139 protein-coding genes, 2 tRNA genes and 1 other RNA gene (1 of these 142 only partly in view) are annotated in these 178,532 nt (G+C 65.6%); 64 read left to right on the top strand and 78 right to left on the bottom strand.

What is annotated here, in order from left to right:
* Together M9921_06330 and M9921_06325 are read left to right on the top strand one after the other, a co-directional pair.
* The coding region (locus M9921_06330; protein ID MCO5296458.1) for a DNA polymerase at positions 1-1,059 on the top strand (1,059 nt) is incomplete at its 5' end.
* Positions 1,056-2,252: a beta-lactamase family protein gene (locus M9921_06325; protein ID MCO5296457.1), complete on the top strand. Its 1,197-nt coding sequence runs from the start codon at positions 1,056-1,058 to the stop codon at positions 2,250-2,252. The genes M9921_06330 and M9921_06325, both read left to right, overlap by 4 nt.
* Here M9921_06325 and M9921_06320 read toward each other — a convergent pair.
* From M9921_06320 to M9921_06310, 3 genes are all read right to left on the bottom strand, one after another.
* Complete coding sequence (locus tag M9921_06320; GenBank protein ID MCO5296456.1) at positions 2,244-3,437, bottom strand: HipA domain-containing protein; 1,194 nt, start codon at positions 3,435-3,437, stop codon at positions 2,244-2,246. The two genes, M9921_06325 and M9921_06320, sit on opposite strands and share 9 nt — an antisense overlap.
* Complete coding sequence (locus M9921_06315; protein MCO5296455.1) at positions 3,434-3,643, bottom strand: helix-turn-helix domain-containing protein; 210 nt, start codon at positions 3,641-3,643, stop codon at positions 3,434-3,436. The genes M9921_06320 and M9921_06315 overlap by 4 nt, the downstream gene beginning before the upstream one ends.
* A gap of 237 nt (positions 3,644-3,880) precedes the next feature.
* Entirely contained in the window at positions 3,881-5,101 is a 1,221-nt protein-coding gene (locus M9921_06310) for a competence/damage-inducible protein A (protein MCO5296454.1), read from the bottom strand.
* A gap of 145 nt (positions 5,102-5,246) precedes the next feature.
* Here M9921_06310 and M9921_06305 point away from each other — a divergent pair, with 145 nt between their 5' ends.
* Positions 5,247-6,368, top strand: coding sequence for an aminopeptidase (locus M9921_06305; GenBank protein MCO5296453.1), 1,122 nt, complete (start codon positions 5,247-5,249; stop codon positions 6,366-6,368).
* A gap of 4 nt (positions 6,369-6,372) precedes the next feature.
* Positions 6,373-7,434, top strand: a complete 1,062-nt coding sequence (locus M9921_06300; GenBank protein ID MCO5296452.1) for a Gfo/Idh/MocA family oxidoreductase — start codon at positions 6,373-6,375, stop codon at positions 7,432-7,434.
* A gap of 261 nt (positions 7,435-7,695) precedes the next feature.
* Here M9921_06300 and M9921_06295 read toward each other — a convergent pair whose 3' ends face one another.
* Entirely contained in the window at positions 7,696-8,826 is a 1,131-nt protein-coding gene (locus tag M9921_06295; protein MCO5296451.1) for a hypothetical protein, read from the bottom strand.
* A 47-nt stretch (positions 8,827-8,873) separates the two neighbouring features.
* On the opposite strand from M9921_06295, the gene M9921_06290 reads away from it, so the two are divergent.
* Positions 8,874-10,694 (top strand): ABC transporter ATP-binding protein/permease, encoded by a 1,821-nt coding sequence (locus tag M9921_06290; GenBank protein ID MCO5296450.1) that lies wholly within the window; start codon positions 8,874-8,876, stop codon positions 10,692-10,694.
* A gap of 138 nt (positions 10,695-10,832) precedes the next feature.
* On the opposite strand, the gene M9921_06285 is transcribed toward M9921_06290, so the two are convergent.
* A complete protein-coding gene (locus tag M9921_06285; GenBank protein MCO5296449.1) occupies positions 10,833-13,349 on the bottom strand; it encodes a sugar phosphate nucleotidyltransferase in 2,517 nt (838 codons plus the stop codon).
* Positions 13,350-13,544: 195 nt separating this feature from the next.
* Between M9921_06285 and M9921_06280 the strand changes: the two genes are divergently transcribed.
* A complete protein-coding gene (locus tag M9921_06280) occupies positions 13,545-14,237 on the top strand; it encodes a type II secretion system GspH family protein (protein ID MCO5296448.1) in 693 nt (230 codons plus the stop codon).
* A 535-nt stretch (positions 14,238-14,772) separates the two neighbouring features.
* Here M9921_06280 and M9921_06275 read toward each other — a convergent pair.
* From M9921_06275 to M9921_06245, 7 genes are all read right to left on the bottom strand, one after another.
* On the bottom strand, positions 14,773-17,427 hold the full coding sequence (locus M9921_06275) for a hypothetical protein (protein MCO5296447.1): 2,655 nt from the start codon (positions 17,425-17,427) through the stop codon (positions 14,773-14,775).
* 67 nt (positions 17,428-17,494) lie between these two features.
* Positions 17,495-18,529, bottom strand: coding sequence for an FAD-dependent oxidoreductase (locus M9921_06270; GenBank protein MCO5296446.1), 1,035 nt, complete (start codon positions 18,527-18,529; stop codon positions 17,495-17,497).
* On the bottom strand, positions 18,526-19,257 hold the full coding sequence (locus tag M9921_06265) for a class I SAM-dependent methyltransferase (GenBank protein ID MCO5296445.1): 732 nt from the start codon (positions 19,255-19,257) through the stop codon (positions 18,526-18,528). The genes M9921_06270 and M9921_06265 overlap by 4 nt, the downstream gene beginning before the upstream one ends.
* A gap of 141 nt (positions 19,258-19,398) precedes the next feature.
* A complete protein-coding gene (ccsA, locus tag M9921_06260; GenBank protein MCO5296444.1) occupies positions 19,399-20,097 on the bottom strand; it encodes a cytochrome c biogenesis protein CcsA in 699 nt (232 codons plus the stop codon).
* Positions 20,098-20,123: 26 nt separating this feature from the next.
* Positions 20,124-20,798, bottom strand: a complete 675-nt coding sequence (locus M9921_06255; protein MCO5296443.1) for a heme exporter protein CcmB — start codon at positions 20,796-20,798, stop codon at positions 20,124-20,126.
* A complete protein-coding gene (locus tag M9921_06250) occupies positions 20,776-21,342 on the bottom strand; it encodes an ABC transporter ATP-binding protein (protein MCO5296442.1) in 567 nt (188 codons plus the stop codon). Before M9921_06250 ends, M9921_06255 begins: the two co-directional genes overlap by 23 nt.
* A gap of 3 nt (positions 21,343-21,345) precedes the next feature.
* A complete protein-coding gene (locus M9921_06245; GenBank protein MCO5296441.1) occupies positions 21,346-22,059 on the bottom strand; it encodes a metal-dependent transcriptional regulator in 714 nt (237 codons plus the stop codon).
* A 105-nt stretch (positions 22,060-22,164) separates the two neighbouring features.
* Here M9921_06245 and M9921_06240 point away from each other — a divergent pair, with 105 nt between their 5' ends.
* On the top strand, positions 22,165-23,142 hold the full coding sequence (locus M9921_06240; GenBank protein MCO5296440.1) for an FAD-dependent oxidoreductase: 978 nt from the start codon (positions 22,165-22,167) through the stop codon (positions 23,140-23,142).
* Here M9921_06240 and M9921_06235 read toward each other — a convergent pair.
* A complete protein-coding gene (locus tag M9921_06235; GenBank protein MCO5296439.1) occupies positions 23,131-25,176 on the bottom strand; it encodes a PQQ-binding-like beta-propeller repeat protein in 2,046 nt (681 codons plus the stop codon). The genes M9921_06240 and M9921_06235 overlap by 12 nt on opposite strands.
* Positions 25,173-26,168: a formylglycine-generating enzyme family protein gene (locus M9921_06230; GenBank protein MCO5296438.1), complete on the bottom strand. Its 996-nt coding sequence runs from the start codon at positions 26,166-26,168 to the stop codon at positions 25,173-25,175. Before M9921_06230 ends, M9921_06235 begins: the two co-directional genes overlap by 4 nt.
* A 130-nt stretch (positions 26,169-26,298) precedes the next feature.
* Between M9921_06230 and M9921_06225 the strand changes: the two genes are divergently transcribed.
* Complete coding sequence (locus tag M9921_06225) at positions 26,299-26,751, top strand: thioredoxin family protein (GenBank protein MCO5296437.1); 453 nt, start codon at positions 26,299-26,301, stop codon at positions 26,749-26,751.
* A gap of 9 nt (positions 26,752-26,760) precedes the next feature.
* Here the strand turns inward: M9921_06225 and M9921_06220 are convergent, their stop codons facing one another.
* The gene (locus tag M9921_06220; GenBank protein MCO5296436.1) at positions 26,761-27,957 is read right to left on the bottom strand and encodes a putative glycoside hydrolase; all 1,197 of its coding nucleotides are present in this window, start codon (positions 27,955-27,957) and stop codon (positions 26,761-26,763) included.
* On the opposite strand from M9921_06220, the gene M9921_06215 reads away from it, so the two are divergent.
* Complete coding sequence (locus tag M9921_06215) at positions 27,940-28,851, top strand: polysaccharide deacetylase family protein (protein MCO5296435.1); 912 nt, start codon at positions 27,940-27,942, stop codon at positions 28,849-28,851. The genes M9921_06220 and M9921_06215 overlap by 18 nt on opposite strands.
* A gap of 119 nt (positions 28,852-28,970) precedes the next feature.
* Here M9921_06215 and M9921_06210 read toward each other — a convergent pair whose 3' ends face one another.
* The 3 genes from M9921_06210 to M9921_06200 all read right to left on the bottom strand — a co-directional run bounded on the left by M9921_06210 (position 28,971) and on the right by M9921_06200 (position 32,104).
* Positions 28,971-29,888, bottom strand: coding sequence for a tetratricopeptide repeat protein (locus M9921_06210; protein ID MCO5296434.1), 918 nt, complete (start codon positions 29,886-29,888; stop codon positions 28,971-28,973).
* Between the two features lie 124 nt (positions 29,889-30,012).
* Positions 30,013-30,819: an MBL fold metallo-hydrolase gene (locus M9921_06205; protein MCO5296433.1), complete on the bottom strand. Its 807-nt coding sequence runs from the start codon at positions 30,817-30,819 to the stop codon at positions 30,013-30,015.
* A 10-nt stretch (positions 30,820-30,829) separates the two neighbouring features.
* Entirely contained in the window at positions 30,830-32,104 is a 1,275-nt protein-coding gene (locus tag M9921_06200) for a DUF1015 domain-containing protein (protein ID MCO5296432.1), read from the bottom strand.
* Positions 32,105-32,155: 51 nt separating this feature from the next.
* Here M9921_06200 and M9921_06195 point away from each other — a divergent pair, with 51 nt between their 5' ends.
* Entirely contained in the window at positions 32,156-33,028 is an 873-nt protein-coding gene (locus M9921_06195) for a polyprenyl synthetase family protein (protein ID MCO5296431.1), read from the top strand.
* Between the two features lie 45 nt (positions 33,029-33,073).
* On the opposite strand, the gene M9921_06190 is transcribed toward M9921_06195, so the two are convergent.
* Positions 33,074-34,027: a Gfo/Idh/MocA family oxidoreductase gene (locus tag M9921_06190; GenBank protein MCO5296430.1), complete on the bottom strand. Its 954-nt coding sequence runs from the start codon at positions 34,025-34,027 to the stop codon at positions 33,074-33,076.
* A gap of 127 nt (positions 34,028-34,154) precedes the next feature.
* On the opposite strand from M9921_06190, the gene acnA reads away from it, so the two are divergent.
* A complete protein-coding gene (acnA, locus tag M9921_06185; GenBank protein MCO5296429.1) occupies positions 34,155-36,812 on the top strand; it encodes an aconitate hydratase AcnA in 2,658 nt (885 codons plus the stop codon).
* 93 nt (positions 36,813-36,905) lie between these two features.
* Here acnA and M9921_06180 read toward each other — a convergent pair whose 3' ends face one another.
* Positions 36,906-38,120, bottom strand: coding sequence for an acyltransferase (locus tag M9921_06180; protein MCO5296428.1), 1,215 nt, complete (start codon positions 38,118-38,120; stop codon positions 36,906-36,908).
* Between the two features lie 157 nt (positions 38,121-38,277).
* Between M9921_06180 and M9921_06175 the strand changes: the two genes are divergently transcribed.
* The 5 genes from M9921_06175 (at position 38,278) to M9921_06155 (ending at position 42,604) form a co-directional block, all read left to right on the top strand.
* Positions 38,278-38,814, top strand: a complete 537-nt coding sequence (locus M9921_06175) for a protease complex subunit PrcB family protein (GenBank protein MCO5296427.1) — start codon at positions 38,278-38,280, stop codon at positions 38,812-38,814.
* Positions 38,815-38,873: 59 nt separating this feature from the next.
* Positions 38,874-40,184: a xylose isomerase gene (xylA, locus tag M9921_06170; GenBank protein MCO5296426.1), complete on the top strand. Its 1,311-nt coding sequence runs from the start codon at positions 38,874-38,876 to the stop codon at positions 40,182-40,184.
* Between the two features lie 250 nt (positions 40,185-40,434).
* The gene (locus tag M9921_06165) at positions 40,435-41,235 is read left to right on the top strand and encodes a nitroreductase family protein (protein ID MCO5296425.1); all 801 of its coding nucleotides are present in this window, start codon (positions 40,435-40,437) and stop codon (positions 41,233-41,235) included.
* A gap of 63 nt (positions 41,236-41,298) precedes the next feature.
* Positions 41,299-41,628: a PadR family transcriptional regulator gene (locus M9921_06160; protein MCO5296424.1), complete on the top strand. Its 330-nt coding sequence runs from the start codon at positions 41,299-41,301 to the stop codon at positions 41,626-41,628.
* Positions 41,621-42,604, top strand: coding sequence for a hypothetical protein (locus M9921_06155; GenBank protein MCO5296423.1), 984 nt, complete (start codon positions 41,621-41,623; stop codon positions 42,602-42,604). Before M9921_06160 ends, M9921_06155 begins: the two co-directional genes overlap by 8 nt.
* A gap of 230 nt (positions 42,605-42,834) precedes the next feature.
* Here M9921_06155 and M9921_06150 read toward each other — a convergent pair whose 3' ends face one another.
* Genes M9921_06150 through M9921_06120 form a run of 7 tightly spaced genes read right to left on the bottom strand, consistent with a single transcriptional unit; the run spans position 42,835 to position 49,883 of the window.
* Positions 42,835-45,663 carry a hypothetical protein gene (locus tag M9921_06150; protein MCO5296422.1) on the bottom strand — a complete coding sequence of 943 codons (2,829 nt, stop codon included), beginning with the start codon at positions 45,661-45,663 and terminating at the stop codon, positions 42,835-42,837.
* Positions 45,653-46,240, bottom strand: a complete 588-nt coding sequence (locus M9921_06145) for a hypothetical protein (protein MCO5296421.1) — start codon at positions 46,238-46,240, stop codon at positions 45,653-45,655. The genes M9921_06150 and M9921_06145 overlap by 11 nt, the downstream gene beginning before the upstream one ends.
* Positions 46,230-46,886 (bottom strand): type 4a pilus biogenesis protein PilO, encoded by a 657-nt coding sequence (locus M9921_06140; protein MCO5296420.1) that lies wholly within the window; start codon positions 46,884-46,886, stop codon positions 46,230-46,232. Before M9921_06140 ends, M9921_06145 begins: the two co-directional genes overlap by 11 nt.
* A complete protein-coding gene (locus M9921_06135; GenBank protein ID MCO5296419.1) occupies positions 46,883-47,488 on the bottom strand; it encodes a PilN domain-containing protein in 606 nt (201 codons plus the stop codon). Before M9921_06135 ends, M9921_06140 begins: the two co-directional genes overlap by 4 nt.
* Positions 47,489-47,504: 16 nt before the next feature.
* Positions 47,505-48,590 carry a type IV pilus assembly protein PilM gene (gene pilM / locus M9921_06130; GenBank protein ID MCO5296418.1) on the bottom strand — a complete coding sequence of 362 codons (1,086 nt, stop codon included), beginning with the start codon at positions 48,588-48,590 and terminating at the stop codon, positions 47,505-47,507.
* A complete protein-coding gene (locus tag M9921_06125) occupies positions 48,580-49,068 on the bottom strand; it encodes a helix-turn-helix domain-containing protein (protein MCO5296417.1) in 489 nt (162 codons plus the stop codon). The genes pilM and M9921_06125 overlap by 11 nt, the downstream gene beginning before the upstream one ends.
* The gene (locus M9921_06120; GenBank protein ID MCO5296416.1) at positions 49,065-49,883 is read right to left on the bottom strand and encodes an AAA family ATPase; all 819 of its coding nucleotides are present in this window, start codon (positions 49,881-49,883) and stop codon (positions 49,065-49,067) included. Before M9921_06120 ends, M9921_06125 begins: the two co-directional genes overlap by 4 nt.
* A gap of 246 nt (positions 49,884-50,129) precedes the next feature.
* On the opposite strand from M9921_06120, the gene pyrR reads away from it, so the two are divergent.
* From pyrR to M9921_06100, 4 genes are read left to right on the top strand one after another with little or no spacing between them, the layout of a single operon-like run.
* Entirely contained in the window at positions 50,130-50,666 is a 537-nt protein-coding gene (gene pyrR / locus M9921_06115; protein MCO5296415.1) for a bifunctional pyr operon transcriptional regulator/uracil phosphoribosyltransferase PyrR, read from the top strand.
* Positions 50,666-51,652: an aspartate carbamoyltransferase catalytic subunit gene (locus tag M9921_06110; protein MCO5296414.1), complete on the top strand. Its 987-nt coding sequence runs from the start codon at positions 50,666-50,668 to the stop codon at positions 51,650-51,652. The genes pyrR and M9921_06110 overlap by 1 nt, the downstream gene beginning before the upstream one ends.
* Positions 51,649-52,971: a dihydroorotase gene (locus M9921_06105; GenBank protein ID MCO5296413.1), complete on the top strand. Its 1,323-nt coding sequence runs from the start codon at positions 51,649-51,651 to the stop codon at positions 52,969-52,971. The genes M9921_06110 and M9921_06105 overlap by 4 nt, the downstream gene beginning before the upstream one ends.
* A 2-nt stretch (positions 52,972-52,973) precedes the next feature.
* Positions 52,974-53,735, top strand: a complete 762-nt coding sequence (locus tag M9921_06100) for a hypothetical protein (GenBank protein ID MCO5296412.1) — start codon at positions 52,974-52,976, stop codon at positions 53,733-53,735.
* Here M9921_06100 and argB read toward each other — a convergent pair.
* The gene (gene argB, locus M9921_06095; protein MCO5296411.1) at positions 53,732-54,589 is read right to left on the bottom strand and encodes an acetylglutamate kinase; all 858 of its coding nucleotides are present in this window, start codon (positions 54,587-54,589) and stop codon (positions 53,732-53,734) included. The genes M9921_06100 and argB overlap by 4 nt on opposite strands.
* 103 nt (positions 54,590-54,692) lie before the next feature.
* On the opposite strand from argB, the gene lgt reads away from it, so the two are divergent.
* The 6 genes from lgt to M9921_06065 all read left to right on the top strand — a co-directional run bounded on the left by lgt (position 54,693) and on the right by M9921_06065 (position 60,536).
* Positions 54,693-55,457: a prolipoprotein diacylglyceryl transferase gene (gene lgt, locus M9921_06090; GenBank protein MCO5296410.1), complete on the top strand. Its 765-nt coding sequence runs from the start codon at positions 54,693-54,695 to the stop codon at positions 55,455-55,457.
* Positions 55,454-56,425, top strand: coding sequence for a PfkB family carbohydrate kinase (locus tag M9921_06085; protein MCO5296409.1), 972 nt, complete (start codon positions 55,454-55,456; stop codon positions 56,423-56,425). Before lgt ends, M9921_06085 begins: the two co-directional genes overlap by 4 nt.
* 73 nt (positions 56,426-56,498) lie before the next feature.
* The gene (locus tag M9921_06080) at positions 56,499-56,783 is read left to right on the top strand and encodes a hypothetical protein (GenBank protein ID MCO5296408.1); all 285 of its coding nucleotides are present in this window, start codon (positions 56,499-56,501) and stop codon (positions 56,781-56,783) included.
* 132 nt (positions 56,784-56,915) lie between these two features.
* Positions 56,916-57,596, top strand: coding sequence for a 50S ribosomal protein L1 (rplA, locus tag M9921_06075; GenBank protein MCO5296407.1), 681 nt, complete (start codon positions 56,916-56,918; stop codon positions 57,594-57,596).
* A 71-nt stretch (positions 57,597-57,667) separates the two neighbouring features.
* The gene (locus M9921_06070) at positions 57,668-59,872 is read left to right on the top strand and encodes an ABC transporter ATP-binding protein/permease (GenBank protein ID MCO5296406.1); all 2,205 of its coding nucleotides are present in this window, start codon (positions 57,668-57,670) and stop codon (positions 59,870-59,872) included.
* Positions 59,865-60,536, top strand: a complete 672-nt coding sequence (locus M9921_06065) for an N-acetylmuramoyl-L-alanine amidase (protein ID MCO5296405.1) — start codon at positions 59,865-59,867, stop codon at positions 60,534-60,536. Before M9921_06070 ends, M9921_06065 begins: the two co-directional genes overlap by 8 nt.
* Here M9921_06065 and M9921_06060 read toward each other — a convergent pair.
* Positions 60,533-60,946 carry a thioredoxin family protein gene (locus tag M9921_06060; protein ID MCO5296404.1) on the bottom strand — a complete coding sequence of 138 codons (414 nt, stop codon included), beginning with the start codon at positions 60,944-60,946 and terminating at the stop codon, positions 60,533-60,535. The two genes, M9921_06065 and M9921_06060, sit on opposite strands and share 4 nt — an antisense overlap.
* A gap of 39 nt (positions 60,947-60,985) precedes the next feature.
* Between M9921_06060 and cysS the strand changes: the two genes are divergently transcribed.
* Positions 60,986-62,470, top strand: coding sequence for a cysteine--tRNA ligase (gene cysS / locus M9921_06055; GenBank protein MCO5296403.1), 1,485 nt, complete (start codon positions 60,986-60,988; stop codon positions 62,468-62,470).
* A gap of 121 nt (positions 62,471-62,591) precedes the next feature.
* Here the strand turns inward: cysS and lexA are convergent, their stop codons facing one another.
* Positions 62,592-63,221, bottom strand: a complete 630-nt coding sequence (gene lexA / locus M9921_06050) for a transcriptional repressor LexA (protein ID MCO5296402.1) — start codon at positions 63,219-63,221, stop codon at positions 62,592-62,594.
* Positions 63,222-63,360: 139 nt separating this feature from the next.
* Here lexA and M9921_06045 point away from each other — a divergent pair, with 139 nt between their 5' ends.
* The 6 genes from M9921_06045 to dapB all read left to right on the top strand — a co-directional run bounded on the left by M9921_06045 (position 63,361) and on the right by dapB (position 68,746).
* A complete protein-coding gene (locus M9921_06045) occupies positions 63,361-65,115 on the top strand; it encodes a SurA N-terminal domain-containing protein (GenBank protein ID MCO5296401.1) in 1,755 nt (584 codons plus the stop codon).
* A 1-nt stretch (position 65,116) separates the two neighbouring features.
* A complete protein-coding gene (gene rsmI / locus M9921_06040; GenBank protein ID MCO5296400.1) occupies positions 65,117-65,809 on the top strand; it encodes a 16S rRNA (cytidine(1402)-2'-O)-methyltransferase in 693 nt (230 codons plus the stop codon).
* Positions 65,810-65,865: 56 nt separating this feature from the next.
* Complete coding sequence (locus M9921_06035) at positions 65,866-66,810, top strand: polysaccharide export protein (protein ID MCO5296399.1); 945 nt, start codon at positions 65,866-65,868, stop codon at positions 66,808-66,810.
* Between the two features lie 72 nt (positions 66,811-66,882).
* Entirely contained in the window at positions 66,883-67,311 is a 429-nt protein-coding gene (locus tag M9921_06030) for an OsmC family protein (protein ID MCO5296398.1), read from the top strand.
* A 5-nt stretch (positions 67,312-67,316) separates the two neighbouring features.
* Entirely contained in the window at positions 67,317-67,952 is a 636-nt protein-coding gene (locus M9921_06025; GenBank protein MCO5296397.1) for a hypothetical protein, read from the top strand.
* Positions 67,949-68,746 (top strand): 4-hydroxy-tetrahydrodipicolinate reductase, encoded by a 798-nt coding sequence (dapB, locus tag M9921_06020; protein MCO5296396.1) that lies wholly within the window; start codon positions 67,949-67,951, stop codon positions 68,744-68,746. Before M9921_06025 ends, dapB begins: the two co-directional genes overlap by 4 nt.
* A 96-nt stretch (positions 68,747-68,842) precedes the next feature.
* Here dapB and M9921_06015 read toward each other — a convergent pair whose 3' ends face one another.
* Complete coding sequence (locus M9921_06015) at positions 68,843-69,295, bottom strand: SRPBCC family protein (protein ID MCO5296395.1); 453 nt, start codon at positions 69,293-69,295, stop codon at positions 68,843-68,845.
* 161 nt (positions 69,296-69,456) lie between these two features.
* Between M9921_06015 and M9921_06010 the strand changes: the two genes are divergently transcribed.
* Both M9921_06010 and M9921_06005 read left to right on the top strand, forming a co-directional pair.
* Positions 69,457-70,422, top strand: a complete 966-nt coding sequence (locus M9921_06010) for a PEP-CTERM sorting domain-containing protein (protein ID MCO5296394.1) — start codon at positions 69,457-69,459, stop codon at positions 70,420-70,422.
* A 97-nt stretch (positions 70,423-70,519) separates the two neighbouring features.
* Positions 70,520-71,164 carry a hypothetical protein gene (locus M9921_06005; protein ID MCO5296393.1) on the top strand — a complete coding sequence of 215 codons (645 nt, stop codon included), beginning with the start codon at positions 70,520-70,522 and terminating at the stop codon, positions 71,162-71,164.
* A 4-nt stretch (positions 71,165-71,168) separates the two neighbouring features.
* On the opposite strand, the gene M9921_06000 is transcribed toward M9921_06005, so the two are convergent.
* Both M9921_06000 and M9921_05995 read right to left on the bottom strand, forming a co-directional pair.
* A complete protein-coding gene (locus M9921_06000) occupies positions 71,169-72,146 on the bottom strand; it encodes a hypothetical protein (protein ID MCO5296392.1) in 978 nt (325 codons plus the stop codon).
* Positions 72,139-73,710 carry a hypothetical protein gene (locus M9921_05995; protein MCO5296391.1) on the bottom strand — a complete coding sequence of 524 codons (1,572 nt, stop codon included), beginning with the start codon at positions 73,708-73,710 and terminating at the stop codon, positions 72,139-72,141. Before M9921_05995 ends, M9921_06000 begins: the two co-directional genes overlap by 8 nt.
* 76 nt (positions 73,711-73,786) lie before the next feature.
* On the opposite strand from M9921_05995, the gene M9921_05990 reads away from it, so the two are divergent.
* Both M9921_05990 and M9921_05985 read left to right on the top strand, forming a co-directional pair.
* Positions 73,787-75,484 (top strand): NAD-dependent malic enzyme, encoded by a 1,698-nt coding sequence (locus tag M9921_05990; GenBank protein MCO5296390.1) that lies wholly within the window; start codon positions 73,787-73,789, stop codon positions 75,482-75,484.
* Between the two features lie 160 nt (positions 75,485-75,644).
* Positions 75,645-78,425, top strand: coding sequence for a glycoside hydrolase family 78 protein (locus M9921_05985; GenBank protein ID MCO5296389.1), 2,781 nt, complete (start codon positions 75,645-75,647; stop codon positions 78,423-78,425).
* Between the two features lie 128 nt (positions 78,426-78,553).
* Here M9921_05985 and M9921_05980 read toward each other — a convergent pair whose 3' ends face one another.
* The 4 genes from M9921_05980 to M9921_05965 form a co-directional block, all read right to left on the bottom strand.
* Complete coding sequence (locus M9921_05980) at positions 78,554-79,180, bottom strand: hypothetical protein (GenBank protein MCO5296388.1); 627 nt, start codon at positions 79,178-79,180, stop codon at positions 78,554-78,556.
* A 118-nt stretch (positions 79,181-79,298) separates the two neighbouring features.
* Positions 79,299-80,147, bottom strand: a complete 849-nt coding sequence (locus M9921_05975; protein MCO5296387.1) for a PEP-CTERM sorting domain-containing protein — start codon at positions 80,145-80,147, stop codon at positions 79,299-79,301.
* 306 nt (positions 80,148-80,453) lie between these two features.
* Positions 80,454-82,262 (bottom strand): ankyrin repeat domain-containing protein, encoded by a 1,809-nt coding sequence (locus tag M9921_05970; protein MCO5296386.1) that lies wholly within the window; start codon positions 82,260-82,262, stop codon positions 80,454-80,456.
* A gap of 822 nt (positions 82,263-83,084) precedes the next feature.
* Positions 83,085-83,174 (bottom strand) — tRNA-Ser (locus M9921_05965).
* 95 nt (positions 83,175-83,269) lie between these two features.
* Between M9921_05965 and M9921_05960 the strand changes: the two genes are divergently transcribed.
* Together M9921_05960 and M9921_05955 are read left to right on the top strand one after the other, a co-directional pair.
* Positions 83,270-84,235, top strand: a complete 966-nt coding sequence (locus M9921_05960; protein MCO5296385.1) for a hypothetical protein — start codon at positions 83,270-83,272, stop codon at positions 84,233-84,235.
* 36 nt (positions 84,236-84,271) lie between these two features.
* A complete protein-coding gene (locus M9921_05955; protein ID MCO5296384.1) occupies positions 84,272-84,583 on the top strand; it encodes a hypothetical protein in 312 nt (103 codons plus the stop codon).
* Between the two features lie 35 nt (positions 84,584-84,618).
* On the opposite strand, the gene M9921_05950 is transcribed toward M9921_05955, so the two are convergent.
* The 4 genes from M9921_05950 to M9921_05935 are packed head-to-tail and all read right to left on the bottom strand — an operon-like array spanning position 84,619 to position 90,772.
* A complete protein-coding gene (locus M9921_05950; protein ID MCO5296383.1) occupies positions 84,619-87,150 on the bottom strand; it encodes a hypothetical protein in 2,532 nt (843 codons plus the stop codon).
* Positions 87,151-87,170: 20 nt separating this feature from the next.
* Complete coding sequence (gene csaB, locus M9921_05945; protein MCO5296382.1) at positions 87,171-88,250, bottom strand: polysaccharide pyruvyl transferase CsaB; 1,080 nt, start codon at positions 88,248-88,250, stop codon at positions 87,171-87,173.
* Position 88,251: 1 nt separating this feature from the next.
* Positions 88,252-90,084 carry a DUF5693 family protein gene (locus M9921_05940; GenBank protein ID MCO5296381.1) on the bottom strand — a complete coding sequence of 611 codons (1,833 nt, stop codon included), beginning with the start codon at positions 90,082-90,084 and terminating at the stop codon, positions 88,252-88,254.
* A gap of 1 nt (position 90,085) precedes the next feature.
* Complete coding sequence (locus tag M9921_05935; GenBank protein ID MCO5296380.1) at positions 90,086-90,772, bottom strand: rhomboid family intramembrane serine protease; 687 nt, start codon at positions 90,770-90,772, stop codon at positions 90,086-90,088.
* A gap of 90 nt (positions 90,773-90,862) precedes the next feature.
* On the opposite strand from M9921_05935, the gene M9921_05930 reads away from it, so the two are divergent.
* From M9921_05930 to rimO, 4 genes are read left to right on the top strand one after another with little or no spacing between them, the layout of a single operon-like run.
* Positions 90,863-92,071 (top strand): prolyl oligopeptidase family serine peptidase, encoded by a 1,209-nt coding sequence (locus M9921_05930; GenBank protein MCO5296379.1) that lies wholly within the window; start codon positions 90,863-90,865, stop codon positions 92,069-92,071.
* On the top strand, positions 92,053-92,826 hold the full coding sequence (locus tag M9921_05925; GenBank protein MCO5296378.1) for a GNAT family N-acetyltransferase: 774 nt from the start codon (positions 92,053-92,055) through the stop codon (positions 92,824-92,826). Before M9921_05930 ends, M9921_05925 begins: the two co-directional genes overlap by 19 nt.
* 9 nt (positions 92,827-92,835) lie before the next feature.
* A complete protein-coding gene (locus tag M9921_05920) occupies positions 92,836-93,720 on the top strand; it encodes a DUF1559 domain-containing protein (GenBank protein ID MCO5296377.1) in 885 nt (294 codons plus the stop codon).
* Positions 93,721-93,742: 22 nt separating this feature from the next.
* Positions 93,743-95,116: a 30S ribosomal protein S12 methylthiotransferase RimO gene (gene rimO, locus M9921_05915; GenBank protein ID MCO5296376.1), complete on the top strand. Its 1,374-nt coding sequence runs from the start codon at positions 93,743-93,745 to the stop codon at positions 95,114-95,116.
* Positions 95,117-95,189: 73 nt separating this feature from the next.
* Here rimO and M9921_05910 read toward each other — a convergent pair whose 3' ends face one another.
* Positions 95,190-96,596, bottom strand: a complete 1,407-nt coding sequence (locus M9921_05910; GenBank protein ID MCO5296375.1) for a hypothetical protein — start codon at positions 96,594-96,596, stop codon at positions 95,190-95,192.
* A gap of 230 nt (positions 96,597-96,826) precedes the next feature.
* Positions 96,827-97,861 (bottom strand): quinone-dependent dihydroorotate dehydrogenase, encoded by a 1,035-nt coding sequence (locus tag M9921_05905; protein ID MCO5296374.1) that lies wholly within the window; start codon positions 97,859-97,861, stop codon positions 96,827-96,829.
* Positions 97,862-98,014: 153 nt separating this feature from the next.
* On the opposite strand from M9921_05905, the gene M9921_05900 reads away from it, so the two are divergent.
* The 3 genes from M9921_05900 (at position 98,015) to M9921_05890 (ending at position 101,715) form a co-directional block, all read left to right on the top strand.
* On the top strand, positions 98,015-100,084 hold the full coding sequence (locus M9921_05900) for a DNA gyrase subunit B (GenBank protein MCO5296373.1): 2,070 nt from the start codon (positions 98,015-98,017) through the stop codon (positions 100,082-100,084).
* A gap of 226 nt (positions 100,085-100,310) precedes the next feature.
* Complete coding sequence (locus tag M9921_05895) at positions 100,311-100,970, top strand: PEP-CTERM sorting domain-containing protein (GenBank protein ID MCO5296372.1); 660 nt, start codon at positions 100,311-100,313, stop codon at positions 100,968-100,970.
* Positions 100,971-101,058: 88 nt separating this feature from the next.
* Entirely contained in the window at positions 101,059-101,715 is a 657-nt protein-coding gene (locus M9921_05890) for a hypothetical protein (protein ID MCO5296371.1), read from the top strand.
* Positions 101,716-101,789: 74 nt separating this feature from the next.
* On the opposite strand, the gene M9921_05885 is transcribed toward M9921_05890, so the two are convergent.
* Together M9921_05885 and M9921_05880 are read right to left on the bottom strand one after the other, a co-directional pair.
* The gene (locus M9921_05885) at positions 101,790-102,371 is read right to left on the bottom strand and encodes a riboflavin synthase (protein ID MCO5296370.1); all 582 of its coding nucleotides are present in this window, start codon (positions 102,369-102,371) and stop codon (positions 101,790-101,792) included.
* A gap of 1 nt (position 102,372) precedes the next feature.
* On the bottom strand, positions 102,373-104,709 hold the full coding sequence (locus tag M9921_05880; GenBank protein ID MCO5296369.1) for a hypothetical protein: 2,337 nt from the start codon (positions 104,707-104,709) through the stop codon (positions 102,373-102,375).
* Positions 104,710-104,821: 112 nt separating this feature from the next.
* Here M9921_05880 and M9921_05875 point away from each other — a divergent pair, with 112 nt between their 5' ends.
* Positions 104,822-105,292 carry an SPFH domain-containing protein gene (locus M9921_05875; GenBank protein MCO5296368.1) on the top strand — a complete coding sequence of 157 codons (471 nt, stop codon included), beginning with the start codon at positions 104,822-104,824 and terminating at the stop codon, positions 105,290-105,292.
* A gap of 25 nt (positions 105,293-105,317) precedes the next feature.
* On the opposite strand, the gene M9921_05870 is transcribed toward M9921_05875, so the two are convergent.
* From M9921_05870 to ribH, 3 genes are all read right to left on the bottom strand, one after another.
* Entirely contained in the window at positions 105,318-107,507 is a 2,190-nt protein-coding gene (locus tag M9921_05870; GenBank protein ID MCO5296367.1) for a hypothetical protein, read from the bottom strand.
* 42 nt (positions 107,508-107,549) lie between these two features.
* Positions 107,550-108,317, bottom strand: a complete 768-nt coding sequence (locus tag M9921_05865) for a sulfite exporter TauE/SafE family protein (GenBank protein ID MCO5296366.1) — start codon at positions 108,315-108,317, stop codon at positions 107,550-107,552.
* Between the two features lie 133 nt (positions 108,318-108,450).
* Positions 108,451-109,131, bottom strand: a complete 681-nt coding sequence (gene ribH, locus M9921_05860; protein MCO5296365.1) for a 6,7-dimethyl-8-ribityllumazine synthase — start codon at positions 109,129-109,131, stop codon at positions 108,451-108,453.
* 75 nt (positions 109,132-109,206) lie between these two features.
* On the opposite strand from ribH, the gene M9921_05855 reads away from it, so the two are divergent.
* On the top strand, positions 109,207-111,222 hold the full coding sequence (locus M9921_05855; GenBank protein ID MCO5296364.1) for a S9 family peptidase: 2,016 nt from the start codon (positions 109,207-109,209) through the stop codon (positions 111,220-111,222).
* Between the two features lie 64 nt (positions 111,223-111,286).
* On the opposite strand, the gene M9921_05850 is transcribed toward M9921_05855, so the two are convergent.
* Entirely contained in the window at positions 111,287-112,033 is a 747-nt protein-coding gene (locus M9921_05850; GenBank protein MCO5296363.1) for a hypothetical protein, read from the bottom strand.
* A gap of 142 nt (positions 112,034-112,175) precedes the next feature.
* Here M9921_05850 and metG point away from each other — a divergent pair, with 142 nt between their 5' ends.
* On the top strand, positions 112,176-114,092 hold the full coding sequence (metG, locus tag M9921_05845; protein ID MCO5296362.1) for a methionine--tRNA ligase: 1,917 nt from the start codon (positions 112,176-112,178) through the stop codon (positions 114,090-114,092).
* Positions 114,093-114,225: 133 nt separating this feature from the next.
* A complete protein-coding gene (locus M9921_05840; GenBank protein ID MCO5296361.1) occupies positions 114,226-115,176 on the top strand; it encodes a M48 family metallopeptidase in 951 nt (316 codons plus the stop codon).
* A gap of 25 nt (positions 115,177-115,201) precedes the next feature.
* On the opposite strand, the gene M9921_05835 is transcribed toward M9921_05840, so the two are convergent.
* The 3 genes from M9921_05835 to lipB are packed head-to-tail and all read right to left on the bottom strand — an operon-like array spanning position 115,202 to position 116,852.
* The gene (locus tag M9921_05835) at positions 115,202-115,540 is read right to left on the bottom strand and encodes a YraN family protein (protein MCO5296360.1); all 339 of its coding nucleotides are present in this window, start codon (positions 115,538-115,540) and stop codon (positions 115,202-115,204) included.
* Positions 115,519-116,163 (bottom strand): ribonuclease HII, encoded by a 645-nt coding sequence (locus M9921_05830; GenBank protein MCO5296359.1) that lies wholly within the window; start codon positions 116,161-116,163, stop codon positions 115,519-115,521. Before M9921_05830 ends, M9921_05835 begins: the two co-directional genes overlap by 22 nt.
* Positions 116,163-116,852 carry a lipoyl(octanoyl) transferase LipB gene (lipB, locus tag M9921_05825; GenBank protein MCO5296358.1) on the bottom strand — a complete coding sequence of 230 codons (690 nt, stop codon included), beginning with the start codon at positions 116,850-116,852 and terminating at the stop codon, positions 116,163-116,165. Before lipB ends, M9921_05830 begins: the two co-directional genes overlap by 1 nt.
* Positions 116,853-116,970: 118 nt before the next feature.
* On the opposite strand from lipB, the gene rnpB reads away from it, so the two are divergent.
* Positions 116,971-117,292, top strand: an RNA gene (rnpB, locus tag M9921_05820) — RNase P RNA component class A.
* Between the two features lie 35 nt (positions 117,293-117,327).
* Here the strand turns inward: rnpB and M9921_05815 are convergent.
* Both M9921_05815 and M9921_05810 read right to left on the bottom strand, forming a co-directional pair.
* Positions 117,328-118,065 (bottom strand): hypothetical protein, encoded by a 738-nt coding sequence (locus M9921_05815; GenBank protein ID MCO5296357.1) that lies wholly within the window; start codon positions 118,063-118,065, stop codon positions 117,328-117,330.
* Between the two features lie 257 nt (positions 118,066-118,322).
* Complete coding sequence (locus M9921_05810; protein MCO5296356.1) at positions 118,323-120,065, bottom strand: GspE/PulE family protein; 1,743 nt, start codon at positions 120,063-120,065, stop codon at positions 118,323-118,325.
* Between the two features lie 134 nt (positions 120,066-120,199).
* On the opposite strand from M9921_05810, the gene M9921_05805 reads away from it, so the two are divergent.
* The gene (locus tag M9921_05805) at positions 120,200-122,554 is read left to right on the top strand and encodes a zinc-dependent metalloprotease (GenBank protein ID MCO5296355.1); all 2,355 of its coding nucleotides are present in this window, start codon (positions 120,200-120,202) and stop codon (positions 122,552-122,554) included.
* Positions 122,555-122,942: 388 nt separating this feature from the next.
* On the opposite strand, the gene M9921_05800 is transcribed toward M9921_05805, so the two are convergent.
* Positions 122,943-124,481, bottom strand: coding sequence for a menaquinone biosynthesis decarboxylase (locus tag M9921_05800; GenBank protein MCO5296354.1), 1,539 nt, complete (start codon positions 124,479-124,481; stop codon positions 122,943-122,945).
* A 36-nt stretch (positions 124,482-124,517) separates the two neighbouring features.
* A complete protein-coding gene (locus M9921_05795; GenBank protein ID MCO5296353.1) occupies positions 124,518-125,219 on the bottom strand; it encodes an MgtC/SapB family protein in 702 nt (233 codons plus the stop codon).
* A 153-nt stretch (positions 125,220-125,372) separates the two neighbouring features.
* Here M9921_05795 and M9921_05790 point away from each other — a divergent pair, with 153 nt between their 5' ends.
* Entirely contained in the window at positions 125,373-125,948 is a 576-nt protein-coding gene (locus M9921_05790; GenBank protein ID MCO5296352.1) for an HDIG domain-containing protein, read from the top strand.
* Positions 125,949-126,034: 86 nt separating this feature from the next.
* Here M9921_05790 and M9921_05785 read toward each other — a convergent pair whose 3' ends face one another.
* From M9921_05785 to lipA, 7 genes are all read right to left on the bottom strand, one after another.
* Positions 126,035-126,847, bottom strand: a complete 813-nt coding sequence (locus M9921_05785) for a UDP-3-O-acyl-N-acetylglucosamine deacetylase (protein ID MCO5296351.1) — start codon at positions 126,845-126,847, stop codon at positions 126,035-126,037.
* A complete protein-coding gene (gene lpxD / locus M9921_05780; protein MCO5296350.1) occupies positions 126,844-127,881 on the bottom strand; it encodes a UDP-3-O-(3-hydroxymyristoyl)glucosamine N-acyltransferase in 1,038 nt (345 codons plus the stop codon). Before lpxD ends, M9921_05785 begins: the two co-directional genes overlap by 4 nt.
* Positions 127,851-128,828, bottom strand: coding sequence for a hypothetical protein (locus tag M9921_05775; GenBank protein MCO5296349.1), 978 nt, complete (start codon positions 128,826-128,828; stop codon positions 127,851-127,853). Before M9921_05775 ends, lpxD begins: the two co-directional genes overlap by 31 nt.
* Complete coding sequence (locus M9921_05770; protein MCO5296348.1) at positions 128,815-129,453, bottom strand: OmpH family outer membrane protein; 639 nt, start codon at positions 129,451-129,453, stop codon at positions 128,815-128,817. The genes M9921_05775 and M9921_05770 overlap by 14 nt, the downstream gene beginning before the upstream one ends.
* A 15-nt stretch (positions 129,454-129,468) precedes the next feature.
* A complete protein-coding gene (locus M9921_05765) occupies positions 129,469-131,235 on the bottom strand; it encodes a BamA/TamA family outer membrane protein (protein ID MCO5296347.1) in 1,767 nt (588 codons plus the stop codon).
* Positions 131,236-131,414: 179 nt separating this feature from the next.
* Positions 131,415-135,986: a translocation/assembly module TamB domain-containing protein gene (locus M9921_05760; protein ID MCO5296346.1), complete on the bottom strand. Its 4,572-nt coding sequence runs from the start codon at positions 135,984-135,986 to the stop codon at positions 131,415-131,417.
* Positions 135,987-135,995: 9 nt separating this feature from the next.
* Complete coding sequence (lipA, locus tag M9921_05755; protein MCO5296345.1) at positions 135,996-136,910, bottom strand: lipoyl synthase; 915 nt, start codon at positions 136,908-136,910, stop codon at positions 135,996-135,998.
* A gap of 149 nt (positions 136,911-137,059) precedes the next feature.
* Here lipA and M9921_05750 point away from each other — a divergent pair, with 149 nt between their 5' ends.
* Complete coding sequence (locus M9921_05750; protein ID MCO5296344.1) at positions 137,060-138,295, top strand: S41 family peptidase; 1,236 nt, start codon at positions 137,060-137,062, stop codon at positions 138,293-138,295.
* Positions 138,296-138,376: 81 nt separating this feature from the next.
* Complete coding sequence (locus tag M9921_05745; protein ID MCO5296343.1) at positions 138,377-139,111, top strand: hypothetical protein; 735 nt, start codon at positions 138,377-138,379, stop codon at positions 139,109-139,111.
* 165 nt (positions 139,112-139,276) lie between these two features.
* On the opposite strand, the gene M9921_05740 is transcribed toward M9921_05745, so the two are convergent.
* Together M9921_05740 and M9921_05735 are read right to left on the bottom strand one after the other, a co-directional pair.
* Entirely contained in the window at positions 139,277-140,545 is a 1,269-nt protein-coding gene (locus M9921_05740; protein ID MCO5296342.1) for a hypothetical protein, read from the bottom strand.
* Entirely contained in the window at positions 140,520-141,068 is a 549-nt protein-coding gene (locus M9921_05735) for a sigma-70 family RNA polymerase sigma factor (protein ID MCO5296341.1), read from the bottom strand. Before M9921_05735 ends, M9921_05740 begins: the two co-directional genes overlap by 26 nt.
* 339 nt (positions 141,069-141,407) lie before the next feature.
* On the opposite strand from M9921_05735, the gene M9921_05730 reads away from it, so the two are divergent.
* The gene (locus M9921_05730; protein ID MCO5296340.1) at positions 141,408-142,076 is read left to right on the top strand and encodes a hypothetical protein; all 669 of its coding nucleotides are present in this window, start codon (positions 141,408-141,410) and stop codon (positions 142,074-142,076) included.
* Between the two features lie 301 nt (positions 142,077-142,377).
* On the opposite strand, the gene M9921_05725 is transcribed toward M9921_05730, so the two are convergent.
* Entirely contained in the window at positions 142,378-145,938 is a 3,561-nt protein-coding gene (locus M9921_05725) for a hypothetical protein (protein MCO5296339.1), read from the bottom strand.
* A gap of 425 nt (positions 145,939-146,363) precedes the next feature.
* On the opposite strand from M9921_05725, the gene M9921_05720 reads away from it, so the two are divergent.
* Positions 146,364-147,221, top strand: a complete 858-nt coding sequence (locus tag M9921_05720; GenBank protein ID MCO5296338.1) for a hypothetical protein — start codon at positions 146,364-146,366, stop codon at positions 147,219-147,221.
* Positions 147,222-148,689: 1,468 nt separating this feature from the next.
* Here M9921_05720 and M9921_05715 read toward each other — a convergent pair.
* The 3 genes from M9921_05715 to M9921_05705 all read right to left on the bottom strand — a co-directional run bounded on the left by M9921_05715 (position 148,690) and on the right by M9921_05705 (position 157,664).
* A tRNA-Leu gene (locus M9921_05715) sits at positions 148,690-148,775 on the bottom strand.
* Positions 148,776-148,803: 28 nt separating this feature from the next.
* Positions 148,804-152,943 (bottom strand): hypothetical protein, encoded by a 4,140-nt coding sequence (locus tag M9921_05710; GenBank protein MCO5296337.1) that lies wholly within the window; start codon positions 152,941-152,943, stop codon positions 148,804-148,806.
* Entirely contained in the window at positions 152,940-157,664 is a 4,725-nt protein-coding gene (locus M9921_05705) for a hypothetical protein (protein MCO5296336.1), read from the bottom strand. The genes M9921_05710 and M9921_05705 overlap by 4 nt, the downstream gene beginning before the upstream one ends.
* A gap of 121 nt (positions 157,665-157,785) precedes the next feature.
* Here M9921_05705 and M9921_05700 point away from each other — a divergent pair, with 121 nt between their 5' ends.
* The gene (locus M9921_05700) at positions 157,786-160,266 is read left to right on the top strand and encodes a hypothetical protein (GenBank protein ID MCO5296335.1); all 2,481 of its coding nucleotides are present in this window, start codon (positions 157,786-157,788) and stop codon (positions 160,264-160,266) included.
* 99 nt (positions 160,267-160,365) lie between these two features.
* Complete coding sequence (locus M9921_05695) at positions 160,366-160,578, top strand: hypothetical protein (GenBank protein MCO5296334.1); 213 nt, start codon at positions 160,366-160,368, stop codon at positions 160,576-160,578.
* Positions 160,579-160,586: 8 nt separating this feature from the next.
* On the opposite strand, the gene M9921_05690 is transcribed toward M9921_05695, so the two are convergent.
* Positions 160,587-161,105, bottom strand: a complete 519-nt coding sequence (locus M9921_05690; GenBank protein MCO5296333.1) for a transposase — start codon at positions 161,103-161,105, stop codon at positions 160,587-160,589.
* 52 nt (positions 161,106-161,157) lie between these two features.
* Between M9921_05690 and M9921_05685 the strand changes: the two genes are divergently transcribed.
* Positions 161,158-162,678 carry a sugar ABC transporter substrate-binding protein gene (locus M9921_05685; protein MCO5296332.1) on the top strand — a complete coding sequence of 507 codons (1,521 nt, stop codon included), beginning with the start codon at positions 161,158-161,160 and terminating at the stop codon, positions 162,676-162,678.
* A gap of 61 nt (positions 162,679-162,739) precedes the next feature.
* Here the strand turns inward: M9921_05685 and M9921_05680 are convergent, their stop codons facing one another.
* From M9921_05680 to M9921_05665, 4 genes are all read right to left on the bottom strand, one after another.
* Positions 162,740-163,135, bottom strand: a complete 396-nt coding sequence (locus tag M9921_05680) for a hypothetical protein (protein MCO5296331.1) — start codon at positions 163,133-163,135, stop codon at positions 162,740-162,742.
* A gap of 220 nt (positions 163,136-163,355) precedes the next feature.
* Complete coding sequence (locus tag M9921_05675; GenBank protein MCO5296330.1) at positions 163,356-163,691, bottom strand: hypothetical protein; 336 nt, start codon at positions 163,689-163,691, stop codon at positions 163,356-163,358.
* Between the two features lie 406 nt (positions 163,692-164,097).
* Positions 164,098-165,417, bottom strand: coding sequence for an MbcA/ParS/Xre antitoxin family protein (locus M9921_05670; GenBank protein ID MCO5296329.1), 1,320 nt, complete (start codon positions 165,415-165,417; stop codon positions 164,098-164,100).
* A 208-nt stretch (positions 165,418-165,625) separates the two neighbouring features.
* Positions 165,626-165,937, bottom strand: a complete 312-nt coding sequence (locus tag M9921_05665) for a hypothetical protein (protein MCO5296328.1) — start codon at positions 165,935-165,937, stop codon at positions 165,626-165,628.
* Positions 165,938-166,296: 359 nt separating this feature from the next.
* On the opposite strand from M9921_05665, the gene M9921_05660 reads away from it, so the two are divergent.
* From M9921_05660 to M9921_05650, 3 genes are all read left to right on the top strand, one after another.
* A complete protein-coding gene (locus M9921_05660; GenBank protein ID MCO5296327.1) occupies positions 166,297-167,187 on the top strand; it encodes a sugar ABC transporter permease in 891 nt (296 codons plus the stop codon).
* 144 nt (positions 167,188-167,331) lie between these two features.
* A complete protein-coding gene (locus tag M9921_05655; GenBank protein ID MCO5296326.1) occupies positions 167,332-167,709 on the top strand; it encodes a four helix bundle protein in 378 nt (125 codons plus the stop codon).
* A 121-nt stretch (positions 167,710-167,830) separates the two neighbouring features.
* On the top strand, positions 167,831-168,655 hold the full coding sequence (locus M9921_05650) for a carbohydrate ABC transporter permease (protein ID MCO5296325.1): 825 nt from the start codon (positions 167,831-167,833) through the stop codon (positions 168,653-168,655).
* 118 nt (positions 168,656-168,773) lie between these two features.
* Here the strand turns inward: M9921_05650 and M9921_05645 are convergent, their stop codons facing one another.
* From M9921_05645 to M9921_05635, 3 genes are read right to left on the bottom strand one after another with little or no spacing between them, the layout of a single operon-like run.
* Complete coding sequence (locus tag M9921_05645) at positions 168,774-170,105, bottom strand: TolC family protein (protein MCO5296324.1); 1,332 nt, start codon at positions 170,103-170,105, stop codon at positions 168,774-168,776.
* 17 nt (positions 170,106-170,122) lie between these two features.
* Positions 170,123-173,344 carry an efflux RND transporter permease subunit gene (locus M9921_05640; protein ID MCO5296323.1) on the bottom strand — a complete coding sequence of 1,074 codons (3,222 nt, stop codon included), beginning with the start codon at positions 173,342-173,344 and terminating at the stop codon, positions 170,123-170,125.
* Complete coding sequence (locus M9921_05635; GenBank protein ID MCO5296322.1) at positions 173,341-174,990, bottom strand: efflux RND transporter periplasmic adaptor subunit; 1,650 nt, start codon at positions 174,988-174,990, stop codon at positions 173,341-173,343. Before M9921_05635 ends, M9921_05640 begins: the two co-directional genes overlap by 4 nt.
* A 264-nt stretch (positions 174,991-175,254) precedes the next feature.
* Between M9921_05635 and M9921_05630 the strand changes: the two genes are divergently transcribed.
* Positions 175,255-177,555, top strand: a complete 2,301-nt coding sequence (locus tag M9921_05630) for a right-handed parallel beta-helix repeat-containing protein (GenBank protein MCO5296321.1) — start codon at positions 175,255-175,257, stop codon at positions 177,553-177,555.
* Positions 177,556-177,954: 399 nt separating this feature from the next.
* Here M9921_05630 and M9921_05625 read toward each other — a convergent pair whose 3' ends face one another.
* On the bottom strand, positions 177,955-178,532 hold the 3' portion of the coding sequence (locus M9921_05625) for a hypothetical protein (protein ID MCO5296320.1). Its footprint extends 514 nt past the window's final position; the window shows 578 of its 1,092 coding nt (coding positions 515-1,092); the start codon falls outside the window, past its right edge; its stop codon occupies positions 177,955-177,957.

Raw genomic sequence — 178,532 nt, 5'->3', positions numbered from 1 at the left:
GGAGAGATTCTCTTCGAGAAGCTGTCGATTCCCGCGCCGAAGAAGACGAAGACGGGGTACGCCACCGGGGTCGAGATCCTGCAGGTGCTCGCCCCCGCGCACCCCATTTGCGGGGAGGTCCTCGCCTGGCGCGAGCTCTCGAAGCTGAAGTCCACCTATGCGGACTCGCTGCCCAAGATGATCGGCGAGGACGGGCGCATCCACACGAACTACTCGCAGACGGTCGCGGCCACCGGGCGGCTCTCCTCGAACGAGCCGAACCTCCAGAACATCCCGATCCGCACCGAACTCGGCCGCCAGATCCGGCAGGCGTTCGTGGCCGCGCCGGGATTCACGCTTGCGTCGTTCGACTACTCGCAGATCGAGTTGCGCGTGCTCGCCCACATGTGCGGCGACGAGGCGTTGGTCGGGGCCTTCCAACGCCACGAGGACGTGCACACGGTCACCGCGTCGCTGATGTACGGCGTGCCCTTGACGGAGGTGACGCGCGAGCAGCGCGGCTACTCGAAGATGCTCAACTACGCGGTGCTGTACGGCGTAACGGACTTCGGGCTGGCGAACCAGCTCGGCGGCGCGTTTTCGATTTCGGAGGCCAAGGCGCTGATCGAGCAGTACCGCGAGCGCTTCCCGAGCATCAAGGCGTTCACGGATTCGGTCGTGCAGGAGGCCAAAAGCAAGGGGTTCACCACGACGCTGTACGGCCGCCGGCGCCACTTCCCCGACATCCACGCCCTGAACCGCAACGAGCGCATGTACGCCGAGCGCCAGGCGATGAACGCGCCGATCCAGGGCACCGCCGCGGACATGATCAAACTCGCGATGCTGCATGTGCGCAACGAGTTGGGCGCCTCCGCCACGCGCATGCTGCTACAGGTGCACGACGAGCTGGTGTTCGAGATGAAGCCGGAGGAGGAGGGTTTGGTCGAACCCATCCGCAAGGCCATGGAGAACGCCCTGCCCCTGTCCGTGCCCGTCGAGGTGGACGCGAAGATCGGGCCGAACTGGGCGGAGATGAAGGCCGTTGACCACAAACCACAAACCACAATCCACAAACCATGAAGATCCGCCGGCTACTCCCCCTCCTGCTCCTCTTGCCCGCGCTCGTGCGAGCGGATGCGGTCGACGACTACCTGAAATCGCAGATGGCGGAGAAGAAGATCCCCGGCATGGCGATCGGGATCTTCAGGGACGGGAAGCTCGTGAAAGCCGCCGGCTACGGGTCCACGAAGGTCGAGGGTGGCTCGGCGGTCACCCCCGACACCCTGTTCAACATCGGGTCGATCACCAAGCAGTTCACGGCCACCGCCGTGTTGCTGTTGGAACGCGACGGCAAGCTCTCCGTGGACGATCCCGTGCGCAAACTCCTGCCCGAGGCTCCGAAGGAGTGGGGCGACATGCGCATCCGGCACGTCTTGTCCCACACCTCTGGCCTCGGCGATTACGGTTCAGTGCCCGGTTTCGACTTCCTCGGCGATCCCAGCGAGGAGGATCTCGTGAAGGGGCTCGCGCAAACCAAGCTGCAGTCCGAACCCGGGGCAAAATACAGCTACTCGAACATCGGCTACGCGATGCTCGGCGTGCTGATCCACCGGGCCTCGGGCATGCCGTACGAGGAGTTCGTGAACACGCGCATTCTCAAGCCCGCCGGGATGGTCGCGACGCGTTTCGTACCCAAGGGCGATTGGCCTGCAGGCAGCGCCGTTGGGTACGTGCAGCGCGGAGAGTCGCAGGTGCCAGGGCCTACGCAACGCGCCCGACCGAGTGCTCCGGCCGGCGCGATCCTGACCAACGTGCCCGACATGTTGAAATGGGAAATCGCGATGCGAAACGGCACCGTGCTTCCCAAGAGCGACCTCGAGCGCATGTGGAAGCCGTTTGTGCTGAACGACGGCACGGCTTCCACTTATGGATTCGGCTGGGTGATCCCCACCGGAGCCAAGGGCGACGTGGTGATGCATACGGGCGCGACCGTGGCCGGCTTCCGTGCCGTGATCATCCGCCAGCGCGCCACGGGGCTCACCGCGGTGCTCTTCGCGAACTTCGGGGGCGACTGGAACCCCACCGCCACGCTCAACCAGGCCGTAACTCTGTTTCTGAAACAACCGCCCTCTCGGGCGACACGCCCGACGAGCGGGCGTGGCACCCGCGTGGCACCCAAACGACGGGGTTGGAGTGGGGTGCCACGCCCGCTGGACGGGCGTGCCGATCTGAAAACCGCCAACACGCAAACTGGATCCCGGAAGCTAGGCTAGCAGTGCTCGCGCCCGGTCCGCGATCGTCTCGCGCATCTTGGCGACGACTGCCTCGGGGTAGGGCAAGGAGTCGAGGTCTGGGAGCCATAAGGACGCTTTCGAGGCAATCCTGCGGAGCGAACTGCGCGTGGCTGTTTCGGGGACCGCGTAGCGCTGTCCAAATCGCACAAAATCCTCAGCTAGGAACCTACCGAAGCTCTCGCCTTCGAGCGCCAGCGCCATCCGGTCTGCCCCCCAAAGGACATCGCCATACGGCAATGTGGAGAGAAGATCGTAGGCCGGCGTCAGATTCCACCGATCCGTGCCCGCACCAAGCATCAAACTCACGTTCTTGGCGTGCAGGTCTCCGTTTCCGATGAGATAGCTGAACGCGTACAGCTCCAAGAGGTTCAGGACAACCGCTTTCGAACCCGTGATGCCGTGGAACAGGTCGCCAATTTCGCGGTAGTCGGGGTCGTACTTCGCCGCCGGATAACGGTCGGCAAGTTGCAGTGCATCCTCGACGTGGAGTTGCCGCAATCCCTGTCGCCCCTCTTCGACCACCCGATCGAATCGCGTCACGAGCAGGCACCCCTGCCGAGTCGCGACGTCTGCAGAACGCAGTCCGCACCGCCTCGCCGCCCGCATGAAGAAGGCCTCGTTCTCGATCAAGCCCGGCAGGTCGGCGGGCGGCACTTTCGCAATGTAAGCCTTGCGGCGGCCGCGGACTCGGGCCACTCGCACCAACGCGCCGATCGAGAGCTTGGGCTGAACGCCGGGGATCGCCGCCACCGAGGGCGCGCTCCGCGCTTCGACCAGCGCTTGGAGGTCCACCCGGTCCAAGCTCAGAACCTCCGCGGGAGGGGATCCCGGCTGCCGCACGGTCACGTCCCCGATGGCGTCGCTTCCGGTCGCCGCGAGGATCGAGAACAGGTCGTCCCGGCTCGCCCGGATGCGGCGCTGCACGATGTCGAGCATGACCCCTTCGGGCAGGAGACCGGCAAAGTAGCTGTGCAGATTTGCGACCCCGACGGTCTCGATCGGCTCCCGAGCCACACCAAGGTGCCGGGCAATCGGCCCTCCCCCGGAAGCCAGATACTCGGGGTCGTAGACGAACCGGCTGCCGCGATCGGTCCTTTCGAGGCGTCCGGCCAAGCGGTCGTCCTTGTACACCTCCAGGACTGCAACCCGAGCAGGGCCGTTCACTCCGTGTCCGCCTTCGGCACGATCGCGATCTCCAGCCCGAGGCAGTCGAGGAGCAGCACCAGAGAATCCAGCCCGACGGCGCCGCGCCCCGTCTCGAGGTGGTACACCGGTCGCCTCGAGAGGCCCGCCAAAGCCGCAAGCTGTTCCTGACTCAGGTTCGCGTCGCGGCGGGCGCGACGCACGACCTCGCCAACCTTACGAAGCACATCTGAGACATCCTGTTTGTGATCTTGAGGGGACATACGATCTCATTTTGGCACGATTGAGACACAAAATGACCCGATTTGTGCCTACACAATCTCATCTTGGCCCTATGAGACATCCCCTGCTCCTTGCGATGCATGTTGTGAGATGTATAGATCACAATTTGATGGTAATCCCATCACCCAGAGCGCCACGCCCGCTGGACGGGCGTGCTGAAGCTCGCAGCTCACAACCCAAAGTTACAACAGCGCTCTTCGCAACAGGGTGAGGGCCATTTGGGAGCTTCGGCCGCGGATGTCCTCGCGCGTGCCGCGGAACTGAAACTCGTGCGCTTTGGTTCGGCCTGGGCCGGCGATCGCGATCCACACCGTGCCCACGGGTTTGGCTTCGGTTCCCCCGTCGGGGCCGGCGATGCCGGTGATCGAGACCGCCCAATCGGCCCCCAGGGAGCCCCGAGCTCCCGCGGCCATCGCCTCGGCGCACTCTTCGCTCACCGCGCCCGCACCCTCGAGCACGGGCAACGGCACGTCCAGGAGCCGCGCTTTTGCCTCGTTCGCATAGGTGATGACGCCGCCGAGGAACACGTCGGACGCGCCGGGCACCGACGTCAGCCGCGCGCCCAGGCCCCCTCCGGTGCAGCTTTCCGCCACCGCCAAGGTCTGCCCTGCCTCGCGGAGCATCGCGAGCACCACGGACTCCAAAGTCTGGTCGTCGACCCCGAACACCGCATCCCCCAGCAGCCCGCGGATGCGCTCCTCGAGGGGATCGAGCATCGCGTCGGCCTCTGCCGTCGACGCGGCGCGCGCCGTGAGCCGAAGGTGCACCTCGCCGGGTTTGGCGTAGGGCGCGACGCTGGGATTCGCGGAAGCCAACTCCGCGCGGATGCGGTCCTCGACCGCGCTCTCCCCCATCCCCGCAACGCGCAGGATGCGGGAGTGGATCACGGAGTCCCCTGTGCCTAACCGGTCGCGAACCAACGCGAGCATCGGTCCGAACTCGCCCTTGGGGCCGGGCATCGCCACCACGATCTTGCCGCCGAGCCGGCAGAACAGCCCTGGAGCGGTGCCGTTGGGATTGGCGAGCGCCTCGGCGCACGCGGGCCGCATCGCCTGGCGGCGCTGGGACTCCGTCCACTTCAGCCGCCGGTCCTCGAAGATCTTGCGGATGCCGGCCTCGATCTCGGGATCGTGCACGAGCTCCACGCCGAGCGCGGCGGCGATGCCGTCGCGCGTGAGATCGTCCTCCGTGGGACCCAGACCCCCGATGGTGAACACGATGTCGGAGCGCCCCAACGCAAGTCGGAGCGCCTCGGTCAGCCGCCCGAGATTGTCCCCGACCGTTTGCCGGAAGTGGTGCGAGATGCCGAGTTCGGGGAGCATCCGACCCAGCGCCTGGGCGTTCGTGTCCGCGATCTGGCCCATCAGCAGCTCGGTGCCCACGGAAACGATCTCGGCAGTCATAACCAATTATGGGGGTGCCACGAGAGCTGCATGTACCTTGAGCTCCCGCCTCACGCCTCACGCCTCCCGCCTCACGCCTCACACCTCACGCCTCACGCCTCACGCCTCACGCCTCACGCCTCCCCCCTCCCGGTATTCTCATCTCATGCTCGATCCCCGCGTGACGCGCCTTGCCGAACTGCTCTGCACCCACTCGACCGAACTGACCTCCGACGACACGCTGCTCGTGCATGCGTTCGACATCCCCGACGAGTGCGTGGCGGAGATCGTCCGCGTGGGGCAATCCAAAGGCGCCAAGGTACTCACGCGCCTGGAGAGCGGCATCGTGCGCCGGCAGATGATGCTCGGCATGACCGAGGCCAACGCCAAAACCATCGCCGACGCCGAGAAGTTCGAGATGGACCAGGTGACCGCCTACATCGCGCTGCGCGGCAGCGACAACTACGCGGAGCTTTCGGACATTCCCGGCGCGACCATGACGATGTGGCAGAAGGTGTACGCCATCCCCGTGGTCTTCGAGACGCGCGTGCCCAACACCAAGTGGGTGGCGCTGCGCTGGCCCACCCCCGGCATGGCGCAGCAGGCGAACATGAGCACCGAGGCGTTCGAGAAGTTCTACTTCGACGTCTGCACGCTCGACTACGCGAAGATGGAGAAAGCCGCCGAGCCGCTGCAAGAGCTGATGGCCCGCACCGACCGGGTGCACCTCAAGGGCCCCGGCACCGACCTCGAGTTCTCGATCAAGGGCATCGGGGCCGTGCCGTGCTCGGGGCACCGGAACATCCCGGACGGCGAGTGCTTCTCCTGTCCCGTGCGCGACTCGATGAACGGGACCGTGCAGTACAACACCGTCTCGCTCTACCAGGGCACCGAGTTCAAGGACATCCGCTATGTGGTGAAGAACGGCAAAATCGTCGAGGCGAGCGCGGGCGATCAGACCGACAAACTGAACGAGATCCTCGACACCGACGAGGGGGCGCGCTACTTCGGCGAGTGGTCGCTGGGCTACAACCCCTACGTGCTGCACCCGATGAAGGACACGCTGTTCGACGAGAAGATCGCCGGCTCGTTCCACCTCACGCCGGGCAACGCCTACGAGGGCCCCGGCGGCAACGGCAACAAGTCGGCGATCCACTGGGACACCGTGTGCATCCAGCGCCCGGAGTACGGCGGCGGCGAAGTGTGGTTCGACGGCGTCCTGGTCCGCAAGGACGGCCTCTTTGTGCTTCCGGAACTCGAGGGGCTCAACCCCTCGCGCTTGGGGTGAAGTCATGAAACGCATCGGCATCATCGGCTGCGGAGCGATCAGCGGCATCTACTTTGAGAACCTGGCGAAGCTCGATGGAGTCGAAGTCGTCGCGTGCGCGGATCTCGACCTGCAACGGTGCTCCGAGGTGGGTGTGCGCTACGGGGTGCCCTCGGCGAAGGTCGAAGAGATCCTCGCCGACCCGTCGGTCGACATGATCCTGAACCTGACGGTGCCCAAGGCGCACCACGAGGTCAGCCTGCTCGCCCTTCGCTCGGGAAAGCACGTCTACTCTGAGAAGCCTTTGGCGATCGAGCTGCACGAGGGGCGAGAGCTTCTGGAGCAGGCTGCCGAAAGGGGACTTCGCATCGGTTGCGCCCCCGACACCTTCCTCGGCGCGGCCCTCCAAACGTGCCGCAAGATTCTGGACGATGGGATGATCGGCGACCCGATCGGGGCGAACGGGTTCATGCTTTGCCACGGCCACGAGTCCTGGCACCCCTCGCCGCAGTTCTACTACGAGTTCGGCGGCGGCCCGCTCTACGACATGGGACCCTACTATCTGACCGCGCTCGTCTCGCTTCTCGGGCCCGCCTCGCAGGTGGTCGGCATGGCCCAAACGACCTTCCCGACGCGAACGATCACCAGCCGCCCCCGCAACGGCGAGGTCATCGAAGTGGAGACCCCGACGCATCTGGTCAGCACCATCCGGTTCGATGCGGGCGCCGTGGCCCAACTCACCACGAGCTTCGACGTGTGGGCCACCGAACTGCCCTGCCTCGAAGTCTACGGGACCAAGGGCTCCCTGAGCGTCCCGGACCCCAACGGCTTCGGCGGCTCGGTGCGGGTGCGGCGCGAAGGCGAAACCGAGTGGTCCGAAGTGCCGCTCGTCCCAGGGTGCGCCGAGAACGGCCGGGGCCTCGGGGCTTGGGACATGGCGCAAGCCATCGAGGAGGACCGCCCGCACCGCGCGAGTGGCGAGATGGCGTTTCACGTGCTGGAGATCATCGCCGGCACACATCGTTCCGAAAAGGAGGGTCGACGCGTGGAGCTCACGACACGCCCGGAACGCCCCGCGCCGTTGTAGATTCTGGGAGTGCGCGCGCTTGCGCGACGCCGTAACCCCGCCGAACTCGTTCGGCGCGCCAGGGCTCGCGGCAAGCCGCTCGGATTCAGGGCGACGAGCGAGCTCGCGCACTCCCAGAGGTTATCTGCGGCGCTTACCCAGAGCCTGGGAGTGCGCGCGCTTGCGCGACGCCGTAACCCCGCCGAACTCGTTCGGCGCGCAAGGGCTCGCGGCAAGCCGCTCGGATTCAGGGCGACGAGCAAGCTCGCGCACTCCCAGAGGTTATCTGCGGCGCCTTGAGACCAGCACCAGCACGGCCAGCGGCACCGAGAGGCCGAACGAGAGCATCGAGGCGAGCGAGGGTTGGGACTGCTCGGCGACCAGCTTCTTCAGCTTCGTGACCCGTCCCGTGGCGTTCCAATCCTGCACGTACAGATTCCCATTGGCGTCGTAGCTCAGCCCGTGGGGCGCGGTGAAAAGCCCCTCCTTCCACGCGTCGGTGGGAACCCCGTAGTTCGCCCACTGCTTCGCGTCCGGGTTGTCCCCGAGGAACGCGACCGGCGTTCCGTTCTTGTCCACGATTGTCACACGACCCTCGAGTTCGGCCACTGCGGCGAGGTCTCCCTGGATCGACACCGCGCACGGCCGCCGCAGGAACGTGGCGTAGACGCCGAGGAAGTGGCCGTCGAGATCCATGTGGACCAAACGCCGGTTCTCCCGGTCGCACACGAGCAGCCGCGGCTCGCCGAACCGGCTGTCGATCGCCAGACCATGGCACGTCTGGAACTGCCCCTCGCCCTTGCCCGGCCCGCCAAAGGTCTTCAACAGCTTCCCACCTGCGTCGAACTTGTGCATCAGGTTCGAGCCGTAGCCCATCGCCGCGAAGATCGACCCGTCGGGCGCCACGGTCACCGCGGTGAGGCCGTTCCATCCGCCCGGGACCTCGCCCGTGCTTTCGTTGGGGATCTGCAGGACGACCTTGCCGTCAAGGTCCAGCTTCACGATGCGGTTGCCGGCCAGGTGCGCTCCATAGAGGTACTCCCGACCTCCCTCTTCTCGAATCGAGAGCGAGTGCACCCCCTTGCAGTCGAGCGCGATGCTGCGCAAGAAGGTCCCGTCCGGCTCGAAGACGCAGATGGCCCGGTCGGAGTCCGTGCTCAGGTAGATGCGCCCCTCCTTGTCGAGCGCGATCCCGCCGTGCGTCGGTCCCAGCGGCTTGGCGTCCGGCATCTTGCCCCAGCCTGGCACCGTTTCGAACGTGTTGGCGCCATTGCCCGTGCGCACTTGAACGTCCACCCCCAATCCATCGTGGTCAGGGGGCGCCCCGTGCTCGGGATGCGCAAGGGCGAGGGCCGCGAGGGCGAGGGCGCACCCGGCCAAGCCGGCGCGAGTCCAGAAGGGAGTGTGGGCCATGGCTAAGGGCAAGTGTAGCAAATCGCCGGTCATAATCGAAGTGCCCCATGGCCGCACCTCCCGACTCCTCTCGTGCCAACACGAAGAAACTCAACCGCGCCACGCTGAAGCGCGTGATCGGGTTGTTCGCGCCCTACCGCGCCAAGGTGATCCTCACGCTGATCACGGTGATGGTCGGTGTCCTCATGGGCCTCCTGCCGCCCCTGTTCCTGAAGATCATCATCGACGACGGCCTTCAGAAGGGCAACCTGCACACGGTCATGGCGTTCTCGCTCTGGACCGTGCTGATCACCATCGTCGCGGCGGGTGTCACGGTCCTATACGGCTACTGGAGCGTGGTGATCGGCCAGAACATCATGTGCGACCTGCGGAACAACCTGTTCACGCACCTGCAAAGCATGTCGCTCCGGTTCTTCACGGCCACGCGCACCGGCGATATCCAGACCCGCCTGATCAGCGACGTCCAAGGGGTGCAGACGGTGGTCAGCACGACCCTGACCGACGCTCTGTCCAACTTCGGCATCGTCATCTCCGCGCTGATCGCGATGGTCGTGCTCGACTGGCGCCTGACGCTGCTCTCCGTCGGGATGGTGCCGTTCTTCGCGTTCATCGGCTCCTTGGTGGGCGAGTTCGCGCGCAAGGTCCGCAAGGGCACGCAAGAACAAACCAGCGAACTGAACTCGATGATGCAGGAGACGCTCTCGGTCTCCGGGATCCTGCTGACCAAGACGAGCGGACGCCTCGACATGCTCACCCGCCAATTCGACATCGAGAACCGGAAGCTTGCGGGCTGGCAGATCAAGATGCAGCTCCTGCAGTACCTGTTCTTCGGCATGATCCGGCTGATCACCTCGGTCGCGCCGGCGCTGGTCTACTGGCTCGCCGGGTACCTGATCTCCAAAGGCGACGGGACCATCACGATCGGCACAATCGTCGCGTTCACCGCCCTGCAGACCCGTATGTTCTTCCCCATCACGAGCCTGCTCAGCCTCCAGGTGGAGATCATCAGCTCGGTGGCCCTCTTCGACCGTTTGTTCGAGTACCTCGACCTCAAGCGGGACGTCGTCGACCGCCCCGACGCCCGCCCGTTGGCGCCCGGCGAGGTCGAAGGGCGCGTGGCGTTCGAACACGTCGGGTTCCGGTATGAGCAGGACGCCGAGGAGCCCACGCTCTCCGACATCACCTTCGTGGCGGAGCCCGGGCAACTCATCGCACTGGTCGGCCCCTCGGGCGCGGGCAAGACGACCCTCACCTACCTCATCCCCAGGCTCTACGATCCCGATGAGGGCAAGGTGACGATCGACGGGACGGATCTTCGCGATCTCACCATGGCGAGTGTCTCGGAGATCGTGGGCGCGGTCACGCAGGAGACCTACCTGCTCCACGCCACCATCGCCGACAATCTGCGGGTCGCGAAGCCCGAAGCGACGCTCGAGGAGATGGTCGAAGCGTGCCGCTCGGCGGCGATCCACGACCACATCGACTCGCTGCCGGAGGGATACGAGACGGTGGTCGGCGAACGCGGCTACAAACTATCGGGCGGCGAGAAGCAGCGGGTCGCCATCGCACGCGCGATTCTCAAGAACCCGCGCATCCTCATTCTCGACGAGGCGACCTCGGCGCTCGACACGCACTCGGAAAGGCTCATCCAGAAATCGCTGAAGGGGCTCATGCAGGGTCGTACGACGTTTGCGATCGCACACCGGCTCTCGACGATCCTCGAGGCCGACCTCATCCTCGTGCTGCGGGAAGGCCGCATCGTGGAGCAGGGTCGGCACGCCGAGTTGCTCAAGAAGGGCGGCCTGTACTCCAAGCTCTACCACGACCAGTTCGAGCAGGAGAAGGCCCTCGAACCCACCCAGAGCTAGCCCGAACCACAACCCGCAAGCGACGGCATCTCACGCAAAGAACGCCATGGCGCAAAGGGACCGCAAACCACAAACCGCAAACCGCAAACCGCAAACCGCAAACCGCAAACCGCAAACCACAAACCACAAACCACAAGCCTAATGCGGGACTCGCTGGAGTGACTCGATCTTCTCCACAAACGTCTTGGCCAGCGCGTCGCTCCCTGCTTGCTCCGGCGCCTCCGCGTAGACGTGGAACACAGGCTCCACCGCATCGGGCAAGATGAGGACCCAGGCCCCGTCCTTGTGGATCTTCAGCCCGTCGAGCCGCTCCACCAAGGGGTCCTCCAGATGCTCCTCGCTGAGCCGGCGCATCACGGACCCCTTGGCCTCCCACGGGCACCGCACCTGCTCGTAGGCCAGTGTGAACGTGGGGAGGGCCTCCACGATCTCGTGCAGCGCCCCATCGGTCGGGGCCATCAACGCCAGGAGTTTGCCGAGCGCAAAGGCGGCATCGAACCCCGGATGGAACTCCGGAAAGACGAAGCCGCCTCGGTCATCCCCGGCCAAGGTGAGCCCCTGCTCCACCGCCGTGTGGATCAGCGAAGGCGTGTCCGCACGGGTGCGGACGACCCTCACGCCCAATCCCTCGAGGTGCTCTTGGAGCTTGGTGGGCGCCGCGACGTTGAGCCCGACGGAGACGTTCTCCTCGCCGCCCGCCAGACACGTCCCCAACACGGCCAGCAGCGTATTGCCGCTCAGGAGGCGACCCTTGTCGTCCACGACGGTCAGCCGCTCTCCCTCGTCGGTGAGCAGTACGCCGAAGTCGTAGCCCACCGAACCCACGAAGTGGCGCAGATTCAGCACGTGCCGCTCCACCTCGTCCGGCGTACGGGGGGCGAGCTTGGCATCGTTATAGCCATTCAAGCTAACGGACTCCACCCCCATCTGCGCGAGCATCGCCGGCAGGATGGACGCGAAGGCCGTGTAGCCGTAATCCACCACGATCCGAAGCTTGCGCTTTGAGCTGGGCTTGGCCAGAAGATGGAAAAAATCGCGCTGGTACTGCTCCACCGCGTGGGTCATCTGCTGCAGTTCGCCCAGGTCGTCGGGGTCGGTGCGCGTGAAATCCTCGCGGAAGAAGGCGGTTTCGACCTTCCGCTCCATGGAGGGCGAGAGATAGAGGCCGTTCGCGTCGAACATCTCCATCAGCGTCACCCGCGAGTTGCCGGGCAGCTTGCGCACGTGGATCGCCCCGTTGGCGCCCGCGTGCGCCGCGGTGTACCGCGCGATGGGGGACGCTGCGCTGCGCAGGTCGATCACGTCGCAACCCACGCTGAGGAGCGCGGCGATCACCGCGCGCTTGATCATCCGGGAGCTTCGCGTGCTGTCCCGGCTCGAGACCACTACGCTGCGGGGCGGCAAGATGGAGCCATAAGCCGAGCCGAGCCGCGTGGCGAAGTCCGGCGTGAGCTCGATGTTCGAAAGCCCCGCCACGCCGAGGTCGCGGAAGAGGTTGCCGCGCCACTTGTTGCCCCAGACCAGGGACATCGTGACCGTCGATCCGCGCTCGATGATCTTGTCCGGCCATAGCTTGATCCGCGGCCGAATCGTGCAGTCCACATCCACCAGGCACCGGTCGCCGATCACCGCGTCCTCGTGCACCGAGCTGTCGCGTTTGATCGTGATGCGGGAACATCCGATGGCGGACTGGAAGGTCACGTTGGGTCCGAGGTAGGCACTGTCCCACAGGACCGAGCGCTCCACCACGGCGTCGCGCTCGATCAACGCGTTGTCGCCGAGCACCGTATACGGCCCAATCTTGGCGCCCGCCTTGATCTTGCAGTTCCGTCCCAGACAGACGGGCGGCACGAGTTGCGCGCCCTCTTCGATCTGGCAGTTGGGGCCGACCCGCACCCCGTCCTCGATCTCCTCGCCGGGAATGGGGAGATCCACGCGACCCGCCAGCAGGTGCTCCTGGGCATCGCGGTACTGCGAGAGCGAGCCGACATCGGTCCAGTACTCGCCCATCACGTACCCGTAGATGGGCTTGCCCTCCTCAAGCAGCTTGGGGAAGATGTCCTGGCTCCAGTCGTAGCGGCGGTCAGGCTCCATCGTATCGAACACTTCGGGCTCGAGGATGTAGATGCCCGTGTTCACCGTGTCGCTGAACACCTCGGACCAGCCCGGCTTTTCGAGGAAACGCACGATTCGCCCCTCGTCGTCGGTGATCACGACGCCGAAATCCAGGGGGCTGGCGACGCGGTAGAGCACCAGGGTCGCGAGGCTCTTCCTCTCGCGGTGGAACGCGAGGGCCTTGGTCAAGTCGCAATCTGTGAGCGCGTCGCCCGAGACGATGAGGAACGTGCCTCCGCTCAGAAACTCCTCGGCGTTCTTGACCGAACCCGCGGTACCAAGAGGCTTCTCCTCGACGCTGTAACTCAGATTGACGCCGAAATCCGCACCATCGCCGAAGTAGGCCCGGATCTCGTTGGCGAGATAGTGCAGCGTCGCGACGACGTCGGTGACCCCGTGTCGGACGAGGAGCCCGAGGATGTGCTCCATGATCGGGCGGTTCCCGATGGGGACGAGCGGCTTGGGGCGGTTGGACGTGATGGGGCGGAGCCGCGAGCCTTCGCCGCCCGCCATGACCACCGCCTTGATCCCCTTGCCCATTCCCTTGGTCCTCTGCTCATGGTTTTACCTGTCGGATGCGATCACAGCTCCCGGAATTTGCAGGGGAGATGAGACTCGGCCTGTCGACCTACTGCTCTGAGTCGAGTTGTGCCGGTCTTTGGGAATTGATTCTCACCTTCCGGTCGACCGTGCTACCATGCGAGTAACTTCTCTTCCATACTCTTGCCCTCCGGCTTGAGACAGTCCCAGCGTCATGAGCCAAACGAGAGGCTGGGTGGTGAAAACATGACTATTCACTCAAGGCGCGGGTTCACACTGCTCGAAATACTCACCGTGGCGGTGATCGTGGCACTTCTCGCTGGCTTGTTGGCACCTGTGCTTGTTCGCGCAAAGCGCTCGGCGAAGGATACGGTCGCCCTTTCCAACCTGAGACAGTGTGGCATGGCAATTCTCATTTATGCAGATGACCATGGCGGGATAGCGAACCTGCCCCTAGACACTAATTTCCCCGGTGTCTTGGATAATATGCCCACTTGTGATTCGCAAGATACATGGAGAGCAGGTTGCGATTCGCCATCCATTGCACCAATGATCGGCTCCTATGCCTATATCCGCAACGCCAACGACTTCAAGAGGCCGGACATTTGGAATCTCACCCTAACAGTGGAAACGACGCCCACGTTGCTCTTGTCTGTGTTCTCGGCCAATAACCCTCCGCACCCTTTTGATCAGGATGTTGAACCCAGGACCATTACGAACTTCATGCCCGATCGCACAGTAAGGTTCATCGCAGATGGTTCGGCTGGTGTCACGATCATTGGATCAGAAGGCATTAAGGACCCATTTAGTTGGACGCTCCTGTTTAGCAGGTGGATGATCAACGGAAGCAGAGCGAGGAGCAAAGAAAGTGGGCATTGGAGAAACTAGCGCTGTCGAGCGGATTCGGAGTTGGCCCAAGGCCGCACGCGTCATTCTGGGGCTGGTTGTCACATCAGCACTCAGCTTCGTCATTGTCTTCGGAGGATTGGAGGCGTTTGGACAGTTTCGAGGTTGGGTTCACAGTGGATCGAACTTCCTAGTCTTCTTCACGGCAGGTCTTATCCAGAACGCCAGCGGATGGCGCCTGGACGGACTGATTTGGAGGGGGTCTCTATTGTTTGGGGGCTTCTGGTCCTGCCTCTGGATAGCTGCTAACGCTTACTTTGCACCGCCATTAGTCTTATTTACCAGCGCGATGGAAGTGTTCGCAATTCTTCTGTTTTCGCTTGTCGGCGGTTTGACTCTTAAGTGGTACTGCGCGATCACTGACTCAGAATATCGGACAAGAGCAGCGAACAGTCCCTGACGCCCACCCAAGACGGGGTGAGGGGGCACGCTTCGTCCTAACTCCCACACACCCGTCCGACATGACGTCGCACGCTTGGCTTCCGCCTCTTATGAAACCGCTCCACAACCCTTTCGGTCACGTCATAGTAAACCTTCTGCTAACTGTCGATCTCGTCGTCATCGCCCCCGAGCTTGAGTTCGTCGGCCCTTCGAGTTTCACGGGCGCCACCCGCACCTCGGCCAACTTCCCGGCGCCCCTCGAGGTGTTCACGATCCTCAGGAAGCGGAACCGCGTCAGACGGCCGCGATAGGCCACGGAGAGACCTCCATCCTCGGCGTCGGAGCGATTGCGCGAGGTCCAACCCCAATCCAGCTCCCGGGCCCAAAGCTGCGCCTCGGTGGGGCGCTGCCCCGTCTCGTACACCTCGATGTCGAACGTCTGCCACATCGGCCCGCCCTTCGTCACCAGGCGCACCTCGCCGGCAGGACGGTCGCGCCCGAGATCGATCTCGACCCAGTCGCCCACGTTCGGCCCCAGCTCGATGTCGGTCGCGACGTTGCCGTCCACCAACGCCGAAAGGCGCGCGGGCGGGCTCTGCGCGTTGTCGGCGACAATACGATTTGTCGCAAGATTCGTCGCAGGGTCGAACGGCGCGGCGGGGACGACAAATCGCAGGTCGAAGAAGACGACGTCCTTCCCGCTCCGGGCCTTCGAGTCCACCAGTTGCCACAGCTTGATATAGGACCAGGCGTCCACCCCGTTGCGCGTCAGTTTCACAAGGAAGAGTCCGTTCCCTCCCTTCGGGTCGATCCTCCCGAACGGATTGGCCTTGAGCGCAAAGCCCGAGGCCGTCGCCACGGGATCCGAGTCGCCGGTGGGCCTCGAGGGCAGGAGTACGGTGCCCGAAGCGCTGGTCTTCAGTGTCACGGTGGGGGGGCCGTTGGGTACGAGGCCGCCCGACGACTGGTAAAGCTCGAGGTCGGCGCTCGCGACCGGGTTTCCCGAGGCGTCGGTCACGCGCAGCAGCGTCGTCGCAGGAACGTCGTAGAGAATCTCGCCGGGCGTCCCCACGGGCTTGCCGATGCGGGCGTTGAACGAGAGCACATCGGTGGCGCTGTAAAGATCGGTGGCCTCCAACGGGGCCGTGGAGGTGATCGGATCGAAGAACGGCTCGTACGGCATCGTGAAGTCGCCCGCGAGCAGCGCCTCGTTGCGCGTATCGCCGCCGCCCATCAGACCGGGGAACCGATCTTCGGAGCCGCGGGTCACACGTTTGGACCCGTCAAGAAGCTGAACCGAGGCCGAAGAGGCGCCCATGGGGGCCAAAGACGCCAGCCCCAAACGCGTGCTGAGGGTCGCCAGCAAGGTTCGATCCACGAACCGCGCAGCCCCGATCGTGTCCGCGCTGCCCGCGGCAAAACCCCATTCGGCTTCGACCGTGTCGTCGCGCTTGCCTCCCGGCGTCGCCGGCGTTCCCTGCAGCGTCCCGTCGTCCACGATCGCGATGCGTTGGATGCGCACACGCTCGAGCACCCCGTCCGGCGCAAACGAGAAACGGCTCTGGGGTAGCACCATGTCGTTCCACGTGCGCACCTGTCCCTGAACCCACGACTCGAACGGCTCGCCCGACCTCGCTTGGAACTTGCCCAGCCACCCGCGTTCGGCGTAGAGGGCGACGCTGCGCGCCCCGGCCTGAATCTCAAGCGCATTGTTGTTGGGGCGCAGTTCGGGCCCCTTCGGCGTCACCACGATGCGGATCGGCTGCGTGCGGTGGTCGGCATCAGTCCGGTAGGGGACGGTGATCTGGGTGGTCGTCTCCTCCCCCGGCGCGAGGACTTGCTGCGACTCGGTCGAAGCGCCCGGCTGCTCGTTCACGAACCAGCGCACGGAATGCCCTGCGCTGGACGCCGCCCCCAGGTTCTTGATGTGGGCGGTGTAGGTCATCGCCTCCCCGTCCGGCAAGGGGTTGGCGAGGGTCCCGGCCGCGCGCACGACTTCCACGGATTGGCCGTCCTGATCCTTCGCCTCAGAGAGCCCTGCTGAACGGCGGGCATGAGGCGGGCCCTGTTCGATCCAAGTCACGCACAGATCGGGCATCGCGACGTCGATCTGCGCGGCCGGCTCGACCTCGACCATCAACCTCGGACGATTCTCCGGGGACGCCTGGCTGCTGGCCAAGGCGGCCGATCCGTCGAAGGTCAGCGCGAACCCGTGGTTCGCGTCCCAGTGGGTGGCCATCTCGGCGACCGCCGGACCCAGTCCGCCGATGACCAACTGGTCTTGGCCGACGGGCGCACTCGTCGCGTCGCGGATGAGCGCCACGTCGCCCAGGCCCAAGGCGCCGTCCTGCTGCCAAGCCGCGCCCCCCGCACCCGCGCGCCGATGCCTCCATGTGGAGGCCCATCGCGGGACGACAGCCTTCGCGCCGACCGGGTCGAACAAGGTGAGGGTCTTCGTCGGCCCCTCGCCCCACGGCGCCTGGACGGTGGAAATCCCGCGCAGCGTGGGACGCTGGCCCCCGACCACGGTAAGGACGAGCCGCGCATCCTTGACCCGAACCCCCGCACCCAGCGCGCGATCGAGGTCCCCAAACTTGATCAACACGGTCTTCCCGGAACCCGTCGCGAGGGAAGGGAGCCCGCCCAAACTCTCCTCGGGCCGCGTGCTGTCGAGCGTCGTGTCCTCGACGTACCAGTAGCGGGTGGAGGCTCCGATCGAGGCCCCGCGGTACAGCTCGACGGTGTTCGAACCTTGGGTTCCCAGCACAAGTGCGAGTACGGCGCTCAGCATGCGGGAAGTGTAACACGCGGGGGGAGCGTTTTCACGCAAAGGACGCTGAGGGCGCAATGAGGTCTAGTTAGGCCAGTCGCTTGGGGGTGAAGGCGAGTCTTGGGTAGTTGGAGGGATCGGACTTCCCTTCCACGAAGTCCGCAAGGGTCTTGCCGACCCACGGTCCGAACTTGAATCCGTGACCGCTGCACGCGCTGGCGAACACGATCTTCTCGCCCACACGACCCAGAAGGAAATCCTCGTTCGCCGTGCTCGTGTAGAGGCACCCCTTCGCCCCATCGAGCCGAGGCTCGGCCACTCCGAACCGGCGGGCGGCAACGTCCCGGATCGCGTCCAACGCTTCCGTGGAGGGTTCGCGATGGGGATCGTCGGGATCGATCGCAGCACCTCGCTGGTGGATGCCCACCTTGAAAGTGGACGCCCCCGGCTCGGAGGGAAACCCGTAGGGGAACCGGGCGCTGTCTTCGATCCAAACAGGGCCGCCCTGCGGAGCGTCCAGGTAGGCGAACGTCTGCAGCGACACCTCTACGGGCAACTCCAGGAACTTCGCATTCCAGGCCCCCGCGCAAAGCACCACGGCGTCGTAATCGGCCTCCAGCCGTTCCAGCGACGCCACGCGCTCGCGTCGGCACTCCGCCCCCATCGCCTCGGCGCGGGACACGAGGTGCCGCACCGCCCGCGCCGCGTGCACCCACCCCGCCTCGGGGGTCCACACCGCGATCTCGTGCTCTCCGATGCGCAACGTTGGCATCCGGCGCGCGCCCTCCAGATCGTGGGGCACGCCTAATGCCTCGAGCCCGCGCAGCATGCCCTGCATCTCCGCGCTCTGCTCGGAGCCGAAGACCACGAGCCCCACCTCGTGCAGCAACGGTTCGGGACACTCGCGTTGAAGGGCGTGCCACATCGGATACCCCTCGAGCATGATCTCCGTGTAGAACGCGTCCGGGTACGCCTTGCGCACGATGCGCGAGTTCCCGTGGGAGCTGCCCCGGTCGTGCCCCGATTCGAACTGCTCGTAAAGGGTGACCGTGTGCCCGCGCCCGGCCAGATGGAACGCGGCGGCGGCCCCGGCGATCCCCGCCCCCACCACCGCGACCCTCACGGTTTCACCGCGACGTAGTGCACGCGGTCGCTTTTGTAGCGAGGCGGGTTGAGCGTGTAGGAGTGGAATGCCCGCACTTGCCGGAAGCCAGCCTGCTCCAACATCGCGCGCACCTCCTCATCGGAGTGGGCGCGCTGGACGTGCGTCTCGTGCACCTCCTCGTTGCCCCGCCAGAAGGTCATGTCCACGCGGATGATGCGGCTCTCCGGGTCCCAATCCCCCTTCCAGTTATAGCGAAGCTTCGCGCGCGGGTTGAGGAGCTTCTGATCGAACATCTTGGCTTCGAACGCGTACGCCGTGTTGAGGTCGAAGACGAACGTTCCGCGGGGCTCCAAGTGCTCCGAGATCTTGGTGAGGGCGAGTTGCAGACGCTGGGGGTCGGTGATGTAGTTCAGGCTGTCGAAGAACGAGAACGCGCCCTCGTAGGTCTTCCCCATCGCCAGCTCGGCGGCGTCCATGCACTCGTAGCGGATGGGCAGGCCCCGCGCGGAAGCCTTCCGGCGCGCCTCGTCGATCATGGGGGCGCTGAGGTCGAAGCCCTCGACGTGGAACCCTTCGTCCGTGAGCATCTCGGAAAGCGTGCCCGTCCCGCAGCAGACGTCGAGCAACCGCTTCGGACGTACCCCTTGGTGGGAGAGGAGCAACAGGTAGTAGCCGACCCACATCCGGTAGGGGACGCCCTGCATCAGCTCGTCGTAGAACGACGCCACCGGCCCGAAACTGGTCACCCATGGAAGGTACCCGCCTCGACGCCTGCCACAAGCTCACGCAATGGACGCTAAGAACGCTATGGGATTCCCGAACCCCGATTCTCGAATCCCGGCACCTACCGCTCGGTCATGCGCTTTGCGGCGGCGTCCACCTTGCCCTCAATCCGTCTTAGATACAGAAACAGGCCGCACCACACCACGAGCGGCGCCGTCGCCGCGATCATCCAATCCTGCATCGATTTCCTCCAACTTCAACTCGAGGGCGCTCGCGCGCACCTGCATCTTGTACAACAACACCGTCAATCCGAACATCAGCACCATGAGCACGCCCAGAAGCCGCCCATAGTTCGCGTCGAACCCTCCGCCCGCGACGGTGTTCGACGGGTGGAACGACTGCACCTGCGGAAGGCGCGGGAACACGAAGACGAGAAAGATCGTGGGCAGCACCATCGCCACCGAGTAAGCCGCCGAATTGGCCGCCCTCCGAATGGGGTCGGCGATGCCTCCGCGCAACGCGAAGTACGCCGCGTACAGCAAGAGCAGCATCAAAAACGACGTCTGCCGTGGATCCCACTGCCACCACGCACCCCACTGCACCTTCGAGAAGAGCACGCCGGTGATCATCGTGAGCACCGCGAGCAGCGAACCCAGCTCGTTGGCCGTCGTCGCGCGCACGTCCCAGTCGGGCGTCTTGGCAAGCAGGTAGCGCAGCGACAGGTACGAACCGAAGAACAAGAACAGCGTCGCCGTGATCGCGCACGGCAGATGGAAGAAGATCAATCGGGCGAGATCGGGCTTCTGAAATGCGGGCGCGGCCGGCACCCGATACGTCTCGACCGTCGCGATCGCGAACAACACCAACAATCCATAACGCGTTACGTTCTTCAACTTTTCCACACCGCCGCGAACAAGGGCGGCCCTCCAACCAAGGCAAGCGCCGCATAACCCGAAAGTCCGAAGAGCGCGGAGACGCTGCCGCCCACGGTTCCATCGCCCAACGACGCGCGCATCGCCCCGACGCCAAGCGCCAAGAGGGGAAGGAGCAGCGGCAACGCGACCACCCCCGCCAAGGCCGCCCGATTGGCTGCCTGGGCCACCAGCGCTCCACATAAGGTTACCGCCCCGGCGAGCGCCGCGCACCCCACCGCAAGCGTGGTCATAAACAGCCACGGGGCCGCGAGCTTCAAATCGAGCAGGGCCACCAACAACGTTCCGAGCACCACTCCGTTGGCCGTGATCTGGACGTAGTTGAACATCACCTTGCCCCAATACACCGCATGGGGTCGGGCCACAAGGCGCAGCAGGTCGCCCGTGCCCTGCTCCTCCTCGGCGACAAACGCACGGGGCAGGGCGATCACCGCGCCAAAGAGCAGGGCGACCCACAGCAGTCCCGACGCAAGGCTTCCCCCGACCTTCAGCCCGAAGGACGCGAACGTGACGGCGACGACCGCCAGCACGCTGAACAAGAAGCCCGTGATGAGGCCGCTGCGCGCGCGCAGCTCGCACCGCGCCTCCTTCCGAACGACCGCGGCGATCTCACGACCCCAGTTCGAGCTCATGCGTTCCAAACCTCCTCTCGGATGGGTCGTTCGTGGCCAGCACGAGCACTCCCTCGGAGCGCTGGGTCGCGCAGATCGCCTCGGTGAGCGCACGCCCCTTCTCGTCCAAGCCCGCGCCCGGCTCGTCCAGGAGCAGCACCTTCGGCCGGTGCTGGATTGCCATCGCCATTCGCAGGCGCGCCTTCATCCCCGTCGAGTAACGCCCCGCGGGCACCTGGGCCGCCGCCTCCAACCCCACCTGGCTCAGAAGTTCCGCGATGCGGGGATCGCATCCGCGCATCGCGCCGCTGAACTCCAAATGCTCCTCCGCGGTGAGCTGCGGATAGAGCGCCAACTCGAGGGTGGACATGCCCAGTGGCCCCTCAACCTCCACCGAGCCCACGCTGGCGGGAACCAGCCCCGCGATCGTGCGCAGCAGGGTGGACTTGCCCGACCCGTTCGCGCCAAGCACCACCAGGGCCTGGCCCGCCAAGAGGTCGAACTCCACATCCCGAAACAGCCAGCGGCTTCCGAACCGCTTTCCCAGTTGGCGCACGGCAAGCATGCGCTAAGCCCCACGCACCCAGAGGTGGCGCGCGACGACCTTGCCCACCGTGTGCCGCTTGCCGGCGATGTCCAGGTGGATCAGGTCGTCGATCGGGGACGATCCCACGGCGGTGAACTTCACACCGGGCAGCAGGCCGACCTCTTCCAGGTGCCGAAGGAACTCGACGCGCTCGTCGGTGATTTTCGCCACGACGAGCCGGGCCCCTTCGGTGGCGTCCTGCAGGCGAAAGCTGTGGTCTTCGGTGTCGGGGTGGACCGGGTTGCCGTGCGGACAGGTTTCGGGATGGCCGAGCTTTCGGTCGATCTGCGAAATGATCTCCTCCGAGATGTAGTGCTCGAGCTTGCACGCGAGTTCGTGCACGTCGTTCCACGGGAGTTCGAGCGTCTCCACGAGGAACACTTCGAGGATGCGGTGCGCGCGGGTGAGCTGCTTCGCCAACCGCTCGCCGCTCTCGGTCAGGCTGATGCCCTGGTAAGGCTCGTGAATGACGAGGCCGAGTTCGGCCATCTTCTTGATCATCGTCGTGACCGAGCCGGCGCTGACCATCATGTACACGGCGAGTTCGCCGGTGCTGACGCGATCGACCTCCTTTTGGAGCCGGTAAATGCCCTCGAGGTACTCCTCGACGCTCTCGCTGAACGCCCGTTGCGCCTTGTGTTGCTCTCCGGGCCTGCAACTCGCGGGTACTCTGAGGCTGATCTCCTTCGAGGCCATGGCGCGATTATGACAGCGCGCCGGAATCGCGACCGAAGCACGGATGCAACCAATGAGTTTCGACGAGGCATGGACTCGGTTCGGACCCCAAGCGGGGGCCCGACGATGAGGGTCGCCATCGTGGGGGCCGGCATGGCCGGCCTTGGGGCTGGACGACGGCTCAGCCGCCACGGCTGGAACCCCGTGCTCTTCGAGATCGAGGACCACGTCGGCGGCCGAATCGTCACCGAAGCGCTGGGGCCTTACGTGTTCGATTCCGGGGCCACCGATCTCGCACCGGGCAGCACCAACCTCGCCGACGAGATGTTCCAAGGGCTCGACACGTCCGAGCTTCGCTTGATCGAGAAGCCCATCTACACGCACGAATCGCTGCGCGTCTCCCCCGGCGGCGCCATGAAGAACCGCCTGCCGCGGTACACCTACCTCCACGGAAACCAGAAACTGCCCGAGATGCTGGCCGAAGGGCTCGACGTCCGGACGGGGTTGGGCGTCGGTGCGCTCAAGCGGTCCGGCGACGAGTACGTGGTCGCGGGTGAGCCTTTCGACGCGGTCATCCTCACGCCTCCGGTGCCCGAGATCGAGCCGCTGCTCGCTTCGATTTCCGAGATGCGGCCCTTGGCGAACACCTATTACCGACCCTGCCTCACCGTACTCTTGGGCTACGCCCACGCGGTCGGCGAGGTCCCCTACCATGCGTTGCTGGACCAGGAGCAACGCCACCCGCTCGTCTGGCTGAGCATCGAGACCGAGAAGTGCGCCGGGCGCGCGCCCGACGGCCACACCGCGTTCGTGGCGCAGTTGGGGCCGCAGTACAGCCAGTCCTACTTCGGGTCCGAAGACGAGGCGATCATCGCCTCGGTCGCGGGCTACCTGTCGCGGCTGTACGGGGAGGCGTTCCTCAAGCCGGAGGTCGCCGAGGTGCGCCGCTGGAAACACGCCCAGCCGGAAACGTACGCGATGTTCGATACGGTGAACCAGACGCACTCCCGGCTGCTGGTGGCCAGCGACGGGGTGTTGGGGGCCCGCGTCGAGTTCGCATACGAGGCCGGCATCCGCGCCGCGAAGTTGCTGTTAGCGCAGTAATTCTTCGGGTGTTGCGAACCCCAAAACCCAGTCGCTGTACGTCCCCGCGTACACGCGGCCCTTCTCGGCGGCGGGAGAGGCGAGGAAGTGGCCTTGCGGCATGCGGTAGCGGGCGGTCACCTCGCCGTCGCTCATTCGGATCTGGTGCAGCAGGCCGTCCACCGACCCGACGTACGCCATCCCGTCGGCCACCGCGGGCGAAGAGTCGTAGATGACGCTGCCCACCTTCGCGGTCCAGATCTCCTTGCCGTCGACCGCCGAAACGCAGCGCGCCTCTCCGTTGTCGCCCAAACACCCGATCACGATCCTGTCGTCCACGAGGCAGGGGCCCGAGTAGCCGAACTTGTCGGCGGACGTCGTCGCGCGCCACGCGACCTCGCCCGTGCGCGCGTCGAATGCCCAGAGGCCGTTGTCATTGGAGGGAACATAGACCCGCCCGTTTCCGTAGGTCGGCGATCCGATCGCGGGGGAGTAGGCGAAGGTCTTGTCTGTGCACGCCGCGCTCCACACAACACCCCCGGATTCCACGTCGAGGGCATAGAGGTGCTTGTCCCAGGCGCCGATGAAGAAGCGCTCCCCATCGGAGGCCGCTATGCTCTGCGAGAAAGCCGACGGGCTCGGCGGGAGTATGAAGCGCCACATTTCACGCCCGGACTCCACATCCAAACCGTAGACACGACCATCGCCCGAGGCCATCGCGACGATCCCCTTCGCAATGGCAGCGCTTGCGTAGACCGGCCCCCCCGTATGAACAGACCACTTGTAGGCTCCGTCCGAAGCCGCAACGGCATTCACAAAGCCATTGCTGCTCCCAACCACCAGCGTGTCCCCCGAGAGCGCCGGGGAAGAGTGGCAGTACCCGCCCGTCTTGGCCTTCCACACCACGTCGCCACTCGCCTTGTCGAGACACCACACCGAGCCGTCCATCGCGCTCACGCAAAGCCGGGACCCACTCAACACCAGATGCGACATGACCCCGCCGGTGAGTTTCCTTCGCCAAAGCGGACGAAGCCCTCCACCCTCCACGGTCACGTCGAACATCGCCATGCGCCCGGCCCCGCCCTCGCGAATGGACACCCTGTGCTCGCCCGGCTGGCGGTCCGTGGTGGGAATCCTCCCCAGCGTCGGGGTCCAGGGGCCGTCGTCCCAACGCACCTCGGCTTGACGGGCCGTCCGAAGCCACAGCGTCGAACCCTCTTGGATGCGCTCGTTGCTGAGCGCCCACACGGGGCGCTTCGCGCGGTCCGACTTGAGGGGAACCGTCGCCAAGAGCTTCATCGGGTTCTCGGTGGAGCGTCGGGAAAGGCGCACCTCGCCGCGACCCGTGTCCACCTCCACCTTCTGGAACGAGCCCTGGTAAAGCCCCTTGTTCATCGTGCAGAGCATCCCGTCCGTGTGCCACAGCAGGTCGTTGTGGCCGTGCCCGTTGAACACGATCTTCACGTTGTAGGGCTCGAGCAGGCGGATGAGGGCGCTCTCGTTGTCCACCATCACGCGGTCCAACCCGATCCAGTGGTGCGTGAAGACGAACACGGGCGTCTCCCGCCCCACGTCCTTCAGCGACGTCTCAAACCACCTGAGCTGCGCACTCTCGTAGTGGCCGTAGTGCGAGAGCGGCACCGTGCTGTCGAGCAGCATGAACCGGCACCCGCCGTGGTCGAACCGACGGAAGGGCTGCCCGAGCCGTTCCCGGAACAGCATCAGACCGCGCGGCGCCCACCGCACGTCGTGGTTGCCGGGAATGTGGTGCGTCTCCCTCCCCGCGAGGGCCTCGAGCACCCCCTTGTAGCGGTCGTACTCCGTCGCCCAACCCACCTCCACGACATCGCCGCCGTTCACGCAGAACGCCGGATCGAACCCCGCCACCATCTCCCGCCCCATCGCCACGCACGCTTCGAGGTTCGCGCGATCGGAGACGTGGGTGTCGCTGAAGAACCCGAACGTGAACCCGTCCTCGCGCCGGAAAGGCAACCGGGGCGCGAACGCGGCGGCCGCTCCCGCGCGGAGAACGTCGCGCCTGGAGAGCCGGCTCACTTTGCCACCTCGGGGTTCTTCACACACCGGAACCCGGTGTTCGCAAGCCCGGTGTCGGCCGTGCTCTTCATCCGCGAGGCGACGCGGTAGCCCGAGCAGTACTGGTCGGTGCAGAGGAACGACCCGCCCCTCACCACGTGCTTGGGCACCCCGGGTTCGTCGGGATCGAAACTGGAGTCGGGACCGGTCGGGTTGCGCTTCGTGGACGAGGTGTACCCGTCGGGGCGGTACCAGTCCGCGCACCACTCCCACACGTTCCCCGCCATGTCATAAAGGCCGTAGCCGTTGGGCGCAAAGCTCCCAACCGGCGCCGTGAGACGGAAGCCATCCTTCTCCGTGTTCTTCCTGGGGAACGTCCCCTGCCAGATATTCGCCTGGTCCTTGCCGCCGTCCACCAGTTCGTTTCCCCACGGGTAGCTCTCGCCTTTCAACCCGCCCCGGGCCGCGTACTCCCACTGCGCCTCGGTGGGCATCGATTTCCCGGCCCACTTGGCATACGCTTCGGCGTCCTCGTAGGCCACGTGGGTGACCGGATGGTCCTCAAGTCCCTTCAGGTCGCTCTCGGGCCCCAGCGGGTGCTTCCAGCTCGCGCCGGGCAGGTACACCCACCACTCGAGATAGCCCTGCACCTGCTGGTCCGCGCCTGGCTCGTGAAAGACCAGGGAGCCAGGCACAAGCTTATCGGGCGGGACACCGGGGAAATCCTTGGGGTCGAGGGGGCGTTCGGCCACCGTCACGTAGCCCGTCGCGTCGATGAACCGCTTGAACTCGGCGTTGGTGACCTCGTGGGTGTCCATCCAGAACCCGTCGAGCTCCACCGTGTGAACGGGGCGCTCGTCGGGGCGGCCGTCCTCCGAACCCATCTGGAACTCGCCGCCGGGGATCCACACCATGCCGGCCGGCGCGGCCTTTGATGGCGCGGGGGGAGTCGAAGCGGGCGGTGCGCACCCCGCCAACGCCACGAGAAGGACCGGCCACCATCGAGACTTCACGCCAACAGTGTACGCGCCTTCGCGCTTGGCGGCCCTGCGGGCGGGCACACGATCTTCCGATGCTCAAGAGGACCCTTCGCCCTCCTCGGGGAACTCAAAGACCCTGGAAGAGTTACAAGGAAACAGGACTATGAAATTCAAGAATCTCCTACTGCTCGCCGTTGCGGCCTCGTCGCTGGCCCTCTCCAGCGTGGCCGGCGCCACCGACGCCAAGTGGCTCACGTCGTACGACGAGGCTGTCAAGCTGTCGAAGAAGACCGGCAAGCCCATCCTCGCCGACTTCACGGGCAGCGACTGGTGCAGCTGGTGCAAGAAGCTGAAGGCCGAGGTCTTCGGAACTCCCACCTTCCAGACCTGGGCCGCCAAGAACGTGATCCTGCTCGAGCTGGACTTCCCGCGCACGAAGCCGATCGCAGCCTCGCTCAAGCAGCAGAACCAGAAGCTCGCGCAGAAGTATTCGGTCCGCGGATTCCCGACGATCCTCTTCCTGAAGGCGGACGGTTCCGTGCTGGGCCAGTCCGGCTACATGCCCGGCGGCGCGACGGCCTGGACCAAGCACGCCTCGCAACAGCTGAAGAAATAGTGTGCGAGACTAGCCCCTCGCCCCACCGGGGGGGAGGGGTTGGGGTGAGGGGCTTGTCTTTGGGCCTGTGCCTAGCGGGAGGTCCGAGTTGTCCTTCATCCCCGCCTCCGTGTAGCGCCCGAGGGGGTTCCAGAGCAGGTACTCGCTGTAGCCCATCTCGCGCGCGGCTTTGATCTGGGCCCGCACCTCGTCCTTCCCGTACTTCACCCCCAGGGAGAAGTCCTGGAGCCACGGCCGAAGGTGCTTCTGCGGAAGCCTGCGGGCGTAATCGCCGAGGGACTTGGCGACGATCGCGTGGGGCGAGGAGTTGGGGTCCCTGATGCCGTACTCCCCCTTCGCGAAGTGGGAGGGGTAGACCATGGGGCAGATCAGGTCGAACGGCTCGGCGATCATCTCCAGCTCTTGGCCGATCCCTTGGTCTCCACTTCCGGAACTGACGATCCCGAAAATGTCGCCCGAGAAGACCGCCGAGCGTTTCTTCACGCGGTCCCGGATGAAGTGGGCGAACGCCGAGACCACCTGGGTCGGCGAGGCGGCGGAGTCCGGATACGCCTTCTTCGCGGGAAAGACTTGGGTCGAGGCTTTCCCCTCGCTGGGGAAGCGCACGTAGTCGAGCTGGATCTCGGGGAATCCGAGGTCCAGCGCGAAATCGACGATCTTGCCGATGTACTCCCAGTTCTCCTTGTTGTAGGGGTCGAGCCACGTGTGGCCCGAACCGTCCTTCCACGCGCGCCCATCGGCCAGTTGGACGGCGAGCTCCTTCCTCACGTTGGGCACAAAGTCGTCCCGGAAGCACGCGATGCGGGCGATGGGATAGACCTTGGCCTTCTCCAGCGTGTCGAACAGCCGATCGGGCTTGACAACGGCCACGGTCTGCGCGCCGGACTCCACCGCGAGCGGGATGTCGGATTTGAAGTAGACGTGTCCCGCGTCGCGCACGTCGATGACGATCGCGTTGATTTCGGTGCGCGCCACCATCGCCAGCACGTTGTCCAGCATCTTCGACTCGCCCGCCTTCCACGCGGTGAGGTAGATGCCGCGCACGTGCTCGGGCTTGGGAAACCGCGGGGGCGGCGGCGGGGTCGGCGCTTGGGCCTGCCGGGGCGGTTTCGAGACGACGGGCGTTTTTGCGGAGCAGCCCGAGAGAACGCCCGCCGCCAGGGCGTATCCTAGAACCAGCCAATGCACATGTTGCGACGATTTCATCAATGGGGAATCCTTCTGCTCCTCGCTGTCTGGGGATGCGGGCGCGGCGCCGCTGCGCCGAACGCCGACGTCGTCGCGGCCTCTCCGCCCAAACCTGCCGCCACGGCACGCGTCACGGAGCGGGCCGCCAACACCGAGGGAAGCGTTCTTATTCTGGAATATCATCGCGTCCGGAAGAAAGAGGCGCGCTGGGACCGCTCGACCGTCGCCTTCCGCGAAGACCTGGAAAGACTGTACCGGCTGGGCTTCCGACCCGTGACGCTCGTCGAGATGTTGGACGGTCTCAAAACGCTTCCACCCGGGGCTTCCCCCGTGGTGTTCACGTTCGACGATTCCGACCCTTCCCAGTTCAAGATGCTGGACGACGGCTCGGTCGATCCCGAGTGCGCCGTCGGCATCTGGGCCAAGTTCGCCGAGGAGCACCCCGATTTCCCGGTGCGCGCGAGCTTCTACGTTCTGCCGCCGACGCCGTGGGGCCAGGCGAAATGGATCGACGCCAAATTCGAGTGGCTGAAGAAGCATGGGTGCGAGATCGGCAGCCACACGGTCACCCACCGCAGCCTCAAGACGCTCACCGACGCCGAGGTCGCCGAAGAGCTGGGCGGCGCGAAGGACTTCTTGGCCGGCCACGGCGTGGAGCTTCAGACGATGGCGCTGCCTCTCGGCATCTCGCCGCGCAACGCGGCCCTCCTCGAATCCGCGCCTTGGAAGGGCGGGCACGTCGTGCACCGCGCCGCGCTGCTGGTCGGCGCGGGTCCCGCCCCTTCGCCCAGCGACCCGAAGTTCAACCCGTTCCGGCTGCCGCGCATCCAGGCGATCGAGGGGGACTACGGCATCACGTACTGGCTGGACAAGGTGGAATCGGGCGACGTCCAGCCGTTCGTTCAGCCCTGACGGCACGCCCGTCGAGCGGGCGTGGCACCCGGGGGCACCCGGGGGCACCCGGAGGAACTCGGGTCGGAGGGGGGTGGAGGAGATGCCACGCCCGCTTGACGGGCGTGCCCTACGAAGTTTCAGCGGCCCAGGCGGTTGGCTTCGATCGAGGCGATCGGGTGGTCGGGGTTGCTGGCGAGCGCCTTGGCGAAGGCCTCCTTCGACTCCGCCGTGCGCCCCAGACGTCTCAGGGCGATGCCCAGGAAGGCGTGGGCGTCCGCGTACTTGGGATTGATGGCCAGGGCCGCGCGAAACTGTTCGGCAGCGTCCTCGACCCTGCCCTGCTCCATGAGAGTCTCGCCGTAGCGGAAGCGCAGGTCGGCGTACTCCGGAGCAAGCGCGAGAGCGGCCTCGTAGGCGTGAGAGGCCTCGACAAACCGCCGCGCCTTCACATGTGCCTCCGCAAGCCGCACATGTTGCTCGGTCTCGTGGGGCGGTTCCACGCTCAAGGTGCGAAGGTGCGCCAGGGCTCGGTCGTGATCCCCTGCCGCATGGGCCCTCGCCAGCTCCTGATACGCGGCGGTATCGATCCCCTTTCCAACTTTGGCGGCACCGGTCAGGTACTCGAGGGCCTGCGCGTGGCGGCCGGACTCGTACGTGCGAAGAGCCAATCTGAGGAGTGCCTGTGCGTAGTTCGGGTTGAGGCGCACGGCCGTTTCCAGTTGTTCGAGCTCCTCATCCGACTTCCCCATGGCGCCGCATGCCGTGGAAAGGTGATAGTGAAGGTCCGGGTAAGCCGGGTGCAGATCGATCGCCCGCACGAACTGATCGGCAGCGGATTCATGATCACCGGCCTCGGCGGCCAGGTGGCCGAGTTTGACGTGACAAAGACCCAGGTAGAACCGGGCGAGGCGGGTCAAAGTGGGTTCGTGGGTGCCGGACAGGCACCTGTCAAACAGCCCGACGGCCTCGTTGAACGCACCGGACTCATACGCGCGCACGCCCGCGTCGTACGATTCGTCCCGGCCAAACCCAAACCACTTGCCAACGATCGACATGCTCTTCTCTGAGAATCCCGCGGACGATGACAGGAAGAACGGCCATCCTGGCCGTATAGCGCCCGCCAATCCGTTGGCGTTCTAAGGACGAGACGTGGCGGCCAAAGGCACCGCGCTCCTTCGTTCAGACTTCGAATTCCAAACCGTCAAACCCCACGGAAATCCCCGAAGGCGCAAGCACGGCTTCGAGCTGGGCGTGGGTGCCGCCTCCGAGGTGGCTGTGGTGCGTGGTGAAGACAGGGGCCTCGCGCGTCAACGTGCCCTGCTTGCGCATCCGTTCCACGACCTCGACGCACTCGTCGGTATCGAGGTGCCCCGCGTAGTGGGTGCTGCAAACGCCCTCCGTGCACTCCAACACGAGCGCGTGCACGGTGCGCCCTTCAAGAAACTCCCACGTCTCGGGCTCCCAGATGCCCGTGTCGGTCGCATAGAGGAGGACGCGCCCCTCCCGTTCGACCATCAGGTTCTGCGTGTCCTCGTCGACGCCGTGTTTTGCCCGGATCGGCGTGATCGAGTAACCCATGTGCTGGAACGGCTCGAAACTGCGGGTTTCCACGAGCTCGATCGGCCACAGGGGATACCGCTCGGAGATGCGGGCACACACCGTCGCGTTGCCGTAGATGGTGAATCCCAGGTACTCGCGGTCGTTGAACGGATGCAGCCCGTACTGCAGCTCGTCCACGGCCAGATGATCGTCGTGGGAATGGGTGAACGCGAGCCCCGTCCAGTCCCGCGCGTCCAGCCCGTCCCGGCGAAGCTGCCACGACGTGTCGGGGGGAAGGTCGATCTTCAAGTGTCCGTCGATCAAAGCGCCGCTGCGCGTCCGAACGTCTTTGCCGCCATGAGCCCGGGCGTAGGCGCTGACCTCGGTGTCGGAGTACCAACCGGGAATTCCGTCTGCCGCCCCCGTGCCCAAAAGTCGGATTCTCATCAGAGTTCGCTCAGAAATCGTTCAAGGACCACATGACCAGGCCGCTGAGGATCTTCGGATAGTAGAACGTGCTCTTCTGCGGCATCTTCTCGCCTCCCAAGGCGATCAGGCGCATGTCGTCAACGGAAGGCGGGTTCATCAGGAAGGCCGCCCCGGCGCCCTCCTCTACCGCGCTCAAGGCCTCGTCCGCATCGCGGGTGTAGCCGATGCCGTCCAGACCGCGGACTCCCAGCAACTGCTCGAAGATGACCGAGTGGAGAATCGTCACGTCGAGCATCTTCAGTAGGTCGCTCGCTTCGCCCTCGACCCACTCGATCGCATCGCGCGGCTCTTCCATCGTCGCGACAAGGCCCTGTCCGCCCGGGAGGGCGATGCCAAAGGCGCGAGCCTCGTCGGAACGAAGCCGGGTGATCGTCTCCATCAACTGCGAGTTGGCGACCTTGCGCACGTTGAAGCGGCGCTGCAGCACGTCGTCGAGGTGACCCGCCGGCACCGGCAGCTTCTGGAGGACCCGGTGGGTCGGAAGCAGCGCGAGCCCCGGGTCGGACATGCTGCTCAGCGCCATCATCATGAAGTCCTCGGGGACCAGACCCTCGCGCTCGCCCAACTCGGCGCGGAAGGTGCAGGCCGTCTCGTACCGATGGTGGCCGTCGGCGATCCACACCTTGCTTGGGGCAAGCCTCGCGGCAAGGTCCTGCGTCGCTTCAGGGTCCTCGATCCGCTCGAGTCGATGCTCGACCCCGTCCTCCGTCACGAGTGCCGATCCCGGCGAGCCCTGCGCGCCGGCGATCGCGTCGAAGATGGCCCGGTTCGGATCTTCAAAGAGACCGAAGATGCACTCAAGGTGCGCGCGCGTGGCCTCGAGGAGTCGGAGCCGGTCCTCCTTGTGCTTGGGAAAGGTCTGCTCGTGAGGCAGGACCACGCCTTTTTCGTATGGCTCGGTCTTGATCAAGGCGATGAGCGCCGTGCGGGTCACGGGGTGCGAGACCCCAGGGATAGAGAACGTCTGGATGTAGCGGTAGAACGTCTCCTTGGCGTCGGGCGCCACCACGCCCTCGCGGCGCCACTCGCTCAGCGCCGCCGCGCTTCGCGCGTACTTGACGTACTTGCTGCGATCGTCGCTCTTGGCCTCCGGCAGCGTGAGATGAACCACGTTGTGGGCGTCGCGAGCGGCCAGCGCGTTGCGCTCTTCGCTTGAGAGAACGTCGTAGGGAGGGGCGACGCGGTTGGGAAGCGACGCCGGGTCGCAGTACCGCAACCCGTGGAAAGGCCGGATCACCGCCATAGGCAGGGAGTTTACCAAGGGGTCGGACACCCACCGGTACACTCGACCTAGATGAGTGCTCCGCTATTGGGCGAGTACGCCGAATTGGCCGATCGCCGATTGGAGTCGTTGTTGCCCGCCACCGACGTGCAGCCAACGATGCTTCACGAGGCGATGCGGTACTCGTGTCTGGCGCCTGGAAAGCGCTTGCGGCCCGCCCTGTGCATGGCCTCGAGCGAGGCGGTCGGAGGAACCCGTGAAGCAGCCCTCGACGCGGGCTGCGCCCTGGAGATCGTGCACTGCTTCTCGCTCATCCACGACGACCTGCCCGCGATCGACGACGACGATCTCCGCCGCGGCGCCCCCACGTGCCACGTCCGGTTCGGCGAAGGCATCGCGTTGCTCGCGGGGGACGCGCTGTTCGCCCTGGCGTTCGAGATTCTCGGATCCCTGGATGCCCCCCCGCAGGCGGTGGTCCAAGCCTTGCGGTGCCTCTCCCACGCTTCGGGCTCCGATGGACTCGTGGGCGGCGAGGTGATGGACGTCCTAAGCGAGGGAAAGCACCCCGACGAGGCGACTCTCGCGTTCATCCACTCGCGAAAGACGGGCGCCCTCATCGCCGCCGCGTGCGAGATCGGAGGACTGCTGGGCGGGGGCGACGCGGAGCAGATTCACGCGCTGCGCCGCTACGGCGCCCACGTGGGCTTGGCGTTTCAGATCGCGGACGACCTGCTGAACGAGCTGTCGACGCCCGAAGCCCTGGGAAAGGCCGCGGGCTCGGACCGGGCGCGGGGCAAGGCCACCTACCCGGCCCTCCACGGAATCGAGGAAGCGCGGCGACGCGCCGATCTTGAGGCGGAAGCGGGTCTGAGAGCCCTCGACGGCCTCCCGCACACCGAAGCCCTCGCGATGCTCGCGAGGTATGCGGTGGAACGAGTGCACTGAGCGTCGTTGATCGTTTGTCGTCCGTCGTTTGTCGTTTGTCGCTGCCTATGCTTTCGCCGACTCGCTGAGGCGGTCTAGGACCCTTGCGTTCGCCAACGTGTCTTCCCACGTGACGAACGGACATTGGCGGCGTTCGATCCATTCGCCGACCACCACGGCCTCGTTGCCGAAGAGATCCAGATCCTCGCCCAGGCGCACCTTGCGCGTCTCCGTGTCGGTCACAATCTCGTACGATTCGTCGCAAAACCACGGCGACGGGACGACGATTCGCCCCTTCTCGCAGACGATTTCCACCCGATTGTCGTATTCGTCGTGCATTCCCGTGGTGAAGGTCGCCTTTACTCCGCTTGGGAACTCGAGCCAGCCTTTGCCGTGCTCGTCGTAGCCGCTGGACGACAGCCGGACGTCGTAACGCGCCTCGGTCGGCTCCTCGCCGACCAGCCAGCGGCACATCGACACGCAGTAGCATCCCACGTCCATAAGCGCCCCACCACCAAGTGCCGGATCCGTGCGGAAATTGCGCCAGTCGCGCGAGGCGTTGAATCCGAACTCCGCGTGGATGCGTTCGATGGACCCTAGTTCGCCCGACGTGACGAATCGATGGAGTTCGATGTTCTGGGGGTGGCACCGGTACATGAACCCCTCCATGAAGAACACTTCGCACCGCCGCACCTCGTCAAGCGCGGCTTCAGCCTCCGGCGCGCTCAGCGCGAACGGCTTTTCGCAAAGAACGTGTTTGCCGGCTCGCGCGGCTTTGACGGTCCACTCCGCATGCAGATGGTGCGGCAGCGCGATGTAGGCGACGTCCACCAATGGATCGTCCAGGACCTCTTCGTACGAGCCGTAGGCCCTGGCCGTGTACTCCTCGACGATACGCCTGGCCGACTCCTCCGAACGCGAACCCACGGCCTGCAGCCGCTGCTCGCGAACTCCGGAGAGCCCTTGCGCGAATCGGCGCGCGATCAGTCCCGTTCCCAAGATTCCCCAGCGAAGTTCCATGGTCTCGACGTGCGTGGGGGAGCGGGTCCAAAACCGAACTGGAAGGTAACATCGGACTAGAATCGCTCCCCGCCCGAGGATACCGTTCGGCCGTGCGCGGGCGACGAACGGCTCTCAGGAGGGAACGATGAACAGCTTCGACGCAAAAGGAACTCTGACCGCAGGCGGCACCACCGCCACCGTGTATCGCCTCGCGAAGGTCGGAAAGAACCTCGCGCGCCTCCCTTACTCGCTGCGCATCCTCCTCGAGAACCTCCTGCGCCACGAGGACGGCAACGTCGTCACGCGCGAGGACATCGAAGCTCTGGTTCAGTGGGATCCTCGCGCGACCCCTAGCCGAGAAATCGCGTTCACGCCCGCACGCACCCTCCTCCAAGACTTCACGGGCGTGCCCTGCGTGGTCGACCTCGCCGCGATGCGCGACGCGATGGTGGCCCTCGGAGGCGATCCCAAGAAGATCAACCCCCTCCAGCCCGTCGAACTCGTCATCGACCACTCGGTCCAAGTCGATGCGTACGGCTCCGAAGCCGCGCTGCTCATCAACCGCGACCTCGAGTTCGAGCGCAACCAGGAGCGGTACGAGTTCCTCAAGTGGGGCGGGCAGGCGTTCGATAACTTCAAGGCCGTGCCGCCCAACACGGGCATCGTCCACCAGGTCAATCTCGAGTACCTCGCCCGCGTCGTCTTCCTCAACGAGGGGACGCACGAGGCTTACCCCGACACGCTGGTGGGAACGGACTCGCACACGACGATGGTGAACGGACTGGGCGTCCTCGGGTGGGGCGTCGGCGGCATCGAGGCCGAGGCCGCGATGCTCGGGCAGCCCGTGTCGATGCTGATCCCGCAGGTCGTCGGGTTCAAGCTTTCGGGTCGCCTCCCGGAAGGAGCGACGGCGACCGACCTCGTTCTTACGGTCACGGAGATGCTGCGCCAAAGGGGCGTGGTGGGCAAGTTCGTGGAGTTCTTCGGACCGGGACTCGCGTCGCTCCCCCTCGCGGACCGCGCGACGATCGCAAACATGGCGCCCGAGTACGGCGCGACGTGCGGCATCTTCCCCGTTGACGCGGAGACGCTTCGGTACCTCGAACAGACCGGACGGTCCGCGCTGCAGTTGGCCTGGGTCGAAGCGTACATGCGTGAGCAGGGCCTCTTCCACGACGACCAGACGCCCGAAGCCGAGTACACCGACACGCTCGCCTTGGATCTCGGCACCGTCGAACCCAGCGTCGCGGGTCCCAAGCGGCCCCAGGACCGTGTGCCCCTCTCCAGCGCCGGCCCCTCGTTCCGCAAGGCCTTCCCCGGCGCGAAGCAGGCGGCGGTGGCCGTCGCCGATGCGTCGCTCTCCGAGCAGGTGCAGGACGGCTCCGTGGTGATCGCCGCCATCACAAGCTGCACCAACACCAGCAACCCATCCGTGATGCTCGCTGCGGGCCTCGTCGCCAAAAAGGCCGTCGAGCGCGGTCTGTCTACGAAACCGTGGGTCAAGACGTCGCTTGCGCCCGGCTCGCGCGTGGTGACCGCCTACCTCGAAGAGTCGGGAACCCTCCCTTACCTCGACCAGTTGGGATTCAACGTCGTGGGCTACGGGTGCACGACCTGCATCGGCAACAGCGGCCCCCTGCCCGACGCCGTGGCGGCGCCGGTGCGGGAAAAAGACCTCGCTGTGGTCTCGGTGCTCTCGGGCAACCGCAATTTCGAGGGGCGCATCAGCCCGGACGTCAAGGCCAACTACCTGATGTCCCCGCCCCTGGTCGTCGCGTACGCCCTGGCCGGAACGATCGACATCGACCTTCAGAAGGACCCGATCGGCCAAGACCGGCTCGGGGTTCCCGTTTATCTTCGCGATCTTTGGCCGACGCAGCACGAGGTCGCCGATCTCGTGCGCAGCGCGGTGCAGTCCTCGATGTTCGTCTCGAACTACGCGAATGTGTTCGAGGGCGACGAGAAGTGGAAGAGCATCCAGGTCGCCGGCTCGGAGACGTACGCGTGGGCGCCCGTGTCGACGTACATCAAGAATCCGCCCTACTTCGACGGCATGACGGCCGAAGCGCGCGACCGCGTGCCCGAGCTCGAGGGCATGCGCGTCCTGGCGCTCTTGGGCGACAGCATCACGACGGACCACATCTCGCCCGCGGGAAGCATCAAGGGCGACTCGCCGGCGGGCAACTACCTGACCGCGCACGGCGTTCGGCCACACCTGTTCAACTCCTACGGGTCCCGGCGGGGCAACCACGAGGTGATGGTGCGCGGCACTTTCGCCAACGTTCGTCTGAAGAACCAGCTCGCTCCTGGCACCGAGGGCGGATTCACCACCTACCTGCCCACGGGCGAGGTCACCACGATCTTCGACGCGTCCGAACGGTATCGAGCCGCGGGCACCCCGTTGCTGATCCTCGCCGGCAAAGAGTACGGGTCGGGATCGAGCCGCGACTGGGCCGCCAAGGGACCCGCGTTGCTCGGCGTCCGCGCGGTGATCGCCGAAAGCTACGAGCGGATCCACCGGTCGAACCTGATCGGGATGGGCATCCTCCCGCTGCAGTTCATGGGCGGCAACGCGCAATCGCTCGGGCTGACCGGCCACGAGACGTTCGATGTGATCGGCCTCGGCGACGCCGCGGCGGACCGGTTCGAGCACTCGAAGCACCTGAAGGTGCGGGCCACTGGGGAGGACGGCGCGAAGGAGTTCGAGGTCCTGGTGCGGATCGACACTCCGCAAGAAGCCGCGTACTACCGCCACGGCGGGATTCTTCTCTACGTGCTGCGACAACTGCTGAGCGCGGGGTAGGGGCCGGCCCCTCACCCCCTTCCCCCTCTCCCCCGGAGGGGCGAGGGGTGCCTCAAACCACAAACCACAAACCACGAACCACGAACCGCAAGGTCACCGCAACGTGACTTCGCCCTTCGCCCCGATGGGCTCGGCCAGCGGATACGGAGTCTTTACCAGCGCGCCTGGGGCCCGTTCCGGGTCGCGAACCGCCTTGGCGCGCCGAGTGAGGAAGGGGCGTTCGAACACCCAGAAGAACGCCGCGCACCCGACCAGCACGATCGGCAGACCCAGCGCAAAGAGGTAGGCGAGTTCGCGCGCGGGGCCCACTGCCCACGCCGGGCGGTACACGTGCAGGATCTGGACGATCGGGTGGTGCATGAGGTAGAGGCTGTACGAGAAGATCCCGACCAACGCCAGCGGCCCCCAACCGAACACACGGGCAGGGAGGGAGCGGGGCGCCACGGTTCCCGTGTAGAGCCAGCAGGCAATGGCCGCGCCCATCAGCAGGTCCCGAGGCCACAGCTCCTTCGTCGACTGCAGCGCCACCAGCACTCCGACGGCGCACAGGACACCCAGCCAACCTGCGGTTCGGGGACGGACCCCTCGGCGAAGGTTTGGGCGAAACGCGAAGTGCGCGCCCACCATTCCGAACGCGAACAGCGGCAGGTACCACACATAGAGCTTCATCCACTCCGGGTGCCACCCGATCTGCCACCCCGCAACGCCCAGGGCGGCCACGAGGAGGCCCCATCGACCCAATCCCATCAGCAGCAGCACGAGGAGCGGGAACAGCACGTAGAGGTGCGCCTCGGTAGCGATACTCCACAGCACGCCGTTGATCTTGTACATCCACTCGGGACGCCAGTTGTGGACGAGGAAGACGTGGGCGAGCGTGTTCTCGCGGGTCACGGGAAGGTACTGCTGGAACGGCATGCCCGCCTGACTCTTCGTGACCGTATTGGCGACCACCAGCGAGAGCGCCAGGCACCCGTAGTAGGCGGGAAGAATCCGCTTGGCCCGCCGACCGAAGAACCGCCACACGCTGCGCAACGACCCGTCGCCCCGGTCGAACAGCGACATCTGCAGGCAGAACCCCGACACGACGATGAACGAGGCGACGGCGAGGTGGCCGTACCAGAACGGCGCCATGAAGGTCTGGATCCACTGGGGGGTATCGGTGCGCTGGTGCATCACGATGCGCGGATCGACCATGTTGCACAGGTGCCCCAGCACCACGTAAAGCGCGGCCGCGCCCCGCACGCCCTCGATGTAGGGGAGCGTTGTGCGCACCCGGGCGGGCGCGGTGGAAGAGTCGCTGCGGCGCACGCTCTATTATGCGGGGGTTGGCTCGGCACCGGAAAGCACGCCCGTCCAGCGGGCGTGGCACCCGGGCGCATGAGAGGGGCCCGCTGGGCGGGCGTGCTCCCAGGCTCCTGGGGCACTCTTGTGGACACCAAGGCCCGGACAGCACGTCCAAGTAAACATGAATGCGTTCTTGAAGGGCTTCTTTGGCGCCGCGGCGGCGATTCTCGTCGCGACCGTGGCGGCGCAGTTGGGCTACGGTTTCCAGACGGGGGTGAGGTACCGGACCTTCGATTCGGGCGTCCTCAGCGCCATCACGACGCCGCGCCAGCAGGTTCTTAACAACGAGGCGGAGTTCCAGACCTATTGGCGGCAACACACGGGTTCGGCGGCCAGTGCGCCGCGGGGAATCGAATGGGGCAAGGAGCTTCTGATCGCGATCCATCTGGGCAATCGCCCCACCGCCGGCTACCAGGTGTACGTCGAAGGCATCGACCGTCCCACGCCGAACGACCTCGTCGTCCGATTCGTGGAGAGCCAGCCCCCCAAGGGGATGGCCGCGGCTACGATGATCACCAGCCCATGGGTGTTGGTGCGCGTGGAGCGGGCGGGCGGCAACATCCGGTTCCAGAGCCGCGTGCAGCAAAGTTCCGTGATCGTCCTCGGCTCCTCCAAGCACACGAACTGCGGATGCACGTGCGGCTGCGGCTGCCGCTAGGAGTCGTTTGTTGTTGATCGTTGGTCGTTTGTCGGGGTGGACACCGCTAAAATGCGGGCATGCCTTTCTTTCCCGAACTGGTCGACCGCGTGCCCTTCGAGGGGCCTGACAGCAGGAACCCCCTAGCGTTCAAGCGCTACGACGCGACCCGGATCGTCGGCGGGCGCACGCTGGCGGAGCACCTTCGCTTCGCCGTCTGCTACTGGCACACGTTCAAGGGGCTGGGGCAGGACCCGTTCGGCGCGCCGACGATGGTGCGCCCTTGGAACGCCTCGTCCGATCCCATGCGGCGGGCGATGGACACGCTCGACGCGGCCTTCGAGTTCTTCGAGAAGCTGGGCGTCGGGCTCTGGTGCTTCCACGACTACGATCTCGCGCCCGAGGGTTCGACCTTCGACGAGGGCTGCGCCAACCTGGACGCCCTGACCAAGGCGGCCGAAAGGAAGCAGCATGAGACGGGCATCGCCCTTCTTTGGGGAACGGCCAATCTGTTCAGCCATCCGCGCTACCAGAACGGCGCGGCCACCAGCCCCGACCCGCACGTATTCGCTTATGCGGCGGCCCAGGTCAAGCACGCGATGGAGGCCACGCACCGCCTCGGCGGCCAAGGCTACGTGTTTTGGGGCGGCCGCGAGGGCTACGACACCCTGCTCAACACCGATCTCAAGCGCGAGCGCGAGCAGCTCGCCCGCTTCCTCGAGATGGCCGCCGACCACGCCAAAGCCATCGGGTTCCGAGGCACGTTGATGATCGAACCCAAACCGATGGAGCCGACCAAGCACCAGTACGACTCCGATGTCGAAGCGTGCCTCAACTTCCTGAGGGAGTTCGGCCTGTTCGGACGTTTCAAGCTCAACGTGGAGACCAATCACGCCACCCTCGCCGGCCACACGATCCAGCACGAGCTGCGCGTGGCCCGGCTCGCGGGCTCGCTGGCCTCCACCGACGCGAACGTCGGCGACACGCTGCTCGGGTGGGATACCGACCAGTTCCCGACCGACGTGGCCCTGGCCACCTACGTGATGTTCGAGATCTTGGAGATGGGCGGGTTCACCACGGGCGGGCTCAACTTCGACGCCAAGGTCCGGCGCGCATCGAGCGATCCGATGGACCTGTTCTACGCGCACATCGGGGCGATGGACGCGTTCGCCGCGGGACTCGAGGCCGCCCACGCGATCCGCGAGGATGGCCGCCTCGCGCGGTTTGTGGAGGAGCGCTACGCGCGCTGGAACGGGGCGTTCGGCGAGGGGGTGATGGACGGCAACGCGTCGCTTGAGGATTGCGAGGCGTACGTGAGGGAGCACGGCAACCCGGTACCCGTTTCGGGCCGGCAGGAGATGCTGGAGAACCTCATCGCCGAGTTCCTCTAGTCCATCGCCAAACTTCACAATTGGGGTACACGGCTCGGTCCCTTGGGAGTGCGCGAGCTTGCTCGTCGCCCTTCGCGCCGGCGACTTGTCGCCGGTTCCGCAATGGACTCGCGGCAAGCCGCTCGAAGGCAAGGCGACGAGCAAGCTCGCGCACTCCCACAGGCGCTCGCTTCCCTCCTCCACCCGAACATCGAATGCTGACGATGCACTGGAGTCTTCATCGGCACCCCGTTCCCACCACAATAAGAAAATGTTCGACGAGTCCTTCGATCACGCGTGGCGCCTTCGCTTCGGGTCCGAGCCTCCGGAGGCGGACGAGGCGCTCGCCCCGTTTGTTCGGCACCGCAGCGTGCGGGAGTACGCGGCGCGGGACGTGCCCGAATCGGTGGTGCGGGGACTCGTCGGCGCGGCGCAGAGCGCGGCGACGAGCAGCAACCTCCAGCTCTGGTCGCTGATTTCCATCCAAGAGCCCGAGCGCCGGGCCGCGATCGCCCGGCTGTGCGCGGACCAGAAGCAGGTGCACACGGCCCCGTGGTTCTTCGCGTTCCTCGTGGACCACCACCGGTTGCGCGGGGCGGCCCTCGCGGTGGGCCAGCAGCCCACGGGCCTCGACTACACCGAGTTCTTCGCGATGGCACTCGTGGACGCGTCGCTGGCGGCCGAGCGCATGGTGTGCGCCGCGGAGTCGCTCGGACTGGGAATCTGCTACATCGGCGCCCTGCGCAACGACCCGGAGGGCGTGCGCACCCTCCTCAACCTCCCCGAAGGCACGTTTGGCGCCTTCGGCCTCTGCCTCGGCTGGCCCGCCGAGGAGTCGACCGCCGCGATCAAGCCGCGGCTGCGCCAAGAGGACGTCTGGTTCCGAGAGACCTACGGCCAGCCCGACCCCGCGGAGTACGACGCACGGATGCGCGCGTTCTACGAATCGCAACAGATGAAAGGCGACGTGACCTGGCGCATGCGCTCGGGAAGGCGGGTGGACGACCACCACCTCACCGGCCGCGAGGTCCTCAAGGAGTGGCTGCTCGGCCAGGGGTTTGGGCGGCGGTAGCTTTCTGGTTTGTGGTTTGTGGTTTGTGGTTTGATATATAACAAACTGTGATACAATCAATTTATGAGATTCAAGCCTGATCTCGAATCGTTGGTGCTGGCGGCGCTCGGGGGCGGGGCGAAGCATGGGTACGACATTGCCAAGACCATTCGAGCTGCAGGCTCCAAGGCGCTGAAGGTTGGGGACGGCCAACTGTATCCAATCCTACACGCACTTGAGGAGCGCGGATGGGTGGCTTCCGAATGGCTTGAGCAGGAAGGGCGGCCGAACCGGAAGGTGTACTCCGTGACTCCCGAGGGCAAGAAGGAGCTTGGCAAGCGACGCCTGGAGTGGGCCGAGTTCTCCGCCTCCGTGATCGCCCTGCTCGGCGTCAAGGAGGTGCCTTGTGGCTGATCCCATCGAACAAGCCTTGGAGGAGTTACGCCAACGGCTCTCCCGGCTGGAGCCCAAAGCCCGCCAGGAACTTCTCGACGAGGCGGCCAACCACCTGGAAGACCTGAGGGCGGCGCACAGAGGGGATGCGGAGGCTGCTGTGAGGGAGTTCGGCGACCCGAGGACGCTGAGTATCCAGATGCTCAGAGCCTGTGGCCCCCGGCGCTCCCGCGCCTTGGCCGCCCTGACCTTCATAGCCCCCATGGTGTTGGTCGCGGGGATGGTTGCCAACGGATACCACGTGCCGTTCGAGTTCTCATGGTTTGTGCCCCCGTACCTTCTTGTCTTCGCAATCATTGCATGGAGGACTCGGAGGTTTGCGTGGCGCGAAATGGGCGCAGCCTCTCTTGCGGCGGGCCTGACAACCTGGGTTTTCCTCGCGTCTGCAACGATCGACCTGGGCGAAAAGGACGGCATGGGGCTCCTCTTCGCGCCGACAGCGGCGTCGGCCCTGGAGCGTCAACGAAACGTGATCGCCAACGGTACCTCGTGGTTGTCGAAGCTTGAACAAATGGAGCGAGCCTACGGCAGGGGCGATCCGAGGGCGTTGGCCTCCCTGACAACTTCCTCGGGCTATCTAGTTCCTTCCGAACCGAATGCACCAGACCCACTGGCGATGAAATCCTCGGACCTTCCCACCGTTCGAATCCAGGACCTCGAGGAAGCGAAGGAGCAGTGGCGGACACGCGGCAAGTTGATGCTGATCTCGACCCAGGTATCTACCCAAGCGGCCGAATCCTGGTCCACCGAATTCCCCGAGGCCCTGCCGACGCTAGCGGACCGATTCGGGCCTCAACTCGTGGGGTACTTGCCCACGGCCCTCCAGGTCGCAGCGCTCACTTTCGCACTGGGAGCCGGAATCCACTTGTTGATGCTCGCCCTGCGTCTCGTGGCAGAGGCCGCCTGGCGCAGACTCAGGCCCAGTGTTGCCATCTAGCCGTTGGCACTGAACTCGCGACAAACGAAACGACAAACCGCACCAGCCCCTCACCCCCCTGCCCGCTCTCCCCCAGACCCCCGGGAGCCCCCACCCAGTTCGCTACGCTCACTGCCTCCCCCTCGGAAGGGGGAGGGCGAGGGGGTTCCGGCAACCACAAACCACAAACCACAAACCACAAACCAAGAAGGGCCCCGGCTCGCATGCGAGCCGGGGCCCTTCGCCCCACGCTAGCCGCCGCTGCGGCGCTCGTCGGGGTTCGTCTTCTCCGAGTTGCGCGGATCGGCAGCGCCGCCGCGGTTGTTCTCGTTGACGATGCGCGCGGTGAGGAACATCACCACCTCGGTGCGCACCTTGCGGGTGTCCGACCGTCGGAACAGCATGCCCACGATGGGAAGGTCCTTCAGGATCGGGATGCCCGATACGATGCGTCGGTCCTCATCGTGGATGAGGCCGCCGAGGGCGATCGTCTCGCCGCTCTTGATGTTCACGGTGCTCTGCGCGATGCGCACGCTCGTCTGCGGCAGGTTGCCACCGCCGGGCACCGGCGTGAAGCTCGTCAGGCTGCTCACGACCGGACGCAGGTCCAGCGTGATGCTGTCCGAACCGCCGACGCGCGGGAACACGGCCAGGCGGACGCCGACGGGCACTTCGCCCGTGGTGACCGTCGTGCCGTTCTGGCTCGTCACGATGCTCTCGACGTAGCGAACCACGTCGCCGACGAAGATCTCGCTCTCACGCCCGTCGATCGCGAGCAGGTTCGGCCGCGCGATGAGGTTGTTCTTGTCCGAGATCTGGTCGAGCATCGCCGTGACGTCGGCCGATCCGCCGCCCGCGAAGCCGAGCGAGCCGCTGCTCACACCCGGGGTGGACGGCGTGCCGCCCAGACCCTGGTTGATGCGGAAGGACTTGACGGTCCCGCCGGTCATCAGGCTCCAGTCGATGCCGAGCTTGAGGGCGTCCTCTTTGCTCATCTCCATCACCCGCAGCTCCAGAGCGATCTGGCGCGGGGCGACGTCGACGACCGTGAGGTAGTCCTTCGCCCGGTCGAGCATCTCCGGCGTTCCGCTGAGGATCAGGCGCATGGGTTGCGTGACCTTCTCGTAGTCCGAGAAGGGCTGGCCCAGGCCCTCGGCCGCGTTCACCGAGCTGTCGCCCTTAACGCTGACCTCGGCCGCGTTGCCACCTGCGGCGGCTCCGTTGGACCCGCCGCTCTGATTGACGGTCTCGGTCCCCTGGTTCTTCGCGGCGCCTGCCTGGTAGACCCGCGGATTGCCCGCGGGGGCCGGGGCCACGGTGGCCCGGAGACCCGGCACCGCGGCGATGAGGCTCTCGCGAAGGCTTCGCGGATCGACGTACTTCACGTCGTAGTTCACGAACTCCGCCACGGTCTCGTCGCTGCTGTCGAGCTGCGCGAGGGTCTGCATCACGTGCGTCACCTCGTTCTCGCGGCCATAGAGCACGATCGTCTGTCCGCTCGAACTCGAGGAGGGAGTCGCCGAGATCTCGACGTTGCCGACCTTGTTCTTCTCGCCCGCCACCGCCTTCATGAGGTCGGTCGCCGAGCCGCCGCGGACCTGGTACGTGGCGCGGGCCATCGAGCTGGAGTTGGGGATGTTGATCCCCATCGCCTGGCACAGTTGCGTGTCGAGCCGAGTGACCAGGCTCTGAACCTGGGTCAAGCGCGTGCCGCTGCCGATGAGCACGACGTACGCGTCGACGGCATCGGTCGTGGTCTTGCTCTCCACGGTCGTGCTGTTGCCCTTGCCGGCCTGCTGCTCGGCGCCTGCGCCCTGCGCTTCGCCGACGGTGGCCTTCTTCTCGACCTTGGTCTCCTCCGAGGGAAGCACGATTTCGAACGTGCCCTCGGTCGTCTCGCTCGGAATCGAGCGGAGGATCGACGCTTTGATCTGTGTGCCCGCGCCGCTGTAGATCGGCACGACGCGCGTCTCGTAGGCCTCGTCGCCGCGCTTGGTGAGCGTGCGCATCGCTTCGGCGTACTTGCCCGCCGAGGTGACCATGTAGGTGTTGCCCACGCGGCCGTAGCGAAGGCCGGTCATCGTGGTGACGAAGTCGAGCGCCTCTTCGACGCTGACCCGATCGAGGGTGACGGTCAGCGCGCCTTTGACCTCGGGCGCGGTGACGATGTTGACGTTGGCCTGGAGGGCCAGGGCCTTGAGGATCTGAACGACCTCGGCATTGACGAAGTCGAGGCTGACCGTGCTGGTCTTGGGGCGTGCGGGAGCCTTGGGGTTCGCCGCGAGGTTGACCGCGGCCTTGACCGTCGGATCCACGCCGTTCAGCGCCAGATCGATGGCCGCGTTGGTCGTGGGGACCTTGGCGGGAGGCGTTGTCGTCTGGGCTCTCACCATGGCCTTGGTCGTCGAGACGGCCTTCGAGTCTTGGCCGTTCAGCGCGGAAAGAACCTCGTCAGCCGACCGCAAAGGAGGCACGACCGCATCGGGCGGGATCGCATCCTTGGAAGGAGGCGTCGTCTCAACCTTGGGCTGCGTCTTCCCGGCGGGATGCACGAGCGACGAGACGAGGTCCGACACCGACTGGATCGGAGGGACGACCGCGTCGGGCGGAATGGCGTCCGCCGGGGGCTTGGCCGCGCCCGAATCCCGACGGATCGGCGGCACGGTCGCACCCATGGGGATCGCGCCCCCCGTGCCCGACGGCACGTTCAGGTGGACGATCCAGCCCTTTTCGTTCTGCTCCAAGGCGGGCGTGTCATCCGCGCCGATCTGCAGCAGGACGCGCACTTTCGGGGGCCGCGCCGAGTACCACACGCAGCTCCAGTAGCTCAATCCGCCTTGCCCGATGTTCTTCCGCTGGGCGCGGCCCAGCAGTTTCGCATCGAACTCGAGAATGTACGATTTGTTGCCGTTGACCCGGATCTCTTTCGGTTTCGCGAGGTTGTCACCGAGGATCTGGACCTCGATGCCCTCGCCGACGGGTTGGGTCTCGACACCCGCCAACGTGCCCTGCGCGGCCGCGGTGGCCACGGCGAGCGCGAACACGGCACCGAGAATGATGCCTTTTCCTCTAGTTACCACTTGAGTTTCCTCCTAACGTAATCGAAATCTTCTCGCCCTTGTAGGACACGGTGACCTTGCCGTGCGAGATGGAGACAAGTCGTGCGTCGCCATCGATGGCGCCGCCTTCGCGAACGAGTTTCTGGTTGCCGGCGCCGTCCGCGAACAGGGCTGCGGGCCGGTCGCCGATCACGATGCCGGCGAGCGAGTAGGCGAACACGTCCTTCGGAGCCGGCGGCTCCACCGGTTGGATGCCGATGTCCGCGTTGGGGAGCTGCCCGATGCCCGTCAGGTCGATCGGATTCGAAACACCCGTCGGCCGCTTGGGCTCCGGCGTCGACGGAGGCGTGGGAGCCGGGTCCGCGAGGGTGGAGGCGATCTCCGCCGGCTCGAACGGGTCGCGCATCGCCAGCGGCGTTGCGACTTCCGCGTTCTTCGGACCCTCGTCGATCGGCGAGACCTTCGTCGCGTCGGACTTCTTCGCTTCCTTCGGGGGCTCGGCCGGGGCCGACGATCCCGAAGTCAGCTGAAACGTGCCGACGGCGAGAATGATCACGGCGAGCACGACCACGACGATCACCTTCTTCTTATCGTCCATCGGTCGGCACCTCCTTGGCGGCTTCATCCGCAACAGCCGGGGGCGTTGCCTGGGATGCGGCCTCGATCGGGTTGCGCGGCGGCGGGAAGACGAACGCCCGCAGGTGAACCTCGACCTCAAGCCGCGGGGCACCCACGCGCCCCACTTCGTTCTTCGGGGTCAGCGCCACGGTGCGCGCCTCGACGATCTTGGGGAACGCTTGGAGCGCGCTGACGAAGCGCAGGACGTTGGCGTACTCGCCGCGACCCTTGACCTCGATCTCGAGCTCCTGGTAGGGGCTCTTCTCCTTCTTCGCCTTCTCGTCCTTGGGGGACTTCTGAACAGCGACCGGACGCACGCCGAGCACTTCGATGCCCGTGCTGTTCCCGAGCTGCTCGAGCTCGTTCAACATCGTCGGCACGTACGCGAACTGGGGAACGCCCTGCTCGAGATGGCGCAGCTGGTCGAGGCATGCTTCCAACTTCTGGTTGGACTGCTCGACCTCCACTTGGATCTTGTCCTCGGGACGGGTGTCGACCCGAAGCTTCTCCACGACGTCGTTCTGGTCGGTAAACGCCGAGTACTGGTAGTACGAGGCGGCGCTGCCACCGACCAACGTGAGCACAGCGAGCCCCATATAGAGTCTGGGATTCGGCTTGGCCTTCATGCGGATTGCCCCTCCTTGCCTTCTTCGGCGACCTTCTTCTCTTTGGCGGTCCCGGCGATCTGAGAGCCGATATCGAACTCGATGCCGTGGCCGTCCTGGGTGACCTTCTCCTGCGTGAACTTGAGGTTCACGCTTTCGAGATCCGCGCAGTTCTGGAGTCGGAGCATGTATTCGCCCACGCGCTCCTGAGCCACGCTGAGCCCGACGAAGTCGATTTCCACCGGTTTGGTGGGATCGGTTTGCACGCACCGCATGCCGGTGAGCCACGTGTCGACCGGCGTGTTGACCGTCAGGTGGGAGAGAATGCGGTCCCACCGGCTGGTCATCGCCTGGGCGTCCTGCAGCGTCTTGAGCCGGGGTGCGTACTCCGAATACGCTCGTTGGTTCTCCTCGATCTGCTTGAGCAGCGGAGCGACCTTCTGGGCTTGCGCCTTCAGCCGTCCTTCTTCGCCGCGCAGCGACTCCGTGAGGAACAGGAGAAATCCGAAGGCGCCCGCCGAAGCGATGGCGGACCCCACGAACCCGAAGAAGTACAGCCGAGTCTGGCGCTCTACGCGCTTTTCGGCGAGCTTCTCCTCTTGGATGAGATTAATCAGTGGCATCGTGATTCCTCCGCGCTTACGCGGCTTTCTGGTGGGCCCTCATCGCGAGCCCCGTCGCGACCGTCAAGTCGAGTCCGTTCCCGTCGGAAACGCCCGCCGCAACGAAGCGCGGGTTCTCGAAAACGCCTGCGGAGACCGTCTCGAGCTGCAGCTTGTGTCCGATGTACTTCGCCAGGCCGTGAAGCTTGGCGCCTCCACCGGTCACCACCAGCGACGTCACCGGAGCGGCCACACCCGTCTCGGTCTGCTGCGACTGGTAGTAGTTGAGCGATCGCCGGACCTCGCGAACGAGATCGTCGAGGTGGGGTTGGAGCACCCGCAGGGGCGGATTCTCGGACGGCTGCCCCTCGACCGTCAGCTCCGACACGTCGAGCTGGGACTTGCCCGTCTCGGCGTCCGGATCGGACAGCTTGAAGTAGCTCTTCAGCGCCTCGGTCAGGGTCTGGCCCCCGTGCGGGATCGACCGCGTCATGCAGAACATCCCGTGGCTCACCACGCTCATGCTCGTGGTGGAGGAACCGATGTCGACGAGGGCGATCGTGTCCTCGCGCCACGTCTTGTTCGGGTCGGCCTCGACGATCGAGCGGTACGTGGCGAACGACTCGATGTCCACGACCTCCACCTCGAGATCCGCGGCCGCGCACGCCTTGATCCGGCTGGCCACGACGTCGCGGGGAGCCGCGACGACCATGACGTCCATCTGGTTCTCGTCGGCCATGCCGACGATCTCGAACTCGATGTGGCTCTCCTCGACCGAGCTCGGCACGTAGCGGCTGGCTTCGTACTTGATCGACTTGCGCAGGGTCGCTTCGGGCATGCGGGGGATGCGCACGGTGCGCACGACCACCGAAGCTCCCGACACGGCGATGTTCGCCCCGGTCGCGTTCAGTTGGTGCTCCTTCATGAGTTGCCGGATCGCGGCGCCCACGGCCTGGTCGTCGATCACGACGCCCTCGCGCACGGTTTCGGGGGGCGTGGGAACGCTTCCGAAACGTGACACGCGCCAGCCGTCCGCGGTCCGGTCGATCAACACGCCGTTGATGGTGTGGTGGCCGATATCCAGCCCCAGAACACTCTTCTTGCCAAACAGCTTAAGCGACATTTCGACTCTCCTTCGCTTCGCGATGGCGCTCGGCGATCCACTCTTCCAGGCTCGTCTTGGCGAAGCGCCAGCGGCCATCCACCTTGAATGCGGGGACCTTTCCCTTGCCGGCAAGATCCTCAAGGGTCGTGGCCGACACGCGCAGGAAGCTGGAAGCCTCGCGCAGCGTGAGGATCGGATGTTGCGTGGCCGCGACCGCTCGGAAGAAGCCCGTGAGCTGATCGGACGGCAGGAACACTTCGACCCGGACCATTCCGCCCGCAGGGGCTTGGGCCGGGATCGACGCTCCCACCTCGATGGCTTCGACCTCGGGGCTCTGCGGCTCCGCGGCGGCGTGTTCCGAGTCGGTCGGCGGTTCGAAGACCTGCGGCTCCCAATCGGGTTCGATGGTCGGCGCAGCGGCGAAGATCTCGGGTTGTTCCATAGGTTTGTTTCCCGCCACGGTGGCGGCTCGTCGGATCGCGTCTGCCAAGTTCATGCGGCTTCAACTCCCGTGTATTCCAGCGCAACGCTGTTCATCAGGAACCCATCGATCTGTTTGACCTTCTGGGCCATCCCCACCAGGAGCGCGTTGTCCGCGAGGTGGCTGATCACGCGGGGCGTGCCTTTCGAATGTTTGAAAATCTCGTAGAGGGCGTCGGGGGTGAACGGCGTGAGCTCGCCCGTGTAGCCGGCGACCCGCAGGCGGTGCAGGATCATCTCCCCCGTCTCGTTCACGTCGAGCGGGTGCAGCGTGTGCCGGACCGCCAGGCGCTGCTCGAGCGCCGGGACGCGCTGGATCTTCCCCCGCAGCTCGGGCTGACCCAGCAGCACGAGGCTGATCAGGAACTGGTCGTTCATCTGGCAGTTCAGCAGAAGCCGAAGCTCCTCGAGCGTGTTTCCGGAGCGGATCAGGTGCGCCTCGTCGATAATCACGACCACGCGCTGCCCGCGCTCGTAGCAGCCCAGAAGCGTCTTGTGCAGCTCCTGCACCAGCACCTGCCGGTTGCGGGACTGGGACTCGACATCGAGCTGGCTCAGAATCTCGCGAAGGATCTGGATCGGAGTCAGGATCGGGTTGACGATCAACACGACGCGGTTCTGGACCGGATCGATCAGCTCCAGGAGCTTGCGGCTGACCGTGGTCTTCCCCAGGCCGATCGCTCCCGCGAGCATCGCGGCGCCCTTGTTGCGGGTGATGGCGTAATGCAGCATCATCAACGAGTCCTCATGCCCGCGGCTCATATAGAGGAATCGAGGATCGGGCGTGAGGCTGAAGGGTGGTTCGGATAGGCCCCAATAGGGTTCGTACATGCGTCATATCTCCCGGCGGTCGGAGTGCTAGTAGATTTGTCGGCACCCAACGACGCGAACTTGAGGAGAGACGCGAGGTTTTCAGGGAACATGGCGTCCCCATGGGCCCCGCCATCCCCTCCAGGGCTGATTCCAGCCGTGCGGGCGGCCGCCCTTGCGAACGTTGCCGGGTTTCTTCGAAGCCGCGTCGCGAAAGGGTCCCCGCCCCCACCCTCTTTTTCGGCGCGAACGGCCATAATGGGCGCGATGGGGACCGTGCTGCTCGACGCCGGGGATATGCGCCGCACGCTCGGCCGCATGGCTCATGAGATCCTTGAGGCCAACGGCGGCGCCGAGGGGCTCGTCGTGGTGGGCGTGATGCGCCGCGGATGGCCCGTGGCCAAGCGCCTGGCCTTCGTGATGACCCAGATCGAGGGAACGACCGTGCCGTGCGGGAAGCTCGACGTCGGGGCGTTTCGGGACGATCGCCCGGCGGCGGAGAACGACGAGACCGAGATTCCGTTCGAGGTCAACGGCAAGCGCGTGATCTTGGTGGACGAAGTGATCTACACGGGCCGCACGGCCAGGGCCGCGCTCGACGCCTTGATGCGGTTCGGCCGGCCCAGCAGCGTGCAGATGGCCGTGCTCGTCGATCGGGGCCACCGCGAGCTGCCGATCCAACCCGACTACTGTGGCCGCAGCGTGGCCACCCGGCGGGACGACCACATCATCGTCAAGGTGCACGAGTACGACGGGGAGGATGCGGTAGTGTTGAACCACGCTGACGGGGAGGGAGTCGACTGATGGGCCGCAACCTGCTTGCCATCCGACATCTTGAGAAATCGGACATTGAAACGCTGCTGGAGCGGGGCGCCGAGTTCAAACGCGCCGTCGTTGCCGGGAAGAAACTCCCCCAGCTCGGCCAGTACGTGGTGGGCATGCTCTTCTTCGAGGGATCGACCCGGACCCGCGTTTCGTTCGAACAGGCCGCCCACTACCTCGGGCTGAAGACCGCGAACTTCGGCGCCGCCGGCAGTTCGATGGGAAAAGGGGAGACGTTCAAGGACACGATCCTCACGCTCCGCTACGAACGGCTCAACGCCTTGGTGATCCGCCACCGCTCGAGCGGAACCCCCATCCTCGCCGCGCGCTATTTCGGCGCCCCGGTGCTGAACGCCGGCGACGGCCAGCACGAACATCCGACCCAGGCGCTGGGCGACGCGCTCACGATCCTCGAAAGGAAAGGCTCCCTGAAGGGGCTCACCGTCGCGATCGTCGGCGACGTGGAACACTCGCGGGTCGCCCGATCGAACGCCTGGCTCCTCCACAAGATGGGCGCCTCGGTTCGGTTCGTCGGACCGCGCACGTTGATGCCCAGTCACACGTCGATGCTGCCGGGCAGCGTCTACTACGACCTTGAGAACGGGGTCGCCGACGCCGACGTGATCATCTGCCTGCGGCTTCAGCGCGAACGTATGTCCGAGGGACTGGTGAGCTCGAGCGGCGAGTACGCCAAGCTGTACCAGATCAACCGCGATACGCTCCGGTTCGCCAAGGACGACTGCCTGGTCATGCACCCCGGACCGCTCAACCGCGGCGTTGAGGTCGACGACACGGCGGCCGATTTCGACCGCTCGGCGATCACCGACCAGATCGGCAACGGCATCTTCGTGCGCATGGCGGCCCTTCACTGGGTGTTCACCGAGGAGCCGCCCAAGCCCAAGGCGCCCGCCAAACCCAAAGCCAGGCCCAAACGGCGGCCGGCACCCAAAACGAAGGCGAACGTATGAAGATTCTCCTCAAGAACGGTCGAATCCTCGACCCCTCGCAGGACCTCGATTTCGTCGGCAGCCTCGTCATCGAGGACGATCAGATCGTCGAGTACGGGGAGACCGTGGACGAGACCGACGTCGACGACCTCTTCGACTGCACGGGCTACTGGATCACACCCGGACTGGTCGATCCCCACTGCCACCTGCGCGAACCGGGCGGCGAGCACAAGGAAACCATCGTGACCGGAACGCAGTCCGCGGCGGCCGGAGGGTTCACGACCGTGTGCTGCATGCCCAACACGAACCCGCCTCTCGACAATCCGGCGTTGATCGACTTCCTGCTCGATCGAGCGGCCTCGCCCGAGGCCGGCGGCGTTTTCGTGGCGCCCGTGGGCGCGCTGACCAAGGGGATGCGGGGCGAGGAGCTGGCCGACCTGGCCGCCCTGAAGAGTGCGGGCATCGTCGCGGCGAGCGATGAGGGCTTCCCGATCCAAGACGCTCTGGTCATGACCAAGGCGATGGAGTTCTGCGTCCAGCTCGACCTGCCGGTCCTCGCCCACTGCGAAGACGCCAACCTCGCGCGGCACGGCAGCATGAACGAGGGCGCCATGAGCGCGATGCTCGGCCTCAAGGGCGTCCCGCGCACGGCGGAGGACATCGCCGTGATGCGCAACTGCCTCCTGTCGCTGAACACGGGATGCGAGCTGCACATCATGCGGGTAAGCACGTGGAGTTCCGTCGAGATGATTCGGCAGGCGAAGTATCTCGGCGCCCCGGTCACCTGCGAGGTCGTTCCCCAGCATTTCATCTTCACCGAAGAGGACGTCGCCGAATTCGACAGCCACTTCAAGATGCAGCCGCCCCTGCGCACGCAGGTGGACGTGGACATCATCCTCCAGGCGATCGCCGACGGCACCATCGACTGCATCGCGAGCGACCACTCGCCCCACGCAAGCCACGAGGTCCATGCGCCGTTCGACGACGCGCCCTTCGGCATGGTCGGCTTCGAAAGCGTGCTCGCCGCGACCCTTACGCACCTCACCCACAACGGCATCCTCTCGCCGCTCGAGACCGTTCGGAAGCTCAGCACGGCGCCCGCGAAGATCCTTCGACTCGACGGCGGCTCCCTCAAGCCCGGAGAGACGCCGGTCGCCCAGGTCACGGTGATCGACCCCGAGCTGGAGTGGACTTTCGACGTCGCCAAGACGTTCAGCAAGGGCAAGAACACGGCGTTCAACGGCATGCCGTTCAAGGGCAAGGCGCTCCTCACGTTCTGCGGCAGCGAGATCTACCGCGACGCCCATTTCGACGGCGGCCGCCTCCAGATGGTGGGCTGAACTTGCGCTGGCTCGCGGCGCTCTGCCTCGTCGTCGCCGCGGGGTGCCAGGTGGACACTCCGCCGGACCCCAACGATCCCACGCAGGTCGGCATCCTGCAGCCCGAGGTGCTCCGCCGAAACCTCAAAACCGCCTCCGACGCCACGATGGTGCGGGTGGAAAAGGGGGAGATCACCGAGCAGGAGGGGTTGAAGCGGATCCAGCAGTACGCCGAAGACACGATCGGCACGATCGATCTCGACCACATCCCCGTGGACAAGGCTTGGGAGTACGCGGAGGTGTTTCTCGCCGCGAAGAACTGGCCGCTGGCGCGCGCCGCCCTGCTTGTGGCGATCCAGCACCCCGCATCGGAAGACCGCCGAGTCAACGACCGCTTGCGCCTAGCCTCGGCGGAAGCGCATCTCGGCCACATTCCCGAGGCGATCGCAGCCGCTCGCTCCGTGTTCGACACGCCCGACGAGCAGGCCGCGCCCATCCTCCTTGCGGTCCTTTACGAGATCGTTCCGCCCGCCAAGGGCCACGGATTCGATGCGGAGCTGGCTCAGCTCCTCGAGGACGCCATCACCCAGCACCTCCGGGTCCGCGTGGACCGCCGATCCGAGCCCGGGCAGGCCTTCCTCATAGCCCGGCCGTTCCATCTGGCCAGGGCGTGGTCGGAGATCGTGCGGCTCTACGAAGCCGCGGGAAAGCCGGAGCTTGCGGAAACCGCGAAGGAGCGGGGCAACGCCATGCTGCGCAAGTACAGCCCGCGGGGCAACCGCTAGCGTCGGTCGCGCTCCATCATCGTGCCGATCCCCTCGTCCGTGAACACCTCGATCAGCAACGAGTTGGGCCGCCCGCCGTTGAGGAAGTGCACGCGGGGGACGCCCTCGTCCAACGCGTGAAGGGCCGCCTCGAGCTTGGGGATCATCCCCGCGTCCGCGCTGCCGTCCGCGATCATCGCGCGGGCGCGCTCGGGGGTCAGCCGACTGATGAGACTGGTCGGATCTTGGCGCGCCGCGAGCACCCCGTCGGTTTCGGTCAGCAGAATCAGCTTTCCCGCGTGGATCGCGCCCGCCAGCGCCGCCGCCGCGCTGTCCGCGTTGACGTTGAGGCTCTCGCCCTGGGTGTCCGAGGCGACCGAGCACACGATCGGGACGAAGCCTGCGTCCAACGCCATCTCGATCGCGCGCGTGTCCACCCCGATCACCTCGCCGACGCGCCCCAGGGACTCGGAGATGGGTTCGGCGGTCAACAGCCCCCCGTCCCGGCCGGAGAGCCCGATCGCGAGCCCGCCCGCCTTCTGCACCTCGGCGACCAGTTGCTTGTTCGTGCGGGCGAGCGCCATCTCCACCACGGCCATCGTGTCGGCGTCGGTGACGCGCAGACCGTTTTCAACGCGCTTCGCGATCCCCAGACGCTCGAGCCAACGATCGATTTCGGGGCCGCCCCCGTGGATCAGCACGGCGCGGATCCCCACGAGCTGCAGCAGCAGCACGTTGCGGATCACGCCGTGCAGCACGGCCGGGTCGCGCATCGCGTTGCCCCCGTACTTGATCACGAACGTCTGGCCGCGGAACTGCTGGATGTACGGGAGCGCCTGGTTCAGCACCTCGGCCTGGAGCGACGCGTCGATCATGCGACCCTTTTACCCTTGTCGGGCACCCCGCCCCCGGGCACCTCACCCTTTGAGAACGTCCCAGGGCGCCCTCGGCGTAGGTAGAATCGCCCCGAACTCCCCCATGCACCCCGTCCTTTTCGAGATCTTTGGCTTCAAAGTCCACAGCTTTGGACTGCTGATGCTCGTCGCCTTCGTGACGGCGCTCTGGTTCGCGCGGTCCCGCGCGCGGCGGTTCGGATTCGAACCGGACGAGGTGTCGGACATCGCTTTCTGGGCACTCATCGCGGGCGTGCTCGGCGCGCGCATCGCGTTCATCGTCCAGGAGATTCCGTTCTACAGCCAGCACCCGGAGAAGCTCCTGAGCCTCCAGTTCGAGGGACTCACCAGCTTTGGCGGACTGATCTTCGGGTTTCTGGCGATCGTGGTGGGCTGCTGGCGCCGCAAGAAGCCGGTCCTCGCGTTCCTCGACCTCGCCGGCGGCCCCATGCTCGTCGGCCACGCGATCGGCCGCGTGGGGTGTCTGTTGAACGGATGCTGCTACGGCGGCGTGTGCGACCTCCCCTGGGCGATCTCGATCGAGGGGCTGCCCGGCCTCTACCATCCCGCCCAGATCTACGATTCGTTCATGAACCTTGCTGGCCTGGCCGTGCTCCTCCTGGTCGAGCGCCGGGGTCTCGTCCGCGGCCGCAGCTTCGGCGTCTTTCTGGTGGTGCACGGCCTCGCGCGCTTTGTGTACGAGTTCTGGCGGGCGGGCACCACGTCGACGACGATCGGCCGCAGTCCGCTCACCGAGGGCCACGTCGCCGCCCTGGTCTTGGTAGTCCTTGGCATCGCCGTGCTGGTGCGCGCGCGAAAGCCCGTGCCGGCGGGGGAACCCACGGCGTGAGCGCCGGACTCCTCGGGCGCCTGGTTGGCATCCGGGCCGTCGTGCTCGGCGACCTCATGCTCGACGAGTATCTCTTCGGCTCGGCCACGCGCATCAGTCCGGAAGCGCCGGTGATGGTCGTGCGCCAGGAGCGCACCGCCCACGTTCCGGGCGGCGCGGCCAACGTCGCGCGGAACATCGTCGCGCTGGGCGGCCGCGCCTCCATCCTCGGGGTGGCGGGGGACGACGAGCCGGCCGACCGTCTGGCCAGCGAGCTGGAGTCGGAGGGCATCGAGGCCCGCGGGATCGTGAGGGACGGAACAAGAACCACGACGCGCAAGACGCGCGTCGTGGCCGACCACTCGCACCAGGTGCTGCGCATCGACCACGAGGACGACGCTCCGGTCTCGGCGGCGATCGAAGCGCGGCTGAGATCCGAGGTGGACGCCCACCTTCCCGAGGCGGACGTACTGGTGCTGAGCGACTACCTGAAGGGAGCGCTCACGCCGTCGGTCGCCGAGCACGCGGTGCGGACGGCCCGGGCGACCGGCGTTCCCGTGATCGTGAACCCAAAACCCCGGTCGCTGGCGCAGTACGCGGGAGCGACCCTGGTGAGCTTGAACCGCGCCGAGGTCACCGGCGCCCTCGATCTGTGGAAACCGCTCGAAGACGCCGACGCCGAAGAGGCGGGGCGGGCGCTGCGCGCACGGCTCGGCGTGGACGTGCTGCTGGTGACCCTGGGCGAAAGCGGGCTCCTCGCAGTCGGTGGCGAGACGTTGCGCGTCCGCGCGCCGCGCGTCGAGGTGTACGACACCGCGGGAGCGGGCGACACCGTCATCGCGGCCGTGGCGCTCGGGTGGGCGGCCGTCGGCTTCCGGGCCGAAGTCTTCGAACTCGCAGCCCAGGCGGCGGCGCGGGTCGTGCAGCACGTGGGGGTCGCGGTCCCCACCGCCGAAGATCTCGCGGCCTTGCGCGGGGCCCCCCGCTGAGGCGGGGTATCCTTTACGGGCTCGGAATACGGCCTCCTGCGGCCGATGCCGCGCACCCAAGGACCAGAAGTTTATGCGAATCAAGAACAAAGAGATCCGCCAGCGGCGCCACCGCAAGGAAAAGCGCGTCAAGGAGATCCTGAAGGACCTCCGCGCCAAGTACGAGGGCAAGGAGAAGGCGGCCCCCGCGCCGGCCCCTGAAAAGCCGGCCGCCAAGAAGAAGGCCGCGCCCAAGCCCAAGGCCGAAGCCGCCGAAAAGGTACCGGCGGAAAAGAAGCCTGCTGCGGCGAAGAAGCCCGCGGCCAAAAAGGCGCCCGCCAAGAAGAAGGCCGCTGCCCCGGCAGAAGAAGAGGCCTAGCTCGTCGTCGCTCTCGCCGAAACCGGTCGAGAGCCCATCTCGTGGGAGGCAAGGCCCCGTGCCGAGCCGCCTGCACCACAGGAGAAACCGTTGAGACAGAACGTCAAGAAGAAACCCCACTCGCCACGCTACGTGGCCATCGCCGAAAAAGTCGATCGAGACGCCCTCCACGACGTCGAGGCCGCGATCAAGCTGCTCAAAGAGAGCGCGAACGCCAAGTTCCCCGAAAGCGTCGACCTGGCGGTTCGCCTCGGCATCGACCCGAAGAAGGGCGACCAGAACGTGCGCGGCATCACGAGCCTTCCGCACGGCACGGGCAAGACCAAGCGTGTGGCCGTGCTCGCCAAGGGCGACCACCAGAAGGAGGCCGAAGAGGCCGGAGCCGACGTCGTCGGGGACGAGGATCTGATCACGAAGATCCAGAACGGATTCCGCGACTTCGACGTGATCCTCGCGACGGAGGAGATGGCGCCCCAGATCGGCAAGATCGGCCGCATGCTCGGCCCCCGAACGCCCAACAAGCGCAACGGGACCGTGACGAACAACGTGGGCAGCGCCGTCGCCGAGATCAAGGGAGCCACGCGCCTCGAGTACCGCGCCGACAAAGCGGGCGTCGTCCACCTGGGAATCGGCAAGGTCTCCTTTACCGAGGAGCAGATTGCGGAGAACTTCGCGGCCGCGCTCGACGCGCTGATCAAGGCCAAGCCCGCGTCTGCGAAGGGCCGCTACCTGCGAAGCGTGACGCTGAGCAGCACCATGGGACCCGGCATCAAGGTCGATCCCCTCCTAGCGGCCAAGGCCGCCAAGCACTAACGAGGCATCGCCCGCCGATCGCGGCGGGCGAACCCCTTCCAGCCTCCCTCGATACGCCACAATAGGGACTCATGGCTGGGCTCGTGCCGCACGCAATCGATCTTCCCGCCACGGAAGCACACCAATTCACGACCGAGAGCGATCTCACGCTCGACGGCAGGCTGGGCGACGCGTGCCTGGTGGTCACCGATCTCCACGCCTACCGCTACGAAAAGACCCCCCTCGGGTTCGAGTGCGTGGGCAAGTGGCCGATCTCGGAGATTCGAGACCCCCGGCTCGAAGATCTGGTCGACGCGGTCGCGGTCCTCGCGACGGTGGGCGGTGCGCACGTCGAACTGCTGCGGGCCAGCAGCGCCCGATCTCTCCAGATCGCCGGCGCGGTCAAGCGGCTCGAGGCGATGGCCAAGGGCGAGCCCGTGCCCGAGCTCGAAGACCGGGTCCGCCGCTGCCCGAAATGCAACCGCCCCCTTCCGGAGGACAGCGATCTGTGCCTCGGGTGCCTCAACAAGGGCAAGACCCTTCTCCGTCTCTTCGAATTCACGCGGGAGTACCGTCTCCGGCTGGTTTGGGGCACGCTGCTGATCCTGGCGGGCACCACGGCGGAGTTGCTGCCTCCGTTCCTGACCCTGCACCTGGTCGACGACGTCCTCGTGAAGGGGAACACGCGGCTCTTCGGCTGGCTCATGGCCGCCCTCATCGGGTCGCGCGTCTTGATCATGCTGGTGCAGATCGCTCGGAGCCGGAACGTGGCGTTCCTCAGCCGCGGCGTGGCCGTGAACATCCGGACCCGGCTGTTCAACAAGCTTCAACAGCTCTCGCTCGCGTTCTACGACAAGCGCAACGTCGGTTCGATCATGTCGCGCATGACCAACGACACGGGCGCCTTGTACGACGTGCTCGTCGACGGCGTGCCGATCACGGTCAACCAGGCGGCGCTGCTTTTGGGGATCCCCGTCGCGATGTTGATCGTGAACTGGAAGATCGCCGTGTTTGCCTTGATTCCTCTGCCCTTCGTGCTGTTTGCCGTGAACCGGTTCCGGCGGAAGATGATGCGCGTGTGGAGCCGCTTCTGGCACTCCTGGGCGCGCATGAGCAGCACCCTGAACGGCGTGCTGCAGGGCACACGCGTGGTGAAGGCGTTCCACGGCGAGACGTTCGAGGAGCAGAAGTTCGAGCGCCGCGTCACCGACGTCGCCCATACGGGCTACGTCGCCGAAGTCGGGTGGTCCAACTTCTTTCCGGTCGTCGTGTTCACCATGAGCCTGTCGACGTTCGTCGTCTGGTGGTTCGGCGGTCAGGCCGTGCTCGCCAAAACGATGACCCTCGGGCAGCTCACGGCCTTCATCGGCTACGTGGCCATGCTGAGCCAGCCTCTCATGATGCTGCAGCGAGTGATCGACTGGACCAGCCGCTCCCTCACCGCCGCCGAGCGCGTCTTCGAGATTCTCGACATGCCGCTCGACATCGAGGACAGCCCGCACGCCGAGGCAATGCCAGAGATGAAGGGCCACGTGAAGTTCACCGACGTGCACTTCGGCTACGAACGCGCCCGGGAGATCGTCCACGGGATCGACCTCGAGGTGCAGCCAGGCGAGATCATCGGCCTCGTCGGACACAGCGGCGCGGGCAAGTCGACGATGATCAACCTCCTGCTCCGGTTCTACGACCCCACGCAGGGCCGCATCGAGGTCGACGGGGTGGACCTGCGCAACATCAAACTGGACGACTACCGTCGCCAAGTCGGGGTCGTCCTGCAGGAATCGTATCTGTTTCCCGGCTCAATCCGACACAATATCGCCTACGGTCGGCCGGAAGCGACGATCGAGGAGGTCATGGAGGCGGCCAAGGCGGCGAACGCCCACCACTTCATCGTCAACTTCCCCGACGGCTACGACACCTACGTGGGTGAACGCGGCCATCGCCTCAGCGGAGGCGAACGCCAGCGCATCGCCATCGCTCGGGCGATCCTCCACAACCCCAAGGTGCTGATCCTCGACGAAGCCACGGCCAGCGTAGACACCGAGACCGAACGGATGATCCAGGAGGGGCTGGAGCGGCTGGTGAGCGGACGCACGGTGTTCGCGATCGCCCACCGGCTCAGCACCCTGCGCAACGCCAACCGGCTGATCGTGATGGAGGAGGGCCGGATCGCGGAGACCGGCACCCACGAAGAGCTGCTCGCCAAGGATCAGGGGATCTACGCGAGGCTGGTGGCCATGCAGACCGAGATGAACAGCGTCCAGCAGGGATTCCTCGTGGAGGCGCCCGATGCGTAAGCGGATCGTGCTGGCGTTCGCCGCGTGGGCGCTCGGCATGGGGCTCGCCGCCGCGCCCGTGCGGCCCAAGACCGTCTGCATCGACCCCGGCCATCCCTCCGAAAACGGATCGGGCGCCCGCGGCAAGACGTTGACCGAGGTCGGGGTGGCGTGGAGCGTCGCGGTGCTGGTGCGCGACAAGCTGGAACGTGCGGGCGTGCGCGTCGTGATGACCAAGCAGTCGGTGGACGAGAAGGTCACCAACCAACGCCGGGCCGAGATCGCCAACAAGGCGCGCGCCGACGTGATGCTTCGGCTGCACTGCGATGCGGGGGCGACTCGCGGGTTTGCGGTGTACTACCCGGACAAGGTCGGCACGGTCGGCGGGGCGACCGGACCGTCGAAGGCCGTCCGCGAGACCAGCGCAACGCTTGCGAAAACCTTCCATACCGAACTGGCTGCGCGCTTGAAGGGCTCGCTTCCCGACCGGGGCCTGCATACCGACGGTGCCACCTTGATCGGCGGAAAGCAGGGGGCGCTCACCGGCTCGATCTACTCGGAGGTGCCCGTGCTCCTCGTGGAGATGTTGGTCATCACCAACGCGGAAGACGAGGCGTTCGCCAAGTCGCCCAAGGGGCTGGAAACCCTGAGCGAAGCCCTGGCGCAGGCCGTCCTCCGCCTCTAGCGACCACCCACCGGCTTGGGCAGCGCCTTCACGTCTTCAAGCCACTCAGAAGGCGGGCGCGATCCGACGAGCCGCCCGATCTCCTTCCCGGCTCGATCGGTGAACACGACCGTGGGGAACGCCGCGACGCCGCGCGCCTTCGCCAGCTCGGGTTGTTGGTCCCGCTCGACGCGCACGCAGTGCCAAGCACGCGACGCCCGCACCACCTTCGCATCCCCAAACGTGGCTTGCTCGAACTTCGCGGACACGGGCGAGGGGTCGAGGAACAGGATCATCACCGGACGCCGCGTGCGCCTGGCCGAGCGCATCGCCGCGTCCAGGGAGCGCTCCCAGCGAATGCCCGCGGGCGCCGCGGCCATCACGAGAAGGGCTGCGACAAGCCCGGCTGAAAGAAGACTCCATCGGCGCATCGTTCGTCCCCCACCGTACCCGCACGGTAAGATTCGCCTGTGCAGCCGCGCGCTTTTCGCCTCTACGACACCCTGACTCGCAAGGTCAAAGACCTCGAGCTGGCCGAGCCCGGCCACCTTCGGTTCTACTCGTGCGGCCCCACGGTGTACAGCTACGCGCACATCGGCAACTTCCGTACGTTCCTCTCCGGCGACCTCGTGGTCCGCACGGCCCAGGCCTTGGGCTGGCGCGTCAGCTACGTCACCAACATCACGGACGTCGGCCACCTCACCGACGACGACATGGCCGACGCCTCGGGCGAAGACAAGATGGCGAAGGGCCTGCGCTCCAAGGAGGGCGAGCAGTTCCAGAACGTGTGGGAGCTGGCCGATCACTATGCCGACGCCTTCAAGCAGGATTGGTCTCGGCTGAACCTGCAGCGGCCGTTGGTTTGGCCCAGGGCCACGCAGCACATGCGGGACCAGATCCTCGCCATCCAGAAGCTGATCGAGCAGGGACACGCGTACGAAACGCCGACGGGCGTGTACTTCTCCGTTCCCAGCTTCGAGGGGTACGGCAAGCTGTCGGGCAATCGCGACCAGGAGCAGCTTTATCGAGCCGTGCGCAACGTGGTGACGGACGAGAACAAGCGGTACCCCGCGGACTTCGCCCTGTGGAAGAAGGACGACAAGCACCTGATGCAGTGGTACAGCCCGTGGGGATGGGGCTTCCCGGGCTGGCACATCGAGTGCAGCGTGATGTCGATGGAGTATCTGGGGACGACGCTCGACCTGCACGCGGGCGGCGAGGACCTGATCTTTCCGCACCACGAATGCGAGATCGCCCAATCCGAATCGCTGACCGGCAAGCCGTTCGCCACGCACTGGATGCACACGCGATTCCTCCTCGTCGACGGAGAGAAGATGTCGAAGAGCCAAGGCAATTTCTACACGGTGCGGCAGTTGCTCGAGGAGCACGACGCCGACCCCCTGGCGCTGCGTTACGCGCTGATCTCAGGGGTCTACAGCAAACCGCTGAACTTCACGCTGCAGACCCTGCGCGACGCGACGCAGAACGTGGACCGGTTCCGCACGTGCGAGGAGGCCGCCAAGAAGGCGGTGGAAGGCGCCAACCCCGGCGAAGACCGGGTGGGGGCGACGCTCGACGACCTTTACGATCAGGCGCTGGACGCGATGGCCAACGACCTGAACACTTCGATCGCGCTCGCCAAGGCGTTGGAGGGCACCCGGGTGATCCTCCGCGAAGGGGACGCGCTCAGCGCGGCTTCGGCCGAAGCGGCGATGCGGTTTCTCGACCGCATCAACGCGCTTCTGGGAATCGTGCGCCACGAGGAGCCCCAAGGCGAGGAGACCCGCGGGCCGGTGGTGGACGAGGCCTGGGTAAAGGCGAAGATCGAAGAGCGCGCCGCGGCGAAGTCGGCCAAGGACTTCGCACTCGCGGACGCGATCCGGAACGAGATCGAAGCGGCCGGCGTCGAGTTGCGCGACACCCCCGAGGGCACGGTCTGGCGCACCCTGCGGTAGCCCCCGCTGGACGGCATGGCAAGAGCAATCAACGGGTGCCACGCCCGCTGGACGGCAAGAGCAACAAACGGGTGCCACGCCCGCTGGACGGGCGTGCAGGCGCGCCGCTCTGGTGTAAGACCTAGAAAGCCATGCCCCCGTAGTCGCGGATCACCCCCACGACCCGGCCGATGATCGCAGCGTTCTCCTGCTCGACGGAAATGGGTTCGTAGGCGGGGTTGCTGGACATCAGCTTGACGCCGCGCGGGTCCAGGTTGAGGCGCTTGACCGTGGCCTCGTCGCCCAACCTCACCGCGACCAAGTCCCCGTGATTGGCGGTCTCCTGCGGTTTGACGATCACGAGGTCTCGGGGCATGATGCCCTCGCCGGTCATGGAGTCGCCGCGCACCCGCAAGAGGAACGCGTTGCGGATGTTGCGGACCATTTCGGCGGGAACGGGGATCATCGCTTCGGCATGCTCGATCATCTCGATCGGCTGCCCTGCGGCGATCGACCCGAGCAGGGGGAGCATCACCGCCGTGTTCGTCTGCTGGTACTGCGGGTGGACGACTTTGATCGAGCGCGGGGTGTTGGCGCGCGTGATGAACCCCTTGCGTTCGAGCGCGTCCAGGTGCACCGTCACGCCGCGCAACGAGCCGATTTCGAAGTGCGCCCCGATCTCTCGGATCGAGGGTGGATACCCCTCCGTGTTCAAATAGTCGACGACGAACTGCAGAATCGCCTGTTGCCGAGCCGTCAATCCCTTAGCCATTGGACTCCCTCCCGCCTCTTTGGGTAGACAGAGTATACGCCGTATTTGTCTACCTGTCAACCCGACACACGACGTCCTTCAAACAGGGCTCGGGAGGGCACTGTGCCATACTTGTTGATTCCCGTTAAGGAACAAAGCCGTGTCGATCAGTACAATTCGCAACTTCCTCGAAAAGTCCGGGTGCGCGATGGTGGTTTCCATCGCCTTGGCGATCATGTTCGTCATCGGATTCCTCATGATTGCCAACCCGAACGCCGCGCGCGGGGGCGGCGGCGACTCGGCGCCCCTCTTGATCGCCCAGATCGGCAAGACGCCCGTCACCTTCGACGAAGTGGACGACCTGTCGCGGCAGCAGACGCAGCAGTACTTCGCACAGTTGGAGTCGGTGCCGCCGGAACTCGAGGCGAGCGTGCTGGGCGGCGTCCTCCGGCAGCTGATCAACCAGTCGCTCGTCATGGAGCTCGCGCAACGCGAAGGCGTGTCGCTCACCGACGACCAGATTCTCTCGATGGTCGCCATGCAGTTCGACCAGTCGGTGGCGTCGGAGAAAACCCGTCTGGTTTCCGAGGGAAAACTCAAGGCCGGAGCGACGGCGGCGGAAGTGGATGAAGCCTTCAAGAAGGAGGGCGGCCAAACGCTCGGCGAGATCCGCGCGAAGAACGAGGCCGACGTCAAGAAGATGCTCGCGGATCCCACGGGCCGCACCAACCTCGTCGCCTATTTCACGAACCAGGCGCTGGTCAACGAGTACAAGAAGCAGTCGATGCCGACCGACGAGCAGCTCAAGAAGAGCTTCGACACGCTCACGGTCAAGCGCATCGTGTTCAACGGCCTCAAGGGCGACCCGATGGCGGAAGCCAAGAAGGTCGCCGACGAGATCAAGGGCGGGCTCTCGTTCGAACAGGCGATCGACCGCCACTCGACTGAAACGCCCACAGAAGGCAAGAAGCTGAGCGAATCCACGACAAGCCTCACCGTGGGCAGCATCGAGGGCCTTCCCGACTACCAGCCCGTACTCGCGCTGAAGCCGGGCGAGGTGAGCGCGCCGATCGCCAGCGGAGCCGGGGCGATCATCTACAAGCTGGTGGAGCGCAAGAACGTCCTTCCCCCCGATTTCGACAAGGAGAAGGCCCGCTACGCCGACGCGTACGCCACGCAGGCCGCGAACCGCAAGGTGACAGCCGCGGTGGACAAGCTCCGCGACGAGGGCTTGATCCAGTGGAAGAGCGAGGGTTACCACGTGCTCTACGACTTCGTGACGCTACTCGACCAGGGCGACCCGGCCACGCATGTCGACCAGTTCCGCGAACTGGAAGAGCGAGCCGCGGCGCTGGGAACGACCGGCGACCCTGCAGGCGCCAAACCTGCGGCCCTCGTGCGCTACCTCGCCCTGCAACGGTTGCCGGCGGGAACCACCGAAGAGGAGAAGGACACCCTCGCCGAAAAGAAGCTCGAAGCGATCGGCAACCTCCTCCTCAGCTCCGAGAACGCCGAGCTTCGCCTCCAAATGGTCGACCTCCTGATCGAGCGCAAGGATCCGCTGGCGGCCAAAGAGCTCCTCACCGCCGCCGAGAACAACACCAGTCCGACCGAGGTGGGCCAACGCACCTTCAGCGACGTGGGCGCGCGCCTGACGAAGCTCAAGGAGCAGAAACTCGGCACCCCCGAAGAGATCGCCGCCATCGAGAAGGAGTTGGAACGATGGCGCCAGGAGAAGAAGGAGTACGACCAGGGCCAGGAGGAGATGAAGAAGCTGGAGGAGCAGCAGCGCAAGGAGGCCGAGGCGGACGCCAAAGCCGAAGACGAGCGCGCAAAGAAGGTCAACCCCGTCGAGCGCGGGGCCACCCCCCCGCCATCCTCCGACTCCCTGTCCGGCGCCAAATCGGGGAACTGACGTGGAGGTCGGCCGGCTTTCCGTGGTGGCGACGCCCATCGGAAACCTGGCCGACCTTTCGCCCCGCGCCGAACAGGCGCTCCGAGACGCTTCCGTGTGGTTCGTCGAGGACACCCGGGTCAGCGGCAAGCTGCAGGCCCACCTGGGCGTCAAACGCCCCATGCGCGTTCTCAACGACCACAGCGGCGCGCCGGTCCTCGACCGTTACGCCGCCGAGCTGGCCGAGGGCGCCCACGCCGCCTTGCTGAGCGACGGGGGCGCTCCCGGCATCAGCGATCCGGGGGCGCTCTTGGTGGACCGGTGCCACGAGTCGGGCGTACCCGTGGAGGCCGTCCCCGGCCCCAGCGCCGTGGTCACGGCCCTGATGGCCTCCGGGTTCTTCGCCCAACGGTTCGCTTTCCTCGGGTTCCTTCCCCGCAAGCCCGGCCCCATGCGCTCCGAGCTCCTCCCCTTCGCGGACTCCCCGATGACCCTGGTGGCCTTCGAATCGCCCCATCGCCTCGAGAAGCTCCTCGACGCCGCGGCGGCCGCGTTGGGGGAGCGCCGGTACGCCGTCTGCCGCGAAATGACGAAAACGTTCGAGCAGTGCTGGAGGGCCCGGCTGCCCCGTATTCCTACCGGGGACGAAGTTCCGCGGAAGGGAGAGATGACGATCGTCTTTGAAGGAATCCGGCGAAGGGTGGGAGAATCTTAAGTGCCGTGGTACACTACGTCCACTCCAACGAGGGGCCTTTTGGGGCGGAAACTTAGATGAGGATCGAGATCACCAAGCTCGCTGCTAGCGCCGTGTGCGCCGTCTTGTGCATGATGGCGTCTCTGGCGGGAGCCCAAGACTCCACGTATCGGCTCAAACCGGACGACGTCATCCGGGTCCAGGTTTACAACGAACAGCAGATCAACGCGCAACTTCCCGTCGGTGTGGACGGCAACGTCAGCGTTCCGTTCGTTGGTCTGGTGCACGTCGAGGGCAAGACCACGCACGAAGTCGAAGACGAGCTGGTCGCCCAGTACCAGAACCGCCTGAAGCTGCGCGATCCCAAGGTTTCCGTCACCATCGAACGATTCCGGCCGGTCCGAGCGACCGTCGGCGGGTTCGTCGGGAGGCCGGGAGTCTACGAAATGCGTCCCGGGGACACGGTGCTCACCCTCCTGAACCAAGGCGGCGGCCCCGTGCCGGACCGAGCGGATCTGCGCCGAAGCACGATGCGTCGGGCCAACACGAGCGAGCTCATCCCCATCGATCTCTACTCGATGCTCATCCTCGGCGACACGTCGCAGAACTACCGGATCGAAGACGGCGACGAGCTGATCATCCCGGAGGAGACGCGCAACCGCGTGCTGGTCATGGGCACGATCGCCCAGCCAGGCACCTATCCCTACAAAGAGCCGATGAAGCTCGTGGATGCGATCTCCCTTGCCCGAGGCGAGGTGCCCAACCGCTCCAAGCTCAGCGAAGTGATGGTCGTGCGGGAATTGCCCGGGCAGCCCGGCAAGTATCTGAGAATTCAGGCGAATCTGGTCAATTTCGTGAAAAAGGGCGACGCGACCCAGAACATCACCCTGCTTCCGGGAGACCTGGTGTACGTCCCGTCTACGAAGACTCCGGATTGGCGCCAGATTTCGGACATCGCCGGAACGCTCTTCTACCTCGACCGGTTCTTCCGCGACAACCCGCTCGGACTCCGGTTCTTCTAGGGGACGGGAATCGGGAATCGGGAATCGGGAATCGGGAATCGGGAGTCGGGCTCTGGCGTGTATGCTCGGGCCATGGTCAAGGTGGATTGGATTGGCGGCATGGCGTTTCGCGCGACGGGCGACAGCGGGGGCAGCTTCACGATGGACAGCCTGCCTGAAACGGGCGGTCAAAGCCTCGGCGTCAGCCCGGTGGAAGCCCTATTGGCGTCCGCGGCGGCCTGCAGCGGCATGGACGTCGTCTCCATCTTGGTGAAGAAGCGCCAGAAGCTCACGAGCTACCGCCTCGAGGTCGAAGGCGTGCGCCCGTCTCCAGGAGAGTGGCCGCGCCCGTTCGAATCGATCACCTTGACGCACATCCTCGCGGGCGAAGATCTCGACCCGGTCGCGGTGGAGCGCGCGGTCGAGCTGAGCGATGAGAAGTACTGCACGGTCGTGACGACGTTGCGCCGCGCGCCGACGGTCACCTCGAAGTGGGAGATCGCGGACGACCCAGTACAATAACCAGTATGCCGCTCGCGCTTCTCGCGTCTCTGCTTCTGGCTCCCATCACCCTCGACTACGACGTCCAGCTCAACGGAACGAAAGCCGGGGAGGCCAAACTGGTCCAGGAGATTCGCAACGACGGGACGAAATCCACCGTGCTCGACGTCAAGTTCGAAGCCCCTGACGGGAGGCGGATCGAGACCCACACCGAAGGCGTCTACGATGTCGAGGGCAAGCCTCTCCGTCGCTCCCAGCGAACGCAGCTCAGCAACCCGTGGACGGTCCGGCTGGTGACCGCCACGTTCATGGAGGGAAGCGCGAACGTCGTGGTCTTCGAGAACGAGGGCCGCGTGGTCAAGAACATCCCCTTGGTGCGAACCGCCCCGACCAACGACCCGGTGGAGCAGTGGTTTCCCGCCTCGATTCCCGATCCTGGAACGGCCGTCAAGAGCTACGTCCTGAACCTCGAAACGCTGGTCTGGGATCTCGTCACCACGACGTACCGTGGCCCCGAAGAGATCACGATCGGCGGAAAGAAGCAGCCTGCCTACAAGGTCGATTCGGAGCAAGGCACGGTCTTTCTCGACGGCGACGGCCTCCCATGGATCGTCGACGCCCCCCCGCTGAAGCTGGTGCGCCGCACCGAGAGCCGCCCATGAGCGCCGTACGCGTCGCCATCGCGGGGGTCGCCGGACGGATGGGCCGAGAAGTTGCCCGCTCCCTCTCTGGCTCCAAAGAGTTTGAGGTCGTCGTTGCAGTGGATCGCGCCGCGGGAGGCACCTCTCTGCGCGAGCTCGTCGGTCCTTCCGCGCCCGACCTTGTGGTCGCCGAAAGGCTGGGCGAGGCCCTCGATGCGGTGCCCTGCGACGTGCTCGTCGAGTTCACCCATCCTTCGGCCGCCTTCGACCACGCGGAGTCCGCGTTGCGCCGAGGGGTCGCTCCGGTCGTCGGGACCTCGGGTCTCGACGACGCCAGCTTGCGCGAACTTGCCTTGATGTGCGAAGAGACCGGGACCCCCGCCATGGTGGTTCCCAACTTCGCCTTGGGCGCCGTGCTGATGATGCGCTTCGCCGAGATGGCTGCCCGCTGGATGCCGCACTGCGAAGTCATCGAGATGCACCACGACCGCAAGGCCGATGCACCCAGCGGAACCGCGCAACTGACCGCGTCTCGAATCGCCGCGGCCCGGAAGACGGCTCCCGCACTCCGCGAGGAGCTTCTCCACGTGGAAGGGGCTCGGGGGGGCACGGTGCAAGGCGTGCCGGTCCATTCGGTTCGACTGCCCGGGTTGGTCGCGCACCAGCTCGTGGTGTTCGGAGGCCAGGGCGAGACGCTGACCTTGCGCCACGACTCCCTCGACCGCAGCTCGTTCATGGAAGGGGTCGCCCTCTGCGTGCGCCGCGTCCGTTCGCTCCACGGGCTGGTGATCGGTCTCGACACCCTGTTGGACTAGAGAGTTCAGATTTGCCGGGGTCGAGGGACCACCCCCACGGGTGCCACGCCCGCTGGACGGGCGTGAGCTGGACGGGCAAGCGAAGGCCCCCGTCAATCAAGTGCGCCGTTGCAGCGCCGCCTGGGTGGCCTCCCTCCGGTAAGCGAACAACCGTTCGATATCGCGCCGGATGAAGAGCTGGTCGGCCAGCCAACCGAGCACGCCGAACGGCGGCTGGTAGGTGACCGTATCGCGCACCAGAGTTCGTCCCTCGAGAGCAACAAACTCGTGGACGTGCTGCCAGTGGGCAAAGGGCGAGTGCTCCGCCGTGTCCACGAAGCGATGGGGCGGGCGCACGTTCGAGATCCTCGCTTTCCACACGCCTGTCCAACCCCTTTCGCGGAAGCGGAAGACGTGAAGAGCCCCATCCACGACGTCCAGCGACTCGACGAGGGGCTCCAAGCGCCTGCCCGGAGGCGTCAGCAGTTCCAGTGCCCTGGCGGAGCTGTGGAAGTCCCAAACCTCCTCGATGGGGGCGTCGACCCAGAACTCGAACTTCAACGTGGGCACCGCTCAGGATGGCACCTGCTCTGCAGGCCACGCACCCACGCGAATCGGGGCGATCCCGTACTATTGCCGGGTCCAACCCCGGCATTATTGTCTATACTGGGTTCACCGATGCCGACTCGGATCCCCCGGGTTGGCCTACTGACCTGAACTGAGGAGATGGCATGAACAAAACCTACACCCCGATGGCGACCCTTGCGCTGATGGCCATGGCCGCGCTGGGTTCGGCACAGTTTTCCGACAACTTCGATGTCGACCACACCGCGAACTGGACCGTCAACCGGTCGGACAGCGACCCGACGAACAACGTCGCGAATATCTTCTTCGACTACAGCACGGTGGGCATTCCCTCCGCTCCCGGTTCGGGTGGCTCGACCCGCGGCCTGCTGCTCGCGGCCAACGTGCAAGCGGGCATTTTCGGTGGTTTGAGCGCCTCCCCGAACGGCTTTGCATTGCCCTCGGGCGACTACCGCGTCACCGCGCAGATGTGGCTGAACTTCATCGGCCCGGCCCCCGCGGGAGGAAGCGGCTCCACGCAGCTCGGCGGCATGGGCGTCGGCACGGCGGGAACCACGCCCCAGTGGCCGGGCGGCAGCCAGGATAGCGTGTGGTTCGCGGCGACCGGCGACGGCGGTTCGAGCGTGGACTGGCGGGCGTACTCCAGCGCGTCCGGAACGGGCTACCCCGACGGCGATCCGGTGTTCTTTGCGACCGGAACCGGCAACCGGAACAACACGCACCCCTACTACGCGAACTTCGGCAACGTGCCGATCCCCGCGTCCCAGGGCGCCCTGTTCGCGTCCCAGACCGGCAACACCAACGTCGGCAGCGCCGGGTTCATGTGGCGCACCTCGGTGATCGAGAAGACCGGCAACAACATCCTCTGGACCATCACGGACAACAACGGGGTGGCCACGCCGATCGCCCAGGTCGATGCCTCGACCGTCAACCTCGGGGGTTCGAACATCCTGCTGATGTCCTCGGACATCAACGCGACCAGCTCGAGCACGCAGCATGGCCTCACGTTCGCCCTATTCGACAACGTGACGGTGACCCCGGTGCCCGAGCCCGCCACGATGGCGGTCCTCGGCCTCGGCGCCGCCGCCCTCCTTCGCCGACGCCGCAAGTAAGCGCGGCCGAGACGCCCGCCTCGGACACGGTCCGGGGCGGGCGTTTTCGTTTGAGAGGCACGGACAAGGCCCCACCGCGTAAACTGAGGGGGTCGCCATGATCACTCTCCTTCTCGCCGCAGCAGCCCTTCACGCCCCCTTTGCCACGCCGCAAACCATCGAGCTGATCCCCACCGACGACGTCTGGGTCTATCCCCGCGCCGCGAACCAGGACAGCGACGAGTACCTGCGCGTTTGGGGCGGGGGAGATGTCAGCGTCGCCTCGGACGCCGTCGGTTCCGAGGATTTCGGCTACGCGTTCCTCAAGTTCGGCGTTGGGGACGTTCCGAAAGGCAAAACCCTCAAGACGGCCGTGCTCGTGCTCACGCACATTCCCGAACCCGCCTTCACGCTCGATGCCGCGAAGGCGTACCCGCTCGAGGTTCGCCCCATGCCCAACGGGTTCGGCGAGAAGACGTGGGACTACGCCCAGCTCTCCAAGTTCATGCCCGATGGCGGGAAGGACGCGGCGTTCGGCAAAGGCGCGCCCGAGAAGCTCGAGACGGACAAGGAGTTCCCCATTTCCATCGACCTCCTCAAGGGCCCGGGCAACTTCGCCAAGTACCTCGAGGCGGCCCAGAAATCGGGACCGATGGCGTTGGCCCTGACCAGCGCGATGAGCCCGGACGACGGCATCTACAAGTTCTACTCGAAGGACGGTCCCAAGGCGTTTCGCCCGGTGCTCCGCCTGACGTTCGAGTAAGACCCTAACCTTCCACTTCGAGAGTGGACTCGAGCGCGAGCGTCTTCTCCACAATCCCGTCCGCACGCAGGTCCGGGCGATGCACCGGCCATCTCGCGGCCGCGTGCAAAGCGAGGGGCGTCTGCTCGCGGAAGAACCGCCTCTCCCCCTCGCCTGCCGGGATCCAGCGCTCGAGAGTGGGGGTCACGTCGTCCAACCCCTCGATCGCCGCCGCCTCCCGCAGCCGTACCAAAAACCGGGCCAGGTTCCCCCGTGCGCGATCGTACAACTCGGGCGCGACGGGCTCCAGCGACTCGAAATTGGGAGCGGTTTGGCCGCCAAAGAACGCCCCATCCCAAAAGCTGGGGAAGCGGAACCGGGTGGGATGCCCGACGAACAGTCCGGTCCACGCCCCGGCACGCTCGCGCAGGGCGGCGAACACACGTTCCGCGGCCGCGGATGCCAAGTCGTCGTCTGCCCACTCGGCTTCCGACACGGAGACGTGCTGAGGAAAGGCCAGCACGCCGTTGAATCGATGCACCTGGTGCTCCGGCACCTGCGTCAGCGCATAGGCGTAGGCGGGGATCCCCAGCGCCTTCAGGGCATCGGTGATCTCCGGCGCCCACGTGTTGCCCGCCCCGCCCCAAAACGCGGGCGGCCTCCCGAAGGCGGACACAAAGGACTCGAAACCCGGCCGCTCCGCCTCCAGGGCCGCCTTACAGCCCTGTCCGAACGGCAGGTCCGCCAGCCTCTCCATCGTGGTCGGGTGGCGGGAGTGGGTATCGGTGTGCAGCCCCAGGCAGTGCTTGCGGAGCGCTTCCACCACGTCTTCTCGGCCCCGACGCAGCAGGACGCGGCACTTCTCGCCGGTCACGCAGAACGAGCCGCGGACCCTGGCGCGATCGAAGACCTCCGCCAACTCCAACGCGGCGTCGTCCGCCAACAGGTGAATGGGGTCCTCGACATCCATGAACACGGAGACGCAGGGACGCCTATTAGACATCGTCGAGACGCCTCGCAGAACCCGCCACCAACGATGCCGGCACATCCGGGACGGGCTCGCGGACCACGTTCTTCCCATGAAGGCGGCGACGACCCAAGGATACGCCCGCATAGTAGCCGACGACCGCGAACAAAGACGCATATTGAAGGAATCCGTACGCGATCTCCCACTGCGCGTCCGTTGGATGAGGGGCGACCGGGTCGATGATGAGGGGGCTAAGCCGGGCAGTCACGATCGCATAGATGGCGATCCACACGAGCCAGTGAAGGATGGGATCTGGGAACGTGTGCGTTGCGATCGCCAACAACACGAGGAGCACCGGCCGCGACCCGCCGCGGTGGTGGGCGGAGAGAAGCCCAAACCCCAGTCCCACAAACACAATCGAAGCGACGTGGAGACTTGTGAGGGGAAACAGCCCGGCGAGGACGTCCATGTGCGCAACGAAGTCGGGGTCGAAGAAACCACGCATCAGCCGGTAGCTCTCGATTTCAAGGGCGACCAAGAGCAGAATCCCAAGGCCGATCGCCGACCACCCGAAGAGGACGGTCCGGTCGGGCGAGCGCCATCGCCGGACCGGCACCCCGCGCTGGTCTGCCTCCGCAAGGATCGCATCGATCGCCGTCTCGCCGTCCTCATACCGCTTCGCATGCACTCCGAACGAGAACGGCACAAAGAACCGGGAGCGGTAAGCGATGATCGCCGATCGTGGGCGGCGGTCATGCTCCACCACGTCGATCGATCGAATTCGGTCCCATGGGGCAAAGAAGGGCCGGAACCGGAGAACCAAGAGGCTGACTCCACCCCGGTCGACGGTCAATTGCTCGTACCTTAGCCAAAGGATCAGCCCGACGCACACGACGAAGGGAACGACTCCCAGCATCGCAAACAAGACATCGACCCCCGCTGCGAGAAGCGCTGCCAAGGTCGATTCATCGCGAGCGAACGAGAAGATCGTAAGGAAGGCGAACGCTCCCCACACGCTGATGAGCACGGTCGCCAGGACCAAGGGACGGAGGCGACTCCAACCCGTGGTGGCGCGATCCCTCGAGGCGTAGCCGCGCTCCAGCTCGGGCTCCGCACCAAACCAGCTTCGGAAGTCCGGAGCCAGCGTGACTTTGGCGACAAGGAGCCATGGAACGAGCAACACGAGAAACGTTACGGCTGCATCGGCATAGGACGTCGCGTTCAACAAAATCATTCCGATCAGAGTGTCCGGAGCCCCTCCCATGAGGATGGCGTCGATGAGATCTCCTCGCGGAATGAGACTTGGCAGAAAGCCCAGACCCAGGGTCCAGAACACGAGTAACCAGGCGGGCGCACGTGGACTCCTTCGGAACCCGAACCGCAACGCCGTGACTCCTATCGCGAACAACACGAGAAAAGGCCAACTGTCGGGCCCGAAGTCCCATTCGGGGCTCCTTATGCCGAAGAGAACGGGGAGGATTCCCGGCTCCTCGAAGAACATAGGGATAAGGCCCAGCGGTTGAATCAGGCACGCGAGGGTCGCCACACCCGTCAGCGGGAGGAACCACACGAGGGACGCCGGGCGCCGCGCTTCATCCACGTCCCATCCTAACACCAATGGCCCCTGCCTTCGCGGTAAAGTCAAAGCGAGGCTCTCACCAGCCCAGGAGCTCGAATTGCTCGACTTTCAACTTCACCGCTCGCCCGAGGGCGAGGACGTTCTCAGGACGTCGCTTCATGGAATCGCCCTGCTGGAAACCCCCTTGCTGAACAAGGGCACGGCGTTTGAGGAAACCGAACGCCACCGTTTTGGGCTAGACGGCCTCCTGCCGGCCTTCGTCACCGACATCCAGACGCAACTGCACCGGATCTACGGCGAGTTCAGCTTCAAGTCCACCGAGATGGAGAAACACATCTATCTGCGGGGCCTGCAGGACCGTAACGAGGTGCTCTTCTACCGCCTGCTCCTCGATCACGTCGAGGAGATGATGCCGCTGATCTACACCCCCACCGTCGGGGCCGCGTGCCGGCACTTCAGCAACATCTACCGCCGCCCACGGGGCCTGTTCCTCACCTATCCCCAGCGCGACGAGATGGTGCGACTGCTGGACAACCGGCCCGTGAAGGACGTGGACGTGATCGTCGTGACCGACGGCGAGCGCATCCTCGGCCTGGGCGATCAAGGCGCCGGAGGCATGGGCATCCCCATCGGCAAGCTGTCTCTCTACACGCTGTGCGGCGGCATCCATCCCGCGAGGACGCTCCCGATCTTTCTCGACGTCGGAACGGACAACGAATCGCGCCTGGCCGACCCGCACTACCTGGGCTGGCGCAACCCCCGCGTTCGCGGCGACGCCTACCTTGCGTTCATCGATCAGTTCGTGGAGGCCGTGAAACAGGTCTTCCCGAACGTCCTGCTGCAGTGGGAGGACTTCGCCCGCGACAACGCGAGCTTCCTGTTGGAGAAGTACCGGGACGACCTCTGCACGTTCAACGACGACATCCAAGGCACCGCCGCGGTCACGGTGGCGGCGCTTCTCTCCGCGATGCAGCGAGCGGGAACGGCGCTCCGCGACCAGCGCGTGGTGCTGCTCGGCGCAGGCTCCGCGTCGATCGGAATCGCCAACCAGCTCGCGGATGCGATGATCGAGGAGGGCCTGACAGAGTCCGAGGCGGTGGGTCGGTTCTGGGTGCTCAACTCGCGGGGCCTGATGCACGAGGAGATGGGCGGGGTGCAGCCGTTCCAGCGCCGCTTCTTGCGGCCGAAGAGTAACTTGGCGGCGTTCGAGGGGCTCGACCCAGAGCACATTCCGCTGTACGAAGTCGTGAAGCACGCCCATCCCACCGTGCTCGTCGGCGTGTCGGGCAAGCCCGCGATGTTCACGGAAGCAATCGTGCGCGAGATGGCGCGCCACGCGGAAACGCCGATCATCTTCCCGCTCTCGAACCCGACGTCGCAGACCGAAGCGCAGCCCAAGGACCTGATCGCGTGGACCGAGGGACGCGCCGTTGTCGCGACCGGAAGCCCCTTCGACCCCGTGGAGCACGAGGGGCGCACGCACCCCGTCGCCCAGTGCAACAACAGCTACGTCTTCCCGGGCGTGGGGTTGGGTGTGGTGGCTTCGAAGGCCCGACGTGTCACGGCCGGCATGTTCATGGCCGCGTCCCGGGAGCTTGCCCGGGTGGCGGCGAGCTTCCCCGGCGCTCCGATCCTGCCTCCGCTCACCTCGATCCGAGACGTCTCCCGAGCGATCGCCCGCCAGGTCGCGTTGGCCGCCATCGCCGAAGGAGTCGCGGCGCCACTGGCCGAGACCGAATTGGATCGAGCGCTCGATACCCACATGTGGGTTCCGCGCTACCCGCGACTGGGTTAGTCCTTGGGCCTTGGGCCTTCGTCCTTGGGCCTTGGGCCTTGGGCCTTGGGCCTTGGGCCTTGGGCATTGGGCCTTGGGCCTTGGATTCCCTTTGCGTCCTTTGCGTCCCTTGCGTGAAACCCAGTCCCCCCGCGCCGCGCGTTTCAGATACAGTCCGTCTATGTGGCGCGTGTCCTTGCCGGCATTCCTCCTCTTGGCCGCCGTTTCCATGGCGCGGGCTGAGATACTGGTGGCGGTGACCGCCGTCGATCTTCGCTGCGAGTTCCGCGTGGACCCTCTGGGAATCGATTCGCTCCATCCGCGTCTGAGTTGGACGCTTCGGGGTGTGAAGGGTGAACGAGGGCAACGCCAGAGCGCGTACCGGGTTCTGGTGGCGTCCACTGCGGAGATCCTCGCACGCGGGAAGGGCGACCTGTGGGACAGCGGGAAGGTGGCCAGCGCCGAGCAGAACAACATCGCCTACGCCGGCGCGCCGTTGCGGTCCGGACAGGCGTGCCACTGGAAGGTGCAGGTGTGGGATGGCAAGGCCGTCGCCAGTTGGAGCGAGCCATCGCGCTGGGAAATGGGTCTCCTGCATCCCGAGGATTGGGTTGGCCGGTGGATCAACGACGACCGCGAGAACGCCTCAACCGCCGAGGGCTTCTACGGCGACGATCCCGCGCCGCTGTTCCGTAAGGAGTTTGACGTGCACGGCCCGATTCGAAGGGCTCGACTGTACGTGACGGGTCTGGGCTACTACGAGGCGACTTTGAACGGAGAACGGATCGGCGATCGCGTGCTGGACCCGGGCTGGACCGATCCAGGCAAGCGGGTGTGCTACACGGTGTACGACGTCACACCACGACCCGGTCGATTCGTCAATCCCAGAAAGCTCGTTCCCGGCAAGAACTGCCTGGGAATCCTCCTCGGCAACGGCTGGTACAACCCGCTCCCCATGAAGATGTGGGGCAACAGAAACGTGCGCGACTCCCTCGATGTCGGGCGCCCCCGCGTGCTGGCGCAACTCCAGATCGAGTACTTCGATGGAACGCGGGAGACCGTCGCGACGGACGAAAGCTGGAGGGTGGAGGAGGGCCCGATTCTCCGCAACAACGTTTACCTCGGCGAGGTGGTCGATGCGCGCAGAGAACCGCTCGGCTGGAACACCCCGGGCTTCGACGACTCGAAATGGCACAAACCCGCGCTCGCACGAGAGCCCGTGGGTCCCCTCGTGTCCCAGCCGCAACCTCCCATTCGCGTCACGAAAGAGTGGAAGCCGATCAAGGTCACGCAGCCCAAACCAGGTGTTTTCGTCTACGACTGCGGCGTGAACTTCGCGGGATGGGTGAGCGTGCGGCTCGACGTACCCGCCGGCACGGAAATCCACTTTCGCTACGGCGAACTGCTTCACCCCGACGGCACCCTCAACCCGATGACGAGCGTGGCGGGGCAGATCAAGCGGGAGGGCGTCGGTGGACCCGGCGCCCCCGCCGTCGCCTGGCAGGCGGACACCTACATTGCGCGCGGCGGGGGCGAGACGTACACCCCCCGTTTCACCTGGCACGGGTTTCGGTACGTCGAGATCACCGGGCTGGCCGCGCCGCTGCCCTTGGAGGCGATCACCGCCCAGCGCCTCAACTCCGACGTCGAGAGCGTGGGCGCGTTCGAGTGTTCGAACCCTCTCCTCAACGAGATCCAGGCGATGTGCCGGCGGACGTTTCTTTCGAACATCTTCAGCGTCCAATCCGACTGTCCCCACCGCGAGCGCTTCGGCTACGGCGGCGACATTGCGGCCACCAGCGAAGCGTTTATGGACAACTTCGACATGTCCAACCTCTACGCAAAGGCGGTCCGCGACTGGTCCGACGCCGCTCGGGCAGACGGCATGTTCACCGACACGGCCCCGTTCGTGGGCATCCAGTACTGCGGCGTGATCTGGGCGATGGCCCACCCCCTGTTGATCGAACAACTCCACCACGTGTATGGCGATCAGCGGTTGACGGAGGAGCAGTACGAGGCCGCGAAGCGGTGGCTGCTTCTGGTCGAGAACCAGACGCCTGGCGACATCGTCCAGGACGGGCTGAGCGACCACGAGGGCCTCGCCCCCGCTCCCGCGCCGGCCATGGTCACGCCCCTCTACTACGAGAGCGCGAAGCTCTTGGCCGCGATGGCTTCCCGCCTCGGCCGGCGCGACGACGAGGCGCACTTTCAGGCGCTCGCCGACCGCGTTCGCGCCGCCTACAACGCGGGGTTTGTCGACGCCTCCTCGGGGAAAGTAGGCCCGGGCACGCAAGCGAGCCAGGCGTTCGCGCTCGCCACGGGCATCGTTCCGGAATCCGCTCGCCCCCGGGTCTTGAAGGCTCTGATCGAAGCGGTGCATGCCAAGCAGGATCACCTCTCCACCGGCATCCTCGGCACGAAGTTCATGCTCGACGAACTGTCTCGCGCGGGACGTGCGGACCTCGCCTACAAGATCGCCACCCAGCCCGACTTCCCGGGCTGGGGCTGGATGCTGAAGAACGGCGCGACGACCTTGTGGGAGCATTGGGAGTTCAGCGACAACACGTTCTCGCACAACCACCCGATGTTCGGTTCGGTGAGCGAGTGGATGATGCGATGGCTCGGCGGCATCCAATCCGAATCCTACGCCGTGGGCTACGACCGCATCGTAATCCACCCTCAAACCGTGGAGGGGCTCGACTGGGTGAATTCCAGCTACCGCAGCGTGCGGGGAACGATCGTGAGCAACTGGTCCCGCTCGGTGGGCCACATCCGGTTCGAGATCGAAGTGCCGGTGAACTGCCGGGCACGGATCGTGTTGCCCGCAAAGGCGGCCGCCGAGGTTCAAGAGGAGGGAAAGCCCCTACCGGCCGGGTGGGGAGCAAAGGTCCAGAACGGGGAGGTCGAGGTCCAAGTGGGCTCCGGCCGCTACACCTTCACCGTTCGCCGCGGCGCGAAATGACAAGGCGGGCGTGGCACCCGAAGGCACGGCACGCCCACACCGACAAACGAGCAAAGTTGAGAACTGAGGGTGGTGGGACTGGCACGGACCCCATCAAGTAGCAGGCTCTTGCCATCCCACCATCCGTCTCACCACGCCCTAACCTTGGCACCCGCTCTGCCGCCTCGGCCCTTGCCACCGCCACCGCCCTTGCCCGCGCCGCCCTTGCCGGCGCCGCCGCCTTGCCCGGAGCCGTGACCGCCGATGACGCGATCTTGGCCGGAAGCGACTCCGAAGGCGAAACCCATGGAGTCGTCAGGGTGGCTCTTGCGAAGGAGTTGGATCTGACGGTTCATCATGTTCCGATCCATCAGTCCGCCGTTCTGATTAGCGAGCCTCAAGAGCGGCTCGTGGATGTTGTTTGAAGCTCGCACCATCGACTGAATGGTCTCGCGCAAACGAACTTGCTCCCGGAGCCGAACCGCAACCTGGGACAGAACCTGCCGGTTTCTCAACTCCACCCGCTGGGCTTCTTGAGAGCATGCCAGGAGCGACGGCGGCGCTGCGAGGTGGCCCCAGAAGGGGTCGCTGGGAATCCCCTGTCCTCGCGTAGCCAGTTCCGAGGAAATCCACTCGATCTGGTTCGTTCGGGCTTGGAGGAGTGTCTGGTAAGGCTCCACTGGGCCGTACCGCGCAACCACGGCGCCGTAGTACGCACGTGCGGCGTACAAGCCATCGCACGCTTCGAGGCTTAGGCGAAGCTGATTCGTCTCCATGACCTGAGATCGAACCTGATTGGATGTCTGAGACATTGCCAGAGCGGGTCCAAGCAGGACGACGATCAGCACAAGGCATCTCACTCTCTTCATCACTTTCACCAAACTGAGCGCGCGCTCATCGGCTGCGGCGTGCTCGGGTCAGGATTGCGGCCGCTCCCAAAGCGAGGGCAGCCAAGGATGCGGGCTCGGGAACCGTCCCCACATACACGTTATCGTAGTAGACGGATCCATTGTTTTGCGGGCTCGATCCCCATCGTTGGTTCTGCAGTTGCAGACTGCTTAGGCTGAGCACACTCTCGTCGAACGGCGTCTGGGTCGCCAGCGCGCCATCCACATAGAGCAGCAGCAGGTCGGCGGACGTATCAAACACCAGGCGGTAGTTGTGCCATGCATTCACAACCCCGGAAGGGTCGACGACGGCGTAGGCAGAGTCAATCGGGGTCGTCTCCGTTGCCGCTTCGAGATAGTAAGCGGCACCGTTGGGCGGGACGCCGGCATAGCCGCCGGCGGGAGCCTTCACGAACCCGAACTCCAGACCGTACACGCCGATTCCTCCGGTGATCTCGATCCGGGCCTGCGCTTCGAATCGATCGGCTTCCATGTTGAGTGGCCATCCAGCGTCAACGTACATGTCGTAGGACGCAACGATCACGGGGCCCAGGGTCGCGCCGGAAATGTTGCGTTGCGCCCTCCCAAACGATGCGTCGTCAATGAGTTCCGCGGCCTGAGAGCCGGATGAGGTGATCCCTCCCTGAACGGTACCGACGGCGTTGCCAGGCGTGATCATCCACCCATCCTGGCCGCCGAGATCGCCAACACTGTAGGTCGGTTGTTCGAACCCAGTTTCAAAGATCGTTTGGGCCGAACCAGCCGAAAAGCCCGCAAGTCCCGCAAGCAAACAGAAAGCGGGCCTGCACAAGCCCCGAGACACCCGACCGGTGACCGGCAACAGTAGCTTCAGCATCGAATTTCTCCTTTTACATAGGGCCCACAAGGGCAGTAACAGCACGATGTTACGGGCGGCTGATCCAATGCGGTGCCACAGAATCCGTGTCCATGCCCACGCGGACGACGAAGTAACGACACTCTCGCGGCCAGATCGCCCATCGGCCTGTGCCGACCTACGACCAACGATCTGGCGGAGAGGGGATTCGCGGCCACGTCGCTCCGGGATGCTGGTGTCGATAAACGAACGTGGCGGAGGGCGCAGATTGGCGGGCGGCACCCACTCTCCTCCTAGCCGAAGCGGTGGGTCTGTCGCTCGATCCACTCATCCAACGCCTCGCGCTTGAGACCCAGATCGCAGAGCGCGCCGATTCTTCTCGAGCAACTCGATCATGGGCTTGTTCTTGTGCTTGCGCGCAAGCTCCAAAGCAGTGAGGCCATCCGGGTCCCGAACGCTAGGATCGGCCCCGGCCCGAAGCAACTGCGCGCCGTAGCGATCGTGACCAGCGAACATCATTGCCGCATAGTGGAGCGGGGTCCTGCCCGACTCGTCGACGCTATTGGGATTCGCCTTGTGGGACAGCAGCAATCGCACGATGGGCTCGTTCAGATCGACCACGGCGTCGGTAAGGGGAAAGCTCGGATCGGCGCCAGCGGCCAAGAGACGCTTAGCCCCTTCGATGTTGCCGGCCCAAGTTGCAGCCGCAAGAGGCGGCACATCCCCATCGACATCCGCTTTTGCGCCCCGCCCGAGGAGGAACTCGAGCTTCTTGATATCGAGCGATAGCGCCGCGTGGACCAGCACGGATAGTCCGTCGGAGTCGGGCTCACGCACATCGGCTCCCGCATCGACGAGCCGTCGCAGGACTTCGAGTGTTCCGTAGTGCGCCGCAGCGTGAAGGGCCTCCTGCGGGTCTGCACCCCGACTCAGGAGCAGCGCACTTTTCTCGGTGTCGAACACAGCCCACTCCAGCGGCCTATTGCCGGCGAGATTTTTCGCCTTGGGGTCCGCGCCGGCGTTGAGGGCCGCTTCGACATCCGCGGTCGTGCCGTGTGCGATGGCCACGAACAGGGCATTCAGACGCGGGCTGTCAGCAAATCGATGTTCGCGCACAGCGCCTTCCGGCACCGATGATCGCACGAGGGCGGGAGGCATCACATCGGCGCCGTCAAGCGCAAGGGCCATGGTAGCCCAGGCGCTTCCCGCAAAGGAGATGAACTGGTCCTCGCCATGGGGGAAACCGGTTTCGAAGTAAGGCAGCCCTTCGGTCTTGCGTCTGGTGGCCACTCGCCATGAACCGTCTGCTTGTTGCGTGTTTTGCAGGAAGGTGATCGCTCGTCGAATCCGGCGATCGGTGCGCCCCACGCCGGCCATGCGGAGGGCGACCACGGCCTGGCCTGTCGCGTAGGAGTCGCTCGGCAGGCCCGGGAGTTGGGACCACCCGCCGTCCTTGCCTTGGGCTCTCGCAACGGCATCGAGCGCGGAACGCATCGGCCGAGGTCCCGCCTTGGCCCAAACCAGACCGAGGAGCCGCATGGCGCGCCCCTCCTGATGTTCGGGCTTACAGGCCTCCAGCCACTTGGCGGCCCTCTTCAGGCGGTCGGCGTCAGAGGCTTCGCCGTACAGTTGGAGAGCCCGCAACGCCAGGGCGGTGGCTGATTCGCGAGCGTCCTCGAGGGGCTGCCTGTGGCTGTAGGAGGCCCACCCGCCGTCGGAAGCCTGCAGGATTCTCAGGAAGTGCACCATCGCGTCAGTCATCTCCTCCTTGGGCGTTGCCTCGGCTCCGAGCCCAAGCAAAGCGTAGGAGAAGGTGAGTTGGCCATTGATCGAGCCTCCGCCCACGTACATGCGGAGGATCGCATCGGAACGATTCTCGATCACCGCCTGGATCTGGTGCATCGCTTCCCCGTTATCGACCTTGAATCCGCGCTCACGGGCGACCGCGATCGCCAGGGAACCCAACGACTGGTGGTGGCACGACGTGCAAGACGATCGCTCGGTCCAGGTTCGAGCGCTCGCCTGCAACAACGGGAGCGCCCGCTCCACTCCGACGTTGGCGGAGGCAGGGCGGTCAAATGGCGCTGTGAAGCCCACAATGCCGGCCAGAAAGAGCAACCACGAGAGGAGACGCATGCTAACGGATTCTACAGCGTCTGCCGCCACCCGGACTCGGTTCCACATCCGCTAGTTGAGCGTCTTGACTCTCCATCCCAACTCGCGATGACAAGGCAGGCAGAAAGCCATGCCTTGGAAATGCAACCACATGGGAGCGTTGCAGTCTCCGACCAGGCTCCGTAGGGGGCCTGCCGCTGTCTGGCAACGGCTTCAAGGGCCTCAGGATGATCGGCTATCAGGACTTCAGGAGCCACGAGTGCGGCGTCATCGGGGACAAGATGGTCGAGATCCCCAAAGCCGTCAAGTTCCTGCGCAAGCAGTGGCAGGACGCGTAGGACGCTAAAAAGGCCAACAAACCCGTGCCACCCCTGCCCCCGGGGGTGCCTTCGCCGCAGCGTGGCACCTGACGCGACCTGAAGAGAAGGTGGAACGCCCCGTACTGAGACATATCCCTTGCTCTCGCCCAGCCACCGCCACAACACCAATGCGTACCAAAGGGACGGTTGCGGCTACAGCCACGATTCAAGACGACACTGGGTCACCGTGGGTGCCCGACAAGATCACAGAGTTCTGTCCTGCCGAACGCGACGCCCTCGGGCTCCTCGATTGGCACTTCTACGACCTGAGGCACTTAGCCGCGGGACTACTTGCGGCCCCAGGATGCGACCTGCTGGTGATCGCTGCCGTGCTGGGCCACAAGAAGCCGGACATGAGCCTTCTTTACACTTCCGTAGCTCAATCCCGGAGGCGTGAGGGAGCTGATCTTCTCGGCAAACTGTTTGCCAAAGGAAGGGCGTTTGACACCCAATTGACACTCAATGAAGGCGAAAAGGAACCGGATGGCGGAGAGGGTGGGATTCGAACCCACGGTAGGTTTCCCTACACCGCATTTCGAGTGCGGCGCACTAGACCGGGCTATGCGACCTCTCCGAGGAGAGATTATGGCACGACGGGCCACGCGCTTGAGTCCGCGGGCACCCTTGGGTCTCCCCGAGGGGTAGTGTTCCATTGAGGTGCATGCATTCATGAAACCGATACTCCGATTGGCAGCGCTTGCCGCCGCCCTTTTGAGCGTCGCCACCTCCTTCGCACAGTCGAAGAACCCAACCGAGCTCCTTCAGTCGATCAACCAGTTCCGAACCCAGCGCCTCACCGAGATGCGCAATTCGGGTGGAACCATCGACGTCAACGCCTTGAACGCGGATGTCGCGGCCAAGGCAGCGGAGGCGATCCAGGGTGTCGACCCGACGAAGGTGGAGGCGGCCCAGGCTTACGCGTGGGCGCAACTGTTCTCTTTGGCTGGAAAACACCAAGAGACGTGCGACCTGGCCGCGAAATTCCTGACGACGAAACCCGACCCCGACCAGCGATACGCCGCGCAGATGCTGATGCTCAGCTCCTGCAACACGCTGGGCGAAGGCGAGAAGATCGCCCAGACCCTTCCCGGGGTCGCCGCGCCCAACCTCGCCGCCACCCAAGCGTTCCTGCGCACGGTCGTCGGCGTGTTCTCGGACACGATCGCCGAAGACCTCGGCCCCGACGCGGCGATGAAAGCCATCGACGCGGCCCTGGCCCAGGTCCAGTTCGAAACCCCCGAAGCGTATGCCGACCGGATGTTCGCCTCCACCAAGGCGCGCAACCTGAAGAACCGCGACGGGTCGGCCATGACCGACGACCAGATCCGAACCACGCTCGTCGCGACCGGCAAGTCCGTCAACGACAGCCTCGGCTACTCGGTCGTGGACAAGAAGTCCGAACTCCTGCTGCAGGCGGGACGGAAGGACGACGCGGTCAAACTGCTCGAGGATTACGTCGCGAAGACGGACCCGGCGAGCGCCTACGCCCGACGCGCCAGCTCCACGCTGAAGCAGATGACGCTCGTCGGCTCGGCGGCCGTCGAACTCAACTACGACCGCAAGCACGGCGACTATCCCGGCCTCGACAAGTGGAAGGGCAAGGTCGTCATCATCGACTTCACCGCCCACTGGTGAGGGTTCTGCCAGAGGTCCGTTCCGGACCTGAAGCAGCTGTACGCTGACTTCCACGACAAAGGACTCGAAATGGTGGCCGTGACCCAGTACTACGGCTACGTGGGTGCGAAGAAGAACCTCAGCCCCGAAGAGGAGTTCGCCGAGATGGCCAACTTCATCAAGGAGAAGGATGAGCCCTGGCCGATGGTGTTCGGAGGCAAGGACAACGGCGAAGCCTACGGCGTGAGCGGCATCCCCCACTGGGTGGTGCTCGACCGCGAAGGCAAAGTCGCGTTCATCCACGTCGGCTACTCGCCCGCGATCTTCAAGCCGTTCCGCGAGAAGGTCAAGGATCTGGTCGGCGGCTAGATCCGCCTCAGGTGAAGTGTTGAGTGCTCAACACTTCACCTGAAATTGAACGCCAGCTCGATGTCGAAGCCCGTCGAGCGGTACGCGCCGGACGTAATCATCGGGTCGAGATTCGACACGTTGCGCCACCGGTAACTCGTGACCAGCTCCGCGCTGCTGTAAAGCTGGTAGTGGTGGCTTAGGCCGAAGAACGAATCGCTCTGGGGCAGATAGCCCTGGGTACGCCCCGATTGATAGGACGCCGTCAGCCGCTGGCGCGGGTCGAGACGGTACGAGAGCGCGCCATCGAACGTGGCGCTGTCCTGTCCGAACTGGGAGTTGCCGCCCGTGACCAGCGTGCTGAGCCCCAAGCGGTAGGACCACCGGCCCGGGGCCCCCGAAAGGGCGCCGTAGAAGGTCACCGCGTCCGACGTCAGCGCCGATCCCACGAACTGGGTCTTGCTGCTGTCGATGGAGAAGTCCAGCGCATGGGTCCGCCCGAGATCCCAGTGGGCTCCCAACCCATAGGCCGTGGTCTCGCTGTTCGACGTGACCGAGCCCACGGAGCGCGTCTCGTAGTAGCGGGCGTCGAACGCCAACCGGTCGGAAGCGCGGTAGCCCGTGGTCACCTGGATCAAGCGCGCATCGGTCGCCCCGGCGAACCCGCCGCCTGTTACGCCCCCGCTGAACCCGTTGCCGCCGTATCCCAGCCCTTGCCCGTTCTGGAACGCGCCCAGCACCGCGAGCTGCCCGGAGTCGCTGAGGAAGTACGACGCGTTCACGAACAGGCGGTCGCCCGGCTCGTAGCGAACCGACAACGACGTGTCCTTGCCCACCCCGTCGCCCAGGTCCGTCTTGATACGGCTCGCGCTCGTCCTGCCACGGAACGTCCACGCCGAGCCCAGCGCGTAGGTCGCTTCGAGGCGCAGGGTTTCCAGGGAGAGGTGGCCCGGAGTGGGGCTGGACGACCCGATCGGACCGTACCCGTCCTGCCGTTCGAGGCCGAGCACGGTGTTGACCTTCCCGATGCGCCGGGTCGTCGAGAGCGTGGTCGTGTCGAGGCGGGTTTCCGATCCCGAGAACTGGCTGCCGGTGCGCACGTGCTCCAACGACCAACCAGCCGTGTCGCTCTCGCGAAAGGACGCGTAGGCCTGACCTCGCGTCGCGCGGGTGCGGTCGAACGAGAACTCCCCGTTGGTTCCGGTGCGTCGGATCGCGATGCTGCTGTTCTGATTCGAGGCGCCGTAACTCCACTTGCCAGCCAGAACATCGGCCGACAGGTCCCACGCGCGCTCGTTTCGGTTGAACCCGCGGGACTCGACGCTGACGAAGCCGTCGGGCACGTCGCGAATCGAGCCGCGCAAGGTCAGCCCGCCAGTGCGGTAATCCCCGTCGATGCCGCGCGCCGTGCCGCTCAGAGGGGTCACGTCGTTGATCAGCTCGCCGAACGCCTGGCTGTAGCCGATCGATCCACTCTGGCCGAACTTGCCCAGGGGAATGCGATAGTCCAACCCGACGACGCGTCGGTCGCCATCGACGGTGCTGGTCGGCTTCGGCGTGTAGACGACGTCGATGATGCTCGTCGCCGGAACGAAGCGGTTGAAGTAGAACACGCTCGTGTTGAGCGTATCGAAGTGGTAGTCGATCCCTTCGGTCTGGAGCACGCCGTCGAGTCGAATCGTGATTGGGCGCGAGAGCAGCGGTTCGAACTGCAGGAAGTAGGGCGTCGAGGCCGCGCCGAATCCCTGGAACTGCTCGAGGCGCGTGCTCAGCCCCCCCGAGCTGCGGGCCTGCTGCGCCAGATAGGTGATGCCGGCGCGCCCGAACCGCCCGAAGTCGTAGGTCGCCGCGGCGCCCTGGACCGTGCCCTTGTTCGCGTTGAAACCCAAGGCTTCGAACGAAACGACGATCGAGCTCGTGGGAGGGACGATCCGGTTGATGAAGGTGATCGCGCCCAGCTCGTAGTTGATCACGTAGTCCTGCCCGAGGCGCATCGCCACACCGTCGATGCGCACCGACTCCGAGTCCGCCACGATCTGGCTGTTGCCGAGATAGTAAGGGCCGGCCGAGTTGTTGCCGTTCAGGCTGATGGTCTTCGCGCTGCCCCGCGACTCGCTGTAGACGCCCTTGGCCGCGAAGCGCCCCTTCCGCACCAAGGCCGACACTCCGCGCAGCGATTTGCTGAACAGCACGAAGCGGTTGCCCCCGAGAAGCGAGCCTCGGATATCCCCGAGATCCACGGTGGTCGGGCCGTTCTTGTAGGTCAGCGTCGCCTTTTGCGACTGTGGGTCCGAGAAGCGATTGTCCGAGAGCTGCACGTTGAAGCTGATCGTTCCTAACACGTTGTGGCCCGAGAGGTTCACGTGGCCCACGTCCGTAAACCGCTGCCCGCCGAGGCCGTAGTACGTCTCCGAGCGGTAGGCCTCCGCATCGCCGGACACCGTGACGGCGTGGTACCCCAACCGCCGCTGGCCCGTAATCTGGATTCGATCGAAGATCTCGCGGCGCGCCCACGGGGTGAGCTGCGCGGGGGCAGACGCCGCCCAACCGACGCAACACCCCAGTAGCAACCAGCGAAACCGATTCATGACAGGCCGAGCACGCGCGGTTACGAACCCGGCGCTCCTCTTAGACACTCGACGACCGCTTCGACGTTCAGTTCCGCCTGCTTGCGTAGTTCGCCCGTGCGCCGCTCCAATACCTTGAGCACGCGCTCCCGCTCCTTCGCGAACATCACGAAGTTCTCATACAGGCGTTGCGCGGTCAACCCTTCGATCGAAGGCGCCGTGGCCACGTCCAGAAGGTTGGCGAAAGCCGTGACTTTGGGGTCGTAGGAAACCATGAACGGCGGAACGCCCACCGTGGTGGCGAGCACCCCCGCGTGGAGGCGCATGGCGATCACCGAGTCCATCCGGGCGATGCGTTGCTGCAACTGCATCGGCGTCTGCACCTTGCGCAGGTCGGGCACCTTGCCGCCCTGCAGCTTGTTGATCTGCAGGATGAGGTCCCCGTCCTCCTCGCGGTCCATCTCGATCAGCACCGGCATGAAGTTCCCCTGGAAGAGCAGGCGCGCGAGATCGGCGAAAAGCTGCGCGACGTCCTTCGTTCGCTTGCCCAGGGGGCGCGGGGCCAGCCCGACGGTGCGCATCTCCCCGACCTGGAAGCTCGTCTGGTCCTCCCGCTCGGCCGGTTTGGGAAGCAGGAACACGGGGTCCGCCGCCACCCGCACGGGCGTCTTCACTCCCAACTGCCGTAGGAGCGCCGCCGAGCCCGGGTCGCGCACGACGATCGCATCCGCGGCGTTGAACGCGCCGACCGCCATCTGCTTGCCGAAGTAGCGGTTCAGCGGCCCGACGCCCTGGCCGACCATGGCCACGGGCTTCTTGGCCGCCTTGGCCAGGCGCACAAGCTGCGAGTAGTAGCCGACGCTCTTGAGGCTGGTGACATCTTGGAACACGCTGCCTCCGGGAAACACGAGCGCATCGCACGTGTAGATCGCCTGCTTGACGGCGCCCATGTCCCGGCGCGGGACGGAGGGCAATCCGTACAGTCGGAAGGTCTCCTCGGGGTTCCCGCTCAACACCGTGACGTCGTGGCCCCCGCCCAGTCCGTGGAGGAAACCGAGCATCATCGCGTCGTCGCCCAGATTGCCGCAACCCAGGTACCCGGCTAGGAGGAGGTGCGCCACATTAGCTCCCTGGGCGCGTGAAGACCCGCGCCACGAGCGCCCATAGAATCGCGCCGAGTATACCGCCCGCCAGGAAGCCCACCCCGATGCGGGCCAAGCTCAGCGCCACGGGCGTATGGAGGTGGCACAACGTGTTCACAACGCTGGTCTGGCCGATCGAACCCGCCACCAGGGCCACGGCGGCCCAACCGGCCGCATTCCCCTTCGCCCCAGCCGCGCGCTCCCGGATCCAGAGCGCGAGTCCGAGGATCAAAAGGGGGTGGCCGACCAGGAACTCCTTCGTGCGCGGCCGCACGAACAACAGGGCGTCCAGCACGCTCCGGAACTTGATCTCCAAGCCGCTCACCGCGGCCGGATTGTCGTTGCCGGTACGGGTCGCCATCAGCGCGAGCGCCGCCAGAGCCGCAAGCGTCAACAGGGCCTGGCTCCAGCGGATGGTGCCCCCGAGCGCCTCCTTCGGATCGGCGAGCTTGCGGAACAACAGCCAACCGATCAGGCCGATCGGCAGGAAGTGGGCGGCCTTGACGCCGGAGAACTGGTCCGCGCGCACGAGGTAGGGCAGCCCGTTGAGCATGCCGGCCACGACGAGGCCGCCGACGAGGCTCGTCGCGGTCATCGCCAGGTACTCGACCACCCAGCTCTTCGACTGGCGGGAAAGCATCGCGGCGTACGCGAGCGTCGGGAACGTCACGGCTCCGACGAGCGCCATCCACGAGCGCCCCGCGTCCACCCAACACGCGATCCCCAACAACCCGAGGACCACGTATCCGACCTTCCGCCCGCGAGGATCGGAGACGAACAGCGTCCCGACCCACATGGCCACCGGAGCGACGGCCAGCCCGATCAGCCAGAGCAACGGACGGGGTGGCGCGGGCTCCTCGAACGGGCGCGAGACGCCGAGGTCGCCGCCCTGCTTCCGAAGGTCGACCCCGATCGCGGCCATGAAGTCGCCAAACGAACGAATCGGCTGCTGCGCAGAGTAGGTGAGGGGGCGCAGCAGGAGCATGCGCATGTTGCGCTCGCGGGCGGCGCGCACGTAGCGGTCGACGGCCTCGGAGAGGGGGAGTTTGTCAAGTTCGGCCGCTTGCGCGGAGTGGAGGCGCACCACGTTCTCCGGGGCCGCCGCCACGACGTTCGCATCGCCGCCGATCTTCACGAACTCGGGCGTGCAGTAGCGGATGCCCGTTTGGGCTAGGGTTTCCTCGAGCACGTCCAGGTTGTCCCGCCGCCCCAACACCTGCTCCCCCTGCGGCAGGAAGTAGCTGGCACCCAGCTCCTTCATCCATCGCACGGTTTCGCGCACGGTCTCGGCGCCGGCGCCGGCGGGGTTGGACGCGCGCGCGACGATCGCAAGCCCCGCGTCGCGCACCGCTTGGGCCACGTAGGGGTTCAGCCCGATCGCGAGATTGCGCACGGTCATGGGCGCCACGCGGTGCACGATGAGGCGGTCCGGCGCGGCCCGCATCGCCGCGCCCTCTCCAAACCGGACCACGACGCCGCGCTCGACCCGGTCCAGGGTCGACGCGGGGCCTTGGAGGGTGACCAGGTAGGGGCTTCCCGGGTTCTCGCCGGACGTCATCGTCACGGAGCCCACCAGAAGGAGATCCGAGACGAACTGCTCGGAGATCACGACTCCGCCCAGACCCTCTTGTTTCAGGCTGTACAAGGACGCGTTCAGCGGCAGGTCGACCGCGGCGCCCAGCTCTTGGATGGTCTCCGCCTCCGCCACGATCGTGACGGCCCGGTTGCGTTGTTCGGCGCGGTAGCGATAGCCGATCGAGGCAAGGCTCGCGAGGGCGGCGAGGGCTGCGCAACCCCAGACCCACCGAGGCACACTACTCCCCAAACTCATGGTCCAACTCCAACATCCGACCCCGCAACACGCGCTCGCGCCCGCCCATCACCAGCACCGTTGCCATGCCGGCGAGGAAGCCGCCCACGTGGGCCCAGTTCGCCACGCCCTCTTGGGGGATGAAGATCTGCCAAAGGAACCAAACCCCGAGCAGCACCCATGCGCTGAACACGACCGTGATGAACGCCAGCAACGGGATGTAGACTTCCACCTTGTTTCCCGGAAAGAGGAGCAGATACGCTCCCAACACTCCCCCGATCGCGCCCGAAGCCCCGACCGTCGGGATCGGCGAGGACGGATCGACGTAGATGTGGGCGATGCCTGCGACCAGTCCCCAGGCGAGATAGTACAACGCGTAGCGCATCGGCCCCAACGCGTTCTCGACGCTGTTGCCGAACGCCATTAGAAACAGGAGGTTACCGACGAGATGCATCAACCCGCCGTGGAGGAACATGGACGTGAAGAGCGTCACCAGGGAGAACTGGTCGCCCCCGCCCGTCAACCCCGCGACCACGACGGCGGGACGCATGGCCAACCCGGCGAACACCACGCTCGGCCCGGTCAGGTGTCCCTGCCGATCCCAGAAGTAAACCACGCAGTTCAACGCGATCAAGGTCCACGTCACCAGCGGCACGCGCGTGTTGATCTGGTTGTCGCGGATCGGGATCATGCTCGCGCCAGTCTACCGGGGGGTCGCAGGTTGCAGGAACGAAAAGTCAAGCGCCGCAGGAGAGTCCCCCTCGGTGTCGAAAGCGGTCGCGTGAAAGCGCGCGTCCTCGCCTGGGTGGGAGCGATTCTGGTCGTCGGTTGCGCGTACGCGTCGCCGGGCGATGGGATGGATTTGCGCATCGCGCCCCCCAAGATCGCTTTTGGCGATTGGCGGAGGCTCTCCGAGACCGAAACCACGGTCGAGTACGCGATCGAGTTCCCCAGCCCCGTGGCGACGCCCTATCCGGTCAACAACCGGGTGCCGATCCGCGCGCTCCTTCCCCAGGGAACGGAGGGGCCGATGCCGGTCGTGGTCGTCCTCCACTACTGGGGCGCCTCGGATCAGCGCGTCGACGTCGCGCTCGCGCAGGAGCTAAACAGCCGCGGCGTCGCGGCGGTCCTGGTGACGTTGCCCTACCACCTGTCGAGGACGCCTCCCGGAGCGACTTCGGGGCAGTACGCCATCGAGCCCGACCCTCCCAAGATGCGGCGGACGATGGAGCAGTCGGTGCTGGACGTGCGGCGCACGGTGGACTGGATCGCTTCGCGGCCCGAGTTCGACACGAACAAGATCGGTCTTGCGGGCACGAGCCTGGGCGCGATCGTGGGCGCCACGGCCTACGCGGTCGAGCCCCGCTTCGCGGCGGCGAGCTTCGTTCTCGGAGGAGCCGACCTGGCGCACATCCTCTGGCACAGTTCGCGAGTCGTCCAGCAGCGCGAGGTGCTGCGCGGCGCGGGCTACCTGGAGGGGTCCTTGCGCGACGAGTTGAGTTCGATCGAGCCGCTCACCTATCTTTCCGAGAGGCGTCCGGCACCCGTGTTCCTCGTCGGCGCGCGGTACGACTCGGTGATCCCGCCCGCCGACACCGAGAAACTTCGGGCGGCGCTTCCCGGTTCGCAGATTCTCTGGGTGGACACCGGGCACTACGGCGGAGTGTTCGTTCAAAGGAAGATCCTCCGTCTGGTGGCGGAGTTCGAAGGGGCGGCGTTGGAGGGGCGGCCGTTCTCCGCGCCCGAGCGAATCTACGCCCCCACGCTGCGGATCGGCGTCGAGATGAACTCCGCGCGCGGCCTCCAGGTGGCCGCCGGGATCGATCTGTGGCGCACGAGCCCCAAGGCGGAGGGCTTCGCCACCTTCTTGGTGACGCCCAAAGGCGCCGAGGTCTTTCTCGGGCACACGATCAGCAACGGGTTTGCCGTGGGTTTCGTCGCGAAGCCGTCGGGGATTTCGCTGGGAGCATTTTGGAGCACGATTCTGTAGTCGCCTCGCTGGCAAAACTGGCCTCGCTCAATTTGGCGACGACCTACTTGGCGCTCGGCAAGTCCTCCGAGGGTTCGACGGTCTTCGAGGAGTCGGGTTTTGGAGGTTGCCTGGGTCCGACCCCGCACCCCGTGTGCAACTTCGCCGTCGGCCTGAACCTTGGCCCCTCGGACCCGGCCCGTCTGGCGGAAATCGCGAGCGCACGACCGCAGTTCAACATCTACGCGTGCCCGACGGACAGACCGCCCGACCTTGGAGCCCAGCTCGAGCGCGAAGGGTTTCGCAACGCTTACCGCCTGCGCCAGATGATCGGGCGAGGGGGAGCGGCGGCGAGTGGAATCGTCCCCTCCGAGGTCCGATCGCCCAGCGATCGCGATGAGACGGCGGGGTTCATGATGCGCGAGTTCTTTGGGCGGTCGGACGGCCCTTCGCGCGACGCCGTGCGGCGAGCCACCGCGGCCGCGGAGGAGTTGGAGCTTCACTGTTTCGACGAGGCTGGAGAGACCGTTGCGGCGGCGATGTTGAGCCGGAGCGAGGGCATGGTGGGCCTGTACAACCTGTGCGTCCGCAGGGATCGTCGGGGCCGGGGATGGGGCGGCGCCGTGGTGCAGTGGGCGCTCTCCACGGCGTCTGAAAAGGAGTGGGTGACCCTTCAATGCGACGGCGTTTTGGAGAGCTGGTACGCGAAGCTGGGATTCCGCTCGATCGGCTCGGTGGAAGTCTATGTTTGGGATCGCGCGCTAGAGTTGATATAATCTGTGGTAGTGGAGCGACCCGTGTTTAGGCGCACCCGTGGATTTACCCTTGCCGAGCTCCTGGTGGTTCTTGCCATTCTGGTGATCTTGGCCGGGATTCTTTTCCCTGTCTTCCAGGGTGTGCGCGCCTCTGCCCAACGGGCCGTGTGCCTCTCCAATTTCCGGCAGACGACCCTTGCGGCGACCCTCTACATTTCCGACTACGACGATCGCTTCATGCCCGCGAACTACCGCCCCAACACGCTGGCCAACTCCCGGAACGACCGCACCTGGGTGCAGCTCCTGCTCCCCTACGAGCGCAGCTTCGCGCTGTTCCGATGCCCTGCGGACACGGGAGTTCGGGACCACATCGAGGCGACCTTCGACCAGGACCTGGTCCCGGGCGACACGGAGTCCCGTTACTACTCGGCATCCCAACGTTCGAACATCGGCTACAACTACCTGTATCTCTCGCCCATCATGCGGCCGCTTGGCGGCCATTGGGCCGCATTCCCGCGCTTGGCGTCGATGGTGGGCAACCCGAGCAACACCGTGATGTTCGTGGATTCCGTCTGGGATCGAGACGCGCACGGGGTGCCGTTCGGCGGCGGAAACTACCTGGTGGTGCCGCCTTGCCGATTCGTCGAGCGGAGCGGCCAGATTGTCGACACGTTCCGCATCGACCCCACGAGCGAGATCTTTACGCCGAACTACGGTTGGAAGGTCAACTCACCCTATTCGGGGCAGCAATTTGGAGGCGCGTGGCCGTGGCACCGAGGCCACATGAACATCGCGCGCGTCGATGGCAGCGCCCGATCGCTCACGCCGACCCAACTCGCCGCAGGTTGCCAGATCCGCAACGATTGGGAAGGCAAGATCACCAGCCCCGGCAACTACGGTTGGGACCTCAACTAGCCCCAGCGGCCATAATCCCCCCATGTCCCCCGACTCCGCGAACGTGCGCATCGTCACTCTCGGGTGCGCGAAGAACGACGTCGACAGCGAGGAGATCGCCGGGGTGCTCCTCGAGGCGGGCTACCGCGTGGACGGATCGGCGGATCGCTCCGACGTCACCGTGATCAATACGTGCGGGTTCCTCGAGTCGAGCAAACAGGAGAGCATCGAGGCGATTCGCGAGGCGGTGGATCAGAAGAGGCGGGGCCTCACGTCGAAGGTCATCGTCGCCGGCTGCCTCAGCCAACGCATGGGGGCCGAACTGCGCGAGCTGGCCCCGGGGGCGGACGCCTACGTGGGCGTGGGCCATATGGGCCGTTTCGACGAGATCGTGGGCCACACCCTGCGTTCGAGCGAGGCCCTCCTCGACGTTTCACCGCCGCACCACCGATGGGCGAACGTGCCGACCCGGGTCCGGGCGGGGAGCCCATGGTCCGCGTATCTCAAAGTCAGCGAGGGGTGCGACCACAAATGCACGTTCTGCACGATTCCGAGCTTCCGCGGCCGGCACGTGAGCAAGCCCCTCGAGCGGGTGGTCGCCGAGGCCCGGCACCTGGTGAAAAGCGGCGCGAAGGAGATCAACCTGATCGCGCAGGACGTGACGCAGTACGGGTACGACCTGTACCGTGCCTTCACCCTGCCGAAGCTGCTGCGGGAGTTGAACGCGATCGAGGGCCTCGAGTGGATCCGGATCCTCTACTTCTATCCCAACCGCCTGACCGACGAGGTCATCGAGGCCATGGCCACCCTCGACAAAGTCGTGCCGTACATCGACATCCCGCTGCAGCACGTCCACCCGGAGACCCTTCGGCGCATGAAGCGGCCCTGGGACGGCAAGCGCTACCTGGGATTGGTGGAGAAGCTTCGGGGGGCCATGCCCGACGTCGCGGTGCGGACCACGTTCATCGTCGGATTCCCCGGCGAAACGGAGGAGGAGTTCGCGGCCTTGCTCCAGTTCGTCGAGGACGCGCGCATGGACCGGGTGGGAGCGTTCGTGTTCAGCCGCGAGCCCGGGACGCCCGCCCACGATTTGCCTGGCCAGGTTCCCTTCCGGACGCGACGAGCGCGATACGATCGATTGATGCGCTGCCAGCAAGCCGTGTCGCTCGCCAAGAACGAGGAGTGGGTCGGTCGGACGTTGCGCGTGCTGGTCGAGGACGTGCGCGAGGGGTGGTCGATCGGCCGCTCGCACCGCGACGCGCCCGAGATCGACGGCCTGGTGTTCGTGGAAGGCGTCCACGCGCCCGGTTCGTTCGTGCCGGCGGTCGTGACCGCGGCCGAGCCGTACGACCTCTTCGCCCAGCAAACCGCCGTCGAGGCGCCGAAACGCAAACGCGCGCCCCGCGTTCCGCAGTAGCGGAGCCGGGACGGGAAAAAAGAGGCCGCCGGGGCGGTTGGTCCGACGACCTCGATTTTGATTGTGAACGGAGCTACCGAAGTAGCGCTAGCACGGCTTGTGGAGCCGAGTTGGCTTGCGCCAGCACGGCCATACCGGCCTGCTGCAGAATCTGCAGCCGTGTAAAGTTCGTCATCTCCGCGGCGACGTCCGTGTCGCGCATCTGGGATTCCGAAGCGGCGAGGTTCTCCTTGGCGATGCCCAGCGACCGAATGTTCGAGTCGATAGCGTTTCGCTGGAACGAACCGATCGCACCCCGCGACTCGGAGACCTGCGTGATGGCGGCGTCGATGACCTGCAGCGCTTCGTTCGCCCCCGTCGCGCTGGTGAGATCGAGGTTGCTCATGTTCTTGCCCGACACCGCGGTCCCACCAAGCTGCGCGGCGGAGAAGTTCCCCAGCGCCAGGTTGATCGTTTGGCCCACGTTGGCGCCGATTTGGAACTGAGCGGAACCGACCGTGAGCTGGGCGATGGCCGTCAGGGCACTCGTCAGGTTGCCGTTCTCCGTCAAGGTCAGCGCGTTGCCCGTGGAGTCTCGCAGCACGAGCCCCTTGCCCTTGTCGAAGGTGACGGTGGCGAGGCCGCCCGCCGTCGCGCCGTTCGAGTCGATGATCACCGAGGCGACCGAGTCCGTGCCGACGCTCGCCAGCGTTCCCGCAGCGCTCAGGAGCACGCCGGTGCTGTCCGAGAAGTCCACACGGGCGTTCGAGCCATAGTTGCCCTGCGTGAGCACGACGCCCGCGCCCGCCGTCCAACTGGCGCTGACGCCGGTGGAGGACGAGGAGTTGTTGATCCGCGCAACCACATCCGAGATCGTGTCGGTGTTCGACGTGGAGAATGTGAGCCCGTTGATCGTGAAGCTGCCGGCGTTGACCGTGGTCGTAGCCGCTGCGAAGGTGCGCGTGCCGGTGACCGTCGCCTTGGTGGCGGCGGTGGTGACCTGCATGGTCACGATCGAGTTGGTCGTGATGGCCGCACCGTTGAAGTTGCCGGTGAAGCTGATGCCCGCGACGTTGGCGCCGTCGGTGATCGACGCGACGACTCCCGCGCTGCCGTCCAGCAAGCGCTTGGTGCCGAACTGCGTCTGATTCGCGATGCGCGAAATCGAGTCCGCGATCGAGATGAGTTGGTTCTGGTTCGCCTGGGCCTGAGCCTCGGTCAGCGTTCCGGTGTTGGCCGACGCCACGGCCAGAGCCCGAGCGTCGCGCAGGAGCCGGTTGACCTCGTCGAGGGCGCCCTCCGCCGTCTTGGCGTAGTTCACCGCGTCCTGGTTGTTCTTGATGGCCTGGTCGAGGCCGCCGATCTGGGCGCGGAAGATCTCCGACGCGATCAGACCCGCGGGATCGTCCGCTGCCGAGTTGATGCGAAGCCCCGTCGAGAGGCGATTGATCGATTGTCCGAGTTCCGTGCCGCTCACACCCAGATTTCTCAGGGCGTTCATGGCCACGATATTCGTGTTCACCCGAAAAGACATGTTCCTTCCTCCGTGATTCGCCAGCACTGGGCTTTGGCCCGTGCCGGCCGCCCCGTGTCACAATCTGTCGATTCGAAGGCCTTATTCCCGGTAGGATTGCTGGAGACCCTGGTAATTTTACTGGGTTTCTGGTGTTTCTACCAGGCGGTAGGAATACGGGTCGAAGGACCAAGGACGAGGGACCAACAACCAGCCCCTTAGGCTCGGGTTCCCCGCAGGTCGGCCAGCGAGGCGACGCCGTCCCGGCGCATGAGGTCCACGAGGGTCCGCAGGGCCGCGGGCGCCATGCCCGGGCCGCCGTAGATCCAGCCGGTGTACACCTGGCACAGGTGCGCGCCGCGCGCGATCTTCTCGTAGAGGTCCAGGCCGTCGAAGATGCCCCCGACGCCGATCAGCACCACGGACCGGTCGCAGCTTTGGAACAGGTGCCCGAGCACCTCGTTGGAGCGGCGGCGCAGTGGCTCGCCGGACAGTCCGCCCTCCTCGTCGATCGAGGTGGCCAGACCCTCGCGGCGGACCGTCGTGTTGGTGGCGATGATGCCCGTGAGCTTCGCCTCGTGCACCACACCGACCACCTCGTCGAGCGCCTCGGATTCCAAGTCGGGCGCCACTTTGACGAACAGCGGGCGCTCGGCGTCGACCTCCCGCAGGGCGTGGACGATCTCAAGCAGCGGACCCTTCTCCTGAAGGGTTCGCAGGCCCTGCGTGTTCGGCGACGACACGTTCACGACGAAGTACGCCCCCAACTTCCGAAGGAGTTTGAAGCTCTCCGAGTAGTCCTGGAACGCCGCCTCCAAAGGCGTGTCCTTGGACTTGCCCAGATTCACGCCGATCGGGAGGGCAGGGCGGGCGGCGGCAAGACGGGTGGCGATGGCGCGCGCGCCCTCGTTGTTGAACCCCATCCGGTTGATCAGCGCGCGATCCGCAGGGAGCCGAAAGAGCCGGGGCCGGGGGTTTCCCGGCTGGGCGCGGTAGGTGATCGTCCCCACCTCCGCGAACCCAAACCCCAACGCGCCCCAGTGCGCCACCGCCTCCGCGTTCTTGTCGAATCCCGCGGCCAGGCCCAACGGGTTCGCGAACTTGACGCCGAACAACTCCTGTTCGAGGATCGGGTCGGCGAAGGAGGGCGCCCGCAGCCAACCGCGGGCGATCACCGCCATCCCAAGTCGATGCGCCGTCTCGGGAGGCAGCAGGAACAGCAGCGGTCGGACGACGGCCGCATAGAATCCCATGCACCCATTATGCGGGGAAAGCCGCCGCCCAAAGGCCGAACGACCCTTCCTTTGAACCTAAATCGCCCCCCTTCTTCGGGTAGAATTGCAAGGTTGGAGTCGTTAGAATGCGCCTCCCGAGGCGCTATCGCGCAAGGATGAATCGAGCCAGCCATGCCCTCTCCGGAAGAACCCGAAAATCTGCAAGAAGCCCCGTCCACGAAGAAGAAGCCTGCGCACAAGGGCGACTACACCGCGGAACAGATCCAGATCCTGGAAGGGCTCGAGGCCGTGCGGCGTCGCCCCGGCATGTACGTTGGCGACAACGGCAAGAAGGGCCTCCACCAGATGTACAAGGAGGCTCTCGACAACTCCGTGGACGAGGCCCTCGCCGGGCACTGCGACAACATCGTCACGACGATCCACGCGGACAACTCCGTCTCGGTGCGCGACAACGGGCGCGGCATCCCCGTGGACATGCACACCAAGTACGGCAAGAGCGCGCTCGAGGTCGTGATGACCGTCCTCCACGCGGGGGGCAAGTTCGGCGGCGGCGGCTACAAAACGTCCGGCGGCCTCCACGGCGTCGGTGTGAGCTGCACCAACGCGCTCTCCAAGTGGTGCGAAGTCGAAGTCGTCCGCGACGGCAAGGTGTACTACCAGCGCTACGAAAAGGGCATCCCGATCGAGGACGTCAAGGTCATCCGCGACGCCAAGGGCCAGTCGACGGGCACGTACACGCACTGGCTTGCCGACGACACGGTCCTGACCGAAACGACCTACGACCTGCACATCTTCAAGACCCGCCTTCGCGAGCTTGCCTACCTGAACCCCCAGGTCAAGTTCGAGTTCATCGTCGAGAACGACCCCGACGAGAGCGAGGTCTTCCACTACGAGCGCGGCATCCCGCAACTCGTGGAGGATCTCAACGACGGCAAGACGACGCTCCACCCCGTGATCTACTTCAAACGGGAGAAGGAGACGACCGAGATCGAAGTGGCGCTCCAGTACCACGACGGGTACAGCGAGACCATCCTCGCGTTCTCGAACAACATCCACCAGCCCGACGGCGGAACGCACGTCTCCGGTTTCAACGCGGCGCTCACGCGCGTGGTGAACTCGTACGCGCGCAAGATGAACTTCCTGAAGGAGAAGGACAACAACTTCTCCTCGGACGACGTCTCGGACGGCCTCACCGCAGTCATCTCGATCCGCCTCGAGAATCCGAGCTACAACAGCCAGGACAAGGTCAAACTCGTCACGCCCGAGATCCAAGGGCTCACCAACTCGCTGGTGGGCGACGGCCTCACGACGTTCTTCGAGGAGAACCCCGCAGTCGGCCGGCGCATCGTCGAGAAGTCGATCATCGCCCAACGCGCCCGCGAAGCGGCACGCAAGGCCGCGGAAGCCGTGAAGCGCTCGTCGGTGATGGACACGTTCGGCCTGCCCGGCAAACTGACCGACTGCCAAAGCAAGGACGCCTCCAAGTGCGAGATCTTCCTCGTCGAAGGGGATTCCGCCGGCGGGTCCGCCAAGGGCGCACGGGACCGCCTGACGCAAGCGGTGCTGCCGCTTCGGGGCAAGATCCTCAACGTCGAGCGGGCGCGCATCGACAAGGCCCTCGACAACGAAGAGATCAAGTCGCTCATCGCCGCGCTGGGCGTCGGCATCGATCTGACCCTGGGCCGGACCTCCGAGGAGGATGTGGAGGAGGGCGCCGAGCCCAACGGCGCCCCGACGAATGGCGGGGGCCGCGACCGCGAGGTCAGCTTCGACATCGACAAGCTCCGCTACCACAAGATCATCATCATGACGGACGCCGACGTCGACGGCGAGCACATCCGCACCCTGCTGCTGACGTTCTTCTACCGATACATGAAGCCCTTGATCGCCAGGGGACACATCTACCTCGCCCAGCCGCCCCTCTACGTGGTCAAAGTGGGCAACAACGAGCGCCACTACGCGCTCGACGACGCCCAACTCGAGGAGATCACCAAGGGGATCAAGAAGAAGAACTACCAGATCACGCGCTTCAAGGGCTTGGGCGAAATGAACGTCGAGGATCTGGAAACCACGACGATGACCCCCGAGAACCGCCGCCTGGTGCAGGTCAAGCTCGACCCCGAGTTCCAAACCGAGATCGAGATGATGTTCAGCCGGCTCATGGGCGAGAAGGTCGAGCCCCGGCGCGAGTTCATCGAGAAGCACGCCAAGAAAGCGCTGAACGTGGACTGGCACTACTAGAGCCGGAAGGTTTCACCGATCAGCACGCATCGGGTGCCACGCCGGCTCGACGGGCGTGATCCCCCTATTCGGCCAGTATTCTTGCCAGATTTGGCCCCCGTATAGGTTGGAGATTGCGGTTTTGTGCGCAACGCATCCCCACTCCCAGCCTCTCCCTCTCCATAGTCTAGTGCGCTCGAGCCGAATCGGTCGAAAGCCGACCCGCGCGGCGCCTGAAAGGAGCACTATGAAGAGATCGATTCTTATCGCTTTGGCCGTCGCGACGGTGCCGCTCGCACATGGCCAACAGATCGTTTACCAGAACATCACGGGAATGACCATCGCGTCGTACCGCATGGCCTCGGGAAGCAATTCGTCCTTGGAGTTTGGCGACGAAGTCTCGCTCGCGGGGACCCTTCGTCAAATCAGCCAGGTCAAAACGATCATGCAGGTCCAAGCCACGGGGCTCGGCACCTACGACTTCGACATGACCATGCGATTCCGCCAGCTTGACGGCCCCGCCGGGGCACCGGGAACGGTGTTGGGAACGCCCATCACGTACCAGATCCGAGCGCTGGCAGAAGGCGCCTGGAACTTCACGCTGCCGGTCGCCACGCCCGTCACCGTTCCGAACTCGTTGGCGGTGACGTTCCAGCTTGCTCGCGTCGGTGGCAACACGGGCGGGGTCGGCTTCCAGTTCAATGCGGCGAATCCCCCCGCGGTCGGAAACAGCGATCCCACCTTCTTCTGGCGCGAGAACACGGCTGGAGGCACCTGGGGCAAATACAACTTCAGCGGCACCAACGCGAATCTCGCCTTGGAGCTGACCGCTGTTCCCGAACCCGCTTCGATGCTCGCCCTCGGACTCGGCGCGGCCGCGATGCTTCGACGACGCCGAAAGGCGTGAACCCCGGTGGGGCTCCAGCGACACCGCTCGGTGCAGCTGGAGCTCCCTCGGTGAGAACCCGCCCGGGATGGGCGGCGTCCAAGAGGGTATGCGCCCATTCCTCGCGACGCTCGTGATGCTCTGCATGGCCCCCTGGGCTGGGGCACAGGGCCTGAAGATCGCACTCCTACCCCCCTCCTTCGCGACCGATACTCCGCGTTTGGCCGAGGCCGAACCCGCATGGGTGCGCGCGGAAATCGGTCGCCAACTCCTCCAGGTGCTTGGGAAGAGCTTTGCCGGGAAAGGCCATCAATGGGCCTCCCCGAACGCCGTCGCGCAGGCCCTCGAGGCGTTGGAGTTCGACCCCGACGAACCTCGGACGCGGGACGTGGCCCACTTGGGCGCCCTCGGAAGAAAACTCGACTGCGACGTCGTCCTCCTGCCGGTCCTCGAGTCCATCTCGCAGAAGAACTTGGGAACCACCGCGATCCTGGGAAGCAGCGCGAAGCCTCCGAGCGAGACCCGCGTCCGCGTGCGCCTTTGGGCGATGGACCTGAAGGAAGGGACGATGCGGGTCGCCGGGCGCGAAGCGGTCGAAGGCGTTGCCAAAGGCCCTTTCTTCGGCACGACCCGACGCGACGAGATGTCCGGCAACCCGGCGGACAAGGACGTGATCATTCGCCTCGAGAACCGAAAGCGAGCCGAGTGGATCGCCCGCGCCGCCACCGAGGCCATCCGCAAGTCCCTGGCCTTCTGGCTGTCCTAGCCTGGGAGTGCGCGAGCTTGCTCGTCGCCCCGCATCGCGGCGACTTGTCGCCGCTCCGGCCCGCGCTCGCCCCCCTAGCGGTCGCCACCTTCCAGCAACTTCGCCACATGCTTGGCCAGCACGTCGTACTCGAGATGCACGGCGTCGCCCGGCTTCCGATCGCCGAGGTTCGTCGCGGCCAAGGTGTGGGGCACCAGCGCCACCTCGAACGTGCGGCCCTCGGGACGCACGACCGTCAGACTCACCCCGTCCACGGCGATCGAGCCCTTGTCGATCAAGAAGCGCTCGCCGCCCGCGGGGACCTCGACGCGAAGGGTCGAGCCCACATCGGACGGCTCGAGTCCCACCACGCGGCCCACGGCATCCACGTGCCCCTGCACGAAATGGCCGCCCAGCCTGTCTCCAACCCGAAGCGCCCGCTCGATGTTCACGCGTCTTCCAACCCCCAGCCTCGCAAACGTCGTACGCGAGAGGGTTTCGCCGCTGAGTTCGAACGCCAACCCGTCCGCGAACTCCACCACGGTCAGGCAGCAACCGTTGGCCGCGACGCTCTCTCCCAACGCCCACGGCTCCTCGTTGGGAGGTACCTCGAGGCGCAGGGTCTTCCCGTCGAACGCCCGCACCACGCCCACCGCTTCGACGAGTCCCGTGAACACGCTACGGCCCTCCCACGATCTGAACACTCAGAGGCCGCCCAGTCAGCTCCAGCCTCTCCGGGCAAGGCGTTGCCCGAACGCCGTTCACACGAATCGTCTCGAACGATCCCAAGACCGCAAAGCGCCAACGGATCGCCCCATATCCGGAGGCCAACGTCTCCACGGTCAAATCCAGGACGCCCGCCCTCCACTTCGCCCGAACCGACACGGTCGACCGTTGCCCATCGCGATACCCGAACGAGATGCCGTCATCCGCGTGGTAGCGCGTCTCGGACTCCCCGCGCCCGTCCGCACGAGCCGCCACGAGGAAGCAGACGTCTTTCAGATCCGCCGCCTCCGAACCCGCCATCGGGACGATCGCACCCTCGCGGAGATACAACGGAGTGGACGCCAGCGCCCGGTTCGCCACGTGCGTTCCCGGTTTGACCCACGCGCCGGTGTTCGCCTCCAGCCATGACGTGCGGCCCGGAAGCACCACGCATCGGTTCCGAGCCCTCTTGAGCAAAGGGGCCTGAAGAATGTACGGCCCCACGAGAAACTGGTCGGCCACCTCCGCAAGGTCGACGCCCGGCCGCGAGTCGAATTCGGCCACCAGGGGCCTCAGAATCGGCTCGCCCGACAGCTCCTGCTCGGCGAACAGGTTGTACAGGTAGGGCAAGAACCGATACCGCAGCCGGATGTAGCGCGCGATCGCCCGGCCGACCCCGCCCGGGTAGCGCCACGGCTCCTGGGGCTTGGAGTCCTTCACCGAGTGGTTGCGGAAGAACGGAAAGAGGAAGCACGCCTTGACCCAGTCCAACATGAGCCGGGGCGACGCGTCGTCGCCAAACCCGCCGATGTCCGGTCCGTTGAACGGCAGACCGCTCAGCGCCAAATTGAGGCTGGTGGGGATGCAGACTCCGAGGTAGAAGTCGTTCGACAGATTGTCGCCCGTCCACGCGGCGGAGTATCGGCTGGTGCCGGCGAAGCCGGAGCGCGTGAGGAGGAACGGCCGCTCGTGGGGGCGCGCGGCGAGGAATCCCTCGTAGCTCGCCTTCTGCATGCCAAGCGCGTAGAGGTTGCGAAACGCCGCATGCGGCAGGCGGCCCCTCTGGAACCGCATGCCGTGGGGATCGACCGGTCCGGTGGAGGGGTCGTTCATGTCCAGCCAAGCCCCGCCGAACCCCTCGCGCGCGAACGCCTCGACCCGGGAGGACCACCAAGCGCGCGCCTCGGGAAGCGAGAAGTCCGGAAACACGGTCTCTCCGGGCCACACCATGCCCACGTAGGGCGATCCCTCGGGACCGTGGCAGAACAGATCCTTGGCGACCCCATCGTCGTATACGTCGTAGCCCTTCTCGCGCTTCACACCGGGGTCGAGGATCGCCACGATCCTCCTGCCCTTCTTGGCGAGAGCCTCCGCGGTGGCCTTCACACCCTTGGGGAAGTGGGCCGGATCCACCGTGAACACGCGGTAGCCCCTCATGTAGTCGATATCGAGCCACAGCCCGTCGCAAGGGATCTCGTGCCGCGTGAACTCGCGATCGAGACCCTGGAGGTCCTTGTGGCCCGCATAACCCCAGCGCGACTGGTGGTAGCCGAGCGCCCAGAGCGGCGGCAGCGGCGTCGTGCCGACGAGCCGCTGCAGCTTACGCGTCAGGCCGTTGAGTGTCGGGTCGTGCAGGAGCCAGAGGTCCGGTTCGCCTCCCTCGTTGCCGATCAGCAGCGTGGGCGCGGTTCGTTGCCACTCGACGAAGACGGGCGCCTCGTCGATGCCCGGCGTCTCCATGAACGCAGGCCAGGGGCTCGCCAGAAGCAAACCGACAAAACCATTCGGAACCCTAATGATAAGGTAGGGGATCGAGAGATAGGGAGGGTCGGCCGGATGCTCGGTCCACTGGGCCCAGTGGAAATCGCCCCACACGTCGGTGTTCCAGAACTTCGTGCGCAGCCCCGACAGTTCGAGCCGCCCAAAGGTCTTCTCTCCCATCCCGAAAAACCGTGCGGTAGGCGGCACCTCGAACTGCCACAGCGAAACCTCGCCACAGACTCCGAAGCCGGCCCCGGGAGCACTGGACAGGATGGGCGCGCCGTCCTCTCCCCGGAGCACGAGGCTGGCGTCGGCGCCCACGTCCAGCGTCGCGCCGCCCGGGGCCCCCGGGGGCGGCATCAGCGCGTCGACAACCAGATTCTCGGACCATCCCTCGTGGCCGCGCACGCGGACGCGGTGCACGCCGTCCGCATACGAGTCGACGAGCAGCTCGAGTCGGTGCGGACCCACCTCCAGTCTTCGAGAGCCGCTCTTGTACGCGCGCGCGAAAGTGAAATTGGAGCGGTGCGGATACTTGGTGAAGAACATGGTCCGCGCCTATTCTGACCGAGGCGGACCCTCGGGCGGCACCCCTGGTGCTTTGGTCGAGCCTCGAACGTCCTCTGAGTGAGGGGTCGACGGACTGCCGGCGCGCGTCTCCGTGTTCGTTTCGTTCCGCATCGCGGACCCCGTGCGCGCCCTCCTCGAGCACGAGAGCTGGCAACTGGCGATGCACGCGGTCGTCCAGGTGGCGCTCCGCGAGGTGGTGACCGGCACGACGGCGGACGAGATGCTCGCGGCCAGAGGAACCCTCGGCACCCAGATCGCCGAGCGGGTCCGGCCGCGCTTTGCCGAGCTTGGCCTCGAGCTCGAGGGGAGCATCGACGTGCGCGACATCACGTTCCCAGGCGATCTCAAGCGGGCCTTCGCCAAGGTGCTGCTGGCCCGGAAGGAGGGCGAGGCCGCGCTGGAACGCGCCCGAGGAGAGCAGGCCGCCCTGCGAAGCCTCGCCAACTCGGCGCGTTTGATCGCCGAGCACCCGGGTCTCCTCCACCTCCGCGCGCTGCAAGCCGCGGAGCAGGGGGCGACCGTCGTGTTCGGGGAGCTTCCCCCGGGAACCGCCCCAGGATGATCCGCGAGACGTATGCGCTCCGCCCTCAGAGGGTCTCTTGGCCCGCGGGGCGCTTCTCACGCCGACCCCTCCACACCAGTTCGTAAGGGACCGGTGAGTCGATCGTCAGCCGTTCGCTCTCCCAGGCCACGCGAAGCAGCCCGTCCGGATGGGCGATGCGCGCGTCGAACCGCCTGAGCGAGCCGGGGTGGGGCTCGATGCGAGCGGCCTTCCACCCTGGGGCCGCGCTTTCGACGCCCGCCACGATTTGGAAGAACCCGAGGATCGGGTGCGCCGACCAGGCGTGGCAATCGCTGCGTGTCGGTTCCGGGTTCTCGGCGAACGTCGTCAACCCCGCTTCGATCATCTCCTTCCAAGGCGCGAGCCCGGCCAGATAGTCGATCGGGCGCATGGCGAGGTGCTTGTAGTAGGAGAAGTAATAGGTGCACCGTGCCGCGCCCGCCTTCGCCAAGGCTTCGGCGGGCCAGGGGTCGGGCTCGAGCCCTGCCATGCGCTGCCAGACGCGCCACAGCGCCTCGGCGTGTTCGCTCGGCTCCTCGTCGAAGCCTTCGCGCGATGGGGATGGCGGATTCGCGGCAGCGAACGACGGCATCTCCAAACCCCTCGCGGCCATCTCGGTCTCGATGGCCAAATCCAGCGGCATCGGCGCCGTCTCCATGAACGCGCCCAACCCTCGCCATGCCATCTCCCGGGTGAGCCGGTGGATGGGCGAGCGTCCCCGCAGCGGCGGCTCGCCCCACCGCCAGCCCGGAACCCAGTCGGCGAAGTGCCAAAACGGAGCGTCGGGCGCGTCGGAGTGGGCCTCGAGCGATTCCAACACCCACTCGGCTTGCCGCTGGCGCCCCACGTCGTACGCCACCCGATCGTAGAGCATCTGGTCATACAGCATCAGCACCCACCACGCCGAAAACGGGGGGATCACCTGCACCTGTCGAGAGGGGTAGCGACTTTGCGTGAGGCCGTTGGCCATTTGCGACCAGCCCAGGGTGTCCACCGCATTGCGCTGGAGCGCGCGGTCGTGTCCAAGGTAGTAGCCGATCAGGGCTTGGATGCGCGTGTCGCCCGCGTACTGAAGCTGCTCGTAGTAGGGGCAGTCGAAGTACGTCTCCCCCGCGCAACGCTCGGCCGTGCGCACGGCCACCTCCCAAATCGGTTGGACCCACGGATCGTCGGCCTCGAAGGACGAGTCCACGGCAATGGGGTAACCGGTCTCCACGGCGTCGAACGCGTGGACCGTCAGCGTCTGCGTCGCCTCCAAGCGCACGTACCGAAACGTCCGCCACCAGAGCGTTTCGAGCGTACGGCGGGTCCCGTCGAGCACGAACCGATCCTGCATCCCCTGCACGGCCTTCCCCGCAACCTCGTTCCGGTTCCCCTTCGCGCCGTCCGGCGTCCAGGGCGCCTCGGCGTAGGCCACGGTGAGCCCCGCGCCTTCGGGTCCCTCGAGGGTCAGCCTTGGGAAGGCGCAGAGCAATTCGCCCCAATCGAGCACGACCGGCTGGCCGGGCCGAAGGGCCAGAGGTGGGGAGAGCGCACCCTCCTCGGGACCGCCCTCGTCGCCAAGAAACCCCCTTCGCACCCGGGGACCCGTTTCGCATACGTCGTATCGCATCGCGGGGAGCGTGCGGGGGACGAGCATCCACGGCGTTCCGCCGCCCGGGGTGCCCCGCTCTTCGGCCGCGCAAACGGTATGGGCCGGCCGCCACTCCGCAGGAGGCGAGTCCCCGCCCGTGCGCCAACCCCAGGGCGCCCCTCGGAAGTCCACGGCTTCGCCGGGGCCCACGTCGATGTAGAACTCCCCGACCCCATCGTGCATCATCGCGAAGTCCCAGTTGCCGAGCTTCAGAACCTCCCAGGCATCCGGGGTCGATGCTCCCTCCGCCTCCAGGACGAACGCGGTTCGGACGGAGTGCTGGGCCATGGGCGCCATCCAGCCGAAGTTCCAAACCAGCGCGGCGATCCAGTTCTCCCCGGCACGAAGGTGCGGGGCCAGATCGACGGTTTCGTAGAACCAGTGCTGGGGATCCCCGCGCTGCGGGCCCCAGACCACCAACTCCCCGTTGACGAACAGCTTGTAGCGCTGGTCGGCGGAGACCCGTGCGATCAGGGTCGAGGGAACCTCGGTGACTTGGAGCCGACGCCGAAAGCCAAACACTCCCACATCCAGACGAGGGTCGTAGGCAGGCGAGATCCAGTGCGCGCGCCATCCAGCCATGCCGTGAGTATGGTCCGCCGAGAACCGACAAACGATGGGCGATCAGCGTCCCAGGGCTCGCCAGATGAACACGGCGCTCATCACGAACCCGTACGCCGCGATCCAGACGCGCAGCTTCTCCGAATCGACGCGCTGCGACACCCGCGCGGCCCAGTAGCCCCCTCCGATAGACCCCACCGTCAGGGCGAGAGCGGGCACGAGCACGACCAGCCCCTGTTGCAGCAGCAGAACGCTGGCGGCGAAGTTGATGAACAGGCCCAGCCACGTCTTCATCGCGTTCAGCTCGTGGATGTTCCCCTCCACGAAGAGCGAGAACGCCGCGAGCATCATGATGCCCATCCCCGCGCCGAAGTACCCTCCGTAAACCGCCACGAAGAACTGGATGGCCATGCCTCCGGCCACCGGGATGTGGAGCGACGTCCGGGTCGCCCACGTCTTGATGCGCCGTTGGAAGGCAAGCAGGAGGGTGGCGCCCAAAATCAACACGGGGACCGCCAGGTCGAACGTCTTCTGGCCCGTGTTGACGAGCAGCAGGGCGCCCACCAAGGCCCCGAGGAACGTCGGGATCGCGAGGGTGCGCAGGTGATGCCCGGTCTTGGGAAGCAGGTTGCGAAACCCCAACGCGCCCGCAAGCGAGCCAGGCCACAGCGCCACGGAGTTCGTCGCGTTGGCGGGCAGCGACGGCACACCCATCGCCACCAAGACGGGAAACGAGACCAGGGATCCGCCCCCCGCGACCGAGTTGATCGCCGACGCCGCCGCCCCCGCGACGACGAAGATCAACAGGGAGAGCGGGTCGGCAGCGGCCATCGGGTGCAATCTACCTCTCGGAGGCGCAGGGGGGTGCGGGGGAGTTTCACGCAGAGGCGCGGAGGCGCGGGGGATGTTTCACGCAAAGGGCGCAATGGGCGCAATGGCTGATCGACAAACGATCAACGAACGATCACCGCCCGGCGGCCGCCAAGACGTCGATCATGGCCAGCGCGGCCAGAGCCGCTTCGCGCCCCTTGTTCCCGAGCTTCATGCCCGCGCGGTCGATCGCCTGCTCAGGCGTGTCGGGCGTCAGCACGCCCCACGCAACGGGAACGCCGTGCTCCACCTGCAGCCGCATCAGCGACGAGGCCACATCCGAGGCGAGCTGCCTCGCGTGGGGCGTCTCACCCTGCAAGATGCACCCCAACGCCACCACGGCCGACGGTGGAGCCCCGCGGCGCAGCAGCGCGGCGACGGCGACCGGCAGCTCCCACGCTCCCGGCACCTCGAACACCTCGACCGCGCATCCCGATCGCGCCAGCTCCTGTTCGGCGCCGTGGCGCAGTTCGCGCGTGACGAACTCGTTCCAGCGCGATACGACGATTGCGACGACGCGATTGCGATCGTTCGGCGCCTCGACCTGCTTCCCGGCAGGCTCCGCCGGCGCTCCCGGCCGCGCCAACTCCTCGACCGAAACGCCCAACTCCTTCGCGATCTTTGCCAGAAGTCGCGCAGAGGGCTCGGTCCGCCCGTTCTCGATGTTCCACATCTCGTCCTTGGTGAGCCCGAGCGACCGGGCAAGGTCCACCTGGCGAAGCCGCGGTTCGCGCGCCTCGCGCAGCGAACGGATCCGAGAGCCGATTCCTTGCATCGTTGCGATTCTACAACGTCGTGCGATTTTTCGCAAACCGCTCCGGCAAAAGGGGCGTTTGGTATGCTGGCATCCATGCCCAAGCGTCCTATTCGAGCCGACGACCTCCAACGCATCCAGTTCGTCGGAGACCCCCAAGTCAGCCCAGACGGCGCTCGCGTGCTGTTCGCCAAGAAGCACGTCGGCGAGAACAACAAGTACGTCACCAACCTCTACACGGTGGATCGGGACGGCAACGTCGCCCAATGGACGCAGGGGGAGGCCGGCGCCGGTTCGGGACGGTGGTCGCCGGACGGCGACGCGATCGCCTTCGTGAGCGGGCGAGAAAAGCCTTCGGCCCAGATCTTCCTCCTCTCCATTCACGGAGGCGAGGCGCGCAAACTCACGTCGCTGCCCGAGGGCTCCATCGGGGGCATCCGTTGGTCGCCGGACGGCACGAAGATCGCCTTCACGTTCCGCGAGCAGGAACCGGATCGAACCGAGAAGGCGAAGAAGGAGCGCGAGGAGAAGGGGCTCAGCTCCCCCCCGTGGGTGATGGAGGACATCTGGTACCGGCTCGACGGCGACGGCTATTTCGGACCCCAACGCCACGCGATCTACGTGGTGGAGGTGGCGAGCGGGGAGACGAAGAAGCTCTACGACGCGTGTCCGATCGGGATGTACTCGTACGACTGGTCTCCCGATTCTACGGAGCTGATCGTCGCGCACTCCGCAAACAAGCGGCCCATGGCCGAGCCGCCGAACGATCAGCTTTACCGGGTGTCCCTCAAGGGCCAGGCGTGGATGCTGGAGGGACTTCCCAAAGGCGAGAAGGGCTCCGTGCGCTGGTCGCCCGACGGAACGCGAATCGCCTACGCGGGCGACGTCGACGAAAACGATCCCTGGGGCGTGCGCAACACCAAACTCTACGTCGTCGACGCCAAAGGAGGCGACCCGACGTGCCTCACCGCCGGCGACGACTTCTGTCTCTCCGCCTCCACGATCAGCGATACGCGCGACTCGTCGCACTCGGCTAGCTGCGAGTGGTTGCCCGACGGCAAGCATCTGGTGGCGTCGATCGGAACCCGGGGGGAGATGCAGGTGGGGCTCATCGACGCCGAGAAGGGCGGCGTCACGCTCCTCACGAAGGGTTGGCACGTCATCGGTGCCGGCAACGTTTCGAAGGACGGCCGCTGGCTCGCCTGCACGTTCGGCGACGCGGCCAGCCTCGACGAGGTCGCCCTCTACGACCTGAAAGAGCGCCCCGAGTGGCCCAAGCGCATGACCGATCTCAACCAGGCGTTCTACGAAGAGATCGAGCTGAGCGTCCCCGAAGAGGTTTGGCTCGACTCCACCGACGACGTGAAGGTGCAGGCGTGGGTCATGAAGCCGATCGGCTATCTGCCGCCCAAGCGCTACCCCGCCGTCCTCGAAATCCACGGCGGACCCCACACGCAGTATGGATGGGCCTTCTTCCACGAGTTCCAGGTGCTGGCCGCAGAGGGGTACGTGGTGGTGTTCTCCAATCCGCGCGGGTCCAAGGGGTACGGCGAAGCCCACTGCGCCGCGATTCGCGGCGACTGGGGCAACAAGGATTGGGAGGACATCCAGACCGTCACCCGATGGATGCAGCACCAACCCTACATCCACCCCGGCCGCATAGGCGTCATGGGCGGCAGCTATGGCGGTTACATGACCAACTGGGTGATCGGCCACACGAAGGAGTTCCGCGCGGCCATCACCGACCGTTGCGTCTCGAACATGGTCTCCATGGCGGGAAGCAGCGACTTCCCGTTCAACAAGGACGGTTACTTCGGGGGCGTGGCGTGGAGTTCGTTGGACAAGATCGCGCCGCTGTGGAGGCAGTCGCCGATCGCCTACTTCGAAGGGGTGACGACGCCGACCCTCATCATCCACAGCGAAGGCGATCTGCGGTGCAACATCGAACAGAGCGAGCAGGTGTTCACCGCTCTCCAGCAAGAGGGTATCGAATCGCGCTTCGTCCGCTATCCGAGCACCACCTCGCACGGAATGAGCCGCTCAGGCCCGCCCGATCTGAGGCTTCACCGCCTTGGGGAGATCACCCGGTGGTGGGGCAAACACCTCAAGTAGCGTCGCAAAAAGAAAGAGGCCCCGACCCAAAGAGTCGAGGGCCCCGGGGTATTCCCTTCCCCAATTAGAATCGTGGGGTCTTGCTCCGACGGCGCCGAAGGGCTCCGGCCAGGGCGGGTATGCCGAACGCAAGGGCTCCCGCAGGTCCGGGGACGGGAGGCTCGGTGATGACCTTCCGACGCCTCCTTCCACCGCCACCGCCGGGGTGGTCCAGAACCACGCCGCCGACGATGAAGGGCCATAGCGGCGTGCGGCGCGAGTGGGTCGCAAAAATCGCTTCGGTTTCTGGCACGACTGGAGGGGCAACCGCGTACGGGAGCGGTTCGGGAACCTCGAAGGCGGGCTCGACCAGTTCTGCGACGGGCATGGTCTCGACCGACGCCATCAGCTCATCCTGGCGAATGGTCGCGGGCAGGGTCGCCGTTTGCACTTCGTCCGGCGCGGGCGGCGGGGTCGTCCAGAACGGATTGCCGCACGTCTTCTTCACGACGGGACGGCCCGAGGCATCCGCGAAAACCCAAGAACCCTTCTTGATCACGAACAGGCGGGAGCGGATGACGCCGTCCTGCTCGCTGCAGTTGTACACGGCCATCGGTGTGTCCTGCGCCATCGCCGCCAGATGGAGTCCGGAAAGCAACTCGATCACTTCCTGGCGCGACATGCCGTAATGGCGCATGTAGCGATCCATCACGGCGGGGTCGGACTTGGCCTGCTGAACCAGTTCCGCCGTCGAATGCGCAGGTCTGTTGAGGTAGGCGTTCGGTTCGGGCCGGTGGGCCATCGCGGAGGCCGCGAGTCCCAGGGCGAGCATCCAACATCCTGTTCTGTTGCTCCAGGGTTTCATCGAAATTCCTTTGGTTGATTTCACGTTGCGCACGATTGCTTGGCCTTCCCGGCGCAAATCCCGTGCCAATGCCGGGCCAACCCAGGGCAACCGGTAAACTCCCCTTCCGATGCCCAAGCGGATCTTCATCACCACGCCGATCTACTACGTGAACTCCGTTCCCCACATCGGTACGGCGCTCACGACCTTCGCCAGCGACGTCTCGGCGCGCTACGCAAAGATGCGAGGGTGCGAGGTGACGTTCCTGACGGGCACCGACGAGAATGGACTCAAGGTGATGGAAGCCGCGCAGAAGGTGGGAAAGAGCCCCCAGAGCTTCGTGGACGAGATCAGCCAGGAGTTCCGCCGAATCTGGACCGGCATGAAGATCGAGTACGACGACTTCATCCGCACCACCGAGCCTCGTCACGTGGCCGCCGTCCACGAAGTGTTCAAGAGGCTGAGGGATAAGGGTTACATCTATCCGGGCACCTACGAGGGGTGGTACGACGTTTCGTCGGAGACGTTCTACAAGGAGGCCGACCTCGTAGACGGGAAGAGCCCGGACGGGAACGAGGTGCGCTGGGTGCAGGAGGAGAACTACTTCTTCAAGCTCAGCGCGTTCGAGGAGCGGCTTCGCGCGCACATTGAGGCGCATCCGTCGTTCATCCAACCCGAGGTGCGCCGCAACGAGGTGCTGGGCTTCATGCGCGAGGGGCTGCGCGACACGTGCATCACCCGCTCGAACCAGGGCTGGGGCATCACGGTCCCCGGCGACGATTCCAAGGTGATCTACGTGTGGTTCGACGCGTTGATCAACTACATCAGCGCGACGGGATGGCCCGGCGATGGGTGGCAGACCATGTGGCCGGCCGAGGTCCAGTGGATGGGCAAGGACATCCTCACCCGGTTTCACGCGACCCTGTGGCCCGCGATGCTGATGGGCCTGGAACTTCCCCTTCCCGAAGTGCTGATGGGCCACGGTTGGATGACCGTGGGAGGCGAGAAGATCTCCAAGTCCAAGGGCAACGTCGTCGCCCCCTTGGAGCTCGCGCAGGAGTTGGCGGGGCGGGCAGGGTGCACCGAGGACGTGGCGATCGACGCCGTGCGCCACTACATGGCCACGACGATGCCGTACGAGAACGACTCGATGTTCACGTACGAGGACTTCGACCGCCGCTACAACGTGGACCTGGCGAACGACCTGGGCAACGCGCTCAACCGTTCGCTGGCCATGGCGCACAAGTTCGTGGGAGGAGCGGTGCCCGACGCACCGCTCGAAGCCGAGGCGTCGGAAGCGATCGCCGCGGCCAAGAGCGGGTTCGAGTCGGCCATGGCCGCGTATCGGATCGACCGCGCATCGGAGGCCGCATTCTCAATCGTTAGGTTCCTGAACAAATACATCGACACCCGCGCCCCGTGGGCCCTCGCCAAAGCCGACGATCCGGCGCTGGCCGGCGTGGTGCGCTCGATGCTCGCGTGCCTGCGTGCCGCGGAGGGGCTCATCCGTCCGATGCTCCCGTCCACCGCCGACGCCATCGCGGCGCAGCTTGGTGTGGCGCCGCTCCTTGCGTGGGACGTGATCGGCGTCGACGAAGCCCTTCCCCCCGGCACGGCGCTGGGGCAACCGGAGCCGATCTTCCCTCGCCTCGAGGCTGACAAGCCCGCGGCCCAACCCAAACAGGAGACTCCCAAGGTGGAAAAGACCGAAGCCCCCGTCGAGCAGATCACGATCGAGGAGTTCGCAAAGGTGCAGTTCCGCATCGCCCGCGTGCTCGAAGCCGAGCCTTTGGAGGGCGCCGACAAGCTGTTGAAGCTCCAGGTGATGATCGGCGACGAACGCCGGCAGATCGTCGCGGGCATCCGCAAGAACTACGACCCGCTGGACCTGATCGGCCGCCAAGTCGTGGTGGTGGCGAACCTCAAGCCCGCGATGTTGCGCGGGACCGAGAGCCAAGGGATGCTGCTTGCGGCGGTCGATGAAAACGGAGGGGCGATTCTCCTGCAGCCCGACAAGGAAACCCCCGAAGGCGCAAAGGTTCGGTAGGTTTGGTTCTTCGTTGTTGGTCCTTCGTCCTTTGGGGAGTGCGCGAGCTTGCTCGCCGCCCTGCATCCCAAGCGGCTTACCGCGGGCAACACCCGCATCCTCGGCGACGCTGCGCGCGTAGGAAGAGCGTCGCATGAAACGCACCCTGCACGAACAGATCGCCGCGAACAAACGCTCGAGCTTGTTCTTGGGGTTCTTGCTTGTGGTGTTGCTGGCGGCGTTGGGCGCTTCCATCGCGGGGGTGTACGCCCCGCGCGTCTGGTGGGCGGGAGGCGCGATCGCGGCGGGCGTGGGCCTCATCGCCACCTTGGTCGCCTGGACCAGCGGGCCCGACATCCTGCTCTCCATCTCCGGCGCGCGCCCGGCGAATCGCGATGAGGACCGGATTCTCGACAACGTGTGCGAGGAGATGGCGATCGCGGCAGGCATCCCCAAACCCAAGCTGTACGTGATCGAAGACTCCGCCCCCAACGCGTTTGCCACCGGTAAAGACCCCCAGCACGGCGTCATCTGCTTCACCACGGGCTTGATCGAGAAGCTGGATCGAGACGAGTTGCAGGGGGTCATGGCCCATGAGATGTCGCACATCCGCAACTACGACATCAAGTTCATGACGGTCATCGCGATCACCGCGGGGCTCATTCCCCTGATCGCCGACATGTTCGGCCGCTCGATGTGGTACGGCGGCGGCCGACGGTCCAGCCGCGACAACGACAACTCCAACGCGATCTTCCTCGTGCTGGCGATCGTGCTTGCGATCCTTGCGCCGATCTTCGCGAAGCTGCTCGAGCTGGCGGTCAGCCGCCAACGCGAGTATTTGGCGGACAGCTCGGCCGCGGAGCTCACGCGCTACCCCGAAGGCCTCGCGCGGGCGCTCGAGAAGATCTCCGCCGACCCCGATCCTCTCGAAGCCGCCAACCGGGCCACCCAACACATGTACATCGTGAACCCCCTGCGGGGCGCCGAGCGCATGGCCGCGATGTTCAGCACGCACCCTCCGATTCGCGAGCGCATCGGACGGCTCCGAGCGCTGATGGGCAACTACTCCCAGTCAGAACTGCCAAAGCAGGACGCCCCCCGCTAAGCCCCTTGGGAGGGCACGCCCCCCCCTACAACGCGTTCTCGTGGTGGCGCAGGCCGTTGCGGTCGATCGCGATCAGATCGTAGCGGACGGTTCGGGTCGGCTCTTCGATGAACCGAAGGTAGTCCTCCGCCGCGTTCATGAGCCGCTGCGACTTGGTGTGGTCGAGTGCCAGCTCGGCGGGTTCGCCACCTGTGCGACGGAGCTTCACCTCGACGACGACCAACTGGTCTCCGTCGAGGGCGACGAGATCGATTTCGCCTCGCTTCGAGTGGAAGTTCCGGGTCACGATGGTGTAACCCTTCGCGAGCAGGTACTCGGCCGCCCGATCTTCTCCTTCCCCGCCTACTCGTCGAAGGTCAGACACAACTGTTCGCTCGCGCGCACGGGGGCGAAGGAGCGTCGGTGGATCGGGCAGGGCCCCAGCTCCTCGAGGGCCGCGAAGTGCTCGGGCGTCGAGTAGCCGAAGTGCCGCTCGAACCCATATCCCGGGTAGTCCAGGGCCAACTCGCGCATGCGATCGTCGCGCGCGGTCTTGGCGAGGATCGACGCCGCCGCGATGCACGCGTGGGTGGCGTCGCCGTCGACCACGGCCTCGCCAGGGACCGGCAACCCGGGCGGAAGGCGGTTGCCGTCCACGTAAACCCCATTCGGAAGCGACGCAAGCCCCTGCACGGCCCGCAACATCGCGGCCATGGTGGCGTGGAGGATGTTGAGGCGGTCGACTTCGTCGGGTTCGGCGGCCGCGATGCTCCACATCGCCTCCGATCGGATGCGCAGCGCCAGGTCTTCGCGCTGGGTTCGGTCGAGGACCTTGGAGTCATCGATGCCGGTGCAGTCGAACCCCTGCGGGAGGATCACCGCTGCCGCGTAGACGGGCCCAGCCAACGGGCCGCGGCCCGCTTCGTCGACTCCCGCCCACCCGGGGGTGGCCGCCAACAGCCCCTTCGGTGCGTGGGCTTTCAACCCGCGAACCCGGGCGGGCCTCATCAGGCGCCCCTCTCCCCCGGAGGGGCGAGCGGTCCTTCGACCGCTTCAAACTCCACTCCGAACACCTTTCCGAACGCGGCCTGGACCACGGGCAGAGCCTCCTCGATCCCCACCTTTCGGCCCAGCAGCTCCGTGAGGCTCGTGACCCCATGCCCCTCGATACCGCACGGCACGATCAAGCCGAACGGCTCGAGCGAGTTGCTGCAGTTCAGAGCGATGCCATGCATGGACGTCCACTTGCGCACCTTGATGCCGATCGCGCAGACCTTCTTCCCCGCGACCCACACGCCGGTGTGGGGAGGGAATCGTTCTCCCTCCAATCCAAAAGACGCGAGCGCAACGATCACCGCCTCCTCCAATTCGCGAAGCCATCGGTGGAGATCCTTTCCGAAGTGCGCGAGGTTGAAGATGGGATAAGCCACCAGTTGGTCGGGCCCGTGGTAGGTCACGTCGCCCCCGCGGTCCGTCCTCTCCACGGCGATCCCGCGCTCGCGATACGCTTCGGGGGGCAGGAGCAGGTTCTCCTCGTGGAAGTTCGCCCCGAGCGTCAGCACCGGCGCGTGTTCGACGAACAGGAGCGTGTCCGGGACCTCTTCGGAAGCGACCCGCTCCAGCAGATGCGCCTGAAGTTCCGCGCAGGGCCGATACGCCATGCGTCCGAGATTCGCCACCCGCGCGGAGATCGCCACGTCGCTAGTGTAGCGTCTCAATAATCTCAGGGCAGCGAGGCCCCGGTTGGGCCCTCCGGGCCCCTCGCGCCCCGAATCCCGAGTCCCGAGTCCCGGTCCCTTCCGGTATCCTGCAACGGCAGTTGGCCGGGTGGCGGCTCCCCGACTCGCTCGGGGGGAGGAAAGTCCGGACTTCACAGAGCACGGCGCCCGGCGCAAGCCGGGGCGGGGCGACCCGACGGAAAGTGCCACAGAAACATACCGCCCCGACTTGTCGGAGCAAGGGTGAAATGGTGAGGTAAGAGCTCACCGGCGTACCGGGCAACCGGGCGGCCGGGCAAACCCCGCTGGAAGCAAGGCCAAATAGGGAGAGGATGACGCTGCTCGCCGACTCTCCGGGTTGGCCGCGAAGATAGATCGCCGCACAAACACAGAATCCGGCTTACAGGCCAACTGCTTGGGAGACGGGAGACGGGAGTCGGGAATCGGTGGGTTCTTACTCCTCGGTCGTCCCCAGAGACCTTGCGTCTTGGCGCCGGACCATCGTGCTTTGCTGCTGGAGGATCTGCGCACTTCTTTCGCGCATCGTCCTGCGAAAGGCGGTGACCACATCGAGCTCGTCCTGCTCGACGAACGGTCGTGGCTGGCCCGCGACGAAGGGCCCCATCAACCCCCTCGTCCCCTCGACGTCGTCGAGGCCCAGCAGGTGGCCCAGCTCGTGCCCCGTCACTTCCGCGATCTCATCCCGGGTGAGGTAGCGACCGTTCGTATGCCTAACGATCAGGATCGTCCCCGAGATCTTCGAGCTGTACTCGCGGCTGTTCCAGGCGAATTCGCGGCGTGCGTTGATCATCCCCTGCACGTCTCCCGAGCCCTCGACCCGGTCGACGAACTGGATTCTCAGCATCGGGTTTTCTCCGAAGGCCGAGTACCGGAAGGGACTGTCAGGCAACGCCTGCGTCCAGATGGCGATCCCTTGTCGAACCCCCTCGACAAACTCCTTGGCATCTTTGGGAATCGTGTCCATGTCGATCCCCACCGAAACGGGCTGGGGCATCAGCAGCCCGTCGAGACGCGCCATGGCCATGGTGTACTTCTGCTTCTCGAACGCGTCGACGACAAGGCGGTAGCTCTGCTTGGACTGCTCGGTCAGCGCGGGCTGCGTCGTGGGCGCGTACGCGGGCAACAACGCCCCGATCGCCAAGACCAACAGACACCCGATTCCCCTTCGCATAAGAGCCTCCGCGGGAGATATTCCGAAGGGGGTGGCGCGACCCACCCGCACGTGTATCAGGTGTGACGGGAACCCGGCACAAATGGGGAGCGTCTGCGGGGATGCCATCGGTGGTTCCACTCAGCACGCCCGTCAAGCGGGCGTGGCACCTCAGGGTCTTGCCGTGTCAACGGGTGCCACGCCCGCCGGACGGGCGTGAGTCTTGCTGTCTCAGCACGCCCACCAAATCCCACGGGGATGCCTCGCACCCCCACCCGCTATGCGGCGCGCAGCATGGGGGCGGCGTTGGCGATCGAGAGGATCTCCGAGTCGAGATCGAACGACACCTTGCGGCGGATCTCCTCGAGCGACGTGACTCCCGACGCGACCATCTCCAAGGCCATGCGCTGCATCGGCTCGTACCCGTTGGCGACGGCCAATTCGCGCACGGTGTCCATCGGGACCCGGCTCGCGATCGCATGGGCCACGTCGCGCGTCACCGGCAGGATCTCCTGCAGCGCTTGACGCCCGCGATAGCCCGTGTGGGCGCAATAGGGGCACCCGCGAGGATCGCGCACGGTCTCCACTGGATAGCCGAGGAAGTTCGTGAACAGCGAACGCTCCTCGTCGGAGGTGTGGCGCTCTTCGGAGCACGACGAGCACAGCACGCGCGTGAGCCGTTGCGAAATCACACCCGTCAGCGACGTGCTGAGCATGAACGGGTCGACGCCCATGTCCAGGAGCCGCGGAATCGCGCTCGGGGCGTCGTTGCAGTGGAGGGTGCTGAGCAACATGTGTCCCGTCAGCGCCGCGCGGATGGCCGTCTGCACGGTCTCCTGGTCGCGGATCTCGCCGACCAGGATCATGTCCGGGTCTTGACGCAACGTGGCGCGTAACTGCTTGGCGAACGTCAGGCCCACCTTCTCGTTCACCTGCGATTGGCTGATGCCGTCGAGGTCGTACTCGACAGGGTCTTCGCACGTCATGATGTTCCGCGTGGGCGACCGAAGCTCCGCGATCGCGGCGTAGAGCGTCGTGGTCTTCCCGGAACCCGTCGGCCCGGTGACGAGCACCATGCCGTGGGGCATCTCGATCATCTTGCGGAACATGGCGAGGTTCCGGGTCGAGAAGCCCAGCTCGGGAAGCCGCTTGAGCGACACGGACTTGTCGAGAATCCGCATGACGAGTCGCTGCCCGTGATAGTTGGGAAGCACCGCCACGCGGATGTCCACGACGCGGCCGTCGATCTTCACCGAAATGCGGCCGTCCTGGGGAAGCCGAAACTCGACGATGTCCAGCTCCGCCATGATCTTCATGCGCGCGATCAGCATCGGAAGGAGGCGCGAGGGGATCTCCTGAATCTTGCGCATCTCCCCGTCCACGCGGAACCGAATGTCCACCCGACCGCCTCGCGGCTCGATGTGAACGTCGCTCGCCCCGAGCCGAATCGCCTCGGTGAGGACCGTGTTGACGAGCGCCACGACCGGGCGATCGTCCTCGTCCACCTCCAGGTTCTCCAGCTCGATGGGAGCGTCCGAATCCAGCTCCCCCATCGCCTGGGCCACAAACCCGCCGACGGCCGTGCCAACGGAGCGGTTCTGGACCTGGTCGATCACGACCAGCAGCTTGTCCTCGTCCGCAAGGACCGGCTCGATGCGCATGCCCGTGATGTTTCGAACCAGCTCCAACGCCTCGAGGTCGTCGGGATTCCTCATCGCCACGATCAGGAGGTCCGCCTGCGCTTCGACGGGGAGCAACTGGTACGTGCGGCAGATGTTCTCCGGCACCCGTCCGAGCGCATACGGCTTGGGCGGCTGGGTGGTCAGATCCCACGGTCGAACGCCCTTCTGGGCGGCCATCGCCTTGAGAAGCAGCGGCTCGTCGAGATACCCGAGGGTGACCAGCACGGCCCCCAGCGTTTCGTGCGTCTCGCGCTGGACCTCCAGCGCGTGGTCCAACTGCTCGTTCGTGATGAGCCGCTGCGCGATCAGCAGCTCGCCAAGCCTTCTCTTCAATGCCATGTTCTCCTCCGACCCTCAGCGATGGATGGCACCCGCCGCCAGGAATGGCGAGCGCTCGAACCCGTGGGCGTTGTTCCACGTCGCCACGACCTACGGGCTGGGGGAGTTACCGGGTCGAAGGCATAATACGGGCCATGTTGGTGCTCCTCGCCGCCCTCGTCGTCGCTCCTCCGCACCTGCCGACCATCGCGGAGAAGACCAAGGGTCTGGAAAAGAGAGCCGGACTCTTTGCGACGTACCCAGCTCCGTCCGAAGGCACCCTCTACATGGAGTTGCCCCGCCAATCAGACGGCGACGCCTGGGCCGCCGAGGTGCTCTACCACTCGGCGATCCGCAGCGGTTTGGGAAACAACGACGTGGGACTCGACCGGGGGCAACTCGGCCCGACCTACGTGGTGCGCATCCGGAGGGTGGGCAACCGCGTGCTGTTCGTCGTTCCGAACTACCGGTACCGGGCGCTCTCGGACGACCCCGCGGAGAAGCGGGCCGTCGAGGAATCGTTCGCGGCCGGCGTCTTGTGGGCCACCCCGGTGGTCGCCGAGGACACTAACGGGAGTTTCCTGATCGATCTGGGCACGTTCTTGCTTCGAGACGCGCACAAAACCACCGACACGTTGCGCAGCGCGAACCAAGGCTCCTTCGCCCTCGACAAGGAGCGAAGCGTCATCGAGTTCTCGGAGTGCAAGGCGTTCCCCAAGAACCTCGAGTTCGAGGCCACACTCACTTTCGCCTCGGCGCAGCCGGGACCTCTGGTTCGCCAGACGGCCGCTGTTCCAGACGCCGTCGCGATGATCGAGCACCAGTCGTTCGTCGCCCTTCCGGAGCCGGGGTACCAGCCGCGGAAGTTCGACCCGCGGATCGGCGCGTTCGGCATCGCGTTCCTCGATTACGCGGCCCCCCTCTCGGAGCCGCTGGAGCAGCGCTGGATCGCGCGCCACCGCCTCGAACTGGACGCGTCGGGCAAGGTGAAGCACCCCATCATCTACTACGTGGACAACGGCGCGCCCGAGCCGATCCGTTCCGCGCTGGTGGAAGGGGCTTCGTGGTGGTCCGAGGCCTTCGAGAAGGCGGGCTTCCCCGGCGGATTCGTCGTCAAAGTCCTCCCCAAGGATGCCGATCCGCTGGACGCGCGCTACAACACGATCCAGTGGGTCCACCGCTCGACGCGGGGCTGGTCGTACGGCTCGTCGATCACCGACCCCCGCACGGGGGAGATTCTCAAGGGGCACGTCACGCTGGGATCCCTTCGCGTGCGGCAGGACCGACTCCTGTTCGAGGGTTTGGTCGGCACGGAGCAAACCGGCAAGGGCGGGCCCGAGGATCCGGTGCAGCTCTCCCTCGCGCGGGTGCGCCAACTCGCGGCGCACGAGGTCGGCCACACCTTGGGGCTCGCCCACAACTTCGCCGGAAGCACGTACGGCCGCGCCTCGGTGATGGACTATCCGGCGCCGCTGGTGCTCGTGCGCGACGGCCGGCTCGACCTCTCCGACGGCTATGCCGTCGGGATGGGAACGTACGATCTCTACGCGATTCGTTGGATGTACGGGGCGAACCTCTCCCAGTCGGAGCTGGACACGATGGCCGCGAGCGCTCCCCTCTTCCTCTCGGATGGCGACGCGCGCGACCTCGGCGGCTCCGATCCCCGGGCCAACCTCTGGGACAACTTCGCTGACCCCATCGAGGGTCTTCGCAATGCCATCTCGGTCCGGCAAATCGGCGTCGACCGGTTCGGTCAGGATCGCGTGGCCATGAACCGCCCCCTGGCCGAGCTGCAAGAGGTGTTCGCGCCCCTTTACCTGTGGCACCGTTACGAGGTCGAGGCCGCGGCAAAAGAGGTGGGCGGGCTCGAATACCAGTTTGCGCTCCGCGGCGACGGCCGGATTCCGACGAAGCGGGTGCCTGCGGAGAAACAGTACGCCGCGATCGAAGCGCTGCTGGAGTGCTTGCAGCCCTCCTTCCTCGAGATTCCGAATCGCATCACGCGCCTCCTGGCGCCACCAACCTTCGGGGCGGGCGCGGGCGCGGAGAGGCTCGACGGGCGAACCGGCCCCACCTTCGATCCCCTCTCGGCCGCCGCCACGGCTGCGGACCTCGTGTACGCGGCCCTGCTGCACCCGGCCCGCCTCGGCCGCTGCCACATCCAAGCGGCGGAAGGGGAGGGCCCCTCCGAACACGACGTCCTCGCAACGCTGGTGGCAGACGCGTTCCCCGCCGACGCGGGAGACCGCCCCCTTCGCTACGCGGTGCAGAACGTGCTCGTCGCGCGCCTGTTCCTCCTCGGCCAAGACGCCTCCGCGATGCCCGCGGTGCGCGCCGCCGCCAACGGCCAGTTGCGGAGGTTGGTGACCCTGCTGCCCTCCACCGACCAAGGCGAGGAGCTGCGCAGCGCGATCCGCCGTTACCTCGAACGCCCCTGGGAACCCGCCCCGTTGTCGCCACCCCCGGCGCCACCCCCCGGCTCCCCCATCGGCGATTGCGGCGGCTGGTAGTAACGGGAATCGGGACTCGGGAGTCGGGAAGCGGGAGGCGGGAGGCGGGAGGCGGGAGGCGGGAGGCGTGAAGCGGAAATCACCACCCAACGGGGGTCGCAGACCCCGGGCTGACATGGCGAAGGGGGCCCCAAAAACGCGACCCCAAACCCCGCCTCACGATTCCCGATTCCCGTTTCCCGCCTCCCGATTCCCGTTTCCCGCCTCCCCGATTCCCGATTCCCGTCTCCTGATTCCTGATTCCCGTCTCCTGATTAAGAGGGCCCCAAAGACATGACCCCCAAACCCCACCCCCAGACCCCGCCTCCCGTCTCCCGATTCCCGTCTCCCGATTCCCGTCTCCCGTTTCCCGATTCCCGTCTCCCGTCTCCCGTTTCCCGTCTCCCAATCACAAACCCAAACGACCCCACATCGCATCGACCTTCGCCTTCACGTCCGGGCTCATGGCGATGAGCTTGGGGTAATCGCGCGAAAACCCGTTCTCGCCCGGCCATTTGTGCGTGCAGTCGAAACCGATCTTGCCGCCAAAGCCCATCGCCATCGAGGCGTGGTCGAGCTGGTCCACCGGCCCGCGCGAGTGCAGGGTGTCGCGGCCGGGGTCGCAGTTCGCACCGATGCGGAACAGCATCTCGCCCACATCCTGCACGTCGGCGTCCTCGTCCACCACGAACACGAACTTCGTGAACGCCAGCCCACCCAACCCCCAGATCGCATTCATCACCTTGTACGCGTGGCCGGGATACTTCTTCTTGATCGACACGAACGCCACGTTGTGGAAGCACGCCTCCACCGGGAGGTTCATGTCCACGATCTCCGGCACCGTCAGCCGGATCATGGGCAGGAAGATGCGCTCGACCGCCTTGCCCATCCACCCGTCCTCCATCGGAGGCTGGCCGACGATCGTCGCGGGGTACACCGCCTTCTCGCGCCGTGTGACGCACGTGACGTGGAACACGGGAAACTCGTCGGCCAGCGAGTAGTAACCCGTATGGTCTCCGAACGGTCCCTCGAGACGCCGCTCCGCGGGGTCGACGTAGCCCTCGAGCACGATCTCGGCGTCCGCGGGCACCAGGATGTCCACGGTCTTCGCTTTCACAAGACGCGCGTTCTCGCGCCTCAGAAAGCCGGCGAACAGCATCTCGTCGATCCCGGGCGGCAGAGGCGAGATCGCGCTGAACGTGTATGCCGGATCGCCGCCAAGCACCACGCACGCCTCGATGCGCTTGCCCTGCTTGCCCGCCTCTTCCATGTGGCGCATGCCGGTCTTGTGCATCTGCCAGTGCATCCCCGTGGTGTTCTTGTCGAACACCTGGATCCGGTACATCCCCACGTTGCGCTTGCCGGTGTTCGGGTCGTAGGTGAACACCAGGGGGAGCGTCACGAACGGTCCCGCGTCTTCCGGCCAACACGTGAGCACGGGCAGTTGGGTGAGGTCCACCTCGTCGCCCTCCATCACGACCTCTTGGCACACCCCACGGTCCACGGTCTTCGGCGGAACGGTCTTGACCTCTTGGAACAGGGCGGGCAGCGCTTTGAGCGCCGCAATCGGGCCTTTCGGAATCTCGGGTTGCAGGAGCGCGGCCAGCCGCTCCGCGTGCTCCTCGAAGTCCCCGCACGAGAGCGCCAGCGACATGCGCTTGCGCGAACCCATCGTGTTGATCGCCACGGGGTGCGCGTACCTCACCTCGCCCTCGGGGATCTTGTGGATCGAGGGCTCGTTCATCACCGCGCTGCGTGGATTGGGCGTGCCCAAGCGGTGCGGCGGACCCACGGGATTCTCGAACAACAGCGCCGGGCCGCCCGCCTTCATCACGCGGTCCGCAACCTCCGTGATCTCGAGGTACGGGCTGACTGGCTCCGAGATACGCTTGAGCTCGCCTTGGGACTCGAGGGTCTCGAGGAAGTGCTGGAAGTCGCGATACGCCATCGCTCTCTAGATTGGCAGAATGGGATCGTCGGTCGTCTATCGGTGGTCGTTGATCGATTCCCATCGGGCTTCGCTCACTCCAGAAACCCTGTGGACGGCCGCCATTACCTTCGCTTGGTCGCCGCTCAGGCGGATGTGCAGCGTCTGGGGATCGGTGCCTTCGACGCGGGTTTCCCGGATCATCGCTCCGGCTTTCGAAAGCGCTTCGAAGAGCGCCGCTCCACCCTGACCGCCGCTCAGCGCCACCACCAAGATCACCCCGTGCTCGCCGGGATTCACGCGCTTTTCGAACCGTTCGACGACCTCCAAGGTGAACAGCGACAGAAGCGTCGCGGCCACCGCGATCACGATGTAGACGCCCCCCGTGCTGACGGCCATCCCGATCCCGGCGGCGGCCCAGAGACTCGCCGCGGTGGTCAACCCGCGGATCTCGGGCCCGTGCCGAAGGATCGTGCCGGCGCCCAAGAAGCCGATTCCGGTCACGATCTGCGCGGCGATCCTTGTGGGGTCTCCCGCAGCGAAGTGCTTGCTCACCTCGGAGAACAGCACCACGCCGATCACCGTCATCATGTGCGTCCGCATGCCCGCGGGTCGGCCGTGGGACTCGCGCTCCCACCCGATCAACCCGCCCAGGATCGCCGCGATGCCCAACTTGAGCAGCGCGCCCAGCATCACGGACCAAGAGTCCCCGTCGAACATCCCTTGGAAGGCATCCACCATCGTAAGGACGAAACACAAGGTCGCGACGAGTCCCCCATCGCGCCCTTTGCGTCCCTTGCGTGAAACTCCCCCGAGGAACCTCCGCAAGCCACCGCAGAAAGAACGAGTCCCCCATCGTGCCCTTTGCGTCCCTTGCGTGAAACTCCCCCCGGGTCTCGGTATCCTCCCGCTATGCCGAACACCCGCGCCGAGGCTTGGGATCTTCTTTGCGAACATACCGAGAGCGAGTCGCTTCGCCGGCACTGCCTCGGCGTCGAAGCCGCCGTGGCCTGGTACGCCCGCAAGCTCGGCGAGGACGAGGCGCTGTGGGCCACGGTCGGCCTGCTCCACGACTTCGACTACGAGAAACACCCGGACGACCACCCCGGTTGGGGCATGCGGCTGCTCGAGTCGCTGGGCTGGGACCCGGTGATCATCCGCGCCATCGGCTCGCACAACGACGCGCTCGGCATCCCGCGCCTCACGGCGCTGGAGAAACACCTTTACGCGTGCGACGAGCTGAGCGGGTTCGTGGCCGCCGTCACCTTCGTGCGACCGTCGAAGAGCGTGCACGACGTCGAGGTGAAGAGCGTCCTTAAGAAGCTGAAGGAGAAGTCCTTCGCCGCGGGCGTCCATCGGGACGAGGTGCATGCGGGCGCGGAGGAGATCGGCCTGCCCTTGGAGGCGCACATCGCCAACGTCATCGCCGCGCTGCGGGAAAACGCGGAGGTCTTGGGGTTGCAGGGAACGCCGGCAAGCTCAAGCTGAGGCCCTCCCCACCCAGTTCGCTACGCTCACTGCCTCCCCCTCGGAAGGGGGAGGGCGAGGGGGTTCCTCCAACCACAAACCACAACTTACGCCTCCCGCACCACCGTCACGGCCTCCGCCAGCAGCTTCGCGGCCTCCACATGCGCGCGATGGCCCGTTCGCTCGGCCACGACGTTTAAGGCGCGAATGGGGATGCCGGTGAGATACAGATCGCCGATACAATCCAGCAGCTTGTGCCGCGCCGGTTCGTCGGCAAAACGGGCCGCCCCTTCGTAACCCGAGGGCCCCAGCACGAGGGCCGTCTTCGGGCCCAATCCGCGGGCCAAACCGCGCTCGAGAAGCGCCGGGATCTCTTCGGCAAACCCGAACGTGCGCGCGGGCGCGATCTGGTCGGGAAAGGCCGCCGCGGCGTCGAGGGCCTCGAACGATTGGCGACCCGGCCACCGGTCGCCCGTCTCGAACTCGTACCGCCAGTGGCCCACGCCGCTCGAGATGGCGATCTTCAAGGGCTCCTCGTGAAGGAACACGCGGGCAAACGGGCCTTCGACCTGCAGGGAGCCCACCCGCTCCACACCCGCCGCCAAGAGCCCGTCCACATACTCGCGGGCCGCACCGTCCAGGGCGGGCAGTTCCGGTGCGGAGACCTCCACCTCGGCATCGGTGATCTCGAGCCCGGCGAACGCTGCCATCAGGTGCTCGACCGTCGAGATCTCGCCCAGCCGCGTGCACCGCGACGTGTCCGTCACCCCCGCGGGGTCGGCCGCCACCTGCTGTTGGCCCCAGCGAAACACCACCCCGGCTCGGCTGGAGCGAACCACCACGCGGACAGGCACTCCGCTGTGGAGGCCCAACCCCTCGAAGACGACGTCGCCGCCCACCGTAAGCCGCTCGAACGTCACGAATCGTCCTCGACGGATTCTCGCGCACTCTCGAGCTTGCGGATGCGGTGCACCAGATCGGGCAGGCGCGCCACGGCGGCCATGATGCGCATCGCCTCCTTGATCGGGCGCGCGGGCAGGCCGAAATAGACCCCCTTCTCCTTGACGTCGTTGGTGATGCCCGACCGGCCCCCGAACGTCGTGTCCGAGGCGATCGTCACATGGTCCGACACCGCGCACTGGCCCGCCATCGTCACTCGGTCGCCGATCGCCACGCTCCCACTGATGCCCGCCTGCGCCGCGATCACCCCGTGCTCGCCGATCTCGACGTTGTGGGCGATCTGCACCAGGTTGTCGATCTTCGTGCCCGTGTTCACCCGGGTGTGGCCCGCGGTGGCTCGATCGATCGTCGTGTTGGCGCCGATCTCGACGTCGTCTCCCAAGACCACGCCGCCCACCTGGGGCACCTTCACGCGCTTCTCCCCGTCCCACACGAATCCAAAGCCTTCGGCACCCAGCACCACCCCCGAGTGAATGACCGCGCGCGCGCCGACGGAGACCGACCGCACCAGCACCGCGTGGGGAAGCACCACGGCATCCACGCCGATGGAGCAACCCTCGCCGACGTAGGCGAAGGGGTAGACGCGCGCGCCGGAAGCGACCTTCGCCCCGCCCTCGATCACCGCATAGGCCCCGATGCGCGCGAGCGGGTGCACCTCGGCGCCCGGATCGATCACTGCCGTCGGATGCACGCCATCGCCGATGGGAAGCGGGCTATCCGCCAGGTGGAGGAGCCGCCCAAAGGCGGCGCGGGGATTGGCGACGCGGATGCACGGCTTGGAACACGCGATGTCCGGCACGGCGAACACGGCGCCCACCCCCGAGCGCTCCACGCGGGCCAAGTGGGACTCCGATTCGGCGAACGCGATCCCTTCGGGGTCGTCCGAGCCGCTGGGAACCGGCCTCAGGACGCGCTGGTCCGGCGGCCCGTCCACGTGCCCTCCCACCAGCTCTGCAAGTTCGCTTAGCGTCCAACCTGATGCGCCGCTCTCCATGCGACAAACTCCTTGGTGACGTCGCGCCCACGCGTCCCCGGAGGCGCAAGGACATACCCCTGCGACCGCAGCCAAAGCGCCAGCTCCTGCCGCACATCCGGCTCGGGCTCGTTCGGTTCGGGCAGCTGCGGCACCGATTTTACCGGGGTCGAGGCGGGAAGCTCCAACGTCTTGCGCGGTTCCGCGTTCAGTTCCAGTTCGGTTCGACCCGCCAACAGCGCATCGAGATCCCGTCTGGCCTCCGTCATCTGCTGGGCGGCGGTCTGTTCGGCGCGCGCGTCGGCATCGGCGAACGCCGCCTGGATCTCGCGCTGGATCTTCTGAGCCTCCTCTTGGATCGTGTGCTCGGCGTCCGCCAGCAACGTCGCCGCGGTTTGGGCGAACTCCGAGTCGAGCGCGCGCACCTCGGCGCGCAACCGCTTCGCTTCGTCGGTCCAGCGGGGCTCCAGCGCTCCGGTGGTCGACCGCCACTCGGGGAAGCCGGCGAGGAGTGCAAGGCGGGCGATCTTCGGCCCGCGCGCGTCCGCGTAGGCCTCGAACTTCGTCCTCAGCTCCCGAAACGCCCCGTCGAACTCCGAGGCGCGAGCGGGGTCAAGCTCCGCCACGCGGTCGTCCGCCCAACGCTGGACTTCGGCCCGGTACGTGTCGCGCAAGATCCGGAGCACCTGCTCGTACGCTTGCTTGCGGCTCTGCTCGACGATCCGCTGGGCCGCGGCGATCCGCTCCTTGCCATCCTGGAGGACGACGACCTGTGCGGGAAGCGACTCCAGAACGCCGCTTGCCGGGGGGAGCGGATCGGGAGGACGGGGTGCCACGGACGGGGCATCCGGGGCGCGCGCGGGAGTGGGAACGCGGCTGAGATCGACGGTCACGCGTTCCGCGCGGGGGGCGCAACCCATCATCAAGGCGACGCCCCCCAGAACGACCAGCGCCCTATTTCTTCGCATTCATGGCCTTCAAGGCCGCATCGGTGAGGTCGTTCGCGCCGTAGGGTGCGACGCCGGCCTCGAAGACGATCGAATAGCCGCCGGCCTTGCCCACCTCCTGGATCGCCGCGCGGGCCTTCTCCACGCTCGTGAGCTTCTGCTGGTCCGCCCAGGTCTGCAGCTCGTTCGTAAACTCGCGGAACCAGCGCTGGGCCGTCGCCTCCATCGCCTGGCTGCGGCGAGCGTACTCCTCGATCAGGGTCCGCTCCTCCGGCGTCAGGTTCGGCTTCTGGCTCAGCTCCTTCGACTTCTTGTCCGCCGCGATCACATCGGCCTTGACGCGTTCGAGCTCCGCCTTCTCCGGAGCCGTCGCTCCCACCTTCAGGCTGAGATCGCGGATCTTCTGAGCCTGCTCGGTCGTCAGCACGCGGTACGTGTCGATAAACTCGAGCAGGCCTTCCCGTCCGGCCTTCATCTCGTTGAAGGTCACCTGGTTCTGCTTGCCGTAGTCGCTCTGCTCGACGACCTTCTGGACATCCACGACCGCCGATTTCTCCGCGGACCCTTGGAAGCCGACACCGATCGCGGCGCCGGCGATGAGGGCGGCGGCGAGCCAGCCCGACTGATTCACTGTTAGTTTCTGCATCAATTGATTCCTAGTTTAGAAAGACGTTCCAATGAGGAAGTGGGTGCGGCTCCCACCCTCGTCGTTGAAGCCGAAGTCGAGCCGAATCGGGCCCAACGGAGTGCGGAAGCTGAATCCCAGGCCGTACCCGATGTGGAGGTCCGGCGAGGACGACTGCGAGAACTTGTTGACCCCGCCGTAGCCGCCCCACGCGCCGCCGTAATCCACGAAGAGGATGGCGTTGAACGCCTTTTGAATCGGGTAGCGGTACTCCACCGTGGTGAGCAGGGTCTGGCGGCCCCAGAAGCGGTCCTCGGCGTAGCCGCGAATCGTGTCGGAGCCTCCCGCGAAGAACTGCTCGAAGAAAGGAACGCGGCCGCTGATCACGCCGTACCGCGCCCGCACCGCCAGCACCTTGCGCGGCGCGTCGAGTTCGCGTCCCCGCGGGGGGCCGCTCGAGAAGTAGGCCCGATATTCGAGGTTGGTTCGCAGGAACGTGCTGCTGCCCAGTCCCGTGTTCGCCGCCTCCGCGCCGCCCACGGCGGTGATGTTGCTGTATCCCGGTTCGACGAGAATCCTCGCCCACGTGCCCCGGGACGGCTCGATGTCGACGTCGCGCTTGTTTTGCGTCAGGCCCAGGGACAACACGCCCACATCGCCGTCCTGGCGAATAAACGAGTTGGTCGAGGTGGTGTTGAGGTGCGACGTGTCGATGCGCTCCATCCGGATGCTGGCCGAGGCCTTCAGCTCGTCCCCCCGCACCGGACGGGCGAAGCCGAGGGTTGCGCCGGTTCGGCGCTCGGTGTACCGATCGTCGTTCGTCGGCACGCTGCTCCCGCCGAAGCTGGTCCCCGCAAAGCGGAAGACCAGGCGACTGTAGATCGAAAACTGCATCGCGGTGTCGTGGTTGTCGATCCACGGGTTGCCGTAATCCAGGTCGATGCTCGCGCCGTCCCCCTGCGTGGACTGGAGGTAGTTGATGCCCACGTTCTGCCCCGTCCCTCGGAAGTTCGAATCCGAGAGCTTGAGCAGGCCAGCGAAGTTGCTTCGGGGATCCACCTGGATGCCCACGTTGAACATCCCGGTGCGCGCTTCCTTCACGTTGGCGATGAGATCGACCTTGCCGATCGTCTCCGATTCGCGCTCAACGCTCTTCACATCCTCGAACCACTGGGTGCCGTAGATGCGGCGCAGGTCGGCCTCCCACTTGCGCACGTTGTACGGGTCCCCGGCCCGCGTCTTGATCAGGTGGTCGAAAACCGACTTCTTCGTGCGCGTGTTGCCCTGGACCGCGACCGAATTGACGGTCAGCTCGAGGAGCACGACGTTGATGGTCGTGGGAGAGTCCTGCATGGGGCCAAACTCCTCGATCTGGACGAAGAACCCGCGGTCGCTGTACACCTTGCGAATGGCGGCGACGCTGGGCTGAACCCCCTTCACGTTGTACACCTGGCCGGGCTTGAACGTCAGCGCCGCGGCGATCTCTTCGGTCGGCACCGCCGCGTTGCCCACGATGCGGATCTCCTTGATCACCGGGAACTCGACCACGTTGATCACGATCTGCCAGTTGCCGACCTCCAGCGGGCGGGCTTGGGCGTCCACGGCCTGGAAGAACCCCATGTCTTCGATGGACTTCCGATCCTGATCGAGCGTCGCCTGGAGGTAGGCCAACCCGACCTTCGTGCGCATGGTGGCCAAGATCGCATCCCGCTGGATGTTCTGGTTCCCGTTGATGACGATCTCCTTGACGACTCCCGTGTCCTGGGCGATCGCCATCGACGCAACCGCAAGGAGAAGAACCACGCACCAAATCCGTTTGATCAAACCTACGCCTCCAACCCCCACCTGCGGTGGGGTCACCCGTGCCTCAAAACTATACTTCCTATCCGCTTTCGGCCCGGTGGAATTCCCTGCATCCGCTGTCGTGGCCAAAAGGCCCGACCTCGTTGTTGAGTTAGATGCGCGAGCCCGTTTCGCGTTTCCTAGAATCGCGTCCCGTACTCCACGGAGATCTTCCAGGGACGGTCCTGGTCCACGCCGATCGAGAGGGTCGTTCGACCCAGGATGCGGTTGCGCGTGGGCAACCGGTACGAGAGGCGGAACTCGAAGCGCTGGGGGAAGCCCGGGGCGGGCTCCGCGAGTTGGCGACGCGCCGAAAGCAAGAGGCCCTTGCCGAGGGACTTCGCCGCGGAGATCGTGGTCTGGTCGAGCGAGTTGTACTCCAAGCTCAGATAGTCCAGACCCAGACCTGCCGCCAGCTTCTCGGTGATCGGGTCGAACAGAGCGGGCAAGGCGATGCTGGTCAGGGCACTCTGAAACTGCCCCTGCCCCTCGCCCGGCTTCAAGGCCGACGCCAAGCCTTCCAGGAGGTCGGCTTGGCCGAGAAGCCGGAGGATCCGGTCGGAATCGAGGTCCGGAGGATCGCTGGAGGCCGTCATCGTCACGCCCTTCTCGTCCAGCAGGTCCCCGCGGATGGCGAGGCTCACGGTGTACCGTTCCACCTGCTCCCCAAACCGGAGCGCCGTGACGTGGGTCGTTCCTTCGAGGTCCACGTCCAGTCGCGCGATGGTCTCGCCCGAGGACGTCCCCTGGTAGCGCAGACGCAACGTGCCCCCGGGCTCGAGCGCCACGCGTGCCGTCGGCAGCTTGACCGTTCCGGACACAACGTTGAGATCCGCCGAGACGTCCGGCTCCGAGAGGCGTCCCCCCAGGTTCCCCGAACCCAAGATCCGCATGACCGACGCCGTCGCCTGCAGCTCCACCGGATCGACGAGCACCGCCTTGAGCGCAAAGCGGGGGTCGATGGTGGGAATCCCGCCTGGAGCGGGCTCCAGAGGCTCGGAAGGCAGGGTCACCGAACTCTTGGAGAGGTTCACCGTGCCCGTCAGGGTTGGGCTGCTGGCGACACCGCCTACGCTGATCGACCCGTCGGCGACGGCGTCGACGCGGCCCTTGCTGCCCGCATCGTGGCGCACGCGCAACCCTTCGAGCGCGACGGTGCCCTTCAGAGGCGTTTCGAGCACCCGACGGAATGCGCCCTCGGGGTCGTTGCCAACCGCTTCGATGAAGGCGCGGAGGACGGACTGCACATCGCCTCCGTCGGTGGACACGTTCACGGTTGCGGAGCCGCCGACCGAACTCGCCGCGGACGCGCTTGCCGTGAGGGCGTCGTCGCTCAGCGCCACACGGCCGACGAATCCCTGGAGCGAGGTCTGCCCGTCCTGCAAGGCCAACGTCGGCGCCTCGATGTCCACTCCGCCGGTCACGTGCACCTCGTCCAGCGTGCCTCCCGCCAAGAACGCTCCCCGCCCGCGGATCGACGTGCGCGACGTGTCGAGGGGCAGGGGGAACTCCTCCATCTCCGAAGTCGTCATTTCGTGTTCGCGAAGGAGGAGGTTGACCTGGAACGGCTGATCCCTCGGCACGGTGAACGGGTAGGCGAACGGAAAGTGGGCGTCGATCTGCGCCCCGAGGCCCGCGTAGGTCGCGTTCCCCGTCGCACTCGCCGCCCCGTCGGCGATCGAGATGTTGTCGAGCGTGAGATCGAGGAGGGTCGGATCGTCGGGGTTTTTCGCCGTCCCCCATCCCGCTTGCGCCCGCAACGAAGCCTGCAGTTCCGGACGGGCGACCGGGCCGGTCGCCAGGAAGGAGAAGTTCTCGATCGAGCCCTGGAGGTTCAACAGGCCGGAATCGATAAGCGACAAGGTGTTAAGGTCAAAGTTAGACAGTTCACCATCCAGGTGGACCTCTCCGCCCTCCAACAGCGACCCGGATACGTTCAACTCGCCCGGACCGCCGGTCCAGGCCACCCGCTCGATCTGCCAGAGCCCCTCGGACCGTTGGGCCTTCGCGTCGATCGTTCCCAGGTCCGTCTCGCCGATCGCAAGGTTCGAGGCGGTTAGCACGTCGACGTCCAGCGCCGCGCTCTCGATCGGCCCTTGCACGACGGCATGCGCGTCGAGGTTGCCCTCCAGCGTGTCGAGGCGCGAAGCGAGCGCAGGGTCCATCGAAGGCACGTAGCGCCGAACGACATCGACCAGGTCCGGAATCTCCAGTTGGAACGCCGAGGCTTCGGCGTAGACCGACCGATCCGGCTGGCTGTAGTGGAATTCGGGAATCTCGATAAAGCGCTCGAGCGAGCCGATCATCGCGTTTCCGCTCCACACCCCCAGTTCCGACTCGAGGGACCACGGCCCTCCGCCGAAGGGCACGTCGTTCAGCTTGAGGTCCGCGACGCGGCCTTGCATGTGCAGGTCGGCGAGCCCGTCGGGAGTGATGTGGCCGGCGAGCGTGCCGTCGAGGGTCCCGCTGGAGTCCACGGCGTCGAAGTGCGTCGACAACAGGGACGCGATGGGAATGGACGCGAGCGTTCCCTCGAACGACGCTTCGCGCGTCGCCAAGTCATACCGCCCGGTGGCCGAGCCGCGTCCTGCTCCCACCGTCCAGTTCGCTTCGGCGAGCTGGATCGCGTCGCGGTCCGCGCTGGCGGTCAGGTGCGCCGAGTCGATCTTTGTGCCGTAGACGAGCAGGTTGGAGCCGGACACCGTTCCGTCGGCCAACGGTCGATCCAGCGTGCCCCGCACCGTCAGCGAGGGAACGTCCACGGTCCCCGTCACGTCGTCGCCCAAGAGCTCTGCGAGCTGGACACCGGTCGCCGAAAGTTCGCCGAAGATCGCCTGGTCTTCAAAGCGGAACCCCAGGCGTCCCGACGCGCGCGCCGAACCCTTTGCGGCTTCCAGACGCGACGCGACGATCTGTTTCGAGTCGGCCGTATAGTCCGCCGCCACGAGGGGCACCACCTGACCATCGAGCCCCACCCCGTACAGCTCGAGCCGTCCAGACGCCCTGGGGTCGGCGGTCGTGCCGACGATCGTGGCCGACATCGCACCGGTCCCGTCGAGACCCGGGCTCAATGCCGAGAGATCGAACCCGCTCCCAAACACCTCGAAACGGAGTTCCCCTTCCTTCTCGGTCCACTCGCCTTCGGCGGACAGCACGCCGACCGCACCGACCAGCGAAGCCTGCGTGACCGAGAGACGTCCCTCCTCCCAGCGGGCCGAGGCGAGCAGGTTGCCCAGAGACAGCGGGTCTGCGTTCGGGCGGTCGTACCGCACCTTCCCGCGCACGCGAAGGTCCGCGGTGGGCGCATCGAGGGAGCCGCCCACCAGCGCGCTGGCCGATACGGTGCCGCTCCAATCCTTGCGGTCCAGCCGCCGGGCCGCGCGCGCGATCGACAGGTCCTCCACCTCGAAGGTGCCCTTCACCGCTCGGGTTTGGAGGTCGAGATCCAGCGCGCCACCCACCCGGGCACCCATGTAGTTGGCTTCGCGAACGCGCCCGCTCAAGCGATTGGTGTCCGCCTTGAGATCCGCAACGACGTCCTGGATCGTCTCGTCGGCCCACTGCACCTGTCCCGCGTCGACGGTGCCTCGAACGGTGACTCCGTCGGCATCCCAACCGAACCACCCCTCGTAGCGGCCCCTCTGAAAACGCAGCTCGGGGGGAAGCAGGTCCGATGCCCATTTGGGGAGCCGCCCCGAATCCGGGGCCGATGCGACCAGCGTTCCGGCCGCCTCGACGCCGTTCTCCCAGGTCGCCGCGCCCTTCCACTCGGCGTCCACGCCGTTTTCGCGTGCCGTGGCCGTGCCTTCGGCGCCCAAGTGCGTGACATGGCCGACAAACGTCGCCTCCTGCGCCTGGTACCGATCGTAAGCGAGGCCCGTGGCTTGGACGGCCAGTTGCGCGTCCGCCCGAAGGGGTCCGTCCGCGGGCAGGTCCAGCCAACCGGGCCCCGAGATCCGCAGCGTCCGGGCGCCCACCTGGTCGAGGCCGGATACCGAGCGCCCATCGTCGGTGTCCTTGTAATAGGCGAGGAACTCGGCCAGTTCGAGGCGCTCGGTCTCCACGTCGACGACCACGGCGTTGCGCGAAGGAGCGCGCACCGTGGCTTCCAGCGCGCCATCGGCACCGAAGTCGAGCCGACCCGTCGCCACCCACCGGTCTCCGGCGCCGTCGACGACGAGGTGGGGGATCGTGGCAAAGGCGCGCCAGGGCCGAGGCGTCCCGGTTCCAAGACACGTGAGGCGCACGTCCTCGACCTCGACGGTGTAGTTCTGCTTGCTGGGCTCGTCGGTGCTCGGGGGGAGGTAATCGAGGAGCACGGGGCGCCCCGTCGGTCCGAGCTCCAACAGCGCGTCCACCCCGCGAGCCCGGACCTTGGCAGATCCGCCACCCGAGAGGAGGGCGCGCACATCGCGCACGGAAAGCGTATCGGCCACCAGCAGGGGGCGTCCTTCCGGGCTGGTGACGCACACGCCGTCGGCGGAGAGGAAGTCGGCGCGGAGGTTCCACGCGTAGGACGCCACTTGAATGCGGAGGGGGCCGCCGGGCGTCGCCAGCTCGACGTCCACCGGGCCGGCGGGCCCGGCCAGGGCCTGCAGGCAACCGTAGGCATAGGCGCCGCCCCACAGTGCCAGCACGGCGGCGGGAAGCCAGAAGATCCCGAGTCTCAGCAGTCCAAGGAGTACGCGGATACAGTTCCTCCCCGCGCGCATGTGCGCCGCTTACGAGTTCAGACGTCCGGAAGCGGGATCCTGTGCCTCGAGCTTCTTCACACGCTCGGCCATCACCTTCTTGCTGAACTCGATGGCGTTGTACGAGCTGCGGATGAACGGTCCCGACGCCACGAACGCGAAGCCCAGATCTTGGCCGATGGCCTCGTACTCCTTGAACTCGCTGGGGGAAATGAACTCGTTGACCGGCAGGTGGCGCATCGTGGGGCGCAGGTACTGCCCGATGGTCACGGCGTCCACTGCGCGGTCGCGCAGGTCCTGGAGGGTGGCGACGACCTCTTCGCGCGTTTCGCCCAAACCGAGCATGATGCCGCTTTTTGTATAGATGCTCGAATCCAGCTCCTTGACCTTTTCGAGCAATCCCAACGAGCGCTCGTACTTGGCTTGCGGGCGCACGACCGTGTGCAGGCGCGGCACGGTTTCGACGTTGTGGTTGTAGATTTCGGGGTGCGCGTCGGTGACGAGCTTGAGGCACCACTCTTTGCCTTTGAAGTCGGGGGTGAGCACTTCGACGATGACCAGGGGGTTTTCGGCGTGCAGGGCGCGAATCGTGTCGGCGAACTGGCCGGCCCCTTCGTCGGCGAGATCGTCGCGCGCCACGCTGGTGACCACGACGTGCTTGAGGCCGAGGTCGTTGGCGACCTTGGCGACGCTGGCGGGCTCCTCGGCGTCGACCTCGGTGCCGCGCCCGACCTTGATCGCGCAGAAGCCGCACGAGCGGGTGCACGTGTCGCCAAGGATCATAAAGGTCGCGGTCTTCTTGCTCCAGCACTCCGGGAGGTTGGGGCAGCGGGCGCTCTCGCACACGGTGTGGAGGTTTTTGTCCCGCATCATCGACTCCACCTGTTTGATGGTTTCGGGGCGCGGAAGACGGATCGTCAGCCACTCCGGAAGTCGCTGGGTCATGGGCAAAGTATACCGACCGCCCCGATTCCCGATTCCCGATTCCCGTTTCCCGATTCCCGATTCCCGTTTCCCGTCTCCCGATTCCCGTCTCCCGTTTCCCGTCACTTCGGAAACCCCGAAACGCGGTAATCCCGTAAGGACACTCAGCCATGCTGAAACTCCGCCCGTTTCGCGCTCTCGCCGGCACGCTGCTGCTGTTGGCCTCGATCCTGTCCGCCACCGCCCAAACGCTGACGGTCGAACAGAAGACCGAGGTGCTGGACGGCATCGACAAGATCGTGATGGAGCGCGCGTTCGTGCCGAACATCGATCTCAAGCTGTGGCCCGAGCACTTGGCCAAGCACCGCGAGGCGATCGACAAGGCCGAGCAGCAGGGCGACTTCGTGCGCGAGGTCAATCGGGCGCTGCGCGAGTTCGGATTCAGCCACATTCGTTTGCGCACGCCCACCGCCGCGGAGGCGCGGCAGCGCACCTCGGTCATCGGCGTGGGGTTGACCGCCCGCCCCGAGGCGGACGGCCTGGTCGTCTTGGCGGTGACGCCGAAGAGCCCCGCGGAGGAGCTGGGCGTGAAGCCGGGTTGGAAGATCGTCGAGGTGGACGGCAAGGTGCCGGAGAACCCCGCGGTGCTCACCGGAGACGAGGGCACCGACGTGGCGCTGAAGATCAAGGACGAAGCGGGCGAGGTGCGCGAGATCACCTTGAAGCGCCAGCGGTTCTCGGTGTTCCGTCCCGACACGCTCACGTGGGCGGACGAGGAGTCGGCGGTGCTGCGCATCCAGAGCTTCTCGCGCGGCTACAACCAGAAGGCGATCGAGGAGCTGATGGCGGAGGCCGCGAAGGCGAAGTACCTCGTGCTGGACCTGCGCTCGAACGGGGGAGGGCTGGTGAACAACCTGCAGCACCTGCTCAGCCTCCTGATGCCGCCGGACACGCAGATCGGGGCGTTCATCAGCCGCTCGACGTTCGACGCGTACGTGAAGGAGAAGCCCGGTCCCAGCCCCACGGTCGAAGCGATCGCCGAGTGGTCCTCGCGCAAGTACAAGACGTCGAAGAAGGCGGTTGAGCCGTTCGCGGGCAAGGTGGCGGTTCTGGTGAACCGCGGATCGGCCAGCGCCTCGGAGATCTGCGCCGCGGCGCTGCGCGAGAACCTGCACGCGCCTTTGGTCGGCGCGCGCACCGCGGGCGCGGTGCTGGCTTCGGTGTACGGGAAGCTGCCGCAGGGGTTCGAGATCCAGTACCCGATCAGCGATTACGTGACGGCGCAGGGCCGGCGTCTCGAGGCCAACCCTCTCGACCCCGACGCCGAGGCCGCGGGGGGCAAGACCGAGGATGGGAAGGACCCCGGCATCGAGAAGGCGTTGGAGATGCTGAAGGCGGGCGGGTAACGGGCACAGGACCCAACGAGCAAGCCCCCGTCAAGCACTTTGGGGTCTCACAAGAGACTGCGATGGGTCAGGATGCGTTCAATGGCCAAGCTTCGACTCCCAGTGGCGCTTTTGCTCCTGGTGGCGATCCACGCCACAGCCCTTGTCACGACGGGCTGTCAGAGGCAAGCCACAGGCGGAGATGCCACATCCCCTCCCCAGGTCCGGCGCGTGGTCGTCCAGGGCAAATACTGGAGTTCCTACTTCTCGGGTCCCAGCCGAGATCCGTCGATGGGGAACTTCATGCTCTTTGGTATCTTCCCTTGCCAGTTCCTTGCCGATGGAGCGTTTCGGAGCGAGGACTTCGGGAATGGAACCTGGACGCTGGAGCCCGGCGGGCTGGTGGTTCTGACCCGGGACCACGAGCCCCCGATGACCTTTCAGGCCCAAGACGGCGGCGACGTCCTGGTCGCCAAACGGGGAATCCACTGGGGGATGGAGGACAACCACCTCCGCCTCCTTCGTGACAATCCAGATCGCAAGCAGAGACTCCTTGGCCGCTACGTTGTCGCGGAGGCTGGTTCAGCGGCTAAGGAACTGCCGCAGTCGATGACGTTCACGGAGCAGAAAGTCACTGCAGGCAATGTCTCCGGCGACTGGATCGCGGCCGGCGACTATGTCGTCCTCATTGGAAGGCACGACACCGCGTACATGTACCCCTCGTTTGTATTTCGAGTCGAGGAAGAAGGACGCAAACTGGTCTTCCACCCAAGCGATCCGTACCCCGAATTCCGCGACGGCAAATGGGACCTCGTCTACGTGAAGACTCAGGATTAGGCCCGAGCGACAACGAGACAAGCCAGCGAGACACAAGGACTGCCTACGACGGGGGGCGACGGTGTCCCTTAGAGATTCGTTGGGCGGCGCTCGTCTCCAACTGCCTTATGTCTGCAAGGCGCGCCAGTGCCAGGGATGCGCCTCCTTTGCCCCCCACTGCACACATCAACCACCGGTCGCGATGGCGACCTGGTCTTCGCCGGACGGCTTCCATAGCAATCGGTAGGGGCTCTCAGCGTAGAGGGGGTCATCGACCACAAACGTCGCGCGTCCTACTGTTTTGCTCCTGTTCCCAAGTTTCCGCCCATCGGTCGAGATCAAGGGCTGAGACGGGTCCTCTGCCCAAACCGCGACGCTGATCTTGAACGGAGGATGCAGCGTGATGGGCTCACCTGCACCCAATTCGTCGCCAAGGATGAGTTGGCCGTTGGCAAACACGGGAGAGCGCGAAGGTGTGAGCTGGTCCAACGAAGGCACGCGGAAGGGATCGGGTGGCGCTCCGCCCCCATGGCGCAGACCCTCAACCCACATGCTTCCTTCCTTCAGATAGTTCCCGCGTGCGCCGCCCGTCCAAAGCGCCAATACGCTGTACCTGCCGACGATGACGGCCTTGAGAGAAATAGCGACGCCTCCAACCACCTGCTTCTGGCCGGGCTGAGCAAGTCGTTTGGCAAGCTCCACCCGGAGGGCAGGGTAGTCACACAGCGTCCCAGCGGGAGGCAAGAACCTCGCATCTGGAATGTCTGTGGGGTAGTCGTAGATGTTGCGCTCGATCAGCCGCCTCCCCTGCAGGTCGAGAACTTCCCGCCGCAGGGGAAGACGGGTTGAGGGATCGACAAAGAGATCGAACCGCGTCCCACTGATCGCGACGGAGTAGCGGTCTACGATTTGCCCGCCCTCGCGGAGACCTGATCGGTGATCGAGGATGAGCGCCTTGGGGTAGGCGAGGTAGGAGCCCAGGTCCTCGATGGGCATACCTGACGGCTCCGTGTCGTCGATAAACCCCTCGCCTGCGCTCGACACCATGAACATGCGGTGTCCGTCGTACCCCTTCAGGCGCAAGCCGCCGTAACCGTCGGGCATCGCTGAGAGAAACTTGCCGTTCTCGATCCAGGTTTCGTAAGTGAGGTTGAAACTGCCAGAACCATCCGGCTTGAAGGTCATGGCATGGCGTGTAGTTCGGGCACGCATGGCATCGGCGATCTGTACTAGGGCCGCCGCGCTCGCAGTTTGTGGTTTGAAGAGGAACGCCAAACCAAGTATTGCCGCGGGCATGGCGATGGCGGCCGCCCGAAGCCAAATTCGAGTCCGTGACTTCCTGACGGGTGACGCGATCTGCATCATGCGTACTGCGCGCGCGACGGCATCCGCACTCGGTTCTTCCGCGCGGAGCGCTTGGATCTGTGGCTCAAGGAAGGGCTTGTTGGGGTGCATGTTCTGTTACCTCTGGTTCCTGCTCCAGAAGGGTTCGAAGACGTCGACGGGCATAGAACAGCCTCGCCTTGACCGTGCCGATTGGGACGCGCAGGATCGAAGCGATCGCACGGAGCTTCAGCTCCTCGACCTCGTGCATCACGAACGTCTCGCGCAGTTTGTCAGGGAGGGTCGCCAATGCGGCGAGCAGCCCCTCGCCATCGATACACGATGCGTAACCCGGTTCCCACATCGGCAGATCGCGGGACAGGGGACTCGTATGCCGACGCTTGCGCTTCCACTGGGCGAACTCGTTGTACGCGATCCGGTGGAGCCACGTGCTCAAGCACGCGCCGCCCCGGAAACGATCGATGTTCCTGCGAGCAGTCAGAAACGCTTGTTGGGCAAGGTCTTCCGCGTCCTCTCGGTGCCGGGTGAGGTGGCGAAGGAGCCGAAAGAGCGCGGGGTAGTGCGCGCGAACGAACACTTCCGCCGCTTGTTCGTCACCCGCCGCTACTCGCTTCGCCAACTCCAGATCAGTCATCGCGTATCCAGTGTCCCTCGAAGGATGGAACGCTGGATTAGATGCTGTGTCCGCCCAGAAGGTTGGGATAGAAGAACGAGTAGCCGGCCAGGTCCTGGGCGCCGTGCTGTCAGGGGGACACGTCCTTCGGATCAGCGATCCGTCGGCCAGTCGTCCCCCATTCCCGGCAAGGGGGTCGAGCCGTTCGCCGGCAAGTTGGCGGTTCTGGTGAACCGCGGATCGGCCAGCCCCCAAACCAGCAAACTTGCCGGGTCTTCGAAAATTGTTCACGGCGCCATTCCAAACGGCGCACGCCGATGCTAGAGTACGGGTGGACTGTTTAGAAAGGAAGGCATTTTGATGAAGCAAACCAAGGCTCTGTTCACCCTTGTCGGCCTCACGGTCGCCGCGGACGCCGCGATGGCGCAGGCGTTCAGCACCGGCCCGGGGCTCGCCATGACGGGTGGTACGGTCGACCCGAACTGGTCGGTCACGGTGCCGGCGACCCTGGGCGGCGGCACCGCCTCGGCGGTGATGCTCAACCACACCGCGGCAGACTTTCCCTACAACGTGTACGTGGCCAACGACGCGGCGTCCCAGTGGATCAGCTTCACGGCTGACGGCGGCGACAGCCTCTCCCCGGCTTTGACGACCGGAAACTACACCTACACGACGAGCGTGAACTTCGGCGGGGGCGGGTTGCTCAGCGGCTACCTCTGGTCGGACAACGCGGTGCTGGACGTCTCGGTCGGCGCCAACTCCTACGGAACCGCCCCGCTCGCCACCGTCTACGGCGACGGCAGCGTCGGCTGGTTCCAAACGGGCACGGCTTTCTCGTTGAACACGGTCTTCACGGGAGTCCAAACCGTCGCCTTCACCATTCGCAACGGGGTCCCGGGCGAGACGTACGATCGGGATCCCACGGCGTTCCGCACGGAGCTCTCGCTCAGCCCGGTGCCGGAGCCGTTCACGGTGGGTCTGGGCGTCGCCGCCCTGGCCGTGGGCCTGCGCCGCCGTAAGAACCGGTAGGCACCGCCTGCCCCGGAATCCAAAGAGGCCCCGTCGAAAACGACGGGGCCTCTTTGCTTTGAAACTTGGTGCGCGGGAATCAAGGCTTCTACCTGTTTGAGTCTCCATACAGGTAGAGACTCGGTCCTGGACCGGGGGGCCTTGGGTTCAGTGGGGTGATTTGGCCCACAAAGTGGCGCGGCTGGTCCAGATGGTCTTGGATCACAGATCTTGCTCCATGTCAGCGCTCTGATCGGTGGCGCTGGCTTCCGAGCTGAACTCCTCAGCTAGTGCCACTAACATGCGTGCCGTTCTGGTGAAATCAGACCTCGCCAAGCAGTGATCGGTATCGAGCTTCTTCTGTCCGCTCTAACCTCCCGCCATCGTCGACTCCTCGAGATGTAACACCTCGGGCATTGTGACGGCCGATTCTGACATGCAGATCCAGATCGTCGGAAGCGGTGATCTCGATTGCTTGGCATACTTCGCTGGGTGGCCAGATACCGTCCTCGTCAGGTTGAGATTTTGCGAGCAGATCACCGATAAATGCATCTGCTCTCGGCAGGAGTCCCTTCTCAGCCGCAATCGACCGGGCGGCCGACAGCCAATCAAGCAGCATGCGGAGGTTGATCCGCCCCTCATCGCTACCAGGCAAGACGTCCCAGGCGTGAAGGACTTTGTAGGCTGTCTCTGCCAATGACCGACGAGCTTCCGTTTCGTTTCCATCAGATTCACCATCAGTTGGGTAGATCTTGCTCAAGAGCTCTACGAAGAACTTCGGATCGCTCGCCAGTGCCCTCCCAAGGCCTCTCGGACGGTACTCAAACCAAACCAGGGGCATGAAGTAGAACTCCAGTCGGGCAAGTTCAGTGTCCTGGATTCGGCCGGACCCAGAAAGCACTTCGAGGGCTTGCCGAACTTCGCTCCCTAACGTTGAGAGTTCGCCAGGCTCAAAGGACTCTCGCGTCGACAACGCATTCAAAGCGTCGACCATAAGGAGTTCGCGCTCAGCGGAACTGCCAGAATATGAAAGCGAGGACAAGAGGTGCAAGAGATCAGCTTCGCGCCCGGCATCAATCATCCGCCGAGCGAACAGCATGTAATCGTCCTCGGAGTAGGCACGAGTCGTCCACACGTTGATTCGACTCCAGTACAACTTCGAAACCTGTTCTGGCTCGGTGTCTAGGTGTTTCCACGTATTCCGATCGTTGGGTAGGACAAAGAGGAGTTCTGCCCTCTGCTCTGCGCTCCAAGGCTCAGGTCCGCCAAGCAGATCCAGTATCCAGGCTGGACCGTCGTCGGCGAAGTGTTGTGCAGCGTAGCCCATGGCTAGCTGCCGGCCCCAGCGTTCCTCGCTTCCTAGGTGGCTCAGCAGGAACTGCGTTTCATCCTCTCCGGTCCAAATACCCAACTTTGCAGCGATCTCCCCCACTACACCCGGGAGCTCTGCTCGCTGGGCTAGATCAAAGATGCCTAAAGTTCCTGATTCCCTCAGAATTGCCTTGAGAGCCTCATTTCGCGCCTCGTCAATCAACGCATGACGCTGGTCGTAGTCGTCCTCCTTCACGCCTAGGTCGACCCACGGTTGAAAGAGCCAAAGGCTCCGCAATGCGACATCTAGCGGTTCGAAGCTAGTCATCACATCCTCATATCTATCGCATTGCTCGGCGGTCATAGCCCATTCGGCTTCAGGATGGCTCCGGTGCCTTCGTAGCACACGGCTCATCCCATCCCAAATTACGAACCGCTCCTGCTCTTCTCGAATGTCTTCGACCACATCTCCCAGGCGTTCGAGAATCAAGTTCAGCCACTCGTCGGGGTAGCCCGCGAATGCGCTTGCTAGGCTTGCCAGCCGCCCTGCATTCACACCCGCGTCTCCGACCATCCAGCCAAGCACCGTATCGTAACAGCGCTTTACTTGAGTCTGAAACTGCTCAGATCGTTCACCACCCCATTCGCGAAACTCCGGGCGACTCGTGGGGTGGGCTACATCGTGGTCTCGTGGCATGAGCTGACCGAGCAGATCCCACGATGCAACCGGATGTGATTGTCTCAGCGAGTCAAGAACGGCCATGCGTTCTTCTGCGTCGGCTTCGGTACAGGGGTGCCACGGCACATACACTTGGCGAAGGCTGGCTAAGGGGTTGTTTCCAGTTCCATTGCCGAATCCTCTCTCGTGTAATGCGCACAGACACTTACTAGCCCGCTTGAGAAACCGCTTGCTCCAACACAACCGTTCTAGGGACCACAATAACTCGGAATGGCGGCTTCCACCCATGAGCGGCTGCGTTTCCGTTGCGAACAGGCCGAGCACCGCAGGATCACTCCGGTTGAGATCCCCCTCGAGCGCAGCGAGAAAGTGATCCGGCGAGGCTTCCGCCAAAAGTGACAATGACGGAGCCAAGGCGAACCACTCTTTTTCGCCCGCCCCACTCACACATTGATCAACGAGGCGATCAGATATCTCATGACCTGAGGCGTAAGACCCGACGGGAGAATCGTGTTCGGACAGAACTGCGAATGTCCGCGCAAGGCCAACCTTTACATGTGAACTGTAGACCGGACTCTTTCCAAGAAGCCTCGCCTTCCACCGCTCAGAAGGATCGAGGTCGAAGGACGGATCACTTTCGCCGAGAATCCCGGGTGCCCGAAGCAAGAACGGGCTGAGCACAGAGCTAGTGACTAGATGGCCCAACTGATCCCATGCGAGCCCGTCATCGGTGAGGAACCACACATGACCAGATTTGCGAATCAGAGGCGGCTGCCGCCTAGAAACTCTCGCAAGCGTTCGTTCAACTTCGTCCGGTCCCGTACCAGCGAGTTCGGCGACAAGCGAGACGTCGTGGACGTTCTCTTCGCTCCATCTATTGACTAACAGGGCTGCCGAGATGATTGCGTGATCCGACTTGTCAAGGTCGGACAGGTCGAAAGGGGAGGGGGGAGCTCCCAGCTCCTTCCTCATCAGTTCGACACCGGAGCGAGCAGCTCTTGCCGCACGCGACGCTACGTCAGAGTCCAAGCCATCCCGGCACATACGTTCATGGAGAATGCTCACTCTTACCCTAGGGAGGTGTATCCCTCCCTCGTACTTCGTGGGATGTCCACAATAGAGAACCTTGTTCGATGGACTGACTAGGCCAATGTGATGATCATCTAATCCCTCCATCGGGATGAGAATCGCATTTCGGACAAAGGGCGTGACCTGCTCGAACGCTGCCAGAGATGGGATATAGAGAGAACGGCACATGAGCCAATCAGCGACCTCCGGCGGCAGAGACTGAACGGCGCTGTAGGCGAATGCCAGCGCATCTGTCTGGCTACAACCGCTTATGGTCAGGAATTTGCGCTCGAGCTGAATCAGTTCCCCGAACTGCTTGGCTTCCTGATCACGACCAGACACCAACCAGTCATTGCCGATCCTCAACTGACAGGGCGCAACCCAGTTCTCCCACCAGTCTCCCAAAGAGCGAATCAATGAAGACTGTTTGAGCTTGATGGCCACCTGAAATCCAAGGACAGCATGTTGGTCAAGCCACTCCGAGATATCCTCAAGGTCATAAAAGACAACATCACGCCAGATCCCCTCCGAACGTCTGTCCTCTGCCCAGGATGCCTTGGCCGTGTCCGAGCTCTCACTGAACCTTCGGAGGCTAACGCCAACGTAAGTGACCAACGAGCGGTCAAGACGGGATTCTTCGAAACTTCGCCGCTTGAAATCATCGTTAGCTTTGGCTTGAACGTCCTTTCGAACGGAGACTTCCCACACTGAGTCGCCATCCGGCACATAGCTGCTGCCAGAGGCTTGAACAACCCCGTCAAAGCCGTCTGAATACACCCCAGTTCCCGTGTTGAACTCGATTTTCGCTTGTGGTCCGACCGTCAAACGGATGAGGCTTCTGAGGAGCCAAGGCAACTCTCCGGCAGCTGCTTGCTCGTTGGCCCAAGTTTTGAGCCGATCTGCTGAGATTTGATGCGCACCTTCCACAACGTTAGGATACGGTGTCCCGCGGACGACACGTAAGGACTCCTCCAAAAGCGTCCTCGGTCCTGGAATTCAAACGGCCCCATATCTCCAGCATACGGCCATAGGGACGCACCACTCATTCAGCGGAGTTACGTCGTACAATGCGTCGGAGGGCCTTCGCCGATCGTTTCGCCTTGAACCGGCTGGAGGGTCTACCCGGAACAACGATGGAATTCTTCGCAAGGCATGTGTGGCGCGAGTTCAAGCTGTCTCCCCAAGGATTGCGGCAACGCCAATGCCCTTGACACTGCCGCTCGCGACTTCACCGAAGGAGTGATGACTTAATGGCTCGCGCTCGTAGATTTCCCAGAAGGGCAGCGATTCTCACAGTTACCTCTGCACTCTGGAAACGCTTCTGGGTCAAAGCTGTTGTCACCCTACTTGCCTTCGCCATCTTAATTCCGACGCCTTACTTTGGGTTGGCCCTAACAATGCACACCTATGGCATCTACGCAAAGCCGGATTCAGCAGAGTTCACTATTGACGGCGTGGCCGTAGGTAAGAGTAGCGACTTCCTCTACCGCGGGTTCATGGGCTCCGATGACATTGAGTGTAAGTTCAAGTCCGGCGCGTTCACAAAGATAAGGGTCTTCCCACGACTCTCCGATGACAGCTCCTCAAGCCTCTTCATTCACGAGAATGGTGATGTCATCAGTTATGGAGACCTCCGCTTTGAGCGATTGGACCAAATGGGAGGAGTCCCAGGGGCCTTAACCACCGGAACCTACTGCTACCCTTCGCTTCCAAGCAGAATGGAAGGCCCATCCAGTAGTGTCGTCCTGCCGTCGTCTTTCGATTCCCTTTCTCACTTGCAGGCCTGGACCAGGTCTCTTGGAAGTAGCCTTCCAGCGCTTACCCGATGGAAAGGCACTCAGCTAGGCGTTGTGCGCGTGTTGCGGTCTAGTGAACGAGAAAGTGATTTTGTCCTGGTGTTTGCCTCCATGGGTTCCGCATGGAAGTTGGCCTACGCGAACTTGTCAGGCGTGATTAGGATGGAGAATGCCTACGGCGATCTTGAAGTGGCGATCGATGGCTCGAGGAATCTGGTCATGAAGTCAAGGGGAGGAGACGACATGACGATTCCGTTTGGAAGGGGCTTAGAAGCAATTGCAGCTGCGTTTGCCCAGAAGTCCCAAAGGTGAGCACCGGTACATGTCATGGCTCCATCTCGTCCAGCGATACCAATATTGAGAGTGGTTGCGGTATTGGGCGTGAGCGTTGTCATGTCGCCATTGTGGATGCTGATAACGCCTCCGTATTGGATAGGTCTTCATGGCACCCTTGAGACACTTGCAAGCTATTTGGTTGGCTCAGCCTTCGTCGGCTCTGTATACGTCTTGATTGCATGGTGGAGAGCGAAGGTCCCAAGTCTCTTTTTTGCCTTTGTGCTTCCGATGGTTGGCACACTGGGCTACGCACTCTTCGACTCTCTTGTTCACCGTTGGTACCCAGATTACTACTATGATGTTCTGAGCACTCTCTACACTGGTTTGATTTGGGCGTATCTCTTTGGGAGTTTCTTGGCGGTGCCCCTTGCGATCCTACACACCTGGTTGATCTGGTTTGCGCTGGGGGGCTCCAAGGCAGGGCGATTCTGTTGAGGATCCATCGTAATGTCGGCTCGGCCCCGAGGAGTCCGAAGTTACGGTGGATACTGAAGGTCATCCTAGGGTGCACCGCTAACGTGGGTCTTCTTGTGATAGTCGGGGCTCTCCTCATCACCATGCAATCGCCTCACGACTTTCTCTTCATCGGGGCACTTGGTGCTGAGGTTCGTGGCACTTCATACTGGGTTTGGGCTGTCCTACGGCTCTCATTATCCGCTCTCTCCGCATACATGTTCCTGAGATCTCTCAAAGCAGCCAAGCTGACGTTTTCAATGCGATCGGCTGGGGAGGAAGATCCTTCGGGAGCGTTCTTCACGAGGTACTTCAGATGGTTCTGGGGCCTTCTCCGCGTTATCTGGGCCGTGCTCTACCTTGCCACTGGCGCGACAATCCTCCTAGCACCAAGATGGGTGATCTCTTGCTTGCTGGGCTTCCCGGTCTCTCTGTTGGTTGCGCTACTGATCTCTTGGACCTATATGCCTTTGGCATTCCGGGTCGCCAAGAAGCGCTCTGGATCCGGCTGAAGGGCTAGCAAGCAGGTTCAGCCCAATCGACTCCTGCCGGCTAGGGCTGACCGGGCGACTCTCGATGCCCGTACTTGCCGTGACGTGCACCCGCGTCGGCAAGAGCTGCCAGCGCAATTGGGGGCCCGGCGATCCAAAGAGAATTCGGAGACCAGCCGGTCACGTCGAGTAGCAGCGTGACGAGCCCGGCGGCGGAAAGGAACGATGGCAGTCCGAGCCAAGCTCGCCAACCGGCCCCCTCAGCCCCTGATCGTTGAGCGAGAATGGCCAACAGCCCTAGGAAGAGAAAGGTCCACTGCAACTCGCTCATCGCTCTACCCTAGCCAATGGACGGTCAAGGACAAGACGACCGTTCTGGAAGCAGAACAGCAGCTCCGGTGGAGGAGCGCTCCCCGGGTTAAGATGTCTACGCGTTGTAGCCCAGAAGAGTGGACCACATCCCCCACAATTGCAGGTTCCATTGAACCTAGCGAAAAAAATGGTGCGCGGGAAAGGACTCGAACCTTCACGCTTTGTGGGCACTACCACCTCAAGGTAGCGTGTCTACCAATTTCACCACCCGCGCGCGAGGGACATTATACCTCTCGGTCGACCTAGGCCAAGGGGATCACGTCCATGTACACCAAGCGGCCGCGCGTGGGGGGCGGGGCGGCGGTCGTCGGGGGCATCTCGATGACCGGCTCCGGGAAGTCGCTGAGATACACCTCGTACTCGCGCAGCACCAGTCGGTACTTCGCCGCACCTCTCTGACCGGGCAACGTGAACTCGCCGGGACCCTCCTGCACCGTCGGCCGGATCTGGGGGTTGATCACCCGTCCTTGATTGGGAGGCGGAACCGCCACACGACCCTGCCCGGCCTCGAGCGGCTGCTCCTCGACCCCTTCCTCCTCGGGAGGCGGACGGCCGATGATCACGCGGTTGAGCGCCGGGGTCAGCGGAATCGTCTTCTCCAGGTCCTTCCCGCCCACCACCACCGGACGCCAGCCCGTCTCCTCGTCCGTCACGGCCTTGCCGTCGTACGTTCCCGGGGACACTTCCACCGTCCCCACGATGACCCGGCCGGGAGGGCTCCCGTCCGCCGTGCCGACGCCGCTCACCACGACCTTGAACCGCGTGTCGGACAGGTACGTCACGGTCGCGGACCGATCCGGCGCGAGCTGCATGAAGTCGGCGACCGCCACGCGGCTCAACTCCAGACCCGGCACCGAGAACTCCTGGTAGCGCGCGAGCGCGAGCCGCACGAACGGCATGTACGCCGCGTTCCCCGCGTCGATCTGCACGTCCGCAAACCAAAGCTGGCGCTCCGCGTCGAACTGCACCGGCACCGAGACCGCTCCCACGTTCAACGCGGGGTTCTCCTCGAGCTTCAGGTACTTCCCGGCGGGCGCCGCCCCCGGGAAGTGGTTCGACAGCGGCCGCGCGTGCACGTTGCCGCTCTTGTTCGTCGGATCGGCGCCGAACAGCGTCACGTAGGGGTACTCCGCCGCGTTCGGCATGCCCGCGGGCGCCTTCGCACCCTCGTACGCCCCGGACGGCAGCACGATCGCCAGCCGCTCGCCGTTGCCCGACGAGAACCACGGCCGGCGCAGGTAGATGCGCAGCCCCCCGCCGTCGCGAATCGAGCGCTGGCCCGTCGGCACCGAAGGCCGCGACCAGCCGAACGTCGGCACGATGTACTCGATCAAAGGCACGTCCGGCCGCGCCGTGCTGACCGCGTCGAAGTTCAGCGTCCCCTTCACCGGCGCCGGCAGGTTGCGCCCCAGCACCGTCTTGGGAATGTCGCCCACCGTGTCCAGCGTGAACTCCGTGATCTGCGAGGGAAAGTAGTCGCGGAAGCGGCTGGCCGCGCGCAACGTGTAGGTGACGTTGTGGTACTTCGTGTCGCCGATCTCGTGCCGCTCCACGAACCGGTGCAGGAATTCATCGCGGTTGATGCCCACTTTGAACGCCGTCATGTCCACCTTGCGCTTCAGCGTCGTGCGGATGGGCTCCTCGATGAGGTCGAGCTCGTCCTCCCACTGGGCCATCGCCTCGACCTCGACCGTGCTCCACGCGTGGGTCACCATCGCGGTCTGCTCGTTGTCGCCGATGCGCACGGACGTGTCGCCCGGCGAACGGTAAGCCTTGAAGAACAGGATCTGGGCGGGCGCCTCCGGGATCTGGACCGCGTGAACCAGCGTCACCTCCCGGTAGGGCGTCATCAGCCACATGCGGCCCTGCAGGGCGGCGTCCTGGTGGGAGGCCTGGGTGGCCGGCGGCAGCCAGTTCCAAAGCCCCATCAGATTCAGCGCGCTCTGGTTCCCCAGCGAGGAACTGACGAGCGCCTTGACCACTTCGCCGGGCCGCAACCCAAGCGTGACGTTCCCTCCAGAGACCACCGGGGCGGGCGAGGCGGGACCCGGGTTCGAGACGATCTGCAGCGTGCCCGTCCCGATCTTCGGCCAACCCGCGCTGGGGAACTTCCCGAGTGCGAACTTCACGCCCGTCGGCGCGTTGGGGAACGGCAGCGGCGTGAACTGGACGCAGTAGCCGAACGAGAGCGGGTCCGGCAGATACGGCACGTCGCTCATCGAGCCCGTCACCTCGGGCGGCGCGGATTTGCCTTCGCGCGGCACGATGACGTTGGGATAGGCGGCGGGGTCCATCTTGCCGTTGGGCAGGTCGAACATGCCGTGCGTTTCCGAAAGCGAGACCGAGCCGTAAGGCGGGAACACCTCGCGGCGGCTGGGCCGAATCGTGGGATCGCCCTTGAACTTGCGGATGACGATCTGGTTCTCCGCCGCGCCCGCCGTGGTGTCCTTGACCGGATCGGCGTTCCCCGGGACCTTGTAGTTGACCAGTTGCGGGGAAAGCACCGGATCGAACCGGAGGTAGGGAGCCTCGGGCGTTTCGAACCCGGGTCCGCCCAGCGTCGGCGCGTTGGGTGGCAGGCTGTTGCCCGCCAGATCGACGGCGCGCGCGCGCATCTTGTACGTGTGCCCGAACCGCAAGGTCGGCAACGACCCCGGGGGCACCTGGAAGTTCATCGCGACCGGGAAGTTGGGATCGAGCTTGTTCGAGCCCTGGGTGGGCTTTCCGAGATCGTCCATCGCCTGGCCGGGGCGTTCGACCGCCAAGCTCCAACCGTGCCAGCTCCAAACCGCTTCGTGGACCTTCACCGGCCCCGTCGCGGGAGGATCGCCCGGCTTGCTCGGCGAAGAGGTCATCGCCGAGGACATCCACGCCTCGTCGAACGGCGCGCCGTTCTGCCCGGCCGCGGGCACTTGGATGCCCTTGAGGTTGTAGCCGCCAACCCTCCCCATCAGGGGCCGCCAAGCCCCTCGGTCGAACACGTCCACCCGGTATCCACGGACGACGTCGTCGTAATCGAACGCCTTGGTCGCGGGCGCCAGGTCGGCCTGCATCGCCATCGCCTTTTGGAACACGGCTTTGATCTTCTGCGCCCGCTCGTTCCGGTACAGCGAGATGCCGGTCGTGCGGAGGGCGGGAAGCGTGACCTTGCTGCGCCCGATCTCCGAGTTGTCGAGATCGAGCGTCTCGGTTCCGGGCAGGAGCTGCTGCTTGCGGGGCGGATTCGTGGGCTCCACCTGCTTTCGCACCTGCAGCGCGTTGCGCATGTTCTGCACGAAGTCCATCAGCTTCAGCGCGCCGGAATCGATGTCGTACTGCGCGGTGAAGTAAGGCGCCCCGCCGATCTTCAGATACCCGACGCCCAGCTCGGAGCCGGCCTTGGGCTTGGGCAGGAACAGTTGGCCCGGCACGAACTGGTAGGCCGTCTTCGGCGTGCGGTCCACCGTGTCCGGGGCCTTGGTGTAGACGGGCTCCACGCGCACTTCGCCACTGGCGGGCAACCCCGCGGGCAGCGGCACCTCGAGATCGAACACGAATCCCAGCGCGCGCATGAGCGACGGGTGGTTGGCCACGAGCGACTGCGCGTCGTGGTAGTCGAAACTGGGTTCGGGCACGTTGACCGCCGCGTGGACCACGCCGTACTTCGGGTGGTTCTTGGTCGGGGCCATCGACTCGAAGAACCGCTTGCACTCGTAGGCCAGCAAACGCCAACCCGCCGGGGTGTTGGGAGGCGCGGCGCCGCCCGAGTTGCGATACGCCTTCAGCGCGGAGTCCATCTCCTTGCGCATGGAGTCGGCCTCGCGCTTCTCGGCCTCGGCCCACACGGCGGCGAACGAGCGCCGGTCGCCCTTCTTGATCCTCGCCGAGCCGAGGTTCACGTACTGCGTGGGCAGGAGCTGCGCCTCGGTGTAGGGCCGCCTTGGGCGCAGCGGATCGGCCCACGCGAGCGTCGTGTTGACGATCTGGTCGGCATCGATGCGATCGGTGGGGCTGAGGGTCGCGGCCCCCTGGTACGTGCCGCGCAGCAAGATGCCCAGGGCCGCGGCCGAGTACGACTGCATCTCGCGCTGAGCCATCCGCTGGAAGCGCTGGGGCGGATCGGTGGGCGCATTCCCGCGCACGGGTGTCGTGCCCGGAAACGCGGCGGCGTGCAGTTGCGCGTTGATCGCCGAAACCACGGTCGCGGGCACGGGAGGGCCTCCGCCGAAGCGGACGTTGAACTTGACGTTCTTGCCCGCCCATCCGAGGACGTCGGTGAACCCGCCCGCGCCCAGAGTCGTTGCGGGAGGACCGTACAAACGGTGCGAGACGAAGACCGACAGCTTCAGCGTGTTGCCGCTGACGGCGACGGGAAGGGCGGTCCAGATGGCTTCGAGCCTCATGCGAATGCTCCGGTGTAGATCGTTTCCCACTCAGACTTGCTGACGGCCTGAGTGAAAGTCATTTGCGATGCGCTGGCCTGCGGCAAGGCCTCGGGATCCATCGATGCGTAGAGCGGTTCCGGCGCGCTTCCGGACTTGCCGCCCGCGAACTGCTTCTGCACGGTCATCGAGACGTCGAAGCTGAAGAACAGCACCTCGATCTCCACGGTGACCGTCGCCGTGCCGAAGCACCGATCCGTGTCGAACTCGTACGTGAGCTCGAGATAGAACTCGATGCTGATCCGCACCAACCCCAGCACGCTGAGTTTGCCCACGAGCCGCACGTAGCCGGTGAGCGTGGACTTCTTCTGCTCGAGCTTGTAGTAGATGCCGGCCATCAGCGAGATGCTGCCGCTGGCCACGCCGATGTCGAGGGCGATCGCCGCGCCGAACTCGAAGGACGCTTCGAGCAGCTCCACGTCCTCCGGCCCAAGCTCGATGCCCATGAACCCGCCGCCGCCGATGCCCATGACCGTCAGGCGGAACGGGCTCTCCCGCTCGCAGAACGCGAACCGGACGCGCAGGGCCGAGCCGATGAGCGGCAACCGCACCTCGGCCAGCAGCGAGATGTTCATGATCGTGAGCACGCCGACGCCGATGGTCGGCACACCCAACTTGAACCCGACGCGGATGACCCCCGCCTGGAGGTCGAAGAACGGCTTGAACTCGAAGCCGTCGAGCCGCCGCGGCATCGGGTCCATGCTCGCGAGCAGGTAGGGGTCGGGCTCAATGCCGATCACGTCGCTGATCAAGTCCTGCAGCTTCTGCACGAACGTGAGCGGCCCCGTGAAGGTGGTCTTCGGGAAGTCCGGCTTGAGGGTGATCGCGGGGCTGCTGCCCGCTTTCGCCTCGAACTTCAGCTCGTCGAAGTCGAGGTAGATGAACGACATCACCGGGGCGATGCAGTCCACGCGGAACTTCTTGAAGCTGCCGACGAACGAGTAGTTGCTGTTCCCGCTCTTGAGTTCGACGCTTACGTCTCCCACGAGACTCAGCGCCGGGTTCGAAGCGCTCCACGGCGGGATGATCAGCAGCGGCTTGTCCGCCGGCCAACTGTTGACCACCGGATACCAGCGGAACTCGACCTTCGCCCGGATCGGCACGCCGTTGCCGTCCTTGTCGAACTTCACTTCGAGCCGGGGGCTCTTCAGGGTGTTGGGGTCGTTGGGGTCGCCCGGGGTGATCGGAATCGTGTCGGGAAGAAGCTTCCACAGACTCACCGCGCCCAGAATCTTGAGCGTGTCGGGCATGAAGTCCTCGGGGCGCGTGTTGCCCCCGAGCACCTGCTGCAACGCCCCGCCGACCGGCCCCTTGCCCTTGGTGAACGCGCTGATCTTCTGGTCGAGGTTGACCAGTCCGCCCGTCTTCGTCGTGTCGCTGCCGGCGGTGATCTCCTTTGCGGACGGCACTTCGAAGAACGCCTTGGCGGCGTTGGCCCCGCCGAAACCCGCCTGCTTGTACACCGTGGGGATCGCCACTTCGACGGGGCCGTTGTCCGCCCCCGCCATGTACTGCATCGCCTGGACCTTCACCTTCGCGGTGTGCAGGATGCACTGGAACTTTGCGAAGTCCTTCTGTCCGGTCTCTCCGATCCACTTGCCCTCGAAGAACAGCTCCTCGAGCGGGAACGCGGTGGACTCCTTGCCGGTGTCGTCCGGTGCGAACGCCGCCTTCTGGCCGTTGGTCTTGTGGCGGCGCGTCGGCTGGGCGTCCGGGCCGTTGACGTAGTGCAGGTGCGCGGCGTTGTAGTTGTTCTGGTACGTCTGCGCGGCGTTCGGGAGGTTGGGATCCACGCTGCGCACGAAGATCATCGGCATCGTCCACTCGACGGGGCGCCCCTCGACGTCCTCGCCGCGCATGTGGAACAGGAACGGCCCGCCCGACGTGCGCATCCAGAAAGCCGTGGTGCCCGGAATCGCGCCCGCGCTGATCGTGAGCGGGGGCGTTTCGAGCGTGAGGCATTCGAGCGTCCGGAATCCGAGTTCGCGTTGCTGGTTCGCGTTGTACGAAAGCTTAGGCACCCTAACGATCGCGTACACCTTCTTGCGGGTGAAGGCGATCACGGGCCCTTGGGGCGTCTGCTGGACTTTGCGTTCGCTGACGAAGACCAACGCGGCGGGGTGGCCCGTGGGATAGAGGTAGCCGCGCTTGACGACCTTGACGTAGTGGTCTCTGCCGAGGGTCGCCTTGTGCGCCCACGCCATGATGAACGAGTCCACGTACTTGCGCTGCTCGCGCTGCCAGACCTCGTCCCACGTGCCCTCGCCCTTCAGGTAGCCGCCGAGCGGGGTCAGCATCAGGCGCTCGACGGGGAACGGCCTGGAGTCCTTGGCGAGTTCGCGGTGGGTCATGTTGTCGACGAGTCCGACCCGGTCCTCGCGCAGCATCGCCTGGTTCATCTCGCCGGGCATGATGATCTCGCCCATGTCCGCGTCGTAGTCCACGGCATCCACGGCGCGCACGGTCGTGGGGCCTTCCTTCACCCCGTTGGCCTGCTGGACGCCGAGGCGCGTGTGCCACAGCTCCGCGCGGCCACCGGGAGCGAACACGTCGGCGCGGTGCGCCCAGCCGGACAGCTCGTTGGGCGAAAGGTAGAGCCGCGCGGGCATTTCGATGGCGGTGTAGTACGGCGAGCCGTCGATCGGCATCCGCGAGACGGGGATGAGCTTGAGAATGAGGGTGGGGTCGAGGTTGGGCGCGATCTGCCCCAGTTGGTCCTCGATCTTCTGGATGGTCCGCTGGTTCGGAAGGATGAGCCGGCGGTCCTGCGGCGGCGGCGTGGCGAGGCGGCGGTCCTGTCCGCGTCGGGCCAGCAGCCCGCCGATCGACGCGACGATGCCGGAGGTCTCGTCGGGGGGCGGCACGGCGCGGAGGTTGCCGGGAGGGGGCGTGGCGGACAGGCCGCCGATTTTCACCCGTTCCAGCGGGTTGATGAATCCCGGGTCGATCCTCAGCCGCGGGTTCGAGCCCAGCGGCGACACGGCCGTGGGGATGATGTTCGGCCTCAGCTTCGACCAGTCGAGCAGCCCGTTCTTGCCCTTGCCGTCCTCGCCGCTCAGGTTGAACACGATGTACGGCACCGTGGTCGGCACGAAGAACACGAGGCGCGTCGGACCCGATAGCCGCGAGGGAACAGGGCGGATGTCGCCCAGCACCGGGCCGCCTTGGTCGTTCTCCTCGAAGGTCCGCTCCGCGAGCGACTGCGAGGGGAAGTGGACGACGAGGTAGGCGGGCTTGCTCGCATTGGCCCGCACGAGGCGCGGAGCCCCCGAGCCGACCTGCAGCGAGAGGTTGATGAACTCGAACGAGAGCGCGAGCATGTCCTCGCGCCGCACGACGTCGATGCGGAACGGCAGGCGCAACAGGGCCTGCAGGAGCCCGGGCCGCATCTGCACGCGGCTGGGCGTCTGCGTGCGGGTGGGCACCTGTCGCGTGGGCGGCACTTGCCGCGTGGGCGGGGGAGTCTGGCGCTGCTGGGCCCCCACCTCGAACTCGAGCGGGACCAGCTCGCCTCCGCGCACGCCGACGATCGCGTCGTCGAAGCCTGCGGCGAACCGTCGCATGGAACCGTCGAACTCCAGTTGGGGCTGTCCGTCGGGTCCGATCTGGGCGAGGAGCCCGTCGGCGCCCGGTCCCAGCTCGAGACCGCATCCGCCGAGGTCGAGCCACGCGCCTTCCTTCGCCAGGTCCGCGGCCAGCACGTGGTGGTCGGCCTCGGCGCCCAGGAGTTTTGCGAACCGCGTCCGCACCAAGCCGAGGGCCAAGCCCGAGGCGGTGAGCGTGCAACCGCCGTTGCCGGAGACCAGGAGCCCTGCGCGCTTGCCGTGCAGCTCGAGGCGGAGGTCCTGGAGGTCGCCGATCGTTCCATCGATCGACCAGACGGCTTGGTCCCCCAGAGACACGGGCACGAGGCAATCCGCGCCTCCCGGCCCCGAGAGCACCGTGAAGGGAGCGTCCGCGCGCGAGACCATCGTCGGGGCGCCCTTGGGCATCGGGCTCAGGGCCAGTGCGGCGAGGGGCAGCGTCCGTCCGTCCGCGAGGACGCGAGTCGGAGCGTCGACGACGAAGCCGTTCTGGGGTTCGAAACGGAGGGTCCCTCCGCCCGCCACGACGATGATCGCCTGCGGGGCCAGCGGCTTCGCGCTGCCGCCCGTGAGGAGTTGGATCTCGCGTCGCGTGAGCGAGGCCTCCAGGGGCGCCTCGCCGCGGAGCCAGGCGGCAAACGGCGCCTCCGCGGCCCAGGTCGCGCCGGCGACGCCCGTGTCTTGGAAGCCGACGGACAGGACGGGGCCCGAGAGGCTCGGCCGGATCTCGGCCTCGAACGCGAGCTGGAAGGCCGTGCCGGGAAGCTTCGCTCCGGTGAGAGTCACGCGGGTCCGGCCGTCTTTTTCGTCGACGGTCAGGCGAGGCTTGCCTTCGAACAGGGCCGTGTCGATGGTCCAGCGGAGGTCGCCGCACCGGACGACCGCTTTGCGCAGCGTGTCGTCCGGCGCGAGCGTGCGCGCGACGCTGATCTTTCCGCCACCCTTCGCGGCTTGAGCGACGGCCGAGGCCCCCATCGCGGCGCCGGCGGCGCCGGCGAGAAACGCTCGTCGATCGAAACGGGCCTCAAGAAGCCCCGATGGGTGAAAACCTTTGACGAACGCGGATTCGATTCGAAGCGGCGTACCCCGCTTAGCCATGGCTCGCTCCTTTGCCACCTGGCAACTTCACCAGGTCGGTCTGCTTGCAGTTTCGGCCGAACGGGGTGGCTTTGTCAAGTCGGAGTTTCCCCGTCCCATTGGGGCCGTCATACTCCCACTCGTGGAGCGCAAATCGATCGCCTACACGTTCGCCAACCACATGCACTGGGTGGACATGGAGTGGCTCTGGGGGGCCCACGTGCTGCCGGGCTCGGTGCGCGACATGCTGGCCTGGTGCGAGGCCACGGGTGCGAAGGGGTGCGTGAACTTCGACGGCATCGGCTACGAAAAGCTGGCGGCCGAGGCGCCCGAGGCTTTGGCGGACTTGCGCCGCGCCGTGGCTTCGGGAACCGTGGAACCCGTGGGGTGCTCCTACGGGCAGCCGTACGGGCTGTTCCACGGCGGCGAGTCGAACGTGCGCCAGCGCATTTACGGCACCCGCACCGTACGGCGCCTCCTGGGCGTGTGGCCGCGGGCGTTCTGGGAGGAGGAGTTCGACTGGTTCCCGCAACTCCCGCAGATGCTGCGCGGCGTCGGGATGGAGTTCGCGTCCTTGTTCTTCCAGTGGACGTGGCACACGCCGGAGGTTCCGCGCGAAGAGGCGCCGGCCGTGTTGTGGGAAGCGCCCGACGGCTCGACCCTGGTCACCGCCACCCGCAACGCCCTGAATCTCCACCAGTGGCCCGAGGACATGGACGCCGCCCTCGACGCGATCGCCGAACAATCGGGAGTCGGGGGTCGGGACTCGGGACTCGGTCTTCCCCCGCTTATTCAGCAGTGGGTCGAACTCATGCCCTCGCCGGACTGGATGTGCCGCTCGGAGGTCCTGCTGCCCGCGATGCGCAGGTTGCTCGAAGACCCACGTTTGGATATTTCATTCGGGACCCTAACGGATTTTCTCTCCCGTCTCGATCCGGCCGGGCTGGAGACGCGCCGCTACGGGCCCGACCAGATGTGGCACGGGATGACGCTCGGCAAGAACGGCGACGTGATGCGGCGGCGAAGCCGGTCGGGCGAGGCCCTGCTGTTGACCGCCGAGGCGATGGCGACGGTGGCGGGGCGGTTGGGCCGGCCTTACGCACAGTGGGACGTGTATCCCACGTGGGAGTTGGAGGAGGCGTGGCGCGAACTGCTAAGCGCGCAGCACCACGACAACGACGAGTGCGAGGGCCTTTGCGGGCACGTCGGGGTGTTCTCGTACGAGCGGTCGGCCGCGCTGGCCGGGCACGTGCGCGACCGGACGCTCGCCCTGCTCGCGCGGCGGGTGCCGGGCCCCGATTACGGCTTGCTCGTGTTCAACCCGCTGGGGTGGGCGCGCGACGCGGCTTTGCGCCACCCGGTAACCGGCGAGCCGCTGGTGGTTCGCGGCGTACCGCCGATGGGCTGGAAATGCGCGGTCCCAGGCGAGTTGGAGAGCAAGGCGCGGGGATGGACGGGCGTGCAACCAGGCGAGCCAGGAGGCATGCGCTGCCAAGTCGGAGATCTTCGCGCCTCGATCGACCGACTCGGACGCCTCTCGGACGTGCGTTCGGAGCAGTGGCCCGAAGGGGTCCTTGCAAGCCCCGCGCTGGAGCTTGAAGGCTCTTGGGACGGCGTGCGGACGCGCCTCGACTCCGCCAACGCGGTGATCGATCCGTTCGTGGGGGACGCCGTCGTGCACCTGCACCACCCCTTGGGAGGGCGGGTCGAAGCGTGGGTGGCGCTGCCCTCCGACACGGCCTGCGTCGATGTGACGATCAAGGCGTTCGACCTGCCCAGGCCCGATCCGGGGATGAGCGCTGGGCTGTCGATGCGGCTCGCGCCCGCGTTCGGCAAGCCGAGGCTCGTGGTGGACCACCCCTACGGTTCCTCGGAGATCGAGGGCTCCTCGCACGGGGTCAAGAAATACCCCAAGGGCGATTGGATGACGTCGCCGCAGTGGTTCGAGACGATCGAAGACGCTTTTCACTGCTCCTCGTTTGTGGATCTGCTCGAGCGCGACGGCCCGCGCGGCGTGTTGGTGGTGCACGACGGCAGCCAACAGTGGTTCCGGGACGGCGACGGCGTGCGCGTCCTGCTGTGCGCGTACGACCCGTGGGACGAGGCGCACTTCGTGGGCACGTTCGAAGCCGCGTTCCGGCTCGTGCCTCACGCGGGCCTGTCGCCCGTGGAGCGGCGACGCCTTGCGCAGGAATTTCTGCGGCCGGTGGAGGCCGCGGCGACTTCGCCCGGCGGCGATGCGCCGCCCGAGTTCTCCCTGGTGCGGAGCGTGGGGGCCGGCATCACGGTCGAAGCCGTGTACCGCGAGGCCGAGGATTCCGGCCACCACGTGGAGGGCTACGCTGGCGCCAGCATCGGCTACCCGCTCGTGGCAAGGCTGGTCGAGTGGAACGGCTCCGCCACGGAGGCCGAGTTGACGTGGGGCGGCGAGGTCGCCGCCGCGTTCAAGACCCACCTCCTCGGCGGCGACGCCGAGCCGCTCCGCGGTGGAGGGGCCACCGTGCGCGTGCCGATGCGCGCCCACGAGATCGCCACGGTCTACGTCGACCTCGTGGAGGCCCGGAAGCAAACCCGCGACCTCGACGCCAAACGAGAGGTCTGGGCCACCGTCCACCGCCGGTAACTGTGAGAGCGTGGGAGTGCGCGCGCTTGCGCGACGCCCTGAACGCGCCGAACTCGTTCGGCGGACTCGCGGCAAGCCGACGCGTGGGAGTGCGCGCGCTTGCGCGACGCCCTGAACGAGCCGAACTTGTTCGGCGGACTCGCGGCAAGCCGACGCGTGGGAGTGCGCGCGCTTGCGCGACGCCCTGAACGCGCCGAACTCGTTCGGCGGACTCGCAGCGAGCCGCTCGGCAGCAGGGCGACGAGCAAGCTCGCGCACTCCCATACGTGGGCGGACGCGCGGCTCTTTGGGCCCCCGATGTTCACCCACTAGAAACCGTCTTAGATATTCACTCGTTCCCAACCCATATTCATCACGGTGTCGAAGAAGGAGCGGTCGCCGTTCAGCCAGAACCAGCGCGCTGAGCACCAACGATAGTCGACCGGGTCCCTCACAAGTCCATGCTTCACGGGGTTGTTGTGGACGTAGGCGAGTCGCGCGAGATAGGAGGTTTGGTAGGTGATGCGCGTGTCCCATGCGCGAAACCACACTCTTCGGCCAGTCTCCATGTGCATCTTGTTTAGGGCAATCGCCGTGCGCCCGTGAATCCGCTTCGTCAGTTCGGGGACCGCTCTTTCGTGGGAAGGAGAGTGGCCGATCAGGTGGTAGTGGTTGGCAAAGGCCGCCCACGCCTGCAATCTCCAACCCAGTTCGTCCGCAGTCGTGAGAAGCGTTTCGAGCAGAAGATCCAACTCCCGTGCGGCGCGAAACAAAGGCCGTTTGCCATAGGTTGCGGCCGTGATGATGTAAGTTCCCGGTTCGCCGACCGCCTTGCTGGGAGCGTGGGGCCAAGTCTTCATTCGATAAGGATATAGTATTTTCGACACCGATACCTAGTGCTATCGTCTGGGAGTGCGCGCGCTTGCGCGACGCCCTGAACGCGCCGAACTCGTTCGGCGGACTCGCGGCAAGCCGCTCGGGAACAGGGCGACGAGCAAGCTCGCGCACTCCCATGCCAGGGCGACGAGCAAGCTCGCGCACTCCCATGCCAGGGCGATGAGCAAGCTCGCGCACTCCCAGACCGGGGCGACGAGCACCTTGCGTGGGGGTGCGGCGCGCGGGCGGTGGTACAACGTCTCCATGCGGGCCCTGCTGGTGCTTCTCGCGCTCATCGCCCTCGCCGGGTGCGGGGCGCGCGATGACGACAAGGTCGTGCTGCGCATCGCGAACTGGAGCGGCGCGGGGGACGACAGCGAGTTCGAGCAGACGATCCAGCGCATCTACAAGCGGTTCGAAGAGGAGAACCCAGGCGTCGAGATCCGGGTCGAAGGCATCCCCGACGGCTACGTCTCGAAAGTGATCCTCTCGTTCGTGGCGGGCACCGAGCCCGACATCATGCTGCTCGATGCGTCCAGCGCGGCCGTGTTCGTCGACAACGGAGTGCTCACCGACCTCTCGCCTTTCATGGCCCAAGACCCCGAGTTCGACCTCGACGCCTTCTTCCCGAACGTCGTGGACATCGCCCGACGAGGCGACGCCGTGTACGCGGTCCCCAACGACTTCACCCCGATGGTGATGTACTACAACAAACGGCTGTTCGACGAAGCCGGCGTGCCGTATCCCCAGCCAGGTTGGACGTTTGCCGACTTCCGCCAAACAGCCAGAGCCCTGACCAAGAAGGACCAGTACGGCTTCGCGTTCGCCAACTGGATGCCGGGTTGGATCATGTGGCTGTGGAACAACGGCGGCGACGTGCTCTCGCCCGATGGAAAGCGCGCCGCGGGCTTTCTCGACTCGCCCGCCAACGTGGAGACGATCTCGTTCCTTCGCGATTTGATCACGGTGGACCGCTCGGCACCGTCGCTCAGCGAGGCGGCGGCGCTCGGGGTGGACCTGTTCGCCAACGGCCAGGCGGCCATGACCGTGAGCGGCCACTGGGCCCTTATCGGCTACGCGAACGCCCCGAAAGGGCCGGACGGCAAGCCGAAGCTGGTTTGGGACGACCTTGGCGTGGCCCCGATGCCCTTGACCTCGAAAGCCGAGTACCGGTGGGGGTCGTTCACCGAGGGCCACACGGTGATGTACGAATCCGGCTACGCCATCGGCAGGAACTCGAAGCACAAGGAGCTGGCGTGGAAGTTCCTCAAGTACTTCACCAGCTACCGCGTGCAGAGCGAGTACAACAAGAGCGGCATCGCCGTGTGCGCTTGCAAGGACGTGGCCGCGGAGCGCGCGAAGGACCCCCTCGAGGCGCAGTTCCTGCCCATCATTCCCACCGCCCGTCCCCCGTGGGGTGCGAAGGTCGAAGGCTACGAGATCGTCGAGAAGGTCGGCAAAAACGCCCTAGACTCGGTGCTGAACAACAACACCCCCGTACGCGAGGCCCTCGCCAAAGCCGCGATCCGGATCGACCAAGAGTTCGCGAAGCGATAAGCTCCTTGAAGTGGTTGGTAGGTCAGTGAGGGAGGCTCTTTCAAGATCCTGCTGGTCGGCCTCAATCACCCAGGTCGCACACCGCGACCGAGATCGTTCCAGGCACCTCCCGAACCTCCCACCCATCTTTATCCGAGAGCACAATCATCCCGTCCGCGAGAATCACCACGGTGTGCGGCAAGTTCCACTGGCAGAAGCCGAAGCCCTTGTCGTCCATCCAGCCGCCTTCCCCCTTGAGTTCTTCTTGCGCCTCCTGATGGACCGTTGCGTAGTCCCTCTTCAGGTAGTAGATTTCGGTGGCGTAGGGCTTGTGCTGCGGATCGGTTTGCGGCGGCGTTCCGTAGTTTCCCTTTGACACATACCCGCGAAGGAACGCATAGGGGGTGGATCGTGTCCGCCCGACGAGCACAAACACAGTCACCACCAGCACCAGCCCAAGCACGGCCAGGAGAATCACTCCTCCTTTGGGTGGCCCCGATTGATCTGTCTTGACCATGGCATCACTATGATACGGCTCCTCGCTGTTTCAAGTGGGTGCGAATCCGACGGTTTGTCATCGAGCAGGTAGCCCATCGCGATGAGATACTGGGGCGTTAGGTGGCCACGGCGTATCGCAGATTGCAGCGTTCGGCTTGCCCGGCCACCGCTGGGGATCGAGCGTGCCTGGGAGGAACTTGCTATCCTCCTTGTGAGCGTGATACCAATGCTTGCAAAAGGTCGTTGAGCCGCCTTATCTCGGCCAGCAGCGCATCTTGGAACTCGCGTCGCTCGGATCTGTCGCGGTCGGCATCATCGTAGATGCGTTGGAGCGACTCTTTGTGCGCCCGGTCGATCGCCTCCAGGCCAAACGATTTCTTGCCTTCACCCTCTGCGTTTCCTGAGCCAAATGGCAGCGAACCAAGAAACTTGGAGCGCATCTCCTCCCTCTGAGCCACTTGCTCCCGCATCATGTCGTTGCGGGTTCGCAGTTCCGCGGCGATCTCACCCAATACGTTTCGTAGCTCCTCGTCCATTTATGCCTCCGCAAAACTGGTACGGGATCAGTATGCAGATGCTGAAACTGCATTGGCAATGCTGGTTCTCCCAACGCACGACCCGTCACAGGCATGGTGCCCACCTTTTCGCAGATGGAAGCCGAGGCGGGGGCGAAGTGGCTTCGGGAGTTCATCGGCAGGAGGGCGCACCGCAAGGTCCGGGTCCAACCCGTGCTGATCTACCCCAACTGGTACGTCGAAGGAAACTTCGCTTGGAAAGAAGGTCTGGGTCGAGAACGACAAAGGATTTCTGAATCTTGTCGAGCGAGAGCGAGAGAAGCTCTCCGCCGATGATGTTGTCTGCATCGCCGATGTGCTGGGAGAGTACGTGCGCGGTACCGCTCGCGGATCGGCTTGACGAAAGCCAACCCCGGACCCACCCGCCTCATCTGCGCAGATCCGCGATCCCAAGTTCCTCCCACAGCGGCAGGAAATCGAACGGCGGGTTGCCCGCTGGGATCGCGTGGATGCCCTGCTCGTGTTCAAGGTACTTGAGCCACGCGGCCACCCGCTCGCGACCCACCGCGGTCTTGACCAACTCGCGGGGCGACCGGTGGCCCAACATCGGAACAGGCTCGTCCAGTGTCCCTCGATAATGGCGCTCCATCAGCTCGGCAGTCGCCGCCTCGAGGACCTCCGGCTCCAGTAGCTCGTCCGACTCCAGGTCGGACGGCGCCGCGACGGCCATGATCTCCGCGATCGGACCCTCCCACCGGCGCTCCAGCTGCAACATCAACCCGAACAGGTCGCGAAAATGGGCCGTGCATTCGTCGGCGCGCTCCGCCGACATGCTCGCCACGAAGAGGCGGTCACCGTCGAGTTTGACGAAGGCCCTGATGACCGCAGGGCTCTCCTCCTCCTCGAGCGTCCACAACCACGATCCGGGGAACGTCTTCACGAAGTCGGGTGCGGCGTCCAACACAGCCGCCACCGCCGAAGGCCCCTCTACGGTCGAGTACTCGAGCGCGGTGGGGCACATTGGATCCCCACCCGTCACCGTCAATCGAGGGGGCGCCGATCGCTCAAGGCGCGCACCGATCCAAAAGGCCGCCGCAAGAGCCGGCGCCGAACGCAGGGCCACGCGAAGCGCGCGGGCGCCCACACCCGGAGATTTGCGCAGCGCCTTGGGCATCTTCTTGACGTGCCTCGTCGCCATGTCGCGGACCAGCTCCTCGAACTCTTCGCGGTCGACGGACTCCATCAAGATCGTGCAACCCGACAAGTGCCCCTCCTCCCCCATGCGCACGATTCGGGCGAAGATCCAATCCCACTGCACCAGTGTCTGGGAGAGTTCCTCCTCGCGGATCGACTCCAACTCTCCGCTGCCAAATTGGTCGCGCAGCACGAGGTGGCTCTTCGGAACGACGTCCACCACTTCGTAAAGGCTTGGCACCGATCGGCCCAGCGCCCGGAGGTACTCCTTCTCGAGGGGAAGAAGGGCTTGCGTCTCCTCGAGGAACCCGTCGATCAGGAAACCGCTCTCGTACTCAATGGACACATACGACTCCAAGATCATTCCAAACACGGGGGCCAAGGCCCCCTCGCCCATGACGGTGGCGACGTCCTCAAAGTCCATGCCCGTCACTTCCTCGCACACCTCCATGAACTCCTGGGTGATCTCTTGGAAGGCCTGGAGATGTCCCCGCTCCGTGGCCCAGTCCAGAAAGGCATCGATTCCCGCGCGGATCGGATCGTCGTTGGACATGCTTCTATGGTCGCCGATTTCGACCGGCAATGGAAGAGGTGCCCAACTGCAACGGCGGGCACGATATGGCCACGCGCCAATGACCTGGTACCCACGGGGGCGAAACTCTAACAGGGTGCTCCGGGTCACCCCTTTGAACCCAGGGTCTCGCTGCGCTCAACCCTGCGCAACCGGCTGCGACCTCTTTGAGGTCGTTCTTCAGCCCCTGCTAAGGTTCGCTGTCGGCGAAGTTGCCGTCGTCGTACGACCGCTGGATCTCGTAGAGACGTTCGCACAAGTCGTCCAGCTCGCGCACGATCTTCTTGTTCTTCGTGTGGTTCGCCTCGGCGGCGATGTACCCGATCAGGTCCTCCAGATCGTCGAGCGTGAACTTCCCCACCAATCCGTTGCCATCCGCTTCCGGCAGCAGGCGCATGGCGTACTCGGGTTCCGCCAACGTGTGGTCGAGCAGGAGCGTGCGATCCCGCTCGGTCATCGGCACGGGAACCTGGGTCTCGGGCGTGATTCTTGTTCGCTTCATCCCGTTCTCCTCCTCAACTACCCCGACGCCACGAATGCGAGCCGCTGACCCGCGCTCGGTGAACGCCATCGCCCTTACCCTCCTTCGCCATCGCCTCCGACATCGACGCCAAATCGACCATGGCGAGATGTTTACCTGCTTCAGCTCCCATCCGGAACGGGTGGTTTCCCCACCGGCCTGTGCAAATCCGGCGAGGCGATTTCTCAGGATGAGCACCCAAATGTCGCAGCCCCCGTCTGCGGATGGTACAACGCCGGATATGGGGCCGATTCGAACGCGGGCACTCCGTTCGCGCCCAGCGAGCGACTGCAGGGCCGAAGGTGCGGACCGCCGCCTGCGCACCCCAAGAGGAGCCTTCCGTGAGCGTTAGCCGTCGGCGCGAGGCTCGGCTCGGGTGGGTGTTCGTGGCGCCGGCGTTCGTGCACCTCCTGGTGTTCGCGCTGTTCCCGATGCTCTACGCGCTCTACATCAGCCTCTTCAAGTGGCAGCTGCTGCGCGAAAACCAGCTGTTCGTGGGGCTGCAGAACTACGCCATGGCGTTCGCGGAGTCGCCGTTCTGGAACGCGATGTGGAACTCGGCGCGGTTCACCCTCGCCGCGGTTCCTCTCGGCATGATCGTCGCGCTTGCGGTCGCGATCCTCGTGAACCAGAAGCTGCGTGGGGTCACGGTGTTCCGCACGCTCTTCTACATCCCTTCCATCGCCTCCGGAGTCGCGATCGCGATGCTCTGGATCTATGTGTATCTTCCGGAGACCGGCATGATCAACACGATCCTCGCGGCTTTCGGAGTGAAGAGCATCGACTTCCTCAACCGCGCGGAGTGGGCGATGTGGGCGCTCGTGTTCATGTCGGTCTGGACCGGCCTCGGCCCCCGCATGGTGCTGTTCCTGGCGGGGCTGCTCAGCATCCCGCAAACCCTCTACGAGGCCGCCGAGCTCGACGGCGCCTCCAAACTCCGCACGCTCTGGTCGGTGACCCTCCCGATGCTCGTCCCCACCACCCTGTTCGTACTGGTCACGTCCACGATCGGCGCGCTGCAGATCTTCACGCCGGTGTACATGATGACGAAGGGGCAGCCCGAGGACACGACCGACGTCGTCGGCTACCACATCTACACCGAGGCGTGGGTGAACTTCAACGTCGGCCTGGCCTCCGCGAAGTCGTTCGTGCTGCTGGCCGTCGTGATCGCCATCTCGGTGATCCAGTTCCGCATGATGCGCGGGTCGATGAGGGGGTATAGCGCGACGTGAGGGGTGCGGTGGGCGGATTGGGGTGGGCGGTTTGCGGTTTGGGGTTGGCGGTTTGGGGTGGGCGGTTTGGGGTGGGCGGTTTGCGGTTTGCGGTTTGCGGTTTGCGGTGGGCGGTGGGCGGTTTGCGGTTGTGTAGAATATAGTATGAGTAGTTTTAGTACTGGCTACAAGCAGCTCACCGTCTGGCGGTCTGCGATGGACCTTGTTCAAGAGATCTACGCGGCCACATGGGATCTGCCGGAGAGCGAGAGGTTCGGGCTCTCCTCGCAGATCCGACGCGCCGCCGTCTCGATCCCAGCCAACATCGCCGAAGGGAACGGACGGGCCCACGCAAAGGAGTACGCCCAGTTTCTCAACGTTGCAATCGGAAGCCTCCGCGAATTGGAGACCCTGTGGATTCTCTGCCAAGAGCTTGGGTTCGTTCAGCAGTCACCACGCCTCGATGAATCTCTCGACAAGACCGCTCGGATGCTGACTCGACTGCGCGCATCCATCATCTCTCCAAGAATTGTCCCCTCCTGACCAACCGCAAGCCTCAAACCCCAAACCGCTCACCGCAAACCCCAAACCGCAAACCCCAAACCCCAAACCGCAAACCCCAAACCCCACACCGCAAACCGCAAACCGCTCACCGCAAACCGCCATGAAAGCCCTTCGCATCACCGCCTCGTATCTGCTGCTTCTCGCGCTGGCGGCCTTCCTCATGGCGCCGTTTGTGTGGATGGTGCTGGTCTCGCTGCATGAAAGCCGCCAGCCGATTCCGCCCCTCAACGAGATCGTGCCCGCAACGCCGCACTGGGAGAACTACCCGCTGGTGCTGTTCAAGCTGAACCTGCCGGTGGACCGATTCTTCTTCAACTCGGTGTTCGTGACGTTCACGGTGGTGGCCGCCCAGCTCCTGCTCACGTCCATGGCTGCCTACGGGTTCGCGCGGCTGCGATTTTGGGGACGGGAGGTCGTGTTCGCGCTCTTCCTGGGATCCCTGATGTTCTCGGGCCCCGTCACGCAGATTCCGGTGTACCTGCTGCTCCGCTCGCTGGGATGGCTGGACACGTACTACGCGCTGATCGTGCCGGGCATCAGCAGCGCGTTCTCCGTGTTCCTGCTGCGCCAGTTCTTCCTGCAGGTGCCGGCGGAACTGGACGAGGCCGCCAAGCTGGACGGTGCGGGCGAGTTCCGCATCTACTGGAAGGTGATCCTCCCGCTCTCGAAGGCCGCGCTGGCCACGGCCGGGGCCTTCACGTTCTTCGCGGTGTGGACCGACTTCTTCGGCCCCTTGATCTTCACGAACTCGACGGAGATGCGCACGCTCGAGGTGGGCCTTTCCGTGTTCAAGAACTCCTACGGAGGCTCGAACTGGCCACTCCAGATGACCGCCGCGGTGATCGTGATGGCGCCCTTGCTGGTCGCGTTTCTCTTCGCCCAGCGCTACTTCGTGAGGGGCATCATGCTCGGCGGCATCAAATAGATGTGGGAGTGCGCGAGCTTGCTCGTCGCCCTGCCCCCGAGCGGCTTGCCGCGATTCTCGGAGCCGGACAAGTCCGGCAGGGAACAAGGCGACGCGCAAGCGCGCGCACTCCCGCACGCTAGCCTACGGCGCGGTCGAGGCGTGCTTGGGCGATGCGCACGTCGCTCTCGGTTTGGGCCAGGGTCCGTTCGGCGGAGAACAGCAGGTTCTGCGCGTCGGTGACCTCCAAGAACTGGCCGATGCCGCCCTGGTAGCGCCCCTCGCTCACGCGCAGCAGTTCCCGCGCCATCTGCACCTGCGCCTGGGCCGTGGTCAACCGCCGAAGCGCCGTGTCCAGCACCACAAACGCCGCGCTCACGTCGCCGACGACGTCGTGCCGCACCTGCACCAGATCGGCAGCGACCGCGTCGAGCTGCGCCCGCGCCTCGCGCTCGCGGCCGCGGGCGAAGCCGCCGTCGAACGGGTTCCACGTCAGCGCCAAGCCCCAAGTCCCAGTCTGCGACTGGCCAAGGTCCGTCTCGCCTCGCCCGCTCACCGTGCCCACGGCCGACAGGCGCGGCGCGTTCACGCTCTTCGCGGCCGTCACCCCGTACTGCGCCGACCGTAAACGCGCCTCGGCCTGCAAAACCTCTGGGCGGTTCTGCAGGGCCCGCGCGACCAGCGCGTTCAGATCCACCTCGGGCGCAGGCAACGCGAGGGCCGATTCGTCGGGCGTCAGCGCGGTCCTCGGGTCCTCGCCCAAGAGATCGGCCAAGTCGATCTGACTCGTGAGCGCCGTCTGGCGCGCGTTCTCGAGGGCGAGCACCGAATCCGCATAGTTGGTCTTCGCGCGAAGGAAGTCGCCCGGCGCCCCGAGCCCCGAGTCCAAACGCGCCTCGGCGAGGTCGAGCTGCCGCTTGCGGTTCGCGACGTTGCGTTCGCTCACGCCGACCAGCGCGAGGTTCTGCGTCCAACCGTAGTAGGCGGTGCGCACCAGCAGGGTCACCCCCTGCTCCAGCGCGGCGAGGCCCTTCTTCGATGCCTCGAGGTCGGAGCGGCCCTGCGCGGCCAGGCTGCGGGTACGCTCGAAATCGTACAGGAGTTGCTGAAGCGTCACGGAGGCGGCGAGGTTCCCCTGGTCACCGCCCGCTCCCCGCAACTGGTCCGTGCGGTTCGCCGAACCCGACACCGAGAACGAGGGGTTCAACCCCGACCCCGCTTGCGCGGCGCGCCCGCTGGCCCCTTCGACGCCCGCTCGCGCGCTGATCAGGGCGGGGAGCTGCCGCAACGCCAACGCCACGGCCTCGTCCACCCCGAGCGTCTTGGCGACTCCGCCGGGCTGCATGGGAAGCACCAACGCGGGCGGCACGACGACGTCGGGGGTCTGCGGCTTGATCGGAGGGGTTTGGGCGAAGCCTTCCGCGGATGCGGCGACGAAGGCGGCGGCGAGCAGGGATCGGAGGTTCTTCATGGGTTCATTGGGGAACGCTAGGGCTCCTCGGGGCCTACGCCGGAACCCGCGAGCCGCTCGGCGGCCGAGACGCTCGGTTCGACAAGCGTCGGCCGCGCCACGTCGCGATCGATCTTCGTGAACCGGCGCGCGAGGTCGTCGAAGAACGTGTAGACGCTCGGCACGACGAACAGCGTGAGCATCGTGGAAGTGATCAAGCCACCCACCACCGCCGTGGCCAGCGGGGTGTACATCTCGGACCCGCTGCCCAGCCCGATGGCCAGCGGCAGCATGCCGAGCGACGCCGCGAGCGTGGTCATCAGAATCGGGCGCAAACGCGTGGGTCCCGCCGTGAGGATCGCCTCGTCGCGCGGCATGCCGCGCGCGCGCAACTGGTTCGTGTAATCCACCAACAAGATGCCGTTCTTCACGACGATCCCCACCAGCATCAGCAGCCCGATGAAGGCGGTCAGGCCGAACGCCCGATCCGTGAGGAACAGCGCCAGCACCAGCCCGATCGAGCAGAGCGGCACCGACGTGAGCACGACGAGCGGATAGATGAACGACTCGAACTGCGACGCGAGCAGCATGTAGATCAGCGCGATGGCGAGCAGCACCGCGAGCCCGAGGCCCGAGAACTCCTCCTTGCGCTTCAACTCCCTCTGCCCGAACGACCAGCGGTACCCTTCGGGCATCGTCACCGTCGACAGCGCCGACTCCACGTCCGCCTGCACTTCGCTTTCGGCGCGCTCGGCGATCCGCCCGCCGACCGAGATGTAGCGCTGTCGGTTGTTGCGGCTGATCTGGTTCGGCCCGACGCCCACCTCGGGCTTCGCGACCTGGCCCAGCAGCACCGGCTCGCCGCGCTTTTCCGAATTCACGACGGGCAGCCGCATCAGTTGCTCCGTGGTCCGCCGAAGCGCCTCCGGGACCTCCACGTAGATGGGGTATTGGTAGCCGTTCTCCTGATAGTAGGAGGAGAGTTGGCCGCTGGTGCTCGCGGACAGCGTGGCGGCGATGTCCGAGAAGGAGACCCCCAGGGTCTGCGCCTTGTCGCGGTCCACGCTCCAGTGCAGCTCCGGGCTCGCCTCCTGGACCGAAACGTCCACATTTTCGAGCCCGGGAATCCCGTCCATCGCGGCCCGCACCTGTTCGGCGACCTTGGGCAGCACCTGCAAGTCCGGACCGTAGATCTCGACCGACATCCCCGTGTTGTTGCCGCCGAGGATGTTCGCGACCACGTCGTAGGGGCTCACCTGCGCGCGCACTCCCGGGACCTTGCCGAGCTTGGCCTGCAGCCGCTTCACCACGTCCTCGGTCTTGGCGCTGCGGGCTGCTTTGAGCTTCACCGTGGCCGAACCCTCGTTCGACGAGCCGCCTCCTCCCGCGCCGCGCACGCTCACGCCCGTGCCGGCGCCGACGATGACCGTCTCCACATCCCGGTCCGCGATGAGGATCCCCTCGATCTCCTTCATCGTGCGCTTTGTCACACTCAAAGCCGTCCCGATCGGGAGTCGAACGCGCACCGAAAGGTCGCCGCTGTCCGTCTGCGGAAGCTGCTCGCGTCCCACCATCGGCCAGAGCATCAGCGCGAGGGCCACCGACCCCACGGCGATCCCGACGACGGCCACCCGCTTCCGGATCGCCCACTGCAGCCCGTTGCGGTAGCTGTGATCCAGCCTCTGAAGCCAGACGCCGATGCGGTCGAAGACGCGGGTGAGCGCGTTGGGCTTATGGCCGTGCGCCTCGCGCAGCTCGGGGTGCGCCTCCTCGATGACCTCCTCCTCGTGCACGAGGCGGGAGGCGAGCATCGGCACGACCGTCGTCGCGTCGAGCAGCGAGATCGCCAGCGAAAACACGACGACGAGGGCGAACTGGGTGAAGGTCTGCCCCGCCTGCCCCTTGATGAGCAGCAGCGGCATGAACACGATCATCACCGTGAACGTCGAGGCGAACACGGCGGACATGATCTCCTGCGCGCCGCTCACCGCGGCCTCCGCACGCCGCTTGCCGTCGCGTTCGATGTGCCGGTAGATGTTCTCGAGCACGACGATGGCGTCGTCGACGATCAGGCCGGTGGCAAGCGCCAGGCCGCTGAGGGAGATCGTGTTGATCGTGAAGCCGCAGAAGTAGAGCAGCGCGAAGGTCGAGATGATGGAGGTCGGGATCGAAAGGGCCACCACGAACGTGCTGCGCAAATTGCGCAAGAAGAACGTGATGATGAGGATCGCCAGCACCGCGCCGATGATCGCGGTCTCCTCCAGATCCGAGATGGAGCTCTCGATGAAGCGCGACTGGTCGTACGCGGCCTTGAACTTCAGATTCGGATAGCGCTGTTGAAGCTCGGCGACCTTCTCCTTGACGTTCTCGGCGGTGCTGACCGTGTTCGCGTCGCTCTGCTTGGTGATCGTGACGACCAGCGCGGGCTCGCCGTCCATGCTGGTGAACGAACGCGCCTCCTGGCTCGCATCGCGCACGTCGGCCACCTGGCTCAACGTGATGAGCCGGCCGTCGCGGTTCCCCAGCGGGACGTTCTTCAGGTCGTCGATCGACTGGAAGTAGCCGATCGCGCGGATGCCGTACTCGGTGTTCCCTTCGCGGGTGATGCCCGCCGGAAGGCTGATGTTCTCCTCCCTCAGGCGGCGCGACACGTCGGCGATCGAGAGGCGGAACGCCTGTAGCTTCGCGGGATCGACGTCCACCAGAATCGCCCGATCTTGACCCCCACCGACGTTGACCTGGGCGACGCCGCCTGCGGACTCCAAGATCGGGCTGACCTCGGTGTTCATCATGTCGCGCAGCTTCACGAGGTCGGGTTCGCCCGAAACCCCGTACATGAGGATCGGGAGCGTCGACGGGTCGAATTTGAAGACCGTGGGTTCGCTGAGCGTGGGATCGTTGGGGAACGCGCGTTTGGCGCGCTGCACGGCCTGCATCACGTCGATCGCCGCCGCGTCGATGTCCACTCCGTAATCGAACTGAACGCGCACGAAGGCGCTTCCGAGCGAGGAGTTCGAGCTGACCATGTCGAGGCCGGGCACGGTGGAAACGGCCTGTTCGATGGGGCGGGCGACCTGGGTCTCCATCTCCTCGGGCGAAGTGTTGGGCCAGCCCACCGAGACGGCCACGGTAGGAATCTGGACGCGCGGCAGCAGATCGATCGGAAGTCTGGTGAAGCAGACGAGGCCCAAAAGCACCAACGCAGCGATCCGCATCGTGACCGCGACGGGACGCGAAACGGAGAACTTCGCGATGTTCAAGGCCGTTGCCCCTGGGGACGTCCGCCCTGGCCCCCTGGGGCTCCCGGTCCGCCGCGAGGCTTCTCTTCGCCCGTGCTCACCTTTTGGCCGTCGCGCGCCGGGCGGTAGGCGAGGGTCACCACTTTCTCTCCCGGTTTCAGTCCGCTCGTGATCTCCACATGGCTGGCGTCCTCCGCCCCGACCGTCACCTTGCGGTCGTGGGCGACGCTTTCCGCGTCCACCACCGTGACCATCCGCTCGCCGGCGGGCGTCTTCCGCACGGCTTCGCGAGGCACGGCGACGGCGGCTTCGACGCGTTTGCTCACGATCGTCGCGCGCCCGTACATGCCGGGCCTGATCGCATGGTCCGGGTTCGGCACACGGATGCGGATGCCGAACTGGCGGCTCTGCAGGTCCGCCGAGGGATTGATGTTGGACAGGGTGCCCTCGACCTTGCGCCCCGGCATGGCGTCGAACGTGATCTCGACCCCTTGCCCCACGCGCACGTTCCCGCTCTGCTCGAGCGGCAGCGACGCGACGACGAAGAGCGTGTCGATGCTCTCGACGACGAGCACGGGCTGGGAGGGCGTGGCCAGCGAACCGGGGTCGCCGTTGCGCTGGGTCACCGAGCCGTCGATCGGGGAGGCGAGCACGGTTTGCGCCAACTGGGCGCGCACTTGCCGAAGCTGGGCCTCCGCCGCCTCGACGCTGGCCTTCAGGGCGGCGAGGTTCTGGCGGTACGCCGGGTCCTGCGCCTTGTTGGCGCTGGCGACGTCGAGGCCCGCGGACGCCTGGTCCACCTTGGCCTGCGCGGCGGCGATGTCGGACGTGCCCTTGCGGCGAACGATGGAGGCTTGGTTGGTGGCGACCTTCAGGTCCGACTGTGCGCTGGCGACGGCCGAAGTCGCTGCTTTGAGCTGGCCGCGCGAGACCTCCACGGTTTGCTTTTGGACCTCGACGGCGGTGCGGGCGTCGTCCACCTCCTGTGCGGCGATGAACCCTTGCTTGTAGAGGTTCTCGGTGCGGGTGAGGCGCGTCTGGGCGTTCGCAAGGCTCGCCAGCTCCCGGTCGAGCACGGCTTGCGCGTTGCCGGCTTGCGCCTTGGCCGACTGCAGCCGCGCCTCGGCTTGGGCGACGAGCGCATCGGCGGACGCGATCTGCGATTCGAGGTTGCTCTTGACCTGCTCAAAGTCCGCGCGGGCGCTGGTGAGGCCTGCGGTTTGGGTTCGGATCTGCCCTTGGACGCCGACTTCGGTGGGGTTCTGGTTGAGCTGCGCCTGTGCGAGGCGAGCCCGGGCTTGCGCCACGTTGGCTTCGTTTTGGAGCACCTGCGCCTGAATCTCGCTGGGGTCGATGCGCACGAGGACCTGGCCGACTTTCACCGAATCGCCTTCGCGCACCTGCAGGAACTCGATCCGACCGCTCACCTTGGGCGCGAGGGCCGCCTGCTGCACCGCTTCGGCCGTGCCCACCGCGTTCGTGCCCTCGACGATCGTCCGAGGGCCCGCGACCGCCAGTTCCACGGGTGGTGCGCCCCCTTGGCGGGCCTGCATCTGCTGGGTCTGTTCGCCCTCCGTTGCGCGCTTGTTGGCAAACCGCCAACCGACCAGGGCAGCAAGGATGACGATCGGCGCCCCGATCCACAGCGTCTTTTTGAATCGCGACATGAACGCTCTATTTTACGCGCGCCGAACCGGGCGTCGTTCCGGGCGCGCGGAGGGCGCAAAGAGCGCTCCCCAGTCATCACGAGCGAAGTCGAGGGATCTGGAGGTCGAAGCCGAGCGCGACTGGGGCGGCTGTCGCGATCCCGTGAGTCCTGCGGAGGCAGTTCCCTCGACTTCGCTCGGGATGACTGGGAGGCGCTCCCGATTCCCGATTCCCGATTCCCGTCTCCCGTCTCCCGATTCCCGTCTCCGTCCCATAATGCGAACATGCTGCCCGTGCTTCTTGCCCTTTCCTTCCAACAGGTCCGCCTGACTCCCGGCCTGGTTCTCTCGAAGAGTGCGACGGTCGCCAAGGGGGTCTACGCCTTGCCCAACGCCTCGGACGACGGCTCGAGCGCGGCGATCGTGGTCGAGGGCGATGGGATCACGGTGGACTTCCACGGCGCGGTCCTCGAGGGCACGCCTCCGGACACCGCCCCGGACCAGCGCGCCGGTACGGGGGTGATCGTCAAGGGCAAGAACGTGACGATCAAGAACCTTGTGGTGCGGGGTTACCGCCACGGCTTGATCGCCCGAAACGTGCCCGGACTCAAGATTCTCGACTCCGACTTCTCCTACAACTGGAAGCAACACCTGCTCTCGACCCTCGAGCGGGAGGACGGTGCGGACTGGATGTCCTTCCACCAGAACGAGAAGGACGAGTGGCTTCGCTACGGCGAGGGGATTTACCTGCGGGGCTGCGGGGGGTTCGAAGTCCGGGGGTGCACCGTGGTCGGCGGCCAATCGGGCCTGATGCTCACTGAGTGTGATAACGGCAAGATTTGGAACAACAACTTCTCGTTTTTGAGCGCCCTGGGTCTCGGGATGTACCGTTCCAGCCGCAACGTGGTGATGCACAACAACATCGACTGGTGCGTTCGGGGCCACAGCGAGGGCGTCTACAACCGCGGGCAGGACTCCGCGGGGATTCTGGTCTACGAGCAGAGCAACTTCAACACGTTCGCCTACAACTCGGTGACGCACGGGGGCGACGGGTTCTTCCTCTGGGCGGGACAGACGACGATGGACACGGGTCGCGGCGGGTGCAACGACAACCTGCTCTACGCCAACGACTTCAGCCACGCGCCGACGAACGGCATCGAGGCGACCTTCAGCCGAAACACGTTCGCCAACAACTTGATCCTCGAGTGCTGGCACGGCATCTGGGGCGGCTACTCGTACGACACGAAGGTGTTGGGCAACGTCTTCGGCCTCAACGCCGAGGGGATCGCGCTGGAGCACGGCCAGGACATCGCCGTGCGCGGCAACGTGTTTCGGCGCGACCTCACCGCCTTGGCGTTCTGGCAGAACGATACGCAGGACCCGAACTGGGCCTACCCGAAGAACCGCGACACCCGCAGCCGGGACACGCTGGTCGAGGGGAACGTGTTCGAGGACATCGCCGGGGCCGCGTTCCGGTTGCGCAATTCGGCGGGATTCGTCGTGCGCGACAACGTGTTCGATCGCGTCGCGCAGCTCTACGCTCCGAACTCGCCAACCAAAGCATCCGCGTTTGAGAACAACTCCGAGACCGGCGCGAGCCCTTCGCCTGCCGTGATGCAGGGCAGCGGATTGCTCGTCCCCGTTGCCGCCGAACAGTCGCCGACGTATCTGCAGCGATTCGCAACAGGGTGGGAACCCTATTCGCCGTGGACCGCCCCCGAAGGCCCTCGGCGCCTGTTGGGAGAGACCTCGACGCGCGCGCTGGAAAGCGAGATTCGCACGCTCGCCCCGAAGCCGCTGCCCGGAGGCCGCAACCCCTTCCTTCGCCCGGGCACCCTGCGTGGCCGCATGTACATCCTCGTGGACGAGTGGGGCCCGTACGACTTCAAATCGCCAAAGCTCTGGCCGCGAGGCAAGAACGCCGATGGGTCGCTCCGCTTCCAGATCCTCGGGCCCAAGGGCAAATGGAACGCCACGACGTTTCGCGGGGCCACCCTCTCGGCGTCGAGCGGCGACGTTCCCGGCTGGGTGGACGTCCGCGTCGCGCCGGGCAAGGCCACGGACCTGCTCCTCGATTTCGAGTACCGGGGCGCGGCGGTCGTCACGCCCTTTGGGCAACGGATTCCCGCGGGCAAGGCCGTTCGGTTCGAGTACCGGAAGTTCTTCACGCCGATCGACTGGACGGTGAAGTGGTTCGCCTACGACAAGGCCACCCAAGAACCGCGCACGATGCTCGATGCCTTCCACAAGCTGCTCGAAGGCACGCCGCTCAAGACCGAGAAGACCGACACGATCAACTACGCCTGGGGCGGCTCCCCCGGCGCCGGCGTCCCCGACAACTACTTCGCCACGCTCGCCGAAGGCAAGTTCGAGGTCCCTGCCGGCGAGTACACGCTGAACGTCACGAGCGACGACGGCGTGCGCGTTTGGGTCGATGGGAAGGTGGTGATCGACAACTGGACGTACCACGGCCCGACATTGGACACGGCGAAGCTGAAGTTGGGCGGAGCGCACCGGATCCGAGTGGAGCACTTCGAGATCGACGGCTACTCCACGCTGAAGGTCGAATTGAAGCCCGATGCGTAGGGGCTCTCCCCGCGCACGCTGAGGCGCGGGGGGGGGGGGGAGTTTCACGCGCACGCTGAGGCGCGGGGGAGTTTCACGCAAGGAACGCAAAGGGCGCAAGGGATGGTTCACGCACACGCTGAGGCGGGGGGGAGTTTCACGCAAGGAACGCAAGGAGCGCAAGGGATGGTTCACGCAGAGGCGCGGAGGCGCGGAGGGGGGTAGCTCCTCGGTCATCCGGGGCCCCCTCGGTCATCCGGGGCCTCCTCGGTCATCCCGAGCAACGTCGAGGGATCTGGCTCCGGTCGGCTCGTACCCGCGCTCGGACACGGGTGTCCCGTGCAAGCGGATCCCTCGACCGCGCTCGGGATGACCGGGGGGCGGCGTGCCGCCCAAGGCCCAAGGACGAAGGACCAAGGACTAACCCCCCATCGCCCGCAGCAACTCCGCGGTGCGGTCGATGGCGTCCGCGGGGCCCAGGAGCGCGTCCAACTCCTTGAACGCCTCCAGCTGGGCCGCGCGCTCGGGCGTCTTGCCCAGCAATGGTTCCAACATGGCGCGCACGTTCGCGGCGGTCGCCGCGTCCTGGATCAACTCCGGCACGACGCGGCGTCCCAACAAAATGTTAGGTTGGCTAATGAAATCGAACTTGAGGCGGACGAGTTTGGCTTCGAGCACCGCCAGCGGGCCCACGCGGTAGACCACGACCATCGGACAGCCGCACAGCGCCGCCTCCAACGTCGCCGTGCCCGAACACACGATGCCGGCCCGCGCGCGCTTCAGCACGCCGTAGGTGTCGCCCTCCGTGAACGCGTCGCCCGTGCGGCCCGGAGCCAGCCTGCGCCAAGCGGACTCGAGTCGAGCGGCGCCGATCGAGCTGGCGACGGCGAACTCGGCGCGCTCCGGACGCGCAGCCAAGGCCTCCGCAATTACGGGCAAGTTCCGGGCGACCTCGTCGTCCCGGCTCCCGGGTAGCACCGCGATCGTCTCGCGGACGC

Source organism: Fimbriimonadaceae bacterium (genome assembly GCA_023957775.1).
Taxonomy (GTDB): domain Bacteria; phylum Armatimonadota; class Fimbriimonadia; order Fimbriimonadales; family Fimbriimonadaceae; genus JAMLGR01.
The sequence above is the reverse complement of the archived record's forward strand: the minus strand, read 5'-3'. Positions and strand labels throughout refer to the sequence as shown.

Excerpts from the sequence above, each read along its gene's own strand:
- M9921_06325 (MCO5296457.1), top strand. The coding sequence starts at position 1,056 with ATGAAGATCCGCCGGCTACTCCCCCTCCTGCTCCTCTTGCCCGCGCTC.
- M9921_06310 (MCO5296454.1), bottom strand. The coding sequence starts at position 5,101 with ATGACTGCCGAGATCGTTTCCGTGGGCACCGAGCTGCTGATGGGCCAG.
- M9921_06305 (MCO5296453.1), top strand. The coding sequence starts at position 5,247 with ATGCTCGATCCCCGCGTGACGCGCCTTGCCGAACTGCTCTGCACCCAC.
- M9921_06300 (MCO5296452.1), top strand. The coding sequence starts at position 6,373 with ATGAAACGCATCGGCATCATCGGCTGCGGAGCGATCAGCGGCATCTAC.
- M9921_06295 (MCO5296451.1), bottom strand. The coding sequence starts at position 8,826 with ATGGCCCACACTCCCTTCTGGACTCGCGCCGGCTTGGCCGGGTGCGCC.
- M9921_06290 (MCO5296450.1), top strand. The coding sequence starts at position 8,874 with ATGGCCGCACCTCCCGACTCCTCTCGTGCCAACACGAAGAAACTCAAC.
- M9921_06285 (MCO5296449.1), bottom strand. The coding sequence starts at position 13,349 with ATGGGCAAGGGGATCAAGGCGGTGGTCATGGCGGGCGGCGAAGGCTCG.
- M9921_06275 (MCO5296447.1), bottom strand. The coding sequence starts at position 17,427 with ATGCTGAGCGCCGTACTCGCACTTGTGCTGGGAACCCAAGGTTCGAAC.
- M9921_06255 (MCO5296443.1), bottom strand. The coding sequence starts at position 20,798 with ATGAGCTCGAACTGGGGTCGTGAGATCGCCGCGGTCGTTCGGAAGGAG.
- M9921_06250 (MCO5296442.1), bottom strand. The coding sequence starts at position 21,342 with ATGCTTGCCGTGCGCCAACTGGGAAAGCGGTTCGGAAGCCGCTGGCTG.
- M9921_06245 (MCO5296441.1), bottom strand. The coding sequence starts at position 22,059 with ATGGCCTCGAAGGAGATCAGCCTCAGAGTACCCGCGAGTTGCAGGCCC.
- M9921_06240 (MCO5296440.1), top strand. The coding sequence starts at position 22,165 with ATGAGGGTCGCCATCGTGGGGGCCGGCATGGCCGGCCTTGGGGCTGGA.
- M9921_06225 (MCO5296437.1), top strand. The coding sequence starts at position 26,299 with ATGAAATTCAAGAATCTCCTACTGCTCGCCGTTGCGGCCTCGTCGCTG.
- M9921_06215 (MCO5296435.1), top strand. The coding sequence starts at position 27,940 with ATGTTGCGACGATTTCATCAATGGGGAATCCTTCTGCTCCTCGCTGTC.
- M9921_06220 (MCO5296436.1), bottom strand. The coding sequence starts at position 27,957 with ATGAAATCGTCGCAACATGTGCATTGGCTGGTTCTAGGATACGCCCTG.
- M9921_06210 (MCO5296434.1), bottom strand. The coding sequence starts at position 29,888 with ATGTCGATCGTTGGCAAGTGGTTTGGGTTTGGCCGGGACGAATCGTAC.
- M9921_06205 (MCO5296433.1), bottom strand. The coding sequence starts at position 30,819 with ATGAGAATCCGACTTTTGGGCACGGGGGCGGCAGACGGAATTCCCGGT.
- M9921_06200 (MCO5296432.1), bottom strand. The coding sequence starts at position 32,104 with ATGGCGGTGATCCGGCCTTTCCACGGGTTGCGGTACTGCGACCCGGCG.
- M9921_06195 (MCO5296431.1), top strand. The coding sequence starts at position 32,156 with ATGAGTGCTCCGCTATTGGGCGAGTACGCCGAATTGGCCGATCGCCGA.
- M9921_06190 (MCO5296430.1), bottom strand. The coding sequence starts at position 34,027 with ATGGAACTTCGCTGGGGAATCTTGGGAACGGGACTGATCGCGCGCCGA.
- acnA (MCO5296429.1), top strand. The coding sequence starts at position 34,155 with ATGAACAGCTTCGACGCAAAAGGAACTCTGACCGCAGGCGGCACCACC.
- M9921_06175 (MCO5296427.1), top strand. The coding sequence starts at position 38,278 with ATGAATGCGTTCTTGAAGGGCTTCTTTGGCGCCGCGGCGGCGATTCTC.
- xylA (MCO5296426.1), top strand. The coding sequence starts at position 38,874 with ATGCCTTTCTTTCCCGAACTGGTCGACCGCGTGCCCTTCGAGGGGCCT.
- M9921_06165 (MCO5296425.1), top strand. The coding sequence starts at position 40,435 with ATGTTCGACGAGTCCTTCGATCACGCGTGGCGCCTTCGCTTCGGGTCC.
- M9921_06160 (MCO5296424.1), top strand. The coding sequence starts at position 41,299 with ATGAGATTCAAGCCTGATCTCGAATCGTTGGTGCTGGCGGCGCTCGGG.
- M9921_06145 (MCO5296421.1), bottom strand. The coding sequence starts at position 46,240 with ATGGACGATAAGAAGAAGGTGATCGTCGTGGTCGTGCTCGCCGTGATC.
- M9921_06140 (MCO5296420.1), bottom strand. The coding sequence starts at position 46,886 with ATGAAGGCCAAGCCGAATCCCAGACTCTATATGGGGCTCGCTGTGCTC.
- M9921_06135 (MCO5296419.1), bottom strand. The coding sequence starts at position 47,488 with ATGCCACTGATTAATCTCATCCAAGAGGAGAAGCTCGCCGAAAAGCGC.
- pilM (MCO5296418.1), bottom strand. The coding sequence starts at position 48,590 with ATGTCGCTTAAGCTGTTTGGCAAGAAGAGTGTTCTGGGGCTGGATATC.
- M9921_06125 (MCO5296417.1), bottom strand. The coding sequence starts at position 49,068 with ATGAACTTGGCAGACGCGATCCGACGAGCCGCCACCGTGGCGGGAAAC.
- M9921_06120 (MCO5296416.1), bottom strand. The coding sequence starts at position 49,883 with ATGTACGAACCCTATTGGGGCCTATCCGAACCACCCTTCAGCCTCACG.
- pyrR (MCO5296415.1), top strand. The coding sequence starts at position 50,130 with ATGGGGACCGTGCTGCTCGACGCCGGGGATATGCGCCGCACGCTCGGC.
- M9921_06110 (MCO5296414.1), top strand. The coding sequence starts at position 50,666 with ATGGGCCGCAACCTGCTTGCCATCCGACATCTTGAGAAATCGGACATT.
- M9921_06105 (MCO5296413.1), top strand. The coding sequence starts at position 51,649 with ATGAAGATTCTCCTCAAGAACGGTCGAATCCTCGACCCCTCGCAGGAC.
- argB (MCO5296411.1), bottom strand. The coding sequence starts at position 54,589 with ATGATCGACGCGTCGCTCCAGGCCGAGGTGCTGAACCAGGCGCTCCCG.
- lgt (MCO5296410.1), top strand. The coding sequence starts at position 54,693 with ATGCACCCCGTCCTTTTCGAGATCTTTGGCTTCAAAGTCCACAGCTTT.
- M9921_06080 (MCO5296408.1), top strand. The coding sequence starts at position 56,499 with ATGCGAATCAAGAACAAAGAGATCCGCCAGCGGCGCCACCGCAAGGAA.
- M9921_06070 (MCO5296406.1), top strand. The coding sequence starts at position 57,668 with ATGGCTGGGCTCGTGCCGCACGCAATCGATCTTCCCGCCACGGAAGCA.
- M9921_06065 (MCO5296405.1), top strand. The coding sequence starts at position 59,865 with ATGCGTAAGCGGATCGTGCTGGCGTTCGCCGCGTGGGCGCTCGGCATG.
- M9921_06060 (MCO5296404.1), bottom strand. The coding sequence starts at position 60,946 with ATGCGCCGATGGAGTCTTCTTTCAGCCGGGCTTGTCGCAGCCCTTCTC.
- lexA (MCO5296402.1), bottom strand. The coding sequence starts at position 63,221 with ATGGCTAAGGGATTGACGGCTCGGCAACAGGCGATTCTGCAGTTCGTC.
- M9921_06035 (MCO5296399.1), top strand. The coding sequence starts at position 65,866 with ATGAGGATCGAGATCACCAAGCTCGCTGCTAGCGCCGTGTGCGCCGTC.
- M9921_06030 (MCO5296398.1), top strand. The coding sequence starts at position 66,883 with ATGGTCAAGGTGGATTGGATTGGCGGCATGGCGTTTCGCGCGACGGGC.
- M9921_06025 (MCO5296397.1), top strand. The coding sequence starts at position 67,317 with ATGCCGCTCGCGCTTCTCGCGTCTCTGCTTCTGGCTCCCATCACCCTC.
- dapB (MCO5296396.1), top strand. The coding sequence starts at position 67,949 with ATGAGCGCCGTACGCGTCGCCATCGCGGGGGTCGCCGGACGGATGGGC.
- M9921_06010 (MCO5296394.1), top strand. The coding sequence starts at position 69,457 with ATGAACAAAACCTACACCCCGATGGCGACCCTTGCGCTGATGGCCATG.
- M9921_06005 (MCO5296393.1), top strand. The coding sequence starts at position 70,520 with ATGATCACTCTCCTTCTCGCCGCAGCAGCCCTTCACGCCCCCTTTGCC.
- M9921_06000 (MCO5296392.1), bottom strand. The coding sequence starts at position 72,146 with ATGTCTAATAGGCGTCCCTGCGTCTCCGTGTTCATGGATGTCGAGGAC.
- M9921_05985 (MCO5296389.1), top strand. The coding sequence starts at position 75,645 with ATGTGGCGCGTGTCCTTGCCGGCATTCCTCCTCTTGGCCGCCGTTTCC.
- M9921_05980 (MCO5296388.1), bottom strand. The coding sequence starts at position 79,180 with ATGGAGACGAATCAGCTTCGCCTAAGCCTCGAAGCGTGCGATGGCTTG.
- M9921_05975 (MCO5296387.1), bottom strand. The coding sequence starts at position 80,147 with ATGCTGAAGCTACTGTTGCCGGTCACCGGTCGGGTGTCTCGGGGCTTG.
- M9921_05970 (MCO5296386.1), bottom strand. The coding sequence starts at position 82,262 with ATGCGTCTCCTCTCGTGGTTGCTCTTTCTGGCCGGCATTGTGGGCTTC.
- M9921_05960 (MCO5296385.1), top strand. The coding sequence starts at position 83,270 with ATGAAACCGATACTCCGATTGGCAGCGCTTGCCGCCGCCCTTTTGAGC.
- M9921_05950 (MCO5296383.1), bottom strand. The coding sequence starts at position 87,150 with ATGAATCGGTTTCGCTGGTTGCTACTGGGGTGTTGCGTCGGTTGGGCG.
- M9921_05935 (MCO5296380.1), bottom strand. The coding sequence starts at position 90,772 with ATGATCCCGATCCGCGACAACCAGATCAACACGCGCGTGCCGCTGGTG.
- rimO (MCO5296376.1), top strand. The coding sequence starts at position 93,743 with ATGTCCCCCGACTCCGCGAACGTGCGCATCGTCACTCTCGGGTGCGCG.
- M9921_05910 (MCO5296375.1), bottom strand. The coding sequence starts at position 96,596 with ATGAACGCCCTGAGAAATCTGGGTGTGAGCGGCACGGAACTCGGACAA.
- M9921_05905 (MCO5296374.1), bottom strand. The coding sequence starts at position 97,861 with ATGGGATTCTATGCGGCCGTCGTCCGACCGCTGCTGTTCCTGCTGCCT.
- M9921_05900 (MCO5296373.1), top strand. The coding sequence starts at position 98,015 with ATGCCCTCTCCGGAAGAACCCGAAAATCTGCAAGAAGCCCCGTCCACG.
- M9921_05895 (MCO5296372.1), top strand. The coding sequence starts at position 100,311 with ATGAAGAGATCGATTCTTATCGCTTTGGCCGTCGCGACGGTGCCGCTC.
- M9921_05890 (MCO5296371.1), top strand. The coding sequence starts at position 101,059 with ATGCGCCCATTCCTCGCGACGCTCGTGATGCTCTGCATGGCCCCCTGG.
- M9921_05880 (MCO5296369.1), bottom strand. The coding sequence starts at position 104,709 with ATGTTCTTCACCAAGTATCCGCACCGCTCCAATTTCACTTTCGCGCGC.
- M9921_05870 (MCO5296367.1), bottom strand. The coding sequence starts at position 107,507 with ATGGCTGGATGGCGCGCGCACTGGATCTCGCCTGCCTACGACCCTCGT.
- M9921_05865 (MCO5296366.1), bottom strand. The coding sequence starts at position 108,317 with ATGGCCGCTGCCGACCCGCTCTCCCTGTTGATCTTCGTCGTCGCGGGG.
- ribH (MCO5296365.1), bottom strand. The coding sequence starts at position 109,131 with ATGCAAGGAATCGGCTCTCGGATCCGTTCGCTGCGCGAGGCGCGCGAA.
- M9921_05855 (MCO5296364.1), top strand. The coding sequence starts at position 109,207 with ATGCCCAAGCGTCCTATTCGAGCCGACGACCTCCAACGCATCCAGTTC.
- M9921_05850 (MCO5296363.1), bottom strand. The coding sequence starts at position 112,033 with ATGCTCGCCCTGGGACTCGCGGCCTCCGCGATGGCCCACCGGCCCGAA.
- metG (MCO5296362.1), top strand. The coding sequence starts at position 112,176 with ATGCCCAAGCGGATCTTCATCACCACGCCGATCTACTACGTGAACTCC.
- M9921_05840 (MCO5296361.1), top strand. The coding sequence starts at position 114,226 with ATGAAACGCACCCTGCACGAACAGATCGCCGCGAACAAACGCTCGAGC.
- M9921_05830 (MCO5296359.1), bottom strand. The coding sequence starts at position 116,163 with ATGAGGCCCGCCCGGGTTCGCGGGTTGAAAGCCCACGCACCGAAGGGG.
- M9921_05815 (MCO5296357.1), bottom strand. The coding sequence starts at position 118,065 with ATGCGAAGGGGAATCGGGTGTCTGTTGGTCTTGGCGATCGGGGCGTTG.
- M9921_05810 (MCO5296356.1), bottom strand. The coding sequence starts at position 120,065 with ATGGCATTGAAGAGAAGGCTTGGCGAGCTGCTGATCGCGCAGCGGCTC.
- M9921_05805 (MCO5296355.1), top strand. The coding sequence starts at position 120,200 with ATGTTGGTGCTCCTCGCCGCCCTCGTCGTCGCTCCTCCGCACCTGCCG.
- M9921_05800 (MCO5296354.1), bottom strand. The coding sequence starts at position 124,481 with ATGGCGTATCGCGACTTCCAGCACTTCCTCGAGACCCTCGAGTCCCAA.
- M9921_05790 (MCO5296352.1), top strand. The coding sequence starts at position 125,373 with ATGCCGAACACCCGCGCCGAGGCTTGGGATCTTCTTTGCGAACATACC.
- lpxD (MCO5296350.1), bottom strand. The coding sequence starts at position 127,881 with ATGGAGAGCGGCGCATCAGGTTGGACGCTAAGCGAACTTGCAGAGCTG.
- M9921_05775 (MCO5296349.1), bottom strand. The coding sequence starts at position 128,828 with ATGCGAAGAAATAGGGCGCTGGTCGTTCTGGGGGGCGTCGCCTTGATG.
- M9921_05770 (MCO5296348.1), bottom strand. The coding sequence starts at position 129,453 with ATGCAGAAACTAACAGTGAATCAGTCGGGCTGGCTCGCCGCCGCCCTC.
- M9921_05760 (MCO5296346.1), bottom strand. The coding sequence starts at position 135,986 with ATGCGCGCGGGGAGGAACTGTATCCGCGTACTCCTTGGACTGCTGAGA.
- lipA (MCO5296345.1), bottom strand. The coding sequence starts at position 136,910 with ATGACCCAGCGACTTCCGGAGTGGCTGACGATCCGTCTTCCGCGCCCC.
- M9921_05750 (MCO5296344.1), top strand. The coding sequence starts at position 137,060 with ATGCTGAAACTCCGCCCGTTTCGCGCTCTCGCCGGCACGCTGCTGCTG.
- M9921_05745 (MCO5296343.1), top strand. The coding sequence starts at position 138,377 with ATGGCCAAGCTTCGACTCCCAGTGGCGCTTTTGCTCCTGGTGGCGATC.
- M9921_05740 (MCO5296342.1), bottom strand. The coding sequence starts at position 140,545 with ATGCACCCCAACAAGCCCTTCCTTGAGCCACAGATCCAAGCGCTCCGC.
- M9921_05735 (MCO5296341.1), bottom strand. The coding sequence starts at position 141,068 with ATGACTGATCTGGAGTTGGCGAAGCGAGTAGCGGCGGGTGACGAACAA.
- M9921_05730 (MCO5296340.1), top strand. The coding sequence starts at position 141,408 with ATGAAGCAAACCAAGGCTCTGTTCACCCTTGTCGGCCTCACGGTCGCC.
- M9921_05720 (MCO5296338.1), top strand. The coding sequence starts at position 146,364 with ATGGCTCGCGCTCGTAGATTTCCCAGAAGGGCAGCGATTCTCACAGTT.
- M9921_05710 (MCO5296337.1), bottom strand. The coding sequence starts at position 152,943 with ATGAGGCTCGAAGCCATCTGGACCGCCCTTCCCGTCGCCGTCAGCGGC.
- M9921_05705 (MCO5296336.1), bottom strand. The coding sequence starts at position 157,664 with ATGGCTAAGCGGGGTACGCCGCTTCGAATCGAATCCGCGTTCGTCAAA.
- M9921_05690 (MCO5296333.1), bottom strand. The coding sequence starts at position 161,105 with ATGAAGACTTGGCCCCACGCTCCCAGCAAGGCGGTCGGCGAACCGGGA.
- M9921_05675 (MCO5296330.1), bottom strand. The coding sequence starts at position 163,691 with ATGGACGAGGAGCTACGAAACGTATTGGGTGAGATCGCCGCGGAACTG.
- M9921_05670 (MCO5296329.1), bottom strand. The coding sequence starts at position 165,417 with ATGTCCAACGACGATCCGATCCGCGCGGGAATCGATGCCTTTCTGGAC.
- M9921_05665 (MCO5296328.1), bottom strand. The coding sequence starts at position 165,937 with ATGAAGCGAACAAGAATCACGCCCGAGACCCAGGTTCCCGTGCCGATG.
- M9921_05655 (MCO5296326.1), top strand. The coding sequence starts at position 167,332 with ATGAGTAGTTTTAGTACTGGCTACAAGCAGCTCACCGTCTGGCGGTCT.
- M9921_05650 (MCO5296325.1), top strand. The coding sequence starts at position 167,831 with ATGAAAGCCCTTCGCATCACCGCCTCGTATCTGCTGCTTCTCGCGCTG.
- M9921_05645 (MCO5296324.1), bottom strand. The coding sequence starts at position 170,105 with ATGAAGAACCTCCGATCCCTGCTCGCCGCCGCCTTCGTCGCCGCATCC.
- M9921_05635 (MCO5296322.1), bottom strand. The coding sequence starts at position 174,990 with ATGTCGCGATTCAAAAAGACGCTGTGGATCGGGGCGCCGATCGTCATC.
- M9921_05630 (MCO5296321.1), top strand. The coding sequence starts at position 175,255 with ATGCTGCCCGTGCTTCTTGCCCTTTCCTTCCAACAGGTCCGCCTGACT.